Annotated in this window: 189 protein-coding genes, 7 tRNA genes and 3 pseudogenes; 122 read left to right on the top strand and 77 right to left on the bottom strand. The window is 43.6% G+C overall.

Annotated elements, in window-relative coordinates:
- Positions 1 to 138: 138 nt before the first annotated feature.
- From ACTS60_RS10195 to ACTS60_RS10260, 14 genes and pseudogenes are all read left to right on the top strand, one after another.
- A pseudogene (locus ACTS60_RS10195) lies at positions 139 to 423 on the top strand (type VI secretion system contractile sheath small subunit); the annotation flags it as partial.
- The gene (tssC, locus tag ACTS60_RS10200) at positions 423 to 1,916 is read left to right on the top strand and encodes a type VI secretion system contractile sheath large subunit (protein ID WP_440888124.1); all 1,494 of its coding nucleotides are present in this window, start codon (positions 423 to 425) and stop codon (positions 1,914 to 1,916) included. The pseudogene ACTS60_RS10195 and the gene tssC (ACTS60_RS10200), both read left to right, overlap by 1 nt.
- A gap of 53 nt (positions 1,917 to 1,969) precedes the next feature.
- Positions 1,970 to 3,475 (top strand): type VI secretion system contractile sheath large subunit, encoded by a 1,506-nt coding sequence (gene tssC, locus ACTS60_RS10205; RefSeq protein WP_440888125.1) that lies wholly within the window; start codon positions 1,970 to 1,972, stop codon positions 3,473 to 3,475.
- 9 nt (positions 3,476 to 3,484) lie between these two features.
- The gene (locus tag ACTS60_RS10210; RefSeq protein ID WP_440888126.1) at positions 3,485 to 4,276 is read left to right on the top strand and encodes a type VI secretion system accessory protein TagJ; all 792 of its coding nucleotides are present in this window, start codon (positions 3,485 to 3,487) and stop codon (positions 4,274 to 4,276) included.
- A gap of 3 nt (positions 4,277 to 4,279) precedes the next feature.
- Positions 4,280 to 4,741: a type VI secretion system baseplate subunit TssE gene (gene tssE, locus ACTS60_RS10215; RefSeq protein WP_440888127.1), complete on the top strand. Its 462-nt coding sequence runs from the start codon at positions 4,280 to 4,282 to the stop codon at positions 4,739 to 4,741.
- Positions 4,738 to 6,561: a type VI secretion system baseplate subunit TssF gene (tssF, locus tag ACTS60_RS10220; protein WP_440888128.1), complete on the top strand. Its 1,824-nt coding sequence runs from the start codon at positions 4,738 to 4,740 to the stop codon at positions 6,559 to 6,561. The genes tssE and tssF overlap by 4 nt, the downstream gene beginning before the upstream one ends.
- On the top strand, positions 6,558 to 7,523 hold the full coding sequence (gene tssG / locus ACTS60_RS10225) for a type VI secretion system baseplate subunit TssG (RefSeq protein ID WP_440888129.1): 966 nt from the start codon (positions 6,558 to 6,560) through the stop codon (positions 7,521 to 7,523). The genes tssF and tssG overlap by 4 nt, the downstream gene beginning before the upstream one ends.
- Positions 7,524 to 7,534: 11 nt before the next feature.
- Positions 7,535 to 10,090 carry a type VI secretion system ATPase TssH gene (tssH, locus tag ACTS60_RS10230; RefSeq protein WP_440888130.1) on the top strand — a complete coding sequence of 852 codons (2,556 nt, stop codon included), beginning with the start codon at positions 7,535 to 7,537 and terminating at the stop codon, positions 10,088 to 10,090.
- 208 nt (positions 10,091 to 10,298) lie between these two features.
- Positions 10,299 to 10,778, top strand: coding sequence for an Hcp family type VI secretion system effector (locus ACTS60_RS10235; protein WP_440888131.1), 480 nt, complete (start codon positions 10,299 to 10,301; stop codon positions 10,776 to 10,778).
- A gap of 47 nt (positions 10,779 to 10,825) precedes the next feature.
- A complete protein-coding gene (tssI, locus tag ACTS60_RS10240; RefSeq protein ID WP_440888132.1) occupies positions 10,826 to 12,661 on the top strand; it encodes a type VI secretion system tip protein TssI/VgrG in 1,836 nt (611 codons plus the stop codon).
- A gap of 9 nt (positions 12,662 to 12,670) precedes the next feature.
- Positions 12,671 to 12,961: a PAAR domain-containing protein gene (locus ACTS60_RS10245; RefSeq protein WP_440888133.1), complete on the top strand. Its 291-nt coding sequence runs from the start codon at positions 12,671 to 12,673 to the stop codon at positions 12,959 to 12,961.
- Position 12,962: 1 nt separating this feature from the next.
- Positions 12,963 to 13,811, top strand: a complete 849-nt coding sequence (locus ACTS60_RS10250; protein ID WP_440888134.1) for a hypothetical protein — start codon at positions 12,963 to 12,965, stop codon at positions 13,809 to 13,811.
- A 107-nt stretch (positions 13,812 to 13,918) separates the two neighbouring features.
- Positions 13,919 to 15,058 carry an exonuclease SbcCD subunit D gene (locus ACTS60_RS10255; protein ID WP_440888135.1) on the top strand — a complete coding sequence of 380 codons (1,140 nt, stop codon included), beginning with the start codon at positions 13,919 to 13,921 and terminating at the stop codon, positions 15,056 to 15,058.
- Positions 15,059 to 15,067: 9 nt separating this feature from the next.
- On the top strand, positions 15,068 to 18,124 hold the full coding sequence (locus ACTS60_RS10260; protein WP_440888136.1) for an AAA family ATPase: 3,057 nt from the start codon (positions 15,068 to 15,070) through the stop codon (positions 18,122 to 18,124).
- 101 nt (positions 18,125 to 18,225) lie between these two features.
- Here ACTS60_RS10260 and ACTS60_RS10265 read toward each other — a convergent pair whose 3' ends face one another.
- Positions 18,226 to 18,606, bottom strand: coding sequence for a cystatin domain-containing protein (locus ACTS60_RS10265; RefSeq protein WP_440888137.1), 381 nt, complete (start codon positions 18,604 to 18,606; stop codon positions 18,226 to 18,228).
- A 374-nt stretch (positions 18,607 to 18,980) separates the two neighbouring features.
- On the opposite strand from ACTS60_RS10265, the gene ACTS60_RS10270 reads away from it, so the two are divergent.
- The 7 genes from ACTS60_RS10270 to ACTS60_RS10300 all read left to right on the top strand — a co-directional run bounded on the left by ACTS60_RS10270 (position 18,981) and on the right by ACTS60_RS10300 (position 24,310).
- The gene (locus ACTS60_RS10270) at positions 18,981 to 20,666 is read left to right on the top strand and encodes an immunoglobulin-like domain-containing protein (RefSeq protein ID WP_440888138.1); all 1,686 of its coding nucleotides are present in this window, start codon (positions 18,981 to 18,983) and stop codon (positions 20,664 to 20,666) included.
- A 467-nt stretch (positions 20,667 to 21,133) separates the two neighbouring features.
- Positions 21,134 to 21,676: an adenylate kinase gene (locus ACTS60_RS10275; protein WP_440888139.1), complete on the top strand. Its 543-nt coding sequence runs from the start codon at positions 21,134 to 21,136 to the stop codon at positions 21,674 to 21,676.
- Between the two features lie 116 nt (positions 21,677 to 21,792).
- On the top strand, positions 21,793 to 22,038 hold the full coding sequence (locus tag ACTS60_RS10280) for a hypothetical protein (protein WP_440888296.1): 246 nt from the start codon (positions 21,793 to 21,795) through the stop codon (positions 22,036 to 22,038).
- A 70-nt stretch (positions 22,039 to 22,108) separates the two neighbouring features.
- Complete coding sequence (locus ACTS60_RS10285; RefSeq protein WP_440888140.1) at positions 22,109 to 22,762, top strand: amino-acid racemase; 654 nt, start codon at positions 22,109 to 22,111, stop codon at positions 22,760 to 22,762.
- Positions 22,749 to 23,177, top strand: coding sequence for a hypothetical protein (locus ACTS60_RS10290; RefSeq protein ID WP_182025175.1), 429 nt, complete (start codon positions 22,749 to 22,751; stop codon positions 23,175 to 23,177). The genes ACTS60_RS10285 and ACTS60_RS10290 overlap by 14 nt, the downstream gene beginning before the upstream one ends.
- 27 nt (positions 23,178 to 23,204) lie before the next feature.
- Positions 23,205 to 23,732, top strand: coding sequence for a histidine phosphatase family protein (locus ACTS60_RS10295; protein ID WP_440888141.1), 528 nt, complete (start codon positions 23,205 to 23,207; stop codon positions 23,730 to 23,732).
- 56 nt (positions 23,733 to 23,788) lie between these two features.
- Complete coding sequence (locus ACTS60_RS10300) at positions 23,789 to 24,310, top strand: lipocalin family protein (protein WP_005444070.1); 522 nt, start codon at positions 23,789 to 23,791, stop codon at positions 24,308 to 24,310.
- Between the two features lie 17 nt (positions 24,311 to 24,327).
- Here ACTS60_RS10300 and ACTS60_RS10305 read toward each other — a convergent pair whose 3' ends face one another.
- On the bottom strand, positions 24,328 to 25,107 hold the full coding sequence (locus ACTS60_RS10305; protein WP_440888142.1) for an AraC family transcriptional regulator: 780 nt from the start codon (positions 25,105 to 25,107) through the stop codon (positions 24,328 to 24,330).
- Positions 25,108 to 25,243: 136 nt separating this feature from the next.
- On the opposite strand from ACTS60_RS10305, the gene ACTS60_RS10310 reads away from it, so the two are divergent.
- Positions 25,244 to 26,365: a multidrug effflux MFS transporter gene (locus tag ACTS60_RS10310; RefSeq protein WP_440888143.1), complete on the top strand. Its 1,122-nt coding sequence runs from the start codon at positions 25,244 to 25,246 to the stop codon at positions 26,363 to 26,365.
- 113 nt (positions 26,366 to 26,478) lie between these two features.
- Here ACTS60_RS10310 and ACTS60_RS10315 read toward each other — a convergent pair whose 3' ends face one another.
- The 5 genes from ACTS60_RS10315 to ACTS60_RS10335 all read right to left on the bottom strand — a co-directional run bounded on the left by ACTS60_RS10315 (position 26,479) and on the right by ACTS60_RS10335 (position 31,324).
- Positions 26,479 to 27,474: a succinylglutamate desuccinylase/aspartoacylase family protein gene (locus tag ACTS60_RS10315; RefSeq protein ID WP_440888144.1), complete on the bottom strand. Its 996-nt coding sequence runs from the start codon at positions 27,472 to 27,474 to the stop codon at positions 26,479 to 26,481.
- Positions 27,475 to 27,620: 146 nt separating this feature from the next.
- Positions 27,621 to 29,153 carry a putative basic amino acid antiporter YfcC gene (gene yfcC, locus ACTS60_RS10320; protein ID WP_080992052.1) on the bottom strand — a complete coding sequence of 511 codons (1,533 nt, stop codon included), beginning with the start codon at positions 29,151 to 29,153 and terminating at the stop codon, positions 27,621 to 27,623.
- Between the two features lie 218 nt (positions 29,154 to 29,371).
- Complete coding sequence (locus tag ACTS60_RS10325) at positions 29,372 to 29,698, bottom strand: c-type cytochrome (RefSeq protein WP_440888145.1); 327 nt, start codon at positions 29,696 to 29,698, stop codon at positions 29,372 to 29,374.
- An 81-nt stretch (positions 29,699 to 29,779) separates the two neighbouring features.
- Positions 29,780 to 30,784 (bottom strand): low-specificity L-threonine aldolase, encoded by a 1,005-nt coding sequence (gene ltaE / locus ACTS60_RS10330; RefSeq protein ID WP_440888146.1) that lies wholly within the window; start codon positions 30,782 to 30,784, stop codon positions 29,780 to 29,782.
- A gap of 24 nt (positions 30,785 to 30,808) precedes the next feature.
- Positions 30,809 to 31,324, bottom strand: coding sequence for an NUDIX hydrolase (locus ACTS60_RS10335; RefSeq protein WP_440888147.1), 516 nt, complete (start codon positions 31,322 to 31,324; stop codon positions 30,809 to 30,811).
- A 283-nt stretch (positions 31,325 to 31,607) separates the two neighbouring features.
- Here ACTS60_RS10335 and ACTS60_RS10340 point away from each other — a divergent pair, with 283 nt between their 5' ends.
- The 7 genes from ACTS60_RS10340 (at position 31,608) to ACTS60_RS10370 (ending at position 42,365) form a co-directional block, all read left to right on the top strand.
- Entirely contained in the window at positions 31,608 to 33,269 is a 1,662-nt protein-coding gene (locus ACTS60_RS10340; protein ID WP_440888148.1) for an ATPase RavA domain-containing protein, read from the top strand.
- Positions 33,270 to 33,278: 9 nt separating this feature from the next.
- The gene (viaA, locus tag ACTS60_RS10345; RefSeq protein WP_440888149.1) at positions 33,279 to 34,733 is read left to right on the top strand and encodes an ATPase RavA stimulator ViaA; all 1,455 of its coding nucleotides are present in this window, start codon (positions 33,279 to 33,281) and stop codon (positions 34,731 to 34,733) included.
- A gap of 236 nt (positions 34,734 to 34,969) precedes the next feature.
- Positions 34,970 to 35,043: transfer RNA gene (locus tag ACTS60_RS10350), tRNA-Cys, on the top strand.
- Between the two features lie 4 nt (positions 35,044 to 35,047).
- Positions 35,048 to 35,123: transfer RNA gene (locus tag ACTS60_RS10355), tRNA-Gly, on the top strand.
- 187 nt (positions 35,124 to 35,310) lie between these two features.
- Positions 35,311 to 36,213: a LysR substrate-binding domain-containing protein gene (locus tag ACTS60_RS10360; RefSeq protein ID WP_440888150.1), complete on the top strand. Its 903-nt coding sequence runs from the start codon at positions 35,311 to 35,313 to the stop codon at positions 36,211 to 36,213.
- Positions 36,214 to 36,656: 443 nt separating this feature from the next.
- Complete coding sequence (gene dld, locus ACTS60_RS10365; RefSeq protein ID WP_440888151.1) at positions 36,657 to 38,363, top strand: D-lactate dehydrogenase; 1,707 nt, start codon at positions 36,657 to 36,659, stop codon at positions 38,361 to 38,363.
- A 1,176-nt stretch (positions 38,364 to 39,539) separates the two neighbouring features.
- A complete protein-coding gene (locus ACTS60_RS10370) occupies positions 39,540 to 42,365 on the top strand; it encodes an NEW3 domain-containing protein (protein WP_440888297.1) in 2,826 nt (941 codons plus the stop codon).
- An 80-nt stretch (positions 42,366 to 42,445) separates the two neighbouring features.
- Here the strand turns inward: ACTS60_RS10370 and ACTS60_RS10375 are convergent, their stop codons facing one another.
- Positions 42,446 to 43,228, bottom strand: a complete 783-nt coding sequence (locus tag ACTS60_RS10375) for a DsbA family protein (RefSeq protein WP_440888152.1) — start codon at positions 43,226 to 43,228, stop codon at positions 42,446 to 42,448.
- Positions 43,229 to 43,299: 71 nt separating this feature from the next.
- On the bottom strand, positions 43,300 to 45,660 hold the full coding sequence (locus tag ACTS60_RS10380) for a DUF7507 domain-containing protein (protein WP_440888153.1): 2,361 nt from the start codon (positions 45,658 to 45,660) through the stop codon (positions 43,300 to 43,302).
- A gap of 600 nt (positions 45,661 to 46,260) precedes the next feature.
- Between ACTS60_RS10380 and ACTS60_RS10385 the strand changes: the two genes are divergently transcribed.
- From ACTS60_RS10385 to ACTS60_RS10400, 4 genes are all read left to right on the top strand, one after another.
- A tRNA-Leu gene (locus tag ACTS60_RS10385) sits at positions 46,261 to 46,347 on the top strand.
- A gap of 34 nt (positions 46,348 to 46,381) precedes the next feature.
- Positions 46,382 to 46,455: transfer RNA gene (locus ACTS60_RS10390), tRNA-Cys, on the top strand.
- A gap of 326 nt (positions 46,456 to 46,781) precedes the next feature.
- Positions 46,782 to 48,305 carry an alpha-amylase gene (amyS, locus tag ACTS60_RS10395; RefSeq protein ID WP_440888154.1) on the top strand — a complete coding sequence of 508 codons (1,524 nt, stop codon included), beginning with the start codon at positions 46,782 to 46,784 and terminating at the stop codon, positions 48,303 to 48,305.
- Positions 48,306 to 48,442: 137 nt separating this feature from the next.
- Positions 48,443 to 48,688: a hypothetical protein gene (locus tag ACTS60_RS10400; protein ID WP_010451657.1), complete on the top strand. Its 246-nt coding sequence runs from the start codon at positions 48,443 to 48,445 to the stop codon at positions 48,686 to 48,688.
- Between the two features lie 81 nt (positions 48,689 to 48,769).
- On the opposite strand, the gene ACTS60_RS10405 is transcribed toward ACTS60_RS10400, so the two are convergent.
- On the bottom strand, positions 48,770 to 49,558 hold the full coding sequence (locus ACTS60_RS10405) for a lipase family protein (RefSeq protein ID WP_252042687.1): 789 nt from the start codon (positions 49,556 to 49,558) through the stop codon (positions 48,770 to 48,772).
- Between the two features lie 260 nt (positions 49,559 to 49,818).
- Here ACTS60_RS10405 and ACTS60_RS10410 point away from each other — a divergent pair, with 260 nt between their 5' ends.
- Positions 49,819 to 51,708 (top strand): methyl-accepting chemotaxis protein, encoded by a 1,890-nt coding sequence (locus tag ACTS60_RS10410; RefSeq protein ID WP_440888155.1) that lies wholly within the window; start codon positions 49,819 to 49,821, stop codon positions 51,706 to 51,708.
- A gap of 41 nt (positions 51,709 to 51,749) precedes the next feature.
- Here ACTS60_RS10410 and ACTS60_RS10415 read toward each other — a convergent pair whose 3' ends face one another.
- Positions 51,750 to 52,688 (bottom strand): CHAD domain-containing protein, encoded by a 939-nt coding sequence (locus ACTS60_RS10415; RefSeq protein ID WP_440888156.1) that lies wholly within the window; start codon positions 52,686 to 52,688, stop codon positions 51,750 to 51,752.
- An 846-nt stretch (positions 52,689 to 53,534) separates the two neighbouring features.
- Between ACTS60_RS10415 and ACTS60_RS10420 the strand changes: the two genes are divergently transcribed.
- Positions 53,535 to 55,376, top strand: coding sequence for an Ig-like domain-containing protein (locus tag ACTS60_RS10420; RefSeq protein WP_440888157.1), 1,842 nt, complete (start codon positions 53,535 to 53,537; stop codon positions 55,374 to 55,376).
- A gap of 85 nt (positions 55,377 to 55,461) precedes the next feature.
- Here the strand turns inward: ACTS60_RS10420 and ACTS60_RS10425 are convergent, their stop codons facing one another.
- Complete coding sequence (locus ACTS60_RS10425) at positions 55,462 to 56,715, bottom strand: hypothetical protein (RefSeq protein ID WP_440888158.1); 1,254 nt, start codon at positions 56,713 to 56,715, stop codon at positions 55,462 to 55,464.
- Positions 56,716 to 57,219: 504 nt separating this feature from the next.
- On the opposite strand from ACTS60_RS10425, the gene ACTS60_RS10430 reads away from it, so the two are divergent.
- From ACTS60_RS10430 to cobA, 9 genes are all read left to right on the top strand, one after another.
- Positions 57,220 to 57,306, top strand: a tRNA-Leu gene (locus ACTS60_RS10430).
- A 34-nt stretch (positions 57,307 to 57,340) separates the two neighbouring features.
- Positions 57,341 to 57,414: transfer RNA gene (locus ACTS60_RS10435), tRNA-Cys, on the top strand.
- Positions 57,415 to 57,737: 323 nt separating this feature from the next.
- A tRNA-Cys gene (locus ACTS60_RS10440) sits at positions 57,738 to 57,811 on the top strand.
- Between the two features lie 320 nt (positions 57,812 to 58,131).
- Positions 58,132 to 58,614 (top strand): hypothetical protein, encoded by a 483-nt coding sequence (locus ACTS60_RS10445; RefSeq protein ID WP_440888298.1) that lies wholly within the window; start codon positions 58,132 to 58,134, stop codon positions 58,612 to 58,614.
- Between the two features lie 129 nt (positions 58,615 to 58,743).
- On the top strand, positions 58,744 to 60,096 hold the full coding sequence (locus ACTS60_RS10450; protein ID WP_440888299.1) for a diguanylate cyclase: 1,353 nt from the start codon (positions 58,744 to 58,746) through the stop codon (positions 60,094 to 60,096).
- Positions 60,097 to 60,405: 309 nt separating this feature from the next.
- Positions 60,406 to 62,964, top strand: a complete 2,559-nt coding sequence (gene nirB / locus ACTS60_RS10455) for a nitrite reductase large subunit NirB (protein ID WP_440888159.1) — start codon at positions 60,406 to 60,408, stop codon at positions 62,962 to 62,964.
- Between the two features lie 14 nt (positions 62,965 to 62,978).
- Entirely contained in the window at positions 62,979 to 63,302 is a 324-nt protein-coding gene (gene nirD, locus ACTS60_RS10460) for a nitrite reductase small subunit NirD (RefSeq protein ID WP_005473845.1), read from the top strand.
- A gap of 175 nt (positions 63,303 to 63,477) precedes the next feature.
- Positions 63,478 to 64,326 carry a formate/nitrite transporter family protein gene (locus ACTS60_RS10465; protein WP_440888160.1) on the top strand — a complete coding sequence of 283 codons (849 nt, stop codon included), beginning with the start codon at positions 63,478 to 63,480 and terminating at the stop codon, positions 64,324 to 64,326.
- A gap of 298 nt (positions 64,327 to 64,624) precedes the next feature.
- Positions 64,625 to 65,383, top strand: coding sequence for a uroporphyrinogen-III C-methyltransferase (gene cobA / locus ACTS60_RS10470; protein WP_440888161.1), 759 nt, complete (start codon positions 64,625 to 64,627; stop codon positions 65,381 to 65,383).
- A 22-nt stretch (positions 65,384 to 65,405) separates the two neighbouring features.
- Here the strand turns inward: cobA and ACTS60_RS10475 are convergent, their stop codons facing one another.
- Positions 65,406 to 65,846 carry a DUF4174 domain-containing protein gene (locus tag ACTS60_RS10475; RefSeq protein ID WP_440888162.1) on the bottom strand — a complete coding sequence of 147 codons (441 nt, stop codon included), beginning with the start codon at positions 65,844 to 65,846 and terminating at the stop codon, positions 65,406 to 65,408.
- A 120-nt stretch (positions 65,847 to 65,966) separates the two neighbouring features.
- Between ACTS60_RS10475 and ACTS60_RS10480 the strand changes: the two genes are divergently transcribed.
- On the top strand, positions 65,967 to 66,455 hold the full coding sequence (locus tag ACTS60_RS10480; protein ID WP_440888163.1) for an NYN domain-containing protein: 489 nt from the start codon (positions 65,967 to 65,969) through the stop codon (positions 66,453 to 66,455).
- Positions 66,456 to 66,559: 104 nt separating this feature from the next.
- On the opposite strand, the gene ACTS60_RS10485 is transcribed toward ACTS60_RS10480, so the two are convergent.
- Together ACTS60_RS10485 and ACTS60_RS10490 are read right to left on the bottom strand one after the other, a co-directional pair.
- Positions 66,560 to 67,891, bottom strand: a complete 1,332-nt coding sequence (locus ACTS60_RS10485; RefSeq protein WP_440888164.1) for an anaerobic C4-dicarboxylate transporter — start codon at positions 67,889 to 67,891, stop codon at positions 66,560 to 66,562.
- A 403-nt stretch (positions 67,892 to 68,294) separates the two neighbouring features.
- A complete protein-coding gene (locus ACTS60_RS10490) occupies positions 68,295 to 68,483 on the bottom strand; it encodes a DUF2986 domain-containing protein (RefSeq protein WP_440888165.1) in 189 nt (62 codons plus the stop codon).
- Between the two features lie 72 nt (positions 68,484 to 68,555).
- On the opposite strand from ACTS60_RS10490, the gene ACTS60_RS10495 reads away from it, so the two are divergent.
- A complete protein-coding gene (locus ACTS60_RS10495) occupies positions 68,556 to 69,065 on the top strand; it encodes a GNAT family N-acetyltransferase (RefSeq protein ID WP_440888166.1) in 510 nt (169 codons plus the stop codon).
- A gap of 29 nt (positions 69,066 to 69,094) precedes the next feature.
- Complete coding sequence (locus ACTS60_RS10500) at positions 69,095 to 69,484, top strand: nitrous oxide-stimulated promoter family protein (protein ID WP_440888167.1); 390 nt, start codon at positions 69,095 to 69,097, stop codon at positions 69,482 to 69,484.
- A 33-nt stretch (positions 69,485 to 69,517) separates the two neighbouring features.
- On the opposite strand, the gene ACTS60_RS10505 is transcribed toward ACTS60_RS10500, so the two are convergent.
- Complete coding sequence (locus ACTS60_RS10505; protein WP_440888168.1) at positions 69,518 to 70,678, bottom strand: MFS transporter; 1,161 nt, start codon at positions 70,676 to 70,678, stop codon at positions 69,518 to 69,520.
- Positions 70,679 to 70,854: 176 nt separating this feature from the next.
- Positions 70,855 to 71,289: a thioredoxin TrxC gene (trxC, locus tag ACTS60_RS10510; RefSeq protein ID WP_440888169.1), complete on the bottom strand. Its 435-nt coding sequence runs from the start codon at positions 71,287 to 71,289 to the stop codon at positions 70,855 to 70,857.
- 166 nt (positions 71,290 to 71,455) lie between these two features.
- On the opposite strand from trxC, the gene ACTS60_RS10515 reads away from it, so the two are divergent.
- Positions 71,456 to 72,553 (top strand): ketoacyl-ACP synthase III, encoded by a 1,098-nt coding sequence (locus ACTS60_RS10515; protein WP_440888170.1) that lies wholly within the window; start codon positions 71,456 to 71,458, stop codon positions 72,551 to 72,553.
- 60 nt (positions 72,554 to 72,613) lie between these two features.
- Here the strand turns inward: ACTS60_RS10515 and ACTS60_RS10520 are convergent, their stop codons facing one another.
- From ACTS60_RS10520 to ACTS60_RS10535, 4 genes are all read right to left on the bottom strand, one after another.
- Positions 72,614 to 73,939, bottom strand: a complete 1,326-nt coding sequence (locus tag ACTS60_RS10520; protein WP_440888171.1) for a DUF1501 domain-containing protein — start codon at positions 73,937 to 73,939, stop codon at positions 72,614 to 72,616.
- Between the two features lie 9 nt (positions 73,940 to 73,948).
- Positions 73,949 to 75,496 (bottom strand): DUF1800 domain-containing protein, encoded by a 1,548-nt coding sequence (locus ACTS60_RS10525; protein ID WP_440888172.1) that lies wholly within the window; start codon positions 75,494 to 75,496, stop codon positions 73,949 to 73,951.
- 392 nt (positions 75,497 to 75,888) lie between these two features.
- Positions 75,889 to 77,157 carry a hydroxymethylglutaryl-CoA reductase gene (locus tag ACTS60_RS10530; RefSeq protein ID WP_440888173.1) on the bottom strand — a complete coding sequence of 423 codons (1,269 nt, stop codon included), beginning with the start codon at positions 77,155 to 77,157 and terminating at the stop codon, positions 75,889 to 75,891.
- Between the two features lie 542 nt (positions 77,158 to 77,699).
- Positions 77,700 to 78,713, bottom strand: coding sequence for a helix-turn-helix domain-containing protein (locus ACTS60_RS10535; protein WP_440888174.1), 1,014 nt, complete (start codon positions 78,711 to 78,713; stop codon positions 77,700 to 77,702).
- Between the two features lie 187 nt (positions 78,714 to 78,900).
- Between ACTS60_RS10535 and ACTS60_RS10540 the strand changes: the two genes are divergently transcribed.
- Both ACTS60_RS10540 and ACTS60_RS10545 read left to right on the top strand, forming a co-directional pair.
- Positions 78,901 to 80,022, top strand: coding sequence for an HlyD family secretion protein (locus ACTS60_RS10540; protein ID WP_440888175.1), 1,122 nt, complete (start codon positions 78,901 to 78,903; stop codon positions 80,020 to 80,022).
- Positions 80,012 to 81,025: a DUF2955 domain-containing protein gene (locus tag ACTS60_RS10545; protein WP_440888176.1), complete on the top strand. Its 1,014-nt coding sequence runs from the start codon at positions 80,012 to 80,014 to the stop codon at positions 81,023 to 81,025. The genes ACTS60_RS10540 and ACTS60_RS10545 overlap by 11 nt, the downstream gene beginning before the upstream one ends.
- Before the next feature lie 102 nt (positions 81,026 to 81,127).
- On the opposite strand, the gene manA is transcribed toward ACTS60_RS10545, so the two are convergent.
- From manA to uhpT, 5 genes are all read right to left on the bottom strand, one after another.
- A complete protein-coding gene (gene manA, locus ACTS60_RS10550) occupies positions 81,128 to 82,336 on the bottom strand; it encodes a mannose-6-phosphate isomerase, class I (RefSeq protein ID WP_440888177.1) in 1,209 nt (402 codons plus the stop codon).
- 118 nt (positions 82,337 to 82,454) lie between these two features.
- Positions 82,455 to 83,795 carry an MFS transporter gene (locus ACTS60_RS10555; RefSeq protein WP_440888178.1) on the bottom strand — a complete coding sequence of 447 codons (1,341 nt, stop codon included), beginning with the start codon at positions 83,793 to 83,795 and terminating at the stop codon, positions 82,455 to 82,457.
- Positions 83,796 to 83,800: 5 nt separating this feature from the next.
- Complete coding sequence (uhpB, locus tag ACTS60_RS10560; RefSeq protein WP_440888179.1) at positions 83,801 to 85,300, bottom strand: signal transduction histidine-protein kinase/phosphatase UhpB; 1,500 nt, start codon at positions 85,298 to 85,300, stop codon at positions 83,801 to 83,803.
- Positions 85,300 to 85,908: a transcriptional regulator UhpA gene (gene uhpA, locus ACTS60_RS10565; protein ID WP_440888180.1), complete on the bottom strand. Its 609-nt coding sequence runs from the start codon at positions 85,906 to 85,908 to the stop codon at positions 85,300 to 85,302. The genes uhpB and uhpA overlap by 1 nt, the downstream gene beginning before the upstream one ends.
- A gap of 185 nt (positions 85,909 to 86,093) precedes the next feature.
- Positions 86,094 to 87,491: a hexose-6-phosphate:phosphate antiporter gene (gene uhpT, locus ACTS60_RS10570; protein WP_440888181.1), complete on the bottom strand. Its 1,398-nt coding sequence runs from the start codon at positions 87,489 to 87,491 to the stop codon at positions 86,094 to 86,096.
- Positions 87,492 to 87,875: 384 nt separating this feature from the next.
- On the opposite strand from uhpT, the gene ACTS60_RS10575 reads away from it, so the two are divergent.
- The 5 genes from ACTS60_RS10575 (at position 87,876) to ACTS60_RS10595 (ending at position 92,827) form a co-directional block, all read left to right on the top strand.
- A complete protein-coding gene (locus tag ACTS60_RS10575; RefSeq protein WP_440888182.1) occupies positions 87,876 to 88,874 on the top strand; it encodes a helix-turn-helix domain-containing protein in 999 nt (332 codons plus the stop codon).
- Positions 88,875 to 89,123: 249 nt separating this feature from the next.
- Positions 89,124 to 90,455 carry an amidohydrolase family protein gene (locus tag ACTS60_RS10580; protein ID WP_440888183.1) on the top strand — a complete coding sequence of 444 codons (1,332 nt, stop codon included), beginning with the start codon at positions 89,124 to 89,126 and terminating at the stop codon, positions 90,453 to 90,455.
- Between the two features lie 80 nt (positions 90,456 to 90,535).
- A complete protein-coding gene (locus ACTS60_RS10585) occupies positions 90,536 to 91,168 on the top strand; it encodes a DUF3299 domain-containing protein (protein ID WP_440888184.1) in 633 nt (210 codons plus the stop codon).
- Between the two features lie 114 nt (positions 91,169 to 91,282).
- Positions 91,283 to 92,509: a carbohydrate porin gene (locus tag ACTS60_RS10590; protein WP_440888185.1), complete on the top strand. Its 1,227-nt coding sequence runs from the start codon at positions 91,283 to 91,285 to the stop codon at positions 92,507 to 92,509.
- 99 nt (positions 92,510 to 92,608) lie between these two features.
- Positions 92,609 to 92,827, top strand: coding sequence for a DUF6500 family protein (locus ACTS60_RS10595; RefSeq protein WP_440888186.1), 219 nt, complete (start codon positions 92,609 to 92,611; stop codon positions 92,825 to 92,827).
- 68 nt (positions 92,828 to 92,895) lie between these two features.
- Here ACTS60_RS10595 and ACTS60_RS10600 read toward each other — a convergent pair whose 3' ends face one another.
- The gene (locus ACTS60_RS10600) at positions 92,896 to 94,599 is read right to left on the bottom strand and encodes an FAD-dependent oxidoreductase (protein WP_440888187.1); all 1,704 of its coding nucleotides are present in this window, start codon (positions 94,597 to 94,599) and stop codon (positions 92,896 to 92,898) included.
- Between the two features lie 71 nt (positions 94,600 to 94,670).
- Complete coding sequence (locus tag ACTS60_RS10605; RefSeq protein WP_005498909.1) at positions 94,671 to 94,856, bottom strand: YgaP family membrane protein; 186 nt, start codon at positions 94,854 to 94,856, stop codon at positions 94,671 to 94,673.
- A gap of 178 nt (positions 94,857 to 95,034) precedes the next feature.
- Between ACTS60_RS10605 and ACTS60_RS10610 the strand changes: the two genes are divergently transcribed.
- From ACTS60_RS10610 to ACTS60_RS10630, 5 genes are read left to right on the top strand one after another with little or no spacing between them, the layout of a single operon-like run.
- The gene (locus ACTS60_RS10610; protein WP_440888188.1) at positions 95,035 to 95,343 is read left to right on the top strand and encodes a metalloregulator ArsR/SmtB family transcription factor; all 309 of its coding nucleotides are present in this window, start codon (positions 95,035 to 95,037) and stop codon (positions 95,341 to 95,343) included.
- 28 nt (positions 95,344 to 95,371) lie between these two features.
- The gene (locus ACTS60_RS10615; RefSeq protein WP_440888189.1) at positions 95,372 to 95,791 is read left to right on the top strand and encodes a YeeE/YedE family protein; all 420 of its coding nucleotides are present in this window, start codon (positions 95,372 to 95,374) and stop codon (positions 95,789 to 95,791) included.
- Positions 95,792 to 95,801: 10 nt separating this feature from the next.
- On the top strand, positions 95,802 to 96,260 hold the full coding sequence (locus tag ACTS60_RS10620) for a DUF6691 family protein (RefSeq protein ID WP_440888190.1): 459 nt from the start codon (positions 95,802 to 95,804) through the stop codon (positions 96,258 to 96,260).
- A 28-nt stretch (positions 96,261 to 96,288) separates the two neighbouring features.
- The gene (locus ACTS60_RS10625; protein WP_440888191.1) at positions 96,289 to 99,597 is read left to right on the top strand and encodes an efflux RND transporter permease subunit; all 3,309 of its coding nucleotides are present in this window, start codon (positions 96,289 to 96,291) and stop codon (positions 99,595 to 99,597) included.
- A complete protein-coding gene (locus ACTS60_RS10630) occupies positions 99,594 to 100,649 on the top strand; it encodes an efflux RND transporter periplasmic adaptor subunit (protein WP_440888192.1) in 1,056 nt (351 codons plus the stop codon). Before ACTS60_RS10625 ends, ACTS60_RS10630 begins: the two co-directional genes overlap by 4 nt.
- Positions 100,650 to 100,740: 91 nt before the next feature.
- Here the strand turns inward: ACTS60_RS10630 and ACTS60_RS10635 are convergent, their stop codons facing one another.
- Positions 100,741 to 101,607: an endonuclease/exonuclease/phosphatase family protein gene (locus ACTS60_RS10635; protein WP_440888193.1), complete on the bottom strand. Its 867-nt coding sequence runs from the start codon at positions 101,605 to 101,607 to the stop codon at positions 100,741 to 100,743.
- A 307-nt stretch (positions 101,608 to 101,914) separates the two neighbouring features.
- Here ACTS60_RS10635 and nrdD point away from each other — a divergent pair, with 307 nt between their 5' ends.
- Positions 101,915 to 104,035, top strand: coding sequence for an anaerobic ribonucleoside-triphosphate reductase (gene nrdD / locus ACTS60_RS10640; protein ID WP_440888194.1), 2,121 nt, complete (start codon positions 101,915 to 101,917; stop codon positions 104,033 to 104,035).
- Between the two features lie 86 nt (positions 104,036 to 104,121).
- Positions 104,122 to 104,592 carry an anaerobic ribonucleoside-triphosphate reductase-activating protein gene (gene nrdG, locus ACTS60_RS10645; RefSeq protein WP_440888195.1) on the top strand — a complete coding sequence of 157 codons (471 nt, stop codon included), beginning with the start codon at positions 104,122 to 104,124 and terminating at the stop codon, positions 104,590 to 104,592.
- 70 nt (positions 104,593 to 104,662) lie between these two features.
- On the opposite strand, the gene ACTS60_RS10650 is transcribed toward nrdG, so the two are convergent.
- The gene (locus ACTS60_RS10650) at positions 104,663 to 106,609 is read right to left on the bottom strand and encodes an acyltransferase family protein (protein WP_440888196.1); all 1,947 of its coding nucleotides are present in this window, start codon (positions 106,607 to 106,609) and stop codon (positions 104,663 to 104,665) included.
- 61 nt (positions 106,610 to 106,670) lie between these two features.
- Positions 106,671 to 108,074, bottom strand: a complete 1,404-nt coding sequence (locus ACTS60_RS10655) for an MATE family efflux transporter (protein WP_440888197.1) — start codon at positions 108,072 to 108,074, stop codon at positions 106,671 to 106,673.
- Between the two features lie 155 nt (positions 108,075 to 108,229).
- Here ACTS60_RS10655 and ACTS60_RS10660 point away from each other — a divergent pair, with 155 nt between their 5' ends.
- The 3 genes from ACTS60_RS10660 to ACTS60_RS10670 all read left to right on the top strand — a co-directional run bounded on the left by ACTS60_RS10660 (position 108,230) and on the right by ACTS60_RS10670 (position 111,105).
- On the top strand, positions 108,230 to 109,087 hold the full coding sequence (locus ACTS60_RS10660; protein WP_440888198.1) for an AraC family transcriptional regulator: 858 nt from the start codon (positions 108,230 to 108,232) through the stop codon (positions 109,085 to 109,087).
- A gap of 155 nt (positions 109,088 to 109,242) precedes the next feature.
- Positions 109,243 to 110,430: an amino acid aminotransferase gene (locus ACTS60_RS10665; RefSeq protein ID WP_440888199.1), complete on the top strand. Its 1,188-nt coding sequence runs from the start codon at positions 109,243 to 109,245 to the stop codon at positions 110,428 to 110,430.
- A gap of 12 nt (positions 110,431 to 110,442) precedes the next feature.
- On the top strand, positions 110,443 to 111,105 hold the full coding sequence (locus ACTS60_RS10670; protein ID WP_440888200.1) for a putative ATP-dependent zinc protease: 663 nt from the start codon (positions 110,443 to 110,445) through the stop codon (positions 111,103 to 111,105).
- Positions 111,106 to 111,151: 46 nt separating this feature from the next.
- On the opposite strand, the gene ACTS60_RS10675 is transcribed toward ACTS60_RS10670, so the two are convergent.
- Positions 111,152 to 111,688, bottom strand: coding sequence for a hypothetical protein (locus ACTS60_RS10675; protein WP_440888201.1), 537 nt, complete (start codon positions 111,686 to 111,688; stop codon positions 111,152 to 111,154).
- Between the two features lie 138 nt (positions 111,689 to 111,826).
- The gene (locus ACTS60_RS10680; RefSeq protein WP_440888202.1) at positions 111,827 to 112,198 is read right to left on the bottom strand and encodes a YgiW/YdeI family stress tolerance OB fold protein; all 372 of its coding nucleotides are present in this window, start codon (positions 112,196 to 112,198) and stop codon (positions 111,827 to 111,829) included.
- Between the two features lie 165 nt (positions 112,199 to 112,363).
- On the opposite strand from ACTS60_RS10680, the gene ACTS60_RS10685 reads away from it, so the two are divergent.
- The 4 genes from ACTS60_RS10685 to modC all read left to right on the top strand — a co-directional run bounded on the left by ACTS60_RS10685 (position 112,364) and on the right by modC (position 116,463).
- Entirely contained in the window at positions 112,364 to 113,815 is a 1,452-nt protein-coding gene (locus ACTS60_RS10685) for a cobyric acid synthase (protein ID WP_440888203.1), read from the top strand.
- Between the two features lie 90 nt (positions 113,816 to 113,905).
- Complete coding sequence (gene modA / locus ACTS60_RS10690) at positions 113,906 to 114,658, top strand: molybdate ABC transporter substrate-binding protein (RefSeq protein WP_440888204.1); 753 nt, start codon at positions 113,906 to 113,908, stop codon at positions 114,656 to 114,658.
- A gap of 12 nt (positions 114,659 to 114,670) precedes the next feature.
- The gene (gene modB, locus ACTS60_RS10695; protein WP_440888205.1) at positions 114,671 to 115,360 is read left to right on the top strand and encodes a molybdate ABC transporter permease subunit; all 690 of its coding nucleotides are present in this window, start codon (positions 114,671 to 114,673) and stop codon (positions 115,358 to 115,360) included.
- Complete coding sequence (modC, locus tag ACTS60_RS10700; protein ID WP_440888206.1) at positions 115,357 to 116,463, top strand: molybdenum ABC transporter ATP-binding protein ModC; 1,107 nt, start codon at positions 115,357 to 115,359, stop codon at positions 116,461 to 116,463. The genes modB and modC overlap by 4 nt, the downstream gene beginning before the upstream one ends.
- A gap of 73 nt (positions 116,464 to 116,536) precedes the next feature.
- Here the strand turns inward: modC and ACTS60_RS10705 are convergent, their stop codons facing one another.
- Positions 116,537 to 116,974 carry a DUF3069 domain-containing protein gene (locus ACTS60_RS10705; RefSeq protein ID WP_440888207.1) on the bottom strand — a complete coding sequence of 146 codons (438 nt, stop codon included), beginning with the start codon at positions 116,972 to 116,974 and terminating at the stop codon, positions 116,537 to 116,539.
- Between the two features lie 179 nt (positions 116,975 to 117,153).
- Between ACTS60_RS10705 and ACTS60_RS10710 the strand changes: the two genes are divergently transcribed.
- From ACTS60_RS10710 to ACTS60_RS10720, 3 genes are all read left to right on the top strand, one after another.
- Positions 117,154 to 118,113, top strand: a complete 960-nt coding sequence (locus ACTS60_RS10710; RefSeq protein ID WP_440888208.1) for a GGDEF domain-containing response regulator — start codon at positions 117,154 to 117,156, stop codon at positions 118,111 to 118,113.
- 44 nt (positions 118,114 to 118,157) lie between these two features.
- Positions 118,158 to 118,268, top strand: a complete 111-nt coding sequence (locus ACTS60_RS10715) for a Solitary outer membrane autotransporter beta-barrel domain (RefSeq protein ID WP_440888209.1) — start codon at positions 118,158 to 118,160, stop codon at positions 118,266 to 118,268.
- A gap of 126 nt (positions 118,269 to 118,394) precedes the next feature.
- Positions 118,395 to 119,369, top strand: a complete 975-nt coding sequence (locus tag ACTS60_RS10720) for a Solitary outer membrane autotransporter beta-barrel domain (RefSeq protein WP_440888210.1) — start codon at positions 118,395 to 118,397, stop codon at positions 119,367 to 119,369.
- Between the two features lie 35 nt (positions 119,370 to 119,404).
- On the opposite strand, the gene ACTS60_RS10725 is transcribed toward ACTS60_RS10720, so the two are convergent.
- Positions 119,405 to 120,649: a GGDEF domain-containing protein gene (locus ACTS60_RS10725; protein ID WP_440888211.1), complete on the bottom strand. Its 1,245-nt coding sequence runs from the start codon at positions 120,647 to 120,649 to the stop codon at positions 119,405 to 119,407.
- Positions 120,650 to 120,900: 251 nt separating this feature from the next.
- On the opposite strand from ACTS60_RS10725, the gene ACTS60_RS10730 reads away from it, so the two are divergent.
- The 9 genes from ACTS60_RS10730 to ACTS60_RS10770 all read left to right on the top strand — a co-directional run bounded on the left by ACTS60_RS10730 (position 120,901) and on the right by ACTS60_RS10770 (position 129,503).
- A complete protein-coding gene (locus ACTS60_RS10730; RefSeq protein ID WP_440888212.1) occupies positions 120,901 to 121,269 on the top strand; it encodes a late competence development ComFB family protein in 369 nt (122 codons plus the stop codon).
- Between the two features lie 51 nt (positions 121,270 to 121,320).
- The gene (locus tag ACTS60_RS10735; protein ID WP_440888213.1) at positions 121,321 to 121,602 is read left to right on the top strand and encodes an HlyU family transcriptional regulator; all 282 of its coding nucleotides are present in this window, start codon (positions 121,321 to 121,323) and stop codon (positions 121,600 to 121,602) included.
- A 430-nt stretch (positions 121,603 to 122,032) separates the two neighbouring features.
- Positions 122,033 to 123,589: a Re/Si-specific NAD(P)(+) transhydrogenase subunit alpha gene (locus ACTS60_RS10740; RefSeq protein ID WP_440888214.1), complete on the top strand. Its 1,557-nt coding sequence runs from the start codon at positions 122,033 to 122,035 to the stop codon at positions 123,587 to 123,589.
- Positions 123,590 to 123,601: 12 nt separating this feature from the next.
- Entirely contained in the window at positions 123,602 to 124,996 is a 1,395-nt protein-coding gene (pntB, locus tag ACTS60_RS10745) for a Re/Si-specific NAD(P)(+) transhydrogenase subunit beta (RefSeq protein ID WP_440888215.1), read from the top strand.
- A 154-nt stretch (positions 124,997 to 125,150) separates the two neighbouring features.
- Positions 125,151 to 126,599 carry a sensor histidine kinase VxrA gene (gene vxrA, locus ACTS60_RS10750; protein WP_440888216.1) on the top strand — a complete coding sequence of 483 codons (1,449 nt, stop codon included), beginning with the start codon at positions 125,151 to 125,153 and terminating at the stop codon, positions 126,597 to 126,599.
- Entirely contained in the window at positions 126,574 to 127,236 is a 663-nt protein-coding gene (gene vxrB, locus ACTS60_RS10755) for a response regulator transcription factor VxrB (RefSeq protein ID WP_354419554.1), read from the top strand. The genes vxrA and vxrB overlap by 26 nt, the downstream gene beginning before the upstream one ends.
- Positions 127,237 to 127,238: 2 nt before the next feature.
- Entirely contained in the window at positions 127,239 to 128,117 is an 879-nt protein-coding gene (locus ACTS60_RS10760) for a DUF2861 family protein (RefSeq protein WP_440888217.1), read from the top strand.
- Positions 128,118 to 128,176: 59 nt separating this feature from the next.
- Positions 128,177 to 129,304, top strand: coding sequence for a conjugal transfer protein TraF (locus tag ACTS60_RS10765; protein WP_440888218.1), 1,128 nt, complete (start codon positions 128,177 to 128,179; stop codon positions 129,302 to 129,304).
- A 43-nt stretch (positions 129,305 to 129,347) separates the two neighbouring features.
- On the top strand, positions 129,348 to 129,503 hold the full coding sequence (locus ACTS60_RS10770) for a YoaH family protein (RefSeq protein ID WP_005427041.1): 156 nt from the start codon (positions 129,348 to 129,350) through the stop codon (positions 129,501 to 129,503).
- Positions 129,504 to 130,178: 675 nt separating this feature from the next.
- Here the strand turns inward: ACTS60_RS10770 and ACTS60_RS10775 are convergent.
- Positions 130,179 to 130,441: pseudogene (locus tag ACTS60_RS10775) on the bottom strand (phage protein); the annotation flags it as partial.
- A 497-nt stretch (positions 130,442 to 130,938) separates the two neighbouring features.
- Here ACTS60_RS10775 and ACTS60_RS10780 point away from each other — a divergent pair.
- Entirely contained in the window at positions 130,939 to 132,006 is a 1,068-nt protein-coding gene (locus tag ACTS60_RS10780) for an acyltransferase family protein (protein ID WP_440888219.1), read from the top strand.
- A 30-nt stretch (positions 132,007 to 132,036) separates the two neighbouring features.
- Here ACTS60_RS10780 and yciH read toward each other — a convergent pair whose 3' ends face one another.
- The 4 genes from yciH to ACTS60_RS10800 all read right to left on the bottom strand — a co-directional run bounded on the left by yciH (position 132,037) and on the right by ACTS60_RS10800 (position 134,603).
- Positions 132,037 to 132,348, bottom strand: coding sequence for a stress response translation initiation inhibitor YciH (gene yciH / locus ACTS60_RS10785; RefSeq protein ID WP_440888220.1), 312 nt, complete (start codon positions 132,346 to 132,348; stop codon positions 132,037 to 132,039).
- A 2-nt stretch (positions 132,349 to 132,350) separates the two neighbouring features.
- The gene (locus tag ACTS60_RS10790) at positions 132,351 to 132,734 is read right to left on the bottom strand and encodes a DUF3319 domain-containing protein (RefSeq protein WP_440888221.1); all 384 of its coding nucleotides are present in this window, start codon (positions 132,732 to 132,734) and stop codon (positions 132,351 to 132,353) included.
- Positions 132,735 to 132,882: 148 nt separating this feature from the next.
- On the bottom strand, positions 132,883 to 133,881 hold the full coding sequence (locus ACTS60_RS10795; RefSeq protein WP_440888222.1) for a D-alanine--D-alanine ligase: 999 nt from the start codon (positions 133,879 to 133,881) through the stop codon (positions 132,883 to 132,885).
- A 149-nt stretch (positions 133,882 to 134,030) separates the two neighbouring features.
- The gene (locus tag ACTS60_RS10800; protein WP_440888223.1) at positions 134,031 to 134,603 is read right to left on the bottom strand and encodes an SPOR domain-containing protein; all 573 of its coding nucleotides are present in this window, start codon (positions 134,601 to 134,603) and stop codon (positions 134,031 to 134,033) included.
- Between the two features lie 235 nt (positions 134,604 to 134,838).
- Here ACTS60_RS10800 and ACTS60_RS10805 point away from each other — a divergent pair, with 235 nt between their 5' ends.
- A complete protein-coding gene (locus tag ACTS60_RS10805; protein WP_440888224.1) occupies positions 134,839 to 137,478 on the top strand; it encodes a bifunctional acetate--CoA ligase family protein/GNAT family N-acetyltransferase in 2,640 nt (879 codons plus the stop codon).
- Between the two features lie 71 nt (positions 137,479 to 137,549).
- Here the strand turns inward: ACTS60_RS10805 and ACTS60_RS10810 are convergent, their stop codons facing one another.
- Positions 137,550 to 138,437 (bottom strand): LysR family transcriptional regulator, encoded by an 888-nt coding sequence (locus ACTS60_RS10810; protein WP_440888225.1) that lies wholly within the window; start codon positions 138,435 to 138,437, stop codon positions 137,550 to 137,552.
- Positions 138,438 to 138,672: 235 nt separating this feature from the next.
- Between ACTS60_RS10810 and ACTS60_RS10815 the strand changes: the two genes are divergently transcribed.
- On the top strand, positions 138,673 to 140,844 hold the full coding sequence (locus ACTS60_RS10815; RefSeq protein WP_440888226.1) for a TonB-dependent hemoglobin/transferrin/lactoferrin family receptor: 2,172 nt from the start codon (positions 138,673 to 138,675) through the stop codon (positions 140,842 to 140,844).
- A 462-nt stretch (positions 140,845 to 141,306) separates the two neighbouring features.
- Here ACTS60_RS10815 and galE read toward each other — a convergent pair whose 3' ends face one another.
- Together galE and ACTS60_RS10825 are read right to left on the bottom strand one after the other, a co-directional pair.
- Positions 141,307 to 142,323, bottom strand: coding sequence for a UDP-glucose 4-epimerase GalE (gene galE, locus ACTS60_RS10820; protein ID WP_440888227.1), 1,017 nt, complete (start codon positions 142,321 to 142,323; stop codon positions 141,307 to 141,309).
- Positions 142,324 to 142,376: 53 nt separating this feature from the next.
- On the bottom strand, positions 142,377 to 144,341 hold the full coding sequence (locus ACTS60_RS10825) for a diguanylate cyclase domain-containing protein (protein ID WP_440888228.1): 1,965 nt from the start codon (positions 144,339 to 144,341) through the stop codon (positions 142,377 to 142,379).
- Between the two features lie 289 nt (positions 144,342 to 144,630).
- Here ACTS60_RS10825 and ACTS60_RS10830 point away from each other — a divergent pair, with 289 nt between their 5' ends.
- The 3 genes from ACTS60_RS10830 to ACTS60_RS10840 are packed head-to-tail and all read left to right on the top strand — an operon-like array spanning position 144,631 to position 146,995.
- Positions 144,631 to 145,380 (top strand): 5-oxoprolinase subunit PxpA, encoded by a 750-nt coding sequence (locus ACTS60_RS10830; protein ID WP_440888229.1) that lies wholly within the window; start codon positions 144,631 to 144,633, stop codon positions 145,378 to 145,380.
- Entirely contained in the window at positions 145,380 to 146,063 is a 684-nt protein-coding gene (locus ACTS60_RS10835; protein ID WP_440888230.1) for a 5-oxoprolinase subunit B family protein, read from the top strand. The genes ACTS60_RS10830 and ACTS60_RS10835 overlap by 1 nt, the downstream gene beginning before the upstream one ends.
- Positions 146,060 to 146,995: a biotin-dependent carboxyltransferase family protein gene (locus ACTS60_RS10840; protein WP_440888231.1), complete on the top strand. Its 936-nt coding sequence runs from the start codon at positions 146,060 to 146,062 to the stop codon at positions 146,993 to 146,995. Before ACTS60_RS10835 ends, ACTS60_RS10840 begins: the two co-directional genes overlap by 4 nt.
- A 39-nt stretch (positions 146,996 to 147,034) precedes the next feature.
- Here the strand turns inward: ACTS60_RS10840 and ACTS60_RS10845 are convergent, their stop codons facing one another.
- The 3 genes from ACTS60_RS10845 to ACTS60_RS10855 form a co-directional block, all read right to left on the bottom strand.
- The gene (locus ACTS60_RS10845; RefSeq protein WP_440888232.1) at positions 147,035 to 148,468 is read right to left on the bottom strand and encodes an FAD-dependent oxidoreductase; all 1,434 of its coding nucleotides are present in this window, start codon (positions 148,466 to 148,468) and stop codon (positions 147,035 to 147,037) included.
- Positions 148,469 to 148,821: 353 nt separating this feature from the next.
- The gene (locus tag ACTS60_RS10850) at positions 148,822 to 151,278 is read right to left on the bottom strand and encodes an ABC transporter permease (protein WP_440888233.1); all 2,457 of its coding nucleotides are present in this window, start codon (positions 151,276 to 151,278) and stop codon (positions 148,822 to 148,824) included.
- Positions 151,269 to 151,970: an ABC transporter ATP-binding protein gene (locus ACTS60_RS10855; protein ID WP_440888234.1), complete on the bottom strand. Its 702-nt coding sequence runs from the start codon at positions 151,968 to 151,970 to the stop codon at positions 151,269 to 151,271. The genes ACTS60_RS10850 and ACTS60_RS10855 overlap by 10 nt, the downstream gene beginning before the upstream one ends.
- Between ACTS60_RS10855 and tesA the strand changes: the two genes are divergently transcribed.
- The 4 genes from tesA to ACTS60_RS10875 all read left to right on the top strand — a co-directional run bounded on the left by tesA (position 151,969) and on the right by ACTS60_RS10875 (position 157,681).
- Entirely contained in the window at positions 151,969 to 152,571 is a 603-nt protein-coding gene (gene tesA / locus ACTS60_RS10860; protein ID WP_440888235.1) for a multifunctional acyl-CoA thioesterase I/protease I/lysophospholipase L1, read from the top strand. The genes ACTS60_RS10855 and tesA overlap by 2 nt on opposite strands.
- Positions 152,572 to 152,654: 83 nt before the next feature.
- Positions 152,655 to 153,854, top strand: a complete 1,200-nt coding sequence (gene fabV, locus ACTS60_RS10865; protein WP_440888236.1) for an enoyl-ACP reductase FabV — start codon at positions 152,655 to 152,657, stop codon at positions 153,852 to 153,854.
- A gap of 188 nt (positions 153,855 to 154,042) precedes the next feature.
- Positions 154,043 to 155,953, top strand: a complete 1,911-nt coding sequence (locus tag ACTS60_RS10870; RefSeq protein ID WP_440888237.1) for a bifunctional diguanylate cyclase/phosphodiesterase — start codon at positions 154,043 to 154,045, stop codon at positions 155,951 to 155,953.
- 72 nt (positions 155,954 to 156,025) lie between these two features.
- Complete coding sequence (locus ACTS60_RS10875; RefSeq protein WP_440888238.1) at positions 156,026 to 157,681, top strand: P-loop domain-containing protein; 1,656 nt, start codon at positions 156,026 to 156,028, stop codon at positions 157,679 to 157,681.
- Between the two features lie 103 nt (positions 157,682 to 157,784).
- Here ACTS60_RS10875 and ACTS60_RS10880 read toward each other — a convergent pair whose 3' ends face one another.
- Entirely contained in the window at positions 157,785 to 158,405 is a 621-nt protein-coding gene (locus ACTS60_RS10880; protein ID WP_440888239.1) for a DNA-J related domain-containing protein, read from the bottom strand.
- 116 nt (positions 158,406 to 158,521) lie between these two features.
- Complete coding sequence (locus ACTS60_RS10885) at positions 158,522 to 159,361, bottom strand: isopenicillin N synthase family dioxygenase (protein WP_440888240.1); 840 nt, start codon at positions 159,359 to 159,361, stop codon at positions 158,522 to 158,524.
- 222 nt (positions 159,362 to 159,583) lie between these two features.
- On the opposite strand from ACTS60_RS10885, the gene ACTS60_RS10890 reads away from it, so the two are divergent.
- Positions 159,584 to 160,180: a DUF2238 domain-containing protein gene (locus ACTS60_RS10890; protein WP_440888241.1), complete on the top strand. Its 597-nt coding sequence runs from the start codon at positions 159,584 to 159,586 to the stop codon at positions 160,178 to 160,180.
- Here ACTS60_RS10890 and cutA read toward each other — a convergent pair.
- From cutA to ACTS60_RS10915, 5 genes are all read right to left on the bottom strand, one after another.
- Positions 160,142 to 160,474, bottom strand: a complete 333-nt coding sequence (gene cutA / locus ACTS60_RS10895; RefSeq protein ID WP_440888242.1) for a divalent-cation tolerance protein CutA — start codon at positions 160,472 to 160,474, stop codon at positions 160,142 to 160,144. The two genes, ACTS60_RS10890 and cutA, sit on opposite strands and share 39 nt — an antisense overlap.
- Before the next feature lie 9 nt (positions 160,475 to 160,483).
- Complete coding sequence (locus ACTS60_RS10900) at positions 160,484 to 160,735, bottom strand: hypothetical protein (RefSeq protein WP_440888243.1); 252 nt, start codon at positions 160,733 to 160,735, stop codon at positions 160,484 to 160,486.
- The gene (locus ACTS60_RS10905) at positions 160,719 to 162,425 is read right to left on the bottom strand and encodes an SgrR family transcriptional regulator (protein ID WP_440888244.1); all 1,707 of its coding nucleotides are present in this window, start codon (positions 162,423 to 162,425) and stop codon (positions 160,719 to 160,721) included. The genes ACTS60_RS10900 and ACTS60_RS10905 overlap by 17 nt, the downstream gene beginning before the upstream one ends.
- Before the next feature lie 79 nt (positions 162,426 to 162,504).
- Positions 162,505 to 162,738, bottom strand: a complete 234-nt coding sequence (locus ACTS60_RS10910) for a DUF3389 domain-containing protein (protein ID WP_440888245.1) — start codon at positions 162,736 to 162,738, stop codon at positions 162,505 to 162,507.
- A gap of 16 nt (positions 162,739 to 162,754) precedes the next feature.
- Positions 162,755 to 163,189 (bottom strand): hotdog fold thioesterase, encoded by a 435-nt coding sequence (locus tag ACTS60_RS10915; protein WP_440888246.1) that lies wholly within the window; start codon positions 163,187 to 163,189, stop codon positions 162,755 to 162,757.
- 195 nt (positions 163,190 to 163,384) lie between these two features.
- Here ACTS60_RS10915 and ACTS60_RS10920 point away from each other — a divergent pair, with 195 nt between their 5' ends.
- Positions 163,385 to 164,170 (top strand): M48 family metallopeptidase, encoded by a 786-nt coding sequence (locus ACTS60_RS10920; protein WP_440888247.1) that lies wholly within the window; start codon positions 163,385 to 163,387, stop codon positions 164,168 to 164,170.
- 75 nt (positions 164,171 to 164,245) lie between these two features.
- Here ACTS60_RS10920 and ACTS60_RS10925 read toward each other — a convergent pair whose 3' ends face one another.
- A complete protein-coding gene (locus tag ACTS60_RS10925) occupies positions 164,246 to 165,274 on the bottom strand; it encodes a site-2 protease family protein (RefSeq protein ID WP_440888300.1) in 1,029 nt (342 codons plus the stop codon).
- A gap of 414 nt (positions 165,275 to 165,688) precedes the next feature.
- Between ACTS60_RS10925 and ACTS60_RS10930 the strand changes: the two genes are divergently transcribed.
- The 4 genes from ACTS60_RS10930 (at position 165,689) to ACTS60_RS10945 (ending at position 170,515) form a co-directional block, all read left to right on the top strand.
- Positions 165,689 to 166,939, top strand: coding sequence for an outer membrane protein transport protein (locus tag ACTS60_RS10930; RefSeq protein ID WP_440888248.1), 1,251 nt, complete (start codon positions 165,689 to 165,691; stop codon positions 166,937 to 166,939).
- A gap of 20 nt (positions 166,940 to 166,959) precedes the next feature.
- Entirely contained in the window at positions 166,960 to 169,356 is a 2,397-nt protein-coding gene (locus ACTS60_RS10935; RefSeq protein ID WP_440888249.1) for a VolA/Pla-1 family phospholipase, read from the top strand.
- A 134-nt stretch (positions 169,357 to 169,490) separates the two neighbouring features.
- On the top strand, positions 169,491 to 169,700 hold the full coding sequence (locus ACTS60_RS10940; RefSeq protein ID WP_440888250.1) for a YgdI/YgdR family lipoprotein: 210 nt from the start codon (positions 169,491 to 169,493) through the stop codon (positions 169,698 to 169,700).
- A gap of 257 nt (positions 169,701 to 169,957) precedes the next feature.
- A complete protein-coding gene (locus ACTS60_RS10945) occupies positions 169,958 to 170,515 on the top strand; it encodes a PhnA domain-containing protein (protein WP_010451854.1) in 558 nt (185 codons plus the stop codon).
- 116 nt (positions 170,516 to 170,631) lie between these two features.
- Here ACTS60_RS10945 and ACTS60_RS10950 read toward each other — a convergent pair whose 3' ends face one another.
- The 3 genes from ACTS60_RS10950 to ACTS60_RS10960 form a co-directional block, all read right to left on the bottom strand.
- Positions 170,632 to 170,823: a hypothetical protein gene (locus ACTS60_RS10950; protein WP_440888251.1), complete on the bottom strand. Its 192-nt coding sequence runs from the start codon at positions 170,821 to 170,823 to the stop codon at positions 170,632 to 170,634.
- 279 nt (positions 170,824 to 171,102) lie between these two features.
- A complete protein-coding gene (locus ACTS60_RS10955) occupies positions 171,103 to 172,122 on the bottom strand; it encodes a TerC/Alx family metal homeostasis membrane protein (protein ID WP_440888252.1) in 1,020 nt (339 codons plus the stop codon).
- A 520-nt stretch (positions 172,123 to 172,642) separates the two neighbouring features.
- On the bottom strand, positions 172,643 to 174,385 hold the full coding sequence (locus ACTS60_RS10960) for a bifunctional metallophosphatase/5'-nucleotidase (protein WP_440888253.1): 1,743 nt from the start codon (positions 174,383 to 174,385) through the stop codon (positions 172,643 to 172,645).
- 273 nt (positions 174,386 to 174,658) lie between these two features.
- On the opposite strand from ACTS60_RS10960, the gene ACTS60_RS10965 reads away from it, so the two are divergent.
- Complete coding sequence (locus tag ACTS60_RS10965) at positions 174,659 to 176,293, top strand: DUF2813 domain-containing protein (protein WP_440888254.1); 1,635 nt, start codon at positions 174,659 to 174,661, stop codon at positions 176,291 to 176,293.
- A 131-nt stretch (positions 176,294 to 176,424) separates the two neighbouring features.
- Here ACTS60_RS10965 and ACTS60_RS10970 read toward each other — a convergent pair whose 3' ends face one another.
- Both ACTS60_RS10970 and ACTS60_RS10975 read right to left on the bottom strand, forming a co-directional pair.
- The gene (locus ACTS60_RS10970) at positions 176,425 to 176,904 is read right to left on the bottom strand and encodes a DUF1097 domain-containing protein (RefSeq protein ID WP_440888255.1); all 480 of its coding nucleotides are present in this window, start codon (positions 176,902 to 176,904) and stop codon (positions 176,425 to 176,427) included.
- Between the two features lie 288 nt (positions 176,905 to 177,192).
- Positions 177,193 to 178,098, bottom strand: coding sequence for a LysR substrate-binding domain-containing protein (locus tag ACTS60_RS10975; RefSeq protein ID WP_440888256.1), 906 nt, complete (start codon positions 178,096 to 178,098; stop codon positions 177,193 to 177,195).
- A gap of 285 nt (positions 178,099 to 178,383) precedes the next feature.
- On the opposite strand from ACTS60_RS10975, the gene focA reads away from it, so the two are divergent.
- Positions 178,384 to 179,835: a formate transporter FocA gene (focA, locus tag ACTS60_RS10980; RefSeq protein WP_440888257.1), complete on the top strand. Its 1,452-nt coding sequence runs from the start codon at positions 178,384 to 178,386 to the stop codon at positions 179,833 to 179,835.
- 88 nt (positions 179,836 to 179,923) lie between these two features.
- Here the strand turns inward: focA and ACTS60_RS10985 are convergent, their stop codons facing one another.
- From ACTS60_RS10985 to ACTS60_RS10995, 3 genes are all read right to left on the bottom strand, one after another.
- On the bottom strand, positions 179,924 to 180,493 hold the full coding sequence (locus ACTS60_RS10985) for a YceI family protein (protein WP_440888258.1): 570 nt from the start codon (positions 180,491 to 180,493) through the stop codon (positions 179,924 to 179,926).
- Positions 180,490 to 181,029: a cytochrome b gene (locus tag ACTS60_RS10990; protein WP_010451892.1), complete on the bottom strand. Its 540-nt coding sequence runs from the start codon at positions 181,027 to 181,029 to the stop codon at positions 180,490 to 180,492. The genes ACTS60_RS10985 and ACTS60_RS10990 overlap by 4 nt, the downstream gene beginning before the upstream one ends.
- 174 nt (positions 181,030 to 181,203) lie before the next feature.
- Positions 181,204 to 181,446 (bottom strand): DUF2164 domain-containing protein, encoded by a 243-nt coding sequence (locus ACTS60_RS10995; protein WP_440888259.1) that lies wholly within the window; start codon positions 181,444 to 181,446, stop codon positions 181,204 to 181,206.
- A 130-nt stretch (positions 181,447 to 181,576) separates the two neighbouring features.
- Between ACTS60_RS10995 and ACTS60_RS11000 the strand changes: the two genes are divergently transcribed.
- Complete coding sequence (locus ACTS60_RS11000) at positions 181,577 to 182,209, top strand: hypothetical protein (protein WP_440888260.1); 633 nt, start codon at positions 181,577 to 181,579, stop codon at positions 182,207 to 182,209.
- 198 nt (positions 182,210 to 182,407) lie between these two features.
- The gene (locus ACTS60_RS11005; protein WP_440888261.1) at positions 182,408 to 183,196 is read left to right on the top strand and encodes an EAL domain-containing protein; all 789 of its coding nucleotides are present in this window, start codon (positions 182,408 to 182,410) and stop codon (positions 183,194 to 183,196) included.
- Positions 183,197 to 183,227: 31 nt separating this feature from the next.
- Here ACTS60_RS11005 and ACTS60_RS11010 read toward each other — a convergent pair whose 3' ends face one another.
- Both ACTS60_RS11010 and ACTS60_RS11015 read right to left on the bottom strand, forming a co-directional pair.
- Positions 183,228 to 184,481, bottom strand: a complete 1,254-nt coding sequence (locus ACTS60_RS11010; RefSeq protein ID WP_440888262.1) for a DEAD/DEAH box helicase — start codon at positions 184,479 to 184,481, stop codon at positions 183,228 to 183,230.
- 75 nt (positions 184,482 to 184,556) lie between these two features.
- A pseudogene (locus ACTS60_RS11015) lies at positions 184,557 to 185,152 on the bottom strand (ACP phosphodiesterase).
- Between the two features lie 676 nt (positions 185,153 to 185,828).
- On the opposite strand from ACTS60_RS11015, the gene ACTS60_RS11020 reads away from it, so the two are divergent.
- Positions 185,829 to 187,259, top strand: a complete 1,431-nt coding sequence (locus ACTS60_RS11020) for a methyl-accepting chemotaxis protein (RefSeq protein WP_440888263.1) — start codon at positions 185,829 to 185,831, stop codon at positions 187,257 to 187,259.
- Positions 187,260 to 187,992: 733 nt separating this feature from the next.
- Here ACTS60_RS11020 and ACTS60_RS11025 read toward each other — a convergent pair.
- The 3 genes from ACTS60_RS11025 to ACTS60_RS11035 form a co-directional block, all read right to left on the bottom strand.
- Positions 187,993 to 188,655, bottom strand: coding sequence for an HAD-IA family hydrolase (locus tag ACTS60_RS11025; protein WP_440888264.1), 663 nt, complete (start codon positions 188,653 to 188,655; stop codon positions 187,993 to 187,995).
- 224 nt (positions 188,656 to 188,879) lie between these two features.
- Positions 188,880 to 190,676 (bottom strand): HD domain-containing phosphohydrolase, encoded by a 1,797-nt coding sequence (locus tag ACTS60_RS11030; RefSeq protein WP_440888265.1) that lies wholly within the window; start codon positions 190,674 to 190,676, stop codon positions 188,880 to 188,882.
- 68 nt (positions 190,677 to 190,744) lie between these two features.
- Positions 190,745 to 191,254 carry a flavodoxin gene (locus ACTS60_RS11035; RefSeq protein ID WP_440888266.1) on the bottom strand — a complete coding sequence of 170 codons (510 nt, stop codon included), beginning with the start codon at positions 191,252 to 191,254 and terminating at the stop codon, positions 190,745 to 190,747.
- 151 nt (positions 191,255 to 191,405) lie between these two features.
- Between ACTS60_RS11035 and ACTS60_RS11040 the strand changes: the two genes are divergently transcribed.
- The 4 genes from ACTS60_RS11040 to glgC all read left to right on the top strand — a co-directional run bounded on the left by ACTS60_RS11040 (position 191,406) and on the right by glgC (position 196,883).
- The gene (locus ACTS60_RS11040; protein ID WP_440888267.1) at positions 191,406 to 191,879 is read left to right on the top strand and encodes a CreA family protein; all 474 of its coding nucleotides are present in this window, start codon (positions 191,406 to 191,408) and stop codon (positions 191,877 to 191,879) included.
- Positions 191,880 to 192,010: 131 nt separating this feature from the next.
- The gene (locus ACTS60_RS11045) at positions 192,011 to 193,315 is read left to right on the top strand and encodes an inosine/guanosine kinase (RefSeq protein WP_440888268.1); all 1,305 of its coding nucleotides are present in this window, start codon (positions 192,011 to 192,013) and stop codon (positions 193,313 to 193,315) included.
- A 237-nt stretch (positions 193,316 to 193,552) separates the two neighbouring features.
- Positions 193,553 to 195,301, top strand: a complete 1,749-nt coding sequence (locus ACTS60_RS11050) for a formate--tetrahydrofolate ligase (RefSeq protein WP_440888269.1) — start codon at positions 193,553 to 193,555, stop codon at positions 195,299 to 195,301.
- Positions 195,302 to 195,668: 367 nt separating this feature from the next.
- Positions 195,669 to 196,883: a glucose-1-phosphate adenylyltransferase gene (glgC, locus tag ACTS60_RS11055; RefSeq protein WP_440888270.1), complete on the top strand. Its 1,215-nt coding sequence runs from the start codon at positions 195,669 to 195,671 to the stop codon at positions 196,881 to 196,883.
- Between the two features lie 122 nt (positions 196,884 to 197,005).
- On the opposite strand, the gene ACTS60_RS11060 is transcribed toward glgC, so the two are convergent.
- Both ACTS60_RS11060 and ACTS60_RS11065 read right to left on the bottom strand, forming a co-directional pair.
- Positions 197,006 to 200,167, bottom strand: coding sequence for a chitinase C-terminal domain-containing protein (locus ACTS60_RS11060; RefSeq protein ID WP_440888271.1), 3,162 nt, complete (start codon positions 200,165 to 200,167; stop codon positions 197,006 to 197,008).
- 445 nt (positions 200,168 to 200,612) lie between these two features.
- Positions 200,613 to 201,512 carry an AraC family transcriptional regulator gene (locus ACTS60_RS11065; RefSeq protein ID WP_252042792.1) on the bottom strand — a complete coding sequence of 300 codons (900 nt, stop codon included), beginning with the start codon at positions 201,510 to 201,512 and terminating at the stop codon, positions 200,613 to 200,615.
- Between the two features lie 181 nt (positions 201,513 to 201,693).
- On the opposite strand from ACTS60_RS11065, the gene ACTS60_RS11070 reads away from it, so the two are divergent.
- From ACTS60_RS11070 to ACTS60_RS11100, 7 genes are all read left to right on the top strand, one after another.
- Positions 201,694 to 202,842: an iron-containing alcohol dehydrogenase gene (locus tag ACTS60_RS11070; RefSeq protein WP_440888272.1), complete on the top strand. Its 1,149-nt coding sequence runs from the start codon at positions 201,694 to 201,696 to the stop codon at positions 202,840 to 202,842.
- Between the two features lie 267 nt (positions 202,843 to 203,109).
- On the top strand, positions 203,110 to 203,748 hold the full coding sequence (locus ACTS60_RS11075) for a lysoplasmalogenase (RefSeq protein ID WP_440888301.1): 639 nt from the start codon (positions 203,110 to 203,112) through the stop codon (positions 203,746 to 203,748).
- A gap of 130 nt (positions 203,749 to 203,878) precedes the next feature.
- Positions 203,879 to 204,613: an amino acid ABC transporter ATP-binding protein gene (locus tag ACTS60_RS11080; RefSeq protein WP_440888273.1), complete on the top strand. Its 735-nt coding sequence runs from the start codon at positions 203,879 to 203,881 to the stop codon at positions 204,611 to 204,613.
- A gap of 3 nt (positions 204,614 to 204,616) precedes the next feature.
- Positions 204,617 to 205,414 (top strand): amino acid ABC transporter permease, encoded by a 798-nt coding sequence (locus tag ACTS60_RS11085; protein WP_045385167.1) that lies wholly within the window; start codon positions 204,617 to 204,619, stop codon positions 205,412 to 205,414.
- A gap of 9 nt (positions 205,415 to 205,423) precedes the next feature.
- Positions 205,424 to 206,242 (top strand): transporter substrate-binding domain-containing protein, encoded by an 819-nt coding sequence (locus tag ACTS60_RS11090; RefSeq protein ID WP_440888274.1) that lies wholly within the window; start codon positions 205,424 to 205,426, stop codon positions 206,240 to 206,242.
- A 78-nt stretch (positions 206,243 to 206,320) separates the two neighbouring features.
- Entirely contained in the window at positions 206,321 to 207,241 is a 921-nt protein-coding gene (locus tag ACTS60_RS11095) for an amino acid ABC transporter permease (RefSeq protein WP_409386874.1), read from the top strand.
- A gap of 92 nt (positions 207,242 to 207,333) precedes the next feature.
- Positions 207,334 to 208,152, top strand: coding sequence for an EAL domain-containing protein (locus ACTS60_RS11100; protein ID WP_440888275.1), 819 nt, complete (start codon positions 207,334 to 207,336; stop codon positions 208,150 to 208,152).
- A gap of 113 nt (positions 208,153 to 208,265) precedes the next feature.
- Here ACTS60_RS11100 and ACTS60_RS11105 read toward each other — a convergent pair whose 3' ends face one another.
- Entirely contained in the window at positions 208,266 to 208,805 is a 540-nt protein-coding gene (locus ACTS60_RS11105) for an RNA-binding S4 domain-containing protein (protein ID WP_010649343.1), read from the bottom strand.
- A 126-nt stretch (positions 208,806 to 208,931) separates the two neighbouring features.
- Here ACTS60_RS11105 and ACTS60_RS11110 point away from each other — a divergent pair, with 126 nt between their 5' ends.
- Complete coding sequence (locus ACTS60_RS11110; RefSeq protein WP_440888276.1) at positions 208,932 to 209,885, top strand: endonuclease/exonuclease/phosphatase family protein; 954 nt, start codon at positions 208,932 to 208,934, stop codon at positions 209,883 to 209,885.
- Here ACTS60_RS11110 and cra read toward each other — a convergent pair.
- On the bottom strand, positions 209,875 to 210,870 hold the full coding sequence (gene cra, locus ACTS60_RS11115; protein WP_071234474.1) for a catabolite repressor/activator: 996 nt from the start codon (positions 210,868 to 210,870) through the stop codon (positions 209,875 to 209,877). The two genes, ACTS60_RS11110 and cra, sit on opposite strands and share 11 nt — an antisense overlap.
- Positions 210,871 to 211,286: 416 nt before the next feature.
- Here cra and fruB point away from each other — a divergent pair, with 416 nt between their 5' ends.
- The 3 genes from fruB to fruA are packed head-to-tail and all read left to right on the top strand — an operon-like array spanning position 211,287 to position 215,159.
- Entirely contained in the window at positions 211,287 to 212,420 is a 1,134-nt protein-coding gene (fruB, locus tag ACTS60_RS11120; RefSeq protein ID WP_182025330.1) for a fused PTS fructose transporter subunit IIA/HPr protein, read from the top strand.
- Positions 212,421 to 212,431: 11 nt separating this feature from the next.
- Positions 212,432 to 213,406 (top strand): 1-phosphofructokinase, encoded by a 975-nt coding sequence (gene pfkB / locus ACTS60_RS11125; protein WP_440888277.1) that lies wholly within the window; start codon positions 212,432 to 212,434, stop codon positions 213,404 to 213,406.
- A 19-nt stretch (positions 213,407 to 213,425) separates the two neighbouring features.
- Entirely contained in the window at positions 213,426 to 215,159 is a 1,734-nt protein-coding gene (gene fruA / locus ACTS60_RS11130; protein ID WP_440888278.1) for a PTS fructose transporter subunit IIBC, read from the top strand.
- Positions 215,160 to 215,316: 157 nt separating this feature from the next.
- Here fruA and ACTS60_RS11135 read toward each other — a convergent pair whose 3' ends face one another.
- From ACTS60_RS11135 to ACTS60_RS11150, 4 genes are all read right to left on the bottom strand, one after another.
- Positions 215,317 to 216,030: a hypothetical protein gene (locus ACTS60_RS11135; protein ID WP_440888279.1), complete on the bottom strand. Its 714-nt coding sequence runs from the start codon at positions 216,028 to 216,030 to the stop codon at positions 215,317 to 215,319.
- Positions 216,031 to 216,284: 254 nt separating this feature from the next.
- Entirely contained in the window at positions 216,285 to 219,344 is a 3,060-nt protein-coding gene (locus tag ACTS60_RS11140) for an efflux RND transporter permease subunit (RefSeq protein WP_440888280.1), read from the bottom strand.
- The gene (locus ACTS60_RS11145) at positions 219,344 to 220,405 is read right to left on the bottom strand and encodes an efflux RND transporter periplasmic adaptor subunit (protein WP_440888281.1); all 1,062 of its coding nucleotides are present in this window, start codon (positions 220,403 to 220,405) and stop codon (positions 219,344 to 219,346) included. Before ACTS60_RS11145 ends, ACTS60_RS11140 begins: the two co-directional genes overlap by 1 nt.
- Positions 220,405 to 221,478 carry an efflux RND transporter periplasmic adaptor subunit gene (locus ACTS60_RS11150; RefSeq protein ID WP_440888282.1) on the bottom strand — a complete coding sequence of 358 codons (1,074 nt, stop codon included), beginning with the start codon at positions 221,476 to 221,478 and terminating at the stop codon, positions 220,405 to 220,407. Before ACTS60_RS11150 ends, ACTS60_RS11145 begins: the two co-directional genes overlap by 1 nt.
- A 163-nt stretch (positions 221,479 to 221,641) precedes the next feature.
- Here ACTS60_RS11150 and ACTS60_RS11155 point away from each other — a divergent pair, with 163 nt between their 5' ends.
- Positions 221,642 to 222,367, top strand: coding sequence for a TetR/AcrR family transcriptional regulator (locus ACTS60_RS11155; RefSeq protein WP_440888283.1), 726 nt, complete (start codon positions 221,642 to 221,644; stop codon positions 222,365 to 222,367).
- Between the two features lie 234 nt (positions 222,368 to 222,601).
- On the opposite strand, the gene gcvT is transcribed toward ACTS60_RS11155, so the two are convergent.
- Both gcvT and ACTS60_RS11165 read right to left on the bottom strand, forming a co-directional pair.
- Positions 222,602 to 223,720 carry a glycine cleavage system aminomethyltransferase GcvT gene (gene gcvT, locus ACTS60_RS11160; protein ID WP_440888284.1) on the bottom strand — a complete coding sequence of 373 codons (1,119 nt, stop codon included), beginning with the start codon at positions 223,718 to 223,720 and terminating at the stop codon, positions 222,602 to 222,604.
- A gap of 260 nt (positions 223,721 to 223,980) precedes the next feature.
- Positions 223,981 to 224,604, bottom strand: a complete 624-nt coding sequence (locus ACTS60_RS11165; protein ID WP_010451970.1) for a helix-turn-helix domain-containing protein — start codon at positions 224,602 to 224,604, stop codon at positions 223,981 to 223,983.
- Between the two features lie 379 nt (positions 224,605 to 224,983).
- Here ACTS60_RS11165 and ACTS60_RS11170 point away from each other — a divergent pair, with 379 nt between their 5' ends.
- The 4 genes from ACTS60_RS11170 to ACTS60_RS11185 all read left to right on the top strand — a co-directional run bounded on the left by ACTS60_RS11170 (position 224,984) and on the right by ACTS60_RS11185 (position 230,143).
- Positions 224,984 to 226,279 carry a serine hydroxymethyltransferase gene (locus tag ACTS60_RS11170; protein ID WP_440888285.1) on the top strand — a complete coding sequence of 432 codons (1,296 nt, stop codon included), beginning with the start codon at positions 224,984 to 224,986 and terminating at the stop codon, positions 226,277 to 226,279.
- A 51-nt stretch (positions 226,280 to 226,330) separates the two neighbouring features.
- Entirely contained in the window at positions 226,331 to 226,711 is a 381-nt protein-coding gene (gene gcvH / locus ACTS60_RS11175) for a glycine cleavage system protein GcvH (RefSeq protein ID WP_005451648.1), read from the top strand.
- A gap of 129 nt (positions 226,712 to 226,840) precedes the next feature.
- On the top strand, positions 226,841 to 229,705 hold the full coding sequence (gene gcvP / locus ACTS60_RS11180; RefSeq protein WP_440888286.1) for an aminomethyl-transferring glycine dehydrogenase: 2,865 nt from the start codon (positions 226,841 to 226,843) through the stop codon (positions 229,703 to 229,705).
- Positions 229,706 to 229,948: 243 nt separating this feature from the next.
- The gene (locus tag ACTS60_RS11185; protein WP_440888287.1) at positions 229,949 to 230,143 is read left to right on the top strand and encodes a hypothetical protein; all 195 of its coding nucleotides are present in this window, start codon (positions 229,949 to 229,951) and stop codon (positions 230,141 to 230,143) included.
- Positions 230,144 to 230,686: the final 543 nt, after the last annotated feature.

Consider the following 230,686-nt stretch of genomic DNA (forward strand, 5'->3'; position numbering starts at 1 on the left):
GCGCAGAAATCATATACCTTTCGTTCTCAGTGAGGTGTGTGTATTTCATGTTTTTTACTTCTTGGCGGGAGCAAACTTCATGATTATCGCATCTCACTGTTTTTATGTTCAGAGGTGTCGCACTTCGTACTTGAATCCAAGGTTGCTAATAAGCTATCAAATGATGATTCAGAGTTCGCAGTGGACTTGAGCTTTAATTCTATGCAGGACTTTGAACCAGCAGCGATTGTTAATCAAGTCGACCCCTTGCGTAAGCTAATGGAAACCAGAAATAAGCTGAGAGATCTGATGACCAAAGTCGATCGCTCTGAAGAGTTGGAAAACATTCTTGAAGATGTTCTGAATAATACAGAAAACCTGACGAAGTTGGCAGGAGAGTTAAAGTTGGGTGAGCAAGAAGCGACTAAAGAGGAGGCTGAGTAATGAGTACTGAACTTGAAAAACAGCTCGATCCAACGGTAGAAGAGCAATCCTATTCATTTTTAGAGCAAGCGATTGGGGCTACTAAGCAAACGGAAGCTTCTCGTGCAGAGGAGTTGATTAAAACGCTCACGGAAGAAGCGATGAAAGGTACCGTTTCATGGAATAAAAACCTCACGGTTACTTTTCGTGAAGCAATTACCCTACTAGACAAGCAAATCTCAGAGCAGTTATCTGAAGTGATGCATCACCCTGAATTGCAGAAGTTAGAGGGTTCTTGGCGTGGGTTAAATTATTTAGTGATGAACTCTGAAACAAGTTCTTCATTAAAAATTAGATTGATGAGTACAACCAAAAAAGAGCTGCATAAAGACCTGAGCAAAGCCGTTGAGTTTGATCAAAGCCAGATCTTCAAAAAAGTCTATGAGTCAGAATTTGGTAGTGCAGGTGGGGAACCATATGGGGCGCTAATAGGCGACTATGAATTTACCAACCATCCGGAAGATATCGAAACTCTTCGTCTCATGTCTAACGTAGCGGCTTCAGGTTTCTCTCCTTTCCTATCTGCGGCATCACCTGCCTTATTTGGTTTTGATGAATGGACTGAACTTTCTAAGCCTCGCGATCTAGAAAAAGTCTTCGAATCGCTTGAGTATACTCAATGGCGCTCATTTAGAGAAAGTGCAGATTCGCGCTTCGTAAGTTTGACTATGCCAAAAGTACTTGCACGACTTCCATACGGTGAAGCGACATCGCCTGTTGAAGAGTTTGGGTTTGAAGAGTTTGATGTCGATTCTGTTTCTGGCATTGCTGTTAACGCGGAGCACAATGATTACTGTTGGATGAACTCTTCATATGTGTTGGGTGCCAAATTAACCGATGCATTTTCAAAATATGGTTTTTGTACCGCGATTCGAGGAGCAGAAGGCGGTGGACGCGTCGAAAATCTACCAACACATTTCTTTATGAGTGATGATGGTGACCCTGACATGAAGTGTCCAACTGAAATTGGGATTACTGATAGGCGGGAGGCGGAATTAGGTAAGCTTGGTTTCTTACCTTTATGCCACTACAAGAACACCAATTATGCCGTTTTCTTTGGCGCACAAACTTGTCAGAAACCTGCAAAATATGACTCACCAGATGCGACTGCGAACGCCGCTATTTCAGCTCGACTTCCATATATGATGGCAACTTCACGCTTTGCACATTATTTGAAAGTGATGGCGCGAGACAAAATTGGTAGCTTCATGGAGGCAGAGGACGTTGAATCATGGCTAAATCGATGGATCCTCAGCTATGTCAATGCATCTGAAGGTGGTGGGCAAGAGATTCGTGCGAAATACCCATTAGCAGATGCACGCGTACAAGTTAAAGAGATTCCAGGAGCTCCGGGCTCATACAATGCAGTCGCTTGGTTGAAGCCATGGCTACAGATGGAAGAACTAACGACGTCTTTGCGTTTGGTCGCTAAGATCCCGCAATCAGGCGGATAATTAGCTTGGTGCCGATCAAACGTCATTAATAACTAAAGAGTACTCATTAGGTCATGAACACGAAATCTGGTTTGAATTTTGTTGAACCCAGTCAGTTAAAACATGAGTTTATCAATAGTGGTCATGCAGAACTTGATAGCTATTGGTTTTCAAGTTTTTTAGATTTGTCTGATTCAATACTCTCGGCACAAGTGTGGCTGGAAGGCTCAAAGTCTGAGAGTCTAGACATGTTTCGTCATAGCCTGATGAGTACTATCAATTATATCGATGAGCTTTTACAAAATCAGTTGAATGAAATCATTCACCATCCAACATTTCAAAAGTTGGAGCGCACTTGGGTTGGCACGCAATACCTTTGTGAGCATGTAGATAAGCAAGCGATCGATACGGTGAAGATTAAGGTATTTACCTCAAGTTGGGATGAGATTACTAAAGACGCACTTAAAGCAATAGAGTTCGACCAATCTGCACTTTTTAAGTTAATTTACCAAAATGAATACTCGATGCCTGGAGGAGAGCCGTTTGGCGTTGTAGTTGGAGATTTCGAGCTTGGAAATAATGCTAGGCAACTCGACAAAGATATCTCTGTTATGCGTAAGATCTCCCAAAGTGCAGCTGCGGCGTTTAGTCCGTTTATATTTTCAGCTTCGCCTGAGATATTTGGTGTAGATAGATTTTGTGATTTGTCGTCAATAAAAGAGTTTTCAACTCAGTTTGAGCAAATTGAATATTTAAAGTGGCGTCAACTGAGGAGTTGTGACGATTCTAAGTTTATCGGAATGACCGCTCCTAATGTACTGTTTCGCTTACCGTATCAGTCAGATGGTACGAGAGGGGAGCATTTCATCTTTGAAGAGCGTGTAAAGGATTCAGACAAAGAGCTTCTTTGGGGAAGTGGTGCGTATTGCTTTGCTGCAGTTGCAATACGAGCATTCCAACAGCACGGTTGGTTCACTCACATAAGGGGAATCAAACAAGGAGACTATAGCCAGGGTTTAGTTATTGCTCCAGCACGTTCCAAATTGAAGTTAGACGCCAAAAACTACCGCGATCGCTGTCCGCTTAATTTAAAGTTATCAGAAAAGAAAGAACAAGCGCTATCAGATTGTGGCTTTATTCCAATTTCGCCTGTAGCCGAAACGGATATGGTCGGGATGACGTCCAACGTCTCCATTTATCAATCTACAAAATATCAAGATAAAACGGTTGAAGCGAACGATAAGTTAACGTCCATGCTGCAATACACTTTATGTGTATCGCGAATAGCGCATTACATCAAAGTGATGGGTAGAGATAAAGTAGGCTGTTATCAGGATGCGAGTGCAATTGAGAGAGACTTTCAAAAGTGGTTACACCAATACACAACTGCATCTGATGAAGCATCAGATGAGTTGAGGGCAAAGTATCCTTTAAACGAAGCTCAAATAAGAGTACGTGAAAAACGAGATGCCCCGGGACACTACTATTCAATCGTTCATCTAAGGCCTCATTTTCAGTTAGACCAAATGGTCTCAAGTATTAAGTTGATTACAGAGTTATCACCAGAACACTCTGCATAAGGAAAAAAAATGACTCAATGGAAAGATCTACTAGCACAATCAGACCTAGATTCAGCTTTGAATGTGATCACCGATGGTATTAAAGATGCTCCAAAAGACGCCAATCTTCGTAGTATGTTCATCGAGTTGTTATGCGTTAAAGGGGATTATGAGCGCGCAGATGAGCAATTGATGCAGTCGATAAAGCTATTTCCAGAGTACTTAGCGGGTGCTAGTCAACTACGACACCTCGTAAAAGCCGCGCAAGCACGCGCAGATTTTGCTTCTGGGGCTGCGTCGGCCCAAATACTTGGTACAAGTGAACAAATGACCAAGTCTCAAGTTGATTTAAATTTAGCTTTTACTAAATCAAGTTATGAACAGGTATTAGCACTATCTAGAGAAATTGAGTTAGGTAGAACTATAAAACGCTTTGTCGTTAATGGTACTGAAAAATCAGACGTAAGAGATATTGATGATCGTTTAGGAGGATACATAGAGCTTTTCTCTAGCAAAGGTAATTATTTCCTAGTACCTATAAGCAATGTTGTGTATTTGGAACTGAAACCCGCTAAAACAATACTTGAAAACATTTGGCGACCAATAGAGTTTGAGATTGAAGGTTTGGGGGAAGGGGAAGCACATATGCCGTTAACCTATATTGACTCTGAGTCCAATTCTCAGAAGCTAGCACGAGAAACAGATTGGAAACCATTTGGCGAAGAGGTCTTTGTTGGTCAGGGACAAAAGTGTTTTCTAGCTGGTGATGATTTATTGCCAATTTGCGATCTGCGTACCTTAGAACTTGAGGTACCACAGTAAAATATGCTTGGTGCATCAATAATTGACAAGTTAATTGATAGCGAGCCTACGACACGAATCGAAAAGGACTTTCCGATTACACAGCAAAGCCTACTTGACAACTTGCTAAGGGATCTTGAAGCAATGCTTAATAGCCGAGTCGGTTGGACGGCTTTGCCTGATGACTTGTTGGAGTTGCGTTATTCCATACTGAACTACGGTTTACCTGATTTTTCATCAATGCCCTACAGCAGCCAAGATGGTCAAAAACAGCTGTGTGAGATTGTATGCGCTGCAATTAAAGAGTTTGAACCTCGACTGAGAGAAGTATCGGTATCCATTGCAAATGAAAATAACTCGATAGACCGATCGCTAAGCTTAAAAATTAGCGCGGTGTGCTTGATCGACAAAAATATGCATGAAGTTACGTTTAATTCTGCGATTGAACCAGTCAACCTAGGTCTGAAACTGAGTAAAGCAAAATGAGCGAAGATTTTCTAAAATATTACAACCGGGAGTTGGCTTACTTGCGCCATAAGGGGCAGGAGTTTGGGGAGCAGTATCCTAAAATTGCTTCTAGGCTACGAATGAGTGAAGAACAAGTCGATGATCCCCATGTCGAACGTTTACTTGAAGGGTGTGCTTTTCTAACGGCGAGAATCAGACAGAATTTAGATAACAGCTACCCTCAGTTTACTGAAGCTCTAGCGGGACAACTATTTCCTGATTTTCATGCTCCTATTCCCTCAATGTCGATCATTAAAATGAGTTGCTCCGACTCAACGACAGATTATTTTGAAGTGCCGACGGGAGAAAAAGTGATCGTTGGCGCTCCCGGGTATAAAGAGTGCGAGTTTAGAACGTGTTATCCCGCAAAAATGTATCCAATCGAGGTGACGAATAGTACGTTTGAAAACGCTCCGTTAAAGCCTGTCGGGGCTATATGGGAATCTCAAGCGAAATCCATGCTTAAGGCTTGTGTATCGTCAAATGATGAGGACACCGCATTAGTTGACTTAGGTGTTGAATCTCTAAAGTTTTATCTCAATGGGCAACCCCAATTATCTTTGCGACTTTATCAGATGTTATTCCAGCATTTGATCGGGATTTCATTCGTTGTTAATGGAAAGGAAGTGCATTCTGTTTCGAAACAATACATTAAAGATGTTGGATTTTCTGACTCGGATAGCGTTGTTCCATATAGTAAAAGAAGCTTTTCAGGATCGCGTCTTCTCGTTGAGTACTTACATTTTCCTCAAAAATTCATGTTTTTTGAGCTTGGTAAAATCCAATACGACTCGATTGGCAAAACTAATGAGCTGGAAGTCAATTTCTATTTTGATGTAAGCGATGATTGGTTACCCAAGCAAGTTGGCGACGATAGCCTTATGTTGGGCTGCACACCAATAATCAACTTGTTCCAAAGTACGATGGAACCGCATCGCTTAACACCTTCAGATTATGACTATCATCTGGTACCTCAATATCAGGAGGCAGAAAGCACTGAGGTTGTTTCTGTTTCGGATGTGACGTTAAGAAACTGGAATAAAGCATATAAAAATCTACCTAGTTATTACTCCGGAGAGCATACCTACTATTTGGGAAGTGGCGAAATATATTGGTTGATGAGGAGAGAAGATAAGAACTGGGCAGGAGGGTATGATGAACCAGGGCGAGAGACGTATTTGTCTTTCGTCGACAAAAAACATCAGATTTTCGCTCCAGAAAGTCGAGAGAACTGGTTGATGTATGTCCAGGCTGAGTGTTGCAATCGAAACCTTCCGCAAAAATTACCATTTGGTGGAGGGCTTCCTGAAGTTGCATTACCAGATGTTAATGACAATTTTTCTTGTGTTAAATGTCTAACGTCTTTACCTGAAACGATAAGACCAGAAATGGATGAGAGCACGCGTTGGCAGTTGACCAAGCTGTTAACTCTGAATCACTTTTCTGGCGAAGATGGTCTATCCACATTAAAGCAGACATTAAACCTCTACGCTTTCAATGGAACAGCAGAAACAAAGGCAGTAATTGATTCATTGGTCCACCTGAAATGCGAGAGAACCACTGGCCGCATAAGTACCGGAGGTAAAATAGGCTTTGCTCATGGGGTCAGGATCACGCTGATGATTTCCGATCAAATTTTACCTCAAGAGCAGATTTTCCTTTTAGGAAGTGTACTGTCTATTTATTTTTCACATTATGCAGAGATCAACATCTTTACCCAGTTAGAGGTAAAGCTAAAGTCGACAGGAAGGCGTTTCCATTTATGGCCTGCAATGACAGGAGAGAAGCCGCTTCTATGAGTACTGAACAGTTCTTTGATGACATAACCAAGCATTCTTTATTCGAGGCTCTGCACCTTCTTGAGTTTGAAGTACTGAGGTGTGAGGCTCAAATAGGAACCGATGCTCTACCAAAGCATGAAAGCATGAATCTAAAAGTCAACTCAAAACTAGGCTACGAGAATAACCAGGTTTGCGACGTTAGATATGGAGCTAGTGATCGTTTAGAAATAAAAACAAACTTAATTGGTTTGATTGGTGAGCAGGGGGTTCTGCCACAACATTACAGTGAGCTTGCATTGGCGAGGCTACGAGAGAGTGACTCAGCGATGGTCGACTTTTACGATATTTTTAACCATCGTTTGCTCTCTTTATATTATCGAAGCTGGCAGTTAAGTCAGGTCACTGTACAAGTACGAGCTCACTCAAGAATGGATCGGTCACCCTATGCGGACTGTTTGGATTCAATTTCCAGCGATAATAGTCAGCTAGCACAACACTTTGGTGGTTATCATTCTTCGCCAATTAAAAGTAAAAGTGCATTGAAAAGTATTGTTGAATCGTTAGCTAATTGCAGCGCTAAGATTCATGAATTTAAAGGGCAGTGGTTGCATTTGGACTCAAAAGAGCAGACTCGTTTAACGTCTAATTTGAATCCAGAGGGGCAGTTTTCTCAATTAGGAAATGGCGCATCAATAGGAAAGCGTGTATGGGATATTAATGCCAGTGCAATAATAGAACTACTTCCAACTGGGCCTAATCAAGTCAAAGAACTCCTTCCATTTCACACTCGGCTAAGGGCTGTTAAGTGTGCAGCATCAGCACTTATAGGTAGTCACAAACAAATCCAATGGAAGCTAACTACCAAGCATAGCATGCTTCCAAAATCTTGTTTGTCAAAGCGACAAGGACAACTTGGGTTTGGCACAGTTTTAAAGAAACATGATCGTACGGAAGATCGTGAAATAACAATTAATATTTAAAGGGAAATACAATGGCTTCGTTATCACTATCAGCGTTAGTGGATCGGTTATCACCTCATGCGAAAGAAACTTTGGAACAAGCCGCGGCAATGGCAAGTTCGAGGACTCATTATAGTATTGAGTTGTCTCATTGGCTGACCGCGATAATCCAGAATCCAGCCGATCTGTATCTAGAAGTTTTTGAAAAGTTAAATGTAGATAAGCAAACGGTACAGAGTGAATTACTCGCCCAGTTGGAGAAATACAAAACAGGGTGCCAAACGGTGCCTGGTTTATCTGCACATACCGTAACCGTTATGCAAAATGCATTAATGGCTGCAACCATTGAGTTCAAGACAGATGAGCTGAATTGTATTCATTTGCTATATGCTTATTTGTCGGATGATACGCTGATTAACATGTTAAGTACGGTGAGTCCTGAGTTAAGTCAAATTGAGCCAAATAAGCTGCTGAGCCTTTGGGAGCATACAGAAAGCAAAAATCAGCCAACTCAAGCCGCTGGTGGGGCATTAGAGCAGTTTACCATTGACTTGACCGAACAAGCGCGGCAAGGGCTCATAGATCCTGTGATAGGTCGAGATGATGAAATTAGATTAATGATAGATATTCTTCTAAGACGCAGGCAGAACAATCCTATTTTAACTGGTGAGGCTGGCGTAGGTAAAACTGCCGTAGTCGAAGGGTTGGCACAGAAGATTGTGGATAAAGATGTTCCTCTCCCGTTACAAAATGTGTCGATTAAATCTCTTGATTTAGCCCTTTTGCAAGCCGGGGCAGGTATGAAAGGCGAATTTGAAAATCGACTAAAAAATCTGATTAAAGAAGTTAATCAATCAGTTGACCCGATCATCCTTTTTATTGATGAGGCTCACGGACTTATTGGTAGTGGAGGACAAGCTGGTCAAGGTGATGCTGCCAATATACTTAAACCTGCTCTAGCTCGAGGGGAGCTCCGTACAATCGCTGCAACGACTTGGGCAGAATATAAGAAATACTTTGAAAAAGATGCAGCCCTAACTCGTAGGTTTCAAGTTGTCAAAGTTGACGAGCCATCCACTGAGTTAGCGGTTGATATGTTGCGGGGTCTCTTGAGTATTATGGCAGATCATCATGATGTTTATATAACTAGCCAGGCTTTGACCTCTGCTGTTCAACTTTCTGCTAGGTACATTAATGGCCGCCAACTACCGGATAAGGCAGTTTCAGTTCTTGATACTGCTTGTTCAAGGGTCGCATTGAGTCAATCAGCAACGCCGGGGTTGCTTGATTCGAAGCGCAAAAAACTAGCCTTAAAACAAGAAGAACTTACGCAACTATCCAAGGAAGCTCTATTTGGTTCAGATCATGGAGATAAAGTGTGCCAGATTAGCAATCAAATTGAGACTCTAAAAGAAGCAATAATAACGCTAGAAGAGCGTTGGGACCAAGAGGTTGAATGGGTCTCTCAAGCCAAAGCGTTACGTATTAAGATTGCGGAGAACAGTTCAGAGGAAGATAGACGAAAACTGATTGAACTCGAGAACAAACTGTCTATCAACACAGAGCCGCTTGTATTCTCACATGTTAGTGAAACCTTAGTTGCAGAAGTCATTTCAGACTGGACCGGTATACCGCTTGGTAAGCTTCAAAATGATGAAATCGAAGCGGTGCTTAACTTGAAAGGCAGTTTGTGTGAAAGAGTGGTTGGGCAGGATCATGCCTTAGAGATTATGGCTGAAGTGATAAAAACTGCGCGAGCTCAACTAATGGATGAAAGCAAGCCCAATGGTGTCTTCTTATTGGTAGGTCCTAGTGGAGTAGGTAAAACGGAATCTGCGCTAGCAATCGCCGAAAAAGTCTATGGTAGTGAAGATAATGTCACGACTATCAATATGTCTGAATTTAAAGAAGAGCACAAAGTTTCGTTACTATTGGGGGCTCCTCCTGGTTATGTCGGCTATGGAGAGGGAGGCGTTCTTACTGAAGCCGTGAGGCGGAAACCATATAGTGTGATCCTACTCGATGAGATGGAAAAAGCCCATCCAGGAGTACAAGATATTTTCTACCAAATCTTTGATAAGGGAATAATAAAAGACGGCGAGGGACGTGATATTGATTTTAAGAACACGATTATCATCATGACCGCGAATACAGGCTCAGATACAACGATGACCTTGTATAGTGATCCTGAACTTGCTCCAGAGCCTCAATCGCTGAAAGAAGCGTTACGCGAAGACTTGCTTCAGGATTTTAAACCGGCCTTTTTAGGGCGTGTCAATATCTTACCCTACTTACCGTTGAGCAAATCTGTATTGATTAACATTGGTCAGTTAAAAGTCAATAAGGTTAAAGCTCGGGTTTTAGACCACTATGGTGCAACCCTTACAGTTACGGATGATTACATTTGTCATCTAGTAGAAAGTAGTAATGAATCTGAGAGTGGAGCAAGGGCGATTCAAACCATGATGGAAAATCATCTTCTACCTCGAATTTCTAATGAAATATTGTCTTCAGTTCTCAGTAGTAAGAATATCGAGAGTATTGTAGTGGATTATGTAAATTACGAACTAATTGTCTCAGTTTCTTAACATTCGTTTCATTGAGATAATTAATTGAGAAGGTAATCGAATTAAATTAAGTTTTCTTTAGTTGGTACTTAAAAAATAATTAAATTAACGTTATAAAAGATTGTATTTAAAACTAACCTTTTGATACATGAATCAATAATCATCTCACTTCAATGTAGATGGTTTTAATATAGTTAAATGTCAATTATTAATGCTATAGGAGATTAGCATGCAGTCTAATACGTATCTTAAATATGCAGATATTAAAGGTGAGGCAACTGCTGAGCAATACAAGGATTTAATCACGCTGCTATCTGTTGATTGGAGTGTTGGCCGTGAAATTTCATCATACACTGGTACTGCAATGGATCGTGAAGCAAGTGCGACGCGTTTGTATGATCTAACAATCACTAAGCTTCAAGATCGTGCTTCACCGGATCTGTTTAAAGAGGCTACGATTGGTAAAGGTAAACCAGCTGTTTTCCATATCACGAAACAGGGTGAAAAAGTTGAAGAAATCATGAAGATCGAACTGACCGATGCAATGATTTCAAACTACTCAGTGTCAATTCAAGATGACCGTCCACTTGAGACTATCACTATTTCCTACACGGAAATGATGATGACGGTTACTCCTACTGATGATAAGAACAACACTTCAGCGCCACTTGTATATGGCTACAGTGGTGTTAAAGGTCAACAAATGTAGTCTAATTGCGGGGGCTAATGTCCCCGCTATTTTAAAAGAAGTATGTAATGAAAAAAGCAACACAAGATAATAACTTTATAAGTATATCTACTCCATTTGGAAAAGATGCAGTTATTCTGAATTCCTTTGAATACAGAGAAAAGGCCTCAGAGCTTTTCTCATTACGTGCCCATGCCTATTTTAATGGTCAGAAAGGAGAGCTAAATAGTATCCTTGGTAAGGAAGTAGTTGTCACACTAGAAAACAATAAATATGTAACTTCACAACCAAGATATTTTCATGGCGTTGTTTCAAGAGCAAAACTGACGGGTACAAGAATAAGCAAAGAACATGATGGCGAGAACTATAAAAATATAGAGATTCTTATCGAACCTAAATTAAGATTTTGTCAATATCGAATTAATTGTAAAGTTTTCCAAAATAAAGACCTGAAAGAAATTATTTCTGAAGTGTTGTCAGAACATGGTGTAGCATTTAACTTTAAGTTAAATAAAAATTACCCTAAATATACTTATAGAGTGCAATATCAAGAGTCTGATTTAAGCTTTGTGAAGAGGATATTGGCTGAAGAAGGTCTATCCTTCTGTTTTGTCCATTCAACGTCTTCTCATACTATCGAAATTTTTGATGATGTTAGTTATTACAAGCCCGGGGTAGAGTTTATGGTAGACCATGATAGCGGTACTGCCAATGCTAGCCATATATCTGCTTGGAGTGAAAGCCAATCGATTGCTACTAAAGCAAGCCATAAGACAGGCTATGACATGTTAAAGCCAGCAGCTTTTCCGAAAAACAGTGTAAATGGTGCTTCTTCCTTATTTACCATCCCTTCCAGTGAGCACTTCGAGTATATGGGCGAATCTGAAACTGCAGACCATTATGCTTCCAGGAATATGCATGCGATTGAGTCTATCCAGCAAAATATGTACTTGTGTGGTGGAGAAGCAACATGTCGAACCTTTACGGTTGGTAAGTGTTTCAAATTTAAAAAACATGAAGACAAATCTCGAGTAGGGAAAGAGTACGTTTTAGAGTCCGTTACCTTATCCGCTTCTGTTTTTAACCAGACAGGTCAAGGTGGGACTGCTTCTCAAGGTGTAAGGGTTGCCTTTACTTGTGTTGATTCGACCACGATTTTACGCCCAACCGTCAACTATGTTAAGCCGGAAATAAAAGGGCTACAAACTGCGATTGTGACTGGTAATAAAGATGGTGAAATATACATAGATAAGCATGGTCGAATTAAGGTGCAGTTTCATTGGGATAGAAAAGGTAAATACGATGCTAACAGCTCGTGCTGGATTAGGGTTGCCCAGAACATCGCTGGCAATAGTTGGGGTGCAGTGTTTCACCCTAGGGTCGGGCAAGAAGTTATTGTTGAATTTGTTAATGGTGACCCTGATCAACCGATAGTTACGGGGGCACTCTACAACGGTAGCCAGTTGCCTCCGTATTCACTACCAGAGCAGAGTTCACAAAGTGGTTATAAATCACGTTCTGTACAGAAAGGAGCAAGTAACTTCAATGAGTTACGTTTTGATGATAAACCTGGTGAAGAGCATATTTACCTTCATGCCGAAAAGCTCTTTCAAATGCTTGTTGAAGATAATGCTGAAATCTCAATTGAGAACAATAGAACTGAGCAAATTACCAATGATTCAACGCAAACTATAGGTAAGAACCTTTCTGTAGAAGTTGGCGAGAACTATGCCGGAAATATAGGTAAGTCACTTTCTTTAAAAGCGGGGAAGAGTATCGAGATTAAAGTTGGTGGAGCATCAATAGAGATGTCTAGTTCCGGAGAAATAAACATCAAAGGAAGTAAGATATCAATCAATGGTTCTGCTATCGCGTTAAAAGCGGGTCAAATCTCTCTCAACTAAGGAGCAGTAATGGGTAAGCCGTCAGTGGTTATTGGTAGCTTTCATGTTTGTCCTAAGAAAACAGGAAAGATCCCTCATGTTGGCGGGCCTGTCGTAATGGGCTCACCTAACGTTAAAATAGGTGGTATTCCCGCCGCCAGGCAAGGTGATAAGTTAGTGTGTGTTGGGCCTCCAGACAGTATCTCTGCTGGTTCATCTAGTGTCAAAATCAATGGTAAACCAGCAGCTCGCGCTGGTGACGCAACTTCACACGGCGGGAAAGTTGTCGTAGGAAATCCAACAGTACTTATTGGTGGTTAGTTTGGCGTTAGGCTTTGAAGTGAAGTTTTTGTATATAAACGGTCATGAGTCATCTAGCTTTAAATCGCTCTTAGATGCCATTGATGCTGCCGGCCAAATACAAGTAAATCAACAGATATGTCATTTAGATCGTAAACCTAGTAAAACTCTAAGCGGTTACGCGGAGCGGATTCTGGCCCATCTTGTTAGAGGAACTATGATAGTTCTTTTGCCTTCGAAGACTGAAAAGTCTGAAGTGCAATCTACGATACAAGTGCTCAGTGAGCTAGTTAAGTTCAAAAACGAAGTTAATTTTCAATGTTATCCATACGGAAATGCTTCCTTTTTGCTGGCTCTTTCGAACATTGAAAGGGAGATAAAGCAAGAGGACTGTTGGATCCTGGCCATACACCCAGCTCATTCTCAAAGAGAAAATAATCTTAATAGCGATGCTGTTATCTTAGCAAAGGCCTTTGCAACTGATACAGGACTAGAGTGTTTACCCGTTAGAGTTGACTTAGCAAGTTCTGCTAACCAAAGTGCTATCGATAAGGTGGCCTCTCAGCTATCATTTAGAAGTCGTTCAGTGTTTAGCTCGCTTTCCTTATCTTTAGACGAAGATGAGCCACATTGGTTGAACTCGATTCAGAACTTATCTCCTTGGGTATCGGAGGTGACAAATTACGAGTTTCTCGATGCTAAATTGGGTCCCCTTGGCTCGTGTGGCGGTTTACTAAAAGCAATAGATGCATTTGATAAACAAACTGAGGACCCCAAAGAGGGCTTCCATCACTTACAGCTTGATATTGAGCCCGAAGGGTATGCCGTTGGTACGACATATACCTGGATTAATGGTTTGAAAAACGTTTAGCCATATTTGCTGCGTTTCAACACAAACCACATGAAAAGCTTACGAACTCACGATATTCTAGGGGGATAATAAGATAGCGCCATGTTGATGGCAGAAAGTGAATTCGAATGAAGTTTATCCATACCTCAGATTGGCACCTTGGCCGACAGTTTCATAACGTCTCTTTGCTTGACGATCAGCAAGCGGTTCTTGACCAGTTAATCCAATACATTGAAAACAACCCTGTTGATGCAGTGGTGGTTGCTGGTGATATTTATGACCGTTCTGTCCCACCAACCATTGCGATTGAACTACTTAACAAAGTGGTGAAGCGAATCTGTGGTGAGCTAAACACGCCGATGATTTTGATTTCTGGCAACCATGATGGTGCAGAGCGTCTAGGTTTTGGTTCAGAACAGATGAAAAATGCGGGTCTTCACATTATCAGTAACTTTGAAGATATGCTTACCCCTGTTGTTATCGATACCGAAAGCGCAGGGCAAGTTGCTTTTTATGGCATGCCTTATAACGACCCTGAGCAAGTCCGTTTTGTCTATCAAGAACCCGTTTCGACCCACGATCAAGCGCACAAGCTACTCGCAGAAAAAATCACTGAGCAGTTCCAACCAGAGCAACGCAACGTGTTAGTCAGCCACTGCTTTGTCGATGGTGCCATTGAGTCTGAATCTGAGCGTCCACTTTCGATTGGTGGTTCCGACCGCGTCAGTCACGAGCATTTCCTCAACTTTGACTATGTAGCGTTGGGGCATTTGCATCAGCCACAGAAAAAAGGCGAAGAATACATTCGTTATTCTGGTTCACTGATGAAATACAGCTTTGGTGAACAAAACCAAAAGAAAGGTTTCACGCTGGTGGAAATCGACCAAAACGGGTTTGTCTCGGCAGAGCACATTGACCTTGCTGCACCTCATGAGATGCGAATCGTTGAAGGTGAACTTGAACAAGTGATAGAGCAGGGCAAAACCGATCCGAAAAACGAAGACTACTTGTTGGTACGTTTGATGGATAAGCACGCGATCTTAAACCCTATGGAAAAGCTACGTGCTGTTTACCCAAATGTTTTGCATTTAGAAAAACCGGGTATGTTAATTGGTGTCGAGCAGGAAATGGCGCAAGCGAAGTTGGCGAGAAGTGAGATAGACATGTTCCGAGACTTCTTTTCAGAAGCGCAAGACAGCCAATTATCGCAAGAACAAGATCAAGCGATCAGTGACATCATCAAACAACTTTCTCAGCAAGCTCAGTAAGGACCAAACATGAAACCCATTAAACTGACAATGCAGGCTTTTGGTCCGTTTGCTCAAACAGAAACGATTGAATTCGACAAGCTGGGAACTAACCCTCTGTTTCTTATCAACGGTCCTACTGGTTCGGGTAAAACCTCGATTCTCGATGCGATTTGTTTTGCGCTTTATGGTGAAACAACAGGTAACGAGCGCCAAGGCATTCAAATGCGTTGCGATATGGCAGCGCCAACGTTATTGACTGAAGTGACGCTTGAGTTCTCTTTGCACGGCAAGTCTTATCGAGTGATTCGCTCACCAGAACAAGAAGCACCAAAAGCGCGTGGTGAGGGCATGACGGTGCGTAAGCATACCGCAGCATTGTATGAGATTACGAACGAAGAAAAGCTCATCACCAGCAAAACAACGCAAGTAAAGACAGAAGTGGCTGACATTATAGGCTTGAACGAAACTCAGTTCCGCCAAGTGATGGTGCTGCCACAAGGTAAGTTTCGAGAGTTGTTACTTGCGACGTCCAAAGAGCGTGAAGAGATATTTGGTCAGCTATTCCAAACGGATATCTACAAGAAGATTGAATATGCGCTGAAAGACAAAGCGAGTGCCATTAGCAAAGCCAAAGACGAGTTTGATAACCAAATTCGAGGCGCACTGCAGGTGGCTGGTGTTTCTTCCGAAGCGGAGTTAACAGAGGAGCGTGAAGCGTTATCTGTTCAATTTGAAACCGTGCAAAAGCAAGAGCAAGAATCACTGGCTCAATTAAATGCGGTAAAAACGGAACTGCAGAAAGCAGAAGCGCTGAGCAATGAGTTTAAAAAGCGCGAGCAAGCCGAAATTGCATTGAAGCAACATTTGGAACAGAGCGATGCTTTCTCATCACGTCAATTGCAGTTAGACAATGCGAAGAAGGCAAGCAAGGTTGAGTTGCCCTATGTCACGTTACAAAATGCCTCAAAGCAGATGCAAGAGCTTGAGCAAAAGGTGGCTAAGCTTTCTCAAGATCTTAATGTGGCAAATGACGCGGTAAAGTCCAAAGAAGGCACATTGCAAACCGCGCAAGAACAAGCCGCACAATTGCCAAAACTGACAGAGCAGCAATACCAACTTGAAGGCATGAAAGGAAAGTTGGTTGAAAAGTCAGAGCTAGAGAAAGCCATTAACGCAGGTTTGACGCAAAAGTCAGAGTTTGAGGCAACGCTTAAGAAATATATCGCTCTGAAAGAGAAGTTAACGCTAGAGGCGCAACAAGGTCAGAAGTCACTGGATCAAGCTCGAGTCGATGTTGCAAGTATTGGCAGTGTAGAGGCTGAGATAAAACAGCAACAACGTTTGATGCAAGACCTACAGAAGCTCACGGGCTTAAACCAAGAGCTAGCGAAATTGGAGGCATTGACGCCTAGCAAACAAGCTTCGGTTGACCAAGCAAAAGCGCGATATGTAGAACTTCAACGCTCAGCAGATACACTTGAATTGAGCTGGCACAATGCTCAAGCCGCTGTATTGGCTCTGCGCTTACAAGCCGGTGAAATGTGTCCGGTGTGCGGTAGTGTAGACCACCCTCAACCCGCTCAATTTGTTGGTGAAGAGGTAACAAAAGAGCAAGTTCAGCGTGCTCGAAACACGGAGCGAGAAGGGCAAGTTGTACTTAACCAATTGAACAATCAGTTGGAGCAGCACAATATCGCAGTCGGACAATACAAGCAGCAGATTGAGCAACTATCCGTTGAACTTGGCCAAAACGCATCAATGGATTTAAGCGCGTTACAAGCGTCTATGCAGCAGCTCAGTGAACGTTTACAGCAATTGTCATCGATTAACTTGGTTCAGCTGGAACAAAGCGTCAATGAGTTAAACCAGCGTTGTGTTACTGGGGAAGGTAAGATCAATGATCTGCAAAATCAGATGGCAGCGAATGAATCGACGATAAAAGTGAACCAAGAGCAACTGGCTAAACTCTTAGCTTCGTTAGATGCTAAGTATTCTTCTCTTGAAGTTCTTGAGCAAGACATTGTTGCGATTCAAAAGCAGGTTATGGATTTGAATACTTCATTAGAGACTGCACAAAATCATTTACAACGAACCGTGCTGGAGAAGACCAATATTGAAAGCCAACTGATAACCCATCAACAGTGGTTGAATGAGGCGCTCGATCGTTTGAACACAGCCAAAGTTGACTGGGAGCTGGCTTTGCAGGCGAGCGCATTCGAGGATGAAGCGCAATTCCTAGCATGTAAAGTTGATGAAGCCGAGATGCAGGTTTGGCAGAAAGAAATTGATGCGTTCAAACAGAGTCAAATCAAGCTAGAGCAAACCTTAGCAGACTTGAGTTCAGAGTTGAAAGACTTGGCATTGCCTGATTTAGAAAAGCTTAACGTTAAACTAAACAGTGTTCAGCAAAGTTACGTTGAAGCGCGCAATCAGCTTGATAGCACGCGCTCTTTGTATGAACGTTTAGAGAAAGTCCGCAATGACATCGCGACGTTACATGACAAAAACACTAAGTTAGAAGACGAATATAAAGTGTTTGGTACTTTGTATGACGTTGCTAGCGGTAAAACGGGTAGCCGAATCAGTCTGCACCGATTTGTCCTTGGTGTGTTACTAGACGACGTGTTGATTCAAGCGTCACAGCGTTTAAGTCTGATGAGTAAAGGTCGTTATATCTTGGCTCGTAAAACCGAAGGCTTTAAAGGTGCGGCAGGGCGAGGCTTGGATTTGGTGGTTGAGGATAGCTACACAGGTAAAACGCGCGATGTCGCGACATTATCAGGTGGTGAATCTTTCATGGCAGCGTTGGCATTAGCGCTTGGTCTATCTGATGTTGTGCAGTCTTACAGTGGCGGCATTCGCTTGGATACGCTGTTTATTGATGAAGGTTTTGGCAGTTTAGATCCGGAATCTTTGGATCTTGCGATTCAAACCTTGGTAGACTTGCAGCAAACGGGGCGTATGATTGGCGTGATTTCTCACGTATCTGAGCTGAAAGAGCAGATGGCGCAGCGTATTGATGTTGAACCATCACGACTTGGTTCTACCGTTTCTGTGAAGTCTCAGATGGCATTTGATTCTTAATCGGTAAAGGTAAACGGTACCGATAAACATTGATAAACAAAAAGCCCCGCTAGATTACAGTGTAAAGTAGCGGGGCTTTTTGGTCCTCAGTCTCGAAGCATTTATTGTTCGCAGAAGCGACCTTCTTTCGGTGATTGCGTAATCGCATATTCACCATCAAGGTTGCGGTAAACAACCGTGTTCCAAACTGAGCCGTCATTCAATTCAAACTCTATCGCGTAGTTCACACCACTTACAATTTGTGCATGAACGGACAAGATCTGTTTAAACGAAGCGAGAGTTTCCATTTTATTTAGGACAAAGGCCATAGCCTTTTGAGCGTCTGGGGTAGCATCGAATTTGTTCCACCCACCTGGCATATTTCCTTGTGTATCACATACATCTGCCGAGGTTGTTGGCTGTGTCGCTTCATCTTGAGATTTTTGCTGACATCCGACAAGCAAAACCAAGATTACGCAAGCTGACACTGTTTTTAATTTCATAAAAATAACCTCTATTTATGTAAGCCCGCATTATATAGGTTGGCATTCCAGCCCAATGTCTACGTTGTGCAAACTTTTATATGAACAGGGTTAAATCCTGATTAAATCGTTGCGAGTGACCTCAAAATAATAGATTTTGGTTAACTTTTTGCGTGATTTTGATAGTAAGTCACGCTTGAGAGCGAACGCTAATTTTCTATTCATTTTGCGTCGTGAATTAAGATCACAATTATAAAATAGACATGGAAAACAAAACTTTGCACGTGTATCTGTTTTCTCAATACGGCCATATAATCCAATAAAAATTCATTAGGCACCAATAGAAAGTGCTGAATGATTGTTGTGATGAAGCAAAATGGATGAGAGGTAACACGATGAAGCAAAAAGCGCTATATCTAGCAGTAGCATTGGGTTTGAGTGGTCTTTCAAACGTAGCATCCGCTAATGAAATGGTGAATCCAGATGGTGGTGTCGTAGTCGGTTATTGGCATAACTGGTGCGATGGGGCTGGTTACAAGGGCGGCAATGCACCGTGTGTGACGCTGGATGAAGTTGATCCTATGTACAATGTGGTTAACGTCTCCTTTATGAAGGTGTTCAATACCAGCGAAGGCCGCATTCCAACTTTTAAGCTCGATCCAAATATTGGTCTTTCAGAACAACAATTTATTGATCAAATTGGCGCACTAAACCAACAAGGACGCGCCGTTCTTATTGCGCTTGGTGGTGCAGATGCGCACGTCGAGCTGAAAACTGGCGATGAACAAGCATTCGCTCAAGAGATCATCCGCCTGACTGATAAGTTCGGCTTTGATGGTCTAGATATCGACTTGGAGCAATCTGCAGTAACCGCGTCAGACAACCAAACAGTAATCCCAGCTGCACTTCGTCTTGTAAAAGAACACTACCAACAGCAGGGGAAAAACTTCCTAATTACGATGGCGCCTGAGTCTCCATACCTAACAGAAGGTGGCAAATACGTTCCTTATATTACGGGATTAGAAGGGTACTATGATTGGATCAACCCTCAGTTTTACAACCAAGGTGGTGATGGCATTTGGGTTGAAGGTGTGGGTTGGATTGCACAAAACAATGATGCGCTAAAACAAGAATTCATTTACTACATTTCAGACTCTCTATCGAACGGTACACGTGGTTTCCACAAAATTCGGCATGATAAATTGGTGTTTGGTATTCCATCTAACATTGATGCAGCGGCAACGGGCTTTGTACAAGACCCTCAAGATCTTTACGACGCGTTTGACCAACTTAAAGCGCAAGGGCAGGCACTTCGTGGCGTAATGACATGGTCGGTGAACTGGGATATGGGCACAGACAAGAATGGTCAGGCGTACGGTGAAAAGTTTGTGAAGGATTACGGTCCGTTCATCCATGGCCAGACTCCACCACCGCCAAGTGAAGGTGAACCGGTGTTCAGCGGCATCAGTGATGTTCGCGTGCATCACGGTAGTTCATTTGATCCGTATGCTGGTGTTACCGCGTCTGATAAAGAAGATGGAGACCTAACTAACAGCATCACTGTCGAAGGTTCAGTTGATGTGAACACCGTTGGCACATATGTTTTGGTTTACAGTGTAAAAGACAGCGACAACAATGAAACCAAGCAAAGCAGAACAGTTGTTGTTTACAGCCTAGTGCCTGAGTTTGAAGGTGTAACGGATACGACCATACAGCTTGGTGATGCATTTGACCCAATGGCAGGTGTAAAAGCCACGGATGCAGAAGACGGTGATTTGACTGATCAAGTGCGTGTAGAGGGCAGCGTAGATGTGAACGTTCTAGGCGTCTACGACTTGGTTTACCGCGTAACGGACAGTGCTAATCAAACTACGACGGCTCAACGTTCTGTAATTGTTTCTGATGGCAGCAGTTACCCTCCGTATGAATCTGGAAAAACGTATGAAGCAGGTGACATTGTCACAGGTTCAGATGGCAACTTGTATCAATGTAAACCATGGCCATACACAGGATGGTGTTCAAACCCTTCTTATGCGCCAGGTGAAACTGTTTATTGGTCAGACGCGTGGGATAAGTTGTAATTAGCCCATTAGTTTAGGTATACCCAAGTAACCTCGAGGTGCTAGGTTCAGCGAGATTGACTTGGTTTGCAGACGCGGGGCGATTTAAAGGTTTAGTGGGTCTAAATCAAGAATCGACAACAAAGTATACAAGCCAAGTCAACTCGCCCTCAGGGAGCGTGTCATTGACCCGATTACTGCGTCAAACAACTTGGAAAGAGCTGGCTATTCCGCTTCGTTGTTTTCCTTGCTTACTTTCGGTAAACAGGGAATCAATGACAACGCTCTGAATCAGCACCTTGAAGTCACTTGGGTATAGACCTCCTTAACGGGAGGCTTTTTTATGCGCGTTACTTCACACCCTATTGAACCTACACTAGAACTTTAAAGCCTAATCATTAGTATTCCGCCTCCGCATTTTCCCGGCTTACCTATAGTTGGAGTGCGTCGCTCTTTGTCAATTTGGTACGGTCACCTAGGAGGATTTAATGAAAAGGATCAATGTAGTAGGCAGCAGTGGAAGCGGTAAATCAACGTTTTCAAAGCAGCTCGCAATGAAATTAGGTGTCACGTACATAGAAATGGACAGGTTGTTCTGGCTTCCCGATTGGAAAGAACTCGATGATGAGATGTTCTTCGATAAAGTTGTGGACGTGACTCAACAAGACGCTTGGGTACTCGACGGGAACTACAGCAGAACACAACCATACAAATGGCAAAGAGTCGATACCATCATCTGGCTCGATTATTCACGTTCTATCACCACTTATCGCTCCGTAACTCGTGCGATCAAAAGGGCATGGACTCAAGAAGAGTTCTGGGAAGGAACTGGAAATAGAGAAAGTTTTAGAAAAGCGTTTTTGAGTAAGGATTCGATTATTTGGTGGTCGGTTAAGAATTACCGAAAGAATCGGAAGCGTTATTTAAAACTGAAGGAGGACTTAAAAGGTTCGCCTGTCGAGTTCATCCACATCACTTCGCCAAAAATGGCACAAGATTTTCTTGGCTCTCAAGATTTTATAAATAGATAAGTAACTTATTTAAATGAGTTTTTAATTACGGCTCGCAGTTGTCTAAATTTATAAAACTCATCATTATTCAAATGATGAATACTATTGGTTACCGTCGTATTCATTGTGGAGGTACTATGATCGGTCACGAAGAAATGGCAATATCGAGCTACCTTGGTTGGTTACTTGCGGTTATGTTGGTTTACCCCTTTGCTTATGTTGGTATTCACATCGGTATATTCGACATAAAAGTCCGTGCCAAAGTCAGCTGCTATTTCAATCGTACTGTATTAGTTCTGATTGCATTTCTGCTGATTATGCATATGCAAACGGAAGTGATTTATGGCAAGTATTTTCTCGACCTTTGGGAAGCACAACAATAACTCTGATCGCATTAATTCACATTGCCTTGTGCTAAGTTGTCGGAAGTGAACTAAAAATCGATAACTTAGCATGAAGCCATACAACCTTTATTTTCTGCATACTTCACCCGTACACATTCCACGTTTCTCTGAACTGATGACAGAGCTCGCACCTGATTTAAAAGTCGCACACTTTGCCGATACTGACTTACTGGATAGGTTGGTTGCTGGCGAGGACGAATCTAAGGTAAAACAAACTGTACAAGACAAAGTACGAGAGCTTTCTGAACAAGCAAACTTGGTGGTTTGTACCTGTTCCTCAATTGGTCGCTTTGCTGAATCACTTACAGAGCAGGACATCAATGTTCAGTGTATCGACCGCGCGATGGGTGACCAAGCTGTAACTTATGAGCGAGTGTTGTTACTTGCGGCATTATCGACAACGCTTGAACCTAGCTTAGCGTTACTTGAGACGAGTGAGGGCAATTGTATCCGTCAGTTAGATACGTTTGTGGTTGAAGGAGCTTGGGAACGGTTTCTCAACCAAGATGACCAAGGCTATTACGATAAGATCAAAGGGGTAATAGAGCAAAAGGCTCGCGATTATGACGTAATCGTCTTGGCACAAGCTTCTATGTCAGGTGCAGCGTCATTAGTTGATGTTGACATACCAGTATTAAGCAGCCCACGTTTAGGCGTAAAAAGGGCAATTGAAACCTTGAGGACATTCCATGCAAATAACTAGTTGGATTCAGCTTTGCTTACGTGAGCTTGAAGGTGCGCCTATCAAAGAACATTCCGATATCGAAGCGTCTTTTGCGGAGTCTGAACGTTTCTCAAAGTGGAAGACAAGCAAAAGAGAAATACGCTTCGAAGAAGTCAGTGATCGTTGCTGGATCAAGAGCTGCACAGGTGGCTACATCACAGAGGTGCACTTACATGCGGATGGTTCACTCGATGAATACACCTTGTTTGGACGCCTTCATACCAAAGGGCATTGGGAGCTAGAGGCTGGCGTACTTCATATCACGATCTACAAAGGTGAAAACACTTATGAACTTTCTGTTGTAGGAAACCGTGAACCTTCCATCCACTCTGCGATTGAATACAAAAATGGAGAAGTGCACTCCTATCTAAAACTGACTCCAATTTCTCAATAGCAATTTAACAAGGACGAGTACCACAATATGGATATTGTATTTGTAAGGCATGGCGTGCCAGATTTTACGTTAGCGGATGAGCGGCAGATGACCCAACTTGAAAAGGACTATGCGCCGCTCTGTCGAGAGCATTTGCCCGTGCTGCAAGAAAAACTCAATCATGTAGTATTTGACGATGCCGATATCATCATCAGCTCACCTTATACGCGTACTCTTCAAACTGCAGAAATTCTCAATCGTCATCGCGGTTTGCCTTTGTTTGTTGAGCATGACTTGAGAGAGTGGCGTGCTGACAAAGAAGGTGGCTACATTACCTTGAATGAGAGAGACCGACGTTGGCACGAATATCGAGAGCTTTTAAAAGTAGGTATTTCAATGACTGACCCCCGCTATGAACATGTTGACGAGCTAAAAACACGAGCGGAGTTAGTACTGGAGCGTTACCGTCAATATCGAAAGGTTGTTGTCGTGAGCCACTTTAATGTGTTTGAAGCACTACAAGGTTTCCAAGAGGTAGGACTGTCCTGTGGAGAATTTAGGTACATTCGTTTTTGATCGATTTCTTATCTTCTATAGTAAAATCAGACACTAAATTAATTTCAGGTTGCTGTATGAAATCTCTTAAAACACTTTTACTTTTGTCCCTTGCAACGTTGTTTGGCTGTACGTCTAAACCGGACGGCGTGGAGCCGGTCAACAACTTTGAACTTCAACCATATCTAGGCAAGTGGTATGAAATTGCACGTCTTGATCATTCCTTTGAGCGTGGTTTATCGAATGTGACGGCTGAATACGAGTTACGTGAGGATGGTGGCGTAACGGTTATCAACCGAGGCTATTCAGAAGAAGATAAAGAATGGACGCAAGCTGACGGCAAAGCGTATTTCGTCGATGGTGAAAACACAGGGCATTTGAAAGTGTCTTTCTTCGGTCCGTTTTATTCGTCTTACATCGTATTTGAGCTAGGTGAGAACTACGACTACGCGTTTATCTCTGGTTTCAATCACGACTACCTATGGCTACTGTCACGCACACCAACTGTCGATAAAGCAACGGTCGAGCGTTTCAAACAAGTAGCAAAAGAGAAAGGCTTTGCGTTGGACGAGCTAATTCTCGTAGACCAAACCAAATAACACGCGAAATGATTGCCTTATAACAACGATCTGTGCTTCATAAAACTCAGTGGTGTCTGTCCGGTTTGTTTCTTAAAGAACGCAATAAATGCGCTGTCTGATGAGAACTCCAAACAATGGGCAACATCACTGACTTGTCTTTCCTCACATAAGAGTTCAATAGCTTTAAGCAGTCGCCATTGTTGACGCCAATCTTGATAAGCCATGCCAGTCTCAGCCTTGAATAGGCGCGTAATGGTTTTACTGCTCGCGCCAACGGTTTGTGACAGTTGGTTTAACTCAGGTGCTATAAAATCACCCTTGGTCATTGCCTTACGAAACTCTGTTAAACGTCGATCAGAAGGCAAGGGCAATGAAAACTCAAACTGCTTCGCTTGGTAAAACTCTTCCCAAAACAAAGTGCTCGTAGCCTGAGTTTTTGTTTCTTCAATATCCCATTCCCATAATGCCATTTTGTCGATCAGTGCTTTTAAAAGATCGTTCACCTCAATCATCACTATTTCATCAGGGCATGTGTATTTACTGCAATCGAAATAGAGTGAACGGTAAGCCACAACGTTGGTCATGACGGCTCTGTGAGAAGTATGTGGTGGAATCCACACTGCTTTAGTTGGTGGTAAGGTACAAATAGAGTTATTGAGTGCGAACGTCATGCAGCCTTGTGGCGCATAAAGCAATTGTCCTTTCTTGTGCTCGTGCATACCGGAATCATGTTTGCCGACGTCCGCTGCAATGCCAACCACACTCGCGGCAATCGCGTCCGCATCAAATCGAGTATTATCTTCAATAATTGCCATTTGTCCGATTCTTGATGTTTTTGGTTTTAATGTTGTTAATGGGTAAAGCATAACGCCTTCTATACTGCACGCCAAGTTAAGTTCGTTACCCACTTAAGCCACGAAATATCGGCACGGGTGGGACAGAGAGGTAAAAATGAAAACGAAACCTTCTATTGGATTGATGGTGGTGATGCTGATGTTTCCGCAAATTGTGGAGACGATTTACAGCCCAGCACTTGGCAACATTGCTCAGTCGTTTGCTGTGACGTATTCCCAAGCGGCGCAAACCCTGTCTATCTATTTTTCTGCGTTTGCTATAGGCGTGGTGGTTTGGGGAATCTTGGCCGATAAGTGGGGCAGACGCCCGACCATGTTGGCAGGGTTGCTGGTTTACGGCGTATCTGCTTTGGTCGCTATGCAAACAGACAGCTTTGATGTGATGATGATAGCTCGCGCGTTCAGTGCTTTTGGTATTGCGGTTGGGTCGGTCGTGACACAAACTATGTTAAGAGACAGTTTTTCTGGTGATGAGCTAGGCAGAGTATTTAGCGTTATGGGCATGGGGATTTCCATTAGCCCGGTGGTTGGCATGCTGATCGGCGGTCAGTTAACAGCACTCGGCGGCTATGAACTTGTCTTCTTTGCTTTGTTTATCATGGCGCTTGTAATGCTGTGCTACAACGCGGTAAAGCTGCCTGAAACACAAACTCAGAAGCAGCCATTAGAGATCGGTTCTTTGCTAGGACGAATGTTGAAAGACGCTCAAATCTGGCAATCTGCATTGTTGGTTGCGCTCTACAACATTGCTTTGTTCGCGTACTACCAATTGGGCGCATTCACTTTTGAGCAGCTCGGGCTGAGTTCGGAGCAGTTCGGATACAGCGGTGTGATATTGGGCGTTGGTACCTTAATCGGCAGTTTGATGAATAAATCGTTGTTAGCAAAAGGTCGCTCACAAGCGCATCTACTTTGGATTGCATCAACACTGTTGATTATTGGTGGCTTTGGTGTGTTTCTGCTTCAAGACTCGGTTTGGTTCTTAGCACCCATGTTGTTCGTGGTTATGTCATTTGGTATCGCCATTCCAAATATACTGAGTACCGCTTTAGTTGATTACAAGCAACAAGCGGGCAGCGCAGGGGCATTGCTAGGATTAATGTACTACTTGATGATTGGTTCAGGCCTAGGCTTAGCTGGAATGATTCAAAACCTTGGATTTGTTCTTATGTTGTGTGCAGTTTTGGTTTTATTGGTGACATTGTCACGCGAAGCCTAACTGAAGAAATGTTGAAGAGACTAACAAAGAAAAGCCCTGCAAGTTATGCAGGGCTTTGTGTTATTGGTTTGAGTCTAACAGACTGAAATTAGGAACTATTAAATTCAAAGGCATTACTTAATTAGTCGAACAACCAAAGAGCCTGGTGCGCGGATCGATTCAATGTTGTGGCTCAGCACCGTGCCTTCTGTTGGCGCCGTGTAACGCTGAATCTCATCACCAAAGCTGTCGTATTGAATCGCGACCAATTGACCTTGTTCTACCTTATCCATCATATTCACTTGTGGCAGTACAAAGCCACCCAATTCAGCGCGAATGCTGATGATGTCTTTGCCTTCTAGGCAAGGCGTGATCTCTGCAACTTCACCAGTCACTACGTCATGACGAGCGAGGATATTGAAGATGCCAGTCACGGTACGGTCGATCAGCTCTTGTTCTGTGTAACGACCCATGCCCACCTCGATGGTGATGCTTGGAATGCCGCTGTTGTTCCAGACGGTTTCAAGTACACCTGCGTCACCCGGATCGTTAAGAATCACGTCTGGGTTGATAAGGCGAGCCATTTCCAAAGATTGCTCAATACGGAAATCGGCAAATACGTACAGCGGGTAAGCGGCACCAGTGGTTTGAGTGTGTAAATCAATCGCCAGTTCTGCGTTCGGCTTAAGAAGGTTATTCCACAAAGCAAATAGGAAGCGGTTTGCTTCGTTGCCGTTTGCATCGCCAGGGAAGAAACGGTTTAAGTTTGCAGGAGATGCATCATGATCCGCAGAGAAGAAGTCACGGCTGTGGTTCAGCATACCAGTTAGGTTGATGGTCGGAACGACAGTTACAGAACCTGCGATGTCTTTACCAATCAGTTCACGAGCAGTCTTTTGCGCCGCTAAAACACCATTGTATTCGTCACCATGAACACCTGCTGTGATCATGATTTTCTTACCCGGTTTTTCGCCTTTGAAAACCAACACAGGCAAATGTTGCCATTGAGATAGGGCGTTGGTTGCGATACGGAACCAAAACTTATGCTCGCCTGCAGGCAAGTCTGTTACGTCAAGAGATTGAATGACTTGATGACCTTGAATTACGTCATCCAGAAATTGTGTTGCCATTAAAGTTGTCACTCCAAAACATCTTACTTCGATGCTTGTTTGCCATACGGCTTAAATTAAAAAAGGCGAGAACCTTGTCTCGCCTTATTCTTTATACCCAAGCTCCGCTTTCGCGTTTAAGTTACTTGGGGATATTGGTAATCAGTTTACGCAAAACCCATCACGTGAGCTGCGACGACGACAATGCTCGATAGGGTAAAGAGTAATAGCATAAAGCGCCAGCAGAATTTCGCCCAGTCACCCCAGTCGATACGACATACACCCAGCGTTGCCATTAGCGACGCTGAAGTAGGAACGATAACGTTAGTGAAACCGTCACCAAGTTGGAATGCTAGAACCGCAACCTGACGTGTAACGCCAGCGATGTCTGCAAGAGGAGAGAGTAGAGGCATTGTCAGCGCTGCTTGACCTGAACCTGAAGTCACGAAGAAGTTGAAGATAGATTGGAAAACATACATCAACCAAGCCGCAGCAACGTCAGGAAGACCGCTGATCACGCCACCAGCGCTGTTCAGGATCGAGTTTAGTACGCTCGCTTCATCAGTAGTACCGCCACCTAGGATAAGTAATACACCTTTCGCACAACCAACCAACAGAGCAGGAGCAAGCATGATCGCTGCACCTTCTTTAAACGCGTCAGCCGCGCAGTTTAGCGTCATGCCGTTCAGACGGAAGATCGTACCGATAATCGCAACGACAAAGCCCATTGTGAAGAATTGAGATGCGATTTCTGGGATGTACCATGCGTTAGCCACTACGCCCCAAACAACCCATACTGTAGTTGCGATAACCGTAAGGATAACTAGGGTGTCACCTAGGTTCCAACGAGAGTCATGATCACCAAGTTCTTGCTGGCGGAAGTATTTGTCAGTACGGCGGCTGTAAGAAAGCTCAGGGTTTGCTTTGATACGCGATGCGTAAATCATAGTGAAAGCAATACCAATCGCGGTAAACGCAGCCCAAAGGCCCATACGTACAGTCATACCAGACAGAACCGGAATACCAGCGATACCTTGCGCGATCGCTACCGAGAATGGGTTCATCCAAGATGTTGCGAAACCAATTTGAGTGGCAACGTAGGTTACCATTACCGTGGTAATACCATCGTAGCCAAGGCGAACCATTAATGGCGCGATAATAATTGCAAATGCAACGGCTTCTTCTCCCATACCAAATACTGCGCCGCCCAAAGAGAACAGCAAGAACAGAACTGGAATGAATAGCGCTTCGTTACCTTTAGTCTTGTCGATAAGGCGCAGGATACCGTTGTCGATTGTACCTGTGCGCATTACCACGCCGAAAGCACCACCGATAACCAGCATGAACATGATAACGCCGATCGCGCTACCCCACTTAGAGCCTGAAACCAGACCTTCGAATGGGAAGTTCATTAGACCAATGCCACCGCCTGAAGCGAACAGTCCAACTTTGTTGTAAACCAGTTCACCGTTTTCGTCGGTTGCATAAGAGAAAGAAGAAGGGTCAATAACAGTGCGTGTTTTCTCTGCACCGTCGACCATGTACGTCACCTGTTGGCTATCAAAATGACCAGCAGGAATTAAATAGGTAAGAATCGCAGCAAGAATACCAACAATGAAGATCAAAATGAGGGTATCAGGCATCTGCCATGATTTAGGGGTTGCCGCCGATTCCGATGGCTGAGCGTGTGTGTGGGACATAATCTATTTCACGTCGAATTATAGAAAGCATGAAATATCGATAAATTAGAATAAAAAGTCAATATTAACTGAGTTGTTGAACTATAAACTCATCAATAATTTGATCTGGAGAGGGTTGTATTATTAGCTGATGATTTGTTAGTTAATTGTTTTGGTAAGATGTTGTGTGATTGAAAACGACGTTGGGGTTTGTAGTGATGAACAAACCCCATAATTATTCACTTTTCTGCATGAGGAAGTTGTTCTGAATAAAACGCAGCAACATCGCGTAAATCTTCATCATTCAACATGCGCAATTGGGCTGCCATCATCTCTGCCAAAGGGCCTAAACGAAGCCCGTCTTGATAGGCTTTCATTGAATCAAAAAGATACTTCGCATTTTGTCCGGCAAGATTTGGGTACGCTTCGTTGTTGGTCATGCCGTTAGCACCATGGCAATACACGCAGCTTGGAGACTTTATTTTGCCTTTTTCAGCATCACCAAAAGGTTTTGCCATAACAGAAGAAGAGATAAGAAGAGACGTTAGAAGTAAGTATCTAAGCATGGATGATTCTCGAATCTAGAATATTGGTTTCTAGATAGAATAAAGCTTCCCCTTAGGGGAAGCTCAATGATCAAAATCAAGTTAAAGCATAGATTTAAGGCTAGTTAGGAAAGTAACGATGTCTTGCGCCGAAATATCTTTGTGCGTCACGAAGCGGATAGGATTTCCTGGAGTAATCGTGATGCCTTGTTCCTTCATTTTCTCTGCAATGCCGGTGATGTCCACTTGTGGTTCAAGCTTGGCAAAGACGATGTTAGTTTGAACAAATTCTGGATTCACTGAAAAGCCTGATAGTTCCGCTAAGCCTTCCGCCAAGGTTTTTGCATTAATATGGTCTTGTTTCAGCTGTTCTACTTGTTCAGTCAGCGCCAGTTTACCAGCTGCTGCAAGAATACCAGCTTGACGCATACCACCACCGACCATCTTTCTTAAGCGGCGCGCTTTAGCGATATATTCTTTGTTGCCAAGCAATAATGAGCCAACAGGAGCAGCAAGGCCTTTCGACAAACAGATCGTCATTGAATCAAAGTACTGACCAATCTCTTTAACCGGAACATCAAGCGCAACGGCTGCGTTGAATACACGAGCACCATCTAGGTGCATCTGCAAGTTATGTTTGTTTACGAACTCACGCGCTTCAGCTAGGTAGGAAAGGGGAATGACTTTTCCGTTGATGGTGTTCTCTAAACTTAATAGGCGTGTACGTGCAAAGTGTGCATCGTCTGGTTTGATAGCCGCTTCCAGTTTATCGAACGGTAGGGTGCCGTCTGGGTTGTTTTCAATCGGCTGAGGCTGAATCGAACCCAGTACCGCAGCGCCGCCAGCTTCGTACTTGTAGTTGTGCGCTTGCTGTCCACATAGGTATTCGTCACCGCGTTCACAGTGCGCCATTAAGCCAAGTAGGTTTGCTTGAGTACCAGACGTTGTGAACAACGCCGCTTCAAAGCCCGCAAGCTCCGCGGCAAATTGCTCTAACTCGTTAACGGTAGGGTCATCACCGTACACATCATCGCCGACAGGAGCGGTAAACATTGCTTCACGCATAGCTTGGGTAGGTTGCGTAACGGTATCTGATCGAAAGTCCATAATTCTCTCCTCGGTCGAAAAGACCTAAATATAACCGCAAAGACGAGCTTTGCTTAGGCAAGCGATAGTTTTGGTATCAGTAATCATGCCTTGAATAATTTGTTGTTCGAGTTGTTTTCGTGACAATGTCACTACTTCAATCACCTCGTCGTCGTCACATTCGTATCGATTGGTTTTATTCAGTTGCTCAGCAACAAACAAGTACTGGATTTCATCACAGAAACCAGCAAGAGGTGTAACTTGACCAAGCGATGTGAACTTTTCGGCGCTGTATCCTGTTTCTTCTTCTAGCTCTCTTTGAGCGCAATGCAAAGGATCCTCATCACCTTCACGTGTACCGGCAGGTAGTTCAAGTAGCCACTTGTTCAAAGAGGGGCGGAACTGATTAACAAGAACAATTTTGCCGTCAGAAGTGATCGGTAAGATAACGGCAGCACCGGGGTGTTGGATAGTGGTATGTGTAATCATCCGACCTGTTGGGAGTTTAACTTCTTCTTCAACTAATGAAATTTGCTTCCATGTATGAATTGTTTTGCTCATGTCGTTTATGGCTCTGCTTTGAAGACGAACTCTCCGAGAGTAGAGAGTGTTTTGGAACATTAACCATATTTGACGTGAAACTAAAGCAGAAAATGGAATATAGATACGAAAGCGATTGCATTTTCAGTGAGTTACCTCCCATAAATGGAAACTTTGTTTGCTCGCGCGCGCGCCGAGATGCGGTTTGATATAAGAGAGATTCACTAAAAAATACACTTGTAACAAAGTGATAACAAATGTATAAAATTAAATATACAGTCGATGTTTAGAAGCCGGAGCTCGTATGATACAACCATCATTTGCATCAAATGCTGAAAAAGCCCTTCTTTCAGAGCGCATCAACAAGCTGGCCAAAGCACTGACCGACGGCGTTTACGAACGCGAACACACCATCAAACTTTGTCTTCTCGCCGCTTTATCTGGTGAGAGTGTCTTCCTTTTAGGTCCTCCTGGTATCGCAAAAAGCTTAATCGCTAAACGTCTAATCCAAGCATTTGATAACAGTAGCTACTTTGAGTATTTGATGACTCGCTTCTCAACACCAGAAGAAGTGTTTGGTCCACTTAGCATTCAAGAGTTGAAAGACAACGGCCGTTACGTACGTCTTACTCAGGGATACTTACCGACCGCACAAGTAGTTTTCTTGGATGAGATCTGGAAAGCAGGTCCAGCCATTTTGAACACGCTGTTGACCGTTGTGAACGAAAAAACGTTTAAAAACGGCAGTGACATCGAGCGTGTACCGATGCGACTTTTGGTTTCGGCATCAAACGAGCTACCAGATGAAGATAGTGGCTTGGACGCACTTTACGACCGTATGTTGGTGCGCGTGTTCGTAAACCGCATTCAGGACAAACAGAATTTCAAATCCATGCTGACAGTGGGTACGTCTCAAGAAGCGCAGGTTCCAGAAGGCTTAGCGATCACGGATGAAGAATACCACCGCTGGCAGCAACAGTTAGACAAACTTACGCTTACTGACAACGCATTTGAAAAGCTATATCAACTTAAGTCTATGTTGGAAAGTAAAGTCGAATCTGAGTTTGGTGATGCATCGCTAACAGATATGTACGTATCTGATCGTCGATGGAAAAAAGCAGTGAAACTGCTGAAAGCAAGCGCGTTTTTTAATGGTCGTGATGAAATAAACCCACTTGATCTTCTATTGCTACAAGATTGTTTATGGAACAGCCCTGAGTCACGCGATGTTGTTCGCGGTGTGATTCAAGAGTTTGCGCTAAAACATGCCTTTGACCAGCAAGAAGCTGAGCAAGAGATCGAATACTGTCGTGAATCTTTGGTTGATGTTCAACATGAGCTTGAAGACAAATACCGCATGACGCTAAACGCTGAAGCTGCTACTGGTCTGCTTCGCAAAGAAACCATGAGCTTTGATACCTCCAAAGCGAAAACCTACAAAGTAGGTGCGGCAGTGAATTTGGTTAAGCTGGTTATTCTACAAAGTAACATGTCGGTATCAGAGTCAGAGAAGGGTGACAGCCGCTGGGTGTATGTACCAAAAGACGAGCTTGATCGAGTAATCAAAGAAGGTCATGGCGACGTATATGGCTACGTGAACCAAAATACCAATATGTGCCGTCTGCGTTTCGATGTTGATGCGGCAAACAACCTAGTAATCCGTGACATTGCCAATCGCGGTGTGTTGGTGAGCTTAGTGACTCAACAAGGTTTAGACGTTGAGCTTTACCAAAAATGGTTGGCTGAAAGCGAGAAAGCAGTAAGCCAATTGAGTGAAGCTGAGCATCATATGCGTAAGGTAAAAGCCAATTTCCATGGCGCATTACCGCATAGTTTCGTGGACCCAGAATTACCACGTTTAATGGAGTCGAGTCTACAACAGGTGAGCCAAAGACTTGAGTCTATCCAAGGTGAAAGCGAGAAGATCATTCAACGCTTCAAAAACTTACATCAGTTTTTCTCTTAAGGAGACGACATGTTAGGTGCAGACGGACTCAATTTAGCGCTCATGGTGGCAGATTCAGGCATCATTGATAGCGCGGTTAATGATTTGATGGCGCGTTCACAAGTTATGATGATGGCAGAGAACAGAGGTATGAAATCTTCTGTTAAAAGTCATCTACTAAAGTGGCGTGGTAACGTCAAAAAGCGTATGACCAAAGTTTGTGAAACTGAACGTTTCCAACAAGAGCTCGCGCTTTACCAAGAAGTGATTTATTGGGATGAAGATGAATTCTTCGAACGCATTGATGACGTGATCAAAAAGCTTGAATGGCACTCTGCTTTCTACATTCAAGCGCGTCGCATGATGGAAAAGAACAAGGGCGTAAACAACCCAATGTTCCCTCATTACTTCTGTGATCAGTGGTACCAAAGTCTTGCCGAAGCGATAAAACAAGCACAAGTCACCGAGCTTGAAGAGAACAAGGAAAAAGTCCTCAATGATCTTTATCAGCGTATGGAAACCATGCGTAACATGGACAAGGTAACGGAGTCTGGTGATGAAGAAAGCGTAGGGCGCTTGTGGGATATGGCATCTGCGAAGTTGAGTAAAACTGACTTAACCGTGATGAAGCGTCACGCCGAGTTCCTTAAAAAGCACAAAGGCTTACAAGAAATCGCTGAACAACTTGGTCGCATGGCGGGGCAAGTCAATGATCCTGACCTCAATCGTGCTCCAGCAGAAGAGCTGCAAATGGTTGAGGAAAAGAGTGACGAAGCGACAGACGACATCGTCGGTATTCACGAAAGTGACGATCTCAACAAGTTGCTACCGAATGAAACCATGTTTTTGGCTTACCCAGAGCTTGAAGTGGTGTTCTACAAGCATTTGGTTGATAAACGTTTGATGAACTACCGCACGCAAGGTAAGTCTCGTACACTACGCAAAGTGAAAGCGCACAAACCAGACAACAAAGCGGTGGACGTTGAAAAAGGACCGTTTATCGTTTGCGTCGATGCGTCAGGTTCAATGAGTGGCTTCCCTGAGCAATGTGCTAAAGCGATGGCGTACGCGTTAATGCAAATTGCTCTGGCAGAGCAGCGTGATTGTTACGTTATTATCTTCTCCACTGAGCACATTACTTATGAGTTAACACGTCAGGATGGCTTGCGCGAAGCTGCCGACTTTTTAACTTACAGCTTTCATGGTGGTACGGATTTGGAGCCGACGTTGATTAAATCCATTGATTTGATGAACAGTGACAAATACAAAAATGCCGACATGGTGGTGATCTCGGACTTTATTGCGCCAAAACAGCAAGATGAGTTGCTTGCGAAAATCGATGCGTTAAAAGCGAAGAAAAACCGCTTCCATGCTATTAGCTTGTCGAAGTATGGCAACCCAGCGTTAATGTCGATGTTTGATCATACTTGGTCTTATCATCCAAATGTTGTGGGTCGATTATTTAAGCGTGTGGCTAACGGTTGATAGCGAAATAGATAAAACAAGGGCGACATTCTACGTCGCTTTTGCTTTATCTATTACCAATCTATATAAGGCGCTGATGCTATCAATAAATCGTCAATTAGATCGAATTCTCAGCTATTTGGTTTAAAACAAAGCAAACAAACAGAAAAGTACAGTTTTTTGTTTGACTATATTTTCTGAATCCGTAAAGTAGCAACCAACGCAACGGGGCACAGCTCTGGAGCGTTAGAAATTAAGGCGCCTTGGCAGAGTGGCTATGCAGCGGATTGCAAATCCGTGGACCTCGGTTCGATTCCGGGAGGCGCCTCCATTTTGCGACACTAGCTCAGTTGGTAGAGCGCAACCTTGCCAAGGTTGAGGTCACGAGTTCGAACCTCGTGTGTCGCTCCAAATTATGGCTATGGCAATAGCGGTATCCAGATGTGAAAGCATCAACATTAGACCAGCGAAAGCTGGTTTTTTTGTATCTGCTATTTGGTGAATTACACCAACTCTCTTCACACAAGTGTGACTTTTCAATCTGCATTTGGCTCTAAAGCAATTTACAATAGTTCTTTTGCAAGGAAGCAGCAAAGACATGAGAAACACCGACGATTACATTATTTTCTATCATCTGGTTGAACAGGGGTCATTCAGCGCTGCTGCAAGACAAATGGAACTTACTAAGTCGGTCGTCAGTAAGCGCATTGCTAAACTGGAGCAGGAAATTGGTGTTCAGCTTCTGTATCGAACCACACGCACGCTTAAGCTCACAGAAGCAGGGCAATCCTTCTTCGAACATGCTCGCAGTGTTTACCAAGTCGTCGCAACCGCGGAAGAGTCTATTGTTGGTTTAGGTAAGAGCCTATCCGGCAATATCAAGATTACCGTTCCTACCATCTCTGGTGAACTTATCCTTCCTACGGTTATTTCTGAATTCAACCAAGCTTACCCAGATATCAACATTGATATGGAACTGGATAACCGCTTTGCAGACATAGTGAATGAAGGTTTTGACCTTGCAATTCGTACTGGGGTTTTGCCTGATTCAAGCCTGATAGCGCGTAAACTCGTTGATGCAAACTGGATTGTATGTGCATCGCCTAAGTACGTCGCCAAACATGGCAAACCAAAAACGCCGAACGATCTCACTAAGCACAACTGCTTGGTTTATGCCTATCAAGAGACAGGTGCGCGTGAATGGGCTTTCAAACACGATGATGAGGTATATCAGGTTAAGGTGGATGGAAATTTGTGTACCAACAACTCATCTGCGTTACGTAATGTCGCTTTGCTAGGGCAAGGCATTATTTATGTGCCTCGAGTATTGGTATATGGAGACTTACAGCAAGGAAATCTCATCCAGTTGTTTAAAGATGAAACCGCTAAGTGCTTGGGCATCTATGCGGTGTACCCTTACACACGTCAGCAACCTGAAAAGATTAAGATCTTTATTGAACACCTTTATCAGTGTTTCCAAAGTCGTAGTCATCAATTCTGAAAGTTTGGCTCTTTTTATAGGCAGTCCACTCTTTATGTGGTATCGCCGTTTAATCTAAAAATATCCTATATCTCGTCTTTCTTCACATCTCTGAAGACTCACAGTGCTATAACGTGTTTATAACCTAAATGTTCGTGAGTGTTATGGTTTTGTTTTCTGCGTCGCTACGGTTTTCGCTAGACACACAGAGAGTGGCGGCGAAATCTAACTTTCTATTTCTACAAACGTGAGCACATTTGTTAACAGTGTCCTCTGCTATTGTTTCTTTTTGGAAACGATAAGTTTCTTTGTTGATTTTGGAATTCTAGAAAATTTAAATACATGAATTTGAAGAGAAATAACGTTATTGACTTGATCTTGGCGTGAGTACTGAACTTAGGTTTAATGGACGTAAAGAATCGGACTACTTATATTGGCAGGGCATAATAATTAGAGATATGGATATGAAACAAAAGCAGCTCATCGACGCATTTGTCACCATTGTCGGGGAAGAAAACGTCCTTACCGATGAAATCAAAACCAAGTATTACCGCAGCGGTTTTCGCTCTGGAAGCGGCACGGCATTGGCGGTGGTTTTCCCTAATACGCTGCTGGAGCAGTGGAAGGTGATCCAACAATGTGTGGAGAACAATTGCATCATCATCATGCAGGCGGCTAAGACTGGTCTGACTGAAGGTTCTGCGCCAAGTGGTAGTGATTACGACCGCGACGTGGTGGTGATCAATATTACCAAAATGAAGCAAATCTATTTGTTAGACGGTGGCAAGCAAGCGGTTTGTCTTCCGGGCGCGAGTTTACATTCGTTGGAAAAAGAGTTGCGAGCGGTAAATCGAGCACCACATTCTGTGATTGGTTCTTCTTCTCTTGGCGCTACTGTGGTGGGCGGCATTGCAAACAACTCTGGTGGCGCTTTGGTTAAACGTGGTCCTGCTTATACAGAGTTGGCTATATTCGCTCAGGTGGACAAAGACGGTAAGCTCAATCTTGTTAACCACCTTGGCATTGAAGGATTAGGCTCGACACCTGAAGAGATCTTGCAGAACATCCAAGATGGTAACTTCGATCCAGATAAAGTGATTCATGATGAGCGCATGGCATCGGACAAAGAGTACGACGAACGTGTCCGCGACGTTAGCTCTGATATCCCATCGCGCTTTAATGCCGACGAACGTCGTCTGTACGAGGCAAGTGGCTGTGCGGGTAAACTGGGCGTGTTCGCTGTTCGAGTCGACAGCTATCCGATCCCAGAGAAAGAGCAGGTGTTCTATTTAGGTACCAATGATCCAGATAAGCTCACCAAGCTCAGAAAAGATTTCCTTACGCAGTTTGAAAACTTGCCAGAAATGGGCGAGTACCTTCACCGTGACATCTTCAACATGGCGGAGAAGTACGGTAAAGATGTCTTCCTATCTATCGATTTATTAGGCACGGATAATCTACCTAAGATGTTCTCGCTCAAAGCTAAGGTTGAAAACTTCTTGGAGCGTGTACCGCTAGTCAGCAAATACCTGCCAGATACAATTTTGTACTATGCGAGCAAGTTATTCCCCCAGCACCTTCCTAAGCGCATGTTGGAATATCGTGACAAGTACGAGCACCACCTTGTACTTAAAATGAGTGACGGAGGCATTGTTGAAGCGCAAAAATACCTCAAAGAGGTTTGGGTAGCGGAGCGCGATAGTGATTTCTTCGAATGTACGCCTGAAGAGGGCAAGAAAGCGTATCTACATCGCTTTGCAGCAGCAGGTTCAGCAATTCGTTACGAAACCATTCACCGTGACGAAGTTGAAGATATTGTCGCTCTAGATATCGCGTTGCGACGCAACGATGAGGATTGGTTAGAGACATTACCTGAGGAAGTAAGTAAGAACCTGGTTAAGTCTCTCTATTATGGTCACTTTATGTGCTATGTCTTCCATCAAGACTATATTTTTAAGAAAGGCACTGACACTAAGTTGATGAAGAAGCTGATGCTGGAGCACCTAAATAGTCGTGGTGCGAAATACCCAGCCGAGCACAACGTAGGGCATCTATACGAAGCAGAAAACTCGCTGCAAAAGTTCTACCACCAACTCGATCCGACCAATACCTTTAACCCAGGTATAGGTAAAATGGACCGCTACAAGCGCAACTGTAACTGCTGTGCTTAGAAAGCAAGAATTTTAACTCCAAGAGCCGCTGACATACGCGGCTCTTTTTATTTGTTCCTTAATACCCAAGTAACCTCGAGATGCTAGGTTCAGCGAGAATGACTTGGTTTGTAGACGCGGCGGCGATTTAAAGATCTAGTCATTCTAAATCAAGAATCGGCAACAAAGTATACAAGCCAAGGCAGCTCGCCCTTTGGGAGCGTGTCATTGACCCGATTGCTGCGTCAAACAACTTGGAAAGAGCTAGCTATTACCAAGTTGTTTTCCTTACTCTCGAATCAATAACAACGCTCTGAATCCTGCATCTTGAAGTCACTTGGGTATACAACCCAACAGAGGATGTCTGTTTAGAGGTAGATCACATGGAATCCAACCTTTCAAATTAATAAGTCAGTATTGTTTGGTTTTCTATCATTATGATTTAAAAATGCATTTTAAAAACTATCAGGTTTGGGTATGAATTGTTTGGTTTTTAATCGTTTGGTTTGGTAGTATTCACTTCGCTAAATATTTAAAGGAAGTAATAAGTATGAAATTGAATTAATAATTATAAGGGTTTTATATCCGCACCGTTGCATTAGTTACTTACAGCATCCCACAAAATTAAAGTTCAGGTTAAATATGGTTCAGATTAGCCTTGAGTTACTTGTTCTTTAAATTTAATACATAATACGTTCTATTTCTTTATATGCGATTAGATACGCTATATGAAGGCATAGTAATGTGCGTCACTCTACCTAGATTTGCATTCTGTCAAATAGGTGAGGGCTTTATTTTTCATTGCTTTTGGCAATTTCGCACTTGGTTGGATGGCTTTCTGTAGTACGAATGCGAGTAAATTAGTAACCCGTTTTGACTTGAGTCATAAGTCATAAGACGTTGTTATTTCCTATCCATAATAAGATATAAATCTAAAGTATAATTATGTTTAATTTTAATAATTGCTTACCGATTAATAGTGTTAATTTAAATAAAAGAAACGTTTTAAAGTTCGCTGCTATATCCCTTGTTATATTTTCGTCAAACTCCTTGGCTGCATATATAAATGATGTAACGAACCAAAATACTCATCAATATCACCACCACACACATTCTGATGTACATGAATCAAAAGAGAAATTGTCTGCTGATAAGAAATATCTAAAAAGAAAAATACAGCAAAATAGCTCAGATCTATTGGTCGCGATTGATAATTACCAAAATAACAATGGCGAAGCTAAATTACGTTATTTTTCAGAAGCATTAATGTTGCTTAAGTCGAGGCAGGAAACTATTGCGCAACTGGCTGATATCGACCCAGACCTTGCAACAAAAGTCGCTTTTAATAATAAACAGCGCAAGCTTATTCCATCAGAGCTTCAAGGCTTTGTTGAGCAAGAGCAGCAGTTAGAAGGCGCTCTGGAAGTGTTTTATGAAGATGATGATAAAACGCACTCCAGTCGTCTTCGTTATATCTTGAATTCTGGAAACTTGCGAACCGAAGTCAAGTTTCCCAATTACGTGGTCGCTAAGGGCTTGCGAGATGGCAACAAAGTACGCGTTGGCGGGGTCAACATCAAGCAAAGTGGCAAGAAGTTAGACCTTTTGGCATTGAATGAGGATCCATCTAACTTATTGATTTTAGCCGATGGTAGTGACACGGCTTCTACGGATGGAAGTGATTCGGTGCAATTGACTGCGAGTTCATTTGGTGAACAGCGTACTTTGGTGATGTTATTAAACTTTCAGGACAACATTCAGACACCGTGGTCAGCCGAACAAGCGCGAGAACTTGTGTTTGGCCAAGTTAATGACTTTTATAAAGAAAACTCAGATGACCAAGTATGGTTAACGGGCGATGTTGTTGGTTACTATACCTTGCCCATGAATGCTACGTGCGATACTTGGACAATTCACACTACCGCTGAAGATGTTGCTTTAGACAATGGCATTAACTTTGATAATTATGCGCGAATTGTTTATGTATTTCCTGAAAACTCATCATGCGGATGGACAGGTAAAGGAACGGTTGGAGGTAATCCATCAAAAGCTTATGTGAATGGCTCTTTGACTCTACGTACTGTTGGACATGAACTTGGACATAACTTTGGCCTACATCACGCTAAAGATTTCGATTGTGGCTCAGACATTATTGGTGACCGATGTGCATCGGCAGAGTATGGTGATGCGCTTGATATCATGGGTATGTCAGGCATCACAGGCCATTTTAATGCCTTTAGCAAGGAGTTCTTAGGCTGGATTAGTACAGATTCAGGAAACGTCGTTTCTGTTGAGGCTGACGGTAGCTATTTACTTGAGCCTGTTGAAACGCCCCGTAGTGGTAGTGCCAAAGGGTTGAAAATTCGACGTGGTACTGATGAAGTTACAGGTAAGCCATTGTGGTATTACCTTGAGTATCGCCAAGCTATTGGCTTCGATAGCTTTGTTGAAGGCAAATCAGGCATTACGGATGGGGTAATTTTCCACTTAGCGACGGAAGATGATCCACAAAGTAACTTGATGCTAGATATGATTCCAAATAGTGGCCTGAGAGATCTTGATGAGTCTGCGCTGCTTGTCGGTCAAACGTATACTGACGTTCAAGCGGGTATTACCATTACGACAGAATGGGCAAATGGCAGCGCTGCTAGCGTACATGTAACCTTTGATAACGAGTTATGCATGCAGGCAAGCCCTTCAATTGCTCTTACATCCACTCAATTAGTGAGTGGCGTTGCTGGTTCCTCTGCCTCTTATAAGTTGAATGTAACGAACAACGATACTAATGCCTGTTCGTCATCTTCATTCAATGTGAGTGCGAATGTTCCATCCGGTTGGTCATCGACGCATGAATCTTTGACACTGGTTTCGGGTGAGACGAAAGCGGTAGAAATTAACGTAATGTCTAGCGCTTCAGCACAAGAAGGCAGTTACGACATGGTGCTGAAGGCGGAAAACAGCACTGATTTAGGATTGGCAACCAGTATTCCTGCGGTTTATCAAATTGAACCAAGCATTCAGACGTGCGAGATGGCTAATCCAACGATAACGCTAGTAGCAAACTCTGCGGCGGAGTTCGAACCGGGAGAGACCGTTAACTACACCGCAACGATTACCAACAATGATAGCCAAGCGTGTGAGTCAGCGAATTTTCAAATCAGTACGAATGCGCCTGAAGGGTGGATCACGACTAGTAGCGCAACTTCACTCGCTTCGGGTGAAACGACATCTATTAGCTTAAGCGTTACTTCTGACGTTTCGGCTGAAGCAGGAAGTTACAGTATTGATGTGATAGCAACCAACATGCTAAACGCAAGTTATAATGCACGAGCGAGCAGTGTTTATAAAGTTGCCGATTTGGCGCTTGTATGTGAGATAACCCCGCCATTGATGACATTTTCTTCTTCGATTCAAGAGGGTAACGCCGGGGACACCTTGGTGTATTCCGCGACGTTGACGAGCCAAAATGGTTCTGAATGCGACTCTGTGTCATATACAATATCTGCGGATGTACCAAATGGATGGAGTAGCTCGACTCGCGAACTTTCGCTTGCGTCTGGACAGAAGGCGAGTGTTGAGTTGATGGTTACCTCAGGAGAGAATGCCACTGAGGGTGAGTATTCGATTCAAGTTAATGCGCTGTCAACGGAAAGCGGTGAAGGAGTGGCTAATGGCATTGTCGAATATCGTATCCTGGCGATTGCCAATTCGTCTCCTGTTGCTAACGATGATTCAGTCGTGTTGACGGCAAAAGAAGTGACTGAGATTGATGTACTTGCGAATGATAGCGATCCTGAGGGAGATCTACTGCAAGTGGTTGGTTTTAGTCAAGGCTCTAAGGGTTCAGTCAGTCGAAGCAGTTCTGGTCGCTTAGTTTATACCCCGGCAAAGAGTTTTAAGGGGAGCGATAGCTTCAGCTACACAATATCCGATGGCCAAAATACCGCGATAGCTATAGTTTCTATCCAGATGAGCAGTACCAGTGGTGGCGGTGGCAATAAAGGCAAAGGAAACAGCAAATAGAATCCGTTGTTTAGCGTTTATAAAAGAGGCAATAGCGAAAGTTATTGCCTCTTTTTCATGTCGCTGCTTTTAATGTATGTCTATTTAGGCGCTTTAAGAAGATCTTCAAACAGTGCGGCGAACACTCGATAATCTTGTGCACCAACAACCAGTTGTGCGCCGACTAATTGACCCTCTTCAATACGTCCGACAACGAAACTTGGCGTCCCCCGAATACCAAGAGTGGATGCAAGGGCAATGTCGTTTTCTACATCTTTTGCCATTTGAGGATCTTCAAGGCATGCAGAGAACTTGTCGATATCAAGCTTTAAGTCACTTGCGGTTTTTTGGTACAAAGCGGTATTTAAGTTGCGCATATTTGAAAACAAAGCGTGTCGCATTGACCAATACTCACCTTGCTTAAAGCTACAATTGGCAGCAATTGCGGCACCTTTAGCTTGTGGATGAAACCCAAGTGGAAAGTCTCTTGTTAAGTACTTAACCTTTCCTGAGTTGACATAGTTTTCTTTGATCTTTGCGAATGTGTTGTCGGTGAAGCGTTTGCAGTAAGGGCATTGGTAGTCAGAAAACTCGATGATCGCGATTGTCGCGTTGTCATCACCCATAGACGGAATGGTTCCATTGCCATCAAAGTCTTTTTGATCGGGTAAAGTCCTGAATTTTGGCTTGGCTGCTTTGGCTGCATTTTCTTTAGCTAACTCAATGTCTGAGTTAATGCTTTCAACCTGTGCTTTTAAGTCCTTTACTTCTTGTCTTAATGCGGCTAATTCAGATTCAACTTTCTCATCATTGGCTGGTTGACAACCAACGATCAGCGGAATCGACAGCAGCATAGCGGAAATGCTTTTTCCATACCTCAACATAGTGATACCCCCTTGGATTGAGAAAAGGGGCAATGGCATTGCCCCTTTTTGATTTAGATGGAGAGTGGAATCTATTCAACTGTATTTACTTCGATAGAAATAAAGTTAGTTAGATCATCACCTTCATCATCCGTTACCGTAGCGACGATGCCATCTAGAGCACCTTGAGCTAGGAACGCTATAGGGTCGGTATTTTCTAGGCCAGGCCTTAGTTCAACGGTAAATGCACAGTTGTAAATGTTGTTACCAGAACCACTGTACTCGAGTACTTGGCCAATGTTACAAGCAGGGTAGAACACACCGTCATAGGTGCCACCAAGAGTATTGAGAATGGTGAAGCCACCTGAACTTGCTCCATCAACAACATCGATGCCCAATAAAGTGAGTGAGGTCAATGTTACATTGTCGACTTCGGACGCATTGGTTAGCTCAATAACAACTAGACCACTAACTGCAAACGCGAGGTCAGTATCAGGCGCTAGTGGGTCGAAGGTAACGGTTGCATCATCCATCGCCATCACATTTAAGCCGTCTTCATCGGTACCATTAATGGTCGCTACGTTAACGTGGCTATCACCGGCATTACCTTGAACTTGTAATGTAATTGTACAGCTTGCAGACTCGCCCGGATCGAGTGCGAACCCAACCAATGGAGTAGGAGCTATGTCTCCTCCATTCTTCGTATCGACCATACAGTCGTCAGTGAGAACGCCAAATGGGCTGTCAGTCAGGCTGGAGAAGACTACAGTGTCAGATGTTGAAACGCCATCAATTGAGTCTTTTACAGTGAACAAGAATGTGTAGTCTACATCTCGGAACAAGGTTGGGTTGTCACCCGTTTCAAACACTGATGTTGGATTGGCTGTTTTTTCTAGAGTGATCATAGAAGGTACATCCAATACCAAAATAGTGTGAGAATCCATGTCTGTCGTGGTGTCATTCTCGTTGTCTCTCGCAGTTGCTGTAACTGTATTTGTGAAACTATCACCAGCATCGCCAGCAACATAGACACTTAGGGTACAGCTGTATGTTGCACCAAATGCTATCGTTACAGGGCTATCAAGACAGTCACTCTCAGCCCCAATTGCGCTCAGGTCACCATAGATGGTGTCGATTAAGCTCACGAGTTCGACAGGAGAATCGAATGTGCCAGAGTCGTTCGTCACGTCAAACGTAAATGTGACATTTTCTCCTGGCTCAAGTACTTCTTCTTTATCCGCTGATTTAACTACTGTAATAGCAGGTGGGACGTTGGTGATTTGTACCTGTCTCTCTACGCTACAATGTTCGCCTAGTGCTACTTGGCCTACACCTGCAGGGCAGGTCTCGCCATTAATAACAGGGTCACCATTCTTATCTTGTAGCGTTACCTTAACCACATCTTTATATAACTCTGGTGTCGGTACATCTGGGAGGTCGGTATCAACCACATAAACGCTAAATTGACAGCTGTAGGTTGCACTTGGAGCCACTTCATACAAAGGTGTACCCATTGGACAGTTAGTGGATGTTAGATAAACACCCTCGCCACCAGGGCTAGTGGTGCCGCCCCAAAGGTCAAAGCTCACATCATAAGTACCATCACCATTGATATCGATTTCATCGCTTATTGCACTAATGAATAGTGACGTTTGCGCATTAGGGTTAGTAAAGCTCACATCGAAGGTAAATTCACCTCCTGGCTCTGGTCGTGAACTTGGTGTACCTTCAGATTTGATGATATCTGGTGGGGACGGTTTAATGAACACGTCAATATTAAAGGTGTCACAGTTACACTTAGACTTGGTATTAGGAATCTGACCAGCATATGGATCTTCTTCCGTTGTACAGTTATCACGCTCCTGGTTATCCCACGCTGCACAGTAGGTGAAGTCGGCACGGTTGTCGCCATCGTCATCAGTACAAAGCATGGTAATGGTTTCGTTTAAAAGCGTGTACTCGTCTGGCCCTAGTGCTTTTGTAATGTCACCACAAGCATCGCCATCTAACTGAGCATCTGCTGGTTCACCGCTACCATTGGGGACAGGCAAAATCATACTACAGTTTCTAAAATTACCTTGAACGACCTGAGGGCTTGCCTCGGTTAAAGGAAGATAAAAAGTGGTGTCGTATCGTTCGTTGGCGTTAGTTCGTACAGTTACATCGGCTTGGAATGAAAAAGTTTCCCCGAGGTTACATTCTGCGTTTGGATCGGTTGGAATCACTCGAGTGATTTCAACGTCATTAGCTGTACAGTTTAAAGCATCTTGAGGTAGCGAGTTACCTGGCTCTAACAAATATGCATCCGCCATACAGAGTTTTTCCGTTGGCGAGAGGTTATATGCCTCTGCTTGAGCTGGTGAATGAGTCGCTACGCCATACAATGCTGCTGAGCCAACAAGGATGATACTCATCACTTTGTTGAGCCTGCTATGTATTAATCGTTCCATCATTGACCTTCTTTTTCTTCGAAAGTTTGAACAAGAGGGCTATATAAACGCTGTACACACTATTGTGCCTAGAATACAACTAACCCTATATAAGCGGTTTAGGAGCCAAGCCCTCATTCCTTGACCAAACAGACTCCGAGGTGGCGTTCGTAACATTCACCTAAGAGACAATGAGTTGGTTGCCCACTAAAGAGCAAGAAATGAACCAAAGCCTATATCACTGAAATATAAGGATTAATGTTTCAATGGTATTTGAGATAACTGTAAACAGGTGTACAGAGTGTTCACCTAATGTGGAATATCATTTGAGAGAATTATGAAAAGGTGAGTTTTATCCGAGAGATAGAGCAACAAATCATAGCATTGCCGATGAACACAGGTTAACAGTTCACTGACACAGTTATATGATGCGATTAAACAGAATGTTGTGGGTGATATTTAAACGTACCGACCGTGATTTATTCAAAAAGGGTAATTAATGTTCATTTGATTGATAATAATGAGAAATTTTGTTGACCTTAATTCTTAATCCGTTAAAGTACGCCTCGTTCTCGCGGCGAAGGTCGTTAGAGCAGGTGGTGTTGCCATCGCATTGATTGCGTTGCCCTGGTGGTGGAATTGGTAGACACAAGGGATTTAAAATCCCTCGACGTTCGCGTTGTGCCGGTTCAAGTCCGGCCCGGGGCACCATCTCTCATTACATGAGAACAATAAAATTCGGTAAGGCGCCTTGGCAGAGTGGCTATGCAGCGGATTGCAAATCCGTGGACCTCGGTTCGATTCCGGGAGGCGCCTCCATTATTTTCGAAAGCTCGTCACTATGACGGGCTTTTTTCGTTTTTGGCGTAGACAAAACCGTGCACAAAAACTTAAGGCAGTCGCTCTGGCAGCCATCTCCACCCTGACTATTTGATCTTACTTCCAAAAATGCCGCTATTTAATTATTGGTTTTATAAATGTTACACCTCTCAACAATTGTAGAGGTCGATTGATGATAATTTTTTCTCGATTGTAGTCCGAGCTTTTTGTTGTACAACAGACGGTTAGTTGGGGGTTTTAAAGCTAACTGTCATGTTTCCCTCAAGTCGGCTCGTGCTTCGTCTTAAAACGTGAGAGAAAATATAATGAAAACATTCAACCTTAAACCTACACTTTTACCCTTAACCTTGTTGCTCAGTTCGCCAGTCATGGCGGCACAAAATGGAACTATGATGCAATATTTCCATTGGTATGTACCCAATGACGGCACTCTGTGGACGCAAGTAGAAAACAATGCGCCGGCCTTATCGGACAATGGCTTTACGGCGCTTTGGCTACCTCCAGCGTATAAGGGGGCTGGTGGCAGCAATGATGTGGGGTATGGTGTTTACGATATGTATGATTTGGGCGAATTTGATCAACAAGGATCGGTACGCACCAAGTACGGTACGAAAGATCAGTATCTAAGCGCTGTTCAAGCCGCTCATAGCAACAACATTCAAATCTATGGTGATGTTGTGTTTAACCACCGTGGTGGTGCCGATGGCAAGTCCTGGGTAGATACAAAGCGTGTAGACTGGAATAACCGTAATATTGAACTGGGCGATAAATGGATCGAAGCTTGGGTTGAGTTTACTTTTCCTGGTCGTAACGACAAATATTCAGACTTCCATTGGACTTGGTACCACTTTGATGGTGTCGATTGGGATGATGCAGGCCAAGAAAAGGCGATCTTCAAATTTAAAGGGGATGGTAAAGCATGGGATTGGGAAGTCAGCTCTGAAAAGGGCAACTATGACTACCTAATGTACGCAGACTTAGATATGGATCACCCAGAGGTTAAGCAAGAGCTTAAAGATTGGGGTGAATGGTACCTAAACATGACTGGTGTTGATGGCTTCCGAATGGACGCAGTCAAACACATCAAATACCAATACCTGCAAGAGTGGATCGAATACTTACGTTGGAAAACGGGTAAAGAGCTATTTACGGTCGGTGAATACTGGAACTACGACGTCAACAATCTACACAATTTTATTACCAAGACTTCTGGTAGCATGTCATTGTTTGATGCTCCGTTACATATGAACTTCTATAACGCTTCACGCTCTGGTGGCAACTTCGATATGCGCCGTATCATGGATGGTACCTTAATGAAGGACAATCCGGTGAAAGCGGTAACATTGGTTGAGAACCACGATACACAACCTCTACAAGCATTAGAGTCTCCAGTCGATTGGTGGTTCAAACCGCTCGCTTATGCGTTCATCTTATTACGTGAAGAAGGTTACCCTTCCGTTTTCTACGCCGATTACTATGGCGCGCAATACAGTGATAAAGGGCACGACATCAATATGACTAAGGTGCCTTACATTGAAGAGCTAGTTAAAGCTCGTAAAGATTACGCCTATGGTAAACAACACTCTTACCTAGATCATTGGGATGTGATTGGTTGGACGCGCGAAGGAGACGCAGAACATCCGAACTCAATGGCTGTCATTATGAGTGATGGCCCTGGTGGAACGAAATGGATGTACACGGGCTCACCAAGTACTCGCTACGTTGATAAGCTTGGAATTCGAACGGAAGAAGTTTGGACTGACGCAAATGGTTGGGCTGAGTTCCCGGTAAACGGTGGCTCGGTTTCTGTGTGGGTGAGCGTTAAATAACGCTTGAGACTGAATTACAGTTGTGACCAATTTCGAAAATAGTTCGCATTTAATCAATGTCTTGTTTGATATTCATAAAACAAATGCGTAACTTTATACCTGAGCATTATCGATAGGCAGATTAAGGAAAGGAATCTATGGCTGACGTTTTGATTGTTGCGATTGTATTTGGTGCAATATTTGGTGGTGGTATCGTTAAGCTGATTCTCAATCATCGTAAAGAAGTAAGAGCGCTTGAGATTTCCGAGCGCAACCAGATGAGTCAAGAAGAGCGAGATGGTTTGAATAAGCAAGTTGCAGAGCTCAAACAGCGTGTTGAAGTATTAGAGCGCATCGTTACCGACAACAAGTACCAACTTGATAAAGAAATTGCTTCCTTGTAATTCTTACTAAGACAAAAAGAGCCAGCTCAATGCTGGCTCTTTTCGTTTCTGCTCCTCGTGCCAATGAAGTGTCATACTGGACTACCGCTCATCAAAAAAGTCTTTGTTACGAATATACTTGCTCATTAGGTGATAGGAGAAAGGGCGAATCAACCAACTCACCAACGAGCGCCCCAAACGTATTAATGTTGGTGTGTTCTCGTAAATTCTCCCGTTATAGAGCCAAAGCAATTTACCCACATGCCAATAGAGGAATGGTATTGGTGGCATAAAAGTAACAATATCGATGTCGCAGCAGATCCGATAGGTTTTGTGCCCCAAACGATAGTGATTTTTGAACATCCAATCGCCAATAGCGGGCTGTCCAAATGTCACCACTCGTTTAATGCTCTTTGGATACTTGCGTTCGATGTAATCGGCAAACACACTTCCAATCGCCCCTCCTGAAGAGTGCCCAGTAATGGTTATTCGCTTGCCTTGCAGTATTAGTGGCACAACCGTGGCTTCTAGTCGCTCAATGACGCTTAAACCGAGACGGTCTTCATTTCGTGACGGTTGGCTTTCTTGAAACAACAAATGGTAAAAACCTGCATGAATGCGATAGGGAAGTCCCAAGCGCTTGCAACTACGAGTCCACATGGCAAAGTTCAATAACCAATCAGTAATGCTGTGCGACCCTTTTATTACTACAACTACTTCTGTGCTCTTTTTACTCCACAATACTCGGATCATGGTTTTGCCAAACTGGTTTTTAATGATTCGCTGTCCATTAGGGTCAAACCCATAGCGGGTCTGCTTAAACACTCTAGGGTAAGCGAGATTGCACAGTACAGCGTAGCGTTCGTATTGGTATCGTTTTAAAGGTTTCACTTAAGACTTCTTTGTTTGTGTCAATGACAAACTCTAAGACCGAAATATTAAAAAGATATGACTGTGAATAAATTTAAGGTGTTGGTTAATGCATGATTAAACAGGCTGGTATGTTCATAAGCGATTGTAATTGAATGCAAATCACAAACCAGCGATCTATATGTAATTGATTGAATTGATATGGGGTTTATATCGCTGAAAGCCAGTTGCATAGATGAGAGGATTATCTTTTGTCAGTGGTTTTATAAGAGGTTCTATTTATGCAATTAAGTCTAAAGAGAAAAATGGTTTTCTCTGTGGTTTTGGCAATTGCAATCACATCTGCGATTCTTCTTTTCATTGGTTATAAGACTTTTCAAGGTAATAGTTGGCAAGCGATAGAAAGTGAGAGTCGCAATATCTTGCAAGCGAATGCGAAAGGTATTGGCGATTGGTTCTATGACAAAAAGCAGGCTGTCCATGGTTTGAAGCAACAGATCCAACTTGATCCATCATTGGACATTGTTCCTCATTTACGTCAGACCCTAGTCTCTGGCGGATTTGGCCTTAGTTATTACGGAAACAAGCAAGGGGAGATGTTTCGCCATGACCCATCATTAAATAAAGCGGGATACGATCCAAGAGCTCGTGGTTGGTACAAACAAACATTGGCGGAGAACAAAGCAATCACAACTAAGCCATATGTTAGCGTCACCATGCAAACCTTGGTCGTAACGCTTACTGACCCTGTTATGGAAGGTGGTCAAATCATTGGTGTTGCAGCGTCCAATTTAGCGTTGGATAAGCTTATTCAGGACGTATTGGCGATTGAAGTCCCAGGTGATGGTCACGCTATTCTGATAGATCGTCAAGGTACGGTCGTAGCACATAAAAACAAAGACTTTATTTTGAAACAAGTCTCTGAGATTGCACCTGAGCTAAATATTGATAGCCTAAATCAAGCGTCACAAAATCTCGCTACAATCTTCACTGCCGTTGATGGTAAAGACAAAGTTGTGATGGCAGAGCCAATCAAAAACACGGATTGGTTACTCGTGATTGAAATGGACAAAAGCGTGTTAGAGCAGCCTTTGTTTGACATGTTGAGTAGCCAAATTACAACAGGGCTGATTGTACTAATAGTCATGGCGATTGCGACATCTTGGTTCGTTGCGCGTCAGTTAGTAGAGCTTGGTCGTGTAAGTGAGGCTCTGGCTGATATTGCTGAAGGCGAGGGAGATTTAACTCGTCGATTGGAGGTCACTAGCCAAGATGAAGTTGGTCAATTAGCTGAGAAGTTTAACGTATTTGTGGATCGCTTACGTCAAATGATGAAAAACGTAAGCGAGGTTTCGACGGCGATGACACAAGGCGCCGATCATGCCAACGTAAGTGCAACTAAGCGTAATGAAAGCGTAAGTAGACAGCAAGATGAGATCACAATGGTCGCCACGGCGGTGACAGAAATGGCGACAGCCACGGCTGAAATTGCATCCAATGCGGATAATACGGCGAAGAGTGCAAGCCATTCAGTAGAGTTGAGTGATCAGGGCTTCAAACAAATGGAGAAAAGCCAAGCATCAATCAACGAACTTGCGGATGAACTGACTAGTGCGGTCTCAATTATTAGCGAGCTTGAAGAGCACGGTAATCAGATTGCAACCATTCTTGCGACAATCCGAGAAATTGCTGAGCAAACCAATTTACTGGCATTAAATGCTGCTATCGAAGCCGCTCGCGCGGGTGAGCAGGGACGAGGCTTTGCTGTGGTGGCAGATGAAGTTCGTGTGTTGTCTCAACGTACACATGCTTCAACAGAAGAGATTGAAGATAAGATCAAACGTTTGCAACAAGCGACAGACGGTGCTGTGAAGGTGATGACACAAAGTCATGATATGGCGAAAACCAGTGTTCACGATGTTGATTTAGCTGGTGAGAGTTTGTCACAAATCCGTGATGCTATTCAGATGATCAGCGATATGGCGACGCAGATAGCGTCTGCGGCAGAAGAACAATCGTTGGTGACTGCGGAAATTAACGCCAATACGGAGTCAGTTCGTGAAGTAAGCGAGGTGATGGCAAGTGATGCGACAGAGGCCGTTGGACAAGCGCAACAGCTAAACAACTTAGCTAATAACTTAAAGTCAGAGCTATCGCGTTTTAAGTTGTAATTTCAGTTGTTCACGATAAGCCGAGATCGGTTGATCTCGGCTTATTTGTTTCTATAAACGGACAAGAAGTCGACTGATTCCACCCGTTTTCTAAACTGTTTTAGTACATCTAAAGCGTTCGCTCTCTGTTTAGAGCGAAGCTCTTTCTTTTGTTTTATCAAGGAACGTATCGTTTGTTTGCCTTCTTTGCCGAGATCATATTTGGATTTGAGGCTAGATAGGAACGCAATTTGGGTTACGCTGTCGTTAAAGTCGCCCAAGCGATTCTGCATAAGCTTCAATTGATGAATGTTCTGGTTGTGTGCTTTCTTTGGATACAGGTTGGTGAAAAAGTCTAGTAAGTAACGCAGCTTTTTACATTCTATGCGTAGTTTATGAATGTCGTCGTCAGAGCTTTGTGTTCCAAGTTTGCGGCTTAACTTATAGATTTTTCCCGCATGTAGCGAAATCTTCTGATTGGCATATTCTAAAGTCCCCATTTCTGTTTCAAGACTTTCATGCACGCTTGCTCTTTGCAGGCTATTTTCAATGATTACACATGTTTTCCTATAGCAATCTGTCTCGAGCCAATCTGAGACTCGTTTTTGCTCTACCTCCCTAGAATGCTGTATATGATCGAAGATAGATTTTAGTGCGCCTTGATACTTGAGTTGTTTGTCTAAGTAAGACGATTTTTCGGCAACAAAGACATCTAAATCACGTAAGTAATTGGTTTGCTTCATCATTATTCTGAGGTTGTAGGCAAATAAGCGACGTTCAAAAGCAGGCAGTACATCTTTTAAGAGTTGGCTAAGAGAGCGGATTCGACGCAATGTTACCCTGTATTGATGATTAAACTCTACATTTTCACCAGCTTTAACCCCTTGCTCAAGCTGCCGAGCGTAACTGAATTCATGAGAGAAAAAGCGGGGTAGGATAAAAGTTAAATCCGATTCTGTGTGCAAAATCAATTCAAAAGCTGGCTTTTGACTAACGCTCATGTTCAGTTCTCCCTGTGTATACTCGGGCATCTCGAGGTTACTTGGGTATAGATGTAATTAATTTTAGAATATTGCTATCACTATCCCCATTGCTGCTGATGAAAATTTTAATTTTAAACACTAACATAATGTTTTTATGGGCTTATATTTAGGTAATATTAAATCTGTGCCATAATAATCTTGTTTATATTATTTCAATTTCATAACGAGTTAAGTAAAGTAAATTTATTTTTCGGCATCGGCATGATTTGCAAAGCGTTATTTAAAAACTATCAAAATTGATAACTAGGTTGGTTGAAATTTAATCTATTAGTTTGCTAGTATCGCATTCACAACGAATTACAGTCATTCTAATAAATGGATATAAAGTGGTGGAATAAGTCAGTTTTTCTAGGCGATTCGAACTAGAAACCTACCTTTGTGATTACAGGCGTATTCCCAAGTCGAGTATGGCTTGGTGTGTATCAGTGCATCCCGTAGTATCGGAATGTCCGGTCTTTTTGCGTGTTGAATACCTAAAATCACCCAAGCACAGTCTATTTTTGGCTAATGAAACCTCGCGTCTGTTACGCGATGAATTCTGTACTCGTATATTTATTTGACTACTTAAATTTATCGTGGGTGGGCGAAAGCTAATAGATGTAATTATATAAACTCTACAACAATCATTATTCTAATTAGAATGGTGATCTAAATTATATTGACGTTGAATATCAAGGCGTCATTTTTAATTGTGATTATTGAACTTCATTACTTTCTTTTCGTGAGAGGAGGTTAATGCTGTCGATAATTTAAAGTCGCAATCTGTCTTTGTATATTTAAAAGGCTAAATTTGAGGTTAATAAATTGAATTTATTCAACTCTACCAATGTCTTAAGTTTTGTTTCAGGCTTAGCGTTGAGAGCAAAAGGAAAAGTTGCAGTTTCTGTTGCTGCACTACTTAGTATCTCTACATTTTCGGCGTTCGCAGGTGACATGCTGCCTACGAAAGGTGAACAAAAAACATTGGTTCTACTGGTTAACTTCCAAGAAAACCCAAACGACCAACCTATTAGCATCGCTCAAGCCGAGAGTCTTGTATTTGGCGAAATAAACAATTTCTACCGTGACGCCTCTTTTGAACAAACTTGGTTATCTGGAGAGGTGGCAGGTTGGTTTACTCTACCGCTTTCTAATCAAGTTTGTGACTTTACAGCTGTGCAAAATGCTGCTGACGATAAAGCGGTGGCGGCTGGCGTTCCTTTGGCGAACTACGACCGCATTATTTACCTTATGACAAAAACAGCATGTGGTGTCGCTGGCTCTGCAACCCTACAAGGTATACCTTCAAGAGCTCACATTAACGGAGATTTTTCCGCAACCAACATTACGCATGAGCTTGGACACAACTTTGGCTTGCATCACTCTCGCGCTTTAGATTGTGGTGATGAAACCTTGGGTAGCCAATGTGAAATTCGTGAATATGGTGACACCTATGATGTCATGGGTGGCCCTGATATCGGGTACTTCAACACGTTCCAACGAGAGCAGTTAGGATGGTTAGATGGTGAGCATTCAAATAAGACAATTGAAGTAACACAAGACGGTAACTATTCAATCGCAAATTATGAGGTGCAAAGTGATCAGCCGATCACATTAAAAGTGCCGCGCGGTTTAGATTCAACGACAGGAATGATGCGTTGGTTCTACATTGAATATCGCCAGTCTGTAGGTTTTGATGATTTTCTTGATGATCGCTCGTACTCTTTCTACCGTGGTGATGTGACGGATGGCATCATTATCCGCAGTGCGACTGATGGTGATGCACGTAGCAGCAACCTTCTTCATTTTAAAACAGATTCTGAGTACAAGGCTGTATTTGGTCGAAATGATTGGTTTGATCCAGCAATGCCAGTAGGTGGAACATACACTGACCCGGATTCGGGTGTCACAATGACTTTGAATAGTGCTGCAAATGGTATGGCTGAAGTGAACATTCATTTTGGAAATCCAGGCAATGGTGGTGATGATAAGGTTTGTAGCACTCATGCACCAATAATAAAAGCAACAGCAACAACAGACAGTTCTGTGTACGCTGGTGAAAGTGTGCAATATAAAGTGATTGTTACTAACCAAGATAGTGCAGATTGTGCGAATACGACATTTTCAGTGAGTGCTACTGGACCAAGTGGCTGGCAAGCAACAAATGGGCAAGTGACGTTAGCTCCGGGAGCGTCTGGTCAAGTGCTATTGACAGTGGCTTCAGCGAGTAATGCAACTGCAAAAGACTACTCAATCGGTATGACTGCCTTGCATAGCCAAGACTCTAATGCTAGTGCGACAGGTACAGTGACTTACACTGTGATTGAAGAGGCTGGAACAATACCTGAGATAAGTGCCGTTAACGATAGCGTTGTGCTAACACAAAAGCAGCCAGTAACCATTGATGTACTTGCTAACGATGTAATTGATGAGGAAACGAAGGTATCTATTGTTACTTACACTAGCCCAAGTAAAGGTCGAGTTGAATTATTGTCTGATGGAAGCTTCCGCTATACGCCAGAAAAGCGATTTAAAAACACGGACAGTTTCAGCTATACCATAAGCGACGGTCAGAGTAGCTCTACCGCGTGGGTTAGCATTAATTTGCAAGAGTCATCAGACGGCGGTGGCAATGGCTCTAAGCCTGGTAAAGGCAACAACAAGTAATCTCTTAAAAATGCCCAGCAAATAAGTAGCTGGGCATTTATTATTTTGAATTAACTAGCATTGGTTGATGAATTAACCACGGCAGTTATTCAGGACATTGAACGGGCTCTGGGCAAGTAGGGCACAGAGTACATTCAGCATAGGCAGTCATGGCTTCTACTGTCGCACCGAAGACGGTTTCACCAACAGCGTCTACTGTATCAGCAAATGGAGGAACATCCCCACCTGCTAGAGGTAGTCCGTCACCTTCGCCCGGTACAGGTTCATAATCACCTTGGAAGTCTGCACATTGACCCGGTGTCAGTGTACCAACAAAGATAGGATCAGAGTCTTTGTTATCAATTACAACAACGTCATTTATTGTAATGTTCGATGTATTACAAACACTACCATTGTAATTGACTTCTAGACCGTACTCATGAATACCAGTGTTTGCAAAGCGGTTCACGACAATTACGTTACACTCTTTTTGAAGTGTTAACGCGCCAGGAATGTTTTGATTTGGACATTCCCAATCGGCATTGTCTGAAACTGCAACCTCTCCACCACCAGCAAGTGCAGCCGTTACTTCAGCGTAGTTGGTTATACCATTCTGAGCGACTCTAAAGGTGCCGTTAAATGTTTGATAGTCGCCAACGCCAAGCGTCGCAAGTTCAAACATATGAACGCCGTTATCGAGGTCTTCTTCAACGGCAGTGGTGTCTGTTGCTTTAATATCGTAAAGAGGCAACTGACCAATATTTTCAACTTTCAGCTCGTAGTTATATTGCAAGGAGTCGCCGTTAACAATGTTGTTAAACGTACAGACTTTAGTGATTTTGATTTCAGGTTTACCAGGGGTGTAACAAAACGAGATGTGGCTTAAACCATAAAAATCATCCTCTCGACGCACTGGAGAATGTAATCCAGTATCACTACTAACTAAAATGCCATCTGCAAAATACTGATACAAGTTACCAGTAGGGCCACCTTTCACAAAGATGCCTTGAATGATGACTGGACTTGAACCTTGATCCCAAGAAAACGTTTTGGCCCCTTCTTGTACCGATATTGCAACTTCTAGCTCACCATCAGAGTAAACACCATCTGCAACAGGTTCAATTTTGAATTCTTCGAGGTCTGGTATTCCATAGAAGTCAGCACAGGTAGGATTACCGTTGTATTGAACTGGTTGAACGCCTTGACCTGAAGGAGGACCAGCTTCGGCTCGGACGTTATGCGATGCTAAAAACGCACAACAGACCAAAAGCGAAGTGAGTAACTTGATCAGTTTTGTGTTTAGAGAACTGATACAACTGAAGTCCATATTGTACCAGCGCGTATTGTTTGTTTCTTTCATAAAACCTCCGGCGGGTATAGAGCGAGCTATACAACCGCATCGTTGTTCTTTCAGAAATAAGTTCGATACTGCACCGGAGTCATAGCATAGAGTGTTCCATGTATAAGTAGTTGTTTTTTGTGGGGATAATTATTTTTGGTGTGTTTGCCTTTGCACAGTTTGTCTACCCAAAGCGGAAGGGATCTATTTGACGGGGGTACTAAGCACTTGAATAAAAACAATTAAATCGAGGGCTTGTGCGGGTGTTCACTGAGTGAACAAAGTGTAACTGACTCTGAACAGAACGTGTGTCAAAGCTGAATACACCATAAACTCAAACAGAAGTTGATGGATAAATGTTACACCGATTGTATGAATAGCGATCATGCTGGGTTGCTTTTTAAGCATATGAATAAATAAGATAAAATAAACGGTTGACCTATAAATTTATTGAGTTAAAGTACGCCTCGTTCTCACGGCAAAGGTCGTTAGAGCAGATGGTGTTGCCATCGCATTGATTGCGTTGCCCTGGTGGTGGAATTGGTAGACACAAGGGATTTAAAATCCCTCGACGTTCGCGTTGTGCCGGTTCAAGTCCGGCCCGGGGCACCATCCCTCATTATATGAGAACAATAAAATTCGGTAAGGCGCCTTGGCAGAGTGGCTATGCAGCGGATTGCAAATCCGTGGACCTCGGTTCGATTCCGGGAGGCGCCTCCATTCGAATATAAAGAATTATTAAGCCTCGTAAGTAATGACGGGGCTTTTTGCATTTAATCGGCTTGTTTTGCTCGTAGTTATCAGGCAACTTTTACGCGATAAGTATCTGTTTTGAGCGAAAGAGTTTACGGTATTTGCATCAACAAAGACTTAAATATGTACTGAAGTGGTATGCTAAGTCGACATCTTGGTGGCCTTTTTAGCAAACAGATGGTTTGAAGCAATTAACCTTTGACTCAATAAAATAAATCATTAAAGTACACGCTTGTTCGAGGGATGCCCCGAGACAACCCTTCAAATGTTTTTCTATAAAACGCAAAAATGGCGCCTTGGCAGAGTGGCTATGCAGCGGATTGCAAATCCGTGGACCTCGGTTCGATTCCGGGAGGCGCCTCCATTATCTCCTTATTTCAATTTCTAACCATACACTTAAGTTACCAAAACTAAATACTTAAAATATCAAAAGTAACTCATTATCATCGTCGTTTTACTTTAGTAGTTTCGATGCACATCTCACATCTCACTTTTCATTTCTGAATGCTTGCCATGCTTCCCCAAAAGGCACATGCGCTATCAATGGAAATGAGTAATCTATAAACTAGATGAATTCTTGGCGCGTTGTAATTGCGGCAAAAGATTGTTAGCTCAGGATGAGCTTGTATCGTTTAGGGAGAATCAGTTGTGTTATGTTATTTGAGTAAGCGCGTAGTTGCTTTGATACTGAGTGTTTTATCTTTTAGTGCGTTTGGGGCATCACTAGCTAGTTACCCGGATGGATGGCAGGATTGGCCTGTTGTCAAAGAATCACAGAACCTCCCAGCAGACACCGTCTTGCCACCAGATACTTCATTGTTTATTCAAGAATCAGTCCGTGCATATAGTTGGATCAATAATGGCCAAGGTTCACCACTTACTATTCGGGTAAATCCTTCCAAAATAGACCAGTACCGAACTCATGGCCCTTACGCGGATGGGCCAACTGCCGTCGCGATCTCTGAAGTTGATGGTATTGTCTGGGTTACCGAGCACATTGGTGGTATGGCTATCTATGGTAGTTATGATCGTGAAGGGAAGGATATTAGTCATCAGCATCCATCGCTAGAGCCTTCATTTTGCCAAAGTTGTCACACAACGTATCAAGATATTTGTATAAATGGTACCTGTGCTGAGCCAGTCTTAGGCGTATATAAAGATAAGTAGTATTTTATTGTGCTTAATCGACTTTTTGGTTGGTTGACGATTAACCAGATGTTGTTTGTATCGCATCTGGTATTGGTGCTGTCTATCATTTTAGGCTTGTCGTTTACACGTTTTCAAAGTGAATGGAGCATGCGAATTGAGCATGCAGCCACCATAGCAAAATCTTATTTATCATCGCAGCAGACATTTCTTTCTGGCTCCATTGCTGGACGCAATTACGCAAACTTGATGATGCCATCGACAAAAGAAGACCTCAGAGCTATTGAGGATCTTTTGTTTGTTGAGATTTCTGGAGTGTCGGATTACAAAATGCATAAAGTAGCAGTCCGATATTTAGCAGAATCTAATCAAGTTTGGCGGATAGATGTCAGTGATCGAGAAGTAGAGACCCTCAAAGTTCGAAAAGACAACCTCGAGCATTTGCTTGCATCGACGTTAGATACTGATGAAATTACTCGGAATAAACTTCGGTATCTGATCAACAAAGCCAATATTGATTTGGAAGCGCTAAAAATAAGTCAGGATTTACACCTAAATACTCACTTACCTTGGAGTAAAGACAACCTTAACCACGCCGACTTTTACTATGACGCTAATTTATCAGTGCTTCATGTTGTTTTGCCATTGAGAAACATCAGAGGTGGCTATATTTGGGCTGTTCTGGATGCGAGAGACTTAGATACATTCAAAGTGACTTTGATTAAAGAGCTGCTTAGCGAAGCGATAATTGCATCTGTAATATCTATGGTACTGATATTCATAGTCACTATTTGGATTGTAAGCCCACTCAAACGTCTGTCGATGTCAATGAAGAAAGACATAGAAAAGATAGATCAATCCTATATTCCCGAAATTCAACGTTCAGACGAAATTGGTGAGTTAGCGCGGTCTTATTCCAGCCTTATTACTAAAATCAAAAACCAGTTGCGTGTTCTTCATCAGCAAACGGACACAGATGCATTGACTGGTCTTGGTTCTCGTTATCTATATCAACGCACCTTGCCGTTTGTTATTCAGGAGACTATAGAGCGGAAGGGTTACGCGTGCTTTGTTTTGTGTGATATCGACAACTTTAAGAAGTTTAACGATACATACGGCCACACCGAAGGAGATAACGCGCTGTGTGATGTGGCGGAAGTATTCCGTTTACTATTAGGCTCAGATGAGCCTTCATTCCGCATTGGAGGGGAGGAGTTTGCATTACTCGTTGATGGGAAGACCTTAGAAGAAATTTTTGCGAAAGTAGAACGCTTAAGGCAAGCCGTTGAGGCTTTGGCAATTCCACATGCCAAAAACCTACCTTCAGAAGTGGTTACTATTTCCGTGGGTGCTGTCCCTCTGACAAAAAACACTTCTTCTACCAGCATAGATGCATGTGAGAAAGCGCTAGAGAGGGCATTTGAAGTCGCAGACAAACATTTGTACGCGGCAAAAGACAAGGGGCGTAACGTCGTTATTATGGCTGAGGTGATTCAAGTATAAACAATTAACGTATGTTTTAAATGCAACGCGACCAGGTGGGATGCGCTTTAAACATCAGTAACAGATAAAATTTACAAAGAAATAAAGCTGAAGTCTTTTGTGAAAGATTGTTATGAATCCTACAGTGAGTTGATGAATTACTACACAAAAGTGTTGCAAGATTACTTTAAAACCCTTTAAAAACTAAGCTTTTATGTGGCCTACCCCTTTAGGGTAGTTTTATTCCGTAATTGATTTACATCATTTATTAATTTTCTTTCACATTTAACAATGCGCTCAGATATAAGAACCTAACCCTTAGGAAGTATTATGAGCAAGTTGAAGCTGGTCGTTATTGGTAACGGTATGGTAGGGCACCGTTACATTGAAGACTTAGTCGAGAAAACGGATGCATCTCAATATGAGATCACAGTTTTCTGTGAAGAACCACGTGTCGCTTATGACCGTGTCCACCTTTCTTCTTACTTTTCTCACCATACAGCAGACGAGTTATCTTTAGTCAAAGAAGGTTTCTACGAGAAGCATGGTGTGAACATGTTAATTGGTGAGCGTGCCATTAACGTAAACCGTGAGAAACGTATCGTCCATTCAAGTACTGGTCGTGAAATTCAATACGACAAGCTGATTATGGCAACTGGTTCATTCCCATTCGTTCCACCTATCAAGGGTCGAGAAAGTAAAGACTGTTTTGTTTACCGTACTATCGAAGATCTAAAAGCGATCGAAGCGTGCGCGAAGAAGAGTAAAGTCGGTGTTGTTATCGGCGGCGGCCTACTTGGTCTTGAAGCGGCGGGTGCATTGAAAGCGCTTGGCGTTGAAACTCACGTGGTCGAGTTCGCACCAAAGTTGATGGCTGAACAGCTAGACCAAGCGGGTGGTAATCAACTTCGCCAAAAAATCGAGAGCATGGGTGTTAAGGTTCATACGAGCAAAAACACACTTGAAATCGCTCCTGAGGGTAAAGATGCACGTAACGTTATGCGTTTTGCCGACGGTACTGAGCTAGAGACCGATTTCATCGTGTTCTCTGCAGGTATTCGCCCACAAGATAAGCTGGCTCGTGATATGCAGTTGGATGTTGCACCACGTGGTGGTATCGCCATTAACGACTTCTGTCAGACGTCTGATGAGAACATCTACGCGATTGGCGAGTGTGCTTCTTGGAATGAAACCTTCTACGGGTTGGTTGCTCCTGGTTACAAGATGGCAACGGTAGCGGTTGACCACATTGTGGGTAACGACAACAAGTTCGAAGGTGCTGACATGTCGGCGAAGCTTAAACTACTTGGTGTAAAAGTTGGCTCAATCGGTGACGCTAACGGTCGTACTCCAGGTTGTAAGAGCTACGTTTACCAGAACGAGGAGCAAGAAGTTTACAAACGCTTAATCGTCTCTGAAGACAACAAGAAGCTTCTTGGTGCGGTGATGGTCGGTGATACTTCTGACTACGGTGATCTTCTGCAGCTAATGTTGAATGAAATCGACCTACCAGAACACCCAGACGCACTTATTCTGCCAGCTCATGCTGGCGCAGAAAAACCAACACTAGGCGCAGATGCTCTGCCTGATTCTGCGGTTATCTGTTCTTGTTTCGACGTAACGAAAGGCAAAATCGCTGAAGCTGTTGCACAAGGGCACCACACTATTGGTGATATCAAAACGGTAACGGGTGCTGGTACAGGTTGTGGTGGTTGTATTCCACTTGTAACGTCAGTGCTAAACGCTGAACTTGAAAAAGCGGGCCTTGAAGTAAAAGCAGACGTTTGTGAGCACTTTGCTTACTCTCGCCAAGAGCTTTTCCACCTAGTGCGTATCGGTGAAATTAAATCGTTTGAAGAGTTGCTAGAGAAACACGGTAAAGGCTACGGCTGTGAAGTGTGTAAACCACTAGCAGGCTCTATCCTTGCTTCTTGCTGGGGTGACCACATCCTGAAGCCATCTCTGGTTAAGCTGCACGATACCAACGATAACTTCCTAGGTAACATGCAAAAAGATGGTACGTACTCTGTTATTCCACGTATGGCTGGTGGTGAAGTAACGCCACAAGCACTTGCAGCACTTGCAGAGGTTGCCGCTGAATACAACCTGTACACCAAGATTACAGGCGCTCAACGTATCGGTCTATTTGGTGCGCAGAAAGATGACCTTCCTGCAATCTGGAAAAAGCTAATCGAAGCAGGTTACGAAACAGGCCAAGCTTATGCGAAAGCACTGCGTATGGCTAAGACGTGTGTCGGCTCTACTTGGTGTCGTTACGGCGTTCAAGATTCAGTTGGCCTTGGCGTAATGATCGAGAACCGTTACAAAGGCATCCGTACACCTCATAAAATGAAGTTCGGCGTGTCCGGCTGTACTCGTGAATGTGCAGAAGCGCAGGGTAAAGACTTGGGCATCATCGCAACCGACGCAGGTTGGAACATGTACGTTTGTGGTAACGGTGGTATGAAGCCTCGTCATGCTACGTTACTAGCCGGTGACCTAGACCAAGAAACACTGATCAAGTACATCGACCGATTCATGATGTTCTACATCCGTACAGCAGCGCCACTCCAGCGCACATCAGTATGGTTCGAAAACTTAGAAGGCGGCATTGATTACCTACGTGAAGTAATCATGGAAGACAAACTGGGAATCAACGAGCAGCTTGAAGCAGACGTAGCGAAGTTGGTTGAAGAGTATCGCTGTGAGTGGACTGACACGATAAACGATGAAACTCAGCTTAAGCGTTTTGCACACTTCGTGAACTCTGATGAGCGTGACGATAACGTTATGTTCGTGACAGATGGCCGTGAGCAACATCGCCCGGCTACATTCACTGAAAAACATCCTGAAGCGAAAGGTGACATCCTTCACGTAGAAGTGGTTTAAGGGGAGAAGAGATCATGGCATTTACAAAAGTTTGCAACATCGAAGACATCATCCCAGGTACTGGTGTAGTGGCATTGTTTGAGGGTGAGCAAGTTGCCATCTTCCGTCCACGAGCGACTGAAGAAGTCTTTGCAATCAACAATATGGACCCATTTTTTCAGTCAAATGTACTGTCACGAGGCCTGATCGTTGAACACGATGAGCAGTTATGGGTCGCAAGCCCACTTAAGAAGCAACGCTTTAACCTAGCAACAGGTGCATGTATGGAAGACGAGCGCATGAGCGTGAAGTCGTACAAAGCACGAGTAGCAAAGGGCAAAGTAGAGATCGCCGCGTAAATATTCAGCATAGCTAAAATAGTTGTTGTTGCAGCTAGGCAACAAAGAAGAAGGCTATGGAGATTTAATAGCTTAAAGGCTCGTCATTTCTTGGCGAAAAACAGAGAAATTCGCGAGCCTTTCACTATTCAATTTTAACTTTTTAACCTTCAAATTTTTGAATAAGGACACATTCATGTCTACAGACTTTAAACCTGCTGAATTCGTACAAACCATGATCAACGTGGGTGAGGCGAAAACCAATACCAGTACTCGTGACCTTCTGCTTCGCGGTACTATGGCGGGTATCATCCTATCGCTTGCGGTTGTTGTGGCAATTACCACAATCGTTCAAACTGGTGTTGGCATTGTAGGTGCACTTGTCTTCCCAGTTGGTTTCGTGATTCTTAGTGTTATGGGCTACGATCTAGTAACGGGTGTTTTCGGTCTAGCGCCTCTCGCTAAATTCGCAAACCGTCCTGGTATCACTTGGGGTCGTATCTTCCGTTGTTGGGGTCTTGTAGGTTTGGGTAACCTAATCGGTTCTCTAATCGTAGCTTACCTAGTGGCAATCTCTCTAACAGGTAACTTCTCTCTAGAATTAAACGCAGTAGCGAAGAAATTTATCGCTGTTTCTACCGCACGTAGCCTTGGTTTTGAAAACATGGGTATGGACGGATGGATTACGTGTTTCGTACGCGGCATCTTCTGTAACCTGATGGTTTGTCTAGGTGTTATCGGCAACATGACTGCACGTTCAGTTTCAGGTCGCGTAGCGATGATGTGGTTCCCAATCTTCATCTTCTTCGCACTAGTATTTGAGCACACAGTAGTAAACATGTTCCTATTCCCACTAGGTATGATTCTAGGTGCTGATTTTGGTATTGCGACATGGTTGAACTTCAACCTTATCCCAACAATCCTAGGTAACATTGTTGGTGGTCTTGTAATGACTTGTATTCCACTGTATCTAACTCACGCTAAAACTGCGCCTTCTATCAATGCTGAAGAAGAAGTAAACGCACAACCAGCAATGGTTAAGTAATCGAGGATTCATGACCAACATCTGGTAATGAACGAGTCGGGATTCTTTTTGAAATAGAACAGAGAGATTCCCGACTACGCTCCTTCGTCGCTCTCGGAAAAGACTCAAAAGGGGCTGAATAACAAGTACTATTCACCAAGTGCGATGACTACCAAAGCGAAAAGTTGGTCATTCCCTAGATAGAGGAATGATAGAGTAGGTCATTTCTTTCCCATCCATGAATAAGCCATTTGGCTATAAAAAGAGTTTCTTCTCAAAGAGCCTCTCTTTATATCTAAATTTTTCGATAGGCGTTGATATGACTACTGTTAACTCATCTTTAAACAGCGGCTTTGTTTCTCTTGTTGGCGCAGGCCCTGGTGATCCAGACTTGCTCACAGTAAAAGGCTTAAAAGCCATTCAAGCGGCTGAAGTTGTGGTGTACGACCGACTGGTGTCAAAAGATATCCTTGAATTGGCTCATGCATCAGCAGAGATGATCTACGTAGGCAAAAAATTAGACTTTCACTGCGTACCTCAAGATCAAATCAACCAAATCTTGGTGCAAAAAGCGCAAGAAGGTAAACGCGTTGTACGTCTAAAGGGCGGTGACTCATTTATCTTTGGTCGAGGTGGTGAGGAGCTTGAAGAGTTAGCTGAATTTGGTATCAAATACGAAGTGGTTCCGGGAATTACTGCCGCGGCAGGTGCAACGGCTTACGCGGGGATCCCATTAACGCACCGCGATCATGCTCAAAGTGTTCAGTTTATTACAGGCCATGTACAAAATGACGGTCGCGAGATTGAATGGCATTCGCTAGCGCAATCCAACAACACACTTGTGTTTTACATGGGTTTGAAACAAAGCGGTCATATCATGGATAAGCTGATTACGCATGGTTTGGACCCTGAAATGTCATGCGCAATCATTGAAAATGGTACGCGCCCAGAGCAACGTGTTTTCCAAGGTAAGTTAAACGAGCTATCGAGCATGGCAGAGCAAGCAGTGAGCCCTGCGTTAATTGTGGTTGGCAGCGTAACACAGCTACACAACAAATTGGATTGGTTCGGCAAATAACGAGCGCCCATACCGCTAAGCATTAAATGGCGCAAGGACTGCGTTTCTGTTGCATCTCTCTTTTCCGCATTGGAATTTGATCGATAAGATTATTGATGAACTGCCAATCGGTCTTCGCGCCCCAGCGGTATTTTTCTTCGCCATCTTTGCCCAACAGAATCGCAGTGTGTTGACCTGCTTTGACGTCGTAGAGTGCGGCCAGCATTTTCAAATCGAATTCTTCTTTTAACCAAGAAGGTTCAGTAAAGCCGTCTTCCGCAATGACCAAGGTGATGACGTCTCGATCTTCCAGTTCGCATTCATTCATCAATGCTTCCAGTAAAAATTGCTTAACGTGGTCGTCTTTTTCGGGGGCAAAATAGAGTACGCTACGATGTGGCCAGTATTGGGCATGCGCTGGATATCCAAATGCCGAACTTGATATGAGGCATGAAAGCAATAGGGTAATGATCGTCTTACTCATGGCTTCACTCCTTGACACGCGAATACCAAGTTATACGGTAAGTTTAGTGGAATTAGCTCATTGTGCTTTGGTTCAAAGTGGAATAGGGTATGCGACAAATAAATAAAGCGTGTTAAGTAGATGAATTCGGAAAGCAAACATAAAATCGCCATCTTGGTCGATGTACAGAACGTGTATTACACCTGTCGTGAAGCGTACCGTAGCAATTTTGATTACAACCAGTTTTGGTATGTCGCGACGCAAGGGAAAGAAGTGGTAAGCGCGCGAGCTTATGCTATTGCGAGTAATGACCCAAAACAGCGTCAATTTCACCATATTCTGCGTGGTGTTGGCTTTGAAGTGATGCTTAAACCGTTTATTCAACGCCGTGATGGCAGTGCTAAAGGGGATTGGGATGTGGGTATTACGCTTGATGCGATTGAAGTAGCGCCGGAAGTAGATGAGATCGCTCTTGTCTCTGGCGATGGTGATTTTAGTATGCTGGTGGAACGCATTCAGCAACGATTCAATAAAAAAGTTACTGTGTATGGTGTACCAAAGTTAACGTCTCAAACACTGATTGATTGTGCCGATCACTTCGTTGCAGTCGATGATGATTTTCTTCTTTAGTCTCAACTAGCGATGTGGCTTAGAGAATAAAGAAAGGGCGAGTCAATTCAGGCTGTACGCAAACGTACAATGACTCGCCCCAAACTTTCTTATCTATGTTCGGTTTATGATGGGATAATCATTTGTCCTAACACGTAACCTAGGCAGCAAGCACCAATCACGCCAATCAAGCCCACAGACATGAATGAGTGGTTGAAGTACCACTTACCAATCTTAGTAGTACCTGACGTATCAAAGTTTACTGTCGCGATATCAGAAGGGTAGTTCGGGATAAAGAAGTAGCCGTAAACCGCAGGCATTAAGCCGATAAGCAGCGCTGGTTCCAAACCAAGACCCAGACCCACTGGTAGCATCATACGCGCTGTCGCAGCTTGAGAGTTCACCACAACAGACACAATGAATAGTGCTAGTGCGAATGTCCAAGGGTAGTTGGTTACCATCTCTACGATGCCTGACTTAAACTGAGGCATTGCGTATTGGAAGTAAGTATCTGACATCCAAGCAATACCGAAGATAGCAATCGCTGCCACCATACCTGATTTAAAGACAACGCCATTTGGTACATCACGTGGATCGGTTTTGGTCGCAAGTAAAATGATACCGCCAAAGCAGAGCATCATCATCTGAATAACCACTGCCATGCTGATTGGTTTTGCTCCGTCAACGATGGTACGTACTTCCGGCCACATCGCGATAACGACGATCACAAGAATTGAAAGAATGAACAGCAATACCGAGTTACGTGCGCTAGTTGGTAGCACTTCGTCCAAAGACGTTGCGGTTGTGTTCAAGATCTTCTCGCGCCAAACCGGATCTTTCAGACGTTCTTGATATTCTTCGTCGTCTTCAAGCTCTTTGCCGCGTTTCAAGCTGTACAGTGACATCAGCAGTGTACCGAACAAAGTCGCAGGTACAGTTACAAGTAGAATAGAAAGTAAAGTGATCTCGTGTTGAATATCTGACAGCTGCGCTAGATAGTAAACCACCGCTGCCGAGATCGGTGAGGCGGTAATCGCGATTTGAGAAGCGACAGAAGCTGCAGCCATTGGACGCTCGGGACGAATGCCATTTTTCAAAGCAACGTCGCCAATGATTGGCATGATGGAGTAAACCGCGTGACCAGTACCAAGCATGAAGGTCATAGAATAGGTTACAAAAGGAGCAATCAGAGTCACACGCTTTGGATTTTTACGTAAGACACGTTCAGCGACTTGCAGCATGTATTTTAAGCCACCAGCGGCTTCAAGAATGGATGCACAAGTGACCACCGCTAGGATGATGAGCATAACGGTGACGGGTGGAGACGTTGGAGGCATTTTGAAAATGAAAACTTCAATGACCAAACCAATGCCAGATACGACGCCAAGACCAATGCCGCCATACCGAGAACCGATATACAGCATCACGAGCAAAAACAGAAACTCAAGATACAACATGTTTAATTTCCTTATTAGAAACAGGGATATCTATTGTTTCTATATTCAAGAAAAAAATACTTTGCCTTGTTCACATTCCATTTTATAAGAAATAGCAATGTTCAGTTATTTGGGACAGTTCACGCTCAGGGCCAGAAGTGTTATCAGGATGATATCTAAGGTTTGCGTAAGCTTATTTCGCTTCAACATCATTTGTTAACATGCGTGTAAAATGTAACCATTATGAACAGTGCTATAAACTTGGCGGGTTGTTTGGTTGTCTTTTGTAAAAGAGGTGATTCTTGCATTGGTGCTTATCGTAGCGTTTTGAGTAATTTTGTAGAACGCTATACCGCGTCTGATCAAAAAAACTTACAAGATCGCCTAAATGCGCGCTGAAAAAAGCCGCGTTATGCGGCTTCTTTTATGCTTCATCTGTTGTTTGAGTCTCTGCCATTACTTCTGAAGTTTGCTCAGCGGCTTGCTCTTCTGCTTCCATTTTCGCGCGTTCAGCTTTAGAGATGTAACGTGGCTTGTTGCTCTTATGAAGCTTTGCATTCTGTTTTTTCAACTTCGCTTTTAAGATCGAATTGATTTTTTTCTTGCGGTTCATGGTATTGGTCCTTTAATTTAGCGGGGCAGGATAGTGATTTTTTCACCAAGTTACAACCCTATTGGATTCCCTATGAAAACACTTACCACCGCTCGGCTTACTCTGCGTCTAGTCAGTGTAGAAGATGCACCGTTTATTTTAGATCTCTACAATCAACCTGATTTTTATCGTTTTGTCGGTGATAAACAAATACGCACTCTCGAAGAATCAAAACGTTACATCCAAGATAACATGCTACGTATGCAAGAACTAAAAGGCGTTAGTTTGCTGGTGGTAGAAACAACACAAACCGAAAAGCCAATAGGCATTTGTGGCCTAGTAAAACGCGATACATTGACGGCGTTTGATATCGGTTACGGATATCTTCCCAACGCTTACGGTAAGGGCTATGCCTTAGAAGCTGCAACCGCAGTATTAGAGTTTGCTCGTCATGATATGAAGATAGAGAATCTAGTTGCTATTACTAATAACGACAATACTCGCAGTATAAGTTTGCTTGAAAAATTGGGTTTTCAGTTTGAACGAGTCGAGCAAACTTACGATAATGGCCGCACTTTACAACTCTATGCTTTGACATTGTAACCAAAGAAGCTGTAACAAGAGGGCTAACAATGAGCGACATTTTACTTGGCAAACTCGCTACTGAATTTAAAACCGTGGAAGCAATGGTGGAGATCTACTGCAAAGACCATCATGGCACCAAAGGTGAGTTGTGTGCAAAATGTCGCGACTTATTAGACTATGCAGAAATTCGGCTAGACCGTTGCCCTTACGGTGAAGACAAACCGACTTGCAACAAGTGTCCAATCCACTGTTACAAACCTGAGCCTAAAGAGCAAATGCGTCTGATCATGCGTTACTCAGGGCCGCGAATGTTGCTGAAACATCCTATTCTAGCTATTCGACATTTAGTGCATGAGAAGCGAGAGGTCCCTGAAAAGCCTGCTCCCAATGTATCGAATCGGCATAAAAGAACGGAAAACAAAAAACGAGGACACTAGGTCCTCGTTTTAGTTTAATTCACTTGGTCAGAATTATAGTCCTGCTGCCATTTGATGCTTTGATTTTGTTGCTGCGATTAGCATGTAGATACACGTCGCGAGCAATGCAGCAAATAGGTAACCCAGTAAGCCGTGAATTTGTCCCATGAACTTGTCAGCTACCACAGGGCCTGCAACTGAACCAATGCTGTAGCTGAACAGCATTACTTGCGTAGCTGATACGATAAAACGCTCGTCTAGCCCTTCACAACCTAAGTTGATTGCAATAGGGTACAGTGCGAAAGTCGCCATGCCCAATAGGAACAGTGCAACTGCCAATACTACCGCTGACGAAGAGATGAAAGTCAGACCGATAGAGAAAATGCCTAGGATACAGAAGAACGCCATGAGTACGGTACGTGCCATGTATTTGTTTAGTGCCGTAACCATAGGTTGAACCAGCATGCCACCTAGGATCACTAGTGCCATTAAAGTGCCGATATCTTGGTGGCCAATTTGGCGGTTCGCAAGCTCTACCGGCATCAAACCATAAATTGCACCTAATGTTAGGCCAGATACGATACAACCGATGATTGCAGCATGGCTTAGCTTAGAAATCTGCTTAAATGAAAGTGCTGTTGATTCATGGCTGTTTGGTTGTTCGCAATCAATGAACAGCAAAACCAAAATTGCCATTAGGATCAGCGTAGTTATCGCTACAAAAGGAACACCACCGCTTACGCCTAGGATACCGATTCCAAATTGTCCAAGTGCAGAACCACCGTACAAAGAAAGCATGTAAAGACTCAAGCGTTTAGCGCGTGACGTTTCATCACCAGACATCAGCCATGATTCCACGATTACAAATACACCTGCGACCGCCATACCTGCGATGAAGCGTGCGACTAACCATACCGTTCCATTTGGAATGATAGGTAGAGCGATAATCGTCAACGAGAATGTCGCTAAACAGCCAACGAAAGCCTTGCGATGACCAATCTCACGAACGATGCGCTCAAAGAAAATAGCACCAACTAATAGGCCCGCGTAGAACACACTCGCCAACCAACTCGCATAATCAGCAGAGATGTTGTATTCACCAAGCATAAGGGGAATCAAGCTCATCAAATAGCCTGATGCCACTGCATAAAGAGACAGTGCTACGACAGGAACTGTGACTCGTGGTGATGCTGCAGGAATGGCTGTGTTTTCCAATGTTTTGCGCCTATAAGTTAAGTAATAATAAGGGGTTATTTGGCGCGAATATGAGGCTAATTAATAGGCAAGTAAAACGATATATTTGAGTCGTCTCGATAAAAGAAATTTATCGAAATTCTATGAAGAATTGCTGCATAAAAACGCCAGCCTAAGAGTTAGGCTGGCGAAGAGATTTATTTACTAAGTGCTTGATTTAACCACTGTTCAAATTGACTTTTCGGTAGGGCACCATTGATCATATCAACGCGTTGACCGTTCTTAAAAACCATAATAGTTGGAATACTACGAATACTGAATTGTGCCGCTAATTGTTGTTGCGCTTCAGTATCAATCTTGACAAAACGAGCATTTCCGGTCTGTTCTTGCGCGACATCCGAGAAAACAGGAGCAAATCCTACACATGGATTGCACCATGGAGCCCAGAAATCGACCACGACTGGCGTGTTGCTTTCTAACAGCGCTGAGAAGTTATCGACAGTACCTTCTATTGGGGCACCATCAAATAGAGCGTTCTTACATTTACCGCAGCTTGCAGCTTCCGCAACTCGCTCATTAGGAACGCGATTTAAACCACCACAAGACGGACAACGAGTTTTAAACGATGACATGACTTCTTCCTTTATGACAACTTGATGAAAACATGACTTACCAGCCAGCCTCATAATTTGTATACTTATTTTTTAACCTGTCGAAATGTAATCACGACAAGTGTTTATTTTGACCCAAACAGGTTCTAAGAAATTTCATTAAAATACAACAATAAATAGGTCTGCGATGACAAATTACTACGCTGAAATTACTGGCTGGGGAAAATGCCTTCCACCAGCAACGCTCTCTAACGACGACCTTAGCACTTTCCTTGACACTTCAGATGAATGGATTCGCACCCGTACTGGTATTGAAAACCGTCGTATTAGCCACGTAAACACGTCGGACATGGCAACGGTAGCCGCGCAACATGCAATGGCACGTGCAGGTGTAGAAGCGAGTGATATCGACCTAATCATTGTTGCGACATGCTCTCCTGATTCTCTTATCCCAAACATTGCTTCTAAGGTTCAGCAAAACCTTGGCATTCGTTCAGCCGCTGCTTTCGATTTAAACGCGGCATGTACGGGCTTTGTCTACGGTCTGGAAACGGGTACACGTTTGATTCAATCAGGCAACTACCGTAACGCGATCATTATTGGTGCTGAACGTCTTTCTTTCTACATTGACTGGGCAATGCGTGATACAGCGGTATTGTTCGGCGATGGCGCAGGGGCAGTCGTTCTGACTCGTACAGAACAAGAAACAGGCCTACTGCAATCGCAAATTGGTTGTGACGCAAAAGGTCGTGACATCCTTTCTGTGCCTAAGTTTGGCACATGCATGGATCGTTTTGCAGAAGATAATGGCTACTGGGATTTCAACTTTGTTGGTCAAGAGATCTTCAAACGCGCAGTAAAAGGCATGGGCTTAGCTGCAAAAACAGTACTTAAAGCCTCTGAGTTAACTACGGATCAAATCGACGTGGTAATCCCGCACCAAGCGAATATTCGTATTATTCAAACCTTGTGTGACCTTTCTGGTATTCCACAAGAAAAAGCGTTTGTGAACATCCAAAACTATGGCAACACATCAGCAGCGACCGTGCCAATCGCACTGTGTGAAGCGTTAGAGCAAGGCCGCGTTAAGCCAGGTGATAACCTGTTGCTTGCGGCATTCGGTGCTGGTCTAACATGGGGTGCGGCGGTACTGAAATGGGGTGACCGTGTAACGCCAGTTGCTGAAAGTGATGCTGCGCTACCGGAATCTGACAAGTCTGCTCTTGAGCTACTAGAGCGTGCAATTAAGCTTTGTAACGAACGCCCTCGTGGTGAAGACGCATAAACGACGCAATAAACAAAAGGGAGCATTTTGCTCCCTTTTTTATCTTTTGGCTGTGGCGAATTAAGCCATAAAGTCTAAGTTCGATGTCGAAAAATTTCGAATGTTAGGGAATACGTAATCTAGCGCTGCACCATCACTGATCCCCATCCACTGCGCTAAAGTTGCACCAACTTGGTCCGCGGCAATCTTAGGAATTAGCCGACCTTTGGAATAATCGTCTTCTCCACCTAGAACTAGTTCAGGCCAAGTACCAATTGGTTTAGTGCTTTTTACTGCCCCTCCAATTACCAGCTGATGTCCACCCCAACCATGGTCAGTACCGTTACCATTACTGGTCATTCTTCTGCCAAAATCAGACATGGTAAACGTAGTGACGCTGTCACTAAAACCTTGTTCACTAAGGGCTTGATATAGTGCATTGAGGTTTTCCGAAAGATCTTTTAGAAGCGCAGGGTGCTTGGTTAACTGAGCATCATGAACGTCGTAACCAGTATGCTTAACAAAGAAGATTTGTCGTTGTTGTGACAGGGAGTTCTGGCGCGAGATTAGCTTAAATACCATGTTAAGCTGTTTCCCTAAGCTTGATTTACTAAATCCTGCAACTGGTTCGACGGATTTAAGCTCACTTGCTAAAAGTTGACTCATCAACATCGATTGCTCTGTCATCGTATTGAAATGGTTACCGAAAAGGCTTGTGGGTTTAATTGCTTGTATTTTTGCATATGCCAAGTTGAAATCACTCTTACTGATCGCTGTTAGTTGAAGTACTCTGTCTTGCTTTAAAACTGTCTGTGTATAGTCGACTGACCTGAGCCAAAGGGAATTGCCATGAATACTGTACAACGGTGTTACATCAGCTTGTGAACTCAATATATCCAACATTCGTCCGGCCCAGCCAAGATTTGAATCAACGGGCATTCCACCGGATAACCAGCTATTCCTTTGAGAGTTATGAGAAAATAAATGAGTAGGGAGTACATCCTTATCTTGTTCTATTTGAGACTTACTCAGGGGGCGTTCAAGAATGCCGCTGTTTAAAACGACGTTAGCATCACCGCGTTCGAACAGTGGCAGAAGTGCTGAAAGGCTTGGATGTAAGCCAAGAGGGACTTCATTGCCATAATTATCAGTGGCAGTTAAGTGAGTTGGGAGAATCGTATCTCGCTCTACAGCCAAATTACGTCTAACCGCTTTATACGCTTGAAAATGGGAATTAGACAGAGGCAGTACAGTGTTAATCGCATCGTTACCACCGGACAAATATACACAAATCAGCGCTCTGTAATCATTGCTCGGTGAGGCAAGCGTCAGACTCGGCAAGCCCAAGGATGCGAGGGCGCTGAGGGAGGCAGTGCTTTTCAATAGGTTTCTTCGAGAGATATCCATGTTGAGCTCCTAATCTTGAACAAAGAATTCTTGGCTAGATAACACGGTAAAAAAAGCTAACGACAATTTGGTTTTGGCAACGTAATTGGATTTGTAGGAATCTAGAATGTTGAGCAAAGTCTCTTTGAGTTCAGTTGATGCGTTACCCCCAAGCAGTCGTTGGTCGAGTAATGTAACGAGTGCTGGATGATCATCAAGGAGTTGGTAATACTCATCTAGAGATAGAGCATGAGTTCGGCCTCCATTTTCGCGAACTTCGTTATACATAGCATTAACAATATCGGTATATACAGACCAACCTAGTAGCTCAAATTCAGGGGAAACTAACTCCGCATTACTGAATGATGTTGACGGAACATAGTCCGGAGAATAGAAATTGAATACGCTCGGGGAGCGTAAAGCACCTTGGTTGGCAGCGTTCATTAGACTGACAGCACCGTAATAGCGATTATCAATTGGCTCAAATCCTAGAGCACGGTGAAAGTTCATGAAAACTAAAATAGGCTCTTTCAACTTAATGGGTTGCACCGCGTTTAAGCCTAAGGCTTCGTGGTCAGTTAGTATTGCTTTAACAACGGCCCCTAAATCGCCTTTTGTCCCACCACCATTGTTATTGAATACCGAAGCGACTCTTTTTACATATGCTGGCGTTGGATTAGAGGTAACAAAGCGTTGGATCAATTGTTTTGACACAAAAGGAGCAATATTGTCGTGGGCCATTAAGATATCCATGACTAAGTGCAGCTCTTCATTGGCAGTCATGCCGGAGGGAATCGTACTTCCAAGAAAGGTTTTTTCGCCATCGTCATGGCGCCAGTCAACAACGCGCATCGGTTTAGTAAAAGCGCTATCAGATGTGAGCCAACCGGTAAGCGAACGAGCTAACTCTTGGACATCTGATTGGTTATAGGTCGGAATGGCGTTTCCTAGGGAGTCTCTTTTTTTTGTACCATCCAAATTCAACTCATATAAGCCAATAGTAAATAACTGCATAAGCTCTCTGGCGTAGTTTTCATCAGGTAGGGAACCAGTCGCACTATCTGCTTTTTTACTTCCCATCATCGAGAGGTAGCTACCCATTACAGGATGCGTGGCCGTTTTATAGAGTAAGTCTCTGTAGTTACCGAATGCATTTTCCACCAGAAGATCGTAGTAGGTTACGAGACCAAGTGCTTTACCAGAAAGGTTATTTCCGTACCTAGATACAACGAGTATTTGGCTCAGCGCGAATGCAGTTCGTTGTCTTAATTGGTCTTGAGACGTTACTGAAATTTGATACCAAGAATTTTCTCTATTTGCTTGGGCTCCTCGAGTAAATGGGGTTTGATACAAGTTTATGTGGAGAGTGGGGGGATAATTGAGTTGATTCTCTAGCCAAAGGTTTAAGCCTTGTGATTCAAGCTGCGCTCTACTCTGGGGAGTAGGCCCAAACGTCGCTTGATATAGTGTGCGCGTAATCTGCTGTTGTGTTAATTCAGCCATAACGGGTTGCATGGAACCAACTGAAAGCACGAAGAAGAATAATAGGGTTAAGTGATATAGTTTCTGACGTTTCATATAAACTCTCTTACCTACGTATAGCCGTATGGGAGTGAGTGACAATGAAAGAGCAAAATCGTTTGAGCTAATTAAGAAAAAGCTAACATACTGTTTCAAAGCGAGTATAGACAAACTAAAGCGGATATTTAGCGTGTGCGTGAGACAAATACTAAAATCCAGACTTTCGCTAGTTCAAAAAAACGAGGTAAAAGATTGAAACAGCCGTATAAAAACGTGATCTAAGCATCAATTAATTTTATGTAAACAATAAGTACTGGCGGGCTATTTAACGGCGTGTTGGAGGTAAAAACCATCATGCAAAAGCATGAATTACTTTAGCTGATAGCTCATATTTCTAGTAGAGGAAGAAGGTAGGCAGCACTTTGCGTGCTACCTATACGATAAAGTAATCAGTTGCTTTTTCTCGCTAATTTATGGTGTGCACGCGAGAAGTGATCCGCACAGAATGCCCCAACAATGGAGAGTTCTCCGGCCAAACATAAACCAGCCGCAACTTCTGCTAGTGCTTTCGCTTTCCCATTTCCATGTAATCCAAGAATATCAAGGCATGCCTTTTGAGTTGGCAATCCGGTACCACCACCGACAGTACCTACCATGATGTTTGGTAGTGTCACAGAAGCGTACAGGTTTCCGTCAGCGTCAACGTCCATTCTTGTAATACCAACGGCTGATTCGGCGACACATGCTGCGTCTTGTCCGCATGCTATATACAATGCCGTTAGCGCATTCGCATAGTGTGCATTAATACCAATCGCCCCACTGAGTAAACCACCAACCATGGTCATTTTCCCAAATTTAACCATGGCTTCTGGGGTGGTATGGAGGTATTTCTCAACAAGTGCTTTTGGAATGGTCACTTCCGCTGAAACCTTTTTACCACGTACTGAACGGAGCGTATGGGCATTTGCTTTTTTATCGCCCGATAAGTTGCCATCCAAGAATGCTTCAGCCGGCGGTATAGGGCTGTGCTCAAGAATGTAATGAAACACTTTGTTTGTTGCTATGGTCACCATATTCTGACCAGACGCATCGCCTGTCACGTACTCAAAGACGAGATAAACATGATTACCTTCTATGTTGACATTAATGTCTTTCAGTTTTCCGTGTGTAGTGGTTGATTCTGCTTCATTTCGGAAAATGTCATACTGGGTGACAACCCAACTGACGAACTGTGCTGCTTCTGCCAGTGATAGGAAGCCAAAAACGGGAGTGCGGCTAACCCCTTCGCTAATTAACAAGGTGCTCGCGCCACCGGCAGCAGTAATCAGGTTTGCGCCACGGTTATATGATGCAACCAGTGCTGCTTCAGTCGTCGCTAGCGGCACTAAGTAATCATCGTTGGCAAACAAGCCATTGATGCGCAATGGACCTGCTACGCCAACAGGAAGATTAACTGTACCAACAAAATGTTCGATGTTATTTGCGTATTGATGGCAATGGGATTGAGTAAAAGAATCCAGCAAAAGATTTTTGTCCGTTAACTGTCCTAGGACGTTCCATCGGCGTGCAATGTGCTTTTCTGTTAGACCTGCACTTAAGCAGAGCTTTTTCTGAGGCTTGTGGTATTTCGGTTCTAATGCCGATTGTACTTTTTCGTAGGTTTTAATATCAGAGAGTGCAGAGCTATTCCTTGCGCTGTCTAGATTCAATTTCGGCATACAAACGTTTCATTATTAATTTGGCCTGAGATTGTAGTGATACCGAGCTCAATTTCAATGCCGTGTATACGTTTTGCAACAAAAGCCTGCTCAGCTTCAAATCGATAAACACTGAGTTAGACCTCTAATTTCAAATTAAATTGAGCCTGTATAACGCTAGTTCTTAGTTGGTATTTGCTGTAAGTGTATGAATATATGTGAATTAACTGATTTTTAACGTGGCAATACGCTACTAAAATTACATCCATGTTCGGAAAACTCCCTTCATGTCAAAATTGTGCAAAGTAGGTAATCTACTCTAATGGTTAGGCTTTAAAAAAGCAGATTGAAATGTAGTCGGGTGGCGTAAAATGGTAAATAAATTGATCCACTTCACGGCATAATAGCTTCACGTTTTCAATTGAGGGTAACGTATGATTGTTTACTTTCGAGTTCAGGACGTAGAAGTGCTTTGTGATGAAATCGATCTCGCAACACTGATGCAAGCCAAACTCAAGCAATTACCAAATACCAAGCCTCAAATGGACTGAGCATGTATAACGTTACGAGGTGCTAGATGCGTTTAGCGCTATTGAGCGTTTATACACTTTAGGAGATAGTCCGGACACTCTTTTAAATGCACGTGAAAAGTGCGAAATACTCGTGTAGCCAAGTTGATTGGAGATATAGGTGAGAGAGTGTCCTTCTTCCATTAATTCACAAGAGACAGACAGCATCAATGATTCTTTGATATGCCGGTAAGACGTCCCTTCATTTTTTAACTTTCTTTGAAATGTTCGAACAGAATAGTTCAGTAATTTAGCCGCATCTTCTATCGATAAATTGCGCTCACGTACATAAGGCCGCAGCAGCTCAAATACGCTATCAGTAAAACTGCTATGCCATTGAATATGAGTTGGCTCAGTGCCTAATTGTGAGTCCGAGATTTGTATCGGTACATTAAGAATATCTTCGGGTATGTAAATCCCAGTTTTATCCTGGCCCACAAAAATCTGACATTGAGTTGGTACAACACTCTGAATAATATCGCTGTTGTGACCTTGCAAGCGTACTTTATCAGGGTACCACTCAGTTTTGGTTAGAGTACTGAGAAGTTCGATTATGTAAATGACCGCGAATGCTTCAGACCAGTCGGAAACCTGAGTGTCTTTTTGTTCTGAATATCGACAGAACCAGGAACGGCCATGGTGGGTTTCAAACGACACAGAGCTGCCTGGTGTATCGAGATGGAATATTTCCCTGATATGCCGCATCGAATCACCAATGGTCTGAAATGATACAAACTGATGCAAGACATTTGGAATGATTCTGCGACGAAATACATAGGTCAGCAGATCTGTAAACTTACTGCTACCGAGTTGCGATGAGGTTAGCTGAATTAAACGCTTCACAGACTCTGACGGGATATAGTCACTGTCTGTTTGGAACAGGTCAGCAGGTAAATCAGCATCGCGAAGCAGTTTGTGCTTATCTAATCCATAGTCAGCAAACACTTCAACCAGTATACGAGCATAGTTGGTTTGAATGACAGGTAGGTGAGATGTTTGATTTGGCATTACGTGGATACTCCATATACCCAGTGATTCCAACAGCTTGAACTTACTTGTGCATAAACTCCAACTAATCTTAGCTCAGAAGGCTCGCTTTTAGATATAGCTCGCTAAATATGCTTTGAATAATGGCACGATGGACAGGACGATATATTCTTAAAATGACCAACCTAATCAATGGCAAGGGGAACGTATGTCCGAAAACCAAACTGAAAAACTGCCAACAGAAATAGCGGAAAATAAAGCGACGACGAAAAACGATAATGTCAAAAAGGTAACTAATTACCTCATGCTGCTAATCGTTGTTATGCTTGGGTTCAGTATTGTGTCAGACCGTATCATTCCAATCACTGATAATGCGCGTGTCAAAGGCTATATCGTGCCGATCAAGCCACAAGTTTCAGGAAACGTATTAGATATCAAAGTTCGTCCCAACCAGCTCGTGGAAGAGGGTGATGAGCTGGCGATATTGGACAAATCGGATTATGAGATTGCGGTCAAACAAGCTGAAGAAAATCTCGAAATCGCCGGACAAAACGTGGGCGCACAAACTGCTTCTATTGCTTCTGCTCAAGCACGTTTGACTTCCGCTATAGTGGAACGCCAAAACACAGAGGCACAGGCCAACCGTATTCTTGCCATGGCAGAAAAAGGTGTAGTGTCAAAATCAGATGCGGATAAAGCGCGAGCCTCTCTAGCGACTGCGCGCGCAAATGTCGTGAATGCAGAAGCGGATCTTGAGAAAGCAAAACAGCAACTCGGCGCAGAAGGCGAGGAAAACAGCCAAGTAAAAGCAGCATTGCTGGCGCTTGAACAGGCTCAATTAAATCTTGAACGCACCGTGATTCGTGCTCCGACTCAAGGTGGGGTGTCAAACTTTAGCTTAACCGAAGGCTTTTATGCAACGGCGGGTCAACCCATCATGACCTTTGTGTCGACAGAAGACATCTGGATTGAAGCGTATTTTCGTGAAAACAGCTTAGGTAACGTAAGCATTGGTGACGAAGTAGAAATTGCTTTGGACTTTGCTCCGGGGAAAGTCATCAAAGGGAAAGTGAGTAGCATTGACTGGGGTGTTGATTGGGGCCAAAACCAACAAGCGGGTAAGTTAGCGCAAGCGAATCAGCAAACGGGTTGGTTGCGCCAAACACAAATGCTGCCAATCGCGGTCGAGTTTGAGCGTAGTGAAGTCAGTGGAATGCTGCGTGTTGGTGGCCAAGCAGACGTGATTGTTTACAGTGGAGATAACTTAGTCTTTAACGCGATTGGTAAACTTTGGATTCGTCTACTGAGTGTAATGTCTTATGTCCGATAATCTGAGCATAGATAACGCAACTCAACGTCGGATTCTGCGCTTTACCATAGGAGTGGGTCTAGCGGTGTTTCTCGCTGCTTGGATTAATTGGCAACTGGCGTTTGTAGCGCCAGTGTTCACGGCGAAGTTTTTGGTCGACAAGCCAAACCTGCACATAGAAACGATTTATGAGTTGCTACTGGCATTGATAGCCACTATGGGACTTGGGCTTCTTCTTTCGGGAGGCATTACTCAGTATCCAATTATTCTATTAATTGCTGTTGGACTGATGATGGCGTGGGGTTATTACTTGTTTACTGATCCCAAATGGAACCTGTTTGCGACCATTTTGTTGATTGCGGTGTTGATGTTGCCTTTTATGGCAATCAATAATCCAGCGATTTCTTTAGTACTCGCGAGCGGTTTGGCAATCTCTGGTGCCGTATCGGTAGCGATTTTCGCTTTGGTTCATATCTATCTGCCAGAGCCTGATAGCGAGTTCGCTGGTTATGCCCAGCCGCCAATAGGTAAGGATCAACGTTGGCATGCGTCATTTCGAGCTATGTTGATTTCGTTTCCTGTGGTGTGCTTCTTCTTTGTATTTCAGATTTCAGAAGCCTTACTCACCATGATGTTCGTTGCACTCTTGTCTTTGATGATAACTGCAGAGAAGTCAGTTAAATTGAGCGCATTCCTCATCATTAGTAACGGCATCGGCGGGATACTTGCCATCTCGGCGTTCTCGATACTCGCCATCGTGCCAAACATTTTCTTTTACACTGTCTTTATCGCGTTGTTGGCGGTATTGGCCGGGAAGAAGATTTACACAGTGCCAGAGAAGGCTCCGATATTCGCCACAGCGTTCAGTACGCTTCTGGTACTAATCGGCAGTACATTAATGAGCTCTGGTGATATCGATAGCAATACATTTATCCGAATTTTCCAATTAGTGATAGTCGGGATCTATATGATCATCGCATCACTATTATTGGAAACCAGAAATTGGAAGTTTTTACGGGCTTAGCATACTCAACAGTTAAACAAGATCTGTGAGTGGCTTTTCGATATCAATGGCGGAGACCGAGAATCTGCGCCATTGATTTGATTTAACTGATATGCCGCTCAATTAGCCATTAAAGGCACGCGCTACTCTGCCTTCACAACTGATTGTGTAGCTACCTACATAAGCAGGGATGAAAGCCGACTGCCCTTTACCAAGCACCAGTGTTTCACCGCTTTCTGCACGCAGTGTTACGTCCTCATTGATGGGCATCAAGATTTCAGCAGATGTCATGTTGACTTGCTGATCTGTAGGCGCTTCAAAAATAGAGAACTTGAAGTCTTGCACAGGGACAGGGAAGTGATGCTCACAGCCTTTGATTTCAGCTTTTGTTAGTAGCGTGTTCATCGGTTTTGGAATGAAATCAGTGCACTTAACAAGTTCTTCCACATCCATATGCTTTGGCGTTAAACCAGCACGAAGGACATTGTCTGAATTGGCCATGATCTCTAGGCCAGTGCCTTTAATGTACGCGTGTGGTGTTCTCGCACTCAGAAACATTGCCTCACCGGGTTTTAGTGTGATCACATTGAGTAGCAGGGGTGCAAATAAACCCACATCATTCGGGTACTGCTTAGCAAGGTCTAAAATCAATTCGCATACTGAACGTCCTTTGTTCATTGCTGCATAACTTAATAAGTGATCCACTGCGTTAACCTTACGTGTTTCTTCCATAGAAAGAATCTCCACGAAGAAGTGACATAAACCATCTTGGTTAGGGTTACGCTCAAACTGCTCTAGGTAACCGTTAATCTCAGGAATGTCACATAGGCGGAACTCAGCGATGATTTCATCAAATGGACGAAAGCCGTTCATTGCTCGGTATTCAGTAAGTGCGTAAACCAGTTCAGGCTTGTGGTTGGCATCTTTGTAATTACGATTAAACGCACTCAGCGGTACACCCAGCTCTTGTTCTTTTGCATAACCAAGTTCCGCGTCTTGCTTGTTTGGATGCACTTGAATCGACAACGCTTTATCTGCGGCAAGAATCTTGAAGAGGAAAGGTAGGTCACCAAAGGCTTTAAGCGTGCTTTGCGATAGAAATGCAGATGGATCTTGCTTGATCAATTCTGACAATGAAACTGACGCACTTCCTTCTTCAATCATAGAACAACCGTTTGGATGCGTGCCCATCCAAACTTCGGCTTGAGGTTGTTGTGCTTCGTTAGCAAAGCCAAACAAATCGTGGATAGCCGTGCGGCTTCCCCAGTCGTAGTTTTGGATCTTATTGTCCATTTTGAAGAAGCATTTTGATGAAATAGTATTCGAATTCATGAATTTTACCCGTAGAAAACCCTCCGAACTGAATCGGAAGCAAAAAATAGTGGAGATTGGATGGGTGAGTGGTTAGCTCACCCTAAGAGGTGTAGAAGTCGCTTCTACAATCAGATGTCTATAACCTAAGCTTTGGAGCGAGCGGCTTTCTGGAAGGTTGAGCCTGCAAGAACGGTAATAACAACAAGCCAATAACGGCTGCACATACCGAGATAGTGATAAAGAATCCAGTCCAGCTGTATTCTTCAAGAATCAATGCCAATGGATAGCCAGAAAGTGCGGCGCCCATGTAAGCAAATAGACCTACAAAGCCAGTGGCAGCTCCAGCCGAATCTTTGTGTGAACATTCTGCCGCGGCCATGCCGATCAACATTTGTGGACCAAACACGAAGAAGCCAATAGAGAAAAGCCCCGCTGCTTGGAACGCAAAGTTGGTTAACGGCATCAACCACAGCGCAGCTACAGACAAGAAAATACCAGCCGCGAACAGAAGGTTCATTGGACCGCGGTTACCACCGAACAGTTTATCTGAGCCCCAACCAGCCACTAGAGAGCCGACAAAGCCGCCGATCTCAAACATAGATAAAGCTGCGTTAGCGTTGATTAGGCTGTAGTGGTGTTGTTCTGTGAGATACAAGTTCCCCCAGTCATTGATGGCGGTACGCACGATGTAAACCAGAACATAACTGAACGCGAGCAACCAAATGTACTTGTTGTTGAACACGTATTGTTTGAGGATCTCTTTGTAGCTCAGTCCTTGTCCATGATTCTCTTGGGCAAGTTCTAATGCGTCATTACGCCACTGACCAACAGTCGGCAGTCCCTGCGTGGTGGGTTTATCACGCAAGCGCCAACATACAACCACGCCAAGAATTACGCCAATGATTCCCGGTACGACAAAGCCTTCACGCCAGCTGTAATGGAAAGTAAGAAACCCAACGAGTAGGGGAATCAAAGCCCCACCTACGTTATGGGCGGTGTTCCAGATTGCCCACAAGAATCCACGTTCTGAACGTGAATACCAAGTGGTAAGTAACTTAGAGCACGAAGGCCAACCCCAACCTTGGAACCAAGCGTTCATTACCCAAAGTGCTGCGAGAGCGACCAAAGAACTTGAGAAACCAAAAGCGATATTGATGAAGCCCGTTGCAATTAGGCCGACACCCATGAAATAGCGTGGATTAGATCGATCAGAAATGGTGCCAGAAATAAACTTCGATAAGCCATAGGTGATGTAGAAAAGCGTACCAATCAAACCAATGTCGCTTTTATCTAAACCCAGATCAGCGATCATCGCTGGCGCGGCATAGTTGAACGTTTTGCGGGTGAAGTAAAAGCCCGCGTAGCCAAGATACATACCCAGCATGATATGTAAACGCCAATAACGATAGCGTTCATCCACTTGGTCTTTGCTAAGGGGAGCTTGGTTGTAGCTCGGAGACTGAAATAATCCAAACATACTCGTTACACCTTAGGTAATGTAATGGCGATTTGTGTGCCATCCACATGATCGTTCAAAGAGTAGATATACATTTTTCCGCCAAGCGCTTGCACGCGTTCTTGCATACCGCGAACGCCCATGCCTTTCATGCAGTCTTCGGTTTTAAAACCACTGCCGTTGTCTGCAATGTTTAACGATAGGTCGTCTTCAATGGACAAAGCGATAACGATTGATGTCGCATTGGCGTATTTGGCTGCGTTGTTTAATGCTTCCTGACATAGACGGAATAGGGTGACTTTTAATGTGTCACTTAGAGATTCGTAATCGCCCTGCCAATCAAGCACAACATGCGTACCGTGATTGTCGAACTCCATCTCACGTGTTAATTGGTGAACGGATTCCTTCAAGTCCAAATCATCGAGCATTTTCGGGCGTAGTTTGCTCAGCAGATGTTTGGTGGTGTCATAAACATTGAGTGACAGGTTCTCGATCATGTCGGCACAACGAGTATTCATTTCCACGTTATCTACACGTTTTATGATGCTGGCTTGGGTACGAATTGCTGTGATGTTCTGACCGATTTCATCATGCAACTCTCTTGCAACGTCTCGGCGTACCGACTCTTCTGCCTGAATGAGTTGGCGAGACAAGGTTTGGTTTCTTGACAATTCACCACGAAGCTTTTGGTTTAGATCTTTTTGTTTCTGTACGGCTAACCCAAGCATGATACCTGTTAAGGTCTGTGCCGAAAGCGACAAGAGAAGATCGGTGATCTCTAGATTCGATACACCACTTCGCGCAGCAATCAGGGCGATACTGTTTAACATTGTTGCGAGAAGCGCACCTTGCCAGCCATAGCGTAGAGCAAGCACAATAATTGGGATCGCCATACAGAAAGGCGCGAAGCGTTTTAGTTCATCCGGTAAGCTGGTTTGAATCAAAATACTGCCAATCAACAGTATTGCGTACAAAAGGATGGGGCGGACTTTGAACTCAACATTATTTGCCAGTAAATTCGATGTTAGTGGTGACCAAGGGCTCTGGAACAGATAGTTCCAAAGTAGGTAACACATTGGCAGAACCAACAAACCGCCAGCAATGCTCGCCAACCATGCCATGTAGACAGACTGAACATGATAGCCAACCGCAAGCACGTTAATGCAAGACGTTACGAGCAACACCACTGCCATAACAGCTAAATGCTGATTCTGATCGCCTTTGTAATAACGCTTAGCAAGGTAAACCACTGGCATACTTAATACGCTAGCAACCAATACCATCAACCACTGAGGTTGCTCAAGCAGCAAAGCCAACGCAACCGTTAATCCCCATTCGGCGAGATAAATCGTTGCCCAATACTTTGTGCGTGTGTGCAGTGTTAATCCTAAACGCAACGCGAATGGGAACAGCAAGATCGCTAGCTCCGCATCGTTGACAAAGTAATAGGCGATCACCCACAGACAGAACCACGAGCATCCTGTCATGAATAAACCGCAAATGGAGGTGATGGTGTAGCTACGCATTAAAACGACTCTTGCGAGAACAGTTTGGCGAGCTCAACGTTGTTCTTTACGCCGAGTTTATCCATCGCGTTTGCACGGTGAACGTGAACGGTTTTATGGCTTAAGCCAAGCTCAGTGGCGGCGGCTTTTACGTCAAGACCGCGAGCGAGTAACTGACATACTTCGTTTTCTCGACGAGTGAGTTGAGTAAGTGTTGTGGCTTTATCACTAGGTGTTGCTAACTTCAATGCGATGTCGGGTGTCAAATAACAACCGCCGGATGCACTGGTTCTTACCGCTTGAATTAATTCATCTGGGCTACAACGTTTACTCAAGTAACCTTTGGCACCGAGTTTGAGTGACTTTTCTACCATTGCGGGAGAGTCATGTACGCTTAGCATGACACAAGCAATGCCGGAAGGAATTTCGGAGAGTAGGGTAAGCCCACTTTCGTCTGCCATCGAAATATCTAGGATAACCACGTTTGGCTTGCATGCAGGTAATCCCACTCGAGCTTCTGCTACCGAGCTAAATTCACCTACAATATTCATGTCTGTTTCAAGGCTCAACAATTGAGCAAATCCAGAACGAACAATGACATGGTCATCAACAAGCGCTACGTTAATCATCTTAAATACCAAACTTTAGCAATACACAAACGAAAATGAGCTCATTACCAATTGGCGCGAGATAGGAGACAATCCTTTGGCACCTTTGATATAGAGAGCTCAATAAAAAAAGCTACAATGATACTAAATTGCACCGGTTTATTTAATGATCTAGCGCGCTTTGACTAACAAAGCGCGCTGGTTGATTAAGCTTGGTTTTCTGCGAGTTCAAGCTTCTTCTTGTTTTGTCGAATCTTTTTCTCTTCCGCGATTGCAACGAAAGCAAGCAAAACAATACAAATCATTGCTGAGGTATCTAGGGCAGCGAACGTGCCTTTCCAGCCGGTTAGACCAAAGATTGGCGTACCGTCGGCAATCATACCAAGACCTAGTTTCGCGAAGCTGTCACCAATTAGGTAAGCGAATGTGCCTTTTACGCCATCTGCCACACTGATTGCTTTCTTAGGAACAAAGCCAACCGCAGCAACACCGATAAGAAGTTGAGGCCCAAACACTAGGAAGCCAAGAACAAATAGCGACGCTAGGTACATGAACTCGCTAGTTGCGTGTTGGTAGAACTCAAGCGATACAATGATCAAACCTAAAGAAACACAAGCCACTAGCGCACGGCGACCGTTTGCAAGGTCAGATAAGTAACCCCACATCAAAGTACCCACAAGCGCACCCACTTCGAATAGGGTAAAGCCAGAGATTGCGGCTTCTTTTGATAGACCAAGTTCTTGGTATGCGTAAACCGTTGACCATTGGTCGATACCGATACGCACGATGTAAAGGAAGATGTTTGCAAAGCAAAGTAGCCAGATCACTTTGTTTTTCAGAACGTATTCAACAAAGATCTCTTTCTTAGTCATTTGACTTTCTTCAGCCGCTTCGTCTTCTTCGCTGACTGCTTCATCAAATAGCTCTTCTACTTTTCCTAGTCCGTATGCTTCTGGAGAGTCGTTACCATAGCGCATACCGATGAAACCAACGATGATCGCAATGATAGAAGGGAACACGAACATGCCGATTACGTGACCATCGAACAGGTAGTTGGCACCAAATAGAGCCACACCAGCAGCACCTGCACCACCTACGTTGTGCGACATGTTCCAAAGACCTAGGTAAGAACCACGCTTGTTACGCGGCGTCCACTTGGTGATGGTTGAATAACTAGAAGGACCACCAGTACTTTGGAAGAAACCACTCAGTGCGTAGAACGCTACCATCAAGAACAAGCTCGCGCTGCCACCGCCCATGCTGAAGCTAAAACCAAGCATTGCCAGACCAGAAAGGATAAGCATGAAAGGAAGGAACTGCTTGGTGTTCTTACCATCGGCGTAGTAGGAAACCACGGTCTTACCGATACCGTAAGTGATCGAGAAACCTAGACCAATCAAACCTAGATCTGTCATCGACAAACCGTAAGTAGAAATCATGTCGTTTTGTGCGACGTTGAAGTTTTTACGGATCAGGTACATGGTCAAGTAACCAATGAATACCACTAGGTAAGATTGGATAAATGGTTTGAACCACATTTTTCTACGCGCTTCGACTGGAAGGTCTAGGGTAGGCTTCCGGACTTGTTCAAGGAATTTTAACATCGTGAACTCTCTTGTATTAGTGTGATGCACTTGCGTGCTCGCTTTCTTTTAACTGTTGGCGATTGTAGAGAGTCCGCTTTTGGACCACATGAGAGGAGGGCTTAGATCGGCTAGGAAAAATTCCTAGAAAACTACGAATGAGTGAGAAAGCGTGAAAAATGTCACATTCACAGTTCTATAAATAGAGTTTTTCAATCTAGAAATACGCATGCGTGGCGTGAATTGGCAAGCATTCGAGCGTGTGGGAAGCTATGTTGAACCTCAATATAAATTCACATCAACTAAGAGTGAGTCATTTCTCAATATGACTCAGCGCTGTAATGACAACCACGAAGTTTGTGCATAAACTAGAATAATTCTCGGTATTTTAAGATGATAGCTTGCATGCCCAATACAGATATTCCTTTGGTTCACTCGGAAGAAGTAAAGCTTTTTGCCACTATGCTCAAAGAACTTGATGGTGATATTCACTCTTTACTTGAAACCGCACGCATGCCACAAGATATTCTGTCTCAGAAATCGCTTGATACATTCGTTCCTGAGAGCGCATTAAAGTTCGTTTTCGAAACACTAGGAGAGAGGACTTCTCCAGAGAAGTTTGCGTTGCTCACTTGGACGCTTTGTCACGATATTTACGTTCCTCGATTTGCTAATCAAATTACTCAAACTGAGTCGTTAAAAGCGGCATTAGAAGACGTTTCCCAACTACTCAAACAGATTTCAGACAACGTGAGTATTTCCGTACAGTCAAGTGGCGGCAAATGGTGGCTCGTCAGAGAAAAGCAAAAAGCGGAGAGAGGGTGGTTTCGTTATGCCGAGATGTTTTCTGCCATGTTCATGAATGAACTGTTGAAGAAGTTGGTCGGTACGCAATGGAGGCTGGCAGAAGTCGGTATTCAGGATTTAGAAGCAGAGCCTTTTCATCGCCTACCAGGAATGAAAAGTGCACAATTTTATACTGGACGTCCCGTTACGGCAATCTCCATCCCCAATGAGTTGATTGATAAGCCAATTGTCTTTATTCCGTCACCAACTGCTCTAAATACAGTAGCTCGAAGTTGTGATGATAAGTTCAGCGATGCTCTGGCAAGGGCGCTTATGCCTTATCTCTCTATGGGAAAAATCTCTATCCAGTTTGCAGGTGAACTGATTGATATGAATGCTCGAACTATTCAAAGGCGCTTGGCGAACGAAAATACGACTTATCGTGAGGTCATTGAAGGTTTAATACTCAAACAAACGCTAGAACTTTTGGCGGACCTTGACCTCAGCATTACACACATCGCATTAAAAACGGGCTATTCCGATTCAGCTCACTTCACACGCGCATTCAAGCGGATGATGAATATCACCCCTAAAGCTTACCGCCAGTCTTTGTCTTAACTTGAAACATATAAAGCCGCTGATTTATTGGGGCTTTCGTGTTAACTCACATTTCTACACAATCTACGTATGTTGTCATCTAAAGGCAATTAAATGACCTTGAAGTTCGCCATTATGGCTTCTATGTTTTGAGTGTAAGTCTACGGTTTCATATGTATTTTTTTGAAATCGACTGCCTCATAACACCGTTGTTCTCGAAAGAGAAGTTATGGGAATGGACCCCACATATCCAAAAACATAGGTGTAATAATGACAATTTCTAAGAAGAGTCTTTCTTTACTTGCGCTTTCTTGTGCGTTTGCCCTAAATGCCAATGCAGCGTCGACGTTATTTACTAATGTCGATGTCTTCAATGGTAAGGATGAAAAGTTACTGCAGAACCAAAATGTACTGGTTGTCGATAACTTGATTAAAGAAATTTCCGCGAAACCAATTAAAACCAATAAACAAACGACCACAATTAATGGTGAAGGTCTAACCATGATCCCCGGCCTCATTGATATGCACTCTCATATGTGTATTCAAGAAGGCATGTTGGTTGGTCGTGATGGTTATGACCAAATGGCGATGGGCGCACGTGCGCATGTTTCTATGATGCAGTATTTAGATCAAGGTTTTACTACGGCTCGTGATGCAGGCTGTAACATTCTTGGCATGGCGAAAGCGATCAATAACGGTTTGCTGGAAGGGCCGCGACTTTTCCCTGCGGGCGGTTTTTTAAGTCAAACTGGTGGTCACGCGGATACCGGTAGCTTTAATGATGTTCCTGGACGTGTTGATGATCTCGAACGTCATGGCTTCGGTTATATTGTTGATGGCGAAACGGAAGCGCGCCGCGCTGCACGTCAAAACCTGCGTTCAGGTGCGACTCAAATCAAGATCATGGCTGGTGGAGGTGTGGCGAGCGAGTTTGATCCTATCCACACAACGCAATTCTCTAAAGAAGAAATGGAAGCGATTGTGGGTGTCGCGGAAGATTACGGCACGTATGTGATGGCCCATGCTTATCATGACCGTTCGGTTAATCGCGCGATTGATGCTGGCGTTAAAGTTATAGAGCATAACTTCCTTATTTCGGAACAGACGATTAAGCGCATGAAAGAGAAGGGCGTGGCACTTTCTGCTCAAGCGGTAATGTCTCTAGAAGCATTTGCAGAGCCGGAAAAGATCACTTTCTTCAGTCCGGATCAAAAAGCCAAAGCGACCAAAGTAAACGAAGGCGCGAAACAAATGTTTGAATGGGCACGTAAATACGACCTATTGATTGTAACGGGCGGCGATATGTTCGGTCCGGCTTATAATACACGCCAAGCAGACAATATGGTTTGGATGGAAAAAGTCGGGTTTACACCGTATCAGATCATGAAGATGGGCACATCGAACGCAGCGGAAGTATTGAGTTGGTCGGGCGGTATGAACCCTTATAAATACGGAAAACTAGGCGTTGTAGAGCCAGGTGCTTACGCTGATGTGGTGCTGGTGGAAGGGAATCCTCTGCAAGACATCACAGTTCTTAACGATTACGAAGATAAATTCAAAGTAATTATGAAAGACGGCAAGATCCACAAGAACACCTTGTAGTAAACTCTTTCGACTATTTGGGGACACAGGTTGTCCCCAAATTTTTCTCAAAAAGACAAAGAACCTATTCAAGGGAACGTATGAAGAAGTACCTATTGGCTGGCTTAGTGTTGCTAGCTTCATCAAATGTATCGGCCGATCAACTAAGCTGGGAGCAATTGCTGCCAGTGAATGTTCCTCAAATTGAAGACCCATTTGTAAAACTCACCGATCAACAGCTGTTCGAACTTGGTTCTCTTGCAAGGTATCGTGATTCTCAAAACCTCAATGAGCAACAGAAGCAAACGATGAAAGAGCTGGAAGACAGCTTGAAAGCGGACGACTTAGATATTGAATGGCTGTTTGCAAAACGCAAAGAAATTACCGAGTATCGACGTATGCTAGCGTCGACGCCTAATAAAACGCTAACAGAAGAAACCTATGAAATTCCTGGTTTTGTAACGCCTGTAGAATTTAACAATGACGTTGTCACAAAATTCTTCCTTGTTCCAACAATGGGGGCGTGTATCCATACCCCACCACCACCAGCAAACCAAATTGTATTGGTCGATTATCCACAAGGCATAAAGCTCACCTCTCTTTATGAACCTATTTGGGTAAAAGGGGATCTGCACATTAAAAAGACCAAAGCTGACGTCTCTTATTCGGATGGGGCTGCAAACGTAGAGACTATCTACCAAATGGATGAAGTCTCTATTCGACCTTATCAATAAGAGTCGAATACAGAAAATACATAAAGCAGTAAGCTGTCGCTTAATGGCAATTTTCTAACATCTGAATCATTAAACTCTTGTTGTATACATCAAGAGTTTAATGAGAAGCCAGATATGAAAGTAACTGTTCCAAAGCTAAGTTTTATTGCTATTTCGCTTTTATTCGCCTCATCGGTACAAGGGGCTAATTTCGGTAGCCCCAATTCGGTAGACAATACCATTACAGAAAATACTCGCGAAAAACGCTCATCGCGTGAGTTATTAGCGAAAGAACATAATGTTACTTTCGGTCTGGATTACCAAGCGCTTGGCTTAACGGCTTCGGATCCTCAAAGTGGTGGAGAAGATACCGCAAGTGCAGGCGTAGCGCGTTTTTATGGTAGTTGGAACCTAGTTGGTCTTAAATCGGGTAATACGGGCGGATTGGTATGGAAAGTAGAACATCGCCATGCCTACAACGAATTGTCGCCAAAAGACTTTAGTTTTATCGGAAATGGGCTAGGTTATGCAGGGATGATTGGTTCTGCATATAGTGACCAAGGTACACGTTTAACTAACCTTTACTGGCAACAGCAATTAAATAGTGGAAAAACCGCGTTCATGGTCGGCTTCTTAGATGCGAGTGACTATGTCGATACATATGCGTTAGCGAGTCCTTGGACAAGTTTTACTAACCTGGCTTTCAGTACAGGAGGAGGGGCAATTGGTCTGCCTGATGACGGTATTCTCGGCTTAGCCGTCGGTCACATGCTGACAGATAACTTCTATATGGTTGCTGGTGTAGCTGATGGAAAAGGGCGTTCAGACAAGCCTTTTGATGGTTTCGACACCTTATTCAACGATCATAAATTGTTTACGACGTTCGAACTGGGTTGGACGGCTTCGCAAGATCAAATCTATACCGATAACGTCCACCTAACGGCGTGGCATTTGGATGGTGATACGCAGCATAACCTGACAAACAAAGACAGCGGGCAGGGGGTTAACTTCTCGGCAAGTTACTTTGCAACAGAGCAATTAATGCCATTTATTCGTGGTGGTTTCTCTGAAGGTGATGTGGCACTTTATGAACGCTCTCTAACAGTGGGGATTGGTTACTTTGGTCTTGGTAAGCCAACCAACAACCTCGGTTTCGCGGTTAACTGGAGCCATGTTAACGATAATCTAGAACACGCTTATGGTGTGGATGACTCTGAACAATTCACTGCCGAGCTTTACTACAACATGCAGTTGAACGACTACATTCAAATCACACCGGATATTCAGTACATCAAAGACCCTGCATTTTCGAACAAAAGTAGCACTTGGGTGTTAGGTCTGCGCGCGAGAATATTCATCTAGATGATTATGTTTATTTGCCTTACTATTAATAACTGTATATAAATACAGTCATTCTGTTTTTGGGTTAATTTTGCTTCGGCAAGGAGAAAAGGAAAGGCAATGAACATCGCGTTAAGAAACAAAATCATTCAGGTGTGTAAGAAGAAAATAGGTCAGAAAGGAGACAATGTGGGTGTGTCCTTTTATGCCTTTTTCGCCAATAAGAATGACAACCCAGAGTTATTGATGGAAGCAGCAACCTGGTGGATTCAAACTCATCAACTCGACCACTTCGAAAAAGCGACTAAGATTATTCATTTAGTCGAATCCGAGATGTAAAAAGGGACACATTACGTGCCCCTTTTTTTATTTAGATATTTAGATATTTAGATATTTAGTATCAGAGATTAAGCTTTTGCGAACTTGTAAGTACGGTAACCACCAAGCAGGTTACGTGCTTTAAAGCCTGAGTTTACAAGTTGACGATAAGCAACGTTACCGCGTAACCCTACTTGACAGTAAATCACGATCTCTTTGTCTTTTGGGAGTTCATTCATGCGTTGACGTAATTGGTCGACAGGAATATTGAGCGTGCCCTCTATAAAGCCAACGGATTCCAATTCTCCCGGGTTACGTACATCAAGCAGCACTTGGTCATCTGACAGGTTGTCGATTTGATCAAAGTGAATTGCAGTAGCGTCACCTTTCATTATGTTGCTAGCAACAAAAGCGGCTTGGTTAATCACGTCTTTTGCAGAACCATACGGTGGTGCGTAAGTTAGCTCTAGATGCTGAAGCTGTTCTACGGTCATCCCGGCACGTTGAGCTACGGCCATTACGTCGATTCGTTTGTCGATACCGTCTTTACCTACGGCTTGTGCACCAAGGATCTTGCCAGTTTCCGGGTCAAACAACATTTTGAATGATACAGTTTCTGAACCAGGGTAGTAGCTAGCATGGCTTGCTGCGTGTACATACACTTTTTCATAAGCGATGTTTTCACGTTTTAGTTGTTTCTCATTTTTACCGGTAGAAGCCACTGCCAAATCAAAAATCTTACAGATCGCAGTGCCTTGTGTGCCTTGGTAAGCTTCTTGACGACCAAGCATGTTGTCTGCAGCCATACGACCTTGACGGTTTGCTGGGCCTGCTAATGGAACCAGCGTTTGTTCACCAGTTATGAAGTCTTTCTCTTCGACTGCATCACCAACCGCATAGATTGAAGGATCGCTAGTTTGCATGTATTCGTTGGTGTAGATACCACCTAGGGCGCCAATTTGTAGACCCGCTTCTTGCGCGAGTTTTGTCTCAGGACGCACACCAATCGCCATGATCAGGATATCGGTATCTAACACATCACCGTTATTGAGCGATAGAGTTAGCTTACCTTGAAGGTGTTGGTGTTCATCGTCTTCACCTGCTTCAGAATTTGCTACAGATTGGTTAGCAACGTATTCGACCGAAGAAAGGGCAACGCCTAAACGCAAGTCGATGCCTTTTTCTCGTATCTCGGCATGAGCGAAGCCGGCCATCTCGCGGTCTACTGGCGTCATCACTTGATCCGCCATTTCAATTAATGTGGTTTTTACGCCAAGCTGGTGGAATGCTTCCATCATTTCTAAGCCAATAAAACCTCCACCAACAACCGTGGCATGTTCAACCTTGTTAGTCTCAATTGTCTTGATGATGCGATCCATATCAGGGATGTTACGCAGAGAATGTGTCAGTGGGTTATCGATGCCCGGAATAGGCGGCACAACTGGACCTGCGCCAGGGCTCAATAGAAGAACATCGTAGCTTTCTTGATATTCAGAACCATCAAGTAAGTTCTTTACGGTTACGCTATTGTCTTGGCGATTAATAGAAACCACTTCGTTCATCACGCGAACGTCGACGTTAAAGCGTGCTAAAAAGCTTTCTGGCGTTTGTAGTAGTAACTTACTGCGTTCTTGGATATCGCCGCCGATGTGATAAGGCAAGCCACAGTTGGCAAATGAAACGAACGGGCCACGTTCAAACATGATGATTTCGGCATCTTCACTCAGACGACGAGCACGCGCCGCCGCAGATGCACCACCTGCAACACCACCGACGATTAAGATCTTAGTCATTTTTAACTCCAAGTTTTAGGGCGAGCTGACGTTTCACGAATAGCCAGTGTGAAAGGTCACTACGCTCTAGATTATCTAAAACCAAATTTCTTTAAAAAATAAGCAGCAGGACAGATTCCCGTGTAAGCACTTTGAATAAGATTAACGCCGATAAACACGGTGAACCAAATGAAGTTACTATGAACGAACACGGTTAGTATGACCGAAATCAAAACCATTGTGCCTGCAAAAACTCGTACTGCATTTTCTAACGTCATAACTCTTCTCCTTCGTACTCTCAAACTGAGAACGCCATCCTTTGATGTTCATCACTATAATTAACTAAATTAGGAATGTCTAATGTTAATTTACCTAAATTCATATTTGCTAATTTAGTGTTGACTAAATGCATTATTTTAGTAATATCTAATTTAGCTTTTAATGTAGAGGTGAGTCATGAGCTATACAGATATGGATGTAGCAGCAATGAAAGGCAATGCCAATGAAGCTGCTGATCTCCTAAAAGTAATGGCACATCCGGAAAGGTTAATGGTGTTGTGCCAACTGACCCAAGGTGAAGTTGGTGTTGGGGAGCTGCAAAAGAACTCGCTCCTTAGCCAATCCGCCTTTTCACAGCACTTAACGGTGCTTCGCAAACACAAATTGATCACGGCTCGTAAGGCATCACAGCAAGTGTTTTATTCGTTGTCAGAACCGAGAGTTGAATCATTAATCAAAGCGCTTCATGGCGTTTTCTGTAACTAATTCGTAGCTAAGATTTTAGAGGTAAATAATGTTAAACGTTATTCCATGGGAATCGTTGTTTGGTGGAATTTTGTTAGGGGTTTCCGCCACTATATTGTTGTTGGTTAACGGTAAAATTGCCGGAATCAGTGGAATTATGAATGGCATTATGTCACCGAAAAAAGGCGATTATTCGTGGCGATTGCTTTTTGCGGTTGGAATGATAGCTGGTGGCTTGATTAGCGTTCTGATGTTGGGCATTGCGGTTCCTAGTACCTCAAACCTTTCTTTAGGGATGGTGATTGCCGCTGGTTTATTGGTAGGAATCGGGACCAGACTGGGTAATGGATGTACTAGCGGACACGGTATTTGTGGCATGGGCCGTTTGTCTAAGCGTTCTATTGTGGCGACCTGTGTATTTATGGCCGTCGCTGGCCTAACGGTATTCGTTCGACTTCACCTAGTTTAAGAGAGATTCCATGAACAAGACTATTTTCCGTTTTTCTGCTCTTTTGAGCGGTGTGTTATTCGGTATGGGCATGGCGGTGTCTGGCATGATCGACCCAGCTAAAGTCATTGGATTTTTAGATATTTCTGGCCGTTGGGATCCAAGTTTGGCTTTTGTGATGGGCGGCGCACTCGCGGTATTCATGCCAAGCTATTTTTTAATCATCAAGCCGAGAAAACAATCAGTTAGCGGTGAAGCGTTTTGCACACCAACCAATAAGAACATCGACGGACGTTTGTTATCTGGTGCGGCGATCTTTGGTTTAGGTTGGGGTTTGGCAGGTATTTGCCCTGGCCCTGCAGTTGCGAGTTTGGCATTAGGCAACGTGAGCATTGTGGTGTTCTTCGTTGCGATGTTAGTTGGATCTCTGTTCGCGAAAGCGATCATTACTAACCGTAATGCGAAGAAGATGAAAACCACGAACGCGTAAACAATCAATCTGATATGGAGGGGAAAGGATGCCCGACAAACTAAAGCGAAGTTTTGTTCAGTCTGTGATGAACAGCTTTTTCCCTCCAATCATGATTTTACTCGCGCTTGTGGTCGGTGCAGCGGCCTTGAGGTTGACCCCGAAAGAGGAAGACCCGCAAATTGTTGTGCCGATGGCGGATGTATTGATATCGGCTCCCGGACTAAGCGCTTCTCAAGTCGAAAATCAAATCACTGAACCATTAGAAAAGCTTGTTAGCCAAATTGACGGTGTGGAATACGTTTATTCCTCGTCAATAGAAGGTGCTGCGCAGGTAATCGTTCGTTTCTATGTCGGTGAAAACCGCGAAGATGCACTGGTTAAGCTTTACAATAAACTCTACTCCAACCAAGACAAAGTTCCTCCTTCTGCCACCAACTGGCTTGTAAAGCCTATTGAAATCGACGATGTAGCTATTGTTGTTGCGGCAATTTATTCCACAAACCCAGATATTCTCGATCGTTATCAATTGAGACGTATTGCTGACCAAGCCACATTAGGCATTAAATCATTGGATGCCACCAACAAGGTGGAAGTGATTGGCGGTGAGCCGAGAAAAATTCAGATAGAGCTCGATTCTGTTGCGATGGCAAACTTCAAAGTGACCATCGATGATCTCGAACAGGCCATTAAGCTCAGTAATAGCAAAATCCAAGGCAAGAGTGTTCGCGTAAATGGGCAAAATTACACATTGGAGTCGGGACGGTTTCTGACCAACGCCAAAGAGGTTGGCGATGTTGTTATCGCGGTACTCAATGGCAAACCCGTTTATTTAAAAGATGTCGCGCGTATTTACGACGGTGAAGGTGAGGCAACATCCGATACTTGGTATCGCGATAAAAACCACGATGAAGCATACCCAGCGGTGTTCATTTCTGTCGCTAAACAAAAAGGCTCTAACGCGGTTAACGTCGCTCAGTCTGTTCGGGATAAACTGGTGGAGCTTCAATCCGAGCAGTTTCCTCCGCAAGTACAAGTTGAAGTCATTCGGGACTATGGCGAAACGGCGAACGCAAAAGTAAACAATTTGGTATCAAGCCTTGGTATTTCGATTCTAACTGTCGTGGTGTTTGTTGGTTTGTTCTTGAACTGGCGAAGTGCATTGGTGGTTGGCATCGCGATTCCAATTAGCTATGGTGCCGCGCTTGGTATGGACTTAGCTTTTGGTTATTCCATCAACCGAGTCACGCTATTTGCATTGATTTTGGCGCTAGGTTTGATCGTGGACGACCCGATCGCCAGTATCGATAACATTGAACGCTACCTCAAACGAAAAAATCTCACGCGAACCAATGCGATTGTTCTCGCCATGGCAGAAATTCGTAGCGCCTTGCTAATGTCGACGGTCGCGATTGTGATCGTGTTTACGCCGATGTTTTTTATCACTGGGATGATGGGGCCTTATATGGCACCACTGGCGTTCAACGTTCCGATCAGCGTTATCTTTAGTACCGTTGTCGCGTTTATGATCACGCCTTGGCTTGCTAAGAGCCTACTCAGAGGTGCTGAGAAAAACGGCCACTATGACATTCAATCCTCGCCGATGTATCGTTTGTATCGTGGAGTGTTGATTCCGTTACTTGAAAGTCGCAAGAAAGCGTGGCTTTTCCTTGGTTTGATTGCCTTGTTGTTCGTCTTGGCAGTATTGTTGCCAGCACTTCGCTTAGTTCCACTTAAGTTGCTGCCTTATGACAATAAGAACGAGTTCCAATTAGTATTAAACATGCCAGAGTCTTCAAGCTTTGTGGATACCTCCAACGCGCTGTCGAGCTTTACGGACTATTTAATGACGGTGCCGGAAGTGACAAGTGTGTCGGGCTTTGCGGGCACCGCTTCCCCAATGGATTTCAACGGCATGGTGCGGCACTACTTTATGCGTAGCGAACCCTACCAAGGCGAGCTTCGAGTCGTTCTTGCAGAGAAGAATCGCCGCGCAATGCAATCACACGAGCTGGTGACACGACTCAGGGCGGATTTAGAGCAGATTGCAGATAAGTTTGACGCTGACGTGCAGTTAGTCGAAGTACCGCCAGGCCCGCCTGTAATCGCCACCATTACAGCAGAAGTTTACGGTGACGAAGCGACATCATATGAAGATCTGATGAGCCAAGCAGAGAAAGTCGCGGATAGGCTTCGCAAAGAACAGTTGGTTTCTGAGGTGGATACCAGCATCCAAGGTGATTTAGAAACGTGGCAATTCATCGTTGATCAAGAAAAAGCGGCGCTGTCCGGTGTTTCTGTTGCTGATATCAATAACACGCTTATTACCGCCGCGAACGCCAAAGTGCTCGGTTATATCGCCGATCCAAGAGAAGTTGATCCACTACCTATCGAAGTGCAGCTCCGACGCGAAGACAGAGATAACCTGAATCAACTAGAGCAGCTTTATGTGCGAGGCCGTCCGGGCATTGCAAAAGTAGAATCCAATGGGGCGGTTGTGGATGCTCCTCAGCCTATCGTGCAGTTGTCTGAAGTCGGCCATTTTGTAAAACGCGCAGCGGACAAACCGATTTTCCACAAAAACCTCAAGCCTGTTGTGTATGTCTACGCCGAGGTAGTTGGGCGTGTGCCGGGTGAAGTGATTGCCGATGTGATGGCTGACCAAGATACGACTCACGCGGAAGATGCGCATCGTCACTGGCAAGAGCGCACGTACTTGAGCAATGGCGCAGGTATCACTTGGAGCGTGCCTGACAACATCGAAGTGGTTTGGAGTGGTGAAGGGGAATGGAAAATCACAGTGGACGTATTCCGTGATTTGGGCATTGCTTATGGCGCGGCGCTGCTTGGCGTATTTGTGGTGATGTTGATTCAAACAGGTTTACCTGCGGTATCGGGCATCATCATGCTGGCGATACCACTGACCGTGATTGGGATTATGCCGGGGTTCTGGATTTTGAATGTGTTAAGCAGTGATATCGGTAATTACCCGAATCCAGCTCTGTTCACGGCGACCGCGATGATCGGCATGATTGCGCTAGCTGGGATTGTGGTGCGTAACTCTCTCGTTTTGATTGAATTTGTTCAGCAATCGCTGGCTGAAGGTCGTAGCTTACATGATGCATTGATTGAATCTGGTGTTGTTCGTATGCGGCCAATATTGCTGACTGCGGGTACAACGTTACTGGGTAACGTAGTGATTACGTTAGACCCAATTTTTAACGGTTTGGCTTGGGCAATCATATTCGGTATTACCGCCTCGACCATCTTTACACTGCTTGTGGTTCCGGTGGTTTACAACCTTGCATACCAAAACACCAAAGGACATGGATTACCTCAGATGGAGGAAGAGCAATGAAATTAGATACCAAATGGTTAGGCGTGATTCTGTTTGCCATACTCGCGCTTCTTTTTCTCTATATGGCTGGATTTTTTACAGAAAAACTGCCGACAGAACATGATGTAAGAACCAACCAGATTGACGTAAATAACGTAGAGACACATAAACTGATGTTAACCAGTGAACCTGTTGTTCGAGAGTTTCCGGGCGTTGTCGTTGCAGAGCAGCATGCCGATATCGCAGCACGGTTAACTGCATCGGTGATGGAAGTATTGGTGAAGGTTGGCGATAGAGTGAAGCAAGGAGATGTGTTGGCGCGGCTAGAAAGCGATGATCTCGACGCGCGAGTTCGTCAAAGTGAGCAGGCTTTATCATCTGCACAAGCGCAGCTCAATACGGCGAGAAAGGAGTTTTCTCGTGTCAGAGCGCTTTTAAACAAAAAGCTGATCCCTCAATCGCAATTTGACCAAGCGGAAAGCACGTTGCAAACCGCGCAAGCCAACTTCAATAAAGCGCAGGCAGCGGTCTCTGAGGCGGAAACGACCTTTGGTTACAGCATTATTACTGCACCATTTGATGGCTTGATCACGCAAAAGCCCATTAACAAAGGTGATACCGCGACGCCGGGTGCTTTGCTTTTATCTATGTACAATCCAAACTCGTTAGAAATTGAGGTGAATTTTGCTGAGTCGGTTATGCCTTATGTGACTTACGATAAAGAAGTGGACATTGTTTTTCCGTCTTACAACCTAAATGCGCAAGCGGTGGTAAAAGAAGTAACGCCGTCGGCAGATGCCAACTCGCGCAGTTATGCCGTAAAGCTTCAATTTGAGCCGCCAAGGGCTATCTATCCAGGTACATACGCCAAAGTCACGTTGACCTTGACCGACGATGTCGTACTTCGCGTGCCAAAAGAGGCGGTTTACCAAGTTGGCCAATTGGACTATGTAAAAGTGTTGCAAGGCAGGGGGGAGGTAGAAACTCGGCTAATTCAGCTTGGAGAGTTGGGGAGAGTGCGAACGGGTTTGAAGCAGGGGGACGTAGTGCTGCTAAATCCAGGAGCGCTTTGATAGAACGGTTTCTCTCGTTCACTAATCAAACATCTTTCTAACAAACAACAACATAAAATAGCCCAGCATGATGCTGGGCCATTTTGTTCGTTCAGTTAAGCGTTAAAGTTGTGCTTACGGGGCAATGGTCGCTCAGCTTATAGTCGAGCACATCTTGTGTTTTGAAAACGGTTTGAACACCAGGCGACGCTTTTAAATCACCACTGACAATAATGTGGTCTATCACTGAGCGGAATTGGTGGGTTTTATTCGGGTTTCGATTAGAACGCACCTTACATTCCGCTTCGGTGTTTTTGGTCACTAGCTTTGCATCGGTATTGCCCGATAGCACTTCCCATAACCAATCTCCTCGATAACCCAAATTGTGGTTAAAGTCGCCAAGCACCACATATTGTTGTTTGCTCTTCTCGCGCGCTTTTATCCACTTGGCTAGTGCCTGTCCCTGTTGTTTCACTATCTTACAATCACGGTTGTTACGATACCCGCCACTGCAACCCGCTTTTAGGTGCACAGAGAGTAAGTGAGTCTCGTTATCTTGGTTTGGATTCAAAACAAGGTAGCTCGCGAAGCGTAGCTTGCTGTTGCCTCGGGTGATAGAAAAGTCTGGCTGGTCCAACACGCTCACACCATTACGTACCGCGAAACCAGTGTATTGATTGGTGTCATTGAACTGAAGGTGTCGGTTAGACGCATTCGCTCGATCGGAAAGATAAATAGTGAAGTCATTGCCAACGGCTCTTTGGACAGCAGTGACACTCTCGACTTCTTGAAAAGCGAGAATGTCGGCTTGTGTTTTATCCACATAGTAGTTCAGTTTTTCAAAATCTTGTGATGTTCTTGACACTTTTCCACCATCTATAGATAACCATTCAATATTCCAGCTGGTTAATTTGATTGAATTTTGAGCAAATGAAAAAGAACTAAAAAGTAATATCGTCGTAACAAAAAGTGATCGCATTTTGGTCTGTTGCACTCCTCTTTTTTAGCGCATTCCTTTCCATCCTTTATCCTATAAGACCTCTAAAAAAAGCAAGTGGATTTCGCTGCAATTTTGCAATTTTCACAGTTTTCTTCGCAACTGAGATCAACACCGATAAGATCGATTTGATCTTGTCCGCTAGCCAATTTTTATTGATCAAAATCAATGTTTTCAGTTGGTGCTTCTCGTTAAATACGCCACAATATATTGTGTCAGTCGAATAAAAATTAGCCCTATATAGTGTGTTTGTGGATAAGTCTGTGAACATTCTGGGTAAGGAGAAAAAGTGAAACCAATCGTAATCAAGCGTGACGGCTCAAGAGCTCCGTTTAGCAGGGATCGCATTCAATCTGCAGTGGAGTCGGCAGCGGACAAAAAAGACAAAGATATCGCAATACATGCATTGAATGTTGCTCTTGCAGTAGAACTGCAGCTTGAAAATCACGATGAGGTACACATCCACGAGATTCAAAACCTTGTAGAAAATGAACTGATGCAAGGTCCTTACAAAGCACTGGCTCGTTCTTACATTGAGTATCGCCATGATCGCGATATCGCACGTGAGAAACAAAGCGCACTAACTCGCGAGATCGAAGGTCTAATCGAAGAAAGTAATCTAGACCTCATCAACGAGAACGCGAACAAAGACGGCAAAGTTATTCCAACTCAACGTGACTTGCTGGCTGGTATCGTAGCGAAGCATTACGCAAAAACGCATATCCTTCCACGTGATGTCGTTCAAGCACATGAAGTAGGCGATATTCACTACCACGATTTGGATTACGCACCGTTCTTCCCAATGTTTAACTGTATGCTTATCGATTTGAAAGGCATGCTGACTCACGGCTTTAAAATGGGTAACGCCGAGATTGATACTCCGAAATCAATTTCAACAGCGACAGCAGTAACAGCTCAGATCATTGCACAAGTAGCAAGCCACATTTACGGCGGTACAACCATCAACCGTATTGATGAAGTACTAGAGCCGTATGTAATGACGAGTTACGAGAAACACCTAGAGATCGCAACAGAGTGGAACATTGCTGAGCCAGAAGAGTTTGCAAAAGCGCGCACCGAGAAAGAGTGTTACGACGCGTTCCAATCTCTAGAATACGAAGTAAACACGCTGCATACCGCAAACGGTCAAACACCATTTGTTACGTTCGGTTTCGGTCTTGGCACAAGCTGGGCATCTCGCCTTATTCAGAAATCTATTCTGAAGAACCGTATTGCTGGTCTAGGTAAAAACCGTAAAACAGCGGTATTCCCGAAACTGGTATTTGGTATTAAAGATGGTTTGAACCACAAATCAGAAGATCCAAACTACGACATCAAACAACTTGCACTTGAGTGCGCAACTAAGCGTATGTACCCAGATATTCTTAACTACGACAAAGTAGTGGAAGTAACGGGGTCATTTAAAACACCAATGGGTTGCCGCAGCTTCCTAGGTACATATGAAGAGAATGGTGAGCTAATCCACGAAGGTCGTAACAACCTTGGTGTCGTGAGCTTGAACCTTCCACGTATTGCAATTCGTGCAAATGGCAGCGAAGAGAAGTTCTACGAGCTACTAAACGATCGTCTACGTCTTGCTCGTAAAGCGCTAGAGACACGTATCCAGCGCCTAGAAAACGTGAAAGCACGTGTTGCGCCAATCCTTTACATGGAAGGTGCGTGTGGTGTTCGCCTAAAAGCCGATGACTCAATCGCAGAGATCTTCAAGAACGGCCGAGCATCTATCTCTCTTGGCTACATCGGTGTACATGAGACAATCAATGCGCTATTCGGTACAGAAGCGCACGTATACGACGATGCGGTTTTGAGTGAAAAAGCAGTAGCTATCATCAAGCACCTAAAAGATACGGTTAATGGCTGGGCTGATGAAACTGGCTATGGTTTCAGCTTATACGCAACACCAAGTGAAAACCTTTGCAGCCGTTTCTGTCGCATCGACGCAAAAGAGTTCGGTGTGATTAAAGGTGTAACAGACAAAGGTTACTACACCAACAGCTTCCACTTAGATGTAGAGAAGAAGGTGAACCCATACGATAAGATCGACTTTGAGATGCCTTACCCTGAAATCTCAAGCGGCGGCTTTATCTGTTACGGCGAGTTCCCGAACATGCAGCGTAACGTTGAAGCTTTAGAAAACGTATGGGATTACAGTTATACCCGAGTCCCTTACTACGGTACCAACACACCAATTGATGAGTGTTACGAGTGTGGCTACAACGGTGAGTTTGACTGTACAAGTAAAGGCTTCACTTGCCCAAGCTGTGGCAACCATGACTCTACAAAAGTGTCAGTAACACGCCGCGTTTGTGGTTACCTAGGCAGCCCAGATGCACGTCCGTTTAACTTCGGTAAACAAGAAGAAGTTAAGCGTCGAGTTAAGCACCTGTAAGGTTTACTTAAACTCAGACCCAAATAATGAAAATCAACCTGTAGTGGGTTGATTTTCTTTTCTAGCCAGCAAAACAAGGCACGATTATGAATTACCACCAATATTATCCAATCGACGTTGTTAACGGACCAGGTACACGCTGCACACTGTTTGTGTCGGGCTGTGTACACCAGTGTCGCGGCTGTTATAACCAGTCGACGCAACGTTTGGACTCGGGTGTGTTTTTCACGCAAGAAGCTGAAGATCAAATCATCGCAGACTTAAACGACACACGCATCAAACGTCGTGGCTTATCTCTGTCTGGCGGTGATCCACTTCATCCAGCAAACGTGCCGCACATTCTTAAGCTTGTTAAACGAGTAAGAGAAGAGTGCCCAGGTAAAGATATTTGGGTTTGGACGGGTTACACGCTTGAAGAACTCGATGATGCGCAGCGTGAAGTGATGCAGTACATCGACACCCTAATCGATGGAAAATATGAGCAAGATAAACGAGACCTCAACCTAGAATGGCGAGGTAGCTCGAACCAAATTATCCATCGCTTCACTGATATTTAAGCGTTCAAGCACAAGAAAAGTCAGATATAAAAAGGGCACATTCGTACATTTCGAATGTGCCCTTTTTAATCTAGGAAGGATTCGTAATAGCCTGTTTAAATAATGGAGTTAGAAGTTTACTGCCACTCACAGTCATGTGATCAGCATCATAATAAAGAGGTTGGCCGTTTTGAGAGCCATTGCACTTCTCAGAATCACACAAGTACTCTTTAACATTCAGAACAGTAGAACCACATTTAGCACTAACACGATCCATTAATCCAACTATAAAACCATGCCTATCATTGTAAGTTTTGATTGGTAGAGTTACATCAATTACGCCCCCATTTTTTAATATACCTCTCGATACGTATTGTGGGACGTTGATAAGCATTTCTGGTATCGGCGTTGTAATATAAGTTGGATTGTTATGGCTCAATGAACAGATCGTATCTTCATAGTGACTTGAATACTCTTGAAGTAATTCATCGTCAAGTTTTTGGTGAATTTCACTGAAATATATACCAGGGCCAGAATTTTTCTTAATTTTGACGAGTTCAGAATGGCCAAACAGATAAGAAGAAGTCCTATTTACAACAAATACAGGAACCCCTGGGTATTCTCTTTCTATTATATTAAAGGTGTGTTCATTTGCAGCTGCACAATTGTCAACACTGTAATCTGTTAGTTTTGCTCCAAAAATGAAAGGGCATGAGTGCCTTAGAAATGTAACTGCACCGCCGTCTTGTAAGTCTATTGCATCAAGAATACCAGATGAGATTGCATCTGCGTGGCTATCGCCAACAATGATAAGTTGAATGTTATTTTTATTTCCTAAAACACAAGGCTTTGCATCAATAGGTGTTTCGGGGCCATAAAAACATGAACGAGTAAGCTCATTTCTATCAAATGTTGCGGCCTCTGCTTTTGTTACTCTATCGTCAACTCTAAAGGCAATGCCGTCAGCTTCTACTATCCCCTTAGAGATCACCAAGATTGCTAACGCAAATAAAATAGGTTTCGCGGAGATAACATACTTAATTTTTATTTCTTTGAGTTTAGGGAATCTATAACTTTCAACATAACGGTGGCTAATATAACCAAGTAAGATCGAGAGAGGTAACCCAAACCAAATCCAGTTTTGAATTGCGAAGTATGTTCCTAGTACGACCAATGGCCAATGCCAAAGATATATAGAGTATGACCACAAACCTAATTTATTAGAAATATAATTACTTGTGATTAAAGAATTTTGATTACAAATAATAACCAAGTATGTACCAATAGTTGGTAGTAGAGCTAAGTAACCAGGCCATAAACTACTCTTTGAGGAAACAATAAAGCTAATGGCGATCAACAGTAAACCGCATCTTGATAGTAAGTTTTTCAAAGAGTTTTTGAGTTCTATCGGGTAGGCATAAGCTATACCACCGAGCAACATTTCCCACGCACGATTCGATAGTAAAAAGTATGATGCATTAGGATTTGAGTATGATGAATACAAGCTATATAGATAAAATGAAACTGCGGCCGCTATTAGTATTTTTCTGAGTGTTTTTAAACCAAAAGCTTTATATAGAAGAGTTAGCACTACAGGATATATGAGGTAGAATTGCCACTCTACTGATAAAGACCATGTGTGTAATAGCCATTTACTATTTGCACTTACATCAAAATATCCAGACTCCTTTAAATACATGCTATTGGATATAAACCTGATAGATCCTGATACATGCTTTCCTAAGGTTTTGAAGTCAAGAGGAGTAAGATAGAACCAACCGAAAATCATAATAACTAAGCACAGTATCGCTAATGCAGGTATGATTCTGTTCGCACGAGAAATATAAAAGTTAATGATTGAAAAGTTTGAGTTCTCTAAGCCTCTAAATATAATAGAAGTCATTAAAAACCCGGATATTACAAAGAAAACGTCAACCCCAGCAAATCCTCCGGGCAAGATCTCTGGGTTAAAGTGGAATAAAACCACTGAAATAACAGCTATTGCTCTTAGTCCGTTAATATCAGACCTAAAATTCATTAAATTTACTCCATATAATCGATGCTGAGATTATATGTGTTTTACTACCTATCGTATAGGTTTAGCACCTCCTTAAGTGCTCACCCTCAGCAGAGCTATCATCATCAACCATGTTATTGATCCATCGCTTAGACTGAATGCGATGAGTGGTCAGAATGCCTTTCACTAGTTCCTCAACCAGTAGGGACATCAACACCCAATGCAGTGGTAAACCCAATACCATCCCGGTGTAGTAAGTGAGCGGAATACCAATCGCCCATTGACCAAACGTGTCGATGAAGATGCTATAGCGAATGTCAGCGCCACTTTTCAGTACGCCGCCGATACCAACCATGTTAAACACGCGCAGTATCATGCCAAGAGCGAGCACCAAGCACACGTTCAATGCCATTTGTTTATCGCTCAGTGGGCTCATTTCTAACAACGTTAAAATAAGTGGCGAGCACATCCAAACCACTAAGAACAAAATTGTGGCTAGTACTGCACTGGTTAACACGTACCACCACGCAGTTTTCTCAACTCGGTCATATTGCTCTGCGCCAATGTCATTCCCAAGTAACACTGAAGCAGCAACTGCGAATCCCATAAAGGTCGAAATCAATACACCTTCAATAGGTGATAAGAATGAGATGACCGCGAGTTCAGTTACGCCGAGTTGACCATAAATGATGCTGTAGACAATTAATCCGCCAGTCCATAATGCATCGTGAATCAGCATTGGCATCGAGATTTTAAAGTACTTGTTTCTATACTTTTTAACTGTGCCTTCACGCCAATCAGACCGAGCAGGGAGCAGATGTGAATATCGACGGCAAAAGAAGTAGACCAGTACCGCAGTTTGAAAAAAGCGTGAAATAAAAGTCCCCACTGCTGCACCAAATACCCCCCATTGTGGGAACCCCAATAAACCGAAGATCAGTACCGCATTTAGGAATATGTTCACGACGATGGCAGCAATGCTAACGTAAGTTGGCATTTTTGCTTCGCCAACCGATCTCAAGACTGATTCGATAGGCACCACGATGGCGGTGCCTATTAGGCTCAATCCAGTCACCACCAGATATTCACGAGCATAACTAACATACTCAGGATTATCGGCCATAAACGAAACGATCTCTTTGTCATAAACCACATACAGCCAAATGAACGGCAAAGTAACGATCAGGGAAATAAACCAAGATTGCGCAAGCGTGCGACGTATGCCCGCGATGTTGCCAGAACCGTAGTATTGAGACGCTAAAACCGTTACCGCACCACACAATCCGAATACGACGGCCAAGTTAAAGAAAAAGATTCGGTTGCCGACACCAACAGCTGCAGTGGCTGATTCACCAAGCTGGCTCACCATAAAAATGTCTACAGCGCCCAGCAGAGAAAACAACATGGATTGCAGTGATACAGGAACACCAATTGCAACCAGTTTTTTCCAAAATGCTTTGTCTATGTATTGACGTGTTAAGAGCATCGCATTTCTCCTTTAAGAACAATGCGAGTAGTTTATCCTCATGATTTGACGTTGTATTTTTCAAAGGCATCCAAAAGTTTTGTCAAACTATCCAGTCTCTGTCGAATGTTCGATTGAGCCTCTTTGCCTTTAACGCATTTGCGAGTCATTGAATCATGGACGAGAAACAAGAACGTTACACTATTTCGGAAAAGACCTACCAGGAGTTCATTGACCACACTAGAGTGCTTGCTCTCGAAGACAGGGGTATCGTCCAATGTGGCATCGCAACTTGTAGAGAGTTCTTTTCCGTTTATCGCAAGAACCAGAAGAAACATATGTTACTTTACACTATACGTGGCAAAGGCTGGTTGCAGAGTGGGGCTTGTCGATATGAGCTGGAACCAGGATCGTTAGTGATTGTGCCTGCGGGTATTGAAAATGGCTTTGGAATGGAAGACGAAACGTGGCAAATCGCGTGGGTATTCCTTTCGCAAAATAAAGAATGGTCGATGGTGAATGAAGAAATCGAATATCAACTTACACCTGCGCCAGAAGTGATGTACTCCTGCATTCAAACGCTATTACGTAGTATTAACCTGCCTATCGATTGCGGCGGTGAAGTGGGGGCGCATAGTGTTGCTCAGCTCGAACTCATGCTGAACATGCCGTATTCTGATTCGATTTCACGTAATCAGTTAAGATTGCGGCGTGTGTTTGACTTGGTTCAAAGGCAGCTCCATAAAGACTGGACAGTCGAGCAACTTGCTTCACTTTATCCTTGCTCTGAACCACACCTTCATCGTTTGACTCAGCAACAGTTTGGACGAAGCCCAATGGCACACCTTACTCGTATGCGGATGGAATATGCGGCGCGTTTGTTGCGCTCAACTGAATGGTCGATTCAGCACATTGGCGAAATAGTAGGATACCCAACAGGGGCGAACTTCAGTACGCGATTTAAAGCGTGGTCGAGCATGACGCCGCGTGAATTTAGGAAAAATGGAAAACTTGATTCACACTTTGATGAGTGATTTGTACTTTTTGTGAACGATTGAGTTCATGAAATTTCACAGTCACCAGAATTTTGTACTCTAATTGGCGAAATGAGTGAAAAATCATTTCGCCATTTTTAACGAAAGTGTTACCGTGAGGTTCGATACTTGAATTTCAAAGGGTTATGACTTTCATGTTTTCTAATCTACCGACTCCCGTATTAGATCCTATTTTATCTCTTTCCGTCGCATACCGTGGCGATGAACGTCCAAACAAGGTTGACCTTGGTATTGGCGTATACAAAAACAGCGCTGGCGAAACACCAATCATGAAAGCCATTCAAATGGCACAAGAAGTGGTTATCGAAAACCAGAAGACAAAATCTTACGTTGGTCTGGCAGGCTGTGAAGAATTCAACCAAAGCATGATCGATCTTCTTCTGACGGGTACGTCAGCAATGGATCGTGTAGCCGCTATTCAAACGCCTGGCGCGAGTGGTGCATTGCGTATGTTGGGTGACCTAATGAAGGTTGCACAACCAGATACGACAGTTTGGATTTCAAACCCAAGCTATGTGAACCACAAACCAGTAATGGAAGCAGCTGGGCTGAAAGTGAAGTTCTACCATTATTTCTCGCCTGAAACCAAGCAAGTTGACACAGCGAAGATGCTGGAAGACCTAGCTAAAGCCGGGCCTTCTGATGTGGTACTTCTGCATGGCTGTTGTCACAACCCAACGGGTGCAGATATCGACTTCTCTGCGTGGCAAGCGATCACCGAGCTTTCGCAAAAAAACGGTTTTACTCCATTTGTCGACATTGCTTACCAAGGCTTTGGTGACGGTCTAGAGGAAGACGCGAAAGGTCTTCGCTTTATGGCTAACAACGTTGAAGAAATGCTAGTTACAACGTCATGTTCTAAGAACTTTGGTTTGTACCGTGAGCGTACTGGCGCTGCAATAGTCATCGGTAAAAACACGAAAGACGTAGCAAATGCGAAAGGTAAACTATTGACGTTAGCACGTTCAACTTACACCATGCCGCCAGATCATGGAGCTGCATTAGTAAAAACCATTCTTCAGGATGCAAACCTAACTTCTGTTTGGAAACAGGAACTAAGTGAGATGCAGCAGCGCTTGCTGAATCTTCGTCAAACTTTGTGTAACGAATTGAGAAATAACCATAATACAGATCAATTTGATTTCATTGAGAGCCACAAAGGCATGTTTACTGTGCTAGGCTTTAGTGAAAACCAAATGGCGCAACTGCGTGAAGATTATGGTATTTATGGTGTCGGTGATGGTCGTATTAACATCGCTGGTTTGACCGAAACTCATATTCCTTACGTTGCTGACGCTATCCAAAAAATATCTCAACGTTAATTGGGAGAGTTGATGAAGAACTGGAAACTGATTCTGCCGCTAATGATGAGCGGTGGTCTTATTGCGTGTACGTCGACGCCGACGACCACTGAGCCTGTTGAGCCAGATACACCAAAGGTAGAGCAACCAGTCGACGTACCGGAAGTGAAACCAGAAGTTGAACCTAAGCCTGAGCAAAAACCTGAAATTAAACCAGAGGTTAAGCCTAAACCAGAAAAACCATCGAAGGTAACCAAAACGCCGGATGGAAAATTGGTTTTAGGCGCTGAAGAATGGGTTTATGTACCAGCTATTGATCAGACATTTAAAGCTCGTATCGATACTGGAGCAACGACATCGTCGATTAGTGCGACAGATATTGTACCCTTTGAGCGTGATGGTAAAGATTGGGTTCAGTTCAAAATCGATATGAACGGTAAGGCAAGCAAAGAGTTTAAGCTACCTGTGGAGCGCTGGGCGAAGATAAAGCAGTCATCTAGCGATGAAGTAGACAAACGGGCGGTCGTAGTGGCTTACATTCAGGTTGGTGATATGAATGAGCAAACCGAGTTTACACTTGCTGAACGTGGTCACATGAAGTTTCCTATTCTACTTGGACGTAGCTTTTTTAGAGATGTAGCTGTAATTGATGTGTCACAGAAATATGTGCAGAAAAAGCCGTCGAAGAAAAAGTAAATGAAAAAGCCTTCCGAATGGAAGGCTTTTTACTATTTGGAGTCGGTTAGAAGGCGAAACGGGCTGACATAACGATTTGGTTGCCATAAACACCAGTATTTCTAAAATCTGCACCCAAGGATAGCTGCTGAGTGGAGTGGAATCTCCCCCCAAGATTAAACACTGTGCTGGCATTGTCATTTGAAATAAGTTGTCCAATACGACCATGCAACTCGATATTCTGCATAAACCAAACTCGAGTACCAAAGTTCACTTCAGTTTTCCATTCGTCGCCAATTTTATCGCTACCGTGCTCCTTTATGTTATGCACCAACATTTGACCATAGATGTCTGCGAACTGGCCTGCAGGGCCATTAAAGCCGATGCCTCCAGCGATATCCCAATCACCGCTGAATTCACTGTCTACTCGGCCGATAAAGTGAGTGTTTTCAGTAAAATACGTTGTAAATTCACCACCAAAGGTGCCCGGGCTTGTCCCCATTCTGAATTCCAACATGTTGTAGTTGAAATTATTAGCATGTGATGAAAGTGGTAATAGGGCACACACGCCGATAGCTGTTAGTTTGAGAGCCTTTGCTAGCATGATGTCTCCGGGCTTTATAAAGTGAAAAAACAATAATATAGAAAAAAGCCTGCAATTAGCAGGCCAAAGTTGTGTTTTATATCACTTTTCTGAAATTACCTATGCTAGGTCAGAAGATAAGCGAGTGGAAAATGAGCTTTAGAGTACCACAAGATGCTCTACTTCAATTTCTGGTTTGTTACCGCCTTCAAACTCACCAAACAGACGTACTTTTGTCGTTTGGTCGATTGGCGTTATTAGTCGAATATCGTCATCTAGCTCAACCATGATTTCGCCCGAGCCGTCGGTAAAGATAAATTGGTCAGCACGTGTTTGACGAAGCAGATTGCCTTCTACAACAACGTCTTTCTCGGTAAACATGCTCGAATCTTTAATCAGGGCGTCGACTTTCTCTACCGTAACAGGGCCATTAAATTGGATGCTTGATTGGCCGTGGTTGTGGTCTTTCGCCATTGCAACAGTAGGCGCGATAGCAAGTGCAGCGATAGTAGCGATAACAGTGTTTTTCATAATTTGGTTTCTCTATTTAAGTGTTCGTTTTTGATGGTGCTATTAAAACAAACCTTATTTGAACCATTACTGATTCGAACATTCATATTCGATTCATTTTCTTGAGTCCTATACTGAGATAACGTTATGATTGTTCACCTTCTTTTTTTTCTCTTACAAGTGTTCATGAAATCAGCAATCCCTTCATTAATGGTTCAAGGTACGACCTCAGATGCCGGAAAAAGTGTCCTCGTGGCAGGTTTATGCCGTGTGTTGGCAAGGCGAGGGGTAAAAGTTGCCCCATTTAAGCCACAAAACATGGCACTTAATAGTGCAGTAACCAAAGATGGAGGTGAAATTGGACGAGCTCAAGCTGTTCAGGCGCAGGCTTGTAACGTAGAGCCAACGGTTCACATGAATCCAGTGTTGATTAAACCAAACAGTGACACCGGCGCACAGATCATCTTACAAGGCAAAGCACTGTCAAATATGGATGCTGTCGGATTTCATGATTACAAGAAAGTGGCAATGGAAACGGTATTGGACTCATTTGCAAAACTGACGGATGAATACGATTCCGTCATGATTGAAGGAGCCGGCAGTCCAGCAGAAATCAACTTAAGAGAAAACGACATTGCCAACATGGGATTTGCGGAAGAGGCCGATGTTCCAGTTATCATCATCGCAGATATTGATCGTGGCGGCGTGTTTGCCCATTTGTACGGTACGCTAGCGTTATTGTCTGAATCTGAGCAGGCTCGCGTTAAAGGCTTCGTTATTAACCGATTCCGTGGTGATATCAGCTTACTTGAGTCTGGTCTTGATTGGCTCGAAGAGAAAACTGGCAAGCCAGTGTTAGGAGTATTGCCGTATTTGCATGGTTTTAACCTAGAAGCGGAAGATGCGATTACCACACAACAAGACCTCTCTACAGACGTGAAACTCAATGTTGTGGTGCCAGTGTTAACTCGAATCAGTAATCATACCGATTTTGATGTATTGCGTCTTAACCCAGACATTAACTTGCGCTATGTAGGCAAAGGTGAAAAGATCGACAAAGCCGATCTGGTGGTTCTACCAGGTACAAAGTCTGTTAGAGATGATTTGGACTACTTACGCAGTCAAGGCTGGGACAAGGATATTCAACGCCATATCCGACTTGGTGGAAAGGTTATCGGCATCTGTGGTGGCTACCAAATGCTTGGTAAGTTAATTGATGACCCAAATGGAGTAGAGGGTAAGCAGGGGCAGAGTGAAGGGCTCGGTTTATTAGACGTAAGTACAACGCTAACCAACAGCAAGCAGCTAACGCATACACAAGCGCAACTTACGCTAAATGGCACAACAACGAATGTGAAAGGTTACGAAATTCATGTTGGTCGAAGTGAAGTGCAGGGCGCTCAACCTCTGACATTGAGTTCTGGCGAAGCTGAGGGAGCAATTAGCGATTGTGGTCAAGTAATGGGAACGTACCTTCATGGATTCTTCGATGAAGCCGATGTGTTGAGCCTTGTTTCTGAATGGGTGAACGGTGCACAAATCAAACAACAAGATTTTGAGCAACTCAAAGAGCAAGCCATAAATCGTATTGCAGATGCGATAGAACAACATATCAATCTTGACTTTCTGTTCAAATAAAACGAGCTTTTAACTGTTTGAAGCATAAATAAAAGTAGGCATTGTGCGCTACATTTTCTTTTCCTGCCTGTCTAGCACCGGAGTATTTTTATGAAAGCATGGAAAAAACATGCTTGCCTAGCGGCAATATTGAGCGTTTCATCAGCTACGAACGCAGCATCCGACCTAAAAGTGTACGCAGCGTCTTCAATGACCAATGCGATCGACGATATAGCGCATAAGTTTGAGCAAAAGTACGAGGTGTCAGTGACTCCCGTTTATGGAGGCTCTTCATCGATTGCTCGCCAAATTTTAAATGGCGCACCGGCTGACGTGTTTATCTCAGCAAATGCTAAGTGGATGAACTATCTAGTAAAATCGAAAGCAGTTAAGGGTGACGGCGTCACTAATTTGGTACGTAATAGTCTCGTTCTTATCGCTCCACAAGCATCAAGTGTTACTCCTTTTAACTTCTCAGATGCCAATGCATGGAGCCAAGCATTAGACGATAATCGCCTTGCGCTTGGTAACCCTGTCTCAGTTCCCGCAGGCATGTACGCGCGAGAGTCTCTTACTAATCTTGGTGTTTGGAAACAGCTCGAACGTCAAATCGCGCCTGCGAAAAATGTTCGTCTTGCATTAGCATTGGTTGAACGTGGCGAAGCACCCTTGGGCATCGTTTATAAAACCGATGCGCTTTTGACCGACAAAGTAAAAGTGGTCGGCGAGTTTGCTAGTGATACCCACGCAAACATCGTTTACCCAGCTGCTATTGTTAAAGATTCAAAACAATCCGAGCAATTCTTTGAATACTTGAAATCCGATGATGCCAAACAAGTGTTTGTGCAATATGGCTTTCAATAAAAAGGGGACAGAGTGACAGAACTTGAATACCAAGCCTTAATGTTGAGCCTAAAAGTCGGTGCATATGCCGTCATTTGGCTGATTCCTTTAGGCGTTGCTCTTGCTTGGTTACTTTCTAGAAAAGAGTTCATCGGTAAATCCATTCTCGATAGCCTAATTCACTTACCATTGGTATTGCCGCCTGTGGTGATTGGCTATTTATTGCTGATCTCGTTAGGCCGACAAGGTTTCTTAGGTAATTGGCTCTATGAGCACTTGGGTTTGGTGTTTAGCTTCAACTGGAAGGGCGCTGTCGTCGCTTGTATTGTAGTCGCACTACCTCTAATGGTGCGCTCCGTTCGTCTGAGTTTAGATAATGTTGATCCTAAGCTTGAACATGCCGCATCGACGTTAGGAGCATCACCGTTAAAAGTGTTCCTGACCATCACGTTACCTTTAACTATTCCTGGCATCATTACGGGCACGATGCTCTCGTTTGCACGTAGCTTGGGAGAGTTTGGGGCAACGATCAGTTTTGTTTCTAACATTCCCGGCGAGACCCAAACCATTCCTTTAGCTATGTATAACTTTATTGAAACGCCTGGAGCCGAAATGGAAGCCGCTCGTTTGTGTATTATTTCTATTGCATTGGCCCTTTCAACTTTAATGATCTCAGAATGGTTAAATCGCAAGGCAGCTGTACGTTTGGGAGCTAAGCGATGAGTATAGAAATTCAATTTAAACAATCACTTGGTGAAACGGACTTTAATATCGATCTGTCGTTACCGGGTAACGGTATAAGTGCATTATTTGGGCGTTCCGGTGCAGGTAAAACAACGCTGATTAATGTTATTAGTGGATTAGTGACACCACAGCAAGGAAAGGTATCGATTGGAGAACATGTTCTATTTGATAGTAGCGAAGGTATTAATCTGCCAACTCATAAACGTAAAATCGGTTATGTATTCCAAGACTCACGTTTGTTTCCGCATTACTCAGTAAAAGGAAACCTGCTCTATGGAGTCGTTGACAAAGACGAAGAGTATTTCGATAAAGTCACCGAACTCCTTGCTATTAAACCTCTGCTGAAACGGTTTCCTATCTCTCTATCTGGCGGTGAAAAACAACGGGTCGCTATTGCTCGCGCTTTGTTATCCAAGCCCAACTTATTGCTGATGGATGAACCATTAGCTTCATTGGATATGCCTCGTAAACGTGAGGTTATGCCGTTTTTAGAAGAGCTCTCAGAACAGGTAAATATTCCTATTGTGTATGTCACACACAGTTTGCAGGAAATTCTTCGCCTAGCACAGCACCTATCGATTCTCGAACAAGGCACAATTATGATGTCGGGTAAGTTAGAAGAGGTTTGGGCATCCCATGCAATGCGCCCTTGGCAGTCATTCTCAGACCACAGTAGCTTGTTCGAAGGTAATATATCGAATCATCATGAGAAATACGCGCTGACATGCGTCAAACTTGCTCCGAATGTATGTTTGTGGGTACAAAAAGTGGATGGCGAGCCAGGTATGCCCATTCGCCTTCAAGTTCGAGCAAACGACGTGTCTATTGCGTTAGAAAAACCTGTCTCTACATCGATTCGTAACGTGTTACCAGCGACTGTCGCATCCATAGAAGAGATGAATGCAGGTGAAGACAAGCAAAGTATCACAGTGTCGCTTAAGCTCGATGACGATTGCCATTTGTGGGCAACCATTACACCTTGGGCATTAGATGATCTGAACTTGAAGGTTGGAGAGGCTGTTTATGCGCAGGTAAAAGGCGTAAGTGTTACGCAAAGGGATATAGCGTTGGCACATCATTAATCATTAATTTGCACAAAGAGAGAATGTAAAAAAGGCCGCATTTGCGGCCTTTGCTTTAACTTCAGTATTGGAATTACTTCTCAAATACTTCTTTGAACTCACGTTTAAGAAGAGGGTCGCGACGTGCTTTCTTAAGTTGCTTAACCATATCTTTTACACAGTTGTGTAGGACATTGTCTAGCAGTTGAGAACGGTAGTCTTCTTTGTCTTCATCTGTCATGTTTTCTGGCAGATTTAGAGTCGGGAACTCTTCCATTACGTTTAGACCTGCGAACGCTTGGCCTACAGTTACAAGAGCGTGGAACTGTTCAAAGTTGTCTAGAATGTTTTGTGCACTTGCTGGCATTTCATCCCAAGATGCACGTACAGCTTCTTCAGACACTTCATGGATAGAGGTAACCATCTCGAACATTTGCTCAGGCACTTCGTCAAATTCAATCACTTTGCGTAGTTCAGGAGAAATAGTTTCTAGATCGATTTTTTTGCTTTCGTTGTTAGTTGCTTCTGACATGGTGTGTCTCTCGTTACAAAAGGCGGGAATATTAATACCAAATTCATCAAATAGCTACCATAACGACTATTTGATTACGTGATAAAACAGCAAAAATATCGCAGATCGGGGAGGGTTGTAATGCATATACCGGATTCATATGGTATACGTTTAATAAACAACTAGAAATGGACCATGGTATGCAGCCACTAGGAACCTCGATGCGTATTCTTCTTGTTGATGATGTACAACTTGATCGAATGCAGTTGGCAATAAGATTAAAACAGCTAGGACACGTTGTTAAAGCCGTTGGTAGTGGTCTTGAAGCCCTTAATGAATATGAAAGCTTTGACCCCGAGCTAATCCTTCTTGATATTGCCATGCCAGACATGAATGGTTTTGAAGTCTCGCTTCATATCAGAGAAGCCTTTCCCGATTGGATCCCAATCATATTTTTAAGTAGTCACGAAGAACCTGAAATGATTGCAAAAGCAATTGATGCCGGTGGTGATGACTACTTAATAAAGCCTGTTGACAAGATCGTCCTAAACTCCAAATTGATTGCAATGCAGCGTATAGCTCATATGAGAAGAGAACTAAAGCAGACTACAGCACAGCTAGAGACAGTCAATGAGCTCTTACAGCAGCAAGCAAATGAAGATGGGCTTACAAAGCTTTATAATAGGCGTTATATCGACCAGCAACTAACCGATATGGTGGCTTGGCATGGTAGGCGTGGTGAACCTATGGCGCTTATCCTCTTAGATGTGGACTTTTTCAAACCTTTTAATGATAACTATGGCCACATAGAAGGCGATCGTTGTCTTCAAGCGCTGGCCAATCAACTAAAAGCGACATTCAGCCGCTCTGGAGAGTATGTAGGTAGATATGGTGGCGAAGAGTTTGTTGTTTTACTTGGTGGAACAGACGCTAACACTGCAGAAAAAGAAGCGGAACGTATTCATAATGCGATTAAGTGTTTAGAGTATAAACATGAATATTCGAGTGTTGCACGTTTCGTGACCGTGTCACAAGGGGTATTTGTTTTCCAGGCTACGGGGAAGGAAAATGTCGCCGACCTTTACGCAACAGCAGATCGAGCTTTATATACATCAAAATCGCGCGGTAGAAATACGTACACAGTGGTAAACGCAAGTTAAGAACTAAATCAAATATATCGTTACTATAAAACCAGTGTTGGTTAATGACACCACCATTTGAGTCTGACTGGGTAGATAACCTTGGTCTTGGGAGTTCTGTGAACGATGGGGCTATTAGGGGAAGAAGTTTAGTATTCCTCTTCAACCAAGAGTAATAAGTACGCAAAGAAAATATTTGCATTTATTGTATTATCGAGCCAAAATCGCGCCCCATTTGGGCTTATAGGAACATAAGCACATAACCTTAGTCAGTGGATGACTCTTGTAAATATTGAAGACTCATGCGTAAGTTGGCTTACCTAGCGATGATTTTTGCTTCAACTTCATCTCACTCCAGCTCCGTTCACAAGCAACTTGAGAAAGAATTCGATTATAGCTATGCGGCTAGTATTGTACTTTCGGATAGTGATGTTTTTACTTTCGGTTTTTCAAACTTTGATCCTAATGAGTACCTCAATTTAGATGAAGACCTTTTGGGTAACAGTGAATCTCTAGAACTTCGTAAAAAAATCTCCGTTATGTCATTGCCGTTTAGTGTTCCAGTTGGTTACAACCGGTATTCTCCATATCAAACTAAAGTAAATGGACGTGGATACCTGCTCACCAGCAACCAGAAGGTATACGCGTTAGATGCAACCACGCCGGATAATTTAGATGAGTTCGTGTTAGCGGGGTATTTGGAAGTAGAGCAAGAAGCCTATTTAAACCGTAGCTTTATTTTAAGTGGCGCTGCGGGCACCCACCTAATGTACTACCAAAATGATTACAGCTATCAAAGCAATGCGCTTGAAGATTACCAAAGCCATATAGATGGTGTTTTCGTTAATACCAATTCATTAGCCATGGTAGCTGAATTAAATGCGACTTTAAAATACAGTCCCTATGGGCAATTTGAACAATGGTATCTATGGTCTTCTCCCCATTACTTTAATGGCTTTGGAGCAAACTTAGGGAAAGGTAACAGTTTAATTAACCCGGAGGGTTGGTATTGGGTGAATGGAGTAAAGGTATTCCATAGGTTAGCGATTTGGCAGAACATGGTTCAGTCTTTCTATACCAGTTTCAATCGTGTTGATATTGGTGGTGATACGAAAAAACCTCTCAATACAGACCATTACTACGAAGCGAGTATGGGGTGGTTAATGACCCCTCCAATTAAGATTCCATTTGTTATCAACATGGGAGTTGGTATGAGTCTTAACTACGGAAGTGCTTTTAAGGGTGGTAGCTTGGTGATGTTTTTCAATCAGGTGTAATACACCAAAGTCTTTAGTGGTAAGGTTGAGGGATATCAAGTCCGGCAGAACTTAACACAGTTTCGACCTGCCTTTTTGGCCTTGTAGAGGGCCTCATCAGCAAGTTTAATAACATCTGATGGGTTGCGGGCACTGCGACTATCGGCGACACCAAAACTAGCCGTTACACTTACCACTCCTTTATTTTCAGATGCTTTGCCTCGTTGCTTTTTGCCTTCTTTATGATCGTCAGGACGACCGTCTTGATCCCTAAGTACCATTTCGTACTGTGCGATGGATTCGCGCGTTTCTTCAATAAACTTTTCACAGTCCTCGGCAAATTTACCTTTGAAGACGATAGTGAACTCTTCACCACCAAATCGGTATACTTTAGCTCCACCCTGTGTTTTACCTAATCGAGCTGCAACCATTTTAAGAACGTCATCACCTGTATCGTGGCCATAAGTGTCATTAAACTTTTTGAAATGGTCTACATCCAGCATTGCTATGGTGAACTTTCGCCCAGTGTGCTTAAGGTCAAGATCCAGAGCTCGGCGACTTGGGATTAAGGTCAAGCTATCAGTAAAGGCCAGTTGATGGCTGGCAGATGTTGAATAAATGATGATCAAAAGCCCAGACAAGGTAAACATGGTACTAGAGATGTATTGAACATCAAAAAACACAAAAGTTGCTGTCGCTAAAACCATGGCAGAGTAGGTGATAGCGTGAATAATTCTGTTTTTCTTGAGCACAAGAATTCCGAGAAAGCATCCAAGAGCAAAGCAATACAGTACTAAAACGAAAGGTAATTTCGATACACTTGGTACGATAAATAAAGAACCAGCAGTCCATTCATCAAAACCACCCTCTACATAATAGATAAGCGTGATGTAAGACCAAAAAGCAAACATACACAACATAAAGACGTATGCTGCGGTTGATTTTGAATTGAAGCCTTCTTTACTGAATAAAAAAACCGCTAAAAAGGAGACTGGCAGTAGGCAAGTTAAAATTGTCAGTTCAAGTAAGGTTGTGCCAACGTGCAGTGGAACCTGCAATCGTGTTTGAATAATGAAATAGGCAAAGATCATGCTAATGCAAACCATAGATTCACGTCCTTGTTTGAACGAGTAGCACATGATCAACGCACAGCTGAGTAAGATGTAAGGTAAGTTTGAAGCTATGCCCCAGTTAGCTCTGGTCATCTCGATAATTTGATCCATGCCTAAGCTTACAGCACCCAGTAACAACAGAGGGAACAGAAATCGAAAAGCAGGTGAGGTCATTAAAGGTGAAACCATCTACAGCTCAAAACCTTTTCTTAAACGTATGTTATTAAAAAATAATATGAATCTTGTCTAATGCTTTAAATTAGGTATTAATTATCACAGATTCAAAACTAACAAGAATACGTTTATTTGCGGATTTTCCAAGTATTTTAAAGCGTATTAACGCAAAAATAGAGCGGTTGACTAAATTTAGACCAATCAATGAGTTGCAGGCCTTTATCGACTGCTATACTTTAGGTGTATTGTCCAAAGGAGAAAAGTTGATGCAAATCAGTTCAGACGTACATAACTATATGGAAACCTTAGTTGGTCAAGTGTTGGCTTCAGACGTATATGTTGAGCAATTCGATAATGAACAATTAGCAGATATTGCTTGTCTCGCATTGATCCAGTTAAAACCAGTCTACATTCGTCATGATATCGATTTCTTGTCCGCATTGCCTGAAAGCAAGCTGACTCAATTTAAGTTAAGTGTGGATGTGGCCGTTGAAAATGCAGCAGCTATGATTCGTGAGGACAGACGTGAAAATCGCGACCATGAGCTTCCTGTCATCTTGAGCCATACCAGCTATGATGAAGAACAAGAACTGGATTGGTTCGAAAAACCAATCCTCAACGTCAATATTAAGTAACTCAAGCGTGTCTCTCTTTTGTCAGAGGCACGGATAAACCAAGGAGGAGTCGTGGGATTTTTTTCACGCTTGTTTGGTGGCAGTCAGAAGTCTGCTGAAGCAAAAACCGTTGAACCTGTAGAATACAAAGGTTATCTCATTTACCAAGAAAGCATTTCAGAAGGGGGCCAGTATCGTATAGCAGGCCGCATCGAAAAAGTATTCGAAGGGGAAGTGAAGTCTCACCGCTTCATTCGGTCTGACGTGTTGGGTTCGGAACACGATGCCAACGAGTTAATGTTGAAGAAGTCGCAGATGTTTATTGATCAAATGGGTGAGAAGATCTTCGATTAACTTTTCACTCCAACTTGATACGAATCATCAAAAAGAGAGTCATTAGTGTATATGCTGATGACTCTCTTTTTTATTGCTTAAATATTTGTTAAACAAGCAGTTAGTAACGTCTGGTTAGACCTCTGCTTAGTAAAGTCAGTCGTTGTTATTTTTCAGGTTGAAGTAGAGAATTGGTCATTACTAGACGTTATATGTAATGAAATTTAGTATTTTTATTACAAAATACTTGAAGTCACGATTGACGTTCGCTAAAAACAGAATAATACCAGGACTGTGAAGCAAGATGTGGCTGTGCAAATGGGTGGCCCCAAACACCATCATTCGTTTGTGTTTTCTTGCGTAGTAAACAGATATAAATAGAAAAGAATTAGAGTAGAGCATTGCTCTGTTTTGGGACTAATTATTGATATGTATACAAGGAGTATGCGTTTTGCAAATCGGTGTACCTAGAGAAATACTCGCGGGAGAATCGCGAGTAGCTGCATCACCTAAATCGGTTGAGCAGTTAATTAAATTGGGGTTCGATGTCGCAATCGAATCTCAAGCGGGGGTGCTAGCCAGTTTCGACAATGCAGCTTATGAAGCCGCAGGTGCGACAATTGTATCTAGTGAAGAAGTATGGCAATCAGGCTTAATCCTAAAAGTGAATGCGCCTATCGTCGATGAAGAGAAAAACATCGATGAAATCGCATTACTTCAAGATGGTGCGACACTGGTTAGCTTTATCTGGCCAGCTCAAAATGCAGAGTTAATGGAACAACTAACTAGCAAGAACATCAACGTTCTCGCAATGGATGCGGTTCCTCGTATCTCTCGTGCGCAAGCATTAGACGCACTATCTTCTATGGCGAACATAGCAGGTTACCGTGCAGTGGTTGAAGCTGCTCATGAGTTCGGTCGATTCTTCACAGGTCAAATTACCGCAGCAGGTAAAGTGCCACCGGCTAAAGTGTTGGTTGCAGGCGCGGGTGTAGCAGGTCTTGCAGCTATCGGCGCTGCAGGTAGCCTTGGCGCTATCGTTCGCTCTTTTGACGTTCGTCCTGAAGTAAAAGAGCAAGTTGAATCGATGGGCGCAGAGTTCCTGACAGTAGACTTTAAGGAAGACTCTGGTTCAGGTGACGGTTACGCAAAAGAAATGTCAGATGAGTTCAACAAAAAAGCGGCAGAGCTATACGCTGAGCAGGCGAAAGATGTTGATATCATCATTACGACCGCGTTGATACCTGGTCGTCCGGCACCTACTTTGATCACTAAAGAGATGGTCGACAGTATGAAAGCTGGCAGCGTGATCGTTGACCTAGCTGCAGCCAACGGCGGTAACTGCGAATACACAGTGAAAGACCAAGTCATCACAACAGCGAATGGCGTGAAGATTGTAGGTTACACGGACATGGTAGGCCGTCTACCAACACAATCTTCTCAGCTTTACGCAACCAACCTTGTAAACCTCCTTAAGCTGCTTTGTAAAGAGAAAGATGGCAACATCAATATCGACTTTGAAGACGTTGTATTGCGTGGTGTAACCGTAGTAAAAGAAGGTGAAATTACGTGGCCAGCGCCGCCGATTCAAGTTTCTGCTCAGCCACAGGCTAAACCACAGGAACCTGTTAAAAAAGCGCCAAAAGTTGAAGAGCCAACTTCGCCAATTAAAAAATTCGCAGCACTAGCTATTGGTGTAGGCGCATTTGGTTGGGTTGCTTCTGTTGCTCCGGCAGCATTCCTATCTCACTTCACGGTATTTGTACTGGCGTGTGTAGTAGGTTATTACGTAGTTTGGAATGTTACTCATGCGTTGCATACTCCGCTTATGTCAGTAACAAACGCGATTTCGGGCATTATCGTTGTCGGTGCGTTGCTGCAAATTGGTCAAGGTAGTGGTGTCGTTACCTTCCTATCATTCATTGCTGTTCTCATTGCAAGCATTAACATCTTTGGTGGTTTTACTGTAACCAAACGCATGCTTGAAATGTTCCGCAAAGACAAATAATAGGAGTCACCAATGTCTGCAGGATTAGTACAAGCGGCATACATTATTGCCGCACTATTTTTCATCTTAAGTCTCGCGGGACTTTCTAAACAAGAATCAGCACGAAACGGTAACTACTACGGTATCGCGGGTATGGCAATTGCGCTTATTGCGACAATTTTCAGCCCAAGTGCAGAAGGCTTTGCATGGGTCATCATTGCGATGGTGATCGGTGGTGGTATTGGTATCCACTACGCGAAGAAAGTAGAAATGACCGAAATGCCAGAATTGGTTGCAATCCTACATAGCTTTGTAGGTATGGCTGCGGTACTCGTTGGTTACAACAGCTACCTAGAGCCACCAGCGCCAGTTTCAACTGACCTTGCTGGTATTCATGCTGAGCACGTAATTCACCTTGTGGAAGTGTTCCTAGGTGTGTTTATCGGTGCGGTTACCTTTACAGGTTCTATCGTGGCGTTTGGTAAGCTTCGTGGCATCATTTCTTCTTCGCCACTTAACTTGCCTCACAAACACAAAATGAACCTAGCGGCTATCGTTGTTTCAACGCTTCTTATGATTTACTTCGTAAAAGCAGACGGTAGCATGTTTGCCCTTATCGTGATGACGCTGATTGCCTTTGCATTCGGTTACCACTTGGTAGCGTCAATCGGTGGTGCCGATATGCCGGTTGTTGTTTCAATGTTGAACTCATACTCAGGTTGGGCAGCAGCAGCAGCAGGTTTCATGCTAGCAAACGATCTATTAATCGTAACTGGTGCATTGGTTGGTTCTTCTGGTGCGATCCTTTCTTACATCATGTGTAAAGCAATGAACCGTTCTTTCATCAGTGTTATCGCCGGTGGTTTTGGTCAAGAAGTTGTGATTTCTGGTGATGAAGAGCAAGGTGAACACCGCGAAACAAATGCAGAAGAAGTGGCTGAAATGCTGAAGAACTCAAAATCAGTGATCATCACTCCGGGATACGGCATGGCAGTAGCTCAAGCTCAATACCCAGTGCATGAAATCACTGAGACGTTGCGTAATCAAGGTATTGAAGTGCGCTTTGGTATTCACCCTGTAGCAGGTCGTCTACCTGGCCACATGAACGTATTGTTAGCTGAAGCAAAAGTACCTTATGACATCGTTTTAGAGATGGATGAGATCAACGACGACTTCTCTGAGACTGATACGGTTCTTGTTATCGGTGCTAATGACACGGTAAACCCTGCAGCACTAGACGATCCTAATAGTCCGATTGCGGGTATGCCTGTCTTAGAAGTTTGGAATGCGCAAAATGTAATTGTATTCAAGCGTTCAATGAATACTGGTTATGCTGGGGTACAAAACCCACTATTCTTCAAAGAAAACACCTCAATGTTGTTTGGCGATGCAAAAGAAAGCGTCGAAGCAATTTTCAAGGCTTTATGATTTTCAATAGCCATTAATCGAAAAGACCAGCGCATGCTGGTCTTTTTTTTGTACATTCAATGTAATAGAAATGCAAAACCTTCACTTCTATCGATGACAACTTTAATTTAGATGATGTATAGTTTCTACCAATGGAAAGAACCATGGTTACAGTTTGATTAAACGTTTATTACTTAGTGTTGCAATACTAGTCGCAGCACCAATTGTAAAGGCAGACTCACTGCCAGAAAGAATAGACACATTTACAGAGTTGTTTAATTATCAGACCGCCAGTAAATCGTATGACATACGGGTATTGCAGTCTAATTATCCAACTAAGCTTTTATCACCGGATTCTATGTTACCTCAAACTGCAGATTATCCATTAAAAGATATACAGCAACTGTACCAACTGGCGAATACATGTCGTGGGAAGCTACCTTTAAGCCCTTTAATCACCGAACCTCTGGTGTTTACGCGAGCTATCTGTAAAGGAACTCAACTGACGCCACGATGGTTTTCAAGAAGTGGATTAATTCACCCGGGAGGGGGCAGCTACGCAGCAAGGTATGTTGATAAGTATCCGGACCTTCAAGATAAGCTTGCGCAATACATGCACATCAAAGAGCGTAAGAATGTGCAAGGCGATGAACTACTCGCGAGCTTAAAGAACATGAATGACGATGCGATAAACGCTTTGATCGCAGGTGCAAGCATGTTCATTGAACAAAATGAGCTCTGGTTAAGAAGAGGAGATCATTACTTCGTCTTCCCAAATTCAGTTTGGCAGGAAAACGTCGCAAATGCCGGGCTCTCTTTTAAACTAGCGTCTCAGTCGAGAAGTTGTTTTGTAAAACGCGGAAACATATGCTGGGATGTCGAAGATCATTCTCAAGTCCTGCGGATCAGTATGATCATCCTTGTGATTGCCAACATCTTCTTAGTTATCGGTTGGGCAGTATATCGCTGGAACAGTAAGCGGCAAGAGTTACGTAGCAGAATGCTTGTTTTACAAATTTTGACTCACGAGCTAAGAACTCCGATCGCTTCCTTATCGTTAACAGTTGAGGGTTTTAGACGTGAATTTGAACGACTTCCTGAAAGTGTGTACGACGAATTCCGCCGTTTATGTGAGGACACAAGACGCTTAAGACAGTTAGCTGAAGCGAGTAAAGATTATTTGCAATCAGATAACCAACCGCTAGCAACTGAGTGGGTTCCTTCTGTCCAAGAATGGTTAGAATTCAAGATAGAAGAAGAATTTAACGAATCCGTTCAATTTGTTATCAACCAAGATATCTCAGCCAAAATTAACGTATACTGGCTAGGTACGTGTATCGATAACTTGTTGAGAAATGCAATTAAATATGGTGAAGCACCGGTTAGACTTGCCGTTGAAACCAGTGCTCAAAAATTAGTTATCCATGTCATTGATGAAGGGAAGCTTTCATCTAAAGACTGGGCCCACTTAAGAAAACCATTTGTTAGTAAAAGTGGCCTAGGATTAGGGTTAACTATTGTCGAATCTATGATGGGTCGTATGGGAGGCAAAATGTCTCTGATAGGTCCGCCTACAACATTTATACTGGAGATACCTTGTGAAACAGACTCTGCTTCTCGTTGAAGATGATAAAAACCTTGCTGATGGCCTTCTTGTAAGCCTTGAACAAGCAGGGTATGAGTGTTTGCATGTGGAGCGTATTTCAGATGTAGAGCCACAATGGAAAAAGGCCGATTTAGTGATTCTAGATCGCCAACTACCGGATGGTGATTCTGTAGAATCATTACCTGAGTGGAAGAAAATTAAAGATGTTCCAGTTATCCTATTAACTGCATTAGTTACAGTGAAAGATAAAGTAGCAGGGCTGGACTCAGGTGCAAACGACTACCTAACTAAACCTTTTGCTGAAGCTGAGTTATTTGCTCGTATTCGTGCTCAGCTGCGAGCTCCTGATTCAGCAGATCAAGGCAGTGCAGATAAAGTCATTACGAACGAGTTAGAAATCGATCGCGCTACACGCGAGGTTCTTTTCAAAGGGGAGCTCATTACTCTAACACGTACCGAATTTGATCTACTTTTATTCTTAGCTTCAAACCTAGGCCGTGTATTTACGCGTGATGAACTACTTGACCACGTTTGGGGTTACAACCATTTCCCTACAACTCGCACCGTAGACACGCACGTTCTTCAGCTTCGTCAAAAGCTTCCAGGTCTTGAGATCGAAACGTTACGTGGCGTTGGCTACAAAATGAAAGCGTAACGATGAAGTTAGTATTGCCAATATTACTAGCGGCAACCTTGATGAAACCAGTCCATGGTATGGACTGGTTTTCGTCTAATACGCCTTTAAGCCAAGCACATCAGCATCTGCTGGAAGATAACTTACCAGATATGTTTCTTTCTTTAGTAGAACTTTGGCAATCAGAACCAAACAAGGCGAGCACCCCTCACTTAAACGATCTACTAGCACAGTCACTGACGAAAGATTGTGGTAAGTCACTATCGACTGTAACGTTACCGGAATGGATTAGTGGTGTTAACATCATTCGTCAAACCATTCAGAGTCCAGGCCGCGACACGTATCGACTGGTAATAAAACTTCGTACGGTGACAGATCTAGATGACATCATGTTCGAACGATGGGTTGATGAATCGATCTCAGCCGATTCTTCGTTGAGTCAAGAAGATGTCGTCAACAATACTATTGCCAACGAAAAACGTTATCTAAAACGTTACAATCTGACCGGAAAAGTCGAAGCGGGTCTGTACCACCTTTCTATCGTTGCTACTGATGGTCGAGTTTTTAGAACATGGGTTGTTTTGGGTGACTCTAACTCTTCACAATATGTACGATGGACATCGAAAGAGAATTGGAAAGTCGAAAAAAGTGCATTAAGAAACCCACATTGTCCACTTCCGGAGTTAAATGTGGGACTCTACGATTATATCGACGGGCAATACGAGCAAGTTTGGGAAAAGAGTTACGAGTCTAACTATCCTAACTCACTCGAATTAGATGGTGTGCCAAATGATCGGTATGTACTAGCCGTTAGTATTAACAGCCGACGATGGCAAGGGGACATAATTGTTGAGCAAGCTCAAACTATTAGCCGTACTTATGATCTTTCCCTAGAAGAATAGCTAAAGAATCTTCATATTGGTCGATATAAAGTTCATAACGCACAATGAATTAGTCCCATATGAAGATTCAAAACAAACTATTAGCACTCAGCATCACTAGCGCATGCCTTTCTTTTTCAACCAATGCAGCTACGTACGCGATCGAAGCTCGCAGTGATGCGATGGGTGGAGTAGGTACCGTATCTGCCTCTTACCTAACCGCACCTTTCTTTAACCCAGCACTCACAGCAATCTATCGTAGAAACGATGACGCCGGCATGATAGTACCAAGCTTTGGTATTAGTTATGACGATCAGGATGGATTGATCGACGAAATTGATCGTATTAGCAAACTCACCGACGACACTGAAATCGTTAACTCGCTAAATAACATCGATAACGCTAAATTGGACTTCGACTTAGGCGGTGTAGTGGCGGTTGGTATTCCAAACAAGTTTCTTTCTGCTACCGCTTACGGCAAGCTGTATACTGAATCCTTTGTTACTCCTGAAGTCGACACTTCGGTACCAGCTAGTTCTCTCGACAACAGTTATGTGCGTGGTGTTTCAATCGGTGTTGCCGAAGCAGGTATTTCGCTTGCGAAGTACACGACATTCATGAATCAGCATCTTTCTTTTGGTTTTACGCCAAAACTGCAACGCATCTATACATACTCTTATGCAAGTAGCTTTGCCGCGTTTGACACAAAAGATTTAAGAAAAAATGAGACTGCTGACACCATCTTCAACTTGGATGCAGGTGCTCTCTGGTTTTATGGACCTTTCCGCGTAGGTTTAGCTGCAAAAAACTTAGTGGGTCGAGATATTAAGACTAAAGCATTTACAGCTCCGAATGGCGATCCAATCGCTTCGTACGAATACAGCATGCGTCCGCTCTATACAATTGGTGCAGGTATCGTCGCTGACTATTTCACCGTTAGTTTCGACTATGACTTGAATGAAGAGAAAAAGTTTTCAACATTTGATGATAATAGCCAAATGCTAAGAGCTGGCTTTGAAGTCGACATTTTAAGACAGATGGCACTGCGCGGAGGCTATAAGAAAAACATGGCTCGCTCAAGTGAGGATGGAACGATTACCGCAGGTATTGGATTATCACCACTCAATCTGATTGAACTCGATATCGCGGCTCAATATACCAACGAAAATGCAATGGGTGCTTCGATTAATTTCCTTGCGACCTACTAACTGAATCGTTATAGTCAGCTCCTCACATTGAGGAGCTTTTTTTATGTTTGACGATTTACCACCTCTGTCCCATCAAGAACAACAACAAGCAGTAGAACGTATTCAAGAGCTAATGCAAAAGGGTACCAGTACCGCAGAAGCGATAAAGATCGTTGCTGAGCAAATTCGAGCAGAATACGCCGCAAAGAAACAAGACTAAGAAATTACGAAGAGCAGGGCACAGACCCTGCTTTTTTACGCCCGTCGTATACACAACCAAAACATACAACTCACCACCTTTCTTCTAAGAATACATCCCGTTACCACGTCACACAAACAAGCAAGAATTATGACAAAAGTCTCTGCCATAATTGCTTGGTAAAATTTTACCAACTTTGATTAACTGTCACTTTTGAGTAGTAGGTAAAAACACTGTCGACATGGATGAAATTCAACAAACACCTTCAAATACATCAACTTAGAAAAAAATAAATGGCTGGCGCATAGTGATAGTGTGTTTGGTTTTGTAATTAAATTACAATGCTAAATTTGGAGGTTCGATCTGGTAGTGGAATATTCTGTAAAAACCTAAAAGCGACACCGTCACTTTAAACTCCGATGGTATGAGGTACTTATAATAAGAACTTTGCGGGCAGTAAGTACTTGCGGACTAAACTCATTGAACCAAGAATACACAGCCAAAACAGCTAATCTAAAAGCGTAAATCGTCAGAATTCAGATTGGATGGACGTCTAGTTAGAACAGTTATGTTTGAGAAAATGATCATTTTGCTACACAGTGAAAACTGCGCTTCAGGGATCAGTTTTACTTATGAGTTACGCCGTAACGTTAAGTTTTATGAAAAGAGAGAAAGCGATCAAGCTCATACCTAGTTAGGTTTGTCTATGTGCCCAAATAATTCTACAAGCTGGCGATGTTCGTCAAGCCAGAAAACAAAACTTTCCAATTCCTTAAGGCTGAACTCACGACCGGACGGCGTGATGATAGTTACGCGTTTCTCACAGACACGAAAACCAAAGCAACATAAACCGTTAGGCAAGTAACCAAGCGACTTAATCAACATGAGTTTTTCTGCCTTTGGAGCGATTGGGACGGGACTGTGAGCCAACGAGTGATCGTCAATTTGTACACGGGAAAACTGGCAACACTGGTATTAACACCATAGGCCGAGAATTGTCTTTTTCACTGATGGTAATCAACATAGGTTAAAGCCTCAAAAGCAAACAATGTTGTTTATCTTAGGAGGATATTTTAAAGTGGCTAAAACCGGACATTACTAAATTGCTCTAACATGATAAGTGCGTATTATGTATATTATGTTAAATTAGATGTAGCGCTACGTGAAATCTGATAGTTCTAAGGCACCTAACCTTCTCTTCTTTTACGTTATTCCTTTGCATCATTAAACATAATGGTGATTTACCATAAAATACTTAATATAGATCTTATCAATCTAGCGATTGGTAAGATCTATATTAACTTAGCCATTATCTTATAGCCACTCAGGCAATCATTAGAAAAGAGTTATCGGCCTAATACGATCGATTGAATTACTTATGATTTACGCCCAAGCCTCATACAAACCCAGTCTGAAAAGATAAACTCAACTATTGGATGTTTAAGGAGGACTTGCATTGGCTCGCCACATTTCTTCAATTGATAATTTCCGCGCAATAGCCATTATATTGGTTGTTGCGGTCCATTGTATGCCTTATGGAATGTCTATAAGTACCGGCCCTTGGTTGATTTTTCAAAACCTAATTTATGGATCAACTGCCGCATTTGTATTTATATCTGGGTACATGTATCACCATGTATTCTTTGAGCAAAAAGTGCCATACAAAGTATTTTTGAGCGCTAAGTTTCGCGGTGTCATCTCACCTTATCTAGCTTTGGGAACTGGCGCTGTCTTTCTATTATATGTTACTAAAGCGGGGTTCTTCTCTGGCGAGGTACTATTTGAAGGAAAAACTATTTTCGCCTCGGATGATCATACTTTAATCACAATTGGCAAATATTACTTAACCGGACGCATGTTAACAGCCTATTGGTATGTACCTTTTGCCATTTTACTGTTCTCAATGGCACCGCTACATAATCGCTTTCTACTTGCAGAGAGAAAGCATAAGTTACTGATAATAATAGGTCTTAGCTTAGTTTCAATGTTTGTTCATCGTTCCTATGAAAATACCAATCCCTTGCAAATGCTAATCTACTTTACCCCTTATTATCTAATAGGTATGTACACTTCTTTGTATCGAGTTTCCCTAGCTGATAACTTAAAAGTAAAATCGTTATTCTGCGTATTTCTAACTTTCGTTCTTGCAACTTACGAAGCGAGTATCGGCCATCAAGGTAACTACATCAAGCCGCTTTTTACTTATAACGGTATCGATACTATGTATCTTCAAAAAGTCTTCTTAGTGCTGGGGATCTATTTTCTACTTGAGGCATTCCCATTCAAGCTGGCATGGCTTTCATTTCTAGCCAAAATTAGCTTCGGAGTGTTTTTTATCCACCCTTGGGTGCTGAGTGTAATGAAAAGAACGGCAATATATCAATTCACATATCAGGAACAAGCGAATGTAGTTTTATTTGTCGCAGTTCTTGTTTTTGTCGTGTCATTAAGTGCTTTAATTGTAGTGTGCTCCAAAAGAGTACTGAATAGCAGCGGTTATTCAAAGTCACTAATTGGGTACTAAAAAGCCTTCTATTATTAGAAGGCTTTCTATTTAACTACCGGCAAGTTTGACTGTCATGCCTTTCTTTTCAAGATGAGCTTTAATTTTATCTCTAGCATCACCTTGGATTTCAACGTTGCCATCTTTGACTGAACCACCACAGCCGCAAACTTTTTTCAGCTCTGCAGCAAGTAGTTTTAGCGCGGTATCTTCTAAATCAAGGCCAGTAACGATGCACACACCTTTACCTTTTCTGCCTTTAGTTTGACGCTGGATTCTCACTATACCGTCGCCCTTTGGGCGTTCGGTTTTTTCAGGTTCCTGTTTGATTCTTCCAGTTTCAGTTGAATATACTAAAGTCATTGTTACTTCTTCTGTTGCTGTGCTTGAAGTGCTTTTTGCTTCGCGACTAAGTAAGCTTCTATATGCCTTTGTATGGCTGTTTTAGACCCCTTGATTAGCTTACCGTTAAACATGCAATACCAAGCATTCGGCTCGCCCGTATCATTTTTGATAGAGTATCCGTTGAAGTTCTCAACTTGATTTGAACCACCCTCGCCTCGTCTTTGGCCTAGCGAAGCAAACTCTTTTGGGTCAATGATTGACGCGGTGTCGCACCACCAATCTATGCTTTTCTTTACAGCACTTAAGTTACCTTGTAGTACGTGATTTTTAATTTTAACTTTCCATGTACTTCCATCAGGTCCGCCGGACTGAAGATTGAAGCCTCGATAATTTGAAATTGCCATATCACTGAATCGTCTTTTCTTGCGGTAATTTAATCATAAATGCTATGTAATGAATCGCAAACACTTTGTAGTCACATTATTTTAAATAACTAAGCAAAAAGTCACCAAAATCACATAATTAAAATATAAATTGAACTGCAAAAGTGAGCTACTTTTCGAAAGTTGCTTGGTTAATGCAGGATTCTAGAAATAGATGAAACTCATCTCCATTGTTCTGTAGCATTTTGGGGAACATTGAGATCGGAGTCATTCCTGGAAACGTATTCACTTCATTCAAGTAGATCTCTCCCTCTTCAGTTAAGAAGAAATCAATACGTGACAAATGACGTAAATTCATCTGTTTAAAGACGGTTTCTGAAGCTTGTTGAATGGTTTCAATCTGTTCAACGGTTAGGTTGTTAGCCTCAACTTCAGTTAGAGAATGACTCGAACTGCTGTACTTCTCGTCGTATGAATAGAATGCACCATCGGGAGCGATCACTTCTCCTGGCTTTGTGATGTGCAATTTCCCATGCATTTCATAAGCTGCGACTTCAAGCTCACGTGGTTTCACTGCTTTCTCAATCAAAACTTGTTCAGAATAGCCGAATGCATCGTCAATAGCTTGGGACAACCCCCCTTTTTGAGTGACATTGTAACAACCAACAGAAGAACCTTGACGAGCTGCTTTAACGAATACTTTACCCCATTTATCAAACGCTTGCTGAGCTTGAATATGGGCCTGTTCATCATTACGAGTAAGGAACAAATAGGGTGTGTTAGCAATACCAATTGCGTCATACCACAATTTCGAAGTTATTTTGTTGAAGCTGTTGCTGCTCGCCTCAGGGCCACAGCCTAAATAAGGAATGCCTGCGATTTCAAACATCGATTGGATGTCACCAGTTTCGCCAGGAAAGCCATGTATACAAGGTACAATGAAGTCGATGTCTAAGTTTTGGTCTTCTGAACACAGCTTCTTGGTGTTGAGATCTAAGTAAACTAACTCACCTTGGTTCGTCACCCAGCCTTCGTTTTTGATTTCTACACGTGTAACGTTTACATCATCAATAAGGTTCAACTGCTGCTCAACGAAATTTGCTGACAGTAATGAAATCTCATGTTCAGAAGAACCGCCACCGCATAGTAAAAGAATATTTTTAATCATGAATCAATCTTTCCGTGATCTACAAAAGATACTGTTCAGTATGATAAACCTTTGTGTAGCTACGTACAGTAATTTTACTGTGAGGAATACTGTTCGAATAGGATTTAACCAAAGAAAGAAGGGAGCGAACGCTCCCTTCTCATATTCAATTAATTAAGTTTGTTAAGCGTTGGATAAGACGAATTTTTGATTGAATCGATACTTTTCACGAAAGGCTTCAGCTGTCTGAATTCGAGAGGAAGAGTTGAAATTGCCGATTTAGCTTCTTGCTGTGTCGCGTAATCGCCATACAGAACCGTGAACCATTTAGTACCGTTCACTACTTTGTAGTTTTCCCATATCGGCTGCTCGTTACTTGGTAACTTTGACGCAAAGCGGTCAACCTTAGCTTGGCTACCTACTGCTACAACCTGAATTGTATATCCAAAGCGTTGAACAGCCTGTTGCTTCTTGCTAGGTGGTACGATTTTAACGGGTTTTTGTTGGCTTTGTGGTGTGAGCTTCACCACTTTCTTTTCTTCTTGAACAACCGGAACTTTAACAACTTGGGTTGTTTCAACACTCGTTTCTACGATGCCGCTTTCTGGCGCCATCACCGGCTTAGAAACTGGCTGAGTTTGATAGTCTTCACGGTAGCTTTCACTAGTTACATCTGTGAGATAAGTTTCAGATGCACAAGCAGATAAGAGTACTGACAGACTGATAATTGCGATTTTTTTCATGAAGTAACAAACGCTCTGAATAAATATTACGATAAATCATGCCGATAGCCGGCTGTTTTATCAAGCACCAAACACAATAAACTGTGATTTTGGTGTGATGAGTGACACAAAGTGTATAAGCATGGCTCATCTTTTCGTCATTGTCTGAACTGCCATTGTTAAATGAAAGCAATCTTCGTTTATGATTGTAGGAAGAATGAGCAATTATCATGGAATTATAGGCACAGGAGTGACAATGAATAAACTACAAAAGCTCTTCAAACCTAACTCAGTGGCGGTCATTGGTGCATCTCAAAAAGAGCTACGTGCCGGCCAAATAGTAATGCGCAATTTACTGCAAAGTGGCTTTGGTGGTGCAATTATGCCTGTCACACCAAAGTACAAATCTGTTTCTGGGGTGATTGCGTATCCAAATGTCGTTTCCCTGCCCTATACACCAGATATTGCGATTCTGTGTACCAATGTATCTCGAAACAGCCAATTACTAAAAGAACTTGACGAGCGTGGTACTGAGTTTGCAATTGTTATTTCAGATGATGCTGAAAATATCGATTTTTCGGATCTAAACATACGAGTATTAGGTCCAAATAGTCTTGGTATCATCCTTCCCTGGCATAATTTTAACTGCTCTTTTTCTCCCGTAGCAGCAAAACCCGGCAAGATAGCTTTTATTTCTCAATCCGCTGCGGTCTGTACCACTGTGCTCGATTGGGCAAACGATAAAAATATTGGTTTTTCCTCCTTTATTTCGATTGGGCAAGGGCAAGATATAGATTTTGCAGAACTGCTTGATTACTTGAGTATGGATGGAAAAACTGAAGCTATTCTCCTTTATGTCGATTCAATTAGAGACGCTCGCCGGTTTATGTCTGCAGCTCGCGCGGCTTCACGTAACCGACGTATCTTAGTACTAAAAGCGGGTAAGTCATCGCAGGCCCGCCCTATTAGTGCGAGCAGCATTGATTCGCTTGATATCATTTATGACTCTGCTATCCGAAGAACTGGTATGCTGCGTGTTGGCAATACTCATGAGTTGTTTGCTGCGGTAGAAACTCTTACTCACTCAGTACCACTCCGTGGTGAGCGCCTTGCTATCGCAACCAATGGCGGTGGGCCTGCTGTAATGGCCGTTGATACATTATTAGAGCGCGGCGGCAAACTAGCAACACTTGATGAAGAGTCTGTTACTCAGCTAAAAGCTGTATTGCCGAGCAATTGGCGTGGTGTAAACCCAATAGACCTGTCTGGAGATGCTACTAAAAAACGCTATGTTGATACGCTTAACGCACTTATGAACGGCGATTGTGCGGATGCGATCTTAATTATGCACAGTCCCTCTGCGGTATCAGACTCGTTAGACACAGCAAACGCAGTTATTCACGCTATTCAAGCTCATCCTAGGCATAAACACTTTAATATTCTAACCAACTGGTCGGGAGAGCAAACCTCAAGAGAAGCCCGCTTAGCATTTACTCAAGCCGGAATTCCAACCTATCGAACGCCAGAAAGTGCGGTGGTTGCTTACATGCACTTGGTCGAGTATCGACGAAATCAAAAGCAGTTGATGGAAACGCCAACAACCGCAGAGCCTTTGCACTCCGGTAGTGTTAGTTCGGCACGAGAGTGGGTAGATAAACAACTACTGGATAAAAGCACAGTTACGCTAGATACGCATCAAACAAGCCCATTGTTTGAACAATTTGGCTTTAACATTCTGCCTACTTGGATTGCATCCGAAGTAACTGAAGCAGTGCATATGGCAGAAAATATCGGCTATCCAGTTGCTGTTAAACTTCGTTCACCCGATATTCCTCATAAGTCTGATGTACACGGCGTAGCACTGAATTTGCGTAATAGCCAAGAAGTATCAAGCGCTGCTCAAGCCATTCTTGACACAGCAAAATTGAGTTACCCTGCCGCTAACCTTCAAGGGTTATTAGTTCAAGGTATGGCTAAGTTGGGTAGCGCCGAAGAGTTACGAGTTAGCATCGTTGTTGATAAGATATTTGGTCCAGTCATTCTCCTTGGACAAGGCGGCTCTGATTGGAACATTACTCAGGATGCCGTAGCAGCGTTGCCACCTCTAAACATGAACCTAGCACGCTATTTAGTGGTTATTGCTCTCAAATCCGGGAAGGTACGCCTGCAAAAACATAAAGACGCGATCGATGTGACTGAGCTATCAAAGTTTTTGGTCCGAGTCTCTCAAATGGCGGTAGAATTACCTGAAATTGAAAGACTGGATATACATCCAGTACTAGCATCAGGCAGTGACTTAACCATAATTGATGCCGATGTGACACTTAAAAAGTACCGAGGTGATGCACAGGAACGTTTGGCGATTCGTCCTTTCCCAGCAGAGTTTGTTGAGACAGTAACACTGAGGGACGGCCAACCTATCTTACTGCGTCCCATTTTACCCGAAGACGAGCCAATCCACGCTCAGTTCATTAGTAGCGTTTCTAAAGAAGATCTCTATAACCGCTTTTTTTCAGATGTCGGTGAATTTAACCATGAGACGCTCGCTAATCTAACACAGATTGACTACGACCGAGAGATGGCATTTGTTGCTGTCGCTTTCGATGATAACGGGCCTTCAATTATTGGTGTTTCCCGAGCATTAATTACACCAGATAATACTGATGCTGAGTTTGCAATTCTTGTTCGCTCTGATTTGAAAGGTAAAGGGTTAGGCAAAGTGTTGATGAAAAAAATCATTGGATACTGCCAAGCAAAAGGTACCAAGCAAATTTCTGGTATGACTATGCCTACCAATCGAGGCATGCTATCTCTTGCACAAAGCTTAGGATTTGAGTTAGACGTGCAATTTGCAGATGGTACTGCGGATATGGTGTTGCCTCTTAATTCTGGTTGACGTTTGTTACCTAAAACTATTAAAAAGGGGCAACGAATTGTCCCTTTAAATCAAGACTCAAAGTGACCTTGTCACTTTAGTTTCCAGTTTTTCTTCAAGTACTGCACACACCAAGATTTGGCTTCGCCCATCGTATTCCTGCGCCACGCTAAGATAATATCAATTGGCTGTTCTTCCGTACCTTCGATGCGCTTTAGTGCACCGCTTTCAATCAAAGGTTTTGCGATTTGATTCGGTAAAGTGCCGATACCTAACCCAGAAGTTAGCGCCTCAACTTTGGCAGGGAAATTGGTCACTGTGAGTCTCGGTTGCTTTTGCATGACATTGATTGACATGGCTGGCTGCTCTCTCGCCGTGTCAGCGATGGCAATTACGCGGTATTTTTCTCGAGCGCTATCATTAAAATCACCACTGCGTTTATGAACATAGTGATCGGCTGCAGCCACCCAGATCATGCTCATTTTACCGATTTTCTCTGCTTTCACATCTTGAGGTAACGTATCTAGAGCCGGACAAATCAACAAGTCAGCTCTTCCGGTATTCAAGGACTCCCAACTTCCAGCAAGAATTTCTTCTTGTAAACGTACTCTTGTGCTACTGACGTTCGCTAACGCATCCACCATAGAAAAAAAGTTTGAAATCGGAATGATTCCATCAAAAGCAACGGTAATATCAAGCTCCCAACCATTTGCAAGTAAAGTCGCATCATTTACAAGTTTCTCGCTTGCTTGAAGAATCGCTCTTCCCCTTTCTAAAATCAGTTTACCAGCGTCTGTGAAATGCGCTTTATGACCCGAACGATCGAAAATAATGATGTCGAGGTCTTGTTCAAGTTTTTGAATTTGATAGCTGAGTGAAGATGGTGCGCGATCTAGTTCATTCGCAGCAGCAGCAAAACTCCCTCTCCTATCAATAGCATCTAGGATGTGAAGTGCTTCTAAAGTGATTGGGCTCTGCACGATTGCTCCCTGTTTTTGTGAATAACATCACATTGATGATATTTGAAAAGTCACACCAATAAATGGTCTTAAACAGTGTAACCACCTGATAATTAAAAACTAGTCAGGATATGGTGCAAATATCCATTAAGAACACACACAGCAAGCGACAATCGAAATGATAGTAATTACTATTCGTATAAACTAAAATGCCGCACGTTGTTATTGCCTATTTTGGATTAAGGTATTCAAACCAATGTATAAAAAAACAATTTTGTCAGCCTCTATTTTAGCCGCCCTATCTCAAGGTGCATACGCAGAGGAACACTCAACCTTTAATGAAGTTGTCGTTTCTGCAACTCGTACCGAGCAAAACGTCAATGATGTATCGGCCTCAGTAGAGACTGTATCATCTAAAGATATTGATCGTACACTATCAAAAAACCTTTATGATGCAGTTCAATATACACCGGGCGTAGAAGCAACAACATCTGGGCGTTTTGGTATTTCTGGCTTTAATATTCGCGGCATGGAAGGCGACCGAGTTAAAGTAGTTATTGATGGTGTGCAGCAAGCGACGCCTTTCAACCCAGGCGGTGGCGCGGTTCAAGCAATTTATCCTAATGCAATTGAACTCGATACACTGACTAGTATTGAGATTAACAAAGGCCCATCCTCTACTTTATATGGTTCTGACGCAATGGGTGGCGTTGTTGTACTTAAAACCAAAGATCCTTCAGACGTACTAAAAACCGACGGTGATGAAACACGCTTCGGTATAAAATCGAGCTACTTCTCGGCTGATGAGCAGTTCAAAAACACGTTAACTTGGGCAATGCGCCGTGGCAAGCTAGAAACCCTGCTGATGGGAACCTACTCTGCCGGTAGTGAGATTGAAACCTACGGTGATGGTACCGACATTGATGGTTCAGCTCGTGGTCTTGAAAACCCTGCCGACAAAGACCTAAGTAATATTCTCGCGAAAGCTTATTACCATATTAACGAAGCTAATAAGCTTGGTTTTGTATTTGAGCGTTACAATTACAACTATGATGAAAACAATCATCGTGGTAACTACACTCTAAATTTCGGGCCAATGCCTGGTGTTACTTATGCTAACGCAAAAAGTAGCGATGAAATGACACGAACACGTTATGGTGTCAACTACGAGCTCACTAAAGCAAACCTGGCTTTTGATTCTATGAAGTTAGATCTCAACTATCAGATCACAGATAGCGAAAACTCGAACTTCTCTAACGTAACAGACCACATGGGGTACATCGGATACAATGGCGATCGCACTCGCTTACGCCAAGCGGAAGACAAATCAATCCAGTTTGATGCTCAGTTTGACAAAGTCATTACCACCGACAGTGTAATTCACGAATTGACTTACGGTCTAAATTCGGTTGTGACTGACTTTAGCTTAACGAATATCGATATTTTCCACGGAAATGGGAATAGCAAACCTGGCTCTACGACAATCCCAGACGCAACCGTTACTGAATGGGGAGTCTTCCTTCAAAATAATGCATTCTTACTAAACGATACATTGGTATTAAATGCAGGTCTTCGTTACGATTCATTTGAAGCGGATCCTTCGTCTGACGCTGCATTTACAACTGAACGCAGCAAAAATAGTAATAATGCACTAACGGGTAAGCTAGGTGCCGTTTACCATCTCAATGACAAACTGAGCTCATTTGCTCAAATCAGTCAAGGTTTCAAAGCGCCAACCATTGAGCAACTTTACTACGAGTACGACACAGGTGCTGAGTTTGTTCCTAACCCAGATTTAGAAGCAGAGAAAAGTCTTTCTTACGAGATTGGTTTCCGTGGTCAAAATAACTTTGCGCAATTTGAACTAACGGGCTTTATCACCCACTACAAAGATTTTATTGACTCAGAAGAGCTGCCAAGCATAGATCCAAACAAAGATCGTTTTACTATTGTAAACCGTGACGAAGTAGATATTTCAGGTGTCGAATTTAGCTCAACCCTACTGTTAGATGAAGCCTTCGAAGCACCTAAAGGTATGTATACCAAAGTCTCTGTTACTTACCTAGATGGTAAAGATAAGTCTACAGGTAAAGCGCTAGATAGCGTAGCTCCACTGTCATCAGTGATTGGATTGGGCTACGACAACGTTGAGTACCATTTTGGCGGTTTAGCGTCTCTTAAAATTGCTGCTAAGAAAGATGATTGGTCTGACGAAGAGCAAATCAATTCATCAGGTTACGGTGTAATGGATCTTACCGCTTACTACATGCCGATCAAAGACTTAACGTTGACTGCTGGCTTGTTCAACGCATTTGACAAAAAGTATTGGACTTACCAAGATGTGCGAGGCCTAGAAAGTACGGACAACAAAGACTTCCATAGCCTGCCAGGTCGTAATTGGGCAGTATCTATTGATTACCAGTTCTAACAAATAAATTTGAGTATTAAGAAGCACCTGTTCTATCAGGTGCTTTTTTGTTAAAGCGCTTTCTGAAGAATCTAACTAATTCAGGAGAAGGCTGATGAAAACAAATGATTCACGAATGTTTTGCGCTACAAAAACAAAAAAGTCAGCATAGTGCTGACTTTCTTACTCGTTTTCATTTCAAAAATGTTAAGAAAAGAATGAAAAATGAAAACTTACTGCTTTGCCATCTCTTTTTTCACCATGACTGCTGCTGCCACGATAAAAGCGATGATTAGACCAAGTTCCATGAACTACCCCGATAGTCTTAAGAAAATTTACGACTCAAATTAAGAGTCGTGAATAGTTTAGCAGTTCTATTTTTGTAAGCTACCTTTTAACCAGTAATTTACGAATTTTTCCGATTTAGATCAAAAAAGGCGCAGGATAGCGCCTTTTTGTTATTAAAGTGTAAAACTTGAATTTTTAAGCGTCTGGGTAACCTTGTGGGTTATTTGATTGCCAGCGCCAAGTATCACTTGTCATCTCTTCTAACGTACGCTCAGCTTTCCAATCAAGTTCATTAGCAGCTTTTGAAGGATCTGCCCAACATTCAGCAATATCACCTGGACGACGATCAACTAACTTAAACGGCACTTCTTTTCCTGAAGCCTTTTCGAATGCTTTAACCATTTCAAGAACACTATAGCCATTACCAGTGCCAAGGTTGTAAATATGAAGGCCAGCTTTGCTCCCTACTTTTTCAAGCGCAGCAACGTGACCATCAGATAGGTCCATTACGTGAATGTAGTCACGAACTCCAGTACCGTCTTTTGTCGGGTAATCGCTACCGAACACCGATAGGAATTCGCGACGGCCTACAGCTACTTGGGAAACGAATGGCATCAAGTTATTTGGAATACCTTGAGGGTCTTCACCAAGTTCACCTGTTGGGTGAGAGCCTACAGGGTTGAAGTAGCGTAAAAGCGTAATGCTCCAATCTGGGTTCGCCTTTTGGAAATCTGACAAACATTCTTCAACCATCAATTTGCTGCGACCATAAGGGTTGGTAGCACTGGTTGGAAAGTCTTCAGTGATTGGCACAGTAGCAGGATCACCATATACCGTGGCTGATGAGCTAAATACAATGGATTTAACACCGGCTTCACGCATCGCATCAACAAGCACCAGCGTGCCGTTAACGTTATTATCGTAGTACTCTAGAGGCTTCTCTACCGACTCGCCCACTGCTTTAAGACCTGCGAAATGGATAACGGCTTCAATGCTGTGTGCATTCATTGCATCAACAAGCGCTTCCTTATCACGAATATCCGCTTCAATAAATTCAGGTTTTACACCACAAACCTTTTCAATGCGTTCAAGCACGGTTGGTTTGCTGTTGTATAGGTTATCGAGAATAACTGGCGTCATACCAGCTTCGATCATTTGAATACAAGTGTGGCTGCCAATGTAGCCCATACCACCCGTAACAAGTACTTTCATTTTTTGTTCCTTCTGACGCGAGTCCCGCTAGTCTATCTATTTCTTTTGACTTTTTAAACAGTTGCTTCTAACTCAGTTCCAATCAGTACAGCTTGCCCTTTACCTGCTCGCTTTGCTTCGTACATCGCATTATCAGCATTTTTTAACACTCTTGGGGCGTCTTTTTCGTTTTGTCCGACAAGCTTGACACCAATACTCACACCAACAGTGAGTTGAACATCTTTGTACTCAATTGGCTGGCTAACACTTTTAATGATTTTTTCAACAAACCTAGTGACTTCAGTTTGGTTAGTAGGATTCATTAAAAAGACAAATTCGTCTCCAGATAAACGAGCCACCATATCATTGTGTCTTGTTAATCCACTCAATCGCCGTGAAATGGCTTGTAAGACTTCGTCACCGGCATCATGACCATATGTATCATTAACGGCTTTAAAGCCGTCCAAATCCAAATAGAGAACTGCAAACTCATCCCTTAGGTATCCAGATTGTATGAGTAATGACTCGAGTTCTTTATGAAACTTCGCTCGATTGGCAAGCCCTGTAAGAGGATCATGGTGTGCCAAATATTCTAATCGTTCCATTTCCTTGGAACCTGATAGATCAGTCAATAAAATAACAATGTCGTATTGATCCGTTCTACCTTCCTTGAATATACGATTTACCTTCACAAATAATGGAATAAGCTTGCCGAGATGATTCTGCTCAACAACCTCCCCTTGCCATTGCCCGTAGTGCTCAATGTTTTCTATGATATTTGGGATGCGAATTTGTAATTCTCGTAGTTTTAGAACATTGAAGAATGGCATTCCTGTCAGTTTTTCAGATGTGCTGCCGAATAGCGATGTGACCGCTGAGTTGACCATCGTAATAATGCCATCTTGATTGAGGACCAATAACCCGTCGTCACTATTTTCGAATACCCTTGTCGCGATGCGCTGCTTACTCAGCGCTTCCTCAACTCTAGTAATATCCTCGACTGTGAATAACATCTTATCCACACCAGTTAGTCGCAGGCTTGTTAAACTAAACTGCCGTGTCTCCTTACCCATTTGACTTAGGTGAATCTGACTACGTTCTAGTGAAAGCTTAACTATCTTATCCAAAATCTGTGGTTCGCGGGTACGTACGAGGTCGAGGATGTTACTAGGAGGGGTATTTAGCGATGTTGCCCCAAATGCTTTCTGAGACTGTTGGTTCTGATAGTGTATATGCCCTTCTGTATCAGTCACGATTAGCGAATATTGTACACCATTGATGATTGACTCTAAAAAGGCTCTATCCTTCTCTAATTTTTGCAGAGTGAATTGTGCCTGACTCTCTCGTTGTCGAAAACGGGCTGTCATGGTTTTAAAGCTATTGATTAAATCACCAATCTCATCACTAGATTCGAATGGAATAATAAATGGTTCTGAATCACGTCCTTCAGCGAAATCGTTCATCGCATTATTCAATGCGTTGATCGGCGATACAACTAGCTTGTTCACTAGATACACGAGTAAAACACTAGTTATAAAAGTGAGTAACACAAATAGTAAGGCATCTTTAAAGAGTGATTCTTTAATCTGTTTCAAGCTTTCAGATGATAATGTCACACGAACAAATGCGATAACTTCACCATTAACGAGAATAGGCTCCATTACATACACGAACTGAGGCGAGAAGGCATAACCTAAAGAAGTGATCTCTTGCTTTTCTTTGTCATTTGGCACACGTGCCACGCCCGTATCAGACTCAAGCATTGCAAATAACGATCTTTCAGAATCGAGTATCTTCACTCGAATGATCGAAGGCTCAGCGAAGAACGCACTCATTAGAGACAGAGTACTATCTAGATCTCTACTACGTATAGGAGCTTCCAAGCTATGTGATATGCCTTTGATTAACACTTGTGTGCTTTCAATTAATTGAGATTTTTCTACTTGATAGATCTTGTATGAGTGGTTCCCCTTCATTGTAATGAAAGCGAACAAAACAAGAAGCAAAATGGGCCAAAGTAATTTGGTACGAACAGACATAATAATTCCTGACACAATTTATGTGCATAGTCTGATTAATGTAGCTATGCACATAATCTCACATCTAAGAAGAAAAGGTTAGTATTCAGTATCAATTAATAAACCTTCTTGAGCAAAAAGACATAGTATTAAGTTATTAATTTATTGAGAATTCGCGTCATCTCAAATAACGCGAATGCTAATATTGCTCTTTCGTTATAACCAAACGCACGAATGATGATTCCCGTCACTGAAGCGGGGAGAGTTTTGATGCACTTTTATATAATCAGATAGTTAGAAGAGCCGTACTTTGAATAAAACAGACCTAACTTTGAATTGTGACATGGGTGAAAGCTTCGGCGCGTGGAAAATGGGCGCCGATGAACAGGTGATGCCTTTTGTTGATATGGCGAATATTGCATGCGGATTTCATGCTTCAGATCCGAGTGTTATGCATGACACCATTCAGTTAGCCAATCAGCATGATGTAGAAATAGGAGCGCATCCGAGTTACCCAGATTTACAAGGGTTCGGAAGGCGAAGTTTACGCATGACTGACGAAGAAATTACTAACATGGTCATCTACCAAGTTGGGGCGCTTCAGGCACTTTGTAAGGCTCAATATACCGACATTGGCTATATCAAACCTCATGGTGCACTTTATAATGACATGATGGAAAAAGACGGTGTGTTTCTCGCGGTCGTTAAAGCTGCTGCGCTATTTAAAGTTCCGTTAATGATCCTTGCGTCGCAAGAAAACGAAAAGTATCTAGAAATAGCGGATGACTTCGACGTACCTCTGTTATTTGAAGCGTTTGCAGATCGTCTCTATCAAGATGATGGAATGCTCACACCACGAACGCTACCTAATGCAGTTTTAAACAGTGAACACGCCATATTAGAGCAAGTTAAAATGCTTGCTGAGTCTCGACGAGTTAAAACTGCATCGGGTCAATACATTCTATTGGAAGCTGACACAATCTGTGTCCATGGAGACAATGATGAATCGATCGCACTAATTCAAAAGATTCGTCAAACTCTCTACACCGGAGGAAATTAATGAATCAAGGGCAGTTCTCGATCTCTCCCATCTCTGAATGCAGCATTTTAATTCGTTTTCATAAAACGGTTACCGTTGAGCACATTGGCGAATTAGCGCATCAGATTGCCGATAAACTTAGTCTTATTGTCATGAATGTTGTTCCTTCATACCGAACCATTTTGATTGATTACCTGCCCTTTAGAATTCACGAGTCCGCGATTCTGCAAGAGCTAAACCAACTCGTTACTCGCTTTGATGTTAGATCCATGGACAATAAGCAGCCTAACTACATCTCAATTCCGGTTTATTATTCACGAGAGACCGCCCTTGATTTAGATCGTTTTCGAGAAATTGGCTTATCGTTACAGCAAATGATCGAATTGCATACCCAAGTTGTTTATACCGTATCAGCAATTGGGTTTTCTCCTGGTTTTGCGTTTCTTTCAGATGTCCCAAGCGCGCTACGAATGCCAAGACACAAAACGCCTCGCACCTATGTCCCAGCAGGCAGTGTTGCTATAGCAGATAGTAAAACGGCCGTTTACCCATCAGACAGTCCGGGAGGCTGGAATATCATTGGCCGAACACCTATCTCATTGTTCACTGATACGCCTCCTTTTATTCCTTTTGAAGTTGGTGACAAGGTCACTTTTGGTTCGATAACAAAACAAGAGTACATCAACTTAGGGGGCAAATTATGAGTTTTACTGGCTTGATAGTTGAAAAACCTGGCTCGCTCTCATTGATTCAAGATTTTGGTCGTTTTGGGCTAGCACACCTTGGTATCACACAAGGTGGTCCTGTTGATGACTACGCTTACAGTTGGGCGAATCATCTCTTAGAGAACCCTGTTAATTGCTCAACCATTGAAATCACCTTGGGTAATGCCAGCTTTAAAGCGATTGAAGACTGCCATCTTGCGATTTGTGGTGGTGATTTGAACGCTTCCATAAATGGGGAGCCAATTTCCAATTGGTCAGATTTTTCATTAAGAAAAGGGCAAACACTTAAGTTCGGTATGCCACGTAACGGCCTTCGGTCCTATCTAGCAGTTAAAGGCGGATTTGAAGTCGAGAAACACTTAGGAAGTACTTCCACAGTGGTAAGAGAGTCTTTAGGCGGGATCGCACGAAATGGTGATGCGTTAAAAGCTGGTGATATCATAGGATTCAAGCCACATCCCCTCCCTACTCGAAAATCCAGGCAAATGACCTTTCGCTTCAAACCGGATTATAACCTCCCTATCACGCTTCGAGTAATTGAGGGCTACCAACATAATGATTTTTCTCAAGAAGCCATCAATGATTTCTACTCTGGACAGTTTGAAATTTCACCAAACTCCAATCGCATGGGATATCGGCTAGAAGGTCAAACTATCAAACCGCCCTATGATGGCATTTTATCAGAAGGCATTGCACTCGGTTCAATTCAAGTACCTAACGATGGCAACCCAATTATTTTGCTAAATGATCACCAGACAATTGGGGGTTATCCAAAGTTTGGCTGTGTTGCTAGAATTGATTTACCGCGTCTCGCCCAAGCTAAGCCAGGGCAATCTGTGAGCTTTATTCAAGGTGGTAGAGAGGGTCTACAGGATGTTTGGTGCCAATGGGCTCAGTTTTTCGGCTACTGAACCCATTAATAGCAGTTAGATGAATGCACAGAACGAGCGTTACATCCCGTAGCGCTCTGCCAATGCTTTTGGGTAACCCCGCTCTTGAGTCAGTTTAATGGCAAACTGTTCTATCTCTTCTTCACTCCAGTGAACCGTAATAGGGTGTTCCTGTTCTACATTGGTATTAGGAGCGATACCAAACCAGTGTTGTGCCATTTTTTGTGCTGCAAGTAATGTCGATGACGCCTTAACGACTTCTATACGAGCATAGTTTTTATCTTCAAACGTGACGTCAGCCGCTCGTAACACCGGGTCTGTCCCAGGGATTTGCTGTGCACCAAATAATGCCTTCCCCCCTCTTACCGCTACGTAATAGTCCGGAATAAACTGCGCCATGTGTTTTATCGCATTATCGGTTCGTTCATCCAAGATCTCTTGTCGCCAACCATTTCGAATTTTAGATAGTAAGCGGGTCGGTAATTCTGGCTGAGATGACCCATTTGAACTTTCTACTAAACCGTCTTCAAATAATGTGATGCCTTTAGTCATACCATGTAATTGGAAATAGCCATCACCATAAGGCGTTAGTTGAGCCATGCCTTTATCGGTACCACGAGGGCCATGGAAGATTACTTCTGGCCATTGCTGAGAGCATTCACTCCAACGAGTGACGTAGGCCGCCTTAAACTCTACAAGACGTTCACGTTTAGCACCAATAACATCGTCTAATATTCCTGTTTCAAAACCGCATGCATTCACTAGGAAATCACAACTCAAACACTGCTCTGAGTCACCGTTGATGTAAGTTAAAGACCAATCAGAGCCATTCCAATTAGACTGCACTAGCTCAGCTTGTGTAATCACATCCACGTTTGGAAGGTGAGCTAGGGTCATATTCGCTACTGCGGCTAGACGAAAAACACTCCATCCATATTCTTGAACAGCTACAACAGGATATTTTAGCGCGTCAAGATCTGCATGCTGAGCAAATGGAATACACCAGTCGTTAATAGTCTGCGGGTGTTCAGGTTGGATTTGCTTTGCGAGATCTAATAGTGCTTCTTTTGAGTACAACTTGTAGTACTCATCAGGCTTCCCTAACACTTGATTACGCTCATCTTGCGCGACTAGAGTTTGATATGCTTGTTTGATGGTTTCTAAGCGTGACAGCAAGGCTTCTGGATCACCACCGTCGGTATGGGGAACAGCAATAATAGTTGGACGGGCGTTCAGTGTATGAGGGTACAAACGAATCGTATCGATGGATTGAGTAAGAAGATCTAAACACTGCTCTTCAGAAATTTCTCGGTAAAGGTTACCACCAGCATGCAAATGACAAATTGGCGGACCGTTAACCAAAGAGACCCCTTTCTCGATTACAGACACTTTAAAACCTAACTCGGCGAAATGAATTGCAGCAGTTGAGCCTGCAACTCCTCCACCAACGATAGCGATATGTTTATCTTTATGGTTTGAAAACTCAGACGTCATTGCTTCACTGAAAATTTTATAAGGAGAAATCTTTACTTAAGGTGGATTCTACTCGGGTTTGTAGACGATTAAAATCACAAAAACTTCATGGGTTTGCATTTGTTAAGTGTTTCCATCAAAAGTTACTTTTGAAAGCAAAAAAATTCAAAAAAAATGCTTGACGAGGTTGTTGAGAATACGTGTTTTTGAACCTGTGTGAATAATATTTTTCCGCTAACACCCATGGCATAAAGCCTGCGGAAATACCCCATATTTCTATCGCTTCAGTTATCCAAAAAGTTATCCACTGTTTTTGTGGATAACTAAAATGGAACTGTAATGAAGTCCTTCAGATAAGGATAAATAACTATTAATTAAGTGTTTACAGGTGTTAACAATCTTCTCAAAAGACTCATAACAACCAGTGCTAGCACAGCAAAGGTCAAGAAAGGCAAAGCTATCCACAATTCGGGATGCAACTGTGCATTTAGTTCAAAGCCATAGTTCATAACGGCAGCAACACATGCCTCTGCTGCAAATACTGCAACTCCGCTTGCCACTATTGCCATAATTCCGTATTCAGCCCACAGCGTTGTATTGATGCGTGTTTTGCTTGAACCTAATGTACGATAGAGTCGAATCTCTTGCTGACGCTGAGATAAACTTAATCGAAGCAATGTGAATATCAATAAAAGCCCCGCAACGACACCAAGCAACGCAAGTATCGTAATTGCTGATACAATCTGTTGTATAAGTTCTTGGATCTTATCTCCCATGGTACGAATGTCGAGTACCGACACAGTCGGATGCGCGCGTGACATCGAAGTTAATAGTGCTTCGTTTTCTTCGTTAATTCGATAACTGATAAGGTATGACCCTGGCAAATTGGCCATGACATCTGCGGAGAAGATGAAATAAAAGTTTGGTTTCATATCTCGCCATTCAACATGACGTATGCTGTCTACAGTGGCATCAAAGTTTTGACTGTTGATAACAAAGCGTAATTTATCGCCTAGTTTAATTCCTAGTTCATCTGCAACCTGCGCTTCTACAGAAACACTGCCCTTGTTTAACCACTTACCTGAGAGCAACTCATTGTACTCTGGGATTTTATCCCCCCATGTGAGATTAAGTTCTCGACTCACGGCATCAGAGCCCTGGCCTTCTGATTTTATTTCTTTAACATTGATGCCGTTAATTTCCGCCAATCTCCCCCGAATGATTGGGAAAGCCTGTGACCGTGTCACTTTGTTTTTATCTAATGTTTCCAGATAGCTACCTAACTCATAGTCGGCAATGTTCAAAGCAAAAACGTTGGGAGCATCCGCAGGTAGTGTCCTCGCCCAATCGGTAAGAATGTCACTACGAACTAGCCAGATAATTGAAAGCAACATTAGAGAAAGCGACAAGGCACCAAACTGCAAACCACTCGTCACTGGCGTACGGTTAATTCTACTCAGTGCGAGTGTCATCGCAGGTCGAGTTGAGGCACGAGCGAACAACTTGGTAAGCGAGACACTTATCGCAGCAAGGACAACAAACAATGCTGCGATACCTGCAAGCACAATCCAAACTAATGTGTTATTCGCATAAAGCACCAACAGAGGCACAACAGGCACTAGTACAAGCCACATACGTTTCCACGAGCGCTTACCAGAACCTTGCTGAAGGACTTCTAATGCCGGCGTTTTAATCAACCCAAGCAAAGGAATACCCAAAGCAGGAACCGTAATAAGAACAGCAGCAACAACAGAAATAAAAAAAGGAGTGACGCCGTAACTTGGTAGTGGGTTAGGTAGCAGGTCTTTTAGTGGTACCCTTAACAAGTATTCCAACCCACTACCCAACAGTAATCCGGCAAGGCTGGCGCTAATCAGTAAGATCACAACTTGAATTAATAACCACTTCTCAATCCAGCGACGACTCGCACCTAAACTCTTGAGCATCGCAATGGTTTGGGTGCGGCTATTCACATAACTCTGACACGTTAGAACCAAGGTGGTTGCTGCCATAATCATCACGATGGCAACCGTAAGCGACAGGTACTGTGTAGTACGTTCGAATACTTCATTTCTTCGACTTGCAGTATCTTGCGTGCGCCAGCGGTCACTAGGTGACAGTTCAGTACTATTTTGCAACTGATTCAACGTCGCATCGTCTCCTTTCAAAAACAGACGATATTGAACCCGACTCCCCAATTGAATCGCACCAGTTTTTTCAACGTCACTTTGGTGAATATATGCAGAAGGCATTTGCTGGAACGGATTGAAGCTTAACCCTGGCTCCATCAAAACTGCCCCTGAAACCGTAAAGTTAGCATCACCAATCGTGACAACGTCACCAGAATTTACATCCAGTTGTGCCATGATGCGTTCATCAAGCCATAATTGATTCTGTTTCACGTGACCGGACGAATTATTGTCTAAGACTAAATCTCCCATCAGTGGGTAATACTCATCGACTGCCCTAACGGAAATAAGCTGCATACCGGTATCGCTAAATGCCATGGTTGCAAATCGTGTCATGGAAGAACGTTGCATCTCACTAGTAGCAGCCAGTAGCCCGTCAGGGATTGGATTAGCAGAAACAAACACCGCGTCTGCCGTTAAAGCATCCTTTCCCTGCTTAACAATCACCTGCTCCATTCGCTCAGCTAATGCAGACAGTGCAAAAATACTCGCAATCACCAAAATCAGAGCCACACTTATCGGCCATAAGTTACCCTGTCGGATTTCACTAAAACTCCAACGCACTAAACTCTTATTTGGTGACCTTTTGATGTGCTTACTCTGTTGCGTTGCATTTTGGTCACTGGAAGAGATTACGGACATATCACCTCCTCCTGTAGCTCACCCGCTTCCATTCGATATACACGGTCACAACGACTGGCTAAATGGCTATCGTGGGTCACGAGTATTAAAGTTGTGCCATGTTGTTCGTTCAAATCAAACAGAAGCTCAATGACTTTTTCGGCGGTTTGATGGTCTAAGTTGCCTGTTGGCTCATCTGCGAATAAAAGCTCCGGCTGAGTCATGAAAGCGCGCGCCAAAGCAACGCGTTGTTGCTCTCCACCTGATAACTGGCTTGGTAAGTGACTCAGCCGCTTTTCAAGCCCTACGGCAGTCAACAGTTCCTTTGCTCTTGTATCATCCTCTGCTTCACCACGTAGAAGACAAGGTAACGTCACATTTCTCAAAGCAGTTAAACTTGGGATAAGAAGGAAGCTTTGAAAAACGAAACCCAATGAGTCAGCGCGTATTTTTGCTCGCGCCTCGTCGTCTAGTTTTGAAAGCTCATGTCCCAATAAGGTGATTTCACCAGATGTTGGCGTATCTAATCCGGCAAGTAATGTCATCAATGTCGACTTGCCCGCACCAGAGGTTCCAACTATGGCAATTTTTTCGCCCTTTCTAATGTCAACATTTACATTTTTTAGGATTGTTAAATGTTCTTGATTAGTAGAGACTTGTTTAGAAACTAAATTAGCTTGAACAATAGGTGTTTTAAGTACAGGTGTTTGCATGATTCGTATACTTTCCTTAGTTCTCTTTTTTTGCCTTTCCGCTAGCGCACAGGCGAGCGAAAAGCTGCTTGTTTTAGGTGACAGCCTTAGTGCAGGCTATCAAATGCCCATTGAGAAAAGCTGGCCCAGCTTACTTCCTGACGCCTTATCAGAACACGGTCAGGATGTAAAAGTTGTAAATGGCAGTATCTCAGGTGACACTACAGGTAATGGTCTAGCTCGCTTACCGGCACTCCTTGAGCTGCACTCACCTGATTTAGTCCTCATTGGGCTTGGTGCCAACGATGGCCTTCGTGGTTTTCCACCCAAACTTATTACGTCAAACTTATCGAAAATGATTACCATGATCAAAGATTCTGGTGCGAATGTGATCATGATGCAAATCCGCGTTCCGCCTAACTATGGCAAACGCTATAGTGATATGTTCTACGACATTTATCCAAAATTAGCTGAGCATCAACAAGTCACTTTGATGCCGTTCTTCTTAGAACAGATCATCGTTAAGCCCGAATGGATGATGGATGACGGCTTACACCCAAAACCAGAGGCCCAACCGTTTATTGCGGACTTCGTTGCCCAAGAATTGGTTAAACATCTCTGATTTTACTGGTCTAGCTCAATAAGTTTTACCTAACTTTACGTTACTCTGATCTGAATCTTATTCACCAAGGTCAGATAATAACAATGCAAATAGAACCTCAAATTCAAGGTGTTGTCGCTCGCTCGGCGCATCCGTATGGGTGCCGAGCTTCCATCAAAGAGCAAATTGATTACGTAAAACAAGCACCGCAAATCAAAAAAGGCCCCAAACGTGTTTTGATTATTGGTGCTTCTTCTGGTTTTGGTTTAGCCGCTCGCATCGCCCTTACCTTTGGCGGTGCAGAAGCCGACACTATCGGAGTTTCGTTCGAACGAGGCCCCTCTGATAAAGGCGTAGGTAGTGCTGGTTGGTATAATAATATCTATTTTAAAGAAGAAGCCATTCATCATGGACGTACGGCGATAAACATCGTCGGCGACGCATTTTCTGAGACCATTCGTAACCAAGTAATTGAAGCGATTGAAACCTACTTTGAGGGTGAAGTAGATTTAGTCATTTATAGCTTGGCGACTGGTATTCGCCCTAAACCAGAATCTGAAGAGTTCTGGCGCAGTGTCATTAAACCAATCGGCGAATCTGTTACTGGCGCATCTATCATGCTTGAGAACGACCAATGGGTTGAATCAACGCTCGCTCCGGCAACAGAAGAAGAGGCTGAAGCCACGATAAAAGTTATGGGCGGTGAAGATTGGGAAAGCTGGATCGATGCACTAATCAACTCCGAGTCGGTGGCAGAAGGCTGTAAAACTATCGCGTTTTCTTACATGGGGCCTGACGTAACCCACCCTATCTACCTTGATGGAACATTAGGTCGTGCAAAAATCGACTTGCACCAAACCAGTCACTCCCTAAATATTAAGATGGCTAACTTTGGAGGTGGTGCGTACGCGACGGTATGTAAAGCACTTGTAACCAAAGCAAGTGTGTTTATTCCCGCCCTTAGCCCTTATCTACTTGCTCTATACCGCGTGATGAAAGAAAAAGGCACCCACGAACGTTGCATAGAGCAAATGCAGCGCTTGTTTACGACCAAACTATACGACCAAGACAAAGTGCCGCTCGACGGTGAGCGTTTGATTCGTATCGATGATCTAGAGTTGGATCCTCAAGTCCAGAAAGAAGTGAGTGAACTTCTAAGCCAAATGAATGCCGACAATTTCAAACAACTGGGTGACTATGCTGGCTTTAAAGACGAGTTTATGAAACTAAATGGCTTTAACTTCGAAGATGTAGACTACGCTCAAAGTATCTCGATTAAGGCTTTGAAGGCACTAAAACCTTAACTTATGTAGTCTCACTACTGAGATAGTGCTAAGTATTTCAAAGTCCTGAAACGTTTTCAGGACTTTTTTTTGTTTCAGAAACTGTCACCCCTATACTTAAATTACACAAGTGGTAAAAAACTAGAACAATAAAAACAACAAAACGCATTAATTCACAGGAAGTGAACTTAAGGGAAAGGATGGCCTTTATGGGTACATTTCAAACATTAGATTATGAAATCCCAGATTCAATGCGCAAGAGTTGGCAAAACATTGCAAACTTGCTAGCACGCATTGCTGATGTACCAACGACGCTAATAATGCGTGTGCACCCAACGCATATTGAAGTAAACACCTCAAGCGAAACCGAGGGCAACCCCTACCATGTAGGAGATAGAGAAGATCTTGGTCACGGGTTGTACTGTGAACATGTCATCGAAACCAAGTGTGAACTTAACGTACCTAACGCACTGCTCGATGAGCAATGGAAAAACAACCCCGATATCAAGCTCGGAATGATTTCCTACTGCGGCCTACCACTCTATTGGCCAAATGGTGAAACCTTCGGTACCATTTGTATGCTCGACACCCAAGAAAACCAATACAGTGATACTTATCGTGAGTTATTGAGTACTTTTAAAGAATCTATCGAAGCGCAACTCGCGATTGTTTTTCAACAGCACAAATTGTTGCGATTGAACAATGAACTTAAACATCGGGTAGAAAACCGTACAACGGATCTTGCTCAACTGAGTTATTCATTGTCGAAAGAAATCGACCGACGCAAAGCGGCTGAAAAACAAGTGGATTACCAACAAAACCACGATCAAGGTACCGGTTTTTTGAATCGCGGAGCCCTTGAGACATTCCTCGATGACTCACTCAACTCAATGGATCACGACACACAATCTTTAGCCGTACTTAACATCGGTTTTAGTAATGCTCGCAGTATCCAAACAAAGTATGGTTTTGAGGCGTTTGACGAGGTACTTAAAGAGTTCCGCTTCCGTCTGGGCCACAGTGAATCAAGTTACTTTATAACAGGCCGCCCTAGCTCTAACGACTTAGTGATTGTGGTAACAGGTGACGATATTGGTTCCAAAGTTCAGCACCTAATAGAAGACATCACTCACGTCAGTGTCGGTAACTTCTATATCAATGGCAGCGAAGTACACCTACATTCTTATATTGGCATCGTTCAAGCCAGCCAAAACAGTCACGCAAAACAGTTATTACAGAATGCCTGTTACGCGATGCTGTTATGCAAGGAATCTGGTGAGTCATACAGTTATTTCTGTGAGAGCCACACGCAAGCACTCGTTAACCATAACCAACTGGAGAGCTACTTACTGCAAGCAGTCCGTAATGACGATCTAATGCTGTACTTCCAACCGAAAGTTTTACCTCATACACACAAGTGGATTGGTGCTGAAGCGTTGTTGCGTTGGCGCCACCCTGTACTGGGTGATGTTTCAAACGAAGCTCTGATTCATATGGCCGAACAAAATGGATTGATTTTTGAAGTGGGGGCATTTGTCCTTCGCACTGCAATCGATAAAGCGAAACAATGGTCTGAGCTGGTGGACAACTTTAAGATTGCCGTCAATGTTTCCCCTATTCAGCTACAGAATATTAATTTTGCAGAACAGATAGAGCACCTACTTGAAACCTTTCATTTGCCTGCGCACTTCCTCGAACTGGAAGTCACCGAAAGTGCACTCATTGCCGATGAAGTAGTCGCTCGTAACACGTTGAATAAGCTACACAAACTTGGCGTGACATTGTCACTAGATGACTTTGGTACTGGTTACGCCTCGTTTAGTTATTTGAAGAAATACCCTTTTGATGCGATTAAAATCGATAAGAGCTTTGTTCAACAAATGGAAAAGTCTGATGACGACAAAGCCATCATCTGCTCAATTATACACATTGCAAAAAAACTCGACCTTCAAGTTGTGATCGAAGGAATTGAATCCTCGCAGCAAGAAGAGTTTTTAATTGGAGAAGGATGCGATATTGGACAAGGTTTTCTATATGGCAAACCCATGCCTTGCAATGAATTCGAACAAAGTTTGTTTAATCAAAACCTGTTAGGTGGTCAATACCACTATTCTTCCTAAGCATTTTCTTTACTCTGATAGCAGTGGTTTCTATAATCGCCGCCCGCTTCCAATAAAAAGGCCATTATCTTTATGGATCAGTTGACTGCCACGCTTAAGAAAATCGAAAAGCAGAACTACCGCGCATACCAACAAATCAAAGGTCAATACGACTTCGGTGATTTCGACTTGTACATTGATTACGTACAAGGTGATCCGTACGCATCTGCTTCTCGCCTGCGTGCTACTCGTGCGTGGTCCTTAACCGGCCTTGAATGGCTAAAAGATGAGTCACCTGCATTCCAACGCGCTGCTCGCGACTTTATTGCTCGCAGCTTTGATGAGTTCGCAAAGCAAGAAAATGCCGTTTCTATTGCGCTCAATGGTCAGACTGTTCTTGATAACACAGCTGTATTGTTTACAGACGAAGACATCGAGCTTCGTTTTAGAGTAAACCTTCCTGCTGAAGGTCGTTCTGTTCTGGGCAAAAAAGCTAACAACATTCTTACCTTCTACTTACCGAAGTTTGTACGTCGTGCGACACTTGAACGTGAACTCAACAAAGACGCTTTGATCGAACACTGTAAAGTAGTAGAAGACCAGGCTGCTCTACGCGAGCAATTGGAAGTAAATAACCTTGTCGCTTTTGTTGCGAACGGCAGTGTGCTTCCACGTATTGCTGGTAACTGTGATTTACCAATGAAAGATGCGGTTGAGTTCAAAGCTCCAGAGTCATTACAAGTAACACTACATGCGCCAAATAAAGGCTATGTGACTGGCTTGGGTATTCCTAAAGGAATTACTCTGATTGTCGGTGGTGGCTTCCATGGTAAATCAACACTTTTAAATGCGATTGAGCGTTCTATCTATGATCATATTCCCGGTGATGGCCGTGAGTACATAGTGACTGACGCTAATGCGATGAAGATCCGCGCTGAAGATGGTCGCTGTGTCCATCATTTGAATCTGTCAAACTACATCAACCATTTGCCAATGGGGAAAGATACGGCAGATTTCTCAACACAAGACGCTTCAGGCTCAACGTCTCAGGCTGCTTGGCTGCAAGAATCTATTGAAGCTGGCGCAAGCTCACTGCTTATCGATGAAGACACCTCAGCAACCAACTTTATGATTCGTGATGAGCGTATGCAGGCGTTGGTCGCTAAAGGCGATGAACCTATTACACCGCTTGTTGATCGAATCGGCCAGCTGCGTGATGAGCTTGAAATATCAACTATCATCGTCATGGGCGGTTCTGGTGACTATCTAGACGTTGCTGATACTGTCATCCAAATGCATGATTACCAAGCCGTTGATGTGACGGAAAAAGCAAAGCAAGTGATTGCACAGCACCCTACTCAGCGTCATAACGAATCTGAAGAGAGTTTGCAAACGTTCCGTCCTCGTGCGTTAAACCGCGTAGCACTGATGAACATTTTGACCGACGGTAAGTTCCGTGTGAGTGCAAAAGGTAAAGACTCTCTTCGTTTTGGTAAAGAGTTCACCGACCTAAGTGCTCTTGAGCAACTTGAGTCGGCTGACGAAGTGAATACAATTGGTTGGCTATGGTTCCAAATCGCACAACTACCAGGTTGGTGTAACCACCCAGCAAAAGAAATCGAAGAAATGCTTTCTGGTGAGTGGTACGCGACGCTACCAAAACAAGGCGATCTAGCTAAGCCACGTACCCTCGATGTGATGGCGGCACTAAACCGCATGCGTAAGTCTCAGTTCAAACCTTCTCGTTAATACTGAGCGAAATAGATAATCAAAGGCAGCGATAAACGCTGCCTTTTTCATTTCTGGCTATATAATCAAACCTTAATACGTTACGTTGTAATGCTTATAGGTATTAACCATTGCGAAGTACATTCCATGCTTCACATAAAACCCTAAACCTATTAGCATCACCGTTTTCTCGGTCTGGATGCCAACGCAATGCCAGTTTTCGCCACTGTTTTCGGATTTCAGCTCTAGTCGCATCTGTATCTAATTCAAATAGATTTAACGCTTTGCAACGGTCTAAGTCTGTCGATACGCTTCCACCAATATAGCGCTGATATCGATGCCAAAAATCGTTTAATAGTCTTCGAACCTCACCATCATCCGCTTCATAGTTCTTCCAATCAAGGTAATATTCTCTTAATGGATCATTGATATCCACGCTGTGACGAGATGCTTCGATTGCTGACATAAGTACAATGTTCATTGCTTCAACTTGAAGCCAACCATCGGGATACAGAGTTTCTTGCAACTGATAAAGCGCGTTCATTAGCAAGAAGTTTCGTTTAAAGAGATCTTTATCTGGAGATGAATCCAACTGAGGTATATAACCGTGCTCACTAAGTTCCTGTGCTAGTGTATGCACCTTCCAGCTTTGAGGTTGCTTTCGGAGGATTTCTAGAATGGGCCACAACAAGGGGTTTTCCATGTATTGTTGGTTATTCTGGCAAACGTCAAATTGTTGATCCATGTGAGCTCATCTGATTTAACTATCTGTTATATAAGGCTAGTCACTTTGTACCATAAATACAAAAAGGCTGACAGTCATAAACTATCAGCCTTTTGAAGTAAGATCTCGTTAGAACATTAAATGACGCCTAACTCTCTTAAACGCTCCATCAGGTAACTGTGCGCCGTATAACGCTCAGACAAAACCGTATCTGGTTTTGGGTGTAGGAACAATGGCAGAGAAATACGAGAGTTCTCTTGGCGACCACCGGTTGGGTTGATCACGCGATGCGTCGTAGATGGAAAGTAACCCCCCGATGCTTCTTGCAGCATGTCACCGATGTTAATGATCAGATTTCCGAAGTCACATGGCACATCTAACCAATCACCTTCTTTACTCATTACCTGCAGACCCGGCTCATTTGCAGCTGGCAAAACCGTTAATAAGTTAATATCTTCGTGCGCTGCTGCACGGATAGCACCTGGCTCTTCATTACCTGTCATTGGTGGGTAATGCAACACGCGTAGAAGCGTCTTGTCGCTGTTGTTGATCATTTCAGACAGTGCAATAGAGAACTTCTCTTGCACCTCTTTTGGTGCGTATTCCTCTACCCAGCCAAGCAGTTCTTGAGCAAACGCATTGGCACGCTCATAGTACTCTAAGATCTCTTCTTTTAGTTGCTCAGGCATCTGACCCCAAGGATAAACGTGAAAGTACTCTTTGATGTCTTTGACTGAATGACCTTTCGCTACTTCAGAAACTGATGGCGGAAAATAACCGTCTTGTGTTTCAACATTGAAGTGGAAGTCGTTTTTCTGTTCTGAGCAGAAAAACTCGTACCAATTTTTGTAAATAGATTCGACAAGCTCTTGAGGAATTGGATGATTCTTAAGTACACCAAAGCCCGTTTCTCGCAATGACGTAACGAACTGTTGAGCAGCATCGTCAGCAAGATAATCGACAGTTTCCAGTTTCATGACTTTACTTCTTTTTTATTAGACTGAACGCAGAATTCTATGGATGGCCATGTTGTAAATCAAACTTTAATGAAATGTTTCCGCGCAAACGTTTTATTGTTGAGCAGTTTGGCAATTTATCAACATAAATAGTAATCATCACACTGCAAAAATAATTAATTGCACACTGTACAATTAAGTGTAATCATAGAAGGCATATTCAATTGAAGGATCAATTTCTGTATGAAAAGTACTTCTACCCTATTGGGTTTAACAATTTTCTATGCGATCGTTTTTTTATTTTCTGCGCTAGAGCCGAGTTCACGTGCGGTTTGGTTTGCGGAAATCATCCCAGCCATCGGTATTCTTATTGCCATTTGGGCGCTTTCTCTCCGCTACCAGTTCAGTAACACGGCTTATGTACTGATGTTTATTTGGCTTTGTCTTCACACGATTGGCGCTAAATATACCTTCGCACAAGTGCCCTTCGATTGGTTTAATAATTTGATTGGCTCTGAGCGTAATAACTTCGACCGTGTTGCTCACTTTTCGATTGGCCTGTACGCATATCCAATTGCCGAGTACCTAATTAACAAGAAGAAAGTGAGTGTGAAGCTAGCTAGCTGGTTTGCATTGTTTGCTATCATGTCACTGGCAGCTGGCTATGAAATTATTGAATGGTGGTATGCCGTGTTAGCGGGTGGTGATGAAGGGATAGCCTTCCTAGGTTCCCAAGGTGATATTTGGGATGCCCAGAAAGACATGCTGTGTGACACTATGGGTGCAATATTGTCGCTACTTCTACTGACAACTCAACGTCGATTGGCGAAGCCACTCTAGATAGGGATTAAAACCTTCTACAATCGGGACCTGTACGATTTGAGCGACTTCATATTCGTGTAGGTCCTTAATTTTGTCTTCAACTAAGGCATAGAGATCTTTACGTGTCTTAACGAGCAGTAACCATTCATTATCGCTACACACTTCACCTTTCCAAACATAATGACTTTCAATCGCCATCGTTTGTATACAAGCGGCTAGTTGGCCTTCTAACAAGCCTTTGATAATTTCGTCGCGATTCTTTTCTGTACCTGCGGTGCTCAATACCATGCAGAATTCATATTGTTCGTTCATAACCAACTCTTATTTCATCGTTACCTTGCCACCAATCATTTTGTATGCAGGCGTACCTCTAACTAACGTGTCTCTTGCAAACTCTTGTTCACACCCAGGGCAAATGCAAGGTATGTTGGTAAAGTCTTCAACAATGCGCTCTTTGAAACATTTAACCAACGCGCCCTTGCCACCTTTACGGTATTTGAACAGTTGTGTTTTACATTTCGCACAATATATCTCAACCGTCTTAGTTGGTTGCTTTTTATTCGGTTTCGCCATCTTTCTCTATTTTTGGTTTTACCCAAACATTACTGAAATCAAACCATCCCAGTGCATTACACTTAGCATTTTGTAGTGCCCCACTATGATCTTTGTTTACCCCTAGCCAACAGTGGAACATAGGAATGACTTGGCAGCTCTTCACTAGTTGCTTGCCTAATTCGCGAGCGGGAAAATCACTGTGTTGACCAGCACGCCATTGATCCACCAGCCCTGCCCAACCAGAGAAATCATAGCCAGCACTGAACTTATCAATGTCACTGTAATCCAGTAGCCAGCCGGCTAGCGCATCGTTACGATTTGTCGCGATACCCATTGCCTTGATCCACACATCCACTTCTTCTGGTGACGGCGGTTGCGTGTCATAACGGATGAACTCGACATCAACCCCATGTGGTTTAAGTAAGGTTCTGATTGCTTTGGCAATAACAGGAAACATCGGGTGTTTCTTCTGATAAGCCACGCAAATAGTTTTGTCGTTCTGAGGGACCTCGCCTGCGATGGCTGGTCTGAGATCAATCCAACCCGGCTTCAAACCAAATGCTTGCAGCACGCCGAGTTCTATGACTTTATCTTGAGGTACATGGGCGTAGACTTGGTAACTGTTTAATGTTTGGCTTAAAAACTCAGCCCAACGCGGATCTTTAGCGATTCCTGTATTTTTATTCAGCAGTAAAAAAGTACAGCCAGGATCCAGCTCAACTTCGTCAGTAGATGCTTGTTTGTCCATTTGAGGTTTAGTTAAGCTTGGATACACCATCGACGAATAGGCTTCATCAATGACCCATACCTCCACTTGATCTAAAAGTGGACGCAGCCCAAAGTAACCATCAAATGCTGTCAGAATTAAACGTTTGTCATCATTCACTTTGACTTGAAATGGACCTGTGCCTATCGGCTTACGATCGAAATCTTCTGAACGTAACGTACTGGGTAATAGTACTTTCGCTTGGGATTCACTCAGTGCAAGTGGTAAGTACTTATCTGGGCGTGCAAGAAGGATATCCACCGTCCAAGGCTCTGGGGAAACCACTTTTTCAATATGAGCGAAAAGATTCAGTTCACTTAATGCTCTGATACTTTCAATGACGCAATCGGTACTGAGTAATTCGCCATTATGAAAACGAACGCCACGGCGCAGGTAAAAACGCCAATGCGTATCGGAAAGCGCTTCCCAATAATGGGCTAAATCGGGTTGTAGTTGTTCGTTGTCATCAAGCTTAGTCAAACCACTGAATACCTGACGCGCGATATGCTGCTCAGAACGACGCATAGGCTTTTGCGGGTTTAACATCGCTAGGGGGCGATAATAAGGTAGTCGGACGACCTGCTCACCTTGACGGAGCTGTAGACCCAGATAGCCTTGGATGACTTGAGTGAGTTTAGCTGCGTCATTATCTAACGCTTCTAACGCCTGACCAATTTTCCCTTCATCCAAGTAACGGCGTGCGAGATTCTCACTGACGTCACTACGATTACGCTTAAAGACCAGTTTAGAGAGTTTTCCGCGACCAGCAGCCGGATGCCACTCGATCCACCCTTCTTCTTCTAACTTGTTAAGGACGATTCTAGCATTTCGGCGAGTACAAAAAAGCGCATCGGTAATATCATCGAGTTGAACTTCCGCGTCATTACCAGAGAATTTTTCAAACAGTGTTTCGAACTGAACACGTAAACGAGGGCTACTCATAAAGAGGAAATTTCTGTTTTCATAATGATAAACTAAGTTTCCTCATTTTTTGGATAAAGTGCAAACCTAGAGATGCAAATTATTGAATGTCGATGCCAATTTCTTGCGCAAGTTGGCGTAATTGATCTTCATCGTCCAATTTGATCGACCATTTAGTCTCTGCACCGTGCGCTAATACCACGTTAGCACCGCGACCAAGTAGCTGAATCGCATCGGTTTGCGCTTGCATTGTAACCATTCCATTGCCACTTAATTTAATGACGACTTCACGCTGCGTCGCGATAATTTTTCCAAGAGAAAACTCAATAACCATATGTACCTTAATCTCTTTATGCCGATTTTTCTTTCTGGTGCTTTACTGCAATCGTCAAACGGCTAGTGCAAACCAAACGTTCGCGCTCATCAGTTATATTGATTTGCCAAACTTGTGTAGACACACCTAAATGAACTGGAGTTGCGGTACCAATTACGTAGCCACTGCGCATGGCTCTTACATGGTTAGCATTGATATCTAGCCCAACACAATAACTGCCCTCACCGACACAGAAGTTTGCGGCAAGCGATCCTAAGGTTTCAGCTAATACCACAGACGCGCCGCCATGAAGCATACCCAGAGGCTGATGGGTAAAACTGCAAACTGGCATAGTCGCAGTGAGAGAGTCATCCGTAAAATCGGTATAGATGATTTGTAGGTGCTCCATCATGGTATTTTTTGACGTTGCGTTAAGAATGTCCAGGTCGATCGGCTTTTTCCAAATACCCATTTGTCTGCTCTTATTTCATCCAGTATTGCACTGGTTGCGGTTTCTTTTAAAAGTGCGTCTAGGATAGTCCTGAACGCATCCTGACTTCAAGACGAAACGAAACTCTAAATGTAATCCACATAATGACTTAACGTTTCTTAACTACGCGTTATACTATTGGTTCAAAACAAAAAGTATTTGTATATGGAGCCCATTATGAAGACATGGATCAAAGCGTCTGTTCTTTTTTCGCTCGCCGGTCTCACTGCTTGTAGTGCTTCGCCGACTGGTCGAAACCAAATCCTAATGTTCTCAGATCAGGAGATGTCATCCTTGGGAGCTAACTCTTTTGAGCAAATGAAAAAAGAGATTCCGATTAGTAAGGACAAAAAGACAAACGCTTACGTGCAATGCGTCGCAAAGCATATTACTGATACTATCCCCCCTCAAGCAGGATTCAAAGACTGGGAAGTTGTCGTATTTGATAGTGACCAAGTTAACGCATTTGCGCTTCCAGGTGGAAAAATAGGTGTTTACACTGGCTTATTGAAAGTAGCTAAAAACCAAGATCAACTTGCAACGGTCATTGGGCACGAAGTCGCACACGTTCTTGCGGATCACAGTAATGAACGCCTATCACAAAGCCAGCTTGCCAATGCTGGGCTTTCTCTGGCGAATGTAGCTATTGGCGCCTCTGAATACAAACAGTACCAACAGGCCACCATGGCCGCTTTAGGTTTGGGTGTGCAATATGGTGTAATGCTGCCGTACGGTCGCACCCAAGAATCTGAAGCAGATGTAGTAGGTTTAGGTTACATGGCAAAAGCCGGCTTCAATCCAAATCAAAGCATTGATCTTTGGAAAAACATGAGTAAAGCCGGGGGTGAACAACCACCAGAGTTCTTCTCGACTCACCCTTCACACAGCACTCGCATCAAAGACTTACAGGCAACAATCAGTTCATTGCCCGCATATAATGCCAAAGCCCCTAAGTGTGGCTGATTTGACACTTTACTCTCTGAACTCCAAAAAAGAAGGCTCCATTTACGGAGCCTTCTTTTGTAGAGTGCTTAGTCGCTAAGTGCCAAGAATTTGCAGAGGTAAGCTGAGTAAGCTATCTCCGAGTCCCGCAAAATACCAAATAATGGCAATAAAGCCACCGACTGAAACCAAATACCAAGTAAAGGAAAATATTTGTCCATAGCGCGTTAAAGGTAGCAAATGGCTATGATGTCTTGACCGCCATTCGATGACAACTTCCAACATTCCCATGATTAGCAAGAACCCTAGCAACGTTAAGCCGAATGCGTAGCTAATGTAGATACCCAATGCGGCGGTTGCGATGCTTCCGACTAGACCTATCCATGTATTCATAGAGAAAGTAATACTCTTCAGTACATGTCCACCATCTAAAGGCAGAATTGGTAGTAGGTTGAAGAGGTTTAACAACGCGTTAAAAACAGCAAGACCAGCAAAAATCATCTCCCCTGTCATCCAGTACAAAAGAGTAAACACAATGCTCAGCACTAACCCAAAGAAAGGTCCCATGATCGAGATAACTACGTCTTGCCATCGTGTATTTATCTTTTCATCGCTCAATGCCAACCCACCCAAAAAAGGGATAAGGTAAATGCCTTTAGTCTTCATACCAAAGTGCTTCATCGCACGAATATGCCCATATTCGTGAAAGACAAGACATGCCACTAACGCTAAGGCAAACTCAATGGAAAACAACCATGAGTACGCCGCTAAACTTGCTGATGCTAGTGCGACCTTAATCACTTTTGCGCTTTTCAGCGCCTTCATTCCAAGTGATACAAGACCTATCAAACTAAAGCGATTCTCAGCAGGTGGAGCTTCAACTGGCACTTGGCGTTCAATATCTTTTTCGTTTCGGCGACCTTCGCTTACAAACTCGTCATTTACTCGGAGTTGATAACGATAATCAAAGGGTTGCCAATTCAGCTCACAATCGAGCTGACATAGAAGAACTTCTTCACCTGATATGAGTTTGAATTCATGTTTTGTCTGTCCGGAATCGTCATCACTCGCAGCAATTTGTGACACCAAAGTATTGTCCCAAAACAATTGTTGCCACCCCGACATAGAGCCCTCAAGTCGCAAGGGACGACCTAAAAACTCAATATTCATTAATTCCAAAATTCACCTTAACCACAAGAGTAACTAAGTTAGCGATTATGCCCTAAGTTCCCTTTTCAACAAACCCTGTTAACAAGAGGTCATTGACGGCGTTTTAGCCATTAGATTTACAAAAGAATTCTGGTCATACCATTTCTTATAAAAATATATCCATAATACATGCCCTTACAAAACTGCATTTGACCTATGCATCAAATTTAAAACACAAAATACAGTCAATCTTTGACAAGATATTAAACATAGAATTAACATTACGTTTACATCAAGGTTGTAAGTCGCTTCGATGACAACAGGTGTAGACACGATACAACAATTACAAGGACTTCGGTCCACCATAATGACACCCTAGGAGGGTCAAGGATGAACAAGAAGCACTGCTCTCTGCTAACAATATCAATATTGTTTGCGTGTAACGCCCACTCGGCGGGCTTTCAGGTTGCTGAACATTCGGCATCTGGTCTTGGTAGAGCATTTTCAGGTGAAGGCGCAGTAGCGGACAACGCTAGCGTCCTTGCACGTAACCCTGCTGCTATGACACTTTTCAAAGAGGCTCAGTTTTCAGGTGCGCTATCTATCGTTGACCCTGAAGTTAATGTTTATGACACCTATCACAAGGAACATGCTGACGACGTAGCACCACTGCAGATCGTCCCTGCAGGTTACTACATCAGCCCAATTAATGACCAATGGGCTTGGGGTATCGGCATGTTTACGACTTATGGCGTTGCAACAGACTACCCAAATGATATTTCAGCTGGCGACATGGCCGGTGATACATCTCTGCTATCAGTTAACATTAACCCGAATATCGCCTACCGCATAAACGAGTCATTTAGTATCGGGGGTGGTATTAACCTCGTATATGCTCACGCGAAGCTTACTCGTCACAAAGGTGCACTTGCGCCATTATTTGGTTCTGGAAGCAAAACGTCCGACAACCTTATTGGCATGGAAGGCGATACCATTGCTTGGGGCTGGAATATCGGAGGCCTCTACGAATTGGATGAAAACAACCGTTTTGGTTTCGGTTACCGCTCTAAGGTAGATCTTGACTTCGATGAAGGAGAGTTTAGCAGCTACGATTCAGGCATCGCCTCGGCACCAAAAGTAGATGGTCGTTTACAAATTTCTCTTCCTTCTATCATCGAGCTATCTGCATTCCACCAACTTACTGATGAGTGGGCTATCCATTATGGGTGGCAACAGACAGACTGGAGCACATTCGAAGAGCTGAAAGCAACAAGCTCACAATGTAACGATGGCGTTGCAGGCCAATGCTTCTATAAACCAGAAAAGTATGAAGACAATAACCGTTACTCATTCGGTGCAACCTACACACTTAATCCAGAGTGGACCCTTCGTGCAGGCTTAGCTTTTGATGAACAAGCGGGTAAAGCAACTCTAAGTATCCCTGACAGTGATCGTTTTTGGTATAGCGCTGGCGTTACTTACGCAATGAAAGAAAACCTTACCTTTGATGCAGGCTTCGCTTTCGTGAAGAGTAAGTCTGGTTCTTTTAAAGAAACCAATGCCGCGGGCCAAGAGATCACATTTGATTCAGAAGGTACCGCTTACATCAGCGCAGTACAGATGAACTACACGTTCAAGTAATAGGATAACGGAGTAAACCAATGAAACACACATTCAAACTATCGCTGCTTTGTTCTGCAATCCTACTCGCTGGTTGTGGTGATAACACATCAAGTTCAGGCACGTCTGAAACCGTAACATTTGAGCCTGCAGTGCAAGCGCTGTTGGATCGAAACACTGAAATTAGCTTTACCCTTCAGGGAGCAAATGCAGATGTCCCTGCCCCGTCATTCCTACTAATGGACTCTGGCGATGGTACACTTGCTATCCCTACAGGTGGCGATGATCAGCTAACAAACCCTCGCGCAGCCATGAATACGATGGATGGTTGGTCAACCACTATGCCTATCGTACTAAACTTCAAAGGCGACGGTTTTGCTACAGGCGTGCTAACGTCTGGTGTTAGCGTGATCAAAATTAATCAACGCTTGACTGACTGGGATGGCGCTTCAAACCCTATCTCCGAAGTCTTAACCATCAATCAAGACTTTGTCGTTCAAGCAAATGGTAACGCTTTATACATTCAGTTTGCTGATGCTCTTGACGAGTCCAGCGAGTACGTATTCGCGGTGACACAAGACGTGAATGATGTAAACGGTGACCCTATCGGAACCTCTTCTAGCTATGCGGTCGCTAAGTCTAAAGAAGTTAAGTACGAAACTGGCGATCTTGCGCTAGTGCAAGCAGCAACAACAGGAATTGAAGGTATCTTTGGTATAGCCACTCAAGTTGGCTTAGCAAACATTAATCCTGCTGATATCGTTTACTCTTCATGGTTTAGCACTCAGTCTGTTGGTGATACGCTCGCTGCAGTGAAAGGTGTAACGGCAACCGGTTTTTCTACCGGAGCAAACACACTGAACGCTCTGTATAAAAACGATCCAGCAGAAACAGGCATCGAACTATCAACCGCCTACACACTATCTCTGGGGCAAACTCAGGATTTTGTTACGGCATTTGATAGCGATGAAGATTTCGACAAATATTTCTCTTCTTCTCCTGAATTAAAACAGGCGATTAAAGGGCTGTATGCAATGTCTGGTGCTCACGTTAATGTGACCCAAGGCGTGGTTCGCCTGCCTCATTATCTTGAGCAAGGCACAAACTGGAATATGCAGCCGATGGAATCGGCAATGCCAAGTTTAGCTAAAGTAGATGCGTCTATTGAGGACCCAGCCATTCTTGCATCGCTGTTAGAACTTGGAATTGACCCAACTAAGCTCGCTACCGATGTGAGTGAACAGCTTAAGCTTGTTGGAACTGAGCTGCACCTTTCTAATGGTCAACGGTTGGATGAAGAGCGCCTTATTACGCGTTATTCGCCTGTGCCTCAGGTAAAGTCAGTTGAAGATGTTGAAGTGTTACTTTTCACACCTAAAGATGCAGTAGCAAAAGATGTGGTTATCTACCAACACGGCATAACGTCTGCAAAAGAGAACGCCTACGCGTTTGCGTTCAACATGGTGAAAGAAGGGGTCGCTGTAATCGCGATCGACTTACCTATCCATGGAACTCGAAGCCTAGATGATCAGCGTTCGGCTAATGCTGATGTTCTTGCGTACCTGAACCTTTCTAACCTTGCGGTAGCACGTGATAACCTTCGTCAAAGTATTCTTGATGTACTGGGCCTGCGAGCAAGCTTAGTTGTATCAGCGCAAGGTGGGTTGTTAGTTGGCGGCCCTCTTCAAGGTTTTAATCCTGTCGCTGGTTCTCAAGTGAAGATGCTAGGTCACTCGCTTGGTGGTATTGTTGGTGCATCTACCGTCGCAGCAGCAAACAATACACTGGGTTCAGCACAAGCTGATGCTCTGTACACGTTTAGCTCCGCTTCACTGTTTAATTCAGGCGGGCAAATTGGTAATTTGTTACTTGGCTCAGAAAGCTATGGTCCTCAAATTAAGCACAACTTAGCCTATGCAGCTTCTTCTGATTACCGAAGCTATGCCGATGCAAGTTGTTCTGATATTGAAGATAAGAAGTGTTACGAGGCATTTGAGGCAGTTGCAACACCTGAGCAACTTGCCGCTTTGAGTTCTGGGTTCAGTTCATTTATTTATGCCGCACAGACTGCATTGGATACTGTAGATCCATATAGTAACGTCAGCGATCTAACAGCAGGTGGTACTTTATCAACACCATTCTACATGGCTCAAGTCGAAGGTGATGACACAGTACCAAATAGTGTTCCTGGCGCTCCGTTTGCTGGTACTCAACCTTTAGCGGCTAAGTTAGGGCTGAAAGTCGTTAATGCATCAGACACAAGTGTTGTTGGCGGTGCGAGCTTCGTTCAGTTTGGTAGTGATGGTAAGCACAGTACATTTGCTCTGCCGTTAACGACTATTGAACAACCGTACTACTTTGAAATGCAGACTCAAAACGCCGATTTCATTAAAGACAACTCTCTATCCACAGTAACGAATACAACGGTACTAAAATAGAAAGTCATCATCTGCTTAAAACGCCCAGCCCTTTTGCTGGGCGTTTTTATTTGCCCATGATGCAATCCTTTTCGGTGCCTCTGCTATATTTGAAGAGTTGTTGTAGTTCACTAATCTGAAACAAGGAAACTTCTATGCGAGCGTTAGCCGTTGTCGTTACTGCTGTTCTTTTGGTGGCTTGTAGTAGTAGCCAATATCTTATGTCTACCAACGAAGGGAAAATTATCACCTCATACGGAAAGCCAGATTTGAATGAAGAAACCGGCATGTATGAGTATGAGGATGTAGATGGCAAAGAAATGAGTATTTCTCAAGATGAGATAGTACAAATAATAGAACGCTAGACCTCTTGCCTCCCAAGAAGTTGGGAGGCGTTATCCATACGCTTTACAATTTATCGATACTACTGATTCATCATTCAAAACAATTAGCACCATTATTTATATTCTAGATATTATTACTTTAGCCAATATTTTACATCTTCACTCCTTTCAGGTTGGAATATTGTAAAATCTCGCCTTTAATTCTCTAACACCCTTTTATTTCTCAGGATAAAGTGGATAATACCGCCACCCAAAAAACATTACTAAGGTGAGTCCTTATGTCTATCGAAGCTACTCTGCTTGCTCGCTGCGAGTCAAAATGTGAACTGTGTTCTTCTGAATCTCAACTAACTGCTTACGCGGTTCCACCACACGGTAACGTGACTGTTGATACTGCTATTATGGTTTGTGATAAGTGCCATGGTGAGATTGAAGATCCTAAAGACATTAACCATTGGCGTTGCCTAAACGACAGCATGTGGAGTCAGGTTCCTGCAGTACAAGTAACTGCATGGCGCCAACTTACTCGCCTAAACACAGAAAGCTGGGCTCAAGACGCTCTTGACATGATGTACATGGAAGAAGAGCAGATGAACTGGGCTATGAAAGGTATGTCTGCTGATGACAAAACTGTTGACTGCAACGGCACTGAACTTAAGAAAGGTGACGATGTAACAGTAATCAAAGACCTACCAGTTAAAGGTACTAACCAAGTAATCAAACAAGGTACTGTTATTCGTGGTATCAGCCTTGGTGACGATCCTAAACTTGTTTCAGGTAAGGCAAACGGCGGTCAGTCAATGTACGTGATCGCAGAGTACTGCCGCAAGAAGTAATCTCAATATTACTTTTTATGCTAAACGGGGTTCCAGTTGGAACCCCGTTTTCGTATTTATTGAATACAAAAATGCCGGCGATTACGCCGGCATTTTCAATTCGCTTTCCAGTCAGATTAACGGTACATACCGATATCTTTCTGAATATGAGAAGACAAATCTTCTGCGTAGTAACTGCGAGGTGCAGAGTTATCTACAAAAAGAATGTCTAATAGGTGAGCAATCAATCCTTTGAAGTTAACCGCGTAGGTCTTCTTATCCATAGAGGTTGGTAAAGCTACATTTGTCATTTGCATTGCTTGTGCCATGATTGCCTCTCTTTAAAAGCAGTAATTTGTTTTGTTGGTTGTATATTAGTCATTTTTTATCAAAGCAAAAAATGACAAAATTTGGTCATTCAGATTAGTTTTTCTTATAAAACAAATTCATTACAACCTGCTGATATACAAAACCCAAACAAACGCATAATTATGCAAATAAGCGTATCTTTTGTTGAATAACTTGGATTTACGTCTGTAAACCCAAGTTATTCTGTAACATTGCCTTAACCTTAAATTCTTCCTAGCGTTTTAGATTTTACAAAATCACTATGGGTTTTGATTAGTAATTTTAACGCTAACAGTATTGGTTGCTTTGTTCTTATAGATAGAAGCAATAACCGCAGTTGTCATTACTGTAACCAAGAACGTAAGTGACCAAACAGTTGGAATTTCGTATTGTGTGCCCACCAACAGCATTTTCGTACCAATGAACATCATGATTACAGATAGAGCTGGTTTTAGGTACACAAACTTGTCCAACATTGCTTGAAGTACAAAGTACAGAGAACGTAAGCCTAGTAGCGCAAATACGTTAGCAGCCAGTACTAGGAACGGTTCACGTGTTACTGCAAAAATTGCAGGGATCGAATCCAAAGCGAACATTACATCCATCACCGCTATCACACCAACAACGATCAGCATCGGCGTCGCGACCCACATACCTGCTTGTTTCAGGAGCAAATGGTTGCCTTGATACTCATCCGTCACTGGTAAAAACTTGCGAATGAATTGCTCTGGATATGGGTTTACCTCTTCTTCTTCACCTTTATCTCGCGCTAGTTTGATACCTGTCCAGATTAAGAACGCTGCGAATAGGTAAAGGACCCAATGGTATTGTGCAAGTAATTGAGCGCCAACTCCGATCATAATCGCGCGTAGCACAAGTGCACCAATCACACCCCATAATAGAGCACGTGGACGCAAATGCTCTGGCACCTTGTATTGCGCAAAGATAATCGCAAACACAAATAAGTTATCAACGCTTAATGACTTCTCAAGTAAGTAACCTGTTAAGAATGATATCGTTGCTTTCTCGTGAGCATACACGCTATGTGGCGCATAATAATCCCAGAAGAAATAGATAGAGCCTGCAAAGACAAACGCTAGTAAGAACCAAAATATGCTCCAGCCTATTGCCTTTTTCATGGTAATCACGCCGCCACGAGTCTGATAAATATCGAGTGCAACTAAAACCAAGGTAAATAGACCAAATACACCGTACATTGTCAGTGATTCTTGCAGTGGAACAGACTGGGTTAATTGGGTGGTATTTTCGATAAGAGACATGCTTCCTCCCATGCGGAAGGACATTATTCGGGCTGACCTTCCGCAAACAATACAAACCAGCAGTTACATTACCCATGTATCTGCTAGCCAATGAATGCGTTGGTCTCGTTGAAGTGATCACGTGACGAATCAAGTGACACCTTTATTTACCGGATAAGCTGATGCTTAACGAGATGACGATAAATAAACTTGCGCTAACTACTCCCCAAACGCCGCCATCATACGCCTGCTCTGAGCATTGTCCAACAAAAAAAACTTATGAATACAAATAACTAAACGATTAAGTCAGATAGTATTACCCATGATAATAAGTTCAATAAAAAAGGAGCACCTATGTGCTCCTTTCTTGTCGAATGCTTGGTCTTTATAAGCCCGTCAGTGGTACAAAGTAAACCAATGTTGACCAAACAGTAACCCATGCAACTACAACTGCTGCATCAGCCCAATCGCTATTCCACATACTCTCTTCCTCTTACTCGCATGTGCAATAAAACTTAGGCAAAAAAGATACCAATTCGCGCTATTGGATTTCTTGGGAGTAAAGTTTGTGACTTTGGTTCAAACAGTTTGGCTCGTCCGTCAGTAGCTCGATAAAGCAATCAGCCATTGAAAGATTGCTAACAAAACCTTCGTCTTTCATATCTAACAACGCTTCATAACCCTCTTTGCCTTTCATCGTGTAGGCAGAAGAAGCGCCGCGATACCAAGCCTCATCCTGAATCTCGCACCAACGCTTACCATCAAATATTTCTAGGTTTTTAATGCGTTGCCCTTTTGGTGCATCGCCTTGGTAATCAAAACTCAAATTATGTGTATATGGATAACTCCCAGAGCCTGTCCCTTCAACACCATTATTAAGTGCGTTATTGATCGCTCCTTCTAATGCCAAGCGAATTACACCCCCTCGGACGTCATAGCACCCAATAGGAACGGCAAAGGGCAACAATCGTCCGGCAACATCCGCCACGGTAATGTTCCCTGGGTTTAGAGACGTACGTACGCCTCCCGCATTGTGAATGGCAAAATCAACATTGTGGCCCCTTTTGTTTAGCGCATATAAAAATGAACGTGCGACAGCAGGAGCCAGTTCACTACCACCAAACTCATCCGGTATTCGAATGTGACGCTTTTTATCTGTGACATTCGCAATCACTTGAGATTGAAGTTGACGAACTCGGGGAATATATTTGTCATTCATGATTGCTTGCGTTTCGGGGTGTTTTTTACAGACAACCACGTTTGGCTGACCATGTATAAAGTCACACGCCTCTTCAAACACGCCTTGGTCAAGTTGCTCATTTAGAGTCGAGTCCCAGAAGATTCGACGCCCTAACAACAACTCATTTTGACCGCTGAGCATGGTCGCCTTACCGTTTGCATCAAATTCAAGCACACAGTGCCCCATGGTTAATGCATGAAAACCAGCTTGTACCACGTAGGTGTCGTTGACCTTGGTACCATAAGGATCGTCTTCACCGAGACCTATAGCAGAAAAGTCACCCTGTAACCTATGACTATGGCCGCCAACAATGATGCCAATGCCATTAACTTTAGCAGCGAGTTCTAAATCACCTTCGTAACCTAAGTGACTGAGTAGGATAATATTGTTGATTCCCGCTTGATGAATTTGTTCAACGGTATGTCTTGCGGTTTCAACAGCAGAAATAAATGGAGTATCTACATCTGGGTTCGCAATGTCGCTCATCTTGTCGATAGACAAGCCAAAGATGGCAACTTTCTCTCCGTTGAATTCTTTAACAAGATATTGAGCGCTTTGAGTCTCACTGTCGAAGCTCAATACATTGTCGCAGTCACTCATGCGGTGATCTTTGGTTGGCAGTTCATTTGATAAGTCCCAGTTGCCCGCCAGTAATGGGAAGTTAGTACGCTGGCAAAATAGAGCAACAGGCTCGTTACCCATATCAAGTTCATGATTACCTAACGCCATCGCATCAATGTTAAGGGCATTTAGCAGGTCGGCGTTCGCTTTTCCCTTAAACAGTGAGAAATAAAGGGTACCTTGGAAGCAGTCACCAGCATGAAGAAATAACATACCCTGCCCTTGGCGTAATGCGTCATCTCGAAGTTGTTCAACACGCGTAGCGATACGTGAAAATCCACCAGCGCTGACATAAGGTTCTAGTGTACGTTCTTTATCAATGTTGAGTTTTAGCTGTAATGACGTTGGCTCAAAGTAGGAATGAGTGTCATTGATGTGTGCCAGTTTGATTCTGACTGACTTATGATTTTTATTCATCGTCATCTTCTCTCTTTTCATTCCTTTTAATTATTAGAACTGAATCATGACAGAATCATGAATTTTATGAAACAGAGAAATTGTCATTTCATTTTAACGTGATCAAGATGCATGTAGCGTACAAGCTTGAAAGCGACTTTACGCCGAAACGGTCTGTATTCATAGGGTGAATGCTCTTAAATTTGTGAACTGAGCTTAACTTGCCTAGATCAATTTCATATATGCTTAAGAGAAGCGAAAGAACCCTCGATAATTCAAATAATTGCAAGGAGGAGTGAGATGAGACTAGAACGCATCGAAATCTCTGGGTTTAGAGGCATCAAACGCCTTTCACTCTCTTTTGACGAACTGACTACCTTAATAGGTGAGAATACTTGGGGTAAATCATCCCTTCTTGACGCCCTGTCTCTTGCCTTACCTGCAAACGGTTCGCTCTATCAATTCGAAATGACCGACTTTCATGTCGACTATGCTATCTCGCATCCGCAAACCCAGCACCTCCAAATAGTTCTCTGCTTCAAAGCTCAAGATAAGCACGAAGCAAATGCCGGACGTTATCGACGAATTAAACCGACATGGTGTATCAATGAAGATAACGAGCATGTTATCTATTACAGATTAAGCGCAACGCGAGATGGGCACCACATCACTACCAAATACGCCTTCTTGGATTGTAATGGCGAGCCAAAACAACTACACCATTCAGAAAAGTTGGCCGTCGAATTAATGACATTGCATCCTGTCATTAGACTTCGTGACTCTCGCCGCTTCCCACAACAAAATCATGTCAATGGGGATAGCAAAAACGCGCGTATAGAAAAACGAATTGATAATACTTGTCGACGTCTTTTTGCCATGCCTGGCCACGTAAACAAAGGTGAAGTTCGCAGTAGCCTAGACTCAATGCACACTTTAGTAGAGCACTACTTTGCATTCCGCAGTGTTAAAAAGGGTAACCCTAGAAAGCCCCGCGACGGCCTGTTCTATGCAAGTCCCTCTGCAGAAAAGGGGCTATCACAGTTTTTGAGAGAGACGAATAACAAACAAACACGACTGTTATTGATGGGGCTGCTCAACGCCTATTTGCAAGCCAAAGGACCTAATGATCTTAGACGGTGTGCAAGACCGATACTAACCATCGAAGATCCGGAAGGTCGGTTACATCCAACTCACCTGTCAAGGGCATGGGGATTACTTCAATTGCTACCTATGCAAAAGATCCTCACCACTAATAGTGCACGTTTGCTTGGTTCAGTACCTCTAGCATCTATTCGTCGTCTGGTTCGCTTATCTGATCGAACCATGGCCCTTTCATTGAACACAAATCGATTCAGCGTCGATCAATTACGGCGAATCGGTTTCCATATCCGCTTCCATAGAGCTGGCGCGCTTTTCGCTCGTTGCTGGCTGTTGGTTGAAGGCGAAACAGAAGTATGGTTGTTTAATGAACTCGCGAGACAATGTGGTTATGACTTAGCGGCTGAAGGCGTTCAAATTGTTGAGTTTGCTCAATCTGGTTTGAAATCCCTGGTCAAAGTTGCGCAAGAGTTCGGCATCGACTGGCATGTTGTCACGGATGGTGATCCTGCGGGCAAAAAATACGCTAATACTGTGCGCGCTCACCTAGGTCACGATCAAGAGCGCCATCGTCTAACAGAGTTACCAGATCGAGATATTGAACACTTCCTTTATAATAACGGGTTTGAAATTTTCTTTAAGGACATCATCAAAGTTCCTCATGAACACCCTATTCCGGCGAAAAAAGTGATTAATAGAGTATTGAAAAAACACGCGAAGCCCGATTTAGCGTTGGCGATTGTGGCTCATTGTGAAGAAAAAGGTATGGAGTGCATTCCAGTCTTGTTACGTTGGACACTGAAACGTGTGGTCACCATGGCGAACGGGAACACGTAGATATCTAAGTAACGTGCAAAAAAAAGCACACCAATTTGGTGTGCTCGTATCAAGAATCAGTAATTTTGATTAACTGTATTGAACGGGATAAGTTTCAATACACAGCGGATACAAATAAGATCGGGGGTTCACTACTGCACTTGCTCAGCGAGCGAAGAAGTAGCGGCTGATTTCGCATGTAACCAAAGTCCTGTTGCTTTCATTAAATAACCAAATACGCCACCTAAGATCAGCGATGGCACAACAAGTTGCCAATTGCCGTCTGCAGCAAAAGTCGCGCATGAGCCAATAAAAGTACCAGGAATGTACGCTAACCAAGCTTGCTTAGCTTGAATACACATGAAGAACGCAACAACAGCAGTAATTACGTAACCGATAATCTCTAAACCTACATACGTTGAGCCATAGATAATAACCATTGCCCAAAATACGCCTGTCATATTGGTGATTAAGCTCTCGGCTAACCCTTTCAAGCCACTTGTCGGGGAGGCAAAGTAGCTTGTACAGCCAAGAAAGCCTGCCCAAGATAACAAACCAAGGGAAATAGCGATCCAGCCCCATACGCCAGAGAGAATGCCAGTGGTAATCGAAATTGCTAAAAGTGTGGTCATGGTATTCTTGCCCGCTTTGCTCGTTTCGTACCGTTATGGTTCGAAAACTGCCTTCATACATTGAAATCAGGTAATCAATACTAGGCACATAACCACAACACTTCGGTGATCAAGATCTCATTAATATCTCACTACGTTGCATGTTTTACACGTATTATTTGACGCAACCGATAAATCAACAGATTTCGAAAATAATAAAATCACAACAAATTTAGCAAAAACCATAAAAAAGGCCCTACAAAACGCAGAGCCTATTCCAGAAATCAACCATTCTATTTTGAATATCATCTAAAGAACGGAAGGTTTGCCCTTCATCATTCTTAATCCTTCTCGTTTAATGCAGTCCACAAGTGGATTTTCAGCCATATCTGCTCGCCAGATAAACGAAAGGGTTCGATCCATTTTCAAGTCTGGCACGTTTAACGCCACCAGTTCACCCGCTTCAATGTAGCGCTCAACGTCTAGGTAAGGAAGACAAGTTAAATATTGTCCGTTGGCGACTAAGCTTCGTAACACAGGAACGTGTTCATACTCACGCCACACGTCCAAATCTTCAATCAAGTGGTGAATGGAACTATCAAATATCTTGCGCGTACCCGAGCCGTGTTCACGTAAAACCCATTTCGCTTGTTCTAGTTGTGCCAAACTCACTGAAGTATTACGAGCAAACGGATGGTGGGAAGCTGCGACAACAGTAAGATGGTCACGACACCAAATGTCTTGGTGCAAACGGTTATCGTCACAACGGCCTTCAATCACGCCTAAGTCATATTTGTAATCCAGTACGCCATCGATGACTGCTTGCGTACTTTGCACACCTAACGAAATACGCATCTCTGGAAAATCGTTATCAATGATACTGATAAGGTCAGGAACAAGGTGTTCTGCTGGAGTTTGACTCGCCCCAAGTCTGATTTCACCACTTAATAAATGTTGCTCGTAAAACCCCATTTCTATCTGGAGTGCATCCTGCAATAAACGTTTTGCTTTTGGCCTTAACCACATCCCCCAATGGGTTAAGGCCATTTGCTTGCCTTGCCTTTCAAACAAAGGCCTGCCAAGCATTTTTTCCAACTGTGCAAGCGACATACTCGTCGCTGATTGCGTAAGTGCTAATTTGTCCGCAGCTTGACTGACACTACCTGTGTCTGCAACCGCATCAAACACTGCTAATTGCTTTAATGAGTAACGCAATCTGTTCTCCCTAAAAAATGAGTATTTCAAATACTCTTTGACTCTCTAATGCACCGCTTAATAAGCAATAAGGTTCATTTTACCTCTATTAAAAATCTTATCAAATAATTTGATGAGGATTCTAAATATTATCAATTTTACCTGTACCTCTGAGCGCCCTATTCTGGATTTGCGGTTCGGGAACACCGCAACACAAAAAATATAACTACTTCATTTTCGGGTACTAAAACGTCTCGATTTCACTAACTAAGGAGTTTTTATGGAACCACAAACTAAGGAGTCATTATGGCGGTGACCAACGCTCAAAATCACCAGTATTTCTCACCAAAAGAAATGATGGCTGAAGCTGAGAAGTTTGCACTAAGTAAAGCAAACAAAACCAGTAGCATGACACTAGGCTTAGCGATCATGGCTGGTGCATTCATCGGTCTTGCTTTCTTGTTTTACATCACTGTGACAACAGGCAGCGCAGACGCAGGTTGGGGACTTAGCCGTCTTGCTGGTGGTTTGGCGTTCAGTATGGGGTTGATACTCATCGTAATTTGCGGTGGCGAGCTATTTACCAGTTCAGTGCTTTCAAGCATCTCGTGGGCAAACAAACAAATCTCGTTCGGCAAAATGCTGTCAATTTGGGGCAAAGTCTATGTTGGTAACTTTATTGGGGCAATGTTTCTACTTGCGCTAGTAAGTGCTGCTGGTCTGTACCAAATGGATGCAGGTCAATGGGGTCTAAACGCACTGAACATCGCGCAACACAAATTACACCACACCTTAGTTCAAGCTTTTGCTCTGGGTATTCTGTGTAACCTATTGGTTTGTCTTGCTATCTGGCTAACGTTTAGCAGTGCCAACGCAATGACTAAAGCAGCAATGACGATTCTGCCAGTAGCAATGTTCGTTAGCAGTGGTTTTGAGCACTGTGTGGCAAACATGTTCATGGTACCGCTTGGCATCGTTATCGCAAACTTCGCACCGGAATCATTTTGGGCGTCAGTCGGCGTTTCTGCTTCTCACTACGCAGATTTGAACGTTGGCCACTTTATCACTGCAAACCTTATTCCAGTGACACTTGGCAACATTGTTGGCGGCGCAGTCCTTGTTGGTCTAGCAAACTGGTGCATCTACCGTCGACCAGAACTAAAAGCAGCAAAAGTTACTTCAATTACAAACACTACAAACATCACGTCAGTTAAGGAATTCACTATGAAAAACGCATCTATCGTAAAAGAAATCATGAACCCAACACCAGTTACACTAAGTGTTGAAATGCCAGTATCAACTGCACTAGATACCCTATTAGACAACAATCTAAACAGTGCACCAGTTGTTGATATTGAAAACCGCCTTGTAGGTTTCTTCTCTGCTCACGATGTTATGGTTGAATTGTGGTGTCAAGATTACATCCCAGCTCAAGAACAAAAAGTCGTAGACTTGATGAGCCGTGATGTTGTGGCAATCGATGCAGGTGACCGTTTGGTGGACGTAGTTGAGTTCCTGTGTATCGACAAAGAACAACTATACCCAACAACAAGCATGGGAATGGCGACTCGCTTGACTTCTCTTTCTCTAGAAGAGCGTGCTAAGAGCATCAAAGTAAGCAAACCTCAAGTCCTTCCTGTACTAGAAAATGGTGTAATGGTAGGCGTGGTAACACGTTGTGAAGTTCTTAAAGCTCTTCGCCCTGTATATGGCGAGCGTCTAAACCTAGTTGAAGACAAAGTACTAGAAACGGCATAAACAAATAATAACTGACAATAAAAGTTGGCACTAAAAAAAGCGCTCTAATCAGAGCGCTTTCTTCATTTACGCGATAAGGAGGGAGAAATTACTTCTTAACACCTTCAATGTGCAGCTCCATATCAACGTAGCTAGAAGAACCCATTACCGGGATTTCAAAATCAGCAAGCTCTAGACGAGTTTGGCCAATGAAGCCCGCACGCTCACCACCCCATGGGTCGTTACCCGCACCAACAAATTCTGCTTCGATCGTGATTGGTTTAGTCACACCGTGGAGTGTTAGATCACCAGTCACATTCAACTTACCGTCACCTTTATCTACGACCTTAGTACTCTTGAACGTTGCTTCTTTGTATTTACCTGCGTCGATGAAGTCTCCACTACGGATGTGCTTATCACGTTCAGCGTGGTTAGAATCAAGGCTTGTGGTATCAACCACTACGTTCACTTTAGAGTCAGCGATGTTGTTTTCATCAAAAGAAAAGTCACCAGAAAATGTGTTAAAACGGCCTTTGATGAAACTGTACCCTAAGTGACTAACTTTAAAGTTGATAGATGCGTGAGCGCCTTTCGTATCGATAACATAATCTGCAGCGTTAGCACCAAACGGTAGTGCCATTGCAATAGCTAATCCTGTAGCGAAAAGTGACTTTTTCATTTTGAAGCTCCTAACATTTTTCTTAATGTGTTGTCTTTATCGATAATGTGATGTTTGAGTGCAGCAGCGGCGTGCAAACCAGCCATTAGGATCACAGCCCAAGCCGCATAGAAGTGAATTTCACCTGCAATATCTGATTGACCAGGAAATAACTCCCCTGCACCAGGTACCGTAAACCAATTAAATACTTCGATACCGCGACCATCAGATGTTGAGATGAGGTAACCTGAAATAAAGATAGTGATAAGCAATAGATACATCACACCATGCGCAGCTTTTGCCGCGACCACTTCATAAGGTTTCCCTTCCACTTTTGGTGACGCCGTCACATGTTTCCATACGATGCGCGCTAAAGTGAGTATTGCGAGTAGAATGCCCACAGAGCGGTGATAATGTGGTGCCGTACGATACCATTCGCTGTAGTAGCTAAGGTCGACCATCCACAACCCCACAGCAAACAAACCGATGATACAAAGTGCTGATAGCCAATGCATAAATCGCGCAGGTAGATTGTAGTTCTTTACCAGTGTTTCCATCTCACGTTCCTAGATATGTTCCTAAGTTGATGTTGAGCAAGAAACACAACATTAACTTATTTACCTTGTGTGAAACAGATTATTTACCATCCTTTACATCTAACCAATATAACTCGTTAAAACAACTTGTTCGAAAAATTTGAAGGAACTTAAAACCGTTTGTAAAACGGAAACTTAGAGTTGGACTTCTTGTTCTATTTCATACAACTCATCACTCATTTCTAGCATGCGTCTTTCGATTACTGCTTTTGCGTCTTCAATCCCTTTGTTGTAATAGATTGGAGCCAGTTTCTCCGTAATGAAATCAATCAAAAACTCGCTGTCGAACTGGCCAATCTCAACGCTCAGTTCATCTTGCATATAATCTTGAATGACTACAGCTAGGGTTTCTTTTTGTGCTCTTTCTAGTTTAATCATATATATCTCGCGTAACTCTATTCTCAATTTTGATGTTTAGATCAAGAAGTTGCCGATCTCAATTAGTCTATCCTGAAAAGACTATGCTAACCTTTTGCCGTCCTAATTTGTAACCGTTAAGGGAATATACTTGCTACTCGACTTAGTTATCCAAAGCGTCAATGATTTTCAAGACGATTGTCTTAAGCTGTGTGAGAAGCATTACCCAGCGGTACATAATCAGGGCATGAGTGAACACCACCTCGGTATTGCGTTTGCTCGTCGTATGGAACATACGCTTTCACATTTTGGTCATAACAGCGTGATCAAATCCTTAGAGGTGCTCGACACTCCAGAACAGCCTCACCACTACCGAATTTCATCAGAAATAGGCACTGTATGGGTGTTAACTCATCACTTAGTCAGTGCGGGGAAGGCATGCCGTGAAAACTTATTGTCTTCTATCACAGAGTGGCAAAGCGAATATGGTTATGCCCTTCAGCCAAATGACCTGTTACTGCTGGTAAGTGATCATTGGATTAGCCGAAGCAAAACAAGTAGAGAGTTGCTGCATTGGTGGATGGGGGAACTTCCAGATTCAATAAATGAATACACAGAGCAAGGAATAACCTTGTACACGAGTGAGTCTCAATTAACCCACTCCCTAGACTCACGCTTTGGTATCAGCCCGTGCTATATCAAGTTTGGGCACCCGCTAAGACGATCAAACAAAGAACAGCTCATTAGAAAGTACCTCCAACTGTATGCGGTTTTACAGTGGTGAAGCTCATAAAATGACATTGTCACTATCACATTTGTCATCATGAAGTTTGAAACGGCTCGATATTTCTAATCATCTCTTACGACATGACTTGCTAACTGTAATAACAATCTATTAGATAAAGATTATTGGCGAAAAATAAGTAACTCTCATACTTAAAAGTCTTTTTAAAATAAGCAGTTGGCTTAGGTTTACGTAATAATGATGAGCATACAGCAACTAGTCAGTTGCATTTATAAACAATTAGACGGGCAGTTTGTTGCGAAGTACAAACATCTTACTTTGCGGAGTGTCTTTCAACCCATATATCAGAATGAGTTGAAGATCGTTGGTCTCGAGGCTCTAGTGAGAATCTCAAATAAAGACGGGTTGATGATACGACCTGATGCTTTTTTTCATTCAAACACCGTTAAAGAAAGTGATCAACTCAATGTTGAACGCTTAAGTCGACTTATACATATCCAAAACTTCGGTCAATCCAGATTTCACGCCAAAAAACTGTTTTTAAACGTACTCCCAAAAGCCGCAGAAATGCTGGCACTGGATCGCTCCTACTACAACCTATTGAAGAAAACTCTCAAGCAAGCAGGTGTTCAAAAACAACAAGTTGTGATGGAGCTCGTCGAAGTGGATGCAAGTAGCGAAGCGACACTTCACCATGCAACGAGAAAACTAGGTCATAGCGGTTATATGCTGGCGATTGATGATTACGGAATAAATGCGTCAACCAAAGAACGGGCCAAGAGTGTCAAACCGCACATTATCAAACTCGACCGATCGCTGTTGTTACAGTACGAAAATGGTGATAGCCAGAAACTGACACAAGCACTTACTCTAGCGAGGGAAATCAACTCAAAAACGGTTATCGAAGGAATTGAAACCGAGCATCAACTTAATTTAATGAAAAAACTCGGTTTCGATATGTATCAAGGTTACTTATTGGCTATGCCGCAAACGCTTGAAGCGCACCAAGAAGCAAAGACAGCGTAATCAGGGTTACTGATATCTTCCATCACCTTTTCTAACGGCGGTTTTTACCACGGTTTTTGTGGATAGCTAACTTAGCTTTTAGCTTACGTTTTTCTGCAGAACGGCTCTTACGACGGCCACCACCATTGTGCTCAGGCTCAACCTCTTCGATTAAGCTTGGTTCAAAACCTTCTAACCATTCTTGTGGTAAACGTTGATCAAGTAGATTTTCAATCGCATGCAACAGATATTCTTCATCTCGGCTCATTAAAGAGACTGCCAAGCCCGATTTACCAGCGCGTCCAGTACGGCCGATACGATGAACGTAGTCTTCAGCTTTAAATGGCATATCGAAGTTAATTACTTGCTCAAGTTGCTGAATATCTAAACCACGAGCCGCTACATCGGTTGCGATTAACGCACGTACTTTACCTTCTTTGAACTCATCAAGTGCACGTTGGCGAGCCCCTTGAGATTTATCACCGTTGATCGACACTGCTTTGATGCCATCCAACTTAAGCTCTTTAGCGAGTTCGTCACTGCCTTGCTTGGTTTTTGTAAATACCAATACTTGCTGCCAGTTTCGTGAGCCAATCAAATACGCTAGCAGTTCACGCTTACGTTTTTTATCCACTGGGTAAACCATTTGCTTCACAGTTTCAGCAGTAGTATTTGCAGGAGACACTTCCACTTCAACTGGCGCATCCATAAGCTTATATGCGATGGTCTTAATACGTTTCTCGAATGTTGCAGAGAACAGCATTGTCTGCTTAGTTTGCGGTAAGCGACGAAGAATGCGCTGTAGATCTGGCCAAAAACCCATATCCAACATACGGTCCGCTTCATCCAAAACAAGAATGCCCGTTTTTGAGATGTTTACATTGCCGTTAAACAAGTGGTCAAGCAAGCGGCCTGGCGTTGCAATAAGAATATCCGCGCCCTCTTCCAGCTTGTTTTTTTGAACACCAATACTAGTACCACCATAAACACAAACAATCTTAAGGTCAGTGCTTGTTGCGTACTGAGTAAGGTTATCCATTACTTGCTGAGCGAGCTCTCGTGTGGGAACAAGAATCAACGCTTGTGGCGTGCGATTACGTTTCTGTTGCAGAACAGTTTGGATTATGGGCAAACCAAACGCAGCCGTCTTACCGGTCCCCGTTTGCGCAGCAGCAAGTAGGTCTTTTCCTTCTAACACGTGTGGAATCGACTTTTCTTGAACGGGTGTCGGGGTGACGATATTCAAACCACTCAGGGTATCAATCAGCTGTTGCTCAATGCCAAGGTCAGCAAAATTAACGGACATGGTAAACCTCATAATTTTTGGAGCGCAGAGTTTACCAGAGCCCCTATTTGCATACTACCTTTAGCCGATTAGAAGCTATGAATTTATTAATTGTTGATGAAATTCAACGGATTGATGCAGGACATCTAGATAGAGCTCTGAAAACTGAGCTTCTAGCTGCGCATACTCGTTGTCCAAAACGGGAAATGTCGTTGTAAGGTCTGCCATACGAGCTGACCTTTGAGACATTCGATGAAGCGCAAACTCGATGTTTTCTAAGTTTTGATAGGACTGTAACCCCCCCCATCCCACATTCGGCTATGGAGCAATAGAAAGCGTGGTGGTAAATCGTCTGAAATTTGGTCGTTCACTTGCTGATAAGCATAACAAACAAAGGAATCTAACGATTGCTCACTAAATGAATGCCAATGCTTGGCTAAACAGTGATCCCAGAACATGTCGAGTGCGATGGGCGCAAAACGTCGAGCCACACCGGTGAAATGTGTTTTACATTCTTGCACTATGGCGTGATGATCGGTAATGCGGTCAACAAAGCGATGAAGTTTGATGCCATTGGATATATCAGTTTGATACTGCTTGCTTGGATCTCCCTTTACGAAATCTCCAAGCAAGTTTCCCATTAAATGGCTATTACAGTGGTCTGCAATATGCAGGTGGGCTAGAAAGTTCATTAGACGCTGTGAGTGGCCTTTTGGCTCGTCTTACATGAACTTAGTATAACGTCTGTTGTGACGCGGTGAGAGTACAAATTGTACTTATTCGGCTTCGTCTTCTGAGCCAATGTAGTCCGACAAGATAATACCGATCTCAAGAGCATCAAGCATCTCTAGGCATTCGTCGTTTTGGTATTGGTCGCTCATTGTGACCTCCTTTGTTTATATCTCCTGAAGCAAACATGCTTCCATTTTTACCGCCATATCTCTTCTTTGTTGATGACAGTAACTCCTTTTTATAGCCTTTATATGACACATTCATGACAGCGAGAAGTAAAGATTTAGAAAGCTATGACAGGAATCATAAGTAAACGTTTGCGATAAGAGCTCAAAAATCGCGTTAGTTGTCATTTTTCCTTCCCATCTTCAATCTGACGTTAGCAACCATTCGTAATTTGATTGCTTAACAACTGGTATAGTCCCCCACAAATTACTACTCAATCATTTGCACTTTCCATTTTATTAAATGGCTCAATTTATTAGAATGAAATACTGTTATATGCGATCTAAGATCGCATTTATTGAAATCCACTAACTAGTTGTTACATAATTTGCTGCGCTCCATCGCATATTTTGTTTCGATATACCTTTAACTTTAACCACCTCCCCCCAACCATCTCAAATGGAGCAACGAATGAGAGAAGTTGAGTTTAGAACCATAGATCGGCTCTTTATCAAAATGTCGATCAACGACAAAATGTGGGTCATATTCTTAATGTTCTTCGTGACATTGACGTCACTCGCAACCACTAGGTATTTCAACGAAGTTGAACAATTTGAAAATCACGCAGTTGAACTAGCTCAAAGTAAACTTGAAGGCATTATTTCTTCAAATGGCGACTCCGTACCAAATGTATCTGGCCTAACTCAGGTGAGCACACATAACGGTTCGTCTTTTATTAATGGTATTACCACCGTATCAGGTCAGCTCGATAACGGCCAAAATGTACAGTTGACCATCAATAGCAGTAAACGGTATGAAGATGCCAAGGCTGATGCCCTATTCACTTTCTTTATCAGTTACCTTTGGGCTATTCCATTTGGTATCTTTATTTACTGGGTTGCGACCTTCTTAGGTGGTGCACTTTGGGTGCTTTACACGACAACTGAAAAAATCGGTAATGGTGACCTGACTTCACGACTTGGCTTCCACCCTGGTCGTGATGAATTTGGTACGATTGGTTGCGCGCTCGATAAATCGATGGATACTCTTTCAGAGTTGGTGGATAACGTAAAGGACAACGCCAATACACTTAGTGAAACATCCTCCGCTTTTGAGCAGGACATGAAACTAAGCGAAACTCAAATCACACAGCAGTATCAATCTCTTGATTCAGTAGCGACCGCTATGGAAGAAATGACAGCATCCTCAAATGAAGTCTCTTCTATTGCTCAAAACGCAATGCAACGCTCTGAACAAGACAGCCACCAAATTGATAGCAGTCGTCAACGCGTGCAGTCCGTAATTTCTGAAATTGAAACCCTTTCTAGTTACATTGAGCAAGCGTCAAGTTCTGTCACTAGCCTGAATGAGAACACAACTCAGATTAATGAGGTGATTACAACAATCAATGCTATTTCAGAACAAACCAACCTTCTTGCGCTGAACGCGGCGATTGAAGCAGCTCGCGCAGGTGAACAAGGGCGTGGTTTTGCAGTTGTTGCCGACGAGGTTCGTACGCTCGCAAGCAGAACTCAGCAGGCAACTGTAGAGATTCAGGCAATGATTGAAAAGTTACAATCAGAAAGCCAAAATATCGCTTCAATCACGCAGCAAACAGTAAAACAAGCGCAAACAAGCAGCCAGTTGATTGATGAAATTGGTCAAGATGTACAATCTATAGCGGATTCAGCTCGTTCATTGATGGATATGAGTATTCAGATCTCAACTTCAGCAGAAGAGCAAAGTGCTGTCGCTAATGATATCGCGTCTGAATTATCTGACATTCGAACCCAATCAAATACCATCAAAGACGTTGCCGAGCAATCGACTGTCGGTGTAGCAAACCTTACTCAAGCGTCTGTTTCGCTTGGTAAGATATTAGAACGCTACCGAACAGCATAGAGATTTGTATATAAATAGGGCTCCCAATTGGAGCCCTTCTTTTATCTACAACACTTGTACTCTAAAAAACAGTCGATAAAAGACAGGAACAACACATAATGTAAGTATTGTTCCAACTGCCACCCCAAACATCAAAACGATAGCCATTGAACACAGGAACTTACCTCACCGCCTGATATCGCAATGCAAGTCAAACCGAGCATCTAATTAAAAGCGAATTGGTTGTTATCTTCCAATCTTAGATTTGGAGCGGCATCAACTTGAAGTGGCGTCACTCCACTTTTGTAGACTAGAAAATAGCTGTAAGGCGTAATGAGAAAGTAGATCATTTCACAAAGAATTCGTCAATTAATAGAATTCACTGTACATTAACAAGATGACATTCTGCACCACAAACGGAATGATATACTTTGAAGTGAGTCTCAATTAAATTAGACTCTTGTTCAAAGATCGTTCAAATACGTTTTGATTGGGCTATTCTCGAAGTGTCAACATTGAATTGCTGCTGGTGACTTTATGAAAAAAAAAGAATATAAGAATAATTTAGAAGAACTAAACTGTCCCCTTTGCCAAGGTGACGAATATATTATTTCCAGTGATGGAGAAAAGTTTACATGTGCCGCATGTGGCTTCCACACAAGAAACTTTTCATCCGTTCAGTGCCTTCATCAAACGCCTTTGATACAATCGAAATTCAAGCACATTCACACTCTCAGCAAAATTTGCCATTAGATCATAAACAAACAATTTGCTCTTTGAGTTCTTCTAAATGGTGCACACGAATGACACGTTCGTCTTCAACTAGGTTGATTGGTGCGCCATTATACAGTTGAACCGTTTTGATTCCCGCGTTCAAACCTGCCTCAATCCCTTTGGGAGTATCGTCGACGTACAGACATTCGCTAGGAAGAAATCCCATATTCATTGCGCTGTAAAGAACAAGATCCGGCTCTGGCTTCCAACTATTCGCATCAAACGCTGAAAATACCTTTCCTTTGAATGCTCGCAATAACCCTGTAAGCTCCAGTGAAAATTCAATCTTGTCTTTGGGGCCATTAGAAGCCACACAATACTCAATCCCCTTGTCGTTTAAGTATTCAATCAGCTCTTTAGCACCTTGCATTGGCTCAAGATTACGAACAAATAGCTCTTTTACTTGTTCACGATACTGTGGTTCAAGAACATCCAGTGAAACACGCAATCCCGCACGTTGTTTTGCATCACTCAAAATATCAGCTAACTTGCCACCTTTAAAGTGCGCGACACAGTCATCGAAGGGGATTTCAACGTTGTAGTGACTGAAAACGTTGACCAAAGCTTGGCAACACAACCTTTCGCTATCTACCAATGTGCCATCACAATCGAAAATGACACATTTGACACTATTTATCGCCATGACGTTCTCCCAAAATCACTGTACATTTTCGTTATAATAAACTTTAGATGTACTTCTGATTCTATTGCCGATATTCAAAATCGACTTAATTATTTTTACTAAAAATGTAATCCCATGATATTTAAGTTTAGAAATCTTTAAACGATATAGTTTGCATTTTCTGTAAATTAGTGGTGAAAATTAGGAAAATTCTGGACAAGATCACCGATTTGTTTTCTGTAGCCTTAATTAGTGAGATCTCTATCCGTAGAAAGGCTGGTGATGCTCTCAAAATCAGGATGCATATTTCGAACTTCTACAAAATCATCTAGATTATCCAATAGCAATTGGCACAAAAATGGGTCGAACTGCCACCCTCTTTCTTTTTCGAACAGCTCAATAACCTCTTGAATGCTCCATGCTCTCTTGTAGCAGCGCTCACTCAACAGTGCATCAAAGACGTCCACAATTGCGGTGATTCGTGCAAATAGGTGAATATTCTCACCTCTAAGACCGTTCGGGTACCCATTTCCATCCCAGCGTTCATGGTGCTCATGAGCAACAATTGCTGCTAGTTTCGTTACATCACCTTCTTTGGTGTTGAGTAAATCAAATCCCTTCGTAGTGTGAAGCTTCATCACTTCCCATTCATCTGGAGTGAGAGGCCCGCATTTATCCAAAATAGACTCTGGAACAGATATTTTCCCAACGTCGTGCATTGGAGAAATGATCTCTATCATTTCTATTTCACGATGACTCAATCCGCACAGCTCTGCCAATTTTGCAGATAGTTTTGCAACTCGCTTAACGTGGTTACCCGTCTCTCCCGAACGAGATTCAATCGCTTCACCTAATACGTGTATCATCTCTTTTTGAACACTCAAGGTCCTTTTTTGTAGAACCACTATTTTACGGTTCTTTCTGTCAATTTCTTTTCGTTGACGAATAACCATAAACTGAACCACGACAATTAAAGAGAGCACACCAATAATCGCACCTACAACTAATAGGGTTTTGTAATTTATCGTTATTAGCGGCGCTGGTTTGTTGATTATTTTTGCCGATTTCGGTATCAAATAGCGGCTGATGCGGTACTTCTCTATTGCAACATAATCAAGCACCGCTTCAGTAACAGGTTGCTCTTTTAGAGTTGGTAAGAGCGACAAACCGACCTTACCAGCCATCATTTCTGCAGCTTCAAATCCAAAGTTTTTAGAGCGGTTTAAATAACCTCCAAGAATGCCCGGCTCGCCTAAATAGTGCTCCCAAAACACAAAGACAGGAGCAGCACTTGAGGCACCAATGACATGAGATATTTCTTGGTAAGTGTGGTATTTACCTTTGTTTGTCTCAGTATTGTAGTGAGTGAGCAATACCGCATCATCCGGTGAGATATGCTGCAAAAACTCAGCGGTCTCGCTCAACGTCCTATTACGAATTTCCACTACGTTGATTTGTGGAAAATGGTTCATATGCTCGACTACGCGTTGACGAATATGTTCACTTGTTATGCTGCGATCAGCCAAATAGTAAAGATTCTTGATTTTGGGGCGCAACTTAATAATTAAATTGATATTTTCATCAATGCGATCAACCTCATATAGCACACTGCCATTGGTGGAAACGTTAGCTAATGTCGCTTTTAAGTTATTGATTCCGACTGCAACTATTGGAGTCTTGCGCTCAGGATTAGGATAGTATGTTTTAATAAACTGAAGGGCAGCATCATCCGACACAATGACGCCATCAAATTGATAGCCTTCATATTTGACTTGAAGATAATTGCCCATTCTCTGAAGGTAACCATGAGAATGTACGCGTTTTGAGTCGAGATACTCTATCGAAAGCTTCACTTCACCAGTGGCCTGCGCGAAGCCTTCTTCAATACCGTGCTGAATATCATTCGTCCATTGATAAGATGGATCATAGGAGTGAAGCACCAAAATACGCTTCACATCCCAAGAGTTTTCATTGCTAGCACTTACCGCGGTTGTCCCTAACCATAAAATAACAGCTAACCAACGCGTTAAACGCTTTTTCATTTCTAACTAACCAATGGAAAATTTGCCGATATAGTAGGTCTGCTTGTATGTACAGATATCGACTTGGATCAAGTTTCAGCGATTATTGTTTCATATAATTTGTCTGATTCCGCTAGTTTTTTAGCTAAATCACCAACAAAGTTCTGTTTGTCTAAGTTTTGAGAGACGACGACATCGGATATTAACGTTTGCTTCTCATACTGACTGACAATTGCTGCTGCTGTTGGCTCTCCATCGTGAAAACCAACATACAGCTCATATTCCGAAGACAAAATAATCTGGGTAAGGAACTCAATGATGAGGTCTTGTTGCTCTTTATATTCCCATCTACTTGATTGAAGCAAGGCAAACATAATCGTCAAGCGATGAAAATCAACTAAATAGATGTTCTCAGCAGATGTCTGTGTTGCTTTAGAGAGAAGAGAAGACGAGTCAAGAAGCGAAAATTCGCACGCTTTACTTGCTTCAAGATAGAGCTCACGCCCCTTGATGCTTTCTGGTGTAGGGAATTCCACTTCCACCAAGTTATACAGCCAATCGTTCTTTTTGTTAACGGCTGTTAACTGCTGTTCGTTCATTTAAAACAACCTCATAGGCTTTGGTTTGCCGTACATTAGCATGAAGACTGTAACAAACATAGCTAAACACCTGAGGTAAAGCCAAATTTTGTTTTAATCGTGTGCGTCTGATAAATTGAATCAATAAACTAGCCTATTTAAGGGATAAAAAATGAAAAAACGCTTGCTCGCTTTAGGTTTGGTAACGGTCTTAGCTGGATGTGGCGACAATGAAGTCGGTGATGTATCGCTAGGAATGTTCACCATGAAAGACATTAAGATCGGTCACCTACAAGATGAAGTAGTGACAGGTGTGACTTGCCATATTGCGTCGATAGAAGCAAACCTGAGCTTGTCAGATCCAAGTGACAGCTCCATTTCGTGTCGTCAGACCGGCGATATCACCCCAGAGATGATTGCTAAGATCGATAAGAGCAAATCGGGTGAAGTGGTGTTTAAGAAATCGAAGAGCATCTTCTTTAAAACGATGAAAGTACGTCGTATCTACGACCCGGAAAATCAAACCCTGCTTTACTTGTCCTACACCACTAAAGAAACTGAAGGCAGCTTCAAGCACAGCTTATCGACCGTTCCATTGTACGGAACAAAGGCTTACGTCGAACCGGCTGTAACTCCTACAAATTAATCCCTAGTCGGTGCTAAAAACATCAGCCCGCTGCTTTTTTCAGCGGGCGAACTTCTTTGCAATAAAACGCAACGATTTTTCAGAATTTTGTGATACAATCCCGCCTCTTTTTTTCTCAATCAAGAACAAGCATGAAGTTTCCCGGTCAGCGTAAATCTAAACACTACTTCCCAACTCACGCTCGAGATCCATTAGTCCACCAAACTCGACAGGCGCCAAAGCTGTACCGCCCAACAATTGTCGGTGTTGGTCAAACCATCGTTGATATCGAAGCGCGTGTAGATGATGCGTTTTTAGAAAAGTACAACCTTAGTAAAGGACACTCTCTCGTTCTTGAAGAGAGCAAAGCAGACGCACTATATGAAGAGTTGGTAGAGCAAGGCCTGATCACTCACCAATACCCTGGTGACACAATCGGTAACACACTACACAACTACTCTGTACTTGCAGACAGCAAATCAGTACTTCTTGGTGTCATGTCTAAGAACATCCAAGTCGGTTCATTCGCATACCGTTACCTATGTCGCACCTCTTCACGTATGAACCTGAACCATTTACAAACCGTAGATGGTCCCATCGGTCGTTGCTACACCTTAATTTCTCAAGACGGTGAACGTACTTTCGCGATTAACGAAGGTCACATGAACAAACTGTCTCCAGAAAGTGTTCCTGAAGAAGTATTTAAGAAAGCGTCTGCTCTAGTTGTATCTTCTTACCTAATGCGTGGAAAGAAAGAAGACCAAATGCCTCAAGCGGTGCAAAAAGCTATCGATTTTGCCAAGAAGCACGATGTCCCTGTTGTACTAACACTAGGTACAAAATACGTAATCGAAGGCAATGCTGAGTGGTGGCAAGAATACATTCGCGAAAATGTGTCTGTGGTCGCGATGAATGAAGAAGAAGGTGCTGCACTTACCGGCGAAACCGATCCACTCGCAGCCGCGGATAAAGCGCTTGAGTGGGTTGACCTTGTTTTATGTACCGCAGGCCCTGATGGTCTTTACATGGCGGGGTACACTGAAGAGCAAGTGAAACGTGAAACCACGCATGACATCCTTGAAGGTTCTATCGAAGAGTTCAATAAGTTTGAATTCAGTCGTGCGATGCGTAAAGAAGACTGTAAACAACCGATGAAAGTTTACTCTCATATTGGCCCTTATCTAGGTGGCCCTCTTGAGATTAAGAACACTAACGGTGCAGGTGATGCGGCATTGTCTGCACTTCTACACGACATGGCAGCAAACTCTTTCCACCAGAAAGAGGTGCCGAACTCAGAAAAACACGAAGTCCGCTGCCTAACTTACTCTTCTCTATCTCAGATTTGTAAGTACGCTAACCGCGTAAGCTACGAAGTGCTAACTCAGCACTCTCCTCGCCTATCTCGTGCGCTTCCTGAGCGCGAAGACAGCCTAGAAGAGACTTACTGGGATCGCTAAGAACCAGGCACTTAGAGCGAAAAATATGCGAAGGTCACCGTTTGGTGACCTTTTTGTTTTGATCTAGCGCAGTATTTAGTGTTTTTTGTTATTATGTAGCACGCTAAGGCGCATGAACTGCTTTACACCTCTTATTTAACCAGTATTATTCTCGCGCAAACGTTTGCGCAACAACAATACAGTCTTTCGATTGCTTGATGTTGAACGCCACGTGTTAGCCATTTTTTTGGAGTATCCATGCAGTCTGATATTGAAATTTGCCGAAACACACCGTTGTCTTCTATCGCTACTGTCGCAGCAAATGCTGGTCTTTTGCCGCACGAATTCGATACACACGGAAAACACAAAGCTAAAGTTCATCCCCAATGTCTTGAACGCTTAAACGCTAACCAAGATGGTAAATTGGTGTTGGTCACTGCAATTACGCCTACCCCATTAGGCGAAGGCAAAACCGTAACCACAATCGGCCTATCCCAAGGTCTATCTAAAATCAATCAATCGGTAATCGCATGTATTCGTCAACCTTCGATGGGGCCAGTTTTTGGCGTCAAAGGGGGCGCTGCTGGCGGCGGCTACTCTCAAGTCGCTCCCATGGACGAGCTGAACCTTCACCTTACTGGTGATATTCATGCAGTCACAGCAGCACATAACTTAGCTTCAGCGGCACTTGATGCTCGCCTTTACCATGAGCAACGTGAAGGCTACAGCGCATTTGAAGCACGCACTGGTTTAAAAGCATTGAAAATCGATGTTGAGCGAATCACATGGAAGCGCGTTATGGACCACAATGACCGTGCACTGCGCATGGTGAAGATCGGTTTAAACGAAGAAGGCAAAACCATCAACGGCTTCGAACGTGAAGAAGGTTTTGATATTTCTGCCGCGTCCGAGCTCATGGCTATCCTTGCCCTTGCGAAAGATCTTAAAGACTTACGTCAGCGTATTGGTCGCATTGTCGTTGCGTATGATCTAGATGGCAACCCAGTGACAACCGAAGACTTGCAAGTTGCTGGTGCAATGGCAGTTACACTAAAAGAGACGATTGCACCAACGTTGATGCAAACACTTGAAGGTGTCCCTACGCTTATTCACGCTGGCCCGTTTGCAAATATAGCCCATGGTAACTCTTCCATCATAGCAGACCAGATTGCATTGAAACTTTCTAGTTACGTTGTCACCGAGGCAGGTTTCGGCTCTGACATGGGGTTTGAGAAAGCCTGTAACATCAAAGCTTCTGCTGCTAACCGAGCACCAGATTGCGTTGTAATTGTCGCGACCCTTCGTGGTTTGAAAGCAAACTCAGGTCACTACGATTTGCGCCCTGGTATGGCAATTCCAGATTCTATTTTCAACCCAGACCAAGCTGCACTTGAAGCTGGCTTCGAAAACCTGAAATGGCACGTCAATAACGTGCATAAATACGGAATCCCTGCAGTTGTTGCCATCAACCAGTTCCCACAAGATTCAGAACAAGAATTGGCAGAACTAAAAGCGTTAATCGAGCGTTTTAATCCTGAAGTAAGAGTGGCGGTCAGTACTGCATTTGGTCAAGGTGGTGATGGCGCTATTGAGCTTGCACAGCACGTAGTGGCAACTTGCGATCAGGCCACTGAATTCAAGCCTCTTTACACCAAAGAGCAATCCTTAAAGGAAAAATTGATGGCGGTGTGTGAAGTCGGTTATGGTGCCTCAAATATTGAAATGAGTGATCTAGCGAAACAGCAATTAGCACACTTCGAAAAATTAGGCTTTGATGATTTAGCCGTGTGCGTCGCGAAAACACCTCTATCAATCACGACGGATTCGGCAATAAAAGGCGCACCAAGTGGCTTTACCGTACCAATTCGTGAATTGCGTTTATGTGCAGGTGCGGGCTTTGTTTACGCTCTCTCTGGTAACGTAATGACGATGCCTGGGTTGCCAGACAAACCTGCATTTATGAACTTGGATCTCGATGAGCAAGGCAATATTATCGGCCTTTCATAGCCTTGATTGCATTTAGTTCAACAAACAGGAGCTTTTGAGCTCCTGTTTTGTTATCAATCTACGCTATCTCTTTGTTTTAAAAACTCTTTACAATGTAAACTCAATTTTTAAGTCGATTATCACCCTGCTGCCCTCACCAATACAGTGCACGCCATATTTCCTTACTCCCTAATATAGTGCAGCGCTCACGCACCCACCCTAAAAGAGCATTGATTTCATTGATAAAATTCGATGGCTCGAATCTTGTACTACGTTATATAAGCACAAAGGACACTCTACAACATCACTCGTAAAGCAACTGTAGTTGGCTAACTCCTCAGGCTGAATATTGCTTTCGAGCCACGTAAAATAAGGGAAAGGGAACATTATGCAAGACGCACTCGCTGTAATTTTAGCAGGCGGTATGGGATCAAGGCTGAGCCCACTTACCGACGATAGAGCCAAACCAGCCGTTCCATTTGGTGGGAAATACCGCATCATTGATTTTACGCTAACCAACTGTCTTCATTCAGGTTTAAGGAAGATTTTAGTGTTAACTCAATACAAATCACACTCACTACAAAAGCACTTGCGTGATGGTTGGTCTGTCTTCAATCCCGAACTTGGTGAGTACATCACCGCTGTTCCGCCCCAAATGCGCAAAGGTGGTGCATGGTACGAGGGTACCGCAGATGCCATATACCACAACATGTGGCTGCTATCTCGTAATGATGCGAAATACGTCGTTGTTCTATCTGGTGATCATATCTATCGTATGGACTACGCAGCCATGCTTGAAGAACACAAAGAGAACGGCGCAAAGCTAACCGTTGCTTGCATGGATGTTCCCGTAGAAGATGCCACCGCATTTGGCGTCATGGCTATTAAAGGAAACGGCTTAGTCGAATCGTTTATCGAGAAACCAGAACACCCACCCACTCTACCTGATGACCCAACTAAGAGTCTCGCATCCATGGGGATTTACATCTTCAATATGGATGTCCTACAAGAAGCACTAGAAGAAGACGCGAAACTTGAAGATTCAAGCCACGACTTCGGAAAAGACATCATTCCTAAACTCATCGATACCCAATCCGTTTACGCTTATAAGTTCTGCGGAAGCAAAGGCCGTGTAGACAAAGACTGCTATTGGCGAGATGTAGGTACGATCGATTCCTTCTACGAGGCCAATATGGATTTGTTAGAGCCGGTGCCACCAATGAATTTATATCAACCGAACTGGGCAATTCGTACTTATGAAGCTCAATTCCCACCAGCAAGAACCGTATCATCAGCAACAGGTAATGAAGGGATTTTCATTAACTCAATCATTGCCAACGGTGTCATCAATTCAGGTGGCTCTGTTCAGCACTCTGTCATCGCATCTAACGTGCGCATTCAAGATAGCGCAACTGTCGTCGACAGTATTATTTTCGATGATGTCGAGGTAGGTGAAGGCTGTCAGCTTGTGAGTTGTATTATCGATAAGCACGTTCGTATCCCGCCTCACACACAAATTGGTATAAATAAAATCGAAGACGCAAAACGATTCCATGTGTCAGAAAAAGGGATCGTGGTTATTCCTGAAGGTTACGAGTTCTGATCGTTTATTCAAGCGTCTTTGCACAATCATCCAAAGCACAAAGCAACACAATAATATCAAACACACACAATAAAAAAGCGCGCGATGTAAATCGCGCGCTTTCGTTATCCATTCAATCTGGATTAGACGTTACATACTGTCGACCAGCTACCGTCACTACCCGGCTCTGATGCTGTCCACCAGTTTGCTTGGTATACCACACCATTGTGAATCACTTTATCACCTTGGTTAGCGTGGCTTGGGTTACCTTGCCAGTCCGTTTGTGGGAAGTCTGGGTAAGTCACAAGGCCTGTTGTGTCACAAGTGCCAGGCTCAGTACCACCGCCACCACCAGTGCCAGCGTTTAAGTCACCGATTGGTAGGTCTGGTTGCTCAAACTTGAACGCAAACTCTTTACCACCAGAAATCACCGTGTAGTTAGCAGGGCCAGAGATTGGTAGGTAGTAAACCATATCAAGCTCGTAAGTGCCGCCCGCTGGTAGGTCTTTCCATGCTGGTAGCGAGAAAGATACACGGTGCATTACACCATCCAAACCACCAATGTTGTTCGCACGAGTATGTCCAGAAGCAATCACGCTTAGGCCACCACCAGACTGATCTTTCGCGTTATCCGGTGCCGATACAGGAATATCGAACTGGAATTCAGTACCACCAGGAATCGCTTGACCTGTGTTGTTTGTGAACGTGATCTTAGGGTTGATTGGGTAGTTTTGGTCACCCACTTTAAAGCCACCAACGCTCACTGCGATATCAACAGCTTCTGTTGGGATAGCACCTGTCGCGATCTTGTTACCGTAAGGTGTTGCAGACTTAAACTTGTCATAAATCGCTTTAGTCATAGTGTTACCCATGTGGTACTCACCATTACCCGCCGCACAAGCCTGTTCAGTTGCATCAATCGTCGTACGGTTACCGTTCGCGTCTAGTACGTAACAGTTGTAGTCACCGGCTAGCTCCCAGAACATAATACCGCCGATCTCTTTATCGATAACGTAGTCAGCTTTCACCTCAACAGACGCTTTGTCTTCTGTTGATAGGAATACGCTCTTCTCTGCATTCCAAAGCCATGGTGCAACAGCAATATCGTCGTAGTTACGCGTGTATGTGCCAACCAATTGGTCTGTAGGATCGTTGACTGGATCTAAACCGTAAGCTTGAGCATAAGAACCCCAAATGCCTTTCTCTAGGTTCTTCGCATGCCACATTGGGTTAGAACCTGCACCCATTTCGTTGCCCTTAGGATCGGTATCATGCCACATGTTATCGATACCTAGAGCGCCGTGACCACAGTTATTCTTCTCGCCTTCGCCAGTACCAGGAGCACACTCTGATTGATTCGGTAGCGCCGCACGTCCCCAAAGACCATTCTCACCACCTGTTACCCCTTGCCAACCACGGGTGTAGTAAGGCACACCAATGTTGATACGACCAGCAGGCATAGAACCGCGGAAGTAATGGTAAGCCCAGTCAGTGTTCAAGTAGCCGATGCCGCCGTAAGCCGCAGTGCCATATACATTCCACTGTGCAAGCTCAGAGTCTTTACCTGTATCGAACAGTGCCGCATTGTGACCAACGTGATCATTCCAAGCACCGTGTAAGTCGTAAGACATGATGTTGACGTAATCGAGGTACTTAGTCACATCGAAAGTTTCCATACCACGCAGTAGATAGCCCGAAGAAGGCGCTGCGATGGTCAACATGTAGTGATGCCCATCTTGTGCAGATGCTGCATCCAGTTTTTCACGTAGAACCTTCATTAGCACTTGGTAAGAAGCCCATAGGTATGGACGGCGTGGTTCCATGAAGTCTTTATCGTAAGGGTTACCTGCACCCGCCATCGACGTTGGGTACTCGTAGTCGATATCTAGACCATCGAATTTGTAGGTACGCATCATTTCAACTGCAGAAGTCGCAAACTTCTCGATACCTGCGTGGTTGATTGAACCGTCTGCGTTGGTTGTCATCGTGTAGAAACCACCATCCGCAACACGATTACCGTCTGTGCCGAAGTGACCACCTGTTTCAGCCCAACCACCAATCGAGATCAGCGTTTTAACGTCATGCTTTTGCTTGTAAGTAGCAAGTGCACCGAAGTGACCTTTAAAGCCTAGTGCCGGGTCTACTTCTACACCCGGCCAAGTTTTACCGGTTGCAGGGTTAGTTGGATCAGTCACATCACCAACGTTCACTTTACCGTCTGAACCGATGCTTACAAACGCGTAGTTAATGTGAGTTAGCTGATCCCAAGGAATGTCTTTCACAAGGTAAGCCGCTTGTGGATCATCACCACTACGCCAGCTTGTGAAGTAACCAATCACACGACGTGGGTGATCGGCCCCCATCAATTCACGACCGTCTTTGTCGTAAATCGTACAGTAAGGAACATCCACACCAGCTGTTTGGTACAGGCCATCAGGACGACAGTTTGAAGTTACTGCACCGCCATTTACTGATAGCGATACAAGGGAAGAATCTGTTGTTGCGCCAGCATCGTCAGTCGCTTTAGCGTAAATCGATACCGAGCCAGCTGCTGCTGGAGTGAAATCAACAGCGTAAGGCGCAGCGGTCGCTGTACCAATCAGTGCACCTGCGGCAAAAAACTCAACTTTAGCAACGGTACCATCCGCGTCTGCCGCAGTAGCAGAAACCGTTACCGTACCGCCAAGCTCAACAGAAGTGGCTGATAGCGCTACGTCTACCGTTGGCGCTTCGTTACCGGGTTGACCAGCAGCGACTGTCAACGTAACAGCACTTACTGTGCTCGCTGCGTTTTTGTCGTCATAAGCTTTAGTTGAGAACTCGTGAACACCCTCTGTCGCCGTCCATGAAGCAGTGAAAGGTGCTGCGGTTGATGTGCCAACCAGTGCGCCGTCAACAAAGAACTCAACTTTGCTGACTGTGCCGTCAGTGTCTGCAGCGTCTGCGGCAAGGTTAACAACGTCACCAGCTGTGATAGAGGCCGACGCAGAAGGAGAAGTTAGTGAAACAGTAGGTACTTCGTTAAGTGGTGGATCAACAGGGCCGCCATCACAAGCGCCAAGGTTCTCCCACTCCCCCCATTCACCTGATTGAGCTGGGTTGTTGTTTTGCGTCCAGTAGCGCGCTTTATATGCGCTATTTTCGTGCTGAACTTGATCACCACCATTATAAACTTTTGATGAATCCCAAGCTTCTAGAGGTTTACAGTCAACGGCTGCATAGCTGTTGAATGCCATTAGACAAGATGCAGTCAAAGTACTGAGTGTGAATACACTCTTTGCCGCTTTCCCGGTTCTAAGGTGCATAGTGCTCTTCCTTAAGTTGTTGTTAATACGATAGTAAACACGTCACATAAAACGCACTTTTACTTTTATTTCGACGTAAAATAACTTAAGTACAACGACAGGTTTTCACACTAAATATTTATAAATTTTCAACAGCACATCGCAACAAACCACTAAAACACTGCAACAAAACGCAACTTATTTTGCACCAATAACTAATTTTAAAGTGCAAATAAATATATCCGTCGCAAACTGCTGAATAAGTAGAACAAAATTCTAAATTTGGTGTACCCGTTCCAGATTACCTTGCCACTTTTTAACGTTTTTCAATGCTTTGCGGTATAGAGTTGATTGCTTTTTCGAAACACAAAGAGCTGTTCAGGCAAGTGTCAAAATACAGGTTCAATCCCCCCTATACTACAAAGTCGTACTTTCACTGACCGCTGCTGCACCACATTTGCTAGAGTCAGCCCGCACTTTCTGTTGGTAACTTGGTCATTCTAGGTGTTTCATTGAAATGACGTTTGTACTCACGGCTAAACTGAGACGGGCTACTGTAGCCAACAAGTCGAGCTGCATCATTTACCCTTTTTCCTTCTAACTGAATGAGTTCTCGTGCTTTATTCAGTCGAACTTTTTTAATGTACTGCAATGGGGATTCTAAAGTAACGGCTCTGAATGCTTGGTGAAATGCTGATATGCTCATATTCGCCTCTTCGGCAAGCGTCTGTACATTGAGCTGCTCATGATACTCTTGATGAACTCGATTAAGCGCTTTGGCTACTCTGGCATATGAACCTTCTTGGTATGCCAGATCGAATAAAACGTGTCCCGACTCACTTACTAGCGTTCGATAAACAATTTCTTCCAATAACATGTCACCAAGCATCGCCACTTCCAGCTCGTCGCATAACGCAGTCATCAAACGCTTGCACGCATCCAACATCTGCTCATTCATACGGACTGACTTTAGACCACAACGAGTCGAGTCCTCACAAACATTACTAAACCGTTGTGATTCCAGTTTTTTGACGAGTTTTTGCAACATAGCTGGAGAGATATCAATGGAAATCCCAAGCAGCGGTTCATTGTCGACTGCAATCGCTTCGCACTCTAACGGCATAGGAACCCCAACTACCAAGTAGTCGTCTGGTCCATAGCGAACTGGAGTCTGCCCGATGTGGATGTTCTTATACCCTTGCCCCAAAACAATGACACCGGATTGATATACGAAAGGTTGACGATTGTTACCTCTACTGCTGCGATAAAACCACACACCATCAATCGCGGTTTCTTTAATACCCTCTAAATCATCTAGGCCAAACTTAGTGGCGTATTGCTGCATTGTCTCAGCTAGTGTCTTCATTGCTTCACTCCAATCATTACCAACGCACTATACTTGGAGTTCTGATTACAGTTCCAGCACAAGAGGGGCATATTTGTAGAAATAGGCAATAAATTTGCAGAAATCGGTCTACTCACAGACAAAACCGCGTACTAATATGCATGTATTCACTCTCCTCACATTGGAAGCAAGAGGTCTAATAATGAACTTTTCATACGTCAACCCTACTAAAATCTTCTTTGGCCAAGGCCAAATCGCGGCAATTAAAGAGGCGATTCCTGCCGATCAAAAAGTACTTGTTATCTACGGTGGCGGCTCTATCAAGAAGAACGGTGTTTACGACCAAGTAGCACAAGCCTTAGAAGGCCGTGAATGGCTCGAATTTTCAGGCGTGGAGCCAAACCCAACGAAGGAAACGCTAGATAAAGCAGTTGCTATCGCAAAAGAACAAAACGTTGATTTTATTCTTGCTGTTGGTGGTGGTTCAGTTATTGATGGTTCTAAGTACGTTGCAGCATCAGCGAAATACGACGGTGATGGCTGGGATATCATGGTGGGCAAACATCAGGTAACAGAAGCAACACCGCTGGCAGCCATCCTTACTCTTCCAGCAACAGGCTCTGAGTCAAACATGGGCGCTGTAATCACTAAGAAAGAAACGCAAGATAAATTGGCGTTCTTAGCGCCTGCAGTTCAACCGAAGTTTGCGGTTCTTGACCCTGACGTAATGAAGACCCTACCTGAGCGTCAGCTTATCAACGGTCTTGTGGATGCATGGGTTCACGTTTGTGAGCAATACCTAACACTGCCAACGGGCGCAATGGTTCAAGACGGTTACGCAGAAGCACTACTGAAAAACCTAAAAGTACTCGGCGAACAGTTCTCAGAGCGTGATAACGATCAATGGCGTGCGAACCTAATGTGGACTGCAAACCAAGCGCTCAATGGCTTGATTGGTAGCGGTGTTCCTCAAGACTGGGCAACACACATGATCGGTCACGAGCTTACCGCGCTATGGCACGTAGATCATGCTCGTTCACTGGCTATTATTCAACCATCTCTGCTTCGCAACCAAATGCAGTTCAAACGTCCTAAGCTTGAGCAAATGGGTCGCAACGTCTTTGGCTTAGTGGAAGGCGGTGATTTAGCAGAACGCACAATCCAAGCGATTGAAGCCTTCTATCACCAATTAGACGTAGCAACCCAGCTTGAAGGCTACGGAGATGACCGTGAAGCAGCTATCGATTCTGTGATCGCTCAGCTAAACAAACACGGAATGACGGTGTTGGGTGAAAACCAGGCAATCGATCTAGAAAACAGTCGCAAGATCTTAGACCTAGCGGTCGCATAAAGATTCGATCTGTAAAATTACTGCCTTTTTTAACGGTATTGTGTCTGCGCAGACACAATACCGTTTTTTTATGGTAATTTAGCCGCACACTGACAAAACGATATAAATTGAACTTTTCTGCTAAAAAAATAACAAACAGGCGATAGTTCGATGCTGTTGTGTAAGCCGATGACCAAAAACAAACCAAGTGCTTACCAATCGAAGTGTCACTTTTTTGCTTGCTCATCAAACATTGAGCGTAATGTCGTCTATTCAAGAGTTAATCGTATGTGGTTGATTGTCATAGCTTGCGCGCTCATACATATCATCAGCATTAAGACTGGTCCAAAGTGGCTATTCTTTCTGACCAAGCCACTGCCACTCATCGTAATGATTGGTATGCTACTCATTTCTCCAGCCAGTCACCTTCTTTACACAAAGTTGGTTATCTCCGGACTTTCGTTGTCCCTGATTGGTGACCTAATCATGATGTACCCAAAGGATAAGTTTATTTTTGGGATTAAACTGTTTTGTCTCGCGCAAATCAGTTACGCCTTGGGTTTCATTAATATGGCTGCCTGGCATTTCACTCCTTGGCTTCCTTTCGCCGTATTCGGCGCTGGGCTTTGCGCTTACTTTTTCTTTAAGCCCGACTTGGGCAACGAAAAATGGTCCGTTGCTAGCTACATCTTTGTTTTAATGACGATGCTATGGATGGCGATAGAATATTACGCCAGTGGTAAGACGCAATCGTCAGCGTTCGCTGTGCTTGGGAGTTTCATTTTCACCCTGTCTGGTATCGTACTTGCCTTTGAGCGCTTTGGCAGTACTTCGATATTTTCACGCCAAGTAGTAATGACAACCTACTATTCAGCACAGCTTCTTATCTCCATGTCTGTCTTCGCGATAGTGATCCGTTTTCTTTAAACCTGCATACATTGTTAGTTTCTAATGAGTTATTTACTCACCAGTTGGACAGCTTAACCCTGATAAACAGGTGCAACACAGTTAATAACTTGTTATTGTATAAAGAAATTTATTCGAAACGTTGGCAGCCTTGAAAGAGAAAAATATCGTTGTTGAGTTCAGCGGCGTAAACAAGTGGTACGGTGAATACCACGCCCTTAAAGATATTAATTTTTCAGTACATACCGGTGAAATCGTTGTTGTATGCGGCCCTTCTGGTTCAGGTAAATCCACACTTATCCGTTGTATTAACCATTTAGAATCCATCCAAGAAGGCGAGCTCTTCGTTTTCGAACAGCCAGCCGATTCCAAAGCACAAAAACCTGGCAAAGTGGGTATGGTGTTTCAACACTTTCATCTGTTTCCGCACCTAACGGTTTTAGAAAACCTCACTCTTGCACCTATCCGCACGCTTAAGCTTTCTAAACAAGAAGCGGAAGAACGTGCAATGCAGTATCTCAAGCGCGTAAACATCGAAGAACAATCCAACAAGTACCCAATTCAGCTTTCCGGCGGTCAGCAACAGCGTGTCGCAATCGCCCGTTCGCTTTGCATGGAACCCGACCTATTATTGTTTGATGAACCAACATCTGCGCTCGATCCTGAAATGATTAACGAAGTGTTGGACGTGATGGTTGAACTTGCACAAAGCGGCATGACCATGATTTGTGTGACTCACGAAATGGGTTTTGCGAAGAAGGTCGCGAATCGAGTGGTGTTTATGGACGAAGGGGAAATCATCGAGATGAACTCACCAATCGCACTCTTTGAGACACCACAGCACCCTCGCACTCAAGCGTTTTTAAATCAGATTCTGAGCTACTAGCCGATGGTATTTCGAATCCTAAAACCCGTTTTACAAGCCATATTACAAATCGCGATTCTATTGGTTGCGATCGTTTGGGTGCTCGATTCCGGAGCACAAGCGATGGGTTATCAATGGCAGTGGGAGCGTGTGCCAGACTACATCGCCTTTTATGAAGATGGTGAGTGGTGGCCTGCAGAATTAGTAGATGGCCTACTCGTTACCCTAAAAATCTCTGCACTTAGTCTATTCTTCACTTTGGTTATTGGTTTCGTCACCGCGTTGCTGCGCCTGAGCAACTCCAAAGTGGGTAACGCGATGGGTACGGCTTATGTAGAGTTGATTCGCAACACGCCGCTACTAGTGCAGATTTACCTGCTCTACTTCGTGTTTGGCCCTGTTATTGGCTTAGACAGGTTCAGTACTGCGGTCTTAGCGTTATCGCTGTTCCAAGGTGCTTACACTGCAGAAATATTCCGTGCGGGCTTAAATAGCATTCCAAAAGGTCAGTTTGAAGCGGCGAAGACCCTAGGGCTATCCCCTTTCTTTGCCTACAAAGACGTGATTCTTCCGCAGGTACTTCAGCGTACTCTGCCACCATTGACCAATGAAGTGGTTTCTTTGATTAAGAACTCTTCAATCGTCAGTGTGATGGCAATATTCGACCTCACAACCGAGGCAAGAAACATCGTCTCTGAAACGGCGATGCCATTTGAAATCTGGTTTACTGTGGCAGCAATCTACCTTGCTCTCACATTATCACTTTCTGGCTTATCCGCTTGGCTGGAACACAAACTAGGAGCCAGTTGGCGCAAATTATAAGGAGATAACATGAAGTTATTCAAAGCGACCATTACTGCATTACTGGGGCTTGCGATTGCTTTACCTTCATTAGCCAATGAAGAAGCAGCAACACCAAACGTAGATCAAATTAAAGAGCGTGGCACGCTTCGCGTTGGTATGTCGACATTCGTACCATGGGCGATGCGTAATAAGCAAGGTGAGCTAATTGGTTTTGAAATCGACGTAGCAAAACGACTTGCTGCTGATTCTGGCTTGAAAGTCGAATTCGTACCGACAGCATGGGACGGAATTATCCCTGCTCTGTTGGCGAAAAAGTTTGACGTTATCATTGGCGGAATGTCGATTACCCCTGAACGTTCTAAGAGCGTGTTGTTCACGCAACCTTATTCCCACTCTGGCGTTCAAGTCGCGGCAAACAAAGAGTTAGCCGAAGGCTTTAGTGAGTTTTCTGATTTCAACTCTCGCCGCGTGAAAATTGCCGCTCGTCGCGGTGCATTCACCGTTCAAGTTGCGCGCGAAACCTTCCCTAAAGCAAAGATCCTTCAATTCGATGACGATGCTCAAGCATTTCAAGAAGTCCTTAACGGAAATGCGCACGCTGTAATCGCATCAAGCCCAAAACCAGAGCACGAAACGGTCAAACACGCAGACAAACTATTCATTCCATTTACAGAGCGTCTATCGAAAGGTAACGAAGCCTTTGCTGTTCGTTTAGGTGAGGAAGACAAAAAAGCCTTCTTCAACAAATGGATTGAAGCACGCACTCAAGATGGTTGGCTAGATGAGCGTTACGAATACTGGTTCTCAACGCTAGATTGGCAAGACCAAATTGCACAGGGTCAATAACGCCCCCAACGTTTGCAATAACTAATTACACCGACTCGTTTAGCGGGTCGGTTTCTTCTTTACTAACGGAGTCGAACCTTGAGCGGACAAACCACCTCTCGCGTTGCACCAACCAAATCTAATTCAGGCTTTTTCTTCAGCCGTTTTAACCTACTCGATTGGGTGCTACTGGTCATCTGTGCGTTTGTTGGGGTTTGGCTCTACCATCGTTCAACTGTTGGTGTTAATTACATCTGGCATTGGAAAGATGCGATTGATCTGTTATTCACACCCAGATCAGACGGTGGTTTACCATATTTTTTTCAAGGCTTAATTTCAACCTTACGCCTTAGCCTTTGGGGCATAACCTTTGCGCTGGTATTGGGAACCCTACTCGGTCTGGCACGCTTCTCAGATTCTGTCTGGTTGCGCACACCCGCCAACGCGTTTATTCAGTTAGTACGAAATATCCCACCATTGGTGTTCGTATTTATCTTCTATTTCTTTATCTCTAACCAGCTGATTCCATTACTTGGGTTAGAAGATCTTCTTCGCAACTACCGTGACGAACCTAACTCTATTCAACACTTCTTATTCGGCCCAGCGAATCTTTGGGAAAACTTGGCATCCGGCGTACTTTGTGTTGGTCTGCTTTCTTCTGCCTACATTGCAGAAGTGGTGCGTGCTGGATTACAGAGCGTTGATAAAGGCCAATGGGAAGCGGCAGACTCTCTTGGTCTTTCATCTTGGGTCAAATATCGCTTCGTCATTGCGCCACAGGTACTAAAAGCCATTACACCAGCGCTTGCAGGGCAAACTATTTCTTTAGTCAAAGACACCTCAATCGTCTCACTGATCTCAATTCAAGAAATGACCTTCGTCGGTACAGAAATGGCGAACTCTTCAGGCTACATTTTCGAAATTTGGCTCATTGTAGGCTTTGTTTACTTCCTGATTTGTTTCGGTCTATCAATGTTTTTTAGGTACATCGAGAAAAAATCGGAATCTATTTCAAATTAACTCAATAAGCCTCGCAATTCGATACCGAATGGGGTTTCAATAGAACCCTCATATTGTTACATTGAAAATATGAATAGCATTCGGTACATAGCATGGAGCTAACAAAACAATCTGATTATGAACGCTATATTCGGATTGACGAGAATGGAGAGCATTGCGTGCATCTTCATCAATTTGTCTTTAGAAGCGTATATCAGCCCATTTTTGACCACTCAAGAACACTCATTGGTATGGAGGCTCTCCTTCGTATCGAAACCGTAGATGGTGTTTCAATCCGACCAGACATCTTCTTCTCCGACAACAGTTGGGATAAGAGTTTCCGTCTTGCCGTTGAATTCCTAAGTCGCGCTATCCATATACGAAATTTTGCCAAGCACTTTGCTGGTTCTGGGGTTAAGTTGTTCTTAAACGTCATGCCTGCCGCCCTGCTCACGCTAACCACCGATATGGGGTTCAAAGATACAGGGTTGCTTTATCAACGTTTAAAAGCCCTTAATATGGAGACGAGCGACGTTGTTTTTGAAGTAATTGAACAGCATTGTGAAGAAACAGAGAGCCTTATAAAGGCCGTCGAAAAGCTTAAAGCCAGTGGTTTCCTATTCGCAATTGATGACTACGGCGCCCAGTATTCCGACCAAAAAAGAGTGCTTCAACTCTGTCCTGATATTATCAAGATTGACCGTTCTTATTTATTAGAGTTCTGCAATGGTAACGAAGATGCCGTCTTCAGCGCTATGGATCTCGCACAGAATTTAGGCGCGAAAGTTGTGATTGAAGGCGTCGAGCAACAGAATCAACTGGCTGCAATGCAAGCGCTCTGCGTAGACTTTTATCAAGGGTTCTATCTAGGAAAGCCGAAATCAATCCACCATTGGACAGTGCAAAAAGCCAATGCCAAAGTTCTGCATTAAACGCATTATCGAAGATACAGATTAAATCGTTTTAGATACAAAAGCGCCGCCTAGGTTACTCACCAAGGCGGCGCTTTTCTGTTTATGTCGACTCTGATATCGAAATGAGACGTTTAGAAGAAGTCGATTGAGTTGCGGCCACTCTTAGGATCGCGAACCGCTTGAGGCTTGTCGTCTTTCTTGCCTTTCTTAGCAGATTGAGACAACGCTTCTTTCTGGGCTTTACGCTCTTTGTGTGCAGCTTTACGACCAGTCGACTTAGGGCCCTTAACGTTCGCTTTCTCGTTCTTTTTCGAGCGAGACTTTTCTTTACGAGCCGTTTGCGCTTCTTTCTTCGCCTTCTTCTCTGCTTTTTGCTCTGCAGTTTCTGGCTCAGTCACTGGCGCATCACACACAACGACATAATATTCTTGGTTGAACTCGAAGAAATCACCGTCGTACATTTTGCGACGTTTACGCGTTTCTAGCTCACCATTTACCGCTACGTAACCTTCTTCGATGATGTGTTTTGCTTCACCACCGCCACTCACCAAGTTTGCGATTTTGAAAAGCTTGTACAGCTCAATTGGGTGCGCGTCAACGTCGATACCGATCGCTTCGATCTCAATCTCTTCGCCTTCTAAATACTCTTCGTGTTCGTAATCTTGGGTCATGTTCATTACTCATTTTTCTTGATGAACGGAGTTTAAACGGAATGCGTACAAATAGAAACGTGATCTTCACTCAACTTGTCCAATTGGGTATATACTCACCCAATAACTCCTTGAACGAGCGATATTTTGTCTACTAAGAACCACATTACCTTTGCCAGCGCCAACCTGTTTAACTTTATTGCTCCACCTGGTGCGTATTATGATTTCGAGAACATCTACTCACTCGATGATTGGCACGACAAACTCGCTTGGACCAAATCGCAATTCGAACAGCTCGATCCTGATGTCATTGGCGTACAAGAAGTATTTAGCATAGAAGAGACCAAAGCCTTCTTTGCCGAAATAGGTTACGAGTACTTTGCCACGGTCGACACACCACATATCGAAGGCGATTACATCTACTCTCGCCCTGTTGTCGCTGTCGCCTCGCGCTTTCCGATTGAAAGCTTTGAAGCGGTTACATTTGATAAAGAGACACTCAATGCCTTTGGTGAAATCGATGCGCCAACTTTCAGCCGCAAACCCGTTCGCGCCTGCATTGTTCACCCTATTATTGGTCATATCTCTGTGTACGTCACACATTTGAAGTCACAACGCCCTGCAGACTCAGACACACCTGAACAAGCAAGCCGACCGATTGCCCGCTGGCTGTCAACGCAACAAAGGGGTTGGGAAGCAGCAATGCTGCGCGACGCCATGCAAAGGCAGTACGCATTGATTCCAATGCCGACAGTATTAATGGGCGACATGAACCAAGCCATCACTCCAACGAGCGTTAACAATGTTTTGACCGAGCATTACGGTGACAGCGTCACTCATTTACAACTCAGCGATGGCTGGGAGTTACAAATGTCACCGTCGCTAGAGTCACGACCGGCGACACACTACCACTTTGCCAAAGGAAACGTGTTGGATTACATCTTACTATCGCAGGAGTTTGATGCGCATGCCGATGTATCAATAGCGGAAGTCACGAACTACCAAGTGCTAGATTCGCACTTAATCAATCCATCTTTTGAAAAAGATAAGAACGCCAGCGACCACGCGTTTGTGGCGCTGACGGTAGAAATTAAGCTTTAGCGTCGGTGTGGCGCTTTACAATCTTACGCGGAATCAACTCTACACCCGCTTTATAGCGTTTCGCTGAAGCGTTAAGTGCAAGCTCCATTGCGCTGTCGGCAATCAGCTCAAATTGCTGTGGTAGCGAGTTGATTTTGATTGGCAGGAAGTCCAGTAAGCGGTTATCACCAAAGGTGGCCAAACGTACTTTTCCCATCAGTTCTGGCTTTTCTAACATCACGTCCAACACGCCTTCCAATAAAGTGTATGACATGGTCACTACCGCATCAGGTAGTTGGCCTTTTGCAATCCACTCTTCCAGCACTTTCTTGCCTTCCTCACGAGAGAAGTGCTGGCCATAACCCACAAGCACCTTTTTCCCCTCTTGCTGGCAAGCAGAACGGAAACCCAGTTCACGCTCTTTAGAAACTTGAAGCTCTTCCAATGCGCCAATCAAACCGATGGATTCAATTTCCGAAGACAGCACCGATTCGGTAAGTTCAAATGCCGCATCGAAATCTTCACTGATCACACAGCAAAAGTGTTCATCATCCATAGGACGGTCGAGTGCGATAACTGGCGTACCCGAGTTTTGCAGCTTTAAGTAATACTCACTGGCTGCTGGCATACTGCTGGCCACAAATAACGCATCAATGCGGCGACTAACCAGCGCTTCCGCGACCTTCTCTTCAGTTTGTGGATTGTCATCTGAGCAACCAATTAGAATCTGATAACCCGCTTTGCGCGAGTTCTGCTCAATCAGCTTTGCTAAACGTGCGTAACTGGTGTTCTCTAAATCAGGAATGATTAATCCGAACGAGCGTGAATTGCCAGCCCGCAGTGAAGACGCGGCGTGATCCGGCTTGTAGTTGTATTGCTCGACTACCGCCATCACTTTCTTTTGGGTCTTCTCGCTAATGCGGTACTTCTGCGCCTTTCCGTTAATCACATAGCTTGCTGTGGTCTTAGAAACCCCAGCCAATTTTGCTATCTCATCCAGTGTCATATCGTAAGCCTTATTCTGTGCGCAGGATCATATTAATACATCAATGATCCTTCGATAAGTTGAATTATATGCTGAACCGATTCAGTATAAAAGCTGAAAGGATTCAGCAAAACTCAAAAATTGACGAGAATCACCAAAATCACCCATTGCAGACTCACTTTACTAAGCCATAGACACAATAAAGCAATGATTGATTACCCTATGATTTTAAAAACGGTTTCGCTGAATGCTTTAAAAATTTGCCCAATTGCTGAATCGATTCAGTTCATTGTTAAGCAGCTTATATTGATAAGCATAATGCTTAGCAAGAGATTCACCGGGTCAGCAAACAACAGATAAACGGCGTTACGCATAGATAAGCGCACTGCGTAACCAAGATGAATTAGAAATAGATACCTTAAGGCTGGAGAAGCACCATGCTTAAGCTAAGTAAGAACGACATTACCCTATCTCAATCCGCTACAGATAAGTTTGAAGCGATCAAAAACATCGCTCAAAGCCTGACAGACAAAGGTCTGGTTGAACAAGGCTATGTAGAAGGCATGCTAAACCGTGAAAACCAAAACTCAACATTCTTGGGTAACGGTATTGCGATTCCACATGGAACAACCGATACACGCTCAATGGTGAAAACCACTGGCGTAGCGGTTCACCACTTCCCAGAAGGCGTTGAATGGGGTGACGGCAATAAAGTATTCGTTGCTATCGGTATCGCAGCAAAATCAGATGAACACTTAGGCATTCTTAAGCAGCTAACCAAAGTACTGGGTGCTGACGGTGTTGAAGCGCGTCTACGTGATGCGAAAAGTGAAGACGACATCATCGCCCTACTTCATGGCGATGTTCAACTCGAAGCTGATTTCGATGCATCTTTGATTCAGCTTCAGTTCCCAGCAAGCGACATGGTTCAAATGAGCGCGGTTGCGGGCGGCCTACTTAAAAATACAGGTTGTGCTGGTACAGAGTTTGTAGCTGACCTAGTAACGAAAACACCGACGCACCTTGGCCAAGGGCTATGGCTAGTTGGTAGCGACAAGCAAGTCACTCGCACTGGCGTTGCTTTTGTGTCAACCGCTAACTTCTGTGAGTTTGAAGGCGAGAAAGTTCGCGCTCTAGTCGCTTTTGCTGCTTGCAACAACGCACATCAATCTATCTTAAGCACAATTTCTAAGCTTGTGTTTAACAATGAACACAACAAACTACTTGATGCGTCTGCTGAACAGATTCTTGCTCTATTCAAAGGCGAAGAAATGGCTACTGAAGCGGCTGAAGATGGCAATACAGCGGTCTTCAAAATCAAGAATGCTCACGGCCTACACGCTCGTCCAGGTGCAATGCTGGTTGCTGAAGCGAAGAAATTCGAATCGAACATTCGAGTAGCAAACCTTGATGGTGATGGCAAAGCGGTAAATGCGAAGAGCCTAATGAAAGTTATCGCACTTGGCGTGAAACACGGCCACCAGCTTCAATTCTCTGCTGAAGGCCCAGATGCAGAGCTGGCAATTGAGTCTATCGGTAAAGCGATCGCTTCTGGTCTTGGTGAAGGTTAAGGAGCGCGAGAATGACCGAATTGAAAACAAACAAAGTCGTTACCATCACGCTTAACCCAGCCCTTGATCTAACTGGCTCATTGGACTCGCTAAAAGTAGGTTCAGTTAGCCTTGTAGAAAAGAGCAACCTGCATGCAGCAGGCAAAGGCGTAAACGTGGCGAAAGTACTGAGTGACCTAGGTGCAGACGTGACCGTGACAGGCTTTCTTGGCAAAGACAACCCAGAGCTATTCCACCAGCTATTCGACGACATCAAAGTGAAAAACGAATTTGTTGAAGTCGAAGGCGCAACGCGTATCAACGTAAAATTGGTGGAAGCTAGTGGCCAAGTGAGCGACATCAACTTCCCTGGTGTTCAAGTAACGGCAGAAGAAATTGAGCGCTTTGAACAAACACTATTCCGCCTAGCAGAGACACACGACTATTTCGTACTTGCTGGCAGCCTACCAGGCGGCGTAACCGCAGAGCAATGTGCGGCGTGGATTGAAAAGCTACACCAGCAAGGCAAAAAAGTACTGTTCGATAGCAGCAAAGCAGCGTTGCGTGCAGGTATCGACGCGCACCCTTGGTTGATCAAACCAAACGATGAAGAGCTAAGCGACTTTGTTGGCGAGCACCTAACCACACCAGAGCAATGCCAAGAAGCAGCGCAAACACTTAGCGACAAAGGCATTGAAAACATCGTGGTTTCAATGGGCGCTGACGGTGTTATGTGGCTAAACCAAGGCGAATGGTTACGCGCGCAACCACCACGTATGAATGTTGTGAGCACCGTTGGCGCAGGCGATACGCTTGTCGCGGGCTTGTGCTGGGGTCACATGCAAGTGATGCCGAAAAACGATTTACTGCGCTTCGCCACCGCGCTTTCTGCCCTAGCAGTGAGCCAAGTTGGCGTTGGCCTAACCAGTCAGGAAGAACTGGAGAACATCAAGCTCCAAACGCAAGTAACCGAGCTTTACCCTAATACGAACTTAGACAAAAACTAAGGAACAGAAGGTTATCAGTATGAATATTGCCATTATTACAGCTTGTCCAAGCGGTGTTGCGAACAGCATCATAGCGGCAGGCCTACTAGAACAAGCAGCGGCGAAGCTGGGTTGGAATGCGAAGATTGAATGCCAGTCAAGCGTAGTTGAACCAACACGACTAACAGACGCTGACATTGAGCAAGCGGAAGCGATCGTAATTGCGGCTAACACTCCGGTTGATACTTCTCGTTTCGTAGGTAAAAAAGTCTATCAGGCGGATATCAGCACCGTTGCAAAAGACGCATCTGCTTTCCTACAAGCAGCGGTAGAAAACGCAGCAACGTTAGTACAAGCAACAACAATTACTGCTACAACAGAAAGCACATCAGCAGCGAAGAAAATCGTCGCCATTACCGCATGTCCAACAGGCGTAGCACACACCTTCATGGCAGCAGAAGCCCTAGAAGAAGAAGGCAAACGCCGCGGTCACCAAATCAAAGTGGAAACGCGTGGTTCAGTAGGAGCGAAAAACCAACTGACTGACCAAGAAATCGCAGACGCAGATTTAGTGATCATCGCAGCCGACATCGAAGTGCCACTAGACCGCTTCAACGGCAAGAAGATGTACCGCACTAAGACTGGTCCAGCTCTAAAGAAAACGGCTGAAGAGATGGACAAAGCGTTTGAACAAGCAAGCGTATACCAACACTCTGGCTCTTCTAGCGCATCATCAGCAACAGAAGAGAAGAAAGGCGCATACAAACACCTAATGACGGGTGTATCGCACATGCTTCCTGTGGTTGTGGCTGGTGGTTTGATCATCGCCCTATCCTTCGTATTTGGTATCGAAGCGTTTAAAGAAGAAGGCACGCTCGCAGCGGCACTGATGAACATCGGTGGTGGCTCGGCATTTGCTCTGATGATTCCGGTGCTTGCTGGTTACATCGCCTTCTCTATCGCTGACCGTCCGGGTCTTGCTCCGGGTCTAGTTGGCGGTATGCTTGCTAGCTCAACTGGCGCAGGTTTCCTTGGTGGTATCGCAGCAGGTTTCATTGCCGGTTACGCAGCGAAGTTCCTTGCTGACAAAGTGAAACTGCCACAATCGATGGAAGCACTTAAACCGATTCTGATCATCCCATTTGTGGCAACCTTGTTCACGGGTCTGGTGATGATTTACATCGTAGGTGGTCCAGTTTCAGGCATCATGAACGGCCTAACTGACTTCCTAAACAACATGGGTTCTGACAGCGCAGTTCTACTGGGTATTATCCTTGGCGCAATGATGTGTTTCGACCTTGGTGGTCCGGTAAACAAAGCCGCTTACGCATTCGGTGTGGGTCTATTGGCTTCGCAAACTTACGCACCAATGGCGGCAATCATGGCAGCAGGTATGGTTCCTGCACTTGGTATGGGCCTTGCGACATTCCTTGCTAAGAACAAGTTTGAGCAAAGCGAGCGTGAAGCGGGTAAAGCATCATTCGTTCTTGGTCTGTGCTTTATCTCTGAAGGTGCAATCCCATTCGCAGCGAAAGATCCAATGCGTGTAATCCCATCATGTATGGCTGGTGGCGCACTAACAGGTGCTCTATCTATGCTGTTTGGCGCAAAACTAATGGCACCACACGGTGGTCTATTCGTACTGCTAATCCCTAACGCAATCTCTCCAGTACTGATGTACTTGGTAGCAATTGCAGCAGGTACAGCGGTAACGGGCTTCACTTACGCGTTCCTAAAGAACAAATCAGAAGCGAAACAACAAGCCGCAGCTTAATCGCAAACAGCGATTAAATAACAGTTAACAATGCCTCCCTCGATTTGGCATTCGACACCTCCCTCTCGCTTCGGCATTGGGAGGTGTTTTTTATCGGAAAAACAAAGGGCGAACACTTATAACAAGTATTCGCCCTTTTTTTGTTTAACAAGCCAATCTATTGCATCGGTACCGATTCGATATCCACATCCCCACTGTCGATATTGACCGTGGCCTGATACACACTGTGGGGGTCTCCATAATGCTTAAACGTGAAGTGGTATATATTTGCTGGCGTCCAGATCTCTTTATCATCCGCAGGCAAAATATCGTAACCATCTTGTTGGTATAGCTCTGTCGCCATTACATAAGCAATAGCAGCTTGTATATTGGTATCACGATCAACCTTAGGCTCTAACGACGGATTACTTGGGTAAGACTCACCATTAAAGCTCATTTGGCGGTATGCACCGTTACTCCACACAATAAAGTCTTGCCAACCATTGCTGAAGCTGTCTGCTAATACCACGGGCGTTCTGGTCACCGACATACGATTGATCACCTTGCCGCTGTTATCGAACATGTAGGCTGCACAACCGCCACTTCCGCAGAAGTAACGATCTTGAAGAAGGACAAAGTGCTCTGCTGAACCATCGCTGTTCAAATCAGCAGACCCAGTCATGTATCGGATCTTGTCAGTCTCCAAAGAAAGCCCCTGCGGCATCAAAACGCTTTGGTCTATCCAAGTTGCAATGGTCGCTGCATCGGCGCTTTTTACCTCTACAGACGCTTGAGAGTTAGCATTATCGGTAGAAATACCGTCTGTAGAAGAACAGCCAATAAGCGTTAGTGAACCTAAAAGGAAGAGTCCTTGTAATCCGCGATTGTTCATTTGCGTTCGCTCTTATATTGATGAATTAACGTAAGTATACCCATGATTGCTCAATCGCTTGTAAGAAAATCATAAAAATCAGCAAGGTGTGCATCAAACCACCAGCCCTCCTTTTCGACTTTACCTTCTTCTCGTCTCTGTCTTCTTCCTCTCGTATCTCGATTCTCGTCCCTATACGCCAAGATCAAAAAAGCCCTGAGGAAAGTCCCCAGGGCTAGGCAGGAATCTGACAATAATAAAAGCCAGGAAGTCCCTTATGCAGTGGTTGGTTTGATCTTAAACAGAATTGCAAACATGACTGGTACAACAATCAGAGTCAAAACTGTAGCAAAACCAAGGCCTGCCATAATCGTAATTGCCATTGAGCCAAAGAACGCATCGAACACCAATGGAATCATACCCAGAATCGTTGTTAGTGCTGCCATGCTTACTGGACGTACGCGGCTAATTGCACTGTCAACAATCGCTAAGTAAGGATCCTTGCCCGACTCTAGCTCAAGGTTGATTTGGTCTAGAAGTACGATACCGTTTTTCAGAATCATACCGCTCAAGCTCAATAGACCAAGGAACGCGGTAAAGCTGAATGGCATGTTAGTGGTTAACAAACCAAACGAAACACCGATAATTGATAGCGGAACCGTAAACCAAATAACCAGTGGTTTCTTAAGTGAGTTAAACAGCAGCATCGTAATGATGAACATCAACAAGTAACCCATCGGCAACGAACCAAACAGACCTTCTTGTGCATCTTTCGATGATTCGTATTCACCGCCCCACGTAATTTCGTAGCCTTCAGGAATGTGCAGCGCCATTACTTTCGGTTGTACACGTGCAAACAAGCTTGCCGCGGTATCGTCACTCAGCACATCGTGGTCAGCCAGTACCGTTAGAGTACGCTTACGGTCACGACGCTGGATCAATGGCTCTTCCCAGTCTAGCTTCACACCATCAATTACTTGATCTACCGGGATATACGTTTGTAGAGACGGACTCCAGATATTCACGTTCTGCAGTGACTCAAAGTCCACACGTTCTGCTTCTGGCAAACGAGTAACGATAGGCAGCGTGTGGGTACCATCACGTAGGAAGCCAAGTGCACTACCGCCAAATGCCATCTGTAGCGTACTTGAAAGATCTTCTTTAGAGATACCCAAGCGACGTGCTTTTGATTCGTTAAATACCGGCACTAACTCTTTGGTGCGCTCACGCCAGTCGTGGCGAATGTTACGAGCACCTGGGTCGGTGTGCAAAATGTCTTCGACTTGTACCGCTAGGTCACGCAGCACTTGTGGATCTGGGCCAGTAATGCGCGCTTCAATCTTAGACGCTGGCGACGGACCGAATTCCATCAGTTTGAACTGGAACGTTGGCTTATCAAACGTCTTAGCTAGGCTGTCATCCAACTTATGTAGAAGCTTGAACATGTTCTCACGGTCGGTGGTACGAACTTGGAACTGCGCATAGGCTTCATAGCTCTTCTCCGGTTGATAAGTCAGAGCGAAACGTTGCAGACCTTGACCAATCGATACGGATACAAAGTCGATATCATCTTGAGTGCGAATGTAGCTTTCAACTTCTTCCGCTTTCTTGATGGTCTCGCGAATGTCGGTGCCTTCTGGCATCCACATATCAACGTAGAACATCGGCGTGTTTGAAGGTGGGAAGAACTGTTGCTTCACACTGCCAAACGAAACCACAGCGCCAACAAGTAATGCCACCATACCTGCTACCGTCAACCAACGGAAACGCAGAGCCAGTTTAAGAGACGCACCGAACGCCACGAACAACCAACCTTTGTACGGGTCTTCGTCTTCAGCATCTGCGCCTTTGTCTTCCTCTTTCAGTAGAAGATCCGCTAGGAATGGCGTTAGCGTAATCGCCGTAATCCAGCTCAAGAATAGCGAGAAACACAGAACCCAGAACAGAGAACCCATGAACTCACCGGTTGCATCTTGAGACAGACCGATAGGCGCAAATGCGGTAATAGCAATGACTGTCGCACCAAGTAGCGGCCACTGAGTTTGCTTAACAATATCTGTTGCAGCTTGAACTTTGGTTCGTCCCTTCTTAAGGCCAACCAATATTCCTTCCACCACCACGATGGCGTTGTCCACCAACATACCGAGCGCAATGATCAACGCACCAAGGGAAATACGGTGTAGCTCAATGTTGTTATAGTTCATCAAGATGAAGGTACCGAATACCGTCAATAGAAGAACCAAACCAATGATCACGCCACTGTGCAGGCCCATGGTAAACAGCAACACGATAATTACGATCGCAACCGCTTCAGCCAAACTAATAACAAACGCTTTTACAGAGTCATCTACTTCTTGCGATTGGTTGTAGAAGTAGTTCATATCAAGCCCTGCAGGTTTAATACTCTCAAGGCTTGCCAGTTCAGCTTCGATACGTTGGCCTACTTCCACTACGTTTACGCCAGAGGCAAACGAAATACCGATGTTGATCGCTTTCTTACCGTTGTACAACAGCACATTGCCCGGTTTTTCTTGAATACCACGGCTAATGGTCGCCACATCTTTCAAACGAATCAGGTTACCCGTATCGCGACCATGAATGATAAGGTTTTCTAGAGCTTCTACGGTGTTTAATGTACCGCTTGGGCGAATAATAAGGCTCTCGCCGTTTACCATCACTTCTCCGGCAGAAACCACGTTGTTCTGCTGGTTCAGCAAACCCGAAATCACATTCATGTCGAGGTTCAGAGCTGCCAAGCGATCCAATGAGATCTCAACAAACAACATCTCTTGCTGGTCACCCGCGATGTCCACTTTACCCACGCCATCGATCAGCTCCAGCTCACGTGTTAGTTGGTCTGCGTAACGTTTCAGTTCGACGTAATCATAGTCGTCACCCGTTAGCATCAGCATCACGCCGTACACGTCACCAAAGTCATCAATGATTTGCAGAGATTGAACGCCTTGCGGCAAAGTTGGTTGCAAATCGTTGATTTTACGACGCATTTCATCCCAGATTTGCGGCAGTTCATCCGGACCGTAGTCCATCTTCATGCTCACCATAATCTGCGACATACCACTTGAAGACGTTGACGTGATCTTATCGATGTAAGGCAGCTTACGAATCTCTTTCTCAAGCGGATACGTTAGCTCTTCTTCTACCTCTTTAGACGTTGCACCTGGGTAGGTTGCAATCACCATCGCATCTTTAATGGTAAATGCTGGGTCTTCCAATCGACCTAGTTCTAGGAACGACGTAACACCGCCGACCGCTAGAATAACGATGAACAGCCAGCTGATGACTTTGTTCTTAATTGAGTATTCAGCAATGCTCATTATTGTTGTTTCTCCACCACATCCACATGCTTACCTTCGCGCAGTTTGCGTAAGCTGGAATTCACTAATACATCGCCTTGAGCAACACCTGATGACACAATCGCACCTTCGCCATTCACTTGGTCGATGGTTACTTCCACTTTAGTGACCGCGTCACCATTTAATTTCCAAACAAAAAACTCACCAGTATGACTGCCTGCTTGAAGCGCCGTCATTGGAATGTTGTAACCGTCAATAGAAGTAATGCCCGCTTCGACCATATCCACAGCAACGCTCACGCTGGTGCCCGGTAGAATTTCTTGTTCCGGTTGCGGCATGGTTAGGTACATTTGGTAAGTTTGTGTTTGTGCGTTCGGCTCACTGGTGTGCTCTAAATAATCTAACGGGTAAGATTGTGTATCACCCGAAAATGTCGCTTGAGGCTGGTAGCTCATGCTCTGAGTATTTGGATTCACCATTGCCAACACATTGTCTGATAGCTCGATACGAACATAGACTTTGTCGCTTTGATATAGGTTTAGAACTGGCTCACCAATCGCCACACGCTCAAAGCGCTCTTTGAATACATCAGACACTTTGCCTGCAAACGGTGCAAACAGACGCGTGTAGTTCAGTTGGTTGGTTGCGTTGTAGAAGTTTGCTTCCGCCAGCTCTTTGTTCGCCGTTAGCTCATCCAACTCCGCTTTCGAAACCATTTGGCGGTTATGCAGTTCTTCACCGCGTTTAAGCTGACGAATCGCTAACGTATATTGCGCTTCTGCATCGTTTACCGCTTGCTTCTCTTTGCTGTCGTCCAGCTTAGCGATCATCTGGCCTTGTTTCACCGTGTCGCCTGCTTTAACTAACACGTGCTGCACTTCACCCGCACGGCGGAATGCAATTGGCGTTTGCTCGGCAGGAACGACCTGACCTTTAAATGTGCGAAATTGGCTTTTCACAGGTACATCGACAGCAACCGTCGAGACATACAGTGGCTGCTCTGCCACGACTTCATCCGTACTGTTACAACCCGTCAGTACTGCAAGCGCAATAGCCGATACTGTGAATAGTGAACGTTTCATTAGATACCTTCCTCACGAACCCAAGCTTTCACTACTTGGCCTTCTACTAGGCGCTCAACACCTGCGATGACAACGTAGTCGTTTTTATCAAGACCAGACTCCACACCACCATTGGCATTTAGTGACAAGGTCACTTTATTCGCCTGTTGTGTTTCACTGTCCATCACCCATACCTCGCCTTGATTCGCATCTTTCGACACCCAAGCTGCATTTGGCAGCGTCATTGCGTTAGAAACGTTTTGCTTAGCGATGTGTACTTGACCCGTCATGCCCGTCAGTAAGTTACGATCAGAAGGACGAGTAATCGTCACAATCGCTTCATAACTGTTGGTATCGGCATTTGGTTGAGTTGAGATTTCTTTGAACTTACCTTGGATGCGATTGTTAGGCTCGCTGTCCATGGTGACCCACATTTCTGCGTCTTTTAGAGAGTTCAATGACACAGCTTCAGCGTAAGTCACAGGCAAAGTGAACGACACATCCAAGGTGGTATTGTCGATCAAGTTCAGGATTTCTTGTTTCGCCGCAACCACTTGGTATGGCTTCACATACGTATAAGACACCACACCATCGAACGGCGCATGAATTTCTGTGTAGCTTAAGTCGGTCTTCGCTTGTTCTAGATTTGCTAATGCCGCTTTGTATTGCGTTTCTTGCTGGTCATAGCTATCAGCACTGATCAACTTCTTGTTGTACAGGCTCTTCGAGCGTTCCCATTGAGTCTTAGCCAACGAGTACTGCGCCTGTGACGCATCAAGTGCCAGCTGCAAATCTTTAGGGTCTAGCGTTGCAAGTACATCGCCTTGCTTCACCTCTTCACCCATTCGCACGATCAACTTTTTAATCTCGCCACCTACCTGAAATGAAAGTTGGGCTCTGTACGTTGCATCTATTCGTGCAAGGAATGCATCAGAATCGGCAACCGTCAGATCGTTAACAGCAAGCAATTTCACAGGTTTGATTAATGGCTCGGACGGTTCTGATACGGCTTTGTTACACCCTGTCAGCATCGTAGCGAGGCTTAATGCCACCGCGGCTCCGACAAATGTGCGCTTTAGATATTGTTTTCGCACTGGCTTTCTCCATCGACTTAATATTTACTACACAGATGTGCAGTATAGGAGCAATAAAAAAATGATCAACATATTTTCCATGTGGATAATAAAATAATTAGGCAAATGGTGTGGTTTCTGGTAAAAATAGGCGCGTTGATTAATATTCGGGAAAATTCGAACTATGACAGAAAGAAAGCAAGGCCGTAGAAGTGCTGAAGCCGCTGAGCAAACTAAGTGTCTTATTCTTAGAGTTGCGGCGGATATGTTCTGTGAGTTGGGTTACGAACGCGTCTCGCTTCGCAACATCAGTGAAAAGGCCGGTGTCTCCCATAGTTTGATTCGCCACCACTTCGGCAGCAAAGAAAAGATCTGGCAAGCTGTGAGTGATGCCATGGATGAATTCATGCAAGGCTACATGGCGCAGTTGGTTGACGAAATGCCAGCAAACACCCCGTATAATCAGAAAATCTACCTATTTATGGTAAGGATGTTGGCCTTTGCGCTCAAACACCCACATCCAATCCAGATGATTGCCGACGCAATCCGCCATGGCGACGATGCATTACTGCAATACTTCCTTAAATCAAAAGATGAGTTCGCGGCCATCTTTACCGAGCTATTTGCCGAGTACAACGTTGAGTACCCTGAGCATCAAATCGACCAGTGGGAATCAAAATGGCAAATGCTGGTATTCGCACACGGGGCAATCAGTTTAACCCCGATGATGCAAGAAACATGGCCAGAAGATGCAAACAATCGCGAAAAAATGCTGCTTAATCATTGGGAGTTATTCAACACCATCATGGCGAACCAGTTCAGTGTGAACAAAGAAGACATGATCCACCCAAGTGAATTGAGCGAAATCGTGACGCAAATGTGCTGCCCGATTGAAGAACTCACTGCATAAGCGAGTTATTCAAAAGAACATAAAAAATGCCGAGCACTAAGCTCGGCATTTTTGTTTGTACTGGTTATTTCAGAGAGAAAACTAAATGGAACCTACTTCTAGTTACTTATTCCTAAACGCAACACTGTAGTTATACAGCGCGTGGAAGGTAGATTCCTAGTCTCGCCTAGTTTTACCTAGTCTCATTGGAATAACGAGCCTTATTTAACTCTCTAAATCAATAAATTAGCTTAATTAACCACGGTAGTAACGCTGTGGTACGAATGGCATTTTCTCTACCGTCATTGGTAGTTTTTTGCCACGTACTTCTGCAAACAGCTCAGTACCAATCGCCGCAAGATCTGCGCGTACATAACCCATTGATACTGGTTTACCTGCGTTAGGGCCTGCTGTACCACTGGTTACTACACCAATCTTATTACCTTCTGCATCAAACAGCTCTGCACCTTCACGTACTGGCGCTTTCGTTTGACCAACTAGGCCGATACGCTTACGGACAACATCTTTAGTTTCGATCTGCTTAAGAATGATGTCTGCACCAGGGAAGCCACCCGCACGCTCACCGTCTGCACGGCGCACTTTTTGAATGCCCCATAGTAAGCTTGCTTCAACTGGTGTCGTTGTTGTATCTAGGTCGTGACCGTATAGACACAAGCCACACTCAAGACGAAGTGAGTCACGAGCGCCAAGACCGATCCACTCTACTTCTTCTTCACCTGTTAATTTACGAGCAAGCTCTTCTGCTTTATCTGCCGGAACAGAGATTTCGTAACCGTCTTCGCCCGTGTAGCCACTACGAGAAACAATGCACTCAACGCCAAGTAACTCTACTTTACGAACGTCCATAAACAGCATCTCTGCTACTTCAGGAGCAAAACGCGCAAGCACTTCTGCCGCTTTAGGGCCTTGAATCGCAAGCAGTGCACGATCATCAATGATTTCTAGCTCAATGCCAGATGGAAGGTGCGCTTCAAGATGTGCAATGTCTTGCTCTTTACATGCAGCGTTTACAACCACAAACAGATGATCGCCAAGGTTAGCCACCATCAAGTCGTCCATGATGCCGCCCTGCTCGTTAGTGAAGAACGCGTAACGTTGCTTGCCTGCGCCTAGGTCAACAATATCCACTGGAACCAGAGTTTCTAGGAATGCAGCTGCACCGTCACCAATCAAACGAAGTTGACCCATGTGAGAAACATCGAACAGACCTGCTGCATCACGTGTGTGTAAGTGTTCTTTCTTTACGCCTAGTGGGTATTGAACTGGCATGTCGTAACCCGCGAACGGGACCATCTTTGCGCCTACTTCAACATGAAGTGCATGCAGTGGTGTTTTCAGAAGTTCTTGAGTCATTTTCGTCTCCATTTAGATAGACCCGAGAATGCTGTCGGCATTCAATGTGTTTCCAATAATAAACACGCTTGATTCAATTTTGCACGAACAAGACATCGCTCGACTTTCAAAAGTGTGACTTTTAACATTTTAATCACAATAAAACGCACAAAAAAGGCGCTCTATTGAGTGAGATGTCATCAATAGAGCGCCATGATAACGCATTTAAAACCAATAGCAATCGTTTGCTTTCACTATAGGAAATTTACAACTATTTATCACTATTTGGCAGTGACCCACAAAATGTTCGCATCTTCTTCGCTCACACTGGTCAACATATGGCCCATGTTCGCATCGTAGTAAACACTGTCGCCTTCACTTAATACAACAGGCTCATAGAACTCCGAATAGAACATAACCTCGCCTGATAATATAAGTAGAAACTCTTCGCCATCATGACGAACCCAATCTTTGTATTCATCAAAACTGCGGGCACGAATTTGGCTCTTAAAAGGCATCATTTTCTTATTGGAAAGTTGAGTCGCCAGCAGCTCGTGTTCGTAGGTTTGGGTTGGGTGTGGTTTACCCTCTTTCTTCTTAGTGATATCACGACGACCTGTCGCCACCTTTTTCCTTGGTGGTTCAAACAGTTGCGGCATATCAATTTGCAGACCAAGTGCCAGTTTCTGCATTGCTTGGAACGTTGGAGAAATCTGTTCGTTCTCGATCTTACTTAGCGTAGAACGAGCAAGGCCAGTACGTTGGCTCGCCTCTTCTAGCGTGATACCAAGTTTAGAGCGGATATCTTTAATGCGCTGACCGAGCTTAAGCGGTTCTATATTCTGGTCTTGCTGCTCTTTCGCCAACGTCATTGACGGGTATTCATCGTAAATACTTTCTGCCATAAATCCCTCTGTAAAACTTCTTTATTCCTTCCTATTAGCATTGTGCATGAACCCTATAGTGGATAAAAGTCCACCGAGTTAATTAAAGCGTGCTCTTGTTAACAAAACCAGAAATCTCGTTTCCTATAGGAAATTTTTGGTTGATTGTTCGTTCCCTAGGGGGTATGTTACCAACTTGTTAGATGTAGAGATGCACATTTCCGTTAGAGATTGGACTGGAGAAAGCACAATCCAGCGGAGTTTTAACCCACTTATTCGGGTCGAAAGTCACTCTGTTCTGCTATGCAGTTCAGCTGTTTTGAGGACAAATGAGCCACCATCGCATTCAAACAACTATTTCTACTGCGGGTTCATTTTCAGATTTGGAAGGTCAACTACCATGAACAAGAGTTACCCTAACCACAGCTTGGAAAACTTTTTCTCTACCAACCTCTCCGCGACAGATGACGCTGTCTTTGCTGGAATTCAGGCAGAATTCGCTCGCCAAAACGAACAAATCGAACTTATCGCTTCTGAGAACATCGTGTCTAAAGCGGTAATGCAAGCTCAAGGCACATGCCTAACAAACAAATACGCTGAAGGTTACCCAGGTCGCCGTTACTATGGTGGTTGTGAGCACGTAGATACAGTGGAAGCCATTGCTATCGAACGCGCGAAAAAACTTTTCAATTGTGAATACGCAAACGTTCAACCACACTCAGGCGCACAAGCAAACGGCGCAGTAAAACTGGCACTACTTCAACCTGGCGACACCATTCTTGGTATGTCTCTAGACGCAGGTGGTCACCTAACACACGGTGCACGCCCTGCACTTTCTGGTAAGTGGTTTAACGCAGTTCAATATGGCGTTGACCGCGAAACACTAGAAATCAACTACGAAGACGTTCGCCAACTAGCACTTGAGCACCAACCTAAAATGATCATCGCAGGCGGTAGTGCTATTCCACGTACTATCGACTTCGCAAAATTCCGTGAAATCGCAGACGAAGTAAACGCGATTCTTATGGTCGACATGGCGCACATCGCCGGTCTTATCGCAACAGGCGCGCACCCTAGCCCGCTTCCTCACGCACACGTGGTTGCGACTACAACCCACAAAACACTGCGTGGTCCACGTGGCGGTATGATTCTGACCAATCACGAAGACATCATTAAGAAAATCAACTCAGCGGTATTCCCAGGCCTGCAAGGCGGTCCACTGATGCACGTGATTGCGTCTAAAGCAGTCGCGTTCGGTGAGGCGCTTGGTCCTGAATTCAAAACTTATATTGATTCAGTGATCAACAACGCAAAAGTTCTAGCGGAAGTATTGCAAACTCGCGGTTGCGACATCGTAACCGGTGGTACTGACACACACCTAATGCTGGTTGACCTTCGCCCTAAAGGCTTGAAAGGTAACAAAGCAGAAGAAGCACTAGAGCGTGCAGGTATCACGTGTAACAAAAATGGCATCCCATTCGACACAGAGAAGCCTATGATTACATCGGGCATCCGTTTAGGAACGCCTGCGGGTACAAGCCGCGGCTTTGGCGCTGAAGAATTCAAACTCATCGGTAATTGGATTGGTGACGTACTGGATGGATTGGTCAACAACCCAGAAGGTGACGCAGAAGTAGAAAAACGCGTACGCAAGCAAGTGAAAGAGCTTTGCAGTCGTTACCCTCTTTACCAATAAAAGATTTATTAAATCAGAAACTATCCTGACAAGTTATTTGGAGATTAAGCAATGGACAAAACACTGAAGTTTACAGATAGCCACGAGTGGGTACGTGACAACGGTGACGGCACAGTAACTATCGGTATTTCAGAGCACGCTCAAGAGATGCTAGGTGACGTAGTTTTCGTTGACCTACCAGACGTGGAAGATGAAGTCGAAGCGGGCGAAAGCTTTTCTTTGGTTGAGTCAGTAAAAGCCGCTTCAGACATCTACTCACCAATCACTGGCGAAGTAGTTGAAATCAACGAAGAGCTAGAAGACAGCCCAGAGCTAATCAACGAAGAACCATACGAAGGTGGTTGGATTGTGAAAGTGAAGCTTTCAAACCCATCTGAGTTGGATGACTTAAAAGATGCGGAAGAATACCTAAGCTCTATCGAAGAAGAGTAATTAGGATGAGACGAAAGCTGTCCCCTAGCATAACGATTAGTGGACAGCTTTTTTTCTAGGTTCGGACGTATAATTTAGATTATCAGTAGCGTAAATCCGTTACCCGAACCAAGGAGTAGGTAAAGGACAATGACTGAATTACTTCAAAGCCTCAGCACACAGAATGAGTTCGTTGCTCGCCACAATGGACCAAACAAATCTGACCAACAAAAAATGTTGGAAGCGATCAACGCAGTAAGCCTTGATGCGCTTATCGACGAAACCGTACCAGCGCAAATTCGCCTAGAGCAGCCAATGAGCTTGGCAGAAGCGAAAAGCGAAGCAGACATGCTGGCAGCAATGCGTAAGTTCGCCGATCAGAACCAAGTTAAACGTACATTCATTGGTCAGGGTTACTACAACACCTTCACGCCAAACGTAATCCTACGTAACGTGATGGAAAACCCGGGCTGGTACACCGCTTACACCCCTTACCAACCAGAGATCTCACAAGGTCGTCTAGAAGCACTTCTAAACTACCAACAAATGGTGATGGATCTTACTGGTATGGAAATCGCGAACGCGTCACTGCTCGATGAAGCAACGGCAGCAGCAGAAGCGATGACACTTTGTAAGCGTGCGGGTAAGAGCAAGAGTAACGTATTCTTCGTTGCTGACGACGTTCACCCACAAACCATCGAAGTGGTAAAAACTCGTGCGAAATTCATCGGCTTTGAAGTCCTAGTTGGTTCTCTAGAATCACTACCAGAGCAAGACGTATTCGGCGCGCTAGTTCAGTACCCAGGCACAACAGGTGAAGTTCGTGACCTAACGGACATCATCGCAAAAGCACAAGCGAACAAAACGCTGGTAACGGTAGCGACTGACCTATTGGCTTCTGCCCTACTAAAACCTGCGGGTGAAATGGGTGCAGACGTAGCAATCGGCTCGGCACAACGTTTCGGCGTTCCTATGGGTTACGGTGGTCCACACGCAGCCTTCATGGCAACACGTGACAAGCACAAGCGTACTATGCCAGGTCGTGTTATCGGTGTTTCTATCGATACCAACGGCAACCAAGCTCTTCGCATGGCAATGCAAACGCGTGAGCAGCACATCCGTCGTGAAAAAGCGACATCAAACATCTGTACCGCTCAAGCTCTACTAGCGAACATGGCGTCTTTCTACGCGGTTTACCACGGCGCAGAAGGTCTACGCACGATCGCTCGTCGTACGCACCACATGACGGCTATCTTAGCTGCCGGCCTAACCAAAGGCGGCTTCGAGCTTGCTCACAACAGCTTCTTCGACACCATCACCATCAACACAGGTGCACAAACTGAAGACCTATACGCAAAAGCACTAGCAGCAGACATCAACCTACGTAAGTTGGGTACTCAACTAGGTGTGAGCTTCGACGAAACCACAACCGTGGCAGACGTAGAAGCCCTATTCGCAGTATTCGGTGTGAAAGAAGAAGTCGCAGCACTATCCACTGAAATCGCAGGCAACGAATTTGCAGCGATTCCAGAAGCACTGCGCCGCACAACAGAATACCTAACGCACCCTGTGTTTAACACGCACCACAGCGAAACACAGATGATGCGTTACCTAAAACAGCTAGAGAACAAAGACTTCTCGCTAACGCACGGCATGATCCCACTGGGTAGCTGTACGATGAAGCTGAACGCAGCAGCAGAGATGATTCCAGTAACTTGGCCTGAGTTCGGTTCAATCCACCCGTTCGCACCAGCAGAACAAGCAGCCGGTTACGCAGCACTAGCAAAAGATCTGAAAGAGAAGCTATGTGAAATCACAGGCTACGACGCATTCTCACTGCAACCAAACTCTGGTGCATCGGGTGAGTACGCAGGTCTTATCGCAATTCAACGCTACCACGAAAGCCGTGGCGAAGGTCACCGCAACGTATGTTTGATCCCAAGCTCTGCACACGGTACTAACCCTGCGACAGCGTCTATGGTGTCAATGAAAGTGGTTGTGGTTAAGTGTGATGAAGAAGGCAACATCGACATCGACGACCTAGCAGCGAAAATCGAGAAACACAAAGACAACCTATCAAGCATCATGATCACCTACCCTTCTACGCACGGCGTATACGAAGAGCAAGTGAAAGAAGTGTGTGAAATGGTTCATGCCGCAGGCGGTCAGGTTTACCTAGACGGCGCGAACATGAACGCACAGGTTGGTCTAACAACGCCGGGCTTCATCGGCTCAGACGTTTCTCACCTAAACCTACACAAAACCTTCTGTATCCCACACGGTGGTGGCGGTCCGGGTATGGGCCCTATCGGTGTGAAATCGCACCTAGCGCCTTTCCTACCGGGTCACATTGAAAACGGTGCAGACGGCGAAGGCTTCGCAGTATCAGCAGCGGATATGGGTAGCGCATCTATCCTACCTATCTCTTGGGCTTACATTGCGATGATGGGTGAAGCTGGCCTAACAGACGCAACAAAAGTAGCGATTCTGAACGCGAACTACGTGATGGAGACACTACGTCCTCACTACCCTGTTCTTTACCGTGGTACGAATGGCCGCGTAGCGCACGAATGTATTATCGACATTCGTCCTCTGAAAGAAGAAACAGGCATCAGCGAAGAAGACATCGCGAAGCGTCTAATGGACTACGGTTTCCACGCACCAACCATGTCATTCCCTGTAGCAGGCACGCTAATGGTTGAGCCAACGGAATCAGAAGACCTAGAAGAGCTAGACCGTTTCTGTGATGCGATGATCGCAATCCGTGAAGAGATGGCGAAGGTTAAGAACGGTGAATGGCCGCTAGATAACAACCCGCTTGTTAACGCGCCACACACTCAAGTTGACCTAGCGAAAGAAGAATGGGATCGCCCTTACTCTCGTGAGCTTGGCTGTTTCCCTTCTAAAGCAACCAAATCTTGGAAGTACTGGCCAACAGTAAACCGCGTAGATAACGTATACGGCGACCGTAACCTAATCTGCTCGTGCCCAAGCATCGATAACTACGAAGATTAATTTTTGTAGAATCTAAATAGACAAAGGCGAACCGATTGGTTCGCCTTTTGTTTTTGGGTAAGTACGTTAACTCACTTTTGGACAAAAGCATGTCAGTGGTTATTCTAAATTAACAATTCATAAATAACTTTTTGTATGGCAATGTGGTAGTGATCAAACTTCACTCAAACTAATTTCATTGAGTGCTGACGAGCATATCGATTACTATCTAAGCAATACTCAAGTAACAAGGAAGGAACCGCAATGTGGGAGTTTATTCAAAACTACGCTGGAATAATCGCGCTGATGGCACTGTTTCCATTGATGATGTTCGTATTAAATCCAAAAGAGAGTATCGTCAGCTTAATGAAAGAGGTTCGTAGTGATAGCAATGAAAGGATTGCAGTGCTTGAGCAAAGAGTTGCTGAGCTGGAGAAAAAGTTGGATCAGAGCTCGTGATTTGCTTGCTTGCGCCGAATGTGGTGCAAGCGCCGTTCTTTGGTTGGGGTGATTGATACTCGATCTTACACATCCGATGATTGGTCACAGAAGGGGCGTTCGTTCTGCTGACATCGTAGCTCGCAATTGGACAGGAATGAGTTATCGCTTTATCTAAGTTAGCATTTAATGGATTAAATCAGGCATTGCAAAACGAATTCATCGCAACATAAAACACACAAAAACGCTGACTATTCATCCTCAACTATTTTTAACTCTAATAAAGTTACGTTTTGTAGTTATCTAATAAAAAATCGGGAAAAAGAACAAGTTAAACTAACTGGTTTTATAGTTTTCAAATGGATTAAATGTAAATTTTTATACAAATAAAGAAAATAATAAATAGATTTAATTGGTTCGCGCAAATGTTGCCATGAAAGTTAATGCTATTTTAACCACCTTACTGACACAAAACCTTATGAACCTTAAAAATTACACATTAACTTTTGTTTTTGGCCTGAATAATTAAAGTGTAAATTTTCATTTAGTTAGAATTTTAGCCAA

The organism is Vibrio sp. WZ-1 (assembly GCF_052037695.1).
Lineage (GTDB): Bacteria > Pseudomonadota > Gammaproteobacteria > Enterobacterales > Vibrionaceae > Vibrio.

Bases quoted from the DNA above. Each gene is read 5' to 3' on its own strand.
- ACTS60_RS10490 (WP_440888165.1), bottom strand. From the start codon at position 68,483: ATGAACCGCAAGAAAAAAATCAATTCGATCTTAAAAGCGAAGTTGAAA.
- ACTS60_RS10960 (WP_440888253.1), bottom strand. From the start codon at position 174,385: ATGACGATGAATAAAAATCATAAGTCAGTCAGAATCAAACTGGCACAC.
- ACTS60_RS10260 (WP_440888136.1), top strand. From the start codon at position 15,068: ATGAAACCCATTAAACTGACAATGCAGGCTTTTGGTCCGTTTGCTCAA.
- ACTS60_RS10575 (WP_440888182.1), top strand. From the start codon at position 87,876: ATGCCCAATACAGATATTCCTTTGGTTCACTCGGAAGAAGTAAAGCTT.
- ACTS60_RS10670 (WP_440888200.1), top strand. From the start codon at position 110,443: ATGAAGAACTGGAAACTGATTCTGCCGCTAATGATGAGCGGTGGTCTT.
- ACTS60_RS10815 (WP_440888226.1), top strand. From the start codon at position 138,673: ATGTATAAAAAAACAATTTTGTCAGCCTCTATTTTAGCCGCCCTATCT.
- ACTS60_RS11145 (WP_440888281.1), bottom strand. From the start codon at position 220,405: ATGAAACGTTCACTATTCACAGTATCGGCTATTGCGCTTGCAGTACTG.
- ACTS60_RS11075 (WP_440888301.1), top strand. From the start codon at position 203,110: ATGTGGTTGATTGTCATAGCTTGCGCGCTCATACATATCATCAGCATT.
- ACTS60_RS10930 (WP_440888248.1), top strand. From the start codon at position 165,689: ATGAACAAGAAGCACTGCTCTCTGCTAACAATATCAATATTGTTTGCG.
- ACTS60_RS10955 (WP_440888252.1), bottom strand. From the start codon at position 172,122: ATGTCTCTTATCGAAAATACCACCCAATTAACCCAGTCTGTTCCACTG.
- ACTS60_RS10265 (WP_440888137.1), bottom strand. From the start codon at position 18,606: ATGAAATTAAAAACAGTGTCAGCTTGCGTAATCTTGGTTTTGCTTGTC.
- ACTS60_RS10540 (WP_440888175.1), top strand. From the start codon at position 78,901: ATGTCCGAAAACCAAACTGAAAAACTGCCAACAGAAATAGCGGAAAAT.
- ACTS60_RS11035 (WP_440888266.1), bottom strand. From the start codon at position 191,254: ATGAACGAACAGCAGTTAACAGCCGTTAACAAAAAGAACGATTGGCTG.
- ACTS60_RS10285 (WP_440888140.1), top strand. From the start codon at position 22,109: ATGAAGCCATACAACCTTTATTTTCTGCATACTTCACCCGTACACATT.
- uhpA (WP_440888180.1), bottom strand. From the start codon at position 85,908: ATGATTAACGTAGCGCTTGTTGATGACCATGTCATTGTTCGTTCTGGA.
- yfcC (WP_080992052.1), bottom strand. From the start codon at position 29,153: ATGTCCCACACACACGCTCAGCCATCGGAATCGGCGGCAACCCCTAAA.
- ACTS60_RS10720 (WP_440888210.1), top strand. From the start codon at position 118,395: ATGCGTAAGTTGGCTTACCTAGCGATGATTTTTGCTTCAACTTCATCT.
- ACTS60_RS10880 (WP_440888239.1), bottom strand. From the start codon at position 158,405: ATGGATCAACAATTTGACGTTTGCCAGAATAACCAACAATACATGGAA.
- yciH (WP_440888220.1), bottom strand. From the start codon at position 132,348: ATGACTTTAGTATATTCAACTGAAACTGGAAGAATCAAACAGGAACCT.
- ACTS60_RS10300 (WP_005444070.1), top strand. From the start codon at position 23,789: ATGAAATCTCTTAAAACACTTTTACTTTTGTCCCTTGCAACGTTGTTT.
- tssI (WP_440888132.1), top strand. From the start codon at position 10,826: ATGAAAAAAGCAACACAAGATAATAACTTTATAAGTATATCTACTCCA.
- ACTS60_RS10465 (WP_440888160.1), top strand. From the start codon at position 63,478: ATGTCTACAGACTTTAAACCTGCTGAATTCGTACAAACCATGATCAAC.
- ACTS60_RS10920 (WP_440888247.1), top strand. From the start codon at position 163,385: ATGAAGACATGGATCAAAGCGTCTGTTCTTTTTTCGCTCGCCGGTCTC.
- ACTS60_RS11100 (WP_440888275.1), top strand. From the start codon at position 207,334: ATGGAGCTAACAAAACAATCTGATTATGAACGCTATATTCGGATTGAC.
- ACTS60_RS10530 (WP_440888173.1), bottom strand. From the start codon at position 77,157: ATGCCGAAATTGAATCTAGACAGCGCAAGGAATAGCTCTGCACTCTCT.
- ACTS60_RS11170 (WP_440888285.1), top strand. From the start codon at position 224,984: ATGAACAAGAGTTACCCTAACCACAGCTTGGAAAACTTTTTCTCTACC.
- ACTS60_RS10885 (WP_440888240.1), bottom strand. From the start codon at position 159,361: ATGAAACTGGAAACTGTCGATTATCTTGCTGACGATGCTGCTCAACAG.
- ACTS60_RS10985 (WP_440888258.1), bottom strand. From the start codon at position 180,493: ATGAAAAAGTCACTTTTCGCTACAGGATTAGCTATTGCAATGGCACTA.
- ACTS60_RS10685 (WP_440888203.1), top strand. From the start codon at position 112,364: ATGAAATCAGCAATCCCTTCATTAATGGTTCAAGGTACGACCTCAGAT.
- cra (WP_071234474.1), bottom strand. From the start codon at position 210,870: ATGACACTGGATGAGATAGCAAAATTGGCTGGGGTTTCTAAGACCACA.
- ACTS60_RS10965 (WP_440888254.1), top strand. From the start codon at position 174,659: ATGAGACTAGAACGCATCGAAATCTCTGGGTTTAGAGGCATCAAACGC.
- ACTS60_RS10610 (WP_440888188.1), top strand. From the start codon at position 95,035: ATGAGCTATACAGATATGGATGTAGCAGCAATGAAAGGCAATGCCAAT.
- ACTS60_RS10790 (WP_440888221.1), bottom strand. From the start codon at position 132,734: ATGGCAATTTCAAATTATCGAGGCTTCAATCTTCAGTCCGGCGGACCT.
- fruB (WP_182025330.1), top strand. From the start codon at position 211,287: ATGCTTAAGCTAAGTAAGAACGACATTACCCTATCTCAATCCGCTACA.
- ACTS60_RS11045 (WP_440888268.1), top strand. From the start codon at position 192,011: ATGAAGTTTCCCGGTCAGCGTAAATCTAAACACTACTTCCCAACTCAC.
- gcvT (WP_440888284.1), bottom strand. From the start codon at position 223,720: ATGACTCAAGAACTTCTGAAAACACCACTGCATGCACTTCATGTTGAA.
- ACTS60_RS10890 (WP_440888241.1), top strand. From the start codon at position 159,584: ATGAAAAGTACTTCTACCCTATTGGGTTTAACAATTTTCTATGCGATC.
- ACTS60_RS10620 (WP_440888190.1), top strand. From the start codon at position 95,802: ATGAACAAGACTATTTTCCGTTTTTCTGCTCTTTTGAGCGGTGTGTTA.
- ACTS60_RS10875 (WP_440888238.1), top strand. From the start codon at position 156,026: ATGGATCAGTTGACTGCCACGCTTAAGAAAATCGAAAAGCAGAACTAC.
- ACTS60_RS10235 (WP_440888131.1), top strand. From the start codon at position 10,299: ATGCAGTCTAATACGTATCTTAAATATGCAGATATTAAAGGTGAGGCA.
- ACTS60_RS10425 (WP_440888158.1), bottom strand. From the start codon at position 56,715: ATGAAAGAAACAAACAATACGCGCTGGTACAATATGGACTTCAGTTGT.
- uhpB (WP_440888179.1), bottom strand. From the start codon at position 85,300: ATGCGTAGCTACACCATCACCTCCATTTGCGGTTTATTCATGACAGGA.
- manA (WP_440888177.1), bottom strand. From the start codon at position 82,336: ATGAATTCGAATACTATTTCATCAAAATGCTTCTTCAAAATGGACAAT.
- ACTS60_RS11060 (WP_440888271.1), bottom strand. From the start codon at position 200,167: ATGCACCTTAGAACCGGGAAAGCGGCAAAGAGTGTATTCACACTCAGT.
- ACTS60_RS10805 (WP_440888224.1), top strand. From the start codon at position 134,839: ATGAATAAACTACAAAAGCTCTTCAAACCTAACTCAGTGGCGGTCATT.
- ACTS60_RS10340 (WP_440888148.1), top strand. From the start codon at position 31,608: ATGATACAACCATCATTTGCATCAAATGCTGAAAAAGCCCTTCTTTCA.
- ACTS60_RS10935 (WP_440888249.1), top strand. From the start codon at position 166,960: ATGAAACACACATTCAAACTATCGCTGCTTTGTTCTGCAATCCTACTC.
- ACTS60_RS11065 (WP_252042792.1), bottom strand. From the start codon at position 201,512: ATGAAGACACTAGCTGAGACAATGCAGCAATACGCCACTAAGTTTGGC.
- ACTS60_RS10515 (WP_440888170.1), top strand. From the start codon at position 71,456: ATGACAAATTACTACGCTGAAATTACTGGCTGGGGAAAATGCCTTCCA.
- ACTS60_RS10635 (WP_440888193.1), bottom strand. From the start codon at position 101,607: ATGCGATCACTTTTTGTTACGACGATATTACTTTTTAGTTCTTTTTCA.
- ACTS60_RS10295 (WP_440888141.1), top strand. From the start codon at position 23,205: ATGGATATTGTATTTGTAAGGCATGGCGTGCCAGATTTTACGTTAGCG.
- cutA (WP_440888242.1), bottom strand. From the start codon at position 160,474: ATGAACGAACAATATGAATTCTGCATGGTATTGAGCACCGCAGGTACA.
- ltaE (WP_440888146.1), bottom strand. From the start codon at position 30,784: ATGGACTTTCGATCAGATACCGTTACGCAACCTACCCAAGCTATGCGT.
- viaA (WP_440888149.1), top strand. From the start codon at position 33,279: ATGTTAGGTGCAGACGGACTCAATTTAGCGCTCATGGTGGCAGATTCA.
- ACTS60_RS10855 (WP_440888234.1), bottom strand. From the start codon at position 151,970: ATGCAAACACCTGTACTTAAAACACCTATTGTTCAAGCTAATTTAGTT.
- ACTS60_RS10525 (WP_440888172.1), bottom strand. From the start codon at position 75,496: ATGAAACGTCAGAAACTATATCACTTAACCCTATTATTCTTCTTCGTG.
- ACTS60_RS10730 (WP_440888212.1), top strand. From the start codon at position 120,901: ATGCAAATCAGTTCAGACGTACATAACTATATGGAAACCTTAGTTGGT.
- ACTS60_RS10625 (WP_440888191.1), top strand. From the start codon at position 96,289: ATGCCCGACAAACTAAAGCGAAGTTTTGTTCAGTCTGTGATGAACAGC.
- nirD (WP_005473845.1), top strand. From the start codon at position 62,979: ATGGCATTTACAAAAGTTTGCAACATCGAAGACATCATCCCAGGTACT.
- ACTS60_RS10770 (WP_005427041.1), top strand. From the start codon at position 129,348: ATGTTTGACGATTTACCACCTCTGTCCCATCAAGAACAACAACAAGCA.
- ACTS60_RS10665 (WP_440888199.1), top strand. From the start codon at position 109,243: ATGTTTTCTAATCTACCGACTCCCGTATTAGATCCTATTTTATCTCTT.
- ACTS60_RS10915 (WP_440888246.1), bottom strand. From the start codon at position 163,189: ATGGGTATTTGGAAAAAGCCGATCGACCTGGACATTCTTAACGCAACG.
- ACTS60_RS10600 (WP_440888187.1), bottom strand. From the start codon at position 94,599: ATGACTAAGATCTTAATCGTCGGTGGTGTTGCAGGTGGTGCATCTGCG.
- ACTS60_RS10945 (WP_010451854.1), top strand. From the start codon at position 169,958: ATGTCTATCGAAGCTACTCTGCTTGCTCGCTGCGAGTCAAAATGTGAA.
- ACTS60_RS10415 (WP_440888156.1), bottom strand. From the start codon at position 52,688: ATGAGCGTTAGTCAAAAGCCAGCTTTTGAATTGATTTTGCACACAGAA.
- amyS (WP_440888154.1), top strand. From the start codon at position 46,782: ATGAAAACATTCAACCTTAAACCTACACTTTTACCCTTAACCTTGTTG.
- nirB (WP_440888159.1), top strand. From the start codon at position 60,406: ATGAGCAAGTTGAAGCTGGTCGTTATTGGTAACGGTATGGTAGGGCAC.
- ACTS60_RS11185 (WP_440888287.1), top strand. From the start codon at position 229,949: ATGTGGGAGTTTATTCAAAACTACGCTGGAATAATCGCGCTGATGGCA.
- ACTS60_RS10325 (WP_440888145.1), bottom strand. From the start codon at position 29,698: ATGCTTAGATACTTACTTCTAACGTCTCTTCTTATCTCTTCTTCTGTT.
- ACTS60_RS10485 (WP_440888164.1), bottom strand. From the start codon at position 67,891: ATGTTGTATCTTGAGTTTCTGTTTTTGCTCGTGATGCTGTATATCGGT.
- tssG (WP_440888129.1), top strand. From the start codon at position 6,558: ATGAGTACTGAACAGTTCTTTGATGACATAACCAAGCATTCTTTATTC.
- ACTS60_RS11030 (WP_440888265.1), bottom strand. From the start codon at position 190,676: ATGAAAAAGCGTTTAACGCGTTGGTTAGCTGTTATTTTATGGTTAGGG.
- tesA (WP_440888235.1), top strand. From the start codon at position 151,969: ATGATTCGTATACTTTCCTTAGTTCTCTTTTTTTGCCTTTCCGCTAGC.
- ACTS60_RS10725 (WP_440888211.1), bottom strand. From the start codon at position 120,649: ATGGTTTCACCTTTAATGACCTCACCTGCTTTTCGATTTCTGTTCCCT.
- ACTS60_RS10590 (WP_440888185.1), top strand. From the start codon at position 91,283: ATGAAAGTAACTGTTCCAAAGCTAAGTTTTATTGCTATTTCGCTTTTA.
- ACTS60_RS10950 (WP_440888251.1), bottom strand. From the start codon at position 170,823: ATGGCACAAGCAATGCAAATGACAAATGTAGCTTTACCAACCTCTATG.
- cobA (WP_440888161.1), top strand. From the start codon at position 64,625: ATGACTACTGTTAACTCATCTTTAAACAGCGGCTTTGTTTCTCTTGTT.
- ACTS60_RS10450 (WP_440888299.1), top strand. From the start codon at position 58,744: ATGCGAATTGAGCATGCAGCCACCATAGCAAAATCTTATTTATCATCG.
- ACTS60_RS11005 (WP_440888261.1), top strand. From the start codon at position 182,408: ATGATGAGCATACAGCAACTAGTCAGTTGCATTTATAAACAATTAGAC.
- ACTS60_RS11020 (WP_440888263.1), top strand. From the start codon at position 185,829: ATGAGAGAAGTTGAGTTTAGAACCATAGATCGGCTCTTTATCAAAATG.
- tssC (WP_440888124.1), top strand. From the start codon at position 423: ATGAGTACTGAACTTGAAAAACAGCTCGATCCAACGGTAGAAGAGCAA.
- focA (WP_440888257.1), top strand. From the start codon at position 178,384: ATGGCGGTGACCAACGCTCAAAATCACCAGTATTTCTCACCAAAAGAA.
- ACTS60_RS10675 (WP_440888201.1), bottom strand. From the start codon at position 111,688: ATGCTAGCAAAGGCTCTCAAACTAACAGCTATCGGCGTGTGTGCCCTA.
- ACTS60_RS10555 (WP_440888178.1), bottom strand. From the start codon at position 83,795: ATGTTTGGATTATTTCAGTCTCCGAGCTACAACCAAGCTCCCCTTAGC.
- ACTS60_RS10765 (WP_440888218.1), top strand. From the start codon at position 128,177: ATGAAGATTCAAAACAAACTATTAGCACTCAGCATCACTAGCGCATGC.
- ACTS60_RS10795 (WP_440888222.1), bottom strand. From the start codon at position 133,881: ATGATTAAAAATATTCTTTTACTATGCGGTGGCGGTTCTTCTGAACAT.
- modA (WP_440888204.1), top strand. From the start codon at position 113,906: ATGAAAGCATGGAAAAAACATGCTTGCCTAGCGGCAATATTGAGCGTT.
- ACTS60_RS10400 (WP_010451657.1), top strand. From the start codon at position 48,443: ATGGCTGACGTTTTGATTGTTGCGATTGTATTTGGTGCAATATTTGGT.
- tssH (WP_440888130.1), top strand. From the start codon at position 7,535: ATGGCTTCGTTATCACTATCAGCGTTAGTGGATCGGTTATCACCTCAT.
- tssE (WP_440888127.1), top strand. From the start codon at position 4,280: ATGCTTGGTGCATCAATAATTGACAAGTTAATTGATAGCGAGCCTACG.
- ACTS60_RS11040 (WP_440888267.1), top strand. From the start codon at position 191,406: ATGAAAAAACGCTTGCTCGCTTTAGGTTTGGTAACGGTCTTAGCTGGA.
- ACTS60_RS10210 (WP_440888126.1), top strand. From the start codon at position 3,485: ATGACTCAATGGAAAGATCTACTAGCACAATCAGACCTAGATTCAGCT.
- ACTS60_RS10310 (WP_440888143.1), top strand. From the start codon at position 25,244: ATGAAAACGAAACCTTCTATTGGATTGATGGTGGTGATGCTGATGTTT.
- ACTS60_RS10475 (WP_440888162.1), bottom strand. From the start codon at position 65,846: ATGAGTAAGACGATCATTACCCTATTGCTTTCATGCCTCATATCAAGT.
- ACTS60_RS10280 (WP_440888296.1), top strand. From the start codon at position 21,793: ATGATCGGTCACGAAGAAATGGCAATATCGAGCTACCTTGGTTGGTTA.
- ACTS60_RS10615 (WP_440888189.1), top strand. From the start codon at position 95,372: ATGTTAAACGTTATTCCATGGGAATCGTTGTTTGGTGGAATTTTGTTA.
- ACTS60_RS10825 (WP_440888228.1), bottom strand. From the start codon at position 144,341: ATGTCTGTTCGTACCAAATTACTTTGGCCCATTTTGCTTCTTGTTTTG.
- ACTS60_RS10870 (WP_440888237.1), top strand. From the start codon at position 154,043: ATGGGTACATTTCAAACATTAGATTATGAAATCCCAGATTCAATGCGC.
- ACTS60_RS10520 (WP_440888171.1), bottom strand. From the start codon at position 73,939: ATGGATATCTCTCGAAGAAACCTATTGAAAAGCACTGCCTCCCTCAGC.
- ACTS60_RS10910 (WP_440888245.1), bottom strand. From the start codon at position 162,738: ATGGTTATTGAGTTTTCTCTTGGAAAAATTATCGCGACGCAGCGTGAA.
- tssF (WP_440888128.1), top strand. From the start codon at position 4,738: ATGAGCGAAGATTTTCTAAAATATTACAACCGGGAGTTGGCTTACTTG.
- fabV (WP_440888236.1), top strand. From the start codon at position 152,655: ATGCAAATAGAACCTCAAATTCAAGGTGTTGTCGCTCGCTCGGCGCAT.
- trxC (WP_440888169.1), bottom strand. From the start codon at position 71,289: ATGTCATCGTTTAAAACTCGTTGTCCGTCTTGTGGTGGTTTAAATCGC.
- ACTS60_RS11135 (WP_440888279.1), bottom strand. From the start codon at position 216,030: ATGAACAATCGCGGATTACAAGGACTCTTCCTTTTAGGTTCACTAACG.
- ACTS60_RS10650 (WP_440888196.1), bottom strand. From the start codon at position 106,609: ATGAATTTTAGGTCTGATATTAACGGACTAAGAGCAATAGCTGTTATT.
- ACTS60_RS11090 (WP_440888274.1), top strand. From the start codon at position 205,424: ATGAAGTTATTCAAAGCGACCATTACTGCATTACTGGGGCTTGCGATT.
- ACTS60_RS11010 (WP_440888262.1), bottom strand. From the start codon at position 184,481: ATGTCCGTTAATTTTGCTGACCTTGGCATTGAGCAACAGCTGATTGAT.
- ACTS60_RS10940 (WP_440888250.1), top strand. From the start codon at position 169,491: ATGCGAGCGTTAGCCGTTGTCGTTACTGCTGTTCTTTTGGTGGCTTGT.
- ACTS60_RS10580 (WP_440888183.1), top strand. From the start codon at position 89,124: ATGACAATTTCTAAGAAGAGTCTTTCTTTACTTGCGCTTTCTTGTGCG.
- ACTS60_RS10595 (WP_440888186.1), top strand. From the start codon at position 92,609: ATGAACATCGCGTTAAGAAACAAAATCATTCAGGTGTGTAAGAAGAAA.
- ACTS60_RS10315 (WP_440888144.1), bottom strand. From the start codon at position 27,474: ATGGCAACACAATTTCTGGATGACGTAATTCAAGGTCATCAAGTCATT.
- ACTS60_RS10270 (WP_440888138.1), top strand. From the start codon at position 18,981: ATGAAGCAAAAAGCGCTATATCTAGCAGTAGCATTGGGTTTGAGTGGT.
- ACTS60_RS11050 (WP_440888269.1), top strand. From the start codon at position 193,553: ATGCAGTCTGATATTGAAATTTGCCGAAACACACCGTTGTCTTCTATC.
- ACTS60_RS11025 (WP_440888264.1), bottom strand. From the start codon at position 188,655: ATGGCGATAAATAGTGTCAAATGTGTCATTTTCGATTGTGATGGCACA.
- ACTS60_RS10335 (WP_440888147.1), bottom strand. From the start codon at position 31,324: ATGAGCAAAACAATTCATACATGGAAGCAAATTTCATTAGTTGAAGAA.
- glgC (WP_440888270.1), top strand. From the start codon at position 195,669: ATGCAAGACGCACTCGCTGTAATTTTAGCAGGCGGTATGGGATCAAGG.
- ACTS60_RS10545 (WP_440888176.1), top strand. From the start codon at position 80,012: ATGTCCGATAATCTGAGCATAGATAACGCAACTCAACGTCGGATTCTG.
- galE (WP_440888227.1), bottom strand. From the start codon at position 142,323: ATGAAAGTACTTGTTACGGGTGGTATGGGCTACATTGGCAGCCACACT.
- ACTS60_RS10760 (WP_440888217.1), top strand. From the start codon at position 127,239: ATGAAGTTAGTATTGCCAATATTACTAGCGGCAACCTTGATGAAACCA.
- uhpT (WP_440888181.1), bottom strand. From the start codon at position 87,491: ATGTTAAAATTCCTTGAACAAGTCCGGAAGCCTACCCTAGACCTTCCA.
- ACTS60_RS10410 (WP_440888155.1), top strand. From the start codon at position 49,819: ATGCAATTAAGTCTAAAGAGAAAAATGGTTTTCTCTGTGGTTTTGGCA.
- ACTS60_RS10360 (WP_440888150.1), top strand. From the start codon at position 35,311: ATGAGAAACACCGACGATTACATTATTTTCTATCATCTGGTTGAACAG.
- ACTS60_RS10850 (WP_440888233.1), bottom strand. From the start codon at position 151,278: ATGTCCGTAATCTCTTCCAGTGACCAAAATGCAACGCAACAGAGTAAG.
- ACTS60_RS10290 (WP_182025175.1), top strand. From the start codon at position 22,749: ATGCAAATAACTAGTTGGATTCAGCTTTGCTTACGTGAGCTTGAAGGT.
- ACTS60_RS10495 (WP_440888166.1), top strand. From the start codon at position 68,556: ATGAAAACACTTACCACCGCTCGGCTTACTCTGCGTCTAGTCAGTGTA.
- ACTS60_RS11070 (WP_440888272.1), top strand. From the start codon at position 201,694: ATGAACTTTTCATACGTCAACCCTACTAAAATCTTCTTTGGCCAAGGC.
- dld (WP_440888151.1), top strand. From the start codon at position 36,657: ATGAAACAAAAGCAGCTCATCGACGCATTTGTCACCATTGTCGGGGAA.
- ACTS60_RS10375 (WP_440888152.1), bottom strand. From the start codon at position 43,228: ATGTTGAGGTATGGAAAAAGCATTTCCGCTATGCTGCTGTCGATTCCG.
- ACTS60_RS10710 (WP_440888208.1), top strand. From the start codon at position 117,154: ATGCAGCCACTAGGAACCTCGATGCGTATTCTTCTTGTTGATGATGTA.
- ACTS60_RS10705 (WP_440888207.1), bottom strand. From the start codon at position 116,974: ATGTCAGAAGCAACTAACAACGAAAGCAAAAAAATCGATCTAGAAACT.
- ACTS60_RS10660 (WP_440888198.1), top strand. From the start codon at position 108,230: ATGGACGAGAAACAAGAACGTTACACTATTTCGGAAAAGACCTACCAG.
- ACTS60_RS10970 (WP_440888255.1), bottom strand. From the start codon at position 176,904: ATGACCACACTTTTAGCAATTTCGATTACCACTGGCATTCTCTCTGGC.
- ACTS60_RS10925 (WP_440888300.1), bottom strand. From the start codon at position 165,274: ATGTCGGGGTGGCAACAATTGTTTTGGGACAATACTTTGGTGTCACAA.
- ACTS60_RS10680 (WP_440888202.1), bottom strand. From the start codon at position 112,198: ATGAAAAACACTGTTATCGCTACTATCGCTGCACTTGCTATCGCGCCT.
- pntB (WP_440888215.1), top strand. From the start codon at position 123,602: ATGTCTGCAGGATTAGTACAAGCGGCATACATTATTGCCGCACTATTT.
- gcvP (WP_440888286.1), top strand. From the start codon at position 226,841: ATGACTGAATTACTTCAAAGCCTCAGCACACAGAATGAGTTCGTTGCT.
- ACTS60_RS10995 (WP_440888259.1), bottom strand. From the start codon at position 181,446: ATGATTAAACTAGAAAGAGCACAAAAAGAAACCCTAGCTGTAGTCATT.
- ACTS60_RS10480 (WP_440888163.1), top strand. From the start codon at position 65,967: ATGAATTCGGAAAGCAAACATAAAATCGCCATCTTGGTCGATGTACAG.
- tssC (WP_440888125.1), top strand. From the start codon at position 1,970: ATGAACACGAAATCTGGTTTGAATTTTGTTGAACCCAGTCAGTTAAAA.
- ACTS60_RS10905 (WP_440888244.1), bottom strand. From the start codon at position 162,425: ATGAGTAGCCCTCGTTTACGTGTTCAGTTCGAAACACTGTTTGAAAAA.
- ACTS60_RS10715 (WP_440888209.1), top strand. From the start codon at position 118,158: ATGACACCACCATTTGAGTCTGACTGGGTAGATAACCTTGGTCTTGGG.
- ACTS60_RS10605 (WP_005498909.1), bottom strand. From the start codon at position 94,856: ATGACGTTAGAAAATGCAGTACGAGTTTTTGCAGGCACAATGGTTTTG.
- ACTS60_RS10245 (WP_440888133.1), top strand. From the start codon at position 12,671: ATGGGTAAGCCGTCAGTGGTTATTGGTAGCTTTCATGTTTGTCCTAAG.
- ACTS60_RS10275 (WP_440888139.1), top strand. From the start codon at position 21,134: ATGAAAAGGATCAATGTAGTAGGCAGCAGTGGAAGCGGTAAATCAACG.
- ACTS60_RS10380 (WP_440888153.1), bottom strand. From the start codon at position 45,660: ATGATGGAACGATTAATACATAGCAGGCTCAACAAAGTGATGAGTATC.
- nrdG (WP_440888195.1), top strand. From the start codon at position 104,122: ATGAATTACCACCAATATTATCCAATCGACGTTGTTAACGGACCAGGT.
- ACTS60_RS10255 (WP_440888135.1), top strand. From the start codon at position 13,919: ATGAAGTTTATCCATACCTCAGATTGGCACCTTGGCCGACAGTTTCAT.
- ACTS60_RS10630 (WP_440888192.1), top strand. From the start codon at position 99,594: ATGAAATTAGATACCAAATGGTTAGGCGTGATTCTGTTTGCCATACTC.
- ACTS60_RS11140 (WP_440888280.1), bottom strand. From the start codon at position 219,344: ATGAGCATTGCTGAATACTCAATTAAGAACAAAGTCATCAGCTGGCTG.
- ACTS60_RS10840 (WP_440888231.1), top strand. From the start codon at position 146,060: ATGAGTTTTACTGGCTTGATAGTTGAAAAACCTGGCTCGCTCTCATTG.
- ACTS60_RS10500 (WP_440888167.1), top strand. From the start codon at position 69,095: ATGAGCGACATTTTACTTGGCAAACTCGCTACTGAATTTAAAACCGTG.
- ACTS60_RS10305 (WP_440888142.1), bottom strand. From the start codon at position 25,107: ATGGCAATTATTGAAGATAATACTCGATTTGATGCGGACGCGATTGCC.
- fruA (WP_440888278.1), top strand. From the start codon at position 213,426: ATGAATATTGCCATTATTACAGCTTGTCCAAGCGGTGTTGCGAACAGC.
- ACTS60_RS10800 (WP_440888223.1), bottom strand. From the start codon at position 134,603: ATGAAAAAAATCGCAATTATCAGTCTGTCAGTACTCTTATCTGCTTGT.
- ACTS60_RS10900 (WP_440888243.1), bottom strand. From the start codon at position 160,735: ATGGCGAAACCGAATAAAAAGCAACCAACTAAGACGGTTGAGATATAT.
- ACTS60_RS10835 (WP_440888230.1), top strand. From the start codon at position 145,380: ATGAATCAAGGGCAGTTCTCGATCTCTCCCATCTCTGAATGCAGCATT.
- ACTS60_RS11085 (WP_045385167.1), top strand. From the start codon at position 204,617: ATGGTATTTCGAATCCTAAAACCCGTTTTACAAGCCATATTACAAATC.
- pfkB (WP_440888277.1), top strand. From the start codon at position 212,432: ATGACCGAATTGAAAACAAACAAAGTCGTTACCATCACGCTTAACCCA.
- ACTS60_RS10655 (WP_440888197.1), bottom strand. From the start codon at position 108,074: ATGCTCTTAACACGTCAATACATAGACAAAGCATTTTGGAAAAAACTG.
- ACTS60_RS10585 (WP_440888184.1), top strand. From the start codon at position 90,536: ATGAAGAAGTACCTATTGGCTGGCTTAGTGTTGCTAGCTTCATCAAAT.
- ACTS60_RS10990 (WP_010451892.1), bottom strand. From the start codon at position 181,029: ATGGAAACACTGGTAAAGAACTACAATCTACCTGCGCGATTTATGCAT.
- ACTS60_RS11165 (WP_010451970.1), bottom strand. From the start codon at position 224,604: ATGGCAGAAAGTATTTACGATGAATACCCGTCAATGACGTTGGCGAAA.
- ACTS60_RS10845 (WP_440888232.1), bottom strand. From the start codon at position 148,468: ATGACGTCTGAGTTTTCAAACCATAAAGATAAACATATCGCTATCGTT.
- ACTS60_RS11155 (WP_440888283.1), top strand. From the start codon at position 221,642: ATGACAGAAAGAAAGCAAGGCCGTAGAAGTGCTGAAGCCGCTGAGCAA.
- ACTS60_RS11105 (WP_010649343.1), bottom strand. From the start codon at position 208,805: ATGACCCAAGATTACGAACACGAAGAGTATTTAGAAGGCGAAGAGATT.
- ACTS60_RS10535 (WP_440888174.1), bottom strand. From the start codon at position 78,713: ATGCCAAATCAAACATCTCACCTACCTGTCATTCAAACCAACTATGCT.
- modC (WP_440888206.1), top strand. From the start codon at position 115,357: ATGAGTATAGAAATTCAATTTAAACAATCACTTGGTGAAACGGACTTT.
- gcvH (WP_005451648.1), top strand. From the start codon at position 226,331: ATGGACAAAACACTGAAGTTTACAGATAGCCACGAGTGGGTACGTGAC.